At 61.7% G+C, this 228,822-nt stretch carries 203 protein-coding genes, 2 tRNA genes, 1 other RNA gene, 6 pseudogenes and 1 riboswitch (1 of these 213 cut by a window edge); of the genes and pseudogenes, 89 read left to right on the top strand and 123 right to left on the bottom strand.

Annotated elements, in window-relative coordinates:
* The 8 genes from CO657_RS17220 to CO657_RS17185 all read right to left on the bottom strand — a co-directional run.
* A protein-coding gene (locus CO657_RS17220; RefSeq protein ID WP_054184211.1) for a glycogen/starch/alpha-glucan phosphorylase crosses the window boundary here: on the bottom strand, positions 1–1,993 show its 5' portion. The gene continues 470 nt to the left of window position 1, outside the view; only the first 1,993 of its 2,463 coding nucleotides appear in the window; its start codon is at positions 1,991–1,993; its stop codon lies off the left edge, out of view.
* 274 nt (positions 1,994–2,267) lie between these two features.
* The gene (locus CO657_RS17215; protein WP_082366309.1) at positions 2,268–3,470 is read right to left on the bottom strand and encodes a vWA domain-containing protein; all 1,203 of its coding nucleotides are present in this window, start codon (positions 3,468–3,470) and stop codon (positions 2,268–2,270) included.
* A gap of 110 nt (positions 3,471–3,580) precedes the next feature.
* The gene (locus CO657_RS17210) at positions 3,581–4,459 is read right to left on the bottom strand and encodes a transglutaminase family protein (RefSeq protein ID WP_054184225.1); all 879 of its coding nucleotides are present in this window, start codon (positions 4,457–4,459) and stop codon (positions 3,581–3,583) included.
* A 5-nt stretch (positions 4,460–4,464) separates the two neighbouring features.
* Positions 4,465–6,882 (bottom strand): circularly permuted type 2 ATP-grasp protein, encoded by a 2,418-nt coding sequence (locus CO657_RS17205; RefSeq protein WP_054184213.1) that lies wholly within the window; start codon positions 6,880–6,882, stop codon positions 4,465–4,467.
* Positions 6,883–6,912: 30 nt separating this feature from the next.
* Positions 6,913–10,239, bottom strand: coding sequence for a transglutaminase family protein (locus tag CO657_RS17200; RefSeq protein ID WP_054184214.1), 3,327 nt, complete (start codon positions 10,237–10,239; stop codon positions 6,913–6,915).
* A gap of 98 nt (positions 10,240–10,337) precedes the next feature.
* Entirely contained in the window at positions 10,338–11,720 is a 1,383-nt protein-coding gene (locus CO657_RS17195) for a sensor histidine kinase (protein ID WP_054184215.1), read from the bottom strand.
* The gene (locus tag CO657_RS17190; protein ID WP_054184216.1) at positions 11,717–12,394 is read right to left on the bottom strand and encodes a response regulator; all 678 of its coding nucleotides are present in this window, start codon (positions 12,392–12,394) and stop codon (positions 11,717–11,719) included. Before CO657_RS17190 ends, CO657_RS17195 begins: the two co-directional genes overlap by 4 nt.
* An 89-nt stretch (positions 12,395–12,483) precedes the next feature.
* On the bottom strand, positions 12,484–14,352 hold the full coding sequence (locus tag CO657_RS17185; protein WP_054184217.1) for an adenylate/guanylate cyclase domain-containing protein: 1,869 nt from the start codon (positions 14,350–14,352) through the stop codon (positions 12,484–12,486).
* Positions 14,353–14,779: 427 nt separating this feature from the next.
* On the opposite strand from CO657_RS17185, the gene CO657_RS17180 reads away from it, so the two are divergent.
* From CO657_RS17180 to CO657_RS17170, 3 genes are all read left to right on the top strand, one after another.
* On the top strand, positions 14,780–15,649 hold the full coding sequence (locus CO657_RS17180; protein WP_054184218.1) for an ornithine carbamoyltransferase: 870 nt from the start codon (positions 14,780–14,782) through the stop codon (positions 15,647–15,649).
* A gap of 87 nt (positions 15,650–15,736) precedes the next feature.
* Positions 15,737–16,685 (top strand): IS630 family transposase gene (locus CO657_RS17175; protein WP_128715551.1). Its coding sequence is split into 2 segments (ribosomal slippage): positions 15,737–16,072 and positions 16,074–16,685, totalling 948 coding nucleotides; the frame shifts between segments, so codons are not numbered across the junction.
* Between the two features lie 92 nt (positions 16,686–16,777).
* Entirely contained in the window at positions 16,778–17,824 is a 1,047-nt protein-coding gene (locus CO657_RS17170) for an ABC transporter substrate-binding protein (protein ID WP_054185122.1), read from the top strand.
* Between the two features lie 6 nt (positions 17,825–17,830).
* Here the strand turns inward: CO657_RS17170 and CO657_RS17165 are convergent, their stop codons facing one another.
* Positions 17,831–19,444, bottom strand: coding sequence for a right-handed parallel beta-helix repeat-containing protein (locus tag CO657_RS17165; RefSeq protein ID WP_054185121.1), 1,614 nt, complete (start codon positions 19,442–19,444; stop codon positions 17,831–17,833).
* A 439-nt stretch (positions 19,445–19,883) separates the two neighbouring features.
* On the opposite strand from CO657_RS17165, the gene CO657_RS17160 reads away from it, so the two are divergent.
* The 4 genes from CO657_RS17160 (at position 19,884) to CO657_RS36785 (ending at position 23,244) form a co-directional block, all read left to right on the top strand.
* Entirely contained in the window at positions 19,884–20,828 is a 945-nt protein-coding gene (locus CO657_RS17160; protein ID WP_054185120.1) for a Bug family tripartite tricarboxylate transporter substrate binding protein, read from the top strand.
* Positions 20,825–21,316: a tripartite tricarboxylate transporter TctB family protein gene (locus CO657_RS17155; protein WP_012558939.1), complete on the top strand. Its 492-nt coding sequence runs from the start codon at positions 20,825–20,827 to the stop codon at positions 21,314–21,316. Before CO657_RS17160 ends, CO657_RS17155 begins: the two co-directional genes overlap by 4 nt.
* A gap of 89 nt (positions 21,317–21,405) precedes the next feature.
* Positions 21,406–22,923, top strand: a complete 1,518-nt coding sequence (locus CO657_RS17150) for a tripartite tricarboxylate transporter permease (protein ID WP_003585833.1) — start codon at positions 21,406–21,408, stop codon at positions 22,921–22,923.
* A gap of 150 nt (positions 22,924–23,073) precedes the next feature.
* Positions 23,074–23,244, top strand: coding sequence for a hypothetical protein (locus CO657_RS36785; protein ID WP_097609968.1), 171 nt, complete (start codon positions 23,074–23,076; stop codon positions 23,242–23,244).
* A gap of 123 nt (positions 23,245–23,367) precedes the next feature.
* Here CO657_RS36785 and CO657_RS17145 read toward each other — a convergent pair whose 3' ends face one another.
* The gene (locus CO657_RS17145) at positions 23,368–24,459 is read right to left on the bottom strand and encodes a DUF475 domain-containing protein (RefSeq protein ID WP_054185119.1); all 1,092 of its coding nucleotides are present in this window, start codon (positions 24,457–24,459) and stop codon (positions 23,368–23,370) included.
* 338 nt (positions 24,460–24,797) lie between these two features.
* On the opposite strand from CO657_RS17145, the gene CO657_RS17140 reads away from it, so the two are divergent.
* Both CO657_RS17140 and CO657_RS17135 read left to right on the top strand, forming a co-directional pair.
* Positions 24,798–25,028, top strand: coding sequence for a hypothetical protein (locus CO657_RS17140; RefSeq protein ID WP_033179672.1), 231 nt, complete (start codon positions 24,798–24,800; stop codon positions 25,026–25,028).
* Positions 25,029–25,048: 20 nt separating this feature from the next.
* A complete protein-coding gene (locus CO657_RS17135) occupies positions 25,049–25,261 on the top strand; it encodes a hypothetical protein (protein WP_128715566.1) in 213 nt (70 codons plus the stop codon).
* 55 nt (positions 25,262–25,316) lie between these two features.
* On the opposite strand, the gene CO657_RS17130 is transcribed toward CO657_RS17135, so the two are convergent.
* Complete coding sequence (locus CO657_RS17130; protein WP_054185118.1) at positions 25,317–25,829, bottom strand: MgtC/SapB family protein; 513 nt, start codon at positions 25,827–25,829, stop codon at positions 25,317–25,319.
* Positions 25,830–26,048: 219 nt separating this feature from the next.
* Here CO657_RS17130 and CO657_RS17125 point away from each other — a divergent pair, with 219 nt between their 5' ends.
* Entirely contained in the window at positions 26,049–26,774 is a 726-nt protein-coding gene (locus CO657_RS17125) for a hypothetical protein (RefSeq protein ID WP_012558934.1), read from the top strand.
* Positions 26,775–26,837: 63 nt separating this feature from the next.
* Here CO657_RS17125 and CO657_RS17120 read toward each other — a convergent pair whose 3' ends face one another.
* The 4 genes from CO657_RS17120 to cpdR1 form a co-directional block, all read right to left on the bottom strand.
* A complete protein-coding gene (locus CO657_RS17120; RefSeq protein ID WP_054185117.1) occupies positions 26,838–27,332 on the bottom strand; it encodes a hypothetical protein in 495 nt (164 codons plus the stop codon).
* 367 nt (positions 27,333–27,699) lie between these two features.
* On the bottom strand, positions 27,700–28,743 hold the full coding sequence (locus CO657_RS17115) for a porin (RefSeq protein WP_003585820.1): 1,044 nt from the start codon (positions 28,741–28,743) through the stop codon (positions 27,700–27,702).
* A 543-nt stretch (positions 28,744–29,286) separates the two neighbouring features.
* Positions 29,287–29,361: transfer RNA gene (locus tag CO657_RS17110), tRNA-Val, on the bottom strand.
* Between the two features lie 84 nt (positions 29,362–29,445).
* Positions 29,446–29,808, bottom strand: a complete 363-nt coding sequence (cpdR1, locus tag CO657_RS17105; protein WP_003542883.1) for a response regulator CpdR1 — start codon at positions 29,806–29,808, stop codon at positions 29,446–29,448.
* 186 nt (positions 29,809–29,994) lie between these two features.
* Between cpdR1 and CO657_RS17100 the strand changes: the two genes are divergently transcribed.
* The gene (locus CO657_RS17100) at positions 29,995–30,876 is read left to right on the top strand and encodes an N-formylglutamate amidohydrolase (protein WP_054185116.1); all 882 of its coding nucleotides are present in this window, start codon (positions 29,995–29,997) and stop codon (positions 30,874–30,876) included.
* A 268-nt stretch (positions 30,877–31,144) separates the two neighbouring features.
* Entirely contained in the window at positions 31,145–31,918 is a 774-nt protein-coding gene (gene hisN, locus CO657_RS17095) for a histidinol-phosphatase (protein WP_054185115.1), read from the top strand.
* A 47-nt stretch (positions 31,919–31,965) separates the two neighbouring features.
* Here the strand turns inward: hisN and CO657_RS17090 are convergent, their stop codons facing one another.
* Entirely contained in the window at positions 31,966–32,940 is a 975-nt protein-coding gene (locus CO657_RS17090; protein ID WP_054185114.1) for an alpha/beta fold hydrolase, read from the bottom strand.
* 424 nt (positions 32,941–33,364) lie between these two features.
* Between CO657_RS17090 and CO657_RS17085 the strand changes: the two genes are divergently transcribed.
* Complete coding sequence (locus tag CO657_RS17085) at positions 33,365–33,835, top strand: Hsp20 family protein (RefSeq protein ID WP_054185129.1); 471 nt, start codon at positions 33,365–33,367, stop codon at positions 33,833–33,835.
* A 58-nt stretch (positions 33,836–33,893) separates the two neighbouring features.
* Here CO657_RS17085 and CO657_RS17080 read toward each other — a convergent pair whose 3' ends face one another.
* Positions 33,894–34,943, bottom strand: coding sequence for a bile acid:sodium symporter family protein (locus CO657_RS17080; protein ID WP_054185113.1), 1,050 nt, complete (start codon positions 34,941–34,943; stop codon positions 33,894–33,896).
* Between the two features lie 45 nt (positions 34,944–34,988).
* On the opposite strand from CO657_RS17080, the gene CO657_RS17075 reads away from it, so the two are divergent.
* Complete coding sequence (locus CO657_RS17075; protein WP_012558927.1) at positions 34,989–35,843, top strand: LysR substrate-binding domain-containing protein; 855 nt, start codon at positions 34,989–34,991, stop codon at positions 35,841–35,843.
* Between the two features lie 49 nt (positions 35,844–35,892).
* Here CO657_RS17075 and CO657_RS17070 read toward each other — a convergent pair whose 3' ends face one another.
* Positions 35,893–36,945, bottom strand: coding sequence for a threonine aldolase family protein (locus tag CO657_RS17070; RefSeq protein ID WP_054185112.1), 1,053 nt, complete (start codon positions 36,943–36,945; stop codon positions 35,893–35,895).
* Between the two features lie 535 nt (positions 36,946–37,480).
* Between CO657_RS17070 and gltB the strand changes: the two genes are divergently transcribed.
* Together gltB and CO657_RS17060 are read left to right on the top strand one after the other, a co-directional pair.
* A complete protein-coding gene (gltB, locus tag CO657_RS17065; RefSeq protein ID WP_197283920.1) occupies positions 37,481–42,205 on the top strand; it encodes a glutamate synthase large subunit in 4,725 nt (1,574 codons plus the stop codon).
* Positions 42,206–42,432: 227 nt separating this feature from the next.
* Positions 42,433–43,887 carry a glutamate synthase subunit beta gene (locus CO657_RS17060; RefSeq protein WP_037072987.1) on the top strand — a complete coding sequence of 485 codons (1,455 nt, stop codon included), beginning with the start codon at positions 42,433–42,435 and terminating at the stop codon, positions 43,885–43,887.
* 185 nt (positions 43,888–44,072) lie between these two features.
* Here CO657_RS17060 and CO657_RS17055 read toward each other — a convergent pair whose 3' ends face one another.
* Both CO657_RS17055 and CO657_RS17050 read right to left on the bottom strand, forming a co-directional pair.
* The gene (locus CO657_RS17055) at positions 44,073–45,308 is read right to left on the bottom strand and encodes a DUF459 domain-containing protein (RefSeq protein WP_197283919.1); all 1,236 of its coding nucleotides are present in this window, start codon (positions 45,306–45,308) and stop codon (positions 44,073–44,075) included.
* A 62-nt stretch (positions 45,309–45,370) separates the two neighbouring features.
* Positions 45,371–46,594 carry a lytic murein transglycosylase gene (locus tag CO657_RS17050; protein WP_003585804.1) on the bottom strand — a complete coding sequence of 408 codons (1,224 nt, stop codon included), beginning with the start codon at positions 46,592–46,594 and terminating at the stop codon, positions 45,371–45,373.
* A 204-nt stretch (positions 46,595–46,798) separates the two neighbouring features.
* Between CO657_RS17050 and galU the strand changes: the two genes are divergently transcribed.
* Complete coding sequence (gene galU, locus CO657_RS17045) at positions 46,799–47,686, top strand: UTP--glucose-1-phosphate uridylyltransferase GalU (RefSeq protein ID WP_003585803.1); 888 nt, start codon at positions 46,799–46,801, stop codon at positions 47,684–47,686.
* 118 nt (positions 47,687–47,804) lie between these two features.
* Here galU and CO657_RS17040 read toward each other — a convergent pair whose 3' ends face one another.
* From CO657_RS17040 to CO657_RS17030, 3 genes are read right to left on the bottom strand one after another with little or no spacing between them, the layout of a single operon-like run.
* A complete protein-coding gene (locus tag CO657_RS17040) occupies positions 47,805–49,031 on the bottom strand; it encodes an aromatic ring-hydroxylating oxygenase subunit alpha (RefSeq protein ID WP_054185111.1) in 1,227 nt (408 codons plus the stop codon).
* Between the two features lie 8 nt (positions 49,032–49,039).
* Complete coding sequence (locus CO657_RS17035) at positions 49,040–51,493, bottom strand: GcvT family protein (protein ID WP_054185110.1); 2,454 nt, start codon at positions 51,491–51,493, stop codon at positions 49,040–49,042.
* On the bottom strand, positions 51,490–53,940 hold the full coding sequence (locus CO657_RS17030) for a GcvT family protein (protein WP_054185109.1): 2,451 nt from the start codon (positions 53,938–53,940) through the stop codon (positions 51,490–51,492). Before CO657_RS17030 ends, CO657_RS17035 begins: the two co-directional genes overlap by 4 nt.
* A gap of 131 nt (positions 53,941–54,071) precedes the next feature.
* On the opposite strand from CO657_RS17030, the gene CO657_RS17025 reads away from it, so the two are divergent.
* A complete protein-coding gene (locus tag CO657_RS17025) occupies positions 54,072–54,923 on the top strand; it encodes a LysR family transcriptional regulator (protein ID WP_054185108.1) in 852 nt (283 codons plus the stop codon).
* A 23-nt stretch (positions 54,924–54,946) separates the two neighbouring features.
* On the opposite strand, the gene CO657_RS17020 is transcribed toward CO657_RS17025, so the two are convergent.
* A complete protein-coding gene (locus tag CO657_RS17020) occupies positions 54,947–56,485 on the bottom strand; it encodes an outer membrane beta-barrel protein (protein WP_054185107.1) in 1,539 nt (512 codons plus the stop codon).
* 143 nt (positions 56,486–56,628) lie between these two features.
* On the opposite strand from CO657_RS17020, the gene CO657_RS17015 reads away from it, so the two are divergent.
* Positions 56,629–57,624, top strand: coding sequence for a KpsF/GutQ family sugar-phosphate isomerase (locus CO657_RS17015; RefSeq protein WP_054185106.1), 996 nt, complete (start codon positions 56,629–56,631; stop codon positions 57,622–57,624).
* A gap of 13 nt (positions 57,625–57,637) precedes the next feature.
* On the opposite strand, the gene CO657_RS17010 is transcribed toward CO657_RS17015, so the two are convergent.
* The 11 genes from CO657_RS17010 to CO657_RS16955 form a co-directional block, all read right to left on the bottom strand.
* Entirely contained in the window at positions 57,638–58,099 is a 462-nt protein-coding gene (locus tag CO657_RS17010; RefSeq protein ID WP_054185105.1) for an NfeD family protein, read from the bottom strand.
* A 3-nt stretch (positions 58,100–58,102) separates the two neighbouring features.
* Positions 58,103–59,140, bottom strand: coding sequence for an SPFH domain-containing protein (locus CO657_RS17005; RefSeq protein WP_054185104.1), 1,038 nt, complete (start codon positions 59,138–59,140; stop codon positions 58,103–58,105).
* 146 nt (positions 59,141–59,286) lie between these two features.
* Positions 59,287–60,321 (bottom strand): ferrochelatase, encoded by a 1,035-nt coding sequence (gene hemH, locus CO657_RS17000; protein WP_054185103.1) that lies wholly within the window; start codon positions 60,319–60,321, stop codon positions 59,287–59,289.
* A 124-nt stretch (positions 60,322–60,445) separates the two neighbouring features.
* Entirely contained in the window at positions 60,446–62,422 is a 1,977-nt protein-coding gene (locus CO657_RS16995; RefSeq protein WP_054185102.1) for a bifunctional metallophosphatase/5'-nucleotidase, read from the bottom strand.
* Positions 62,423–62,678: 256 nt separating this feature from the next.
* The gene (locus tag CO657_RS16990; RefSeq protein WP_054185101.1) at positions 62,679–62,996 is read right to left on the bottom strand and encodes a hypothetical protein; all 318 of its coding nucleotides are present in this window, start codon (positions 62,994–62,996) and stop codon (positions 62,679–62,681) included.
* Between the two features lie 26 nt (positions 62,997–63,022).
* Positions 63,023–63,391 (bottom strand): outer membrane lipoprotein Omp10, encoded by a 369-nt coding sequence (omp10, locus tag CO657_RS16985; protein WP_012558911.1) that lies wholly within the window; start codon positions 63,389–63,391, stop codon positions 63,023–63,025.
* 170 nt (positions 63,392–63,561) lie between these two features.
* Positions 63,562–65,013 carry a homospermidine synthase gene (locus CO657_RS16980; protein ID WP_003585787.1) on the bottom strand — a complete coding sequence of 484 codons (1,452 nt, stop codon included), beginning with the start codon at positions 65,011–65,013 and terminating at the stop codon, positions 63,562–63,564.
* A 186-nt stretch (positions 65,014–65,199) separates the two neighbouring features.
* Entirely contained in the window at positions 65,200–65,484 is a 285-nt protein-coding gene (locus tag CO657_RS16975; protein ID WP_054185100.1) for a YciI family protein, read from the bottom strand.
* A 2-nt stretch (positions 65,485–65,486) separates the two neighbouring features.
* Positions 65,487–66,116, bottom strand: a complete 630-nt coding sequence (locus tag CO657_RS16970; RefSeq protein ID WP_054185099.1) for an aminotransferase class IV family protein — start codon at positions 66,114–66,116, stop codon at positions 65,487–65,489.
* The gene (locus CO657_RS16965; RefSeq protein ID WP_054185126.1) at positions 66,113–67,267 is read right to left on the bottom strand and encodes an aminodeoxychorismate synthase component I; all 1,155 of its coding nucleotides are present in this window, start codon (positions 67,265–67,267) and stop codon (positions 66,113–66,115) included. Before CO657_RS16965 ends, CO657_RS16970 begins: the two co-directional genes overlap by 4 nt.
* A 348-nt stretch (positions 67,268–67,615) precedes the next feature.
* Positions 67,616–69,469 (bottom strand): M3 family oligoendopeptidase, encoded by a 1,854-nt coding sequence (locus CO657_RS16955; RefSeq protein WP_054185098.1) that lies wholly within the window; start codon positions 69,467–69,469, stop codon positions 67,616–67,618.
* A gap of 207 nt (positions 69,470–69,676) precedes the next feature.
* On the opposite strand from CO657_RS16955, the gene CO657_RS16950 reads away from it, so the two are divergent.
* Entirely contained in the window at positions 69,677–71,221 is a 1,545-nt protein-coding gene (locus CO657_RS16950) for a sigma-54-dependent transcriptional regulator (RefSeq protein ID WP_003585777.1), read from the top strand.
* 178 nt (positions 71,222–71,399) lie between these two features.
* Positions 71,400–73,238, top strand: coding sequence for a peptidoglycan L,D-endopeptidase MepK (locus CO657_RS16945; RefSeq protein ID WP_054185097.1), 1,839 nt, complete (start codon positions 71,400–71,402; stop codon positions 73,236–73,238).
* 266 nt (positions 73,239–73,504) lie between these two features.
* Here the strand turns inward: CO657_RS16945 and CO657_RS16940 are convergent, their stop codons facing one another.
* The 3 genes from CO657_RS16940 to CO657_RS16930 all read right to left on the bottom strand — a co-directional run bounded on the left by CO657_RS16940 (position 73,505) and on the right by CO657_RS16930 (position 74,982).
* The gene (locus CO657_RS16940; protein WP_003585771.1) at positions 73,505–73,768 is read right to left on the bottom strand and encodes a DUF2312 domain-containing protein; all 264 of its coding nucleotides are present in this window, start codon (positions 73,766–73,768) and stop codon (positions 73,505–73,507) included.
* An 89-nt stretch (positions 73,769–73,857) separates the two neighbouring features.
* Entirely contained in the window at positions 73,858–74,163 is a 306-nt protein-coding gene (locus CO657_RS16935; protein WP_054185096.1) for a DUF1244 domain-containing protein, read from the bottom strand.
* Between the two features lie 30 nt (positions 74,164–74,193).
* Complete coding sequence (locus CO657_RS16930) at positions 74,194–74,982, bottom strand: N-formylglutamate amidohydrolase (protein ID WP_054185095.1); 789 nt, start codon at positions 74,980–74,982, stop codon at positions 74,194–74,196.
* 211 nt (positions 74,983–75,193) lie between these two features.
* On the opposite strand from CO657_RS16930, the gene CO657_RS16925 reads away from it, so the two are divergent.
* From CO657_RS16925 to CO657_RS16915, 3 genes are all read left to right on the top strand, one after another.
* Positions 75,194–75,667, top strand: coding sequence for a DUF1036 domain-containing protein (locus CO657_RS16925; RefSeq protein ID WP_054185094.1), 474 nt, complete (start codon positions 75,194–75,196; stop codon positions 75,665–75,667).
* Entirely contained in the window at positions 75,667–77,106 is a 1,440-nt protein-coding gene (gene pyk, locus CO657_RS16920) for a pyruvate kinase (RefSeq protein ID WP_003585763.1), read from the top strand. The genes CO657_RS16925 and pyk overlap by 1 nt, the downstream gene beginning before the upstream one ends.
* A 133-nt stretch (positions 77,107–77,239) precedes the next feature.
* Entirely contained in the window at positions 77,240–77,875 is a 636-nt protein-coding gene (locus tag CO657_RS16915; protein WP_054185093.1) for a LysE family translocator, read from the top strand.
* Positions 77,876–77,883: 8 nt separating this feature from the next.
* On the opposite strand, the gene CO657_RS16910 is transcribed toward CO657_RS16915, so the two are convergent.
* From CO657_RS16910 to CO657_RS16900, 3 genes are read right to left on the bottom strand one after another with little or no spacing between them, the layout of a single operon-like run.
* Positions 77,884–78,435, bottom strand: coding sequence for a DUF4865 family protein (locus CO657_RS16910; protein ID WP_054185125.1), 552 nt, complete (start codon positions 78,433–78,435; stop codon positions 77,884–77,886).
* Entirely contained in the window at positions 78,432–78,836 is a 405-nt protein-coding gene (locus tag CO657_RS16905) for a cupin domain-containing protein (RefSeq protein ID WP_054185092.1), read from the bottom strand. The genes CO657_RS16910 and CO657_RS16905 overlap by 4 nt, the downstream gene beginning before the upstream one ends.
* Positions 78,833–79,252 (bottom strand): tautomerase family protein, encoded by a 420-nt coding sequence (locus CO657_RS16900; protein ID WP_054185091.1) that lies wholly within the window; start codon positions 79,250–79,252, stop codon positions 78,833–78,835. Before CO657_RS16900 ends, CO657_RS16905 begins: the two co-directional genes overlap by 4 nt.
* Positions 79,253–79,368: 116 nt before the next feature.
* Here CO657_RS16900 and CO657_RS16895 point away from each other — a divergent pair, with 116 nt between their 5' ends.
* Both CO657_RS16895 and CO657_RS16890 read left to right on the top strand, forming a co-directional pair.
* Positions 79,369–80,265: a LysR substrate-binding domain-containing protein gene (locus CO657_RS16895; protein ID WP_054185090.1), complete on the top strand. Its 897-nt coding sequence runs from the start codon at positions 79,369–79,371 to the stop codon at positions 80,263–80,265.
* A 229-nt stretch (positions 80,266–80,494) separates the two neighbouring features.
* Positions 80,495–81,301, top strand: coding sequence for a phytanoyl-CoA dioxygenase family protein (locus CO657_RS16890; RefSeq protein ID WP_054185089.1), 807 nt, complete (start codon positions 80,495–80,497; stop codon positions 81,299–81,301).
* Between the two features lie 94 nt (positions 81,302–81,395).
* Here the strand turns inward: CO657_RS16890 and CO657_RS16885 are convergent, their stop codons facing one another.
* The 3 genes from CO657_RS16885 to CO657_RS16875 all read right to left on the bottom strand — a co-directional run bounded on the left by CO657_RS16885 (position 81,396) and on the right by CO657_RS16875 (position 85,158).
* Positions 81,396–82,370, bottom strand: coding sequence for a threonine ammonia-lyase (locus tag CO657_RS16885; RefSeq protein WP_054185088.1), 975 nt, complete (start codon positions 82,368–82,370; stop codon positions 81,396–81,398).
* Between the two features lie 122 nt (positions 82,371–82,492).
* On the bottom strand, positions 82,493–84,229 hold the full coding sequence (ggt, locus tag CO657_RS16880) for a gamma-glutamyltransferase (RefSeq protein WP_054185087.1): 1,737 nt from the start codon (positions 84,227–84,229) through the stop codon (positions 82,493–82,495).
* Positions 84,230–84,303: 74 nt separating this feature from the next.
* Positions 84,304–85,158, bottom strand: coding sequence for a helix-turn-helix transcriptional regulator (locus CO657_RS16875; protein ID WP_179612246.1), 855 nt, complete (start codon positions 85,156–85,158; stop codon positions 84,304–84,306).
* Between the two features lie 120 nt (positions 85,159–85,278).
* Here CO657_RS16875 and CO657_RS16870 point away from each other — a divergent pair, with 120 nt between their 5' ends.
* Positions 85,279–85,995, top strand: coding sequence for an SDR family oxidoreductase (locus tag CO657_RS16870; protein ID WP_054185086.1), 717 nt, complete (start codon positions 85,279–85,281; stop codon positions 85,993–85,995).
* Positions 85,996–86,015: 20 nt separating this feature from the next.
* Here the strand turns inward: CO657_RS16870 and CO657_RS16865 are convergent, their stop codons facing one another.
* The 6 genes from CO657_RS16865 to CO657_RS16840 form a co-directional block, all read right to left on the bottom strand.
* Positions 86,016–87,071, bottom strand: coding sequence for an alpha/beta fold hydrolase (locus CO657_RS16865; protein WP_012558893.1), 1,056 nt, complete (start codon positions 87,069–87,071; stop codon positions 86,016–86,018).
* A 116-nt stretch (positions 87,072–87,187) separates the two neighbouring features.
* The gene (locus CO657_RS16860; RefSeq protein WP_012558892.1) at positions 87,188–87,802 is read right to left on the bottom strand and encodes a tetratricopeptide repeat protein; all 615 of its coding nucleotides are present in this window, start codon (positions 87,800–87,802) and stop codon (positions 87,188–87,190) included.
* Positions 87,803–87,913: 111 nt separating this feature from the next.
* A complete protein-coding gene (gene ykgO, locus CO657_RS16855; RefSeq protein ID WP_003566454.1) occupies positions 87,914–88,039 on the bottom strand; it encodes a type B 50S ribosomal protein L36 in 126 nt (41 codons plus the stop codon).
* Between the two features lie 164 nt (positions 88,040–88,203).
* Positions 88,204–89,280 (bottom strand): 5-(carboxyamino)imidazole ribonucleotide synthase, encoded by a 1,077-nt coding sequence (locus tag CO657_RS16850; RefSeq protein ID WP_003585740.1) that lies wholly within the window; start codon positions 89,278–89,280, stop codon positions 88,204–88,206.
* Positions 89,277–89,771, bottom strand: coding sequence for a 5-(carboxyamino)imidazole ribonucleotide mutase (gene purE, locus CO657_RS16845; protein WP_037073830.1), 495 nt, complete (start codon positions 89,769–89,771; stop codon positions 89,277–89,279). Before purE ends, CO657_RS16850 begins: the two co-directional genes overlap by 4 nt.
* Before the next feature lie 18 nt (positions 89,772–89,789).
* Positions 89,790–89,993: a YdcH family protein gene (locus CO657_RS16840; protein WP_003566445.1), complete on the bottom strand. Its 204-nt coding sequence runs from the start codon at positions 89,991–89,993 to the stop codon at positions 89,790–89,792.
* Positions 89,994–90,221: 228 nt separating this feature from the next.
* On the opposite strand from CO657_RS16840, the gene CO657_RS16835 reads away from it, so the two are divergent.
* On the top strand, positions 90,222–90,395 hold the full coding sequence (locus CO657_RS16835) for a YdcH family protein (protein ID WP_003566443.1): 174 nt from the start codon (positions 90,222–90,224) through the stop codon (positions 90,393–90,395).
* A gap of 200 nt (positions 90,396–90,595) precedes the next feature.
* On the opposite strand, the gene CO657_RS16830 is transcribed toward CO657_RS16835, so the two are convergent.
* Both CO657_RS16830 and CO657_RS16825 read right to left on the bottom strand, forming a co-directional pair.
* The gene (locus CO657_RS16830) at positions 90,596–90,856 is read right to left on the bottom strand and encodes an ArsR/SmtB family transcription factor (protein WP_003542830.1); all 261 of its coding nucleotides are present in this window, start codon (positions 90,854–90,856) and stop codon (positions 90,596–90,598) included.
* Positions 90,857–91,014: 158 nt separating this feature from the next.
* On the bottom strand, positions 91,015–91,779 hold the full coding sequence (locus CO657_RS16825; protein ID WP_003585735.1) for a sulfite exporter TauE/SafE family protein: 765 nt from the start codon (positions 91,777–91,779) through the stop codon (positions 91,015–91,017).
* A 108-nt stretch (positions 91,780–91,887) separates the two neighbouring features.
* On the opposite strand from CO657_RS16825, the gene CO657_RS16820 reads away from it, so the two are divergent.
* On the top strand, positions 91,888–92,541 hold the full coding sequence (locus CO657_RS16820) for a thiamine phosphate synthase (protein ID WP_003585734.1): 654 nt from the start codon (positions 91,888–91,890) through the stop codon (positions 92,539–92,541).
* A gap of 10 nt (positions 92,542–92,551) precedes the next feature.
* The gene (locus CO657_RS16815) at positions 92,552–93,634 is read left to right on the top strand and encodes a tetratricopeptide repeat protein (protein WP_003585732.1); all 1,083 of its coding nucleotides are present in this window, start codon (positions 92,552–92,554) and stop codon (positions 93,632–93,634) included.
* Positions 93,635–93,672: 38 nt separating this feature from the next.
* Here CO657_RS16815 and CO657_RS16810 read toward each other — a convergent pair whose 3' ends face one another.
* Positions 93,673–95,415: a chemotaxis protein gene (locus CO657_RS16810; protein WP_184694950.1), complete on the bottom strand. Its 1,743-nt coding sequence runs from the start codon at positions 95,413–95,415 to the stop codon at positions 93,673–93,675.
* A 341-nt stretch (positions 95,416–95,756) separates the two neighbouring features.
* Here CO657_RS16810 and CO657_RS16805 point away from each other — a divergent pair, with 341 nt between their 5' ends.
* The 13 genes from CO657_RS16805 (at position 95,757) to CO657_RS16740 (ending at position 110,644) form a co-directional block, all read left to right on the top strand.
* Positions 95,757–96,086 carry an STAS domain-containing protein gene (locus CO657_RS16805; RefSeq protein ID WP_003585728.1) on the top strand — a complete coding sequence of 110 codons (330 nt, stop codon included), beginning with the start codon at positions 95,757–95,759 and terminating at the stop codon, positions 96,084–96,086.
* A complete protein-coding gene (locus CO657_RS16800; RefSeq protein WP_003585726.1) occupies positions 96,083–96,451 on the top strand; it encodes a response regulator in 369 nt (122 codons plus the stop codon). Before CO657_RS16805 ends, CO657_RS16800 begins: the two co-directional genes overlap by 4 nt.
* Entirely contained in the window at positions 96,448–98,487 is a 2,040-nt protein-coding gene (locus tag CO657_RS16795; protein ID WP_054185084.1) for a chemotaxis protein CheA, read from the top strand. The genes CO657_RS16800 and CO657_RS16795 overlap by 4 nt, the downstream gene beginning before the upstream one ends.
* Positions 98,484–98,996 (top strand): chemotaxis protein CheW, encoded by a 513-nt coding sequence (locus CO657_RS16790; RefSeq protein WP_003585722.1) that lies wholly within the window; start codon positions 98,484–98,486, stop codon positions 98,994–98,996. Before CO657_RS16795 ends, CO657_RS16790 begins: the two co-directional genes overlap by 4 nt.
* 32 nt (positions 98,997–99,028) lie before the next feature.
* Complete coding sequence (locus CO657_RS16785; RefSeq protein ID WP_054185123.1) at positions 99,029–100,738, top strand: methyl-accepting chemotaxis protein; 1,710 nt, start codon at positions 99,029–99,031, stop codon at positions 100,736–100,738.
* 240 nt (positions 100,739–100,978) lie between these two features.
* A complete protein-coding gene (locus tag CO657_RS16780) occupies positions 100,979–102,901 on the top strand; it encodes a HAMP domain-containing methyl-accepting chemotaxis protein (RefSeq protein WP_054185083.1) in 1,923 nt (640 codons plus the stop codon).
* Positions 102,902–103,115: 214 nt separating this feature from the next.
* On the top strand, positions 103,116–104,924 hold the full coding sequence (locus CO657_RS16775; RefSeq protein WP_054185082.1) for a methyl-accepting chemotaxis protein: 1,809 nt from the start codon (positions 103,116–103,118) through the stop codon (positions 104,922–104,924).
* 2 nt (positions 104,925–104,926) lie between these two features.
* Complete coding sequence (locus CO657_RS16770) at positions 104,927–105,403, top strand: chemotaxis protein CheW (protein ID WP_003590275.1); 477 nt, start codon at positions 104,927–104,929, stop codon at positions 105,401–105,403.
* Between the two features lie 29 nt (positions 105,404–105,432).
* Positions 105,433–106,290: a CheR family methyltransferase gene (locus tag CO657_RS16765; protein ID WP_054185081.1), complete on the top strand. Its 858-nt coding sequence runs from the start codon at positions 105,433–105,435 to the stop codon at positions 106,288–106,290.
* A gap of 7 nt (positions 106,291–106,297) precedes the next feature.
* Positions 106,298–107,395: a protein-glutamate methylesterase/protein-glutamine glutaminase gene (locus CO657_RS16760; protein ID WP_003590277.1), complete on the top strand. Its 1,098-nt coding sequence runs from the start codon at positions 106,298–106,300 to the stop codon at positions 107,393–107,395.
* A 197-nt stretch (positions 107,396–107,592) separates the two neighbouring features.
* Positions 107,593–108,393 (top strand): inositol monophosphatase family protein, encoded by an 801-nt coding sequence (locus CO657_RS16750; RefSeq protein WP_003566429.1) that lies wholly within the window; start codon positions 107,593–107,595, stop codon positions 108,391–108,393.
* A 112-nt stretch (positions 108,394–108,505) separates the two neighbouring features.
* Positions 108,506–109,609, top strand: coding sequence for a MotA/TolQ/ExbB proton channel family protein (locus tag CO657_RS16745; protein ID WP_054185080.1), 1,104 nt, complete (start codon positions 108,506–108,508; stop codon positions 109,607–109,609).
* Positions 109,610–109,612: 3 nt separating this feature from the next.
* On the top strand, positions 109,613–110,644 hold the full coding sequence (locus CO657_RS16740) for a peptidoglycan -binding protein (protein ID WP_054185079.1): 1,032 nt from the start codon (positions 109,613–109,615) through the stop codon (positions 110,642–110,644).
* Here CO657_RS16740 and CO657_RS16735 read toward each other — a convergent pair whose 3' ends face one another.
* The 6 genes from CO657_RS16735 to CO657_RS16710 all read right to left on the bottom strand — a co-directional run bounded on the left by CO657_RS16735 (position 110,645) and on the right by CO657_RS16710 (position 116,946).
* On the bottom strand, positions 110,645–111,895 hold the full coding sequence (locus CO657_RS16735) for an RNA polymerase sigma factor (protein ID WP_054185078.1): 1,251 nt from the start codon (positions 111,893–111,895) through the stop codon (positions 110,645–110,647).
* 7 nt (positions 111,896–111,902) lie between these two features.
* Positions 111,903–112,241 carry a YciI family protein gene (locus tag CO657_RS16730; RefSeq protein WP_003590281.1) on the bottom strand — a complete coding sequence of 113 codons (339 nt, stop codon included), beginning with the start codon at positions 112,239–112,241 and terminating at the stop codon, positions 111,903–111,905.
* A gap of 266 nt (positions 112,242–112,507) precedes the next feature.
* Positions 112,508–112,696, bottom strand: a complete 189-nt coding sequence (locus CO657_RS16725; RefSeq protein WP_003590282.1) for a YegP family protein — start codon at positions 112,694–112,696, stop codon at positions 112,508–112,510.
* 208 nt (positions 112,697–112,904) lie between these two features.
* Positions 112,905–113,897, bottom strand: a complete 993-nt coding sequence (locus tag CO657_RS16720) for an IS481 family transposase (protein WP_128715564.1) — start codon at positions 113,895–113,897, stop codon at positions 112,905–112,907.
* Positions 113,898–114,013: 116 nt separating this feature from the next.
* Entirely contained in the window at positions 114,014–115,006 is a 993-nt protein-coding gene (locus CO657_RS16715; RefSeq protein WP_054184920.1) for a Bug family tripartite tricarboxylate transporter substrate binding protein, read from the bottom strand.
* 137 nt (positions 115,007–115,143) lie between these two features.
* Positions 115,144–116,946 (bottom strand): ABC transporter transmembrane domain-containing protein, encoded by a 1,803-nt coding sequence (locus CO657_RS16710; protein ID WP_054184919.1) that lies wholly within the window; start codon positions 116,944–116,946, stop codon positions 115,144–115,146.
* 193 nt (positions 116,947–117,139) lie between these two features.
* On the opposite strand from CO657_RS16710, the gene rpmE reads away from it, so the two are divergent.
* A complete protein-coding gene (rpmE, locus tag CO657_RS16705; protein WP_003566413.1) occupies positions 117,140–117,361 on the top strand; it encodes a 50S ribosomal protein L31 in 222 nt (73 codons plus the stop codon).
* Between the two features lie 141 nt (positions 117,362–117,502).
* On the opposite strand, the gene rcdA is transcribed toward rpmE, so the two are convergent.
* The 3 genes from rcdA to CO657_RS16690 all read right to left on the bottom strand — a co-directional run bounded on the left by rcdA (position 117,503) and on the right by CO657_RS16690 (position 120,045).
* Complete coding sequence (gene rcdA, locus CO657_RS16700) at positions 117,503–118,018, bottom strand: protease adaptor protein RcdA (protein ID WP_003542804.1); 516 nt, start codon at positions 118,016–118,018, stop codon at positions 117,503–117,505.
* A 389-nt stretch (positions 118,019–118,407) separates the two neighbouring features.
* Complete coding sequence (locus tag CO657_RS16695; protein ID WP_003590285.1) at positions 118,408–118,599, bottom strand: DUF1192 domain-containing protein; 192 nt, start codon at positions 118,597–118,599, stop codon at positions 118,408–118,410.
* A 147-nt stretch (positions 118,600–118,746) separates the two neighbouring features.
* Positions 118,747–120,045, bottom strand: a complete 1,299-nt coding sequence (locus CO657_RS16690) for an MFS transporter (RefSeq protein WP_054184918.1) — start codon at positions 120,043–120,045, stop codon at positions 118,747–118,749.
* Between the two features lie 173 nt (positions 120,046–120,218).
* Here CO657_RS16690 and CO657_RS36780 point away from each other — a divergent pair, with 173 nt between their 5' ends.
* Entirely contained in the window at positions 120,219–120,383 is a 165-nt protein-coding gene (locus CO657_RS36780) for a hypothetical protein (RefSeq protein WP_003590287.1), read from the top strand.
* Between the two features lie 22 nt (positions 120,384–120,405).
* Here the strand turns inward: CO657_RS36780 and CO657_RS16685 are convergent, their stop codons facing one another.
* The 8 genes from CO657_RS16685 to tkt all read right to left on the bottom strand — a co-directional run bounded on the left by CO657_RS16685 (position 120,406) and on the right by tkt (position 130,435).
* The gene (locus CO657_RS16685) at positions 120,406–121,329 is read right to left on the bottom strand and encodes a PhzF family phenazine biosynthesis protein (RefSeq protein WP_054184917.1); all 924 of its coding nucleotides are present in this window, start codon (positions 121,327–121,329) and stop codon (positions 120,406–120,408) included.
* 363 nt (positions 121,330–121,692) lie between these two features.
* Positions 121,693–122,718 (bottom strand): class I fructose-bisphosphate aldolase, encoded by a 1,026-nt coding sequence (locus CO657_RS16680; protein WP_003590289.1) that lies wholly within the window; start codon positions 122,716–122,718, stop codon positions 121,693–121,695.
* Between the two features lie 311 nt (positions 122,719–123,029).
* Entirely contained in the window at positions 123,030–124,232 is a 1,203-nt protein-coding gene (locus CO657_RS16675) for a phosphoglycerate kinase (RefSeq protein ID WP_054184916.1), read from the bottom strand.
* A 69-nt stretch (positions 124,233–124,301) separates the two neighbouring features.
* Entirely contained in the window at positions 124,302–126,176 is a 1,875-nt protein-coding gene (locus tag CO657_RS16670; protein WP_054184915.1) for a potassium/proton antiporter, read from the bottom strand.
* 297 nt (positions 126,177–126,473) lie between these two features.
* Positions 126,474–126,650, bottom strand: coding sequence for a hypothetical protein (locus tag CO657_RS36775; RefSeq protein ID WP_164918677.1), 177 nt, complete (start codon positions 126,648–126,650; stop codon positions 126,474–126,476).
* A gap of 161 nt (positions 126,651–126,811) precedes the next feature.
* Complete coding sequence (locus CO657_RS16665; protein ID WP_003590293.1) at positions 126,812–127,126, bottom strand: hypothetical protein; 315 nt, start codon at positions 127,124–127,126, stop codon at positions 126,812–126,814.
* 243 nt (positions 127,127–127,369) lie between these two features.
* The gene (gap, locus tag CO657_RS16660; protein WP_003590295.1) at positions 127,370–128,380 is read right to left on the bottom strand and encodes a type I glyceraldehyde-3-phosphate dehydrogenase; all 1,011 of its coding nucleotides are present in this window, start codon (positions 128,378–128,380) and stop codon (positions 127,370–127,372) included.
* An 81-nt stretch (positions 128,381–128,461) separates the two neighbouring features.
* Positions 128,462–130,435 (bottom strand): transketolase, encoded by a 1,974-nt coding sequence (tkt, locus tag CO657_RS16655; RefSeq protein WP_054184914.1) that lies wholly within the window; start codon positions 130,433–130,435, stop codon positions 128,462–128,464.
* Between the two features lie 335 nt (positions 130,436–130,770).
* Between tkt and CO657_RS16650 the strand changes: the two genes are divergently transcribed.
* From CO657_RS16650 to ssrS, 3 genes are all read left to right on the top strand, one after another.
* Positions 130,771–131,046, top strand: coding sequence for a DUF4164 domain-containing protein (locus CO657_RS16650; RefSeq protein ID WP_037094330.1), 276 nt, complete (start codon positions 130,771–130,773; stop codon positions 131,044–131,046).
* 128 nt (positions 131,047–131,174) lie between these two features.
* Entirely contained in the window at positions 131,175–131,552 is a 378-nt protein-coding gene (locus tag CO657_RS16645) for a cell division protein ZapA (protein WP_003590299.1), read from the top strand.
* 70 nt (positions 131,553–131,622) lie between these two features.
* Positions 131,623–131,781, top strand: a non-coding RNA gene (ssrS, locus tag CO657_RS16640) — 6S RNA.
* 129 nt (positions 131,782–131,910) lie between these two features.
* Here the strand turns inward: ssrS and CO657_RS16635 are convergent.
* The 3 genes from CO657_RS16635 to CO657_RS16625 form a co-directional block, all read right to left on the bottom strand.
* Positions 131,911–133,404, bottom strand: coding sequence for an esterase-like activity of phytase family protein (locus CO657_RS16635; RefSeq protein WP_054184913.1), 1,494 nt, complete (start codon positions 133,402–133,404; stop codon positions 131,911–131,913).
* Positions 133,405–133,637: 233 nt separating this feature from the next.
* On the bottom strand, positions 133,638–134,633 hold the full coding sequence (locus CO657_RS16630) for an NAD-dependent epimerase/dehydratase family protein (protein ID WP_054184912.1): 996 nt from the start codon (positions 134,631–134,633) through the stop codon (positions 133,638–133,640).
* 105 nt (positions 134,634–134,738) lie between these two features.
* Positions 134,739–135,071, bottom strand: coding sequence for an ArsR/SmtB family transcription factor (locus CO657_RS16625; protein ID WP_054184911.1), 333 nt, complete (start codon positions 135,069–135,071; stop codon positions 134,739–134,741).
* Positions 135,072–135,141: 70 nt separating this feature from the next.
* Here CO657_RS16625 and CO657_RS16620 point away from each other — a divergent pair, with 70 nt between their 5' ends.
* The 3 genes from CO657_RS16620 to CO657_RS16610 all read left to right on the top strand — a co-directional run bounded on the left by CO657_RS16620 (position 135,142) and on the right by CO657_RS16610 (position 139,076).
* Positions 135,142–135,624 carry an SRPBCC domain-containing protein gene (locus CO657_RS16620; RefSeq protein ID WP_003590306.1) on the top strand — a complete coding sequence of 161 codons (483 nt, stop codon included), beginning with the start codon at positions 135,142–135,144 and terminating at the stop codon, positions 135,622–135,624.
* 137 nt (positions 135,625–135,761) lie between these two features.
* The gene (gnd, locus tag CO657_RS16615) at positions 135,762–136,793 is read left to right on the top strand and encodes a phosphogluconate dehydrogenase (NAD(+)-dependent, decarboxylating) (RefSeq protein WP_054184910.1); all 1,032 of its coding nucleotides are present in this window, start codon (positions 135,762–135,764) and stop codon (positions 136,791–136,793) included.
* A gap of 168 nt (positions 136,794–136,961) precedes the next feature.
* Entirely contained in the window at positions 136,962–139,076 is a 2,115-nt protein-coding gene (locus CO657_RS16610; RefSeq protein WP_054184909.1) for a mechanosensitive ion channel family protein, read from the top strand.
* Between the two features lie 6 nt (positions 139,077–139,082).
* On the opposite strand, the gene CO657_RS16605 is transcribed toward CO657_RS16610, so the two are convergent.
* Positions 139,083–139,460, bottom strand: a complete 378-nt coding sequence (locus tag CO657_RS16605; protein ID WP_054184908.1) for a DoxX family protein — start codon at positions 139,458–139,460, stop codon at positions 139,083–139,085.
* A 236-nt stretch (positions 139,461–139,696) separates the two neighbouring features.
* Between CO657_RS16605 and mprF the strand changes: the two genes are divergently transcribed.
* Both mprF and CO657_RS16595 read left to right on the top strand, forming a co-directional pair.
* The gene (gene mprF / locus CO657_RS16600; protein ID WP_054184907.1) at positions 139,697–142,300 is read left to right on the top strand and encodes a bifunctional lysylphosphatidylglycerol flippase/synthetase MprF; all 2,604 of its coding nucleotides are present in this window, start codon (positions 139,697–139,699) and stop codon (positions 142,298–142,300) included.
* Complete coding sequence (locus tag CO657_RS16595) at positions 142,297–143,679, top strand: virulence factor family protein (protein WP_054184906.1); 1,383 nt, start codon at positions 142,297–142,299, stop codon at positions 143,677–143,679. Before mprF ends, CO657_RS16595 begins: the two co-directional genes overlap by 4 nt.
* Here CO657_RS16595 and CO657_RS16590 read toward each other — a convergent pair.
* From CO657_RS16590 to ruvC, 8 genes are all read right to left on the bottom strand, one after another.
* Complete coding sequence (locus tag CO657_RS16590) at positions 143,676–144,239, bottom strand: DinB family protein (protein ID WP_054184905.1); 564 nt, start codon at positions 144,237–144,239, stop codon at positions 143,676–143,678. The two genes, CO657_RS16595 and CO657_RS16590, sit on opposite strands and share 4 nt — an antisense overlap.
* Positions 144,240–144,278: 39 nt before the next feature.
* A complete protein-coding gene (locus CO657_RS16585; RefSeq protein ID WP_054184904.1) occupies positions 144,279–144,791 on the bottom strand; it encodes an NUDIX hydrolase in 513 nt (170 codons plus the stop codon).
* A gap of 6 nt (positions 144,792–144,797) precedes the next feature.
* Positions 144,798–145,700, bottom strand: coding sequence for a metallophosphoesterase (locus CO657_RS16580; protein ID WP_054184903.1), 903 nt, complete (start codon positions 145,698–145,700; stop codon positions 144,798–144,800).
* Positions 145,701–146,741: a Holliday junction branch migration DNA helicase RuvB gene (gene ruvB / locus CO657_RS16575; RefSeq protein ID WP_003590318.1), complete on the bottom strand. Its 1,041-nt coding sequence runs from the start codon at positions 146,739–146,741 to the stop codon at positions 145,701–145,703. It lies immediately after the preceding gene.
* 82 nt (positions 146,742–146,823) lie between these two features.
* Positions 146,824–147,438 (bottom strand): Holliday junction branch migration protein RuvA, encoded by a 615-nt coding sequence (gene ruvA, locus CO657_RS16570; protein ID WP_003590319.1) that lies wholly within the window; start codon positions 147,436–147,438, stop codon positions 146,824–146,826.
* Positions 147,439–147,450: 12 nt separating this feature from the next.
* Positions 147,451–147,864, bottom strand: coding sequence for a type II toxin-antitoxin system VapC family toxin (locus tag CO657_RS16565; RefSeq protein ID WP_054184902.1), 414 nt, complete (start codon positions 147,862–147,864; stop codon positions 147,451–147,453).
* Positions 147,864–148,115, bottom strand: coding sequence for an AbrB/MazE/SpoVT family DNA-binding domain-containing protein (locus CO657_RS16560; RefSeq protein WP_003566365.1), 252 nt, complete (start codon positions 148,113–148,115; stop codon positions 147,864–147,866). Before CO657_RS16560 ends, CO657_RS16565 begins: the two co-directional genes overlap by 1 nt.
* A 57-nt stretch (positions 148,116–148,172) precedes the next feature.
* Entirely contained in the window at positions 148,173–148,682 is a 510-nt protein-coding gene (ruvC, locus tag CO657_RS16555) for a crossover junction endodeoxyribonuclease RuvC (RefSeq protein WP_003590322.1), read from the bottom strand.
* Between the two features lie 245 nt (positions 148,683–148,927).
* Here ruvC and CO657_RS16550 point away from each other — a divergent pair, with 245 nt between their 5' ends.
* Both CO657_RS16550 and CO657_RS16545 read left to right on the top strand, forming a co-directional pair.
* Entirely contained in the window at positions 148,928–151,243 is a 2,316-nt protein-coding gene (locus CO657_RS16550; RefSeq protein WP_054184901.1) for a methyl-accepting chemotaxis protein, read from the top strand.
* Positions 151,244–151,371: 128 nt separating this feature from the next.
* On the top strand, positions 151,372–152,373 hold the full coding sequence (locus CO657_RS16545) for an LLM class flavin-dependent oxidoreductase (protein ID WP_054184900.1): 1,002 nt from the start codon (positions 151,372–151,374) through the stop codon (positions 152,371–152,373).
* Between the two features lie 75 nt (positions 152,374–152,448).
* Here CO657_RS16545 and CO657_RS16540 read toward each other — a convergent pair whose 3' ends face one another.
* Positions 152,449–153,195: a YebC/PmpR family DNA-binding transcriptional regulator gene (locus CO657_RS16540; RefSeq protein ID WP_054184899.1), complete on the bottom strand. Its 747-nt coding sequence runs from the start codon at positions 153,193–153,195 to the stop codon at positions 152,449–152,451.
* 139 nt (positions 153,196–153,334) lie between these two features.
* On the opposite strand from CO657_RS16540, the gene CO657_RS16535 reads away from it, so the two are divergent.
* Complete coding sequence (locus tag CO657_RS16535) at positions 153,335–153,838, top strand: pyridoxamine 5'-phosphate oxidase family protein (RefSeq protein ID WP_012558848.1); 504 nt, start codon at positions 153,335–153,337, stop codon at positions 153,836–153,838.
* A 35-nt stretch (positions 153,839–153,873) separates the two neighbouring features.
* On the opposite strand, the pseudogene CO657_RS16530 reads toward CO657_RS16535, so the two are convergent.
* The 8 genes and pseudogenes from CO657_RS16530 to CO657_RS16495 form a co-directional block, all read right to left on the bottom strand.
* A pseudogene (locus tag CO657_RS16530) lies at positions 153,874–154,718 on the bottom strand (MBL fold metallo-hydrolase).
* A 108-nt stretch (positions 154,719–154,826) separates the two neighbouring features.
* Positions 154,827–155,711, bottom strand: a complete 885-nt coding sequence (locus tag CO657_RS16525; RefSeq protein ID WP_128715562.1) for an LAPAL motif-containing putative phage structural protein — start codon at positions 155,709–155,711, stop codon at positions 154,827–154,829.
* A 187-nt stretch (positions 155,712–155,898) separates the two neighbouring features.
* Positions 155,899–156,723 carry a TIGR00282 family metallophosphoesterase gene (locus tag CO657_RS16520; RefSeq protein WP_054184896.1) on the bottom strand — a complete coding sequence of 275 codons (825 nt, stop codon included), beginning with the start codon at positions 156,721–156,723 and terminating at the stop codon, positions 155,899–155,901.
* Between the two features lie 3 nt (positions 156,724–156,726).
* Positions 156,727–157,314 (bottom strand): 5-formyltetrahydrofolate cyclo-ligase, encoded by a 588-nt coding sequence (locus CO657_RS16515; RefSeq protein ID WP_012558846.1) that lies wholly within the window; start codon positions 157,312–157,314, stop codon positions 156,727–156,729.
* Between the two features lie 119 nt (positions 157,315–157,433).
* A complete protein-coding gene (locus CO657_RS16510; RefSeq protein WP_054184895.1) occupies positions 157,434–158,141 on the bottom strand; it encodes a hypothetical protein in 708 nt (235 codons plus the stop codon).
* A gap of 54 nt (positions 158,142–158,195) precedes the next feature.
* A complete protein-coding gene (locus tag CO657_RS16505) occupies positions 158,196–159,113 on the bottom strand; it encodes an NAD-dependent epimerase/dehydratase family protein (RefSeq protein ID WP_054184894.1) in 918 nt (305 codons plus the stop codon).
* Positions 159,110–159,934, bottom strand: coding sequence for a glycosyltransferase (locus tag CO657_RS16500; RefSeq protein WP_054184893.1), 825 nt, complete (start codon positions 159,932–159,934; stop codon positions 159,110–159,112). Before CO657_RS16500 ends, CO657_RS16505 begins: the two co-directional genes overlap by 4 nt.
* A gap of 225 nt (positions 159,935–160,159) precedes the next feature.
* Positions 160,160–161,380 (bottom strand): NAD-dependent epimerase/dehydratase family protein, encoded by a 1,221-nt coding sequence (locus CO657_RS16495; protein WP_054184892.1) that lies wholly within the window; start codon positions 161,378–161,380, stop codon positions 160,160–160,162.
* Positions 161,381–161,543: 163 nt separating this feature from the next.
* Here CO657_RS16495 and ybgC point away from each other — a divergent pair, with 163 nt between their 5' ends.
* The 14 genes and pseudogenes from ybgC to serA all read left to right on the top strand — a co-directional run bounded on the left by ybgC (position 161,544) and on the right by serA (position 177,621).
* A complete protein-coding gene (ybgC, locus tag CO657_RS16490) occupies positions 161,544–161,999 on the top strand; it encodes a tol-pal system-associated acyl-CoA thioesterase (protein WP_012558842.1) in 456 nt (151 codons plus the stop codon).
* A gap of 375 nt (positions 162,000–162,374) precedes the next feature.
* Positions 162,375–163,094 (top strand): protein TolQ, encoded by a 720-nt coding sequence (gene tolQ, locus CO657_RS16485; protein WP_003582115.1) that lies wholly within the window; start codon positions 162,375–162,377, stop codon positions 163,092–163,094.
* Between the two features lie 18 nt (positions 163,095–163,112).
* Positions 163,113–163,568: a protein TolR gene (gene tolR, locus CO657_RS16480; protein WP_003590341.1), complete on the top strand. Its 456-nt coding sequence runs from the start codon at positions 163,113–163,115 to the stop codon at positions 163,566–163,568.
* Between the two features lie 8 nt (positions 163,569–163,576).
* On the top strand, positions 163,577–164,719 hold the full coding sequence (locus tag CO657_RS16475; RefSeq protein WP_054184891.1) for a hypothetical protein: 1,143 nt from the start codon (positions 163,577–163,579) through the stop codon (positions 164,717–164,719).
* The gene (locus CO657_RS16470; RefSeq protein ID WP_054184890.1) at positions 164,720–165,154 is read left to right on the top strand and encodes a cell envelope integrity TolA family protein; all 435 of its coding nucleotides are present in this window, start codon (positions 164,720–164,722) and stop codon (positions 165,152–165,154) included.
* A gap of 21 nt (positions 165,155–165,175) precedes the next feature.
* Positions 165,176–166,483: a Tol-Pal system beta propeller repeat protein TolB gene (gene tolB, locus CO657_RS16465; protein WP_054184889.1), complete on the top strand. Its 1,308-nt coding sequence runs from the start codon at positions 165,176–165,178 to the stop codon at positions 166,481–166,483.
* Positions 166,484–166,635: 152 nt separating this feature from the next.
* Positions 166,636–167,172, top strand: a complete 537-nt coding sequence (pal, locus tag CO657_RS16460) for a peptidoglycan-associated lipoprotein Pal (RefSeq protein ID WP_003590347.1) — start codon at positions 166,636–166,638, stop codon at positions 167,170–167,172.
* A 159-nt stretch (positions 167,173–167,331) separates the two neighbouring features.
* The gene (ybgF, locus tag CO657_RS16455; RefSeq protein WP_003590350.1) at positions 167,332–168,321 is read left to right on the top strand and encodes a tol-pal system protein YbgF; all 990 of its coding nucleotides are present in this window, start codon (positions 167,332–167,334) and stop codon (positions 168,319–168,321) included.
* Between the two features lie 11 nt (positions 168,322–168,332).
* Positions 168,333–169,792 (top strand): annotated as a pseudogene (tilS, locus tag CO657_RS16450) (tRNA lysidine(34) synthetase TilS).
* 97 nt (positions 169,793–169,889) lie between these two features.
* Positions 169,890–171,821 (top strand): ATP-dependent zinc metalloprotease FtsH, encoded by a 1,932-nt coding sequence (gene ftsH / locus CO657_RS16445; protein WP_003590353.1) that lies wholly within the window; start codon positions 169,890–169,892, stop codon positions 171,819–171,821.
* Between the two features lie 243 nt (positions 171,822–172,064).
* The gene (glmM, locus tag CO657_RS16440; RefSeq protein ID WP_003590355.1) at positions 172,065–173,417 is read left to right on the top strand and encodes a phosphoglucosamine mutase; all 1,353 of its coding nucleotides are present in this window, start codon (positions 172,065–172,067) and stop codon (positions 173,415–173,417) included.
* A gap of 264 nt (positions 173,418–173,681) precedes the next feature.
* Positions 173,682–174,518 (top strand): outer membrane protein, encoded by an 837-nt coding sequence (locus CO657_RS16435; RefSeq protein ID WP_054184887.1) that lies wholly within the window; start codon positions 173,682–173,684, stop codon positions 174,516–174,518.
* A 183-nt stretch (positions 174,519–174,701) separates the two neighbouring features.
* Positions 174,702–175,880 carry a phosphoserine transaminase gene (locus CO657_RS16425; RefSeq protein WP_054184885.1) on the top strand — a complete coding sequence of 393 codons (1,179 nt, stop codon included), beginning with the start codon at positions 174,702–174,704 and terminating at the stop codon, positions 175,878–175,880.
* A gap of 145 nt (positions 175,881–176,025) precedes the next feature.
* Entirely contained in the window at positions 176,026–177,621 is a 1,596-nt protein-coding gene (serA, locus tag CO657_RS16420) for a phosphoglycerate dehydrogenase (protein WP_054184884.1), read from the top strand.
* An 81-nt stretch (positions 177,622–177,702) separates the two neighbouring features.
* On the opposite strand, the gene CO657_RS16415 is transcribed toward serA, so the two are convergent.
* Positions 177,703–177,966: a hypothetical protein gene (locus CO657_RS16415; RefSeq protein WP_003590361.1), complete on the bottom strand. Its 264-nt coding sequence runs from the start codon at positions 177,964–177,966 to the stop codon at positions 177,703–177,705.
* 508 nt (positions 177,967–178,474) lie between these two features.
* Between CO657_RS16415 and mnmA the strand changes: the two genes are divergently transcribed.
* Both mnmA and CO657_RS16405 read left to right on the top strand, forming a co-directional pair.
* Positions 178,475–179,674 carry a tRNA 2-thiouridine(34) synthase MnmA gene (gene mnmA / locus CO657_RS16410; RefSeq protein ID WP_054184883.1) on the top strand — a complete coding sequence of 400 codons (1,200 nt, stop codon included), beginning with the start codon at positions 178,475–178,477 and terminating at the stop codon, positions 179,672–179,674.
* Between the two features lie 136 nt (positions 179,675–179,810).
* A tRNA-Met gene (locus CO657_RS16405) sits at positions 179,811–179,887 on the top strand.
* A 207-nt stretch (positions 179,888–180,094) separates the two neighbouring features.
* Here the strand turns inward: CO657_RS16405 and CO657_RS16400 are convergent.
* Positions 180,095–180,358 (bottom strand): hypothetical protein, encoded by a 264-nt coding sequence (locus CO657_RS16400; RefSeq protein ID WP_054184882.1) that lies wholly within the window; start codon positions 180,356–180,358, stop codon positions 180,095–180,097.
* A 134-nt stretch (positions 180,359–180,492) separates the two neighbouring features.
* On the opposite strand from CO657_RS16400, the gene CO657_RS16395 reads away from it, so the two are divergent.
* Positions 180,493–181,365, top strand: a complete 873-nt coding sequence (locus CO657_RS16395; RefSeq protein ID WP_054184881.1) for a hypothetical protein — start codon at positions 180,493–180,495, stop codon at positions 181,363–181,365.
* 147 nt (positions 181,366–181,512) lie between these two features.
* On the top strand, positions 181,513–181,686 hold the full coding sequence (locus CO657_RS36770) for a hypothetical protein (RefSeq protein ID WP_156339795.1): 174 nt from the start codon (positions 181,513–181,515) through the stop codon (positions 181,684–181,686).
* A 103-nt stretch (positions 181,687–181,789) separates the two neighbouring features.
* Here the strand turns inward: CO657_RS36770 and CO657_RS16385 are convergent, their stop codons facing one another.
* Positions 181,790–182,446, bottom strand: a complete 657-nt coding sequence (locus CO657_RS16385) for a DUF2971 domain-containing protein (protein WP_054184879.1) — start codon at positions 182,444–182,446, stop codon at positions 181,790–181,792.
* A 209-nt stretch (positions 182,447–182,655) separates the two neighbouring features.
* Between CO657_RS16385 and CO657_RS16380 the strand changes: the two genes are divergently transcribed.
* Positions 182,656–184,104, top strand: a complete 1,449-nt coding sequence (locus CO657_RS16380) for a KAP family P-loop NTPase fold protein (RefSeq protein ID WP_164918676.1) — start codon at positions 182,656–182,658, stop codon at positions 184,102–184,104.
* A gap of 15 nt (positions 184,105–184,119) precedes the next feature.
* Here CO657_RS16380 and CO657_RS16375 read toward each other — a convergent pair whose 3' ends face one another.
* Positions 184,120–184,338, bottom strand: a complete 219-nt coding sequence (locus CO657_RS16375; protein WP_054184877.1) for a hypothetical protein — start codon at positions 184,336–184,338, stop codon at positions 184,120–184,122.
* A 49-nt stretch (positions 184,339–184,387) separates the two neighbouring features.
* Here CO657_RS16375 and CO657_RS37315 point away from each other — a divergent pair.
* The 3 genes and pseudogenes from CO657_RS37315 to CO657_RS36765 all read left to right on the top strand — a co-directional run.
* Positions 184,388–184,546: pseudogene (locus tag CO657_RS37315) on the top strand (site-specific integrase); the annotation flags it as partial.
* Entirely contained in the window at positions 184,539–185,027 is a 489-nt protein-coding gene (locus CO657_RS16365) for a hypothetical protein (protein WP_082366336.1), read from the top strand. The pseudogene CO657_RS37315 and the gene CO657_RS16365, both read left to right, overlap by 8 nt.
* A gap of 44 nt (positions 185,028–185,071) precedes the next feature.
* Positions 185,072–185,365: a hypothetical protein gene (locus CO657_RS36765; RefSeq protein WP_164918662.1), complete on the top strand. Its 294-nt coding sequence runs from the start codon at positions 185,072–185,074 to the stop codon at positions 185,363–185,365.
* Between the two features lie 306 nt (positions 185,366–185,671).
* Here the strand turns inward: CO657_RS36765 and CO657_RS16360 are convergent, their stop codons facing one another.
* The 7 genes from CO657_RS16360 to pobA form a co-directional block, all read right to left on the bottom strand.
* Complete coding sequence (locus tag CO657_RS16360; protein ID WP_054184875.1) at positions 185,672–186,505, bottom strand: VCBS domain-containing protein; 834 nt, start codon at positions 186,503–186,505, stop codon at positions 185,672–185,674.
* A 333-nt stretch (positions 186,506–186,838) separates the two neighbouring features.
* Positions 186,839–187,555 carry an ABC transporter ATP-binding protein gene (locus tag CO657_RS16355; protein WP_054184874.1) on the bottom strand — a complete coding sequence of 239 codons (717 nt, stop codon included), beginning with the start codon at positions 187,553–187,555 and terminating at the stop codon, positions 186,839–186,841.
* A complete protein-coding gene (locus tag CO657_RS16350) occupies positions 187,536–188,300 on the bottom strand; it encodes an ABC transporter ATP-binding protein (protein WP_054184873.1) in 765 nt (254 codons plus the stop codon). Before CO657_RS16350 ends, CO657_RS16355 begins: the two co-directional genes overlap by 20 nt.
* A complete protein-coding gene (locus tag CO657_RS16345) occupies positions 188,297–189,301 on the bottom strand; it encodes a branched-chain amino acid ABC transporter permease (RefSeq protein WP_054184872.1) in 1,005 nt (334 codons plus the stop codon). The genes CO657_RS16350 and CO657_RS16345 overlap by 4 nt, the downstream gene beginning before the upstream one ends.
* Position 189,302: 1 nt before the next feature.
* Positions 189,303–190,166, bottom strand: coding sequence for a branched-chain amino acid ABC transporter permease (locus tag CO657_RS16340; protein ID WP_054184871.1), 864 nt, complete (start codon positions 190,164–190,166; stop codon positions 189,303–189,305).
* A gap of 69 nt (positions 190,167–190,235) precedes the next feature.
* Entirely contained in the window at positions 190,236–191,408 is a 1,173-nt protein-coding gene (locus CO657_RS16335) for an ABC transporter substrate-binding protein (RefSeq protein ID WP_054184870.1), read from the bottom strand.
* Between the two features lie 65 nt (positions 191,409–191,473).
* Positions 191,474–192,646, bottom strand: coding sequence for a 4-hydroxybenzoate 3-monooxygenase (gene pobA / locus CO657_RS16330; protein ID WP_054184869.1), 1,173 nt, complete (start codon positions 192,644–192,646; stop codon positions 191,474–191,476).
* A 118-nt stretch (positions 192,647–192,764) separates the two neighbouring features.
* Between pobA and CO657_RS16325 the strand changes: the two genes are divergently transcribed.
* Entirely contained in the window at positions 192,765–193,655 is an 891-nt protein-coding gene (locus CO657_RS16325; RefSeq protein WP_054184868.1) for a helix-turn-helix domain-containing protein, read from the top strand.
* Positions 193,656–193,708: 53 nt separating this feature from the next.
* On the opposite strand, the pseudogene CO657_RS16320 reads toward CO657_RS16325, so the two are convergent.
* Positions 193,709–193,798 (bottom strand): annotated as a pseudogene (locus tag CO657_RS16320) (hypothetical protein); the annotation flags it as partial.
* Between the two features lie 194 nt (positions 193,799–193,992).
* On the opposite strand from CO657_RS16320, the gene CO657_RS16315 reads away from it, so the two are divergent.
* Positions 193,993–195,594 (top strand): inorganic phosphate transporter, encoded by a 1,602-nt coding sequence (locus tag CO657_RS16315; RefSeq protein ID WP_054184867.1) that lies wholly within the window; start codon positions 193,993–193,995, stop codon positions 195,592–195,594.
* A 9-nt stretch (positions 195,595–195,603) separates the two neighbouring features.
* Here CO657_RS16315 and CO657_RS16310 read toward each other — a convergent pair whose 3' ends face one another.
* Both CO657_RS16310 and CO657_RS16305 read right to left on the bottom strand, forming a co-directional pair.
* Positions 195,604–197,175 carry a putative bifunctional diguanylate cyclase/phosphodiesterase gene (locus CO657_RS16310; protein WP_054184866.1) on the bottom strand — a complete coding sequence of 524 codons (1,572 nt, stop codon included), beginning with the start codon at positions 197,173–197,175 and terminating at the stop codon, positions 195,604–195,606.
* Positions 197,176–197,585: 410 nt separating this feature from the next.
* The gene (locus CO657_RS16305) at positions 197,586–198,140 is read right to left on the bottom strand and encodes a histidine phosphatase family protein (RefSeq protein ID WP_054184865.1); all 555 of its coding nucleotides are present in this window, start codon (positions 198,138–198,140) and stop codon (positions 197,586–197,588) included.
* A gap of 55 nt (positions 198,141–198,195) precedes the next feature.
* Positions 198,196–198,338, top strand: a riboswitch (adenosylcobalamin (AdoCbl) riboswitch).
* Positions 198,339–198,350: 12 nt separating this feature from the next.
* On the opposite strand from CO657_RS16305, the gene CO657_RS16300 reads away from it, so the two are divergent.
* From CO657_RS16300 to CO657_RS16290, 3 genes are read left to right on the top strand one after another with little or no spacing between them, the layout of a single operon-like run.
* Entirely contained in the window at positions 198,351–198,560 is a 210-nt protein-coding gene (locus CO657_RS16300) for a CbtB domain-containing protein (protein WP_003590379.1), read from the top strand.
* A 13-nt stretch (positions 198,561–198,573) separates the two neighbouring features.
* Positions 198,574–199,320 carry a CbtA family protein gene (locus CO657_RS16295; RefSeq protein WP_054184864.1) on the top strand — a complete coding sequence of 249 codons (747 nt, stop codon included), beginning with the start codon at positions 198,574–198,576 and terminating at the stop codon, positions 199,318–199,320.
* Between the two features lie 50 nt (positions 199,321–199,370).
* Complete coding sequence (locus CO657_RS16290; RefSeq protein WP_041671522.1) at positions 199,371–200,000, top strand: hypothetical protein; 630 nt, start codon at positions 199,371–199,373, stop codon at positions 199,998–200,000.
* On the opposite strand, the gene CO657_RS16285 is transcribed toward CO657_RS16290, so the two are convergent.
* Positions 199,985–200,647, bottom strand: a complete 663-nt coding sequence (locus CO657_RS16285) for a sulfite oxidase-like oxidoreductase (RefSeq protein ID WP_012558815.1) — start codon at positions 200,645–200,647, stop codon at positions 199,985–199,987. The two genes, CO657_RS16290 and CO657_RS16285, sit on opposite strands and share 16 nt — an antisense overlap.
* A gap of 111 nt (positions 200,648–200,758) precedes the next feature.
* Between CO657_RS16285 and CO657_RS16280 the strand changes: the two are divergent.
* The 6 genes and pseudogenes from CO657_RS16280 (at position 200,759) to CO657_RS16255 (ending at position 208,643) form a co-directional block, all read left to right on the top strand.
* Positions 200,759–202,634: pseudogene (locus CO657_RS16280) on the top strand (sensor histidine kinase).
* Positions 202,631–203,965 (top strand): sigma-54-dependent transcriptional regulator, encoded by a 1,335-nt coding sequence (locus CO657_RS16275; RefSeq protein ID WP_054184862.1) that lies wholly within the window; start codon positions 202,631–202,633, stop codon positions 203,963–203,965. The pseudogene CO657_RS16280 and the gene CO657_RS16275 overlap by 4 nt, the downstream one beginning before the upstream one ends.
* Before the next feature lie 214 nt (positions 203,966–204,179).
* The gene (locus CO657_RS16270) at positions 204,180–205,163 is read left to right on the top strand and encodes a tripartite tricarboxylate transporter substrate-binding protein (RefSeq protein ID WP_054184861.1); all 984 of its coding nucleotides are present in this window, start codon (positions 204,180–204,182) and stop codon (positions 205,161–205,163) included.
* Positions 205,164–205,405: 242 nt separating this feature from the next.
* Entirely contained in the window at positions 205,406–205,867 is a 462-nt protein-coding gene (locus CO657_RS16265) for a tripartite tricarboxylate transporter TctB family protein (protein WP_003590393.1), read from the top strand.
* 9 nt (positions 205,868–205,876) lie between these two features.
* Positions 205,877–207,382 carry a tripartite tricarboxylate transporter permease gene (locus tag CO657_RS16260; protein WP_054184860.1) on the top strand — a complete coding sequence of 502 codons (1,506 nt, stop codon included), beginning with the start codon at positions 205,877–205,879 and terminating at the stop codon, positions 207,380–207,382.
* Positions 207,383–207,473: 91 nt separating this feature from the next.
* Positions 207,474–208,643, top strand: a complete 1,170-nt coding sequence (locus CO657_RS16255; protein WP_054184859.1) for a M20 aminoacylase family protein — start codon at positions 207,474–207,476, stop codon at positions 208,641–208,643.
* 171 nt (positions 208,644–208,814) lie between these two features.
* Here CO657_RS16255 and CO657_RS16250 read toward each other — a convergent pair whose 3' ends face one another.
* The 17 genes and pseudogenes from CO657_RS16250 to CO657_RS16170 all read right to left on the bottom strand — a co-directional run bounded on the left by CO657_RS16250 (position 208,815) and on the right by CO657_RS16170 (position 228,498).
* Positions 208,815–210,602, bottom strand: a complete 1,788-nt coding sequence (locus CO657_RS16250; protein ID WP_054184858.1) for an adenine deaminase — start codon at positions 210,600–210,602, stop codon at positions 208,815–208,817.
* Positions 210,599–211,519, bottom strand: a complete 921-nt coding sequence (locus CO657_RS16245; RefSeq protein WP_054184857.1) for a nucleoside hydrolase — start codon at positions 211,517–211,519, stop codon at positions 210,599–210,601. The genes CO657_RS16250 and CO657_RS16245 overlap by 4 nt, the downstream gene beginning before the upstream one ends.
* Before the next feature lie 4 nt (positions 211,520–211,523).
* Entirely contained in the window at positions 211,524–212,549 is a 1,026-nt protein-coding gene (locus CO657_RS16240; protein WP_054184856.1) for an ABC transporter ATP-binding protein, read from the bottom strand.
* On the bottom strand, positions 212,542–213,321 hold the full coding sequence (locus CO657_RS16235; RefSeq protein WP_054184855.1) for an ABC transporter permease: 780 nt from the start codon (positions 213,319–213,321) through the stop codon (positions 212,542–212,544). The genes CO657_RS16240 and CO657_RS16235 overlap by 8 nt, the downstream gene beginning before the upstream one ends.
* Positions 213,318–214,145 carry an ABC transporter permease gene (locus tag CO657_RS16230; RefSeq protein WP_054184854.1) on the bottom strand — a complete coding sequence of 276 codons (828 nt, stop codon included), beginning with the start codon at positions 214,143–214,145 and terminating at the stop codon, positions 213,318–213,320. Before CO657_RS16230 ends, CO657_RS16235 begins: the two co-directional genes overlap by 4 nt.
* A 67-nt stretch (positions 214,146–214,212) precedes the next feature.
* Positions 214,213–215,235 carry an ABC transporter substrate-binding protein gene (locus CO657_RS16225; protein WP_054184853.1) on the bottom strand — a complete coding sequence of 341 codons (1,023 nt, stop codon included), beginning with the start codon at positions 215,233–215,235 and terminating at the stop codon, positions 214,213–214,215.
* Between the two features lies 1 nt (position 215,236).
* A pseudogene (locus tag CO657_RS16220) lies at positions 215,237–216,281 on the bottom strand (LacI family DNA-binding transcriptional regulator).
* Positions 216,282–216,455: 174 nt separating this feature from the next.
* The gene (locus tag CO657_RS16215; RefSeq protein ID WP_012558801.1) at positions 216,456–217,898 is read right to left on the bottom strand and encodes an efflux transporter outer membrane subunit; all 1,443 of its coding nucleotides are present in this window, start codon (positions 217,896–217,898) and stop codon (positions 216,456–216,458) included.
* A 149-nt stretch (positions 217,899–218,047) separates the two neighbouring features.
* Positions 218,048–221,158: an efflux RND transporter permease subunit gene (locus CO657_RS16210; protein WP_012558800.1), complete on the bottom strand. Its 3,111-nt coding sequence runs from the start codon at positions 221,156–221,158 to the stop codon at positions 218,048–218,050.
* Between the two features lie 47 nt (positions 221,159–221,205).
* Positions 221,206–222,417 (bottom strand): efflux RND transporter periplasmic adaptor subunit, encoded by a 1,212-nt coding sequence (locus tag CO657_RS16205; RefSeq protein ID WP_012558799.1) that lies wholly within the window; start codon positions 222,415–222,417, stop codon positions 221,206–221,208.
* 156 nt (positions 222,418–222,573) lie between these two features.
* The gene (locus CO657_RS16200) at positions 222,574–223,176 is read right to left on the bottom strand and encodes a TetR/AcrR family transcriptional regulator (protein ID WP_012558798.1); all 603 of its coding nucleotides are present in this window, start codon (positions 223,174–223,176) and stop codon (positions 222,574–222,576) included.
* A gap of 104 nt (positions 223,177–223,280) precedes the next feature.
* Complete coding sequence (locus CO657_RS16195) at positions 223,281–224,225, bottom strand: phosphoribosylaminoimidazolesuccinocarboxamide synthase (RefSeq protein WP_054184851.1); 945 nt, start codon at positions 224,223–224,225, stop codon at positions 223,281–223,283.
* Between the two features lie 86 nt (positions 224,226–224,311).
* Positions 224,312–226,054: an SLC13 family permease gene (locus CO657_RS16190; RefSeq protein ID WP_054184850.1), complete on the bottom strand. Its 1,743-nt coding sequence runs from the start codon at positions 226,052–226,054 to the stop codon at positions 224,312–224,314.
* 89 nt (positions 226,055–226,143) lie between these two features.
* Entirely contained in the window at positions 226,144–226,839 is a 696-nt protein-coding gene (locus tag CO657_RS16185) for a phosphoribosyltransferase (protein WP_054184849.1), read from the bottom strand.
* Between the two features lie 14 nt (positions 226,840–226,853).
* Positions 226,854–227,660, bottom strand: coding sequence for a pseudouridine synthase (locus tag CO657_RS16180; protein WP_054184848.1), 807 nt, complete (start codon positions 227,658–227,660; stop codon positions 226,854–226,856).
* A gap of 151 nt (positions 227,661–227,811) precedes the next feature.
* The gene (locus CO657_RS16175) at positions 227,812–228,018 is read right to left on the bottom strand and encodes a hypothetical protein (RefSeq protein WP_003590425.1); all 207 of its coding nucleotides are present in this window, start codon (positions 228,016–228,018) and stop codon (positions 227,812–227,814) included.
* Positions 228,019–228,159: 141 nt separating this feature from the next.
* Complete coding sequence (locus CO657_RS16170; RefSeq protein WP_054184847.1) at positions 228,160–228,498, bottom strand: hypothetical protein; 339 nt, start codon at positions 228,496–228,498, stop codon at positions 228,160–228,162.
* Positions 228,499–228,822: the final 324 nt, after the last annotated feature.

Raw genomic sequence — 228,822 nt, 5'->3', positions numbered from 1 at the left:
CTTCCATGCCGGCGGTCGAGATCTGTTCGGAGAGGTCGGCGGCGGGCACCATGACTTCGGCGAGCGAGACATTGTAATTCGGCACGAAGACGACCTTCAGCAGGCCGCGCACCGATGGATCATTGTTGATCGTGCGGGCGACGTCGTTGATCAGTTTGATGATCAGTTTGGCGTTGTAGTAACTCGGCGCCGCCTTGCCGGCGAACAGTTTGACGCGCGGCACCCAGTCGAGCTCGGGATGCGAGCGGATCTGGTCGTAGAGTGCGACGGCCTCGATGATGTTCAAAAGCTGGCGCTTGTATTCGTGAATGCGCTTGATCTGGATGTCGAACATCGCCGACGGATCGAGCTTCACGCCCATGCGGCTGGCGACCAGGTTGGAGAGCGCCACCTTGTTGGCGCGTTTCACCGCTGCGAACTTCTGCTGGAAGCTCGGATCGGAAGCATACGCCTCGAGCGGGCGCAGTTTCTCGGCGTCGTCGAGGAATTCGTCGCCGATCGCCTCGCGGATCAGGCCGGTGAGACCGGGATTGCACTGCTGCAGCCAGCGGCGCGGCGTGATGCCGTTGGTCTTGTTGTTGATGCGGTCGGGATAGAGCTTGTGCAGGTCGGCAAAGACCGTGACCTTCATCAGGTCGGTGTGCAGGGCGGAAACACCGTTGATCGAATGCGAGCCAACGAAAGCAAGGTTGCCCATGCGCACGCGGCGGTCGCCGCTTTCATCGATCAGCGAAATCGAGCGGATTTCCCCATCGGAGAAATTCTTGCCCTTGCGCGCGTCGATCAGAATCTTGGCGTTGATCGCATAGATGATCTGCATGTGGCGCGGCAGCAGACGCTCGAACAGCGGTACCGCCCAGCTTTCCAGTGCTTCCGGCAGAAGCGTGTGGTTGGTGTAGGAGAAAGTATGGCGGGTGATTTCCCAGGCCTGGTCGAAATCCATCCCGTGGACGTCGCAGAGCAGACGCACCAGTTCGGCCACCGAGACGGCTGGATGGGTGTCGTTCAGCTGGATCGCCACCTTGTCCGGCAGCGAGGTGAAATCGTCATATTGCTGCAGATGGCGGCGCAGGATGTCCTGCAGCGAGGCCGACGAGAAGAAGAACTCCTGGCGCAGGCGCAGTTCCTGGCCGGCCGGGGTCGCGTCGGCGGGATAGAGAACCCGGGTCAGGCTTTCGGCCTTGTTGCTTTCGCGCAACGCTCCGATGTGGTCGCCGGCGTTGAAAGCATCGAGCAGGATCGGATCGATCGGCTGCGCCGACCAGAGGCGCAGGGTGTTGACGCGCTTGCCGCGCCAGCCGACGGCCGGCGTGTCGAAGGCGGCGGCGATGACGCGCTCGGCCGGTTTCCAAACGTAGCGCGGTTGGTCGTCATGGGTTGTGATGAATTCGACGGCGCCGCCGAAGCCGATTTCATAGGCGCTCTCGCGGCGCTCGAACTCCCAGGGATTGCCGTGGGCGAGCCAGTTTTCCGGCAGCTCCACCTGCCAGCCGTCGGCCAGCTGCTGGCGGAAGAGGCCGTGCACATAGCGGATGCCGTAGCCATAGGCGGGCACGTCGACCGTCGCCATGCTTTCCATGAAACAGGCCGCCAGGCGGCCAAGGCCGCCATTGCCGAGGGCGGCATCCGGCTCCAGGCCGGCGATGACGTTGACGTCGACGCCGAGCGAGGTGAGTGCATCGCGCACCTCCTCCATCAGGCCGAGATTCGAGACGGCATCGCGCATCAGGCGGCCGATCAGGAATTCGAGGGAAAGATAATAGACGCGCTTGGCGCCGGTCGCATAAACCTCGCGGGTAGAGGCCATCCATCTGTCGATGATGCGGTCGCGCACCACCAGGATCGTCGCCGTCAGCCAGTCATGCGGCTTTGCCACCTTGGCATCCTTGCCGATGCGGTAGGTCAGGCGTTCGATAATTTCTTCGGCGAGAATTTCCGGCTTTGAGCTGCGCGGGGCGGGGGAGGGAATAACTGGCTTGGAAACGGTATTCATGGTCAGATCTCGCCAATTTTAATTTGGTTTCAGGCTATTAAGCCTGATCTAATCGATTTGTCGCTTGTCTCAGCGACAGTTTATGCATCGTTAGGAAGCACTTGCAACAAGGGATTTGGACAAACGAAAAATTTGCGAAACCTTCATATTCACCGGGCTCAAGGGGGTTGATTTCAATCGCTTTTCCCGATCAGATGGGTGGGATAGCGATAACGAAAAGCCGCGCCGGTTTGTTCCGGCGCGGCTTTTCGTTTGCACACCTTGTTGTGGGACTTCAGTTGGTCAGCAGCGTCGCGGCCTTGGTTGCCGTTTGGGCGATGCTTTCGAAGTCGGCCACCAATTTCTCCATGGTTTCAGCTTCATAGTAGTTGCCGCCCGGCGAGGCGCAGTATTGGAGAAGACTCTTGCCTTTGTCCGGCGCCATGAAAGCCACGGTGAAAAGGGTAATTCCGTCTGTCTTGGCGGCATCGCATTTGTCGCGGACGCTTTGATCCTTGTCCTTGTTCCAAGTGCTGCTGTTGCTGGTCATTTCGCCATCGGTCATGAGTATAATGAACCTGTCGACCTTGGAATTGCCCTTTTTTTGATGTGCGACGCTTTCAGCGTCGGTGCTGTTCGCGTTCTTTTTGATCGTGTCGTCAGCCAGTTGCATCGGTTCAGTGGCGTCTGTGCCGCCGTCTGGCGAGAGCGTTGTTACGTAGTCGCGGGATTTGGTTGTTCCCCAGTCCATAGCGCTAACGCTGGTGACCTTGTTGGTCCAATCACGCAATAGTCCGTTACTGTACGAGATGACGCCTGTGCGTACGAGGGTATGTTGCGGATCGGCCTTATCGAGCGCATCGAAGAGTGACGCAGATGCCTGTTTCAGCGCGTCGATCTTGACGACGTAGGTTTTGCAGGTGGTGCCATTCTTTTTGTATTGGGCGCATGTATTGGTGTCGTAGCCCATGGACCCCGACTGGTCGAGGACAAGTTCCATCGATAGCGCGCTCCGTGTCTGGCTGGTGCCGCTCGTGGTCGAACTGGTTGTGGAGATGTCAATCGTAGAGTGGCCTAAAAGATTCATGAATGGTGTCAGGCCAAGGCGATATGAGGTCGCGACTGTGACGCTGTAGCTCTTGCTGGTCGAGGAGGTGGACGTGGTGATGTCCACATTCGTGGCGTTCCTGATTGCGCTGGCTGATGCCGTGCCGGCATAATTTGCCATTTGTCCGACGACAAAATCCTTCGCCAAGGTCTTTGCGGCCGCCTCGTCGGCGACCTTGCCGCTCGCAAGTGCGGTCGCCGCCGCGAGTGCTGCAGAATCCGTTGATTCCTGGAGTTGGCGCTGTGACAGCGCCATATTCGAATAATCGATCGCCAAGCCGGCGGCGCCGAGAAGGACGGGCGCCATAATCGCCGTCACTATGCCGAAATTACCGCCTCGATCGCTCAACATGCGACGCAGGCAGGGATGCAAAAAGGAGGTGCTCATCATGTTCACCCGAAATAGACCCTGTGGGTGACATTACGCACGCTGCTTCTTTACGCCTGCCTTACAGCGTCAATAGAATTTTAACGAACCGGCGGATTTTTCCAGTTTTGGGATTATTTCAGCGGGATCACATCGACCGCCTGGACGGCGCGCTGGCCGCCATAGCTCTTCAATACGCCGATGACGGGAACGACGTCGGAATAGTCGCGGCCGTAGGCAACGACGATGTGGTCGGTGCCGGCGGGTATGTTGTTGGTCGGGTCGAGTTCGATCCAGCCGGTCGTCTCGCCGCACCAGATCCGCACCCAGGCATGCATGGCATCCGCCCCTTCGAGGCGTTCCTTGCCGGGCGGCGGGATGGTGCGCAGGAAACCCGAGACATAGCCGGCCGGAATGCCGAGGCTTCGGAGCGCCAGGATCATGATGTGGGTGAAATCCTGGCAGACGCCGCACTTAAGCTTGAATGCCTCAAGCGGCGTCGTGTCCACCGTCGTCGCGTCGGCGTCGTAGGTGAAATCCTTGTAGATGCGGGCACAGATCGCGTAGGCGATCTGCATCGCCGTCAGATCAGGCATGGCGCAGCTTCGGGCAAAGTCGCTGATCCCGCGCGCCTGGGTCAGGCGCGGGCTGTCGCCGAGAAAGTGGTGCGGCGAATCCGGCGCCAGCGACCAGACGCCTGACAACTCCTCCGGCAGGTCGGCGAGCAGCGGCGAAAAATCGGCGGCGATCGGCTGGCTTTCCACCTGCACGCGGGCCTGCATGCGAATGTCGAGCGTCTCGTGCGGCGCGCGCAGCATGAAGGCGGTGGCGGGATGATCGAAGAAATCGACGAAATGCGACTGCTCGTCCGGCGTCGGCGAAATGGTGATCGAGCCGGCGACCAGGCGCTGCCGGTTGGTCAGCGACAGCGGCATCAGGCGCATGATGTGGCGGGCGCCGGAGGCCGGCACGTCGTAGCTGTAACCCATGCGCAGCGAAAGATCGTAAAGCATCGCCGTCACCCGAGATAGGTCTGGGCGAGCAGATCGGAAAGCTGCTCCAATTCGCGTTCGAGGCGCTGATAGACCTCGGCCCCCATGCCCTCCGGCGTCATCACCGCCAGGCCCGAGTGGAGCCGCATCGCCTCGCGGTAGAAGGGCGACATCTGTCCGTTGATCAGGGCGTTCGGCAGTTGCTCGACCTCGTGATGGATCTCGTTAACCTGGAAGAGGACCGAGCGGGGGTTGAGGGGATCGAGCGCCAGCAGGTCGGTGACGGTCAGCCGCGCCGTATTGACGTTGTAGCGGCGGCGGTGGGTCATGACGCTGTCGCCGATTTCGAGCAGCATGTCGAGCGCGCCGTCGGGCGCTTCCGGGCCGGACATATGGCCGAGCAGCCGCGTCATGTGCAGGCCGCGCTCGATATAGCGGCCGAGTGAGAGGAAGCGCCAGCCCATAAAGCGGTACATGTTCTCGTGCACGAGGCCGGCAAAGCCGGCAAGCTTGCGCAGCAGGATCGTCATCGCGTGGCTGGCGTCGTCGCCGGCGGCGACGGTGACATGGAAGCGGCGGGCGGTCTTGGCGAGATCGTTGAGCGCCAGCCAGCCATCCGGCGAAAAACGGTCGCGAATATTGCTCGCCGAATAAACGGCGCTGTCGATGTTGCGCAGCAGCGTTTCCGGCACGGGTTCGGCGGTGTCGATATCGACGGCTGAGAGATAGGCGGAGACGTCGGCGAGCAGCGGCTGGCTCGGATCGGCGGCTTCGGCGTAACGCGCATGCCAGGCGCGCAGGATGCGCAGCGCCCCTTCGGCGCGCTCGATGTAGCGGCCGAGCCAGAACAGATTGTCGGCCGCCCGGCTCGGCAGGCTGCCCGGCATGTTGCGGGTAAAGCTGCCTTCGGCCGGCAGCAGAGTGTGGCGCTCGACCGGCTTGTCGCTGACGATCCAGACATCGGCGGCCGCTCCGCCCGACTGCATGGCGATCGCGGCGACATCGGCGCCGGAGCCGATGCGGGCAAAACCGCCGGGCATGATCTGCCAGCCGTTCGCCGTGCGGGCGGCGAAGACGCGCAGCGACATCGGCCGCGGCACCAGCTTGCCGTCGACCCAGGCGGGCGTCGTCGACAGCGTGACGACCTCCTGTCCCACCAGTTTCGGGCCGTCCGAACTCAGCCAGTCGGTGATGGAATCCTTGGCGGTCGCCCGCAGCGACGAGCCGAGCACGGATTCGCCGTCGTCGTCGAAGAAGGGGGCGCGGGAATAGGCCGGGCCGATCACCATCTTCTCGATATTCTTGGCGACGTGCTCGCGTTCGTCTTCCTGGCCGCACCACCAGGTGGCGATCGAGGGCAGTTGCAGATCCTGCCCCAGCAGGCGGCGGCAGATGGTCGGCATGAAAGCCAGCAGCGCCCGGGTCTCGAGAACGCCGGTTCCGAGCGCATTGACGATGGTGACGCTTTCGGCGCGCAGCGCTTCGACGAGGCCGGGGGTGCCGATATGCGAATTCTGGTTCAGCTCGAGCGGGTCGGCAAAGGCCGAATCGAGACGGCGCCAGAGAACGCCGATCGGCTTCAGGCCGGCGACGGTGCGCACCATGACGCGGCCCTTGACGACGGTGAGATCCTCACCCTCGAGCAGCATGAAGCCGAGATAGCGGGCGATGTAGGCGTGTTCGTAATAGGTCTCGTTGGCCGGGCCCGGCGTCAGCACGGCGATGCGGTCGTCGCCGGAATGTTTCATCCCCTGCAGCGCGTCGCGGAAGCCGCCGAAGAACGAGGCGAGGCGGTGGACCGGGGTTTCGGCATAGATATCCGAGAACGCCCGGGTGGTCGCGACGCGGCTTTCCAGCGCGAAACCGGCGCCCGACGGCGCCTGCGTCCTGTCGGCTAGCACCCACCAATTGCCATCCGGTCCGCGGCCGATCTCGAAGGCGCAGAAATGCAGATAATGGCCGGAGGCCGGCCGGATGCCGGCAAGCGGGCGTTGGAATTCGGGATTGGCGGCCATCAGCGCCGGCGGCAGGACGCCTTCCTCCACCAGCCGGTTGTCGCCGTAGATGTCGGCGACGATCGCTTCCAGCAGGTCAGCGCGCTGGACGAGGCCGGCCGACAGCGTCTGCCATTCGCGCTCGTCGATCAGCACCGGGATATGCGAGATCGGCCAGGCGCGTTCGCCGGTGCCCTTGCTGCCATAGGCACGGTAGAAGACGCCGGCGTCTCTGAGGTAGCGGTCGGCGCGGGCAAAACGCTCGGCAAGATCCTTTTCCGGCATTGCGCTCAGATGCGAGAGGAAATGCTGCCAGACCGGGCGGACCCTGCCTTTGTTGTCCACCATCTCGTCGGCGGTGCCGGGAAGCGGCGCATAGTCGAAGGCCGCACGTTTGCCGGTGCGGTTCTCTGTCTCTTCCCTGCGCTCTGTTGCCGGCCTCTTACCCATCAAAACCCAAGCTATCCCCCAACGCCGGCATCAAATTCCAGCGGGCCGCCGCAGATCCAGCGTCAGCGGGAATTCCAGCGAGCCCGTCTCGGCACGCGGGATGTATCCGCCCGCCGTATGTCCCCACGGCTCGAAGCGGGCGAGCCGCCTTGCTTCCGCCTCGTTGCCGTTGACCGGGAAGGTGTCATAGGTCCGGCCGCCCGGATGGGCAACATGATAGATGCAGCCGCCGATCGAACGCTTCGACCATGTATCATAAATGTCAAAAGTCAAAGGCGTGTTGATCGGCAGCACAGGATGCAGGCCGGAGGCCGGCTGCCAGGCCTTGTAACGGACGCCGGCGACCGACACGCCGGCCGTGCCGGTCGGCGTCAGCGGCAGGGTGCGGCCATTGCAGGTGACGGTATAACGCGCCGTATTGCTGGTTTCGAGCCGCACCTGAAGGCGCTCGACGGACGAGTCGACATAGCGGACGGTGCCGCCCGGCGCGCCCTCTTCGCCCATGACGTGCCAAGGCTCCAGCGCCTGGCGCAGTTCGAGCTTCGAGCCCTCGTATTCGACTTCGCCGCAGAAGGGGAAGCGGAATTCGAGCTGGGCCTTGAACCATTCCGGGCTGACGTCGAAGCCGTTTTCGCGAAGGTCGGCCAGCACGTCGAGGAAGTCGGCCCAGACGAAATGCGGCAGCATGAAGCGGTCGTGCAGGGTCGTGCCCCAGCGGACGAACTTGCCGTCGACCGGGTTGACCCAGAAGCGGGCGATCAGCGCGCGCACCAGCAATTGCTGGGCAAGCGACATGCGCGCGTTCGGCGGCATCTCGAAGCCGCGGAACTCGATGAGGCCGAGCCTTCCGGTCGGGCCGTCGGGCGAAAACAACTTGTCGATGCAGATCTCGGCGCGGTGGGTGTTGCCGGTGACATCGGTCAAAAGGTTGCGAAACAGGCGGTCGACGAGCCAGGGCAGCGGCGGCTGACCGCGGCCGGGGGCAGCGATCTGCGCCATGGCGATCTCCAGCTCATAGAGGCTGTCATGGCGGGCCTCGTCGATGCGCGGCGCCTGGCTGGTGGGGCCGATGAACATGCCGGAGAAGAGGTAGGAGAGCGAGGGGTGGCGCTGCCAGTGGAGGACAACGCTCTTCAAGAGATCGGGACGGCGCAGGAAGGGACTGTTGTTCGGATTGGCGCTGCCGACGACGACATGGTTGCCGCCGCCGGTGCCGGTATGACGGCCGTCGATCATGAACTTGTCGGCGCCGAGCCGGGTGGCCCGCGCCTCCTCATAGACCGCCGTGGTGATGTCGACGCATTCCTTCCAGTTCGAGGCCGGATGAATGTTGACCTCGATGACGCCGGGATCCGGGGCGACGCGGATGACGTTGATACGCTCGTCCTGCGGTGGCGGGTAGCCCTCGATATGGACGGGAAGTTTAAGCTCGGCAGCGGCGTTTTCGGCCGCGGCGATCAGCTCGAGATAATCCTCGATGCGCTCGACCGGCGGCATGAAGACGCAGAGCCTACCGTCGCGCGGCTCGACCGACATGGCGCTGCGCACGGCGCCGCCGATCTCACCGAGCGTCTGTTCGATCCGGCTGCGATTGCTCTCGCCAGCCTGGAAAGAGGCTTCCGGCATGGCGCGACCGGCCGGCACGAAGACATCGGGCAGCGGTTCGCGCGGGATCGTCGGATCGGCAGGGTGGATATAGGGATAACGCGCCGGGGGAATATAGGGCAGGGTGCCGAGCGGCAGGCGGTAGCCGATCGGGCTGTCGCCCGGGACGAGGAAGATTCGGCCGCGGCGGCTCTGCCATTTCTCGCTGATCCAGACACGGCTTTCGGCCGCCTTGGCGTTCCATGCCTGAACCGGGAGGACGTAACCCGTGGCGACGGTGAGGCCGCGGGCGAAGACCCGGGCGATGCGGTTGCGTTCTTCCGGATCCTTCAGCTTCGAATTCGCCGGATCGACGTTTTCGGGAAGATTGCCTTCCTTGATGATCCAGTCGGCCGGATCCTCATAGGCCGGCTGCACCATGTCGGGCTTGATCGCCAGTTCTCTTGCGATCGCCGTCAGCAGCTTCTCGGCATCCTCTGAAGTGACGCCGGTATCCTTGCCTTCGGCGGCGACCAGATCGAGGTTCTGCCAGACCGGTTTGCCGTCGCGGCGCCAGTAGAGCGAGAAGGTCCAGCGCGGCAGGCTTTCGCCCGGGTACCATTTGCCCTGGCCGTAATGCAGGAAGCCGCCGGGGGCGAAGCGTTCCTGCAGCCGGCGGATCAGGCTGTCGGCCTTTTCGCGCTTGGTCGGGCCGACGGCGGCGGTGTTCCATTCCTCGGACTGGAAATCATCGATCGAAACAAAGGTCGGCTCGCCGCCCATTGTCAGGTGCACGTCCTCGGCCTCGAGGACACGGTCGACCTTTTCGCCGAGTTCGTTGAGCTCGTCCCAGCTTTCATCGGAGAAGGGCTTGGTGATGCGGGGATGTTCGGCGACACGCGACACCTTCATGTCGAAGGCGAATTCGGTTTCGGCCTCGCCGAAATAACCGCCGGAGATCGGGGCGGCGTTGCGGTAATGCGGGGTGGCGGCCAGCGGGATGTGGCTTTCGCCGGTCAACAGGCCGGAGGTCGGGTCGAGGCCGACCCAGCCGGCGCCGGGCAGATAGACCTCGGCCCAGGCATGCAGGTCGGTGAAATCGACTTCGGTGCCGGAGGGGCCGTCGAGCGCCTTCAGATCCGGCGTCAGCTGGATGAGGTAGCCGGAGACGAAGCGGGCGGCAAGGCCGAGATGGCGAAGGATCTGGACGAGCAGCCAGCTGGTGTCGCGGCAGGAGCCCTTGGCGCTTTCGAGGGTCTCCTCCGGCGTCTGCACGCCGGTTTCCATGCGGATGACATAGCCGATCTGCCGCTGCAGACGGGCATTCAACCCGACGACCATATCCACCGTCGGCTGGCCAGGCGACCAGTCGAGCGTCGGCAGCAGCGCCTTCAACCGCGGGCCGGCCGGTTCCGGCGTCATATAGATCGACAGGTCTTCCTGGATCGTTTCAGGATAGCCGAACGGCCATTTGGTCGCCTCCTCCTCGACGAAGAAGTCGAAGGGATTATAGACCGTCATGTCGGCGACGAGATCGACCTCGATCTTGAACTCCGTCACCGGGTCCGGGAAAACGTAGCGGGCGAGGTAGTTGCCGTAGGGATCCTGCTGCAGGTTGACGAAGTGGTTTGAAGGCGTGACCTTCAGCGAGTGGCTGAGCACCCTTGTCTTCGAATGCGAGGCAGGTTTCAGCCGGATGATCTGGGGGCCGAGGCGGACCGGCTTGTCATAAGTGTAATGCGTCAGATGATAGATACTGGCTTTGATCGACATATTTCTCTTTTTATCCGGCTCGCATCGTCGTGCGGCTTGCTGTTCCCGAAATCAGTGTGTGCAATGCAGCGAAATAAAGCAAGGAGGGCCGAAGGCTTTTAAGCCGCCTTGGCAAAGGTGACGACCGCCTTCAGACCCTTGCCGTCCGGGCCCGGCTCCAGCGTCAGGTCGGCGTTGAAAAGATTGGCGATTTCCTCGACGATCGGCAGGCCGAGGCCGGTGCCTTGCGCACCTGTTTGATTGCCGCGCGAAAAACGCCCGCGCACTGCCTCCAGTTTATTGCGCGGAATGCCGGGGCCATTGTCTTCGACTTCGAGGCGGATCGTCTCCGTGGCTGCGATGATGCGGACGGTGACCTCCGCCCCCTTGCCGGCATAGGCGATGGCATTTCCGGCAAGATTGCGCAGCATTTCGCCGATCAGCAGCGGCTCGGCGCGGATCATCGCCGGGCTCTCGCCTTCGAAGCCGAGATCGATGCCGGCGACGGCTGCCGTCGGGATCTGCTCGCCGGTGATTTCCTGGGCGATGGCGGCAAGATCGATGGCGGAGGCGGTCAGCGCCTCCTTGGCGGTGGCGGCGTCGATCTTTGCCATCAGCAGAAGCTGGGCAAGGATGCGCTCGGCATGCGCCACGGCCTGGTCCCCCTTTAGCGCTGCCGCCTGGGCCTCGGCAAGCGAGCCGGCACGGGCGGAAAGCGCAAGCTGGGTGCGGATGATCGCCAGCGGCGTGCGCAGCTGATGGCTGGCATTGCCGGTGAAATGGCGCAGCGCATCGAGCGCCGATTGCAGGCGGACCATGAAGCTATTCACCGTATCGACCAGCGGTTCGACTTCGCTCGGCACGGTCTGCTCGATCGGGTGCAGGTCATCGGGGCTGCGCTCGCCGATGGCGTCGCCGAGTTTGTAGAGCGGGCGCAGCGCCACGGTGACCGAGATCCAGACGATGACGGCGGCACCAGCGATCATGAAGGCGAGGCGCAGGGCCGAGCGAACGAGGATCGCTTGCGCCAACTGCCGGCGGGCGATGGTGGTTTCGGCGACCGTGACCACGAAGGGCACGGAGCGGATGCCTGTGGAGGCAGAGCGTTCGAGCGTGGCGACGCGGATCGGTTCACCGCGGAAGGTGTCGTCGGCGAAGGCGGCAGCATTGGCCGGCGTTTTATTGAGGACCGGCAGCGACTGGTAGCCGGTGATGAATTTGCCCGGCGGACCGTCGACGCGGTAGAAGACGCGGTCCTGCGCTGCCGAGGTCAGCATTTCAAGCGCGACATAGGGGATGTCGACCTGCAGCGAGCCGTCCTCGGCGACAACGACGCGCTCGGCGATCGCCAGCGCCGAGCCGGCGAGCACGCGATCGGAGACGATGTTCGAGGTCTGGACAGCCTCGCGATAGGTATCGGCGAGCGCCAGCGTACCGATGACGGCGGTGGAGACGAGCAGCCAGAAGAGCAGCCGGCGCCTGAGGGAATAGGCGGCTTTCATGAGGCCTCGGGGAGCTTGTCGAGATAATAGCCGATGCCGCGGGCGGTCTTGACCGTCAGGCCATGCGGCGAGAGGCGTTTCCTCAGGCGGCTGACATATTGCTCGATGGCGTTCGAAGAAATGTCGTCGTCGAAGGCCGTCAGCGACTGGATGATCGCTTCCTTGGCGACGACCTTGCCGGCCCGCATGAAGAGAATTTCGAGCAGCCCAAGCTCGCGGGCGGGAATATCGAGCGGCGTGGCCCCGGCCGAAAAGGCGCGGGAATTGAGATCGAAGGAGATGCCGCCAAAACTGACCGTCGCCGAGCGCAGGCCGGCCTGACGGCGTAAAAGCACACGCACGCGGGCCTCGAATTCAGCGATGTCGAAGGGTTTGATCAGATAATCGTCGGCGCCGAGATCGAGGCCCTTCACCCGTTCCTCCGGCGTGCCGCGCGCGGTCAGGATAAGGACGGCCGCCTGGTTTTGCCGGGCGCGCATGGCGCGCAGCACGTCGAGCCCGTCCATCTCGGGGAGGTTGAGGTCGAGGATCACCAGATCGAAATTTTCCGCGGCGATCACCGCATTGGCGGATGCGCCGTCATGGACGACATCGACGGCATGGCCCGTGCCGCGCAAGATCGCCGACAGGCCGTCGGCCAGCGCGATATTGTCTTCGGTGAGCAGGATGCGCACGGATGTCCCCTGTTTTCCAAAGGAGATTACAGAGGTGGGGGAGCGATGTCACAGCGATTTTAAAGATTGGGTGAAGGAAAAGCCCGGTGTCAACTCCCGGTCCTTTCGATCCGTTCGCGCTGCATCATTGCGGCGGCCAGCAGCCTGCGGAAGCGGGGATCGTCGCGGATGTTGTCGAGATCGGAATCATTGTTGAACCATTTGATATGATAGACGGAGCTGTGCGGCAGCAGCCTCTCAAGAAGGTCGATCGCCTGGTCGATATCACCAAGGACGGAATAGACGCAGGCGAGATTGTACTGCGCGACGATGTCGTCGGGATCGATAGCGATGGCGCGGGCGGCCCAGTCGCGTGCCCTCTTGGTATCGCCCATATGCGCAAGCGCCAGCGCGCCGCGATGGGCCGGGCCGGAATTTTCCGGATTGAGGTTCAGCGCGCGTTCGGCGCGCAGCAGACCGAGACGCGCCCAGTTTTCCGTATCCAACACACGCCCGAGCGAGCGGTAGGCGGACATCAGATGGATCGGCGAGACGTAGTCGTCAGGGCGGATTGCGGCGGCGCGGGTAAAATATTGAACCGATTCAGCGAAGTTGCCGTGCATGAAGAAGAAGCGGGCATAATGGAAATTCGCCTCGAACAGGTTCGGGTCGAGCGACAGGGCCCGTTCGAAGGCCGCCGCTGCGCTGTCATCAAAGCCGCTCTGATGCAGGGCAAGACCGTGGGAGGCGTGGGCTTCGGGAAGGTCTGGATCAAGCGCAAGCGCGCGGGCGCTCATCTCGAGGATGCGCCTTAGCGGAACGTCGTCAGGTGCCCAATCGCGGATCGCCGCGTCGCAATCGGCAATGCCGGCGTAGGCGCGGGCATAGTCGGGGTCGAGCTCGACCGCCTTGCAGAACATGCGCCTTGCGAGCTGGAGATAGGATTTGGTCCAGGTGTGAGAGAGCTGACGACCCCGGAGATAATAGGTATAGGCCTCGACATTGGCGGTCGGCTCAGTGGCGATCGCCTTCTTCTCTTCCGGCAGCAGCCGCACCTTCAACTGGCCGACGATCGCATGGGTGATCTCGTCCTGGATGGCGAAGATGTCGGTCAGGTCGCGGTCATAACGTTCGGCCCAGAGATGATCGCCATTGGCGGTGTCGATCAGCTGGCCGGAAATGCGCACACGATTGCCGAAGATGCGCACACTGCCCTCGAGCACGTAGCGCACGCCAAGTTCCTGAGCGAGCCGCTTCACCTTCACCGATATGCCCTTATAGGTGAAAATCGTATTGCGCGGCACGACGTGCAGGCTGGAGATCTTGGAGAGATCGGTGATGATGTCTTCGGTGATGCCGTCGGAGAAATAGTCCTGGTCGGCATCGCCGCTCATATTGGTAAAGGGCAGCACGGCAATGAAGCAGGTATTGCGGTTCTGCGCGACCAATTTCGCCGAGGAGGGCGGCGCCAGGGTGACGGTGTAGACCTGAACCGGCTGCCGGATGTTCTTCAGCATATGCTCGCCGATGAATTCGAAACCGAGATTGAGGCGCGCGCCGACCTGATCGCGCACCGAGGCCGATACGGCGATGCCGCCGGGCGCTGCGATACGCTCAAGCCTGGCGGCAAGATTGACGCCGTCTCCGAAGATATCGCCGTTCTCGACCACGACATCGCCGAGATTGATGCCGATACGGAATTCGACGCGCTCGTCCTTGGGCACGTTCTCGTTGCGGGCGGCCATACTGCGCTGGATTTCGGCGGCGCAGGCAACCGCGTTCACCACGCTCTGGAATTCGGCAAGGATGCCGTCGCCGGTGAGTTTGACGATCCGGCCCTTATAGTCCGAAATCCTGATATCGACCAGTTCGCAGCGGTGGCGGTTCAGCGCCTGCAGCGTGCCGGCCTCATCAATGCCCATCAGTCGGCTATAGCCAACGACATCCGCAGCGAGAATAGCGCTCAGTCGTCGTTCCATGACCCCTCCCATGGATCTTCCCAGTTTAGTCCAGCTTTTTATAGAGTTTTTGTCGCGTAGAGTCGCCCCCAGAATAGAAATTCGGGCGGATTCGACGTTTTGACACGGCAGCGCGACCATATAGCGTCGCCGTTCTTCATCAATACTCTGAATGGGTGAAGGATAGCGTTCGGCGCTAATCCTTTGTGATAAAAAGTGGATTCTAATTGCAGCAGACGGAGTGATTTGCTTCAGGCAAAGCTTCGGACAGGCACCATAAAAAGTGGCCGTCGATCGGTTCGTGACTTGAAAGCGGACCCATGGTGCGGGCCGGAGGACGGTTGCGAGGGGTATCCAATATCGAGTGTGATTCGCGGCTGCTTGGGCGGTTGCTGTCAGGCTGGTGCCGGTTATTGTGGTGACGGTTCATGCGCAAGGAAGATTTTGGATGACAGCTTCGGCCCGGAATTTTCTGGAGCTTCACGATATTCCTGAGGCCGGGCTTCGGTCGATTATCGCTCGCGCGGGGGTGCTCGCCAGGGCCTGGAATGAGCGCACCATGCCGCAGAGCCTGGCGGGCAGGCGCGTCGCGCTGATTGCCGACGATAGCGGCTGGCGCAATACGACTGCCTTCGATCTCGGCGTCCAGGCGATGGGTGGTATCTGCGTGCATGTGCCGATCGGCTTCAACGGTCGAGAGGAATCCGGCGATCTTGCGGGTTATCTCGGCAACTGGTTCGACATGCTGGTGATCCGCACAAGGGAATTGGAGACGCTGAAGGCGGTGGCCGCCGCCGCGCCGGTGCCCATCATCAACGCGCGCACACGCTCCAACCACCCTTGCGAGACGCTCGGCGACCTTGCCTATATCAACAGCCGGCGCGGTTCGATCGACGGGTTGAAGGTCGTTGGGGTGGCGGCAGACGCAAATATCCTCCGCTCCTGGGTCGAGGCGTCGATCGCATTGCCGATCGAGGTGGTGCAGGTCTACCCCGAACGCTGGCATATAAGTGATACCGCACTGCTCAACGAGCGGTTTCGCGCAAGCACCGATATGGGCGAGCTATCGGATGCCAACATCATCATCACCGATTCATGGCCGGGTGACGCTCTTGATGACGCGCTTGCCAGCTACCGGATCGGGACCGATATTCTCGATCGTTTGCCGGAGGATGCGATCTTCCTGCCGTGCCCGCCGGTGACGCGCGGCCAGGAGGTGACGGCCGAGGCGATGGAGCATTCGCTTTGCCAAAGTCGCGCAGCCAAGGCCTTCCTACTGCACGCACAAAATGCGCTGATGGAATGGGTCGGCGCCTAGAGCGGTTCATTTCTTTTCGGAATCGGCGGATTCCCAAATCAGCAGATTTGTGATTCATGATGGATGCTGGGTTGGAGGCCAGCATCCATGACGCGACCTTATTCGGATGATCTTCATGAGCGCGTTGTTTCCGCGGTTGGTGCTGGTCAGAGTTGCCGGGTTGTGGCCGAGCGGTTCGATATCGCTGTTTCCTCTGTGGTGAAGTGGTCGCAGCGTTTTCGCGCAACCGGCAGTGTTTCGCCCGGCCAGATGGGCGGCCATCGCCGGCGTATTTTGGAGCCGTACCGAGCCTTTATCATCGAGCGGATTGAGGAGACGTCGCATCTGACGCTGCATCGGCTACAGGACGAGTTGGCCGCACGCGGCGTGAGGGTGTCGCACAATGCCATCTGGCAATTCATGCGCCGCGAAGGCCTGAGCTTTAAAAAAAACGCTGTTCGCCCTTGAGCAGGGTCGCGCCGACATTGTCCGGCGCAGAGCACGCTGGAAGGCCTGGCAAGGCCGCTTCGATCCGCATCGCCTGGTCTTCATAGATGAAACCTGGATCAGAACTAACATGGCGCCCCTGCGTGGCTGGGGGCTGAAAGGTAAGAGGCTGCGCGGCTTTGCACCGCACGGCCGCTGGCGCACCTTGACCTTCCTTGGCGCTTTGCGCTGCGATCGGCTCACCGCGCCCTGCGTCTTCGATGGTCCCATCAACGGCGAGTGCTTCAGCGCATATGTCAGCCAGCAATTGATCCCAACCCTCAAGCCCGGCGACATCGTCATTCTCGACAATCTCGGCTCTCACAAAGCCAAGGCCATTCGCGATGCCATCAAAGCGGCCGGCGCCAGGTTATGGTTCTTGCCGAAATACTCGCCCGACCTCAATCCGATTGAGCAGACATTCGCCAAGATCAAGCATTGGATGCGGTTGGCCCAGAAGAGAACCACTGAGGACACCTGGCGCCATCTAGGATATCTCGTCGGCACCATTAAACCAGACGAATGCGCAAACTACTTCGAAAACGCAGGCTACGCTTCTGTCAAAACATGAAACGCTCTAATTCCACCGCCCTTGCTCCTGCCGGCGGCCTTGCTCCCCCCGGCGCGCTCAGGCATTGTTAGGGCATGAGGAGAGTTTTTATCTTGCTGCTGGCGTTCTGGCCGGGCTTTGCGCTCGCCGATCAGGCCTTCTATGCGGCGAAATCGGGCAATTCAGATGCGCCGGTGCTGACGGTTTATTCTTCGCTCGACGAACCGTTGGCGCAGCCGATGATCCGGGGTTTCCAGGATGCCAATCCCGACGTCGCGGTCAAATACGAAGACATGCTGACCGGCGATATCTACGACCGGATCGTCAGGGAGACGGATGCCGGCAAGAAGACGGCGGATTTCGCCTTTTCCTCGGCGATGGACTTGCAGGTGAAGCTCTCCAACGACGGATATGCGCAGGTCAGCAACCTGCCGATGAGTGCGGCATGGCCGAAATGGGCGAACTGGCGCAACACCGCCTATGCGCTGACCTTCGAGCCGGCGGTGTTTGTCTATCACAAGCCGAGCTTTGCGCATGAGCCGGTGCCGAGCTCGCGGGCGGAATTCGTCGATTACCTGACCCGCAAGGGCAACGAGGCCTATGGGCGGATCGGAACCTACGATATCGAGCGCTCCGGCGTCGGTTTTCTGTTCATGGCGCGCGACCAGGAACAGTTCGGCGATATCTGGTCGGTGATCGGAGCGATGGGGGCTGCCGGCGTCAAGCTCTATTCGACGAGTTCGGCGATCCTGGAGCGTGTTGCCGACGGGCGCTTCGTGCTCGGCTACAATATTCTCGGCTCCTATGCAGCCGACTGGGCCTCGCGCTATCCGGATGTCGGCATCGTGCTGCCGAAGGACTATACCGTGGTGATGTCACGGATCGGGCTGGTGCCGCAGGCGGCCGCCGAGCCGGAGCTCGGCCGGCGTTATCTGACCTTCTTCATGTCGAGGGAAGGGCAGACGATCATGGCGCGCGAGCTGCAGATCCCCGCCGTCAGCCCCGAGGTGGCCGGCGAAAATACTGCCAATACGCTGCAAGAACTGCTCGGCGCCCAGCTGCGGCCGGTGCCGGTCAGCCCCGGGCTGATGGTCTATCTCGACCAGGTGAAACGGGCGCGGCTGATCGCACACTGGAACGAGGTTCTGCGGGCGCAGTGACGAGCCTCAGCTTTCGGCCGCTTCGCCCTTTCCGCAAGGAGCGGCGTAAAGCCAATATTCGTAGAACATCGGTCTATCGACCGTGAAGGGATCTTCACCCTGCCAGGCGCCGACGGTGTAGTCAGCGCAGCCGACGGCCTGGGTTCGCCCGTCGGGAAGCTGCATCAGGAAGGCGATTGCTGGAACCTTTGTGGTCAGCTTCAGCCCCTCAGGCTGGCCGAGGACGGGCGAGTGGAAAGGAACCGGTCCGGGATGGGCGTCGACGCCGATCGCATATCCCGCCTCGCGCAGCAGATTGGGGAAATATTTGTGATCGATCAGATCGCCGTCGAAGCGTATGTCGAGTTCCTGCCAAAGCCTGGTGAAATGCTTGCCTTCGAGCGAAGCTTCATCCTGTCCCTCTTTCGGCACGCTCTGCCAGCCCGCGCCAAACGGTACGGAATCCTCCGGCGTCGAAAGGCCTGTCGCGCCATAATAGCCTATCGCATTGTTCAGGTGGTGGAGCTGGCGGAAGCGGTAGCGCTTGCTGATCGGCCCTCTCAGCATCCATGAATTGTTGAAGACATAATGCGGGCCGACCGCTTCGTGTTTTTTGGGAAATTTGAAAAGCTGGCCGAAATTGCGATCGTCGTCATCGGGGCCAGGCCGGTGTTGGTTCCAGCCGAGATTGCCGTAGATATAGAAATATCCGGATCGCCGCATCTCCAGCGAAAAAGGCATGTAGCAGTCAACGAAGCGGTTGCCGCTCACGGTCCAATTCCAGGCATAGTCCTCCGCCTCGACGGCGTTGTCGCGAATGCGGACGAACCAATTGTTTTCAATGACGATGTTGCGGCAGAAATCCTCCACCGTCGAATCGGACGCATCGTTGAAAAAATGGATGCCGTTGAAGGCATCGAGAATGGCGTTGTCGCGCAGCACGACATAACCGGCGATGGTCCATGCGCGGAAGAAGTCGCCGTCAAAACCGCGCTCGTCCTTTTCGACGTTCACGCGGCTCGCGGTGTCCTCGATATTGCCGTGAACCTGGCCCCAGTAGGTTTTTCGCCAGAGCCTGCAATCCTCGGGATCGAGCGCGGCATCGACCATGCCGGATTTCCGGATCGCGGCAAGGTCCGCCTCGCCGTGCGACTGCAGATCCTGAATCCAGTCGCACCCTTCAATCAGCAGATGGCGCGTATAGGCTCCGGCCGCGCCGATGGCGATCGTGCTGCCGCGAATATGCAGGCGGCGGAGCGTGATATGCTGGCAGTTGTCGAGATAGATCGCGGTCGGCCAGCAGCCCTCGAAGGTCAGATCTTCAATGACGACCCATTGGCAATTGCGCAGCACAAGTGCTGCATCATCGGCAAGGTAGTAGATGCCGGGAAAGCGGCCATTGGCTTCCTGCACGGCGGAGAGACGGTTGGCGGTGCCGCGATGATCGTCATAGCTTCTGCCGCCGTCGATGACGGCATCGGCGCCGCGGATCACCACCGGCTGCTGCTGGGAGCCGCTGACAGAGGAGAGGACAAGCGGCGTTGCATATCGCCCGCCTTCCAGCGTCAGTGTCGCGCCGGGGCGCAGCGATCGCAGGTCCTCATAAATCCGGTCGGGATTCGTGTGCAGGCAGCGCGACATATCGTTTCCTATGGGGATCGGTAAAATAAAGATCTGCAGAAATTGAGATAGCCGGAGCAAAACCTTGAATTGTACAAGGTGTAATTGACTTGAGGTCGCGCGTGCAAGGGTTAAACTTCAGAGACTTGCGCGCAATACACGGATTGGGAGCCAAGGGGCATGACCTGCCTGCATGATGCGGGCAGCTAAGCGGGATTGAGACCCACCCCAACCCAATTACGGCAAAAAAGTGGCCCCTTCTCCTGGATATCTCGCCGGTGTCAGCTAAATGACAGCTTGTTGTGGTGGCTTTGGCTACTTCTTCTCCGTGGAGGCGGAGAGCTGAAGCCTTGGGAGGTATTCTGCTCGTCATCAGGACAATCGTGTCCGCTGTCGGCCGTTCCTCCCGATTCCCAGAGAATAACAGGCGGTTTGCTCAGCCGCCCACGGAGGACACATCGTGAAGCATACGTTCATCGCAACCCTTCTTGCCGCGACCATCGCGGTGCCGGCCTATGCGGCCGACTACACCATCATCGCGCCGGCCGCTCCCGGCGGCGGCTGGGACCAGACGGCCCGTTCGCTGCAGACGGTTTTGCAGCAGGAGAAGATCTCCGGCAACGTGCAGGTCCAGAACGTGCCCGGCGCCGGCGGCACCATCGGCCTGGCACAGTTCAGCAGCCAGGCTGCCGGCAATCCGAACTCGCTGATCGTCGGCGGCTATGTCATGGTCGGCGCGATCCTCACCAACAAGTCGCCGGTCACGCTCAAGGACGTCACGCCGATCGCCCGTCTGACCGGTGAATATGAAGCCGTCGTCGTTCCGGCCTCTTCCGAGATCAAGACCATGGCCGATCTGGTTGCGGCGCTGAAGAAGGATCCGGGCGCGGTTTCCTGGGGCGGCGGTTCGGCCGGCGGTACCGACCACATCACGGTCGGCCTGATCGCCAAGGCCTCCGGCGTCGATCCGACCAAGATCAACTATGTCGCCTTCTCCGGCGGCGGTGAAGCGCTCGCCGCCATTCTCGGCGGCCAGGTCACGGCCGGCGTCTCGAGCTACAGCGAGTTCGAATCACAGGTGAAATCCGGCACGCTCCGTCTTCTCGCCGTCTCCAGCGACAAGCGCATCGACGGCATCGATGCCCCGACGCTGAAGGAAGCCGGCACCGACGTCACCATCCAGAACTGGCGCATGGTTGCCGCGGCTCCCGGCCTGTCGGCGGAGCAGGTGGCAAGCGTCACCTCCGATTTCGAGAAGCTGCATAGCTCGGCCACCTGGCAGGAAACTCTGAAGACCAAGGGCTGGGCCGACACCTATCTGTCCGGCGATGCCTTCAAGGCGCAGCTCGAGAAGGATGTCTCCGCCACCGAAGGCATTCTTAAAGATATCGGACTTGTTCAATGAGCGAGGATAACACCTCCTCGGCAACGACACGCCGCCCTGATTGGGCGGCGTTCATCATTGCCGTTTTCCTCTTCGTCGTCGCCGGCGTGATGGCCTGGGATGCCTCGCATCTGAAGACGATCGCGCAATACGACCGCATCGGCCCGGCGACGGTGCCTCAAGTGGTGGCGTTCGGCCTCTTCTGTCTCGGGGTCTGGACCGTCGCCGAAGCCTGGCGCGGCGAATTTCCGGAACGCGATCGGCAGGAAGTGGCGCCCGTCATCTGGATCGTCGCCGGTCTTGCCGGCCAAATGCTGCTGCTGCGCGTCGCCGGTTTCTCGATCGCCACCGGCATCCTCTTTGCGCTGACGGCACGCGGTTTCGGCAAACGCAAGCTCTGGTTCTCGCTGCCGCTTGGCATCGTCCTCAGCTTCGTCGTCTGGGCGATCTTCTCGCAGCTGCTGCAGTTGACGCTGCCGGCCGGCCCACTCGAACATCTGTTCTTCTGATCGCGCGGGACGCGCTGTCAGCCCTTTTGATTTTACGCGGCGCCTGACCTCGAAATCGTAAGGTCGGGAACGCCGCCTGGGACACCAAGATGAGCACATTCGAATTCCTATGGCAGGGTATCCTGGTTGCGATGCAGCCGATGAACCTGGTTTATGCGCTGGTCGGCGTGACGCTCGGCACCGCCGTCGGCGTGCTGCCCGGCATCGGCCCGGCACTTACCGTGGCGCTGCTGTTGCCCGTCACCTACAAGCTCGATCCCGGCGGCTCGCTGATAATGTTCGCCGGCATCTATTATGGCGGCATGTATGGCGGCTCGACCACCTCGATCCTGCTCAACACGCCGGGTGAAAGCGCTTCGATCGTCACGGCGCTCGAGGGCAACAAGATGGCGCGCGCCGGGCGCGGCGGACCGGCGCTGGCGACAGCGGCGATCGGCTCCTTCGTCGCCGGCCTGATCGCGACGCTGGGGCTCGCCTTCATCGCGCCCTATATCGTCAAGTTGGCGCTGGTCTTCGGGCCGCGCGAATATTTCGCGCTGATGGTGCTTGCCTTCGTCACCGTCTCCTCGGCCTTCGGCGATTCAGCCCTTAGGGGTCTGACGGCGCTGTTTATCGGCTTCGCGCTCGCCATGGTCGGCATCGACCAGCAGACGGGGCAGGCGCGGCTGTCCTTCGGCATTCCCGACCTGCTCGACGGTGTCGAGGTGACGACGCTTGCGGTGGCGATGTTTGCGATCGGCGAGACGCTTTATATCGCCGCGCAGGGCAACCGCATTGCCGAGAAGGTCGAGGCGGTCAAAGGTTCGCTGTGGATGACGGCCGAGGACTGGGCGCGGTCCTGGAAGCCCTGGCTGCGCGGCACCTTGATCGGCTTTCCGATCGGCGCGATGCCGGCGGGCGGCGCCGAAATCGGCACTTTCCTTTCCTATGCCACCGAAAAGCGGCTGGCGAAGAACCCGGAGGAGTTCGGCCATGGCGCGATCGAAGGCGTGGCAGGTCCCGAGGCGGCCAACAACGCGTCGGCCGCCGGCACGCTGGTGCCGCTTCTGACCCTCGGCCTGCCGACGACGGCAACCGCGGCGATCATGCTTGCCGGCTTCCAGCAATACGGCTTGCAGCCGGGGCCGCTGCTGTTTGCCACCAATCCGCAGCTTGTCTGGGGCCTGATTGCGAGCCTGCTCATCGCCAATGCGATGCTGCTGGTCTTGAACCTGCCGATGATCGGCCTCTGGGTAAAGCTGCTGACGATCCCGAAGCCGTGGCTTTATGCGGGCATCCTGCTGTTTGCGACGCTGGGGACGATCGGCGCCAACCCGTCGGTATTCGAACTCGGCATGCTGCTCGCCTTCGGCCTGCTCGGCTATCTCATGCGGCTCTTCGGCTATCCGATCGCGCCTGCCGTCGTCGGCCTGATCCTCGGGCCGCTGGCCGAGCAGCAGCTGCGCCGTGCGCTGGCGATCAGCCAGGGTGACGTCACGACGCTGGTGATGTCGCCGATCGCCGCGGGCCTGCTGATCGTTGCGGCCGCCGCCTTTCTCATCCCGCTGATCCTGCGGATTCGCGGCCGCGGCCAGGTGCTGTCGCAGCTGGCTGCAAACGAAGACTAAAAAGACGACATTACCCCTCCCTCAAGGCTGGCCATGGAAACATGCGCCGGCCTTCTGTTTTTGCATGGCTGCGGTGATTTTCTGAGCATTGTGGAGGTATCTGCGCGATACCATCTATAAGCGGTCAATCAAAACAAGAGGAAATGGACAATGTCCGCCATCCGCAATTCGGTCCGCACAGGTTTCTTTGGTCGCGCATTTGCTGTGCTCGGCGCCGCAAATGGTGTCAGCGCCGCCGTTGAAGCCGGCCGCCGGCCGCGTGCCCGCGACCTGAGGGAACTCGGCATCGACCCGACCGCCTTCGGTCAGGCCTCCCGCTAACCTGCGTTAAGCCATGCATGAATGAAATAGCCCGCAACCATATGGTCGCGGGCTTTATTTTTGTCCAAAGGGAAGGCCGCAACGCAAAGCGCTGCGGCTCTGTTTCTAAATGCATTGCAATCGTCAGGCGTGAAGTTCTTCCTGCCGGTTGGCGTGATCTTCCAGCCGCTCGCGCCTGTTGTGGCGGATGGAAGACCAGAGCGACAGACCGATCAGCGTCGCGCCACCGAGCCCGGTGATCACCTCGGGGATGTGCACCAGGGTTTGCGCATACATGATCACCGAGAGGATCAGGATGGCGTAGAAGGCGCCGTGCTCGAGATAGCGGTATTCGGCAAGCGTCCCCTTCTCCACCAGCATGATCGTCATCGAGCGCACATACATGGCGCCGATACCGAGGCCGATCGCGATGACGAAGAGGTTCTGCGTCAGCGCAAAGGCGCCGATGACGCCGTCGAAGGAGAAGCTGGCATCCAGCACCTCGAGATAGATGAAGGCGCCGAGGCCGCCCTTGGCGGCAGCGCTCATCGTTTGTTGCGAGGCATCGAGCAGTTCACCCACCACCTCGACCGCGAGGAAGGTGAGCAGCCCGTAGATGGCGCAATGGACGAAGACGCTCGCCTGCTCGCCGCCGATCAGCCAGGAGAAAACCAGTATCAGCGCCAGAACGAAAGCGATCTCGATGCCCCTGATGGTGGCTGAGCGCGCCATCACCTTTTCCAAGCCTCGGAACCAATGGATTTTCTTTTCATGGTCGAAGAAGTAGCTGAGGCCGACCATCATCAGGAAGGTGCCGCCGAAGGCTGCGATCGGCAGATGCGCGTCATTCATGATGCGGGCATATTCTTCCGGCTCACGGGCGGCAAGCACAAGTGCATCCCAGGGGCCGATCCGTGCGGCGATCGCAACGATCGCCAGCGGAAAAACAATGCGCATGCCGAAGACGGCGATGATGATGCCCCAGGTGAGGAAGCGCTTCTGCCAGACCGGCGTCATCTCCTTCAACTTGTTGGCGTTGACGATGGCATTGTCGAAGGAGAGCGAGATCTCCAGCACCGCAAGCACGGTGCAGATGAAGAAGACGGTCGCCATGCCGCCGATCGTGCCTGTCGTCTGCCAGCCGAGCACGGCGCCGAGAACGAGGCCGAGGGCCGTGACGATAAAGGCCCAGCGGAAATAGCTGAGCGAGGAGTGGTGGGTCGCGGGCTGGTTCATGGCCGCACCTCGCGGCCGCAAATCATGGTGGAGAGGGAGGAACGCGGCATGCCACGACGGGCATGCGGATAAGGCATGGTGAGCTTGTTCATCGATGAAAAATCCGCCGGCTAAGCTGCAGGCGGTACCGACATCACGAGAGCGCCGTAAAAACTCTCGCCAGAGGGGCCCGGCACCAAAATTACCCGCAGCCGATGTCTGGAAGGCGGCGGGACAGGCTTTAGGTAATCAACTTCGCGGGCCAGTCAAGGCCGGCGGCCGCACAGAGGCGAAGTGTTTTTTTGGAACCATCCCGGTGCCTGCTCGTTAGACACTGGTTGAGCTTAAAAAGGAGGCCGATGATGCACACTTCGACCCATGTTCCCGACAAACGCACGGAGGCATCCGACCGCATGAAGCGGGCGAAGCCGAACCGCATGCAGAAGGCGCAGGTGTTGCCGCCGCATCATGTCGACCTGACGCTGACACCGGGCGTCTACCACGACATTCACGTACCGGCCCACGTTACCGGTGCGGATCTTTCCAAGGGCGGTCCCGACATCAAGGGTAATGCAGAGACAAAGAAATAACCGGCATTGCACAAGCCTGCTTGCTGACCGCAGAATTGAAACAGGGTGAGAAAAATATGACGATCAACTTTGTGCCCCGCGAGATCTTTATCCGGCACGAAAATGAATGGCAGGCCGTGCGCGAGGCGGCGGACGAGCGCATCAATATCGGCAAACGCCAGAAGCCGCTGACCGCCTCCGGCGGCCCGGCACCGGTTGGAAAAAGCGATGCTCCGGCCGCGCGCTCCGAATGACGAAACAGACGGTCGCAATGATATACGCCCGGCATAATGCCGGGCGTTTCGCTTTTTACTGGTCTTCATCCCGATTGGCGCGCCCTGCGGAATTGTAGCCGAACCGGTGTTCGAGCTTGCCGAAGGCGAAGAGCACGCAGATGGCGGCCAACGTCGTGAAGAAGGCGATCGGCCAATAACCGAAACCCATGGCAAGGCCGATCGCGCCGGAAAGCCACATGCCGGCCCCCGTCGTCAGCCCGTGCACCCGGCCCCTGGCAAAGACGATCATGCCGGCGGCAAGGAAGGCGACGCCGGCCGTCACTGCTTCGATGACGCGCAGCGGGTCGATCCGCACCTGCTCGTCATCGGCAAAACCCGGCATGTGCACCGCCTCGATCGAAATGATGGCGAAGAGGGCCGCAGCAAGACTGATCAGAATATGGGTGCGGAAGCCTGCCGGGCGGTCGCGTGCCTCACGCTCGAAGCCGATCAGCCCGCCAAAGACGATGGCGCCGAGCAGGCGGGCGAAGATGACGGGATAGTGGATGCGCGACGCCGGTATCATGTCGGCGATGATCAGATCCATGGATTTTTCCTACAGTGGATGAATTTTTCGCTGGCTAACGTCTGAACGCTAGATTTGTTCGGCTTTTTTCACTCATGCGCGTGGATTCCACGAGGCGCTTCTCCCAAGCCGGCTGGTGCTCGCACGAAAGATCGGCGAACCCGGCATCGTCGTGTCGCCGCGCCAACCTTTCAGAAAGGATTGGGCGGCGATAATCCCTGCCTCATGGGAATCGGACAGATGGCCAAGACAGCGACACGCGGCCGCCGCAAGGCGCCGGCCAGAGGAAAGAGCAAAGCGCGCAGCAGCGGTGGCGGATTGCTGCCCTGGGCGGTAATCGGCATTGCCGCGATCGGCGGCATCGTCGCCCACGACCATTGGAAGAGCATTCAGCCGATGCTTGCCCGGCAATCGGCGCCGGTGGCGCGCGAAACGGCCGAGCCCAGACCTGCCGCCAGGAAGGACGTGCCGCCGAAGCAGGTGGCGCTTGCCACACCCACGCCGAAAGCCGTCCCGCCGGCGCCGCAATCGCAGCTGCTGCCGCCGGCGACTATCCCGACGCCGGCCGTCCAGCCGGTCAAGGCGGTGCCGTCCCCGCTCACCCCCGCCAATCCGGAAACCGGGACAATCGCCTTTGGTTATTGCGGGCAGGGCGCCCATATCAACTGCGTCGGCGATGGCGGCGTCTTCTGGTACAAGGGCGAGAAGATCGTGATCGCCGATATGGCAAGCCCTGTCGTCGACCAGGCGCGCTGTGACGGCGAACGCAGGGTGGCCTTTGCCGCCAAGTCGCGGCTTCTGGCGCTTCTGAACGCCGGTCCCTTCACCATGAATGCCGCGGGCAAGGCCGAGTCATCAGGAGCGCCGCGTGTCGTCTCGCGCGACGGGCGCTCGTTCGGCGCGCAGCTGATCAATGAAGGGCTGGCGCGCAAGCCGGGCGCTGCCGGCGGCGCTTGGTGCGCCTGACGGCTAGAACATTTTCACACAATCCCGGACGCTAAACCGCTGCGCGCTTTTGCCGGGATTGCTCTACTTTCCCTTTTTAACCAGCTTGCCGCCGGTGCGGAAGCTGCCGGTAAACGAGGAATCCTTGCTTTCGGCCGTGCATTCGATCGCGATCGGCTTGCCGGCATAGGGATTGCCGAAGGTGCAGAAGCCGGCGACCTTGACCTCCCCGGTCATCTTGTTGCCGACGCCCGTGGTGACGAGGCTAAGCGGCAGGCGGGCATTGCCATTGGAGGCGGGCTTGATGCCGCTGCCATCGCCCTGGAAGCCGAGCGCCTTGCCGTCCGACGTGAAGATGAAGGTCACCAGGCCATTGACCAGCGTGACGCTGGCGAGCTCGTTCTTACAGCCCTTGGTGGCGTCGAACTTGGCGACGACAAGCTTGGCGCATTTGCCGGAAAGCGTGATGACGCCGGGCGCGCCGGGAAACGTCTCGGGAGGAGACGCCGGCGCTGCAGCGGCCGGCAAGGCGAGGGCGGCGGAACAAAATGCGGCGGCAACAGGCGCGGATAATTTCATTTCGATGTCAAACCCCTTGTGCTGGCGAGGCGAATCACCACCTCATCCTCGGTTCGGCCATGGCATGGTTCTGTGTCCGAAATTTGGTTCTGTTATTCCCCGCGGGGGAAAGTTTCATCGGCGGCCGGGCTGGCCCGGTGGGCGGTCACAAGGGCTGGCGATGGCATGGGATGTGGGGGCACCGACAACGACATGACGGTGGCAAGGCGCTGATAGAGCGCCTGCCGTCTTGGACGCATTTCTGGTCAGGGAGAATGGGCCCAGGCAGGGAAGTCCAGGCCCATTCTTTCCCGATCGGAGGTCAGTCGGATCAGGAATTTGTGGCTGCCGGCTTACAGCGCCGTAGCAAGTAGCCAGCAGCCTTTTATTAGAACGCGCGCTGCAGGCGGAAGTAGCCCGAGGTTACGTCAGCAGCGTTGTCCGGATCGAGGTACTGAACCGAGACCTTGGCTGCGAGGTTGTCGACGATCTGGTAGTCGATCGTTACGCCGGCCTTCCAGGCGCTGACGTCGTCATTGAACTCGCCTGCAGTGACGCCGTAGTTGTCGTAGTACTGAACAGCCGGGGTGATCTTCAGCTTGTCAGTCGCCTTGATGGCGTATTCGGCAGCGATCGCCCATTCAGCCTTGTTGTAGTAGGCGTTCGGGTTCGTTGCGTAGACAACTGCGAGGCCGAGCGTGCCCGGACCGACAGCAACCGTACCCATGGCGCGGACGGCGCCTTCTTCGTTGTCGGTGTCGTAGCCAGCAGTGATCTGGTAGCTGAAGGCACCGGCCTTGCCGCCGAGACCGACGGCAACGCCGACGTTGTTGGCAGTTTCGCCGTCATAGAACGGGCTGTCTTCCAGCTCGTCGACGCTGATGCCGGCGTAGAAGGCGTCGGTTTCGTACTGATAACGGATGGAGTTATGCAGCGTGACCGGTGAACCGATGTCGTCGGTTTCGCCCGAGAGGCCGTCGTCCCACCAGCTGTAGAACAGACCAGCGCGGAAGCCGGCGATGTCGATGTAAGCGGAGTCGAGCTGAGCCTTCTGAGCCGAAGCGTTGTCAGCATTGAACTGCATGACGATGACGCCGGTCAGCGGACCGTATTCGGTGTCGCTCTTGGCGGTGAACTGAACCTGGCCACGCGTACGGGCATCCCAATCCGAGTCGTTGGCAACAGAACCGCCGCCGCTGGCGCCGATCGAGCTGGCGTTCGGAGCAACGTCAACCTGGAAACGGATGTAACCGTTGATCTTGAGGCAGGTTTCGGTGCCCGGGATGTAGAAGTAGCCGGTGCCGTAAGCGTCGCAGACGCGGACGTATTCAACTGGTTCCGGCTCGGCAGCAACGATAGCGTCAGCAGCCTGAGCGCCGGATACTGCTGCAAGTGCAGCAGCGGAGCCGAGAAGAAGGCTCTTGATGTTCATGGAATAACCTCCAGTTCAGATGCAAGAGGATGAAGACCGTTGCCATCGGCAGTCCCTACGGATCTTCATCCCGTGTGAGCGAAGCGGCGTCTGTTTTGGTTCGGCGCCTGCCTCGCCGCGGAAGTTACATAAGGGATGCTGCGCTGCAACGTCAGAGTCGATCATGACAATAGGCTGTATCGGCTATGTTGCTGAAATAACACGCGTTTTGTCACAAACTTGTCATCTGCCCATCACAAACAACGAGGGGCTGAGGGCTCAAGCGCGGTATGCAATTGAGGCTCGAATGAGCGCGATCTCATATGCGAGCGCAGATAGCTGCAATCTGCGTGAATCGGCTCAACCTGACGCCAGTACGGTTTGTGCGGAGGTGCCGATGTCGGGCACAAAGTCTCACCGGCAGTGGATCAGCGATCGACGATATGTCGCCTCCACGAGAAGCGACGAAGATCCGGCATCGTTAGTGCTAAATGAGAAAAGAACCGGGAGAAATTCACCAATCAGCGGTTTGGCGAAAACCCCTTGTGGGGCATAAGGATCGGATGGTGGGCGTGACAGGGATTGAACCTGTGACCCCTACGATGTCAACGTAGTGCTCTCCCGCTGAGCTACACGCCCATCCGATGGCGGCGCATAGATCACAAAACCTTCGGAGCCGTCAATAGGCTTTTTTCAGTTTTGTGACACGCCACCCGGCAAGCCTTATGCGGCAAGCATCTTGTTGACCTCGTCGACGAGATCGCGCAGGTGGAAAGGCTTGGAAAGGACCTTGGCATCCTTCGGCGCCTTCGAATCAGGGTTCAGCGCCACGGCCGCAAAACCGGTGATGAACATCACCTTCAGGTCGGGGTCGAGTTCGGTGGCGCGGCGCGCCAGCTCGATGCCGTCCATCTCCGGCATGACGATATCGGTCAACAGCAGGGAAAACGGTTCCTCGCGCAGCCGGTCATAGGCGCTGGCGCCATTGTCATAGGAAAGGACCTTGTAACCGGCCTTTTCGAGCGCTTTCACCAGGAAGCGGCGCATGTCGTTGTCGTCTTCTGCGAGAAGTATCTTCTGAGTCATCAATCCAGACCGCTGATCAATAAGTTTTGGTGGGCTGCCAAGCGTTTACACTAGTCTTGACCCGGTAAACAACCGGTGAATTGCCTGTGCGCGGCCGCATCCCTCCTACATAGTATGGACTTGGGGCCGGGCAACTGGCAACATGGGCAAAGCAGCCAGTTCATGACATGGTAAAGAGGGCCGAGAGTGCCGGAGATACGCGAATACGAGCTTTTTGAGGTTCATGAGCCCGTGTCGCAGACCATTCCCTTCGTCTACAACTCCCCGCATAGCGGTCGTATTTATCCACCGGAATTTATCGCCCAGTCCAGGCTGGAGGGCATCGCCATCCGCCGTTCCGAGGATCATTATGTCGACGAACTCTTCGGCTCGGCCGTCGCCCTCGGCGCGCCGCTGCTGGCCGCCAACTTTCCGCGCGCCTATCTCGACGTCAATCGCGAGCCCTATGAGCTCGATCCGAGGATGTTCGACGGGCTGCTGCCGCCCTATGCCAATGTCAATTCGCTGAGGGTCGCCGGCGGGCTCGGCACCATTCCGCGTATCGTTGCCGAGAATATGGAGATCTATGCGCGGCGGCTGCCGGTGCAGGAGGGGCTCGACCGGGTCGAAGCGGTCTACAAGCCCTATCATGCGACGCTTCGGCGGCTGATCGCACGGACGCATGTGCAGTTCGGCTTCGGCGTGCTGATCGACTGCCACTCGATGCCCGGCAATGTGCGCGTCGCCGGCTATACCGCACGGCCCGATTTCATCATCGGCGATCGTTACGGCACCAGCGCATCGGCCGAACTTTCGCGCGCCGCCATCGCCATCCTCGAGGAAATGGGTTTTGCGGCAATCCGCAACAAGCCCTATGCCGGCGGCTTCATCACCGAACATTATGGTCGGCCCTCGCGCGGGCTGCATGCGCTGCAGATCGAAGTGAACCGGGCGATCTATGTCAACGAGGTGACGCTGGAAAAACGCGCTGACTTTACCGCGGTCGCTGAGGCGGTCACGGGTTTCATGCAGCAGATGGCGGATTATGTCGAGAAATTCGCCGGCGATCAGGCCCTAGCCGCCGAATAGGCTGCGTGATTTCACCGATATTATCCGGCCGGTCTTCACCGGCAAAAAAAACCGCGCTTGTAAGCGCGGCTAAGTCTAGGGAGGAAACACCCAAGGAGGGTATTTACAGTCAGAAGACTGTACGAAGGACGCTACTATTGCGTTGCACAAATGTCAAGCAATATATTGCGCTGCGATATCTTTAGGCAGCCGAGCTGAACAGCCCGCGTTTGCATTCCTGCTGCTTTTCGCTATGAAAACACCACTCCCGCCAGCACACGGACCGACCATGCTTCCTGACCGCTCGTTCTTCAATCGTCTGGCGGAGGCCGCCAAGGCCGAGACGCTTCCGCGCTTCCGCTCCGGTCTCGATATCACCAACAAGCTTTCCTCCGGTTTCGATCCGGTGACCGAAGGCGACCGGGCGGCCGAACTCGCCATCCGGGCGCTGATCGAGGAGAATTTTCCGAACCATGGCATTCTCGGCGAGGAGCACGGCAATGTCGGGCTCGACCGCGACTATGTCTGGGTGATCGATCCGATCGACGGCACGCGCGCTTTCATCTCCGGCCTGCCGGTGTGGGGAACGCTGATCGGCCTGCAGAAAGAAGGGCGGGCGATCATGGGCATGATCGAACAGCCCTTTACCGGCGAGCGTTATTTTGCCGACCAGAACGGCTCGATCTATAGCGGCCCGGAGGGCGAGCGGCGGCTGGCGACGCGCCAATGCGACGCTCTTTCGAACGCCATCCTGTTTACCACCTCACCGCATCTCTTCGCCGGCGAGGAGATGGAGAAATACCGCGAGATCGAGAGCCAGGTCCGGCTCTTCCGCTACGGCTGCGACTGCTACGCCTATGCGCTGCTTGCCGCCGGCCATATCGATCTCGTCATCGAAAACAGCCTGAAGCCCTATGATGTCGGCGGCATCATTCCGGTCATCGAAGGGGCGGGCGGCATCATCACCACCTGGGACGGCGGACGGCCTGAAAACGGCGGCTCGATCATCGCCGCCGGCAGCCGGGCGGTCTACGAACAGGCGATTGCCATCCTGCAGCGCTAGTCCGGGGTTGGCTTGCCAATCCCCCGGGTCAGCTCTGCTGATCCGGCTCACGTGCCGAGGGCGGCGACGTGCTGGTTTTCTTCGGCATCGCTGCCGGGAATGAAGGCGTGGAAGGCGGCAAGGGCGGCAGCGCGATAGGTATCGCGTTCCTGGAAAATCTCGTGGCGGGCGCCGTTGATCGGCACCAGCTGGCCGGCGCGGAAATAACGCGAGAGCCGCTCCTGGGCCGTATAGGGCACGACGCCGTCACGCGTCGGAGCGATGACGATGGTCGGGATGGTGATCGAGAAGAGATGATAGGGCGAGGTGACCCGGTCCATCGTGCGGAATGCCTCGGTGAGCCAGCGGGCCGTGGGCGGGCCGAGCGTCAGCTCCGGATGGGCTTTCATCATCGCGACATTGCGCTCGAAGCGGGTTTCGTCCGAGGTCAGCGGATTGTCGCGGAAATCCGGCTCCTTCAGCTTCGAAGTCAGCGGCAGGAAGCCGAGGCCGAGAGCCGTCAGCGTGCCGGCAAGGGTGCGGATGACGCGGGGCGAGGCCGCCTGGCCGGTCAGGCCGATGAAGGGCGCCGACAGCACCATGCGATCGATACGGGTGGTAAGATAAGGCGCGGCCGAGAGCGCGATCAGCCCGCCTGTGGAGTGGGCGAGCAGGTAGAAGGGCAGGCGGGTATCCGGCAGCACCACCTTTTCGAGGAAGGTGTCGAGATCACGTTCGTAATCGGCGAAGCGGCGGATGTGGCCGTGGTTGCGGCGCTTCAGAAGCCGCCCCGAACCGCCCTGCCCGCGCATATCGAAGGTGGCGACCCAGAGACCCCTAGCCGTCAGGTCGCGGATCGTCTCGAAATATTTCTCGATATATTCGTTGCGGCCGTGCAGGATGACGACGGTGCCCTTGGCGACCTGGGCACTGGCGCGGAAAACGGCGTAACGCAGCCGGTGGCCGTCATGGGTTTCGAAGAACCCTTCCGTGCGGTTTTCCGGGGCGGGATTGTCGGGCGTCGAATAGAGAACCTGATCCATGACTTTGCCAATGCGCCGCTGCTGACTGCTTCGCATCAGGGATAGCGCATGGCATCCGGCTTGGAAAGCGGCGACCCTGCACGGCTGCAAAGTGTGAAAAGGGCCGGCAGGAGCATGAGGGTGCTCGCAGCCGGCCGAGTTTGAGGCTGAAGAAGAAGGGACGATGCACTTCAGCCATCGGGACCAGATTCACCCGACGCTGCGATTTCTAGGCGGATGCGTGTGAATGCGCTCCGAACCGGCCGTTCATGCGGGGTTCACGGGGCCGGTCGGGCGATTTCGGGAGGGTCTTGAACTCGTCAAATCCCATCACCATCTCCTTCCTGCGGGTGCCGAAGAGGGCCTGCGCAACCGTCCCGAGGCCGCCAAAGATGGGGTTTCAGGGGCATTTTATCGCAACACGTCGCTTCCACAGGAGGACATCATGCGTCACGTAGACTTCTCTCCCCTTTATCGTTCGACCGTCGGTTTCGACCGTCTCTTCACCATGCTCGACAGCCTTGCCCAGCCGGAGCAGGCCCAGACTTATCCGCCCTATAATATCGAGCGCACCGGCGAAAACACCTATCGGATCACCATGGCGGTCGCCGGTTTCGACGAGACCGAACTTTCGATCGAAGCCCATGCCCATGTCCTGTCCGTCAAGGGTGAAAAGGCCGAGGAACCTGCCGAAGGCGGCGAATTTCTCTACCGCGGCATTGCCAAGCGCGCCTTCGAACGCCGCTTCCAGCTTGCCGACCATGTCGAGGTCACCGCCGCTTCGCTTAAGAACGGCCTGCTGCACATCGATCTTCTGCGCAACATTCCCGAGGCCATGAAGCCCCGCAAGATTGCGATTGCGGCAGAACCGGTCGAGGCTCCGAAGGCCATCGAGGCGCAGATCATCAACGGCTGATTGATCCCCTATGGGGTAAACGAACGGCGCTCCATCGGGGCGCCGTTTTTGTTGCGAGTCAGGCCGGGCTGGCGGCTTCCTCTATCTCTTTTTCCATTGCGCGGCGGGCCGCGGCGGCGGCGTATTTCTGGGCGATGACGGCGCAGACCATCAGCTGGATCTGGTGGAAGAGCATCAGCGGCAGAACGATCGCACCGATCGACTGGCCTGAAAAAATGACGTTTGCCATCGGAACACCGCTTGCCAGGCTCTTCTTCGAGCCGCAGAAGGTGATGGTGATTTCGTCGGCCTTGTCGAAGCCCAGCCAGCGGCTGCCGACCATCGTCAGCACCAGCACTATCCCCAGAAGGACCATATCGGCGACGACGACGGCGGCGATATCGGCGATCGAGAAGGTATGCCACAGGCCCTCGACGACAGCCGTCGAGAAGGCGAGATAGACGACCATCAGGATCGAGCCGCGGTCGACGGGCATCAGGATCTTCTTCTTGGCGCGAATCCAGTCGCCGATCCAGGGCTGCAGGATCTGGCCGATGATGAAGGGGGCCAGCAGCTGCAGCAGGATCTGCTCCAGCGCGTCGAAGGAGAAGCCGCCATGGCCGCCGACGGAAAACAGCAGGCCGACGAGCAGCGGCGTCAGGAACATGCCGAAAATGTTGGAGGCCGAGGCCGAGCAGATGGCGGCAGGCACGTTGCCGCCCGCCATCGAGGTAAAGGCGATCGACGACTGGACCGTCGAGGGCAGCACACAGAGGAAGAGGATGCCGAGATAAAGCGGCTGCGGCAGGATGGTGTCGGGAATGAAGCCGAGCCCGAGGCCGAGCAGCGGAAAAATGCCGAAGGTGGTCAACAGGATGACGAGATGCAGGCGCCAGTGCAGCAGGCCCGCAATCACGACATCGCGCGAGAGGCGGGCGCCATGCAGGAAGAATAACAGCGCGATGGCAAGATCGGTGGCGATGCCGAAATAACCCGCGAAGGCGCCCCTTGCCGGCAGCAGCGAGGCGAGGATGACCGTGCAGACAAGCAGGATGGTGAAGGTATCGGGCAGAAAGCGACGCATAGTGGTCTCGCGGCGTGATAAAACAGTCCTTGTTTTGTCGTCCATTGCGATCCAGGATGCAAGGAATAACAGTTATCGAGAAACTGGATCATGCTGGACCTTTCGCAACTGCGCAGTTTCGTCGCCGTCGAACAGATGGGCAGTTTTACGCTGGCGGCGGAAAGGCTCGGCCTTGGCCAGTCGACCGTCAGCCAGCACATCCAGCGGCTGGAGGCGGCACTCGGCCGCAAGCTCCTGGCACGTGACACGCATAAGGTCATTTTAACAGGCGATGGCGAGGCGCTACTGTCGCATGCGCGCAGCATGCTTTCGATCGAAGGGCAGGTGCAGTCGCTGTTTCGGGGCAACAGCCTGCGCGGCAGCCTGCGGCTCGGCGTGTCGGAGGATTTCGTCACCAGCCAGTTGCCGGCGGTGCTGGAGGATTTCGTTCGTTCGCACCCCTCCGTCGATCTGGAGCTGACGGTGGCGCTATCTGGCGTGCTTTATGAGATGCAGGACAATGGCGAGATCGATCTAGTGCTTGCCAAGCGCCGGCTCGGCGATGCCCGCGGAAAACTCGTTTATCGCGAGCCGCTCGTCTGGCTGGCGCGCGATCCCGAACGTGTGCTCGCCGCCGGCCCTTTGCCGCTGATCGCCTTTCCGCCGCCGAGCGTCACCCGGGCGATCGCACTGGAAGCGCTGGCGCGAAACGGCGTGGCGTGGCGGATCGTCTGCACCTGTGGGAGCCTCAGCGGGTTGACGGCGGCGGCGCGGGCCGGGATGGGCGTGCTGGTGCAGCCGCGCAGCATGGCGCCTTCGGGGCTAAAAGAGATCGCTGCGGCAAAACTTCCGCTGCTGGAGGATGTGGAATTCGTGCTGGTGCCGCGGAAAGGGGCGGATCAGGCGCTGGTCGCCGCCCTTTCGGACGATATTCTGCAGAAAGTGAGACGGCTGAGGTCGGCGTGAGCCACGGCCGTCGCCGAAAGGCCCGCCGGAGGCAGGCCTCGGAAGGCGGTCAGGCGGCCAGGCACTTCAGGAAACCATCCACATCCGCTTCTGTCGTCGCGAAGCTGGTGACGAGGCGGATCAGGGTTTCGTTCTCGGAAACCAATTCGGGCGTTGCCGCCGGGACCGGCCATTCGTAGAATTTCGCGCCCTTTTCCTCAGCGGTTTTTGCCGCATGTTTGCTGACCACGGCGAAGACTTCGTTGGACGCGGTCGGCCAGGCAAGGCGGGTGGCGTTGCTGGCGCCGATACCGGCGCGCAGGCGGCTCGCCATGCCGTTCGAATGACGGGCGAGATCGAGCCAGAGGCCGTTTTCGAAATAGGCATCGAACTGGGCGGCGATGAAACGCGACTTGGAGAAAAGCTGGGCGGCGCGCTTGCGGATGAAGGGCATTTCCCGGGCGCGGTCCGGATCGAAGAAGACGATCGCTTCCGCGCACCAGCAGCCATTCTTGGTGCCGCCGAAGGACAGCATGTCGACGCCGCGCTTCCAGGTCATTTCGGCCGGGGTGGCGCCCAGCGCGATCAGCGCGTTGGCAAAACGGGCGCCGTCCATGTGGAGCGGCAGGTTGCGTTTCCTTGCTATGGCGGCGATCTCGCCGATCTCGGGAAGGGAATAGACGGTGCCGATCTCGGTTGCCTGGGTGATGGTCACGGCGCTGGCGCGTCCTTGACGCAGGGCGTCTTCCGGAAAGTGTGCGATTTTTGCGGAAAGCTTGGCCGGATCGATCTTGCCGGCTTCGCCGTCGACGGCGGCGAGGCGGGCGGAGCCGGAGAAAAATTCGGGCGCGCCGCATTCGTCCTCGATCACATGCGCCTCCGAATGGCAGAAGGTGATGCCGCCGGGGCGCTGGACGCTTGCCAGCGACAGGGAGTTGGCGGCGGTGCCGGTGGCGACGAAGAACACCGAAACCTCGCGCTCGAAGACCTCGGAGAAACGAGCCTCGACCTTCTTGTCGAGATCGCCGGTGCCATAGGCGGCGGCATAACCGGCCGATTCCGCCAGCAGGCGTTCGGCAATGGATCTATGGGCGCCGGCCCAGTTATCGGAAGCAAAGAACATGAGGGGAACCGTTGTAAAGGAAGGGTTTGGCAGGGCCGAGGCGGAGATTACGCCAAAGCTTCACAGGATCAAGGCTGTTGCCCATGACACATCACAGAAATTGAACTACGCAATCAATAAACAAAATGACTGCCTCTGGCGTAATTTTATTTCGCATCGGCGACCGATCCGGTAATCTTCCGTCGCAAATTGACGTTTTTTGAGGACGCGCTCTTGCGGACCCGAATGCTTTCTGGCATAGAACAGATGAATTAGGACAGTGTTGCTGTCCTATTTTGGCCGGAACGGCCGAAGAGGCGCCGAAAGCCCTGGAACGAACGGGCTTTCACGCTATAGTTCTTCCGAGCGCCAAGCCCCATGGCGGCGCGCGGAGGCGAATGGCAGGCGCGGAACGCGACGGTTTGCTTTCCTTGATAAGCAGATGTCTGCGGCCGATCTTCACCATGCAACAGCGCTGTCATGCGCCGGACCTATTTTGGTTGCGGCACAGGACGAAAAGCCGCCCGCGGCTCCGCGGGCTTCGACAGGAGGAAAGATGATGACGAAGACGCCATCCATGGAATTTGACCGGTTCGCTGCTGCCAATGTGCGCGCCACGGCCAATATGTCCAAATCCGCCTCCGGCCTGCCGAAGAAACAAGGCCTTTACGACCCGCGCAACGAACATGATGCCTGCGGCGTCGGTTTTGTCGCCCATATGAAGGGCCAGAAGTCGCACCAGATCGTCAAGGACGGCTTGTTCATCCTCGAAAACCTGACGCATCGCGGCGCCGTCGGCGCCGATCCGCTGATGGGCGACGGTGCCGGCATCCTGGTGCAGATCCCCGACCGCTTCTTCCGCGAGGAAATGGCCGCGCAGGGCATCACGCTGCCGCCGGCCGGCGAATATGGCGTCGGCCATATCTTCATGCCGCGCGATGAAAAGCAGATCGAGCACTTCAAGAAGGTGATCAAGGATGTCGTCACCGAGGAAGGCCAGGTCCTCATCGGCTTTCGCGACGTGCCGGTCGACAATTCCTCGCTCTCCAAGGCGCCGGCCATTGCCGCGACCGAGCCGCATCACGTGCAGGTCTTCATCGGCGCCGGCGAGGATGCCGAAAACAACGACGAATTCGAGCGTCGGCTGTTCACGCTGCGCAAGGTGATCTCCAACCGCATCTATGACGAGTTCGACGGCGAAGAGAGCAATTTCTATCCGGTGTCGCTGTCGTCGGCGACGGTGGTCTATAAGGGCATGTTCTTGGCCTATCAGGTCGGCGCCTATTACAAGGACCTGACGGATCCGCGTTTCGAAAGCGCGGTCGCCCTGGTGCATCAGCGCTTCTCGACCAACACCTTCCCGTCGTGGAAGCTCGCGCATCCCTACCGTATGGTCGCCCATAACGGCGAAATCAACACGCTGCGCGGCAACGTCAACTGGATGGCGGCGCGCCAGGCCTCGGTCTCCTCGCCGCTGTTCGGCGAGGATATCTCCAAGCTCTGGCCGATCTCCTATGAAGGACAGTCCGACACGGCCTGTTTCGACAATGCGCTCGAATTCCTCGTGCGCGGCGGTTATTCGATGGCGCATGCCGTGATGATGCTGATCCCGGAAGCCTGGGCCGGCAACCAGTCGATGGCTCCAGAACGCAAGGCTTTCTACGAATATCACGCTGCGCTGATGGAGCCCTGGGACGGGCCGGCTGCCGTTGCCTTCACCGACGGCAAGCAGATCGGCGCGACGCTCGACCGCAACGGCCTGCGGCCGGCGCGCTACCTCGTCACCGATGACGATCGCGTCATCATGGCGTCCGAAGCCGGGGTTTTGCCGGTTCCGGAAGAGAGGATCATCCAGAAGTGGCGCCTGCAGCCGGGCAAGATGCTGCTGATCGATATGGAAGAAGGCCGCATCATCTCCGACGACGAGGTGAAGTCGAAGCTTGCGACGGCGCATCCCTATCGCAGCTGGCTCGGCCGCACTCAGCTGATCCTCGAAGAACTGAAGCCGGTGGAGCCGCGGGCGCTGCGCCGCGACGTGTCGCTGCTCGACCGTCAGCAGGCCTTCGGCTACACGCTCGAAGATACCCGCATCCTGATGTCGCCGATGGCGACGACGGGCCAGGAGGCGATCGGCTCGATGGGCACGGACACGCCAATCTCGGCCATGTCGGAAAAGCCGAAGCTGCTCTACACTTATTTCAAGCAGAACTTCGCGCAGGTGACGAACCCGCCAATCGACCCGATCCGCGAGGAACTGGTGATGAGCCTCGTCTCCTTCATCGGCCCGCGGCCGAATATTCTCGACCACGAAGGCATGGCGAACGCCAAGCGGCTCGAAGTGCGTCAGCCGATCCTCACCAATGGCGATCTCGAAAAGATCCGCTCGATCGGCCATACGGAAGACCGCTTCGACACCAAGACGCTCGATTTCACCTATGATATCGAGCGGGGTGCTGCCGGCATGCCTGAGATGCTCGACCGGCTCTGCGAGCGCGCGGAAGCCGCCGTCAAGGGCGGCTACAACATCATCGTGCTCTCCGACCGCCAGATCGGGCCGGATCGGATAGCCATTCCGGCCCTGCTTGCCACAGCGGCTGTGCATCATCACCTGATCCGCAAGGGGCTTCGCACCTCGGTCGGTCTCGTCGTCGAGACCGGCGAACCGCGCGAAGTTCATCATTTCTGCCTGCTCGCCGGCTACGGCGCCGAGGCGATCAACCCCTATCTTGCCTTCGATACGCTGCTCGACATGCATGCCAAGGGTGAATTCCCGAAGGAAGTGGATGCTTCCGAAGTCGTCTACCGTTACATCAAGGCGGTCGGTAAAGGCATCCTCAAGGTCATGTCGAAGATGGGTATCTCGACCTATCAGTCCTATTGCGGCGCGCAGATCTTCGACGCGATCGGCCTGTCGTCGGAACTGGTTGACAAGTATTTCTTCGGCACCGCGACGATGATCGAAGGCATCGGCCTCGAGGCGATCGCCGCCGAGACCGTCGACCGGCACAACGCTGCCTTCGGCACGGATCCGCTGCTGGCCACGACGCTCGAGATCGGCGGCGAATATGCCTACCGCATGCGCGGCGAAAGCCATGCCTGGACGCCCGATGCGGTCGCCGCTCTTCAGCATGCCGTACGCGGCAATGCCGAGGACCGCTACCGCGAATTCGCCGAGATGGTGAACGCTTCGGCGCTGCGCATGAACACGATCCGCGGGCTCTTCAATATCAAGAGCGCCGAGGCGCTCGGCCGCAAGCCGGTTTCGATCGACGAAGTCGAGCCGGCGGCCGATATCGTCAGGCGTTTCTCGACGGGTGCGATGTCCTTCGGCTCGATCTCCCGCGAAGCGCACACGACGCTGGCGATCGCCATGAACCGGATCGGCGGCAAGTCGAACACCGGCGAGGGCGGCGAGGAGTCCGACCGCTATATGCCGCTCTCCGACGGTTCCATGAATCCCGAACGTTCGGCGATCAAGCAGATCGCGTCGGGCCGCTTCGGCGTCACCACCGAATATCTCGTCAACGCCGATGTGCTGCAGATCAAGGTGGCGCAAGGCGCCAAGCCCGGCGAGGGCGGCCAGCTGCCGGGTCACAAGGTTGACGCGACGGTTGCCAAGACCCGCCACTCGACACCGGGCGTCGGCCTGATTTCGCCGCCGCCGCACCACGACATCTATTCGATCGAGGATCTGGCGCAGCTGATCTACGATCTGAAGAACGTCAACCCGACCTCCGACGTTTCGGTCAAGCTGGTCTCCGAAGTCGGTGTCGGCACGGTCGCTGCCGGTGTCGCCAAGGCGCGCGCCGATCATATCACCGTCTCCGGCTTCGATGGCGGCACGGGTGCGTCTCCGCTGACGTCGCTAAAACATGCCGGCAGTCCCTGGGAGATCGGCCTTGCCGAGACCCAGCAGACGCTGGTGCTGAACGGCTTGCGCTCGCGCGTTGCGCTGCAGGTGGATGGCGGCCTGAAGACCGGCCGCGACGTCATCATCGGGGCGCTGCTCGGCGCCGACGAGTTCGGCTTCGCCACCGCGCCGCTGATTGCGGCCGGCTGCATCATGATGCGCAAGTGCCATCTCAACACCTGTCCTGTGGGCGTAGCGACCCAGGATCCGGTGCTGCGCAAGCGCTTCAAGGGTACGCCTGAGCACGTCATCAACTACTTCTTCTTCGTTGCCAACGAAGTGCGCGAAATCCTCGCCTCGCTCGGGTTCACCCGGCTCGACGAGATCATCGGCGCCTCGGAGCTCCTGGAGAAGGACGAGATGCTGGCGCACTGGAAGGCCAATGGCCTCGACTTCAGCCGCATCTTCCACAAGGTCGACGCCGCCAAGGAAGAGACCTTCTGGACGAGCCGGCAGCAGCACCCGATCGACGATATTCTCGACCGCGCGCTGATTAAGCAGGCTGAGCCGGCGCTGACCGACAAGACGCCCGTCGCCTTCGAGGTCGGCATCAAGAACGTCGACCGTTCGGCCGGTGCGATGCTGTCCGGCGAGGTCGCCAAGCGTTACCGCCATCGCGGGCTGAAGGAAGATACGATCAATGTGACGCTGCGCGGCACGGCGGGTCAGAGCTTCGGCGCCTTCCTGGCGCGCGGCATCACCTTCAACCTGATCGGCGACGGCAACGACTATGTCGGCAAGGGGCTTTCGGGCGGCAAGATCATCATCCGGCCGCCGGAGAATTCGCGCATCGTCGCCGAAAACTCGATCATCGTCGGCAACACCGTGCTTTACGGTGCGACCGAAGGCGAATGCTACTTCCGCGGCGTGGCGGGCGAACGGTTCGCGGTGCGCAATTCGGGTGCGATCGCCATCGTCGAAGGTGTCGGCGATCATGGCTGCGAATATATGACCGGCGGCGTCGTCGTCGTGCTCGGCGCAACCGGCCGCAACTTCGCGGCCGGCATGTCCGGCGGTGTCGCCTATGTGCTCGACGAAACCGGCGATTTCGCCAGCCGCTGCAACATGGCGATGGTCGAACTCGAGCCGGTGCCCGAGGAGGACGACATGCTGGAGAAGCTGCATCATCACGGCGGCGATCTCATGCACAAGGGACGCGTCGACGTCTCGGGCGACATGACCCGCCATGACGAGGAGCGCCTCTACCAGCTGATCTCCAACCATCTGCACTATACGGGCTCCACCCGCGCCAAGCAGATCCTCGACAGCTGGGCTGACTACCGCCCGAAGTTCCGCAAGGTCATGCCTGTGGAATACCGACGTGCGCTCGAGGAAATGGAGCGCAGCCGGATGGGCATTGCCGCGGAATGATATGCACCGGGACAGCCGTCATCCGCCGACCTGATGCGGCGGATGACGGAAATATCCCGATGACCCCGTGACGATCATGCCGACGGCGGAAAGCCGTCCAGATCGCGCGGATGTTTCAGAGGACATGTTCCAATGACGGTCACGAGAAGCAACTTGCCCCGGTTACCGGGACTGACGATAGACAGATTGGCTGCGGTGAGGCGGTCATGAGGGTAAGGGACGAAGATATGGGTAAGGTAACGGGGTTTCTGGAAATCGACCGGCAAGTGGCGAAGTACCAGCCGGCGTCGGATCGTATCCGTCATTTCCGTGAGTTCACGATCCCGATGTCGGACCCGGAAGTGCAGAAACAGGCTGCGCGCTGCATGGACTGTGGCATCCCCTATTGTCACGGCCCCACGGGCTGCCCTGTGCACAACCAGATCCCCGACTGGAACGACCTCGTCTACAACAACAACTGGGAAGCGGCGATCCAGAACCTGCATTCGACCAACAACTTCCCGGAGTTCACCGGCCGCGTCTGCCCGGCGCCCTGCGAGGAAGCCTGTACTTTGAATCTCGAAGATGCACCTGTTGCCATCAAGACGGTCGAACAGGCGATCGCCGACAAGGCCTATGAGCTCGGCTTCATCCGGCCGCAGCCGGCCACGGTTCATACCGGCAAGAAGGTCGCGGTGATCGGCTCCGGCCCCGCCGGCATGGCGGCTGCCCAGCAGCTCGGCCGCGCCGGCCACGAGGTGCATGTCTATGAGCGCGAGACCAAGCCGGGCGGCCTGCTGCGCTATGGCATTCCCGACTTCAAGATGGAGAAGAATTTCATCGACCGCCGTGTCGAGCAGATGAAGGGCGAGGGCGTCACCTTCCATTGCGGCGCCAATGTCGGCGTCGACGTCAAGGTCGAGCAGCTGCTCGCCGATCACGACGCCGTCCTCTATTGCGGCGGCTCCGAGACGCCGCGCGAAGCGGGCATTCCGGGCACGGACCTTGCCGGCGTGCATGATGCCATGCCCTATCTGGTGCAGCAGAACCGCCGCGTCGGGCGCGAGAACATCGACAGCGTCGGCTGGCCGTCGGATCCGATCCTTGCCGGCGCCAAACATATCGTCGTCGTCGGCGGCGGTGACACGGCTTCGGACTGCGTCGGCACGGCGTTCCGGCAGGGCGCCGTCAAGGTCACCCAGCTCGACATCCGGCCGCAGCCGCCGGAGAAGGAAGACAAACTCGCCGTCTGGCCCTTCTGGGCAACGAAGATGCGCACCTCCTCCTCGCAGGCCGAGGGCGCCGTGCGCGAATTCCAGGTGGCGACACTCGAATTCGTTGGCGAAGACGGCGTGTTGACCGGAGTCAAGTGCTGCGAGGTCGACGAGCGCCGGCGGCCGGTTCCAGGTACGGAATTCGTCATCCGCGCCGATCTCGCCTTCATCGCCATCGGTTTCCGCGGCCCGTTCACGACAAGCGTGCTGAAGGAACTCGAGGGAAAGCTGACGCTCAACACTGACAAGCGCGGCTCGACCAATGTCGTCGCCAACGACCGCGACTACAAGACCTCGGTCGATAAGTTCTGGACGGCAGGCGACGTGCGCCGCGGCCAGTCGCTGGTGGTCTGGGCAATCCGCGAAGGCCGCCAGGCGGCGCGCGCCATCGACGAGGCATTGATGGGCTCGACCGTTCTGCCGAACTGACCGCAAGCCGCGTAGAGATCCCGAGACAAAACTCCGCCCTTCCGGCGGAGTTTTTTGTTTGGGAAACGTTCTCGGTGCGACCGCTTGACGCGCCGGTATCCGCCGCAAACCTCAAGCAATGCCGGGAAGCGGGCCGCAAGCGGCGACGTAAACGGAACGAAGCGGAAGGCTGCCGCGCCGACTTTTCATTTCACCGAGACTTCGGCCGGCGTCTTCGCCGTAGGCAAGCGGTAATCGTCGACGCGGCCGGGCGGCGCGGGCGTCATTTCGCCCTGCTCGACCAGGAGGTCGCGGGGCGACCTCGTCAAAGTCATTGGCGGGGGCCTGGCGCCAAGAAGCTCGGCGCCGCCGTCGAGATTGGGATCGGAGAGGCTGATCGGCACGGTGTGTTCGACCGGATTGGTGGGAAGGCCGAGGCCCGGCAGATTGCTTTCGTCCAGGCGGACCAAATCCGGGCTTGCCTGGGTGCCGAGAATGCGGCGGGCGGGCTTTTCAACATAGAAGGCGAGCTTGCGCCGGCCGGCCTGCGTGAGGTTGATGCCATCGGAGGTGCGCAGGCGCACCTGCTGGCCGTTCACATCCGAGCCGGTGACGATGAAGTTGCTGTTTTCATCGACGAAGCCATCCCAGATATCGACGAATTCGCCGCCGATGCTTTCGACCTGGTTGCGGTAAAGCTGGTTCATCTGGACGGCATCGGCCGTCATCTGATCGGATTCGAAGGCAGGAAGACCGACCCAGAGCAGCGGGATCTTGCGGTCGGTAACTTCTTTGCCGAAGGAAAGGACGCGGCGGCGGTATTCGCTAAACCAGCCGTCGGTGCGGAACTTCTCCTTGGCGGTATCTGTCACCATCTGCTGGCGGTCGTTGGCGCCGATCATGACGACGACCATGGCCGGCTTCAGCTCGTCGATCATCTTCGGCAGCTGTTCCGGCCAGTCGTAATAGTCGTCGCGGACAAGACCGGATGAGACGTTGCCGCGGGCTTCGACGACGACCCCCGGCGAAGTCTCGAAGGCGGCAGTCAGGCCGTCGCCGAGGCCGCTGGCCAGGAAATCGCCGACGATCAGGATCTTCTTGGCGTCGCCGAGCTTTTGCACGACCGGCTCCTCCTGCACGGGCGCGCGGATCGGTGGCGCGGTGCGGGTGTTGACGATGGCTTTCTGCGGCGGCGGGCGCTTGCGCTGCTGGCGCCGCGGCTGCGGGACGTCAGGCGCCTGCGGCCCGTCGTCGAGGTAGCGCCGGCCGAGGAAGAAATCGAGGATCGAACGGCGCTGGTAGCGCTGCTCCTGGGCTTCCGCCATATGCACCGGCGCAAGCGCGCCAAGGCATAGCGACACCGCCGCCAAGGCGAGCACGAGCCAACGGATTGGGGTCCGGTCAGTTTTCTTCGTCATGGGCAGTTCCGCATCTGCCGGCATCTTGCACGCAAGCCAGGCCAGCGTCCACACCCGCTCTTATCTAGGTCACGATTCCGCCGCTTCTAGCGACGAAGGGCGTTCAGAAGCGGCAATGAGGGCTCGCCGTCCGGCTGCATGCCGATGCGAGACTGCACCGCCGATATCGCCGCTTTCGAACCCGAGCCGAAATTGCCGTCGACCTCGCCATTGTAGTAACCGAGCGTCTTCAGACGGGTCTGCAGCTCGAACTTCTCGGTGATATCGAGGGCGCCGTCCGGGCGCGGCCAGCGCTGCTGCATGCCGCCGTAGCCGGCAATCTGATCGGCGAGCAGGCCGACGGCAAGTGCATAGCTGTCCGACGCATTGTAGTTCTTGATGGTGAAGAAGTTGGCGGTCATCAGGAAGCCCGGGCCACTCGGCCCGGCCGGCATTTTCAGCACCGCCTTGGCACCGCTCTCGCGGAAGGCCTTGCCGTTCGGGCGGGTCAGGCCGAGGGCTGCCCATTGGGCGAGCGTATGGGTCTTGCCGATCTGTTTGGCGGCTGCGGCGGGAACGACAACCTCATAGCCCCAGGTCTTGCCGGTGTCCCAGCCGTTCTTCATCAGCAGATTGGCCGAGGTCGCCAGCGCATCGGGCACCGAGTTCCAGATGTCGCGATGGCCGTTACCGTCGGCATCGACGGCATAAAGCAGGTAGCTTGTCGGAATGAACTGGGTGTGGCCCATGGCGCCGGCCCAGGAGCCGGTCATCTCGCGTGCCGGCACGTCGCCGTTCTGCAGGATTTTCAGCGCGGCGATCAGCTGTTTCTTGGCAAATTTGGCGCGGCTCGGATCGGCATAACCAAGCGTTGCGAGCGCCCGCGGCACGTAATGCAGCCGGTCGTCCTTGTCGAGAATGGCGCCGTAATTCGATTCCATCGACCAGATGGCGAGCAGAATGGTCTTGTCGACGCCGAATCGCTGTTCGATCGCGGCCAGCGTCCTGGCGTGCTTGACGGCCATCTCGCGGCCGATCTTGACCGTATAGGGATTGACGCGGGAATCGACATAGTCCCAGATTTTCGAAGTGAATTCCGGCTGGTAGGCCGCCTTTTCGAGCACGGTCGGATCGGGCTCGCTCACCCCGGAAAAGGCCTTTTGATAGGTTGCCTTACTGATGCCACTCTGAGCGGCTGTTTGGTAAAAATCCGCGATCCATTTCTGGAACCGGGAATCGGCTTTCGCGTTGTCGGGGACCAGCCCCACTTGGGCGGCGACAATGAAGGCGAGAGCAAGACCACGAAGGGAGTATTTGTGATTCTGGGTCATCGACAGTCGTATCCGTCATCTTCAGTTTCTGGCGCAACGGGGCTTCATGTCCGCCCAGACCCGAGACTACAGGAACGGAGTCAACAAATTCTTTACCATGGCGATCCGCTGCGGTCACCATTTGCAAAACAGTAGCAATTCTATACTAGTTAAAGCTAAAAAGCTCCATTTCCAAAGCGATATGATCGAAGCAGGAGGCCGGGTGTGGCTCAACACAACAAAGTTCGTAAAGCAGTATTTCCGGTTGCCGGATTGGGAACGCGATTCCTGCCAGCAACCAAGGCTGTTCCGAAGGAAATGTTGACCGTCGTCGACAAGCCAATCATTCAATATGTCGTCGATGAGGCGATCGAAGCCGGGATCGAACATCTGGTCTTCGTCACCGGGCGCAACAAGCACGTCATCGAAGACTATTTCGACATCCATTTCGAGCTGGAACAGACGCTGCGCGAGCGTGCCAAGAAGGCCGAGATCACCCTTCTCGCCCAGCAATTGCCGAAGGCCGGTACGGTGAGCTTCACCCGCCAGCAGGAGCCGCTCGGCCTCGGCCACGCGGTCTGGTGCGCCCGCGAGATCGTCGGCGACGAGCCCTTCGCGCTGCTGCTGCCCGATATGATCATGAAGGGCGACAAGGGCTGCATGAAGGGCATGATCGACCTTTACGGCCAGAGCGGTGGCAATATCATCGCCGTCGAAGAATGTGCGCCCGACCAGGCCCATAAATACGGCATCGTCGGTGTCGGCGAAGCGATCGGCGAGGGCTTCCGAATCACCGGTATGGTGGAAAAGCCCGCCAAGGGAACGGCGCCGTCCAACTTCTTCATCAACGGCCGCTACATCCTGCAGCCGGAGATTTTCCGGATCCTCGAAACCCAGGAACGCGGCGCCGGCAACGAGATCCAGCTCACCGACGGCATGCTGAAGCTCTTGAAGGAACAGGATTTCGCCGGGTATCACTTCCGCGGCACGACCTATGACTGCGGCGCCAAGGACGGATTCATTCTTGCCAATGTCGCCTACGCCCTCGAACGCGCCGATATCCGCCCGACCGTCGAAGGCGGCTTCAAGGAATTGCTTGCCGGTCTGAGGTAAGTTCTCCGCATAGCGTATAAATGTTACAGCGCCGCGTATCCTCCCAGATGCGCGGCGCTTTGCATGTTGTTATCCCGGAACCGCTGATCACTTGCGGGCAAGATGCATCAGAACTCGGTCAGCTCGGCCGACTGATCTCGTCGAGATACCAGTCGATATAGCGCAGCTCGTTCTGCTCCATCGGCGCGATCGGTCCAGGCAAAAAATAGTGCGAGAGAACGCCGCGCGACGTGTGCTCGATAATGGCCTTGTCCTCGTCAGTCGTCACCGTCCAGAGCCACACGAGCTTGGCGAGATCATAGTCTCTGCCTTCCTCGGCTTCACTGTTGACGAGCCAGATGAGTTCCATCTCGCAAGCTCTCGGGCCCTTCGGAATGAAGCGATAGATCATACCGTAGTCGGGGTAGCAGACGAGAAATGAGGTGCCGCCGAGATGGACGGAGGTGACGCCGCCATCAAATTCCGTAAATCGGCCCATCAGCATGCTGAGCGGCGAGCCGTCTTGGCTGCCGGTCTTCACCCCGTCATAAAGCGCATAGCGGAACGCGTGGATGGCTTCTCTGTTTTTCGCAGATGTCTGCCAGCGATCGCCGGAACCGACCTCGATGCCGAGGGCGCGTGTGCGTTCCTCCATCGAGGCGTTCAGCGCCTCAATCATGTGCGCCGGCTGCTCCAGCGCGTGAGTCTGCGAATATTCGGGGTGCGCCGGGCCGCAATGGTAGCATTCCACATAGTTTTCCACCGCCAGCTTCCAGTTGGCGTCGACCGGGTAGGTCTGCCGATGCGCCACCTTAGCCTGCCCCCAGCCATATTGGCCGCAGGTCGCATGAAGCAGATTCTCGACCTCGGAGAAATCGAGCGGCTCGTCTGCGAAGGAAATGAAGATCAAGCCTTCGACCACACGGATATGCAGCGCCTTCAGCCCATAATCCTCCCGCTTAAAATCCTTTGGCATCAGTCTGGCTGCCTTCAGGCTTCCGTCATTGCCATAGGTCCAGGCATGGTAGGGACAGACGAAGACACGGGCATTGCCCTTATCCCGGGTACAGACCTCGGCGCCGCGATGGCGGCAGACATTGAGCAGCGCATGAATTGTTCCATCGGCATGGCGCGTGAGGATCACCTGTTCCGAGGCCATCCGAAACACTTCGAAGTCATTCGGCTTTGGAACAACGCTCTCATGCGCGAGGCAATGCCAATGGCGGCGGAACACGCGCTCCAGATCACGCTCATAAATGTCCGGATCCGTGTAGAATGGCCGGGCAAGACCGTGGCCCGGCTTATGAGCGGCAATGAGTTGATCGATGCCGTCGGCCGACGGCGCAGCAGTTGCAAATACCGACATGTCCGTTGTCACATCCGAACCCTCGCGGCATTCGGGTCATACATCGGCGCAAGTGACGTCTCGGCTCTCACCCTCGTTCCCGCAATCTCGATTTCGTAAAATGAGCCAAGCACTTCCGCCGCGCTCTCACCCTCACAGGGCACGTAACCCAGCCCGATCGCACCGCCGAGGAAGTGGCCGTAGTTGCCGGAGGTTATGGTGCCGACGATCTCTCCGTCGCGGACGATCACCTCGTTGTGAAAGAGCAACGGTTCAGGATCTGTGAGCTTGAATTGCACCAGCCGGCGATCAACGCCCGTTTCCTGCTTGTGCAAGACGGCATCGCGGCCGATGAACTCCCCTTTGCCGGTTTTGACGGCGAAGCCGAGGCCTGCTTCCAGCACATGATCCTCATCGGTAATGTCATGACCGAAATGGCGGAACCCCTTTTCGATGCGGCAGCTATCGAGCGTGTGGATGCCGCAAAGCTTCAGACCGATGTCTCGGCCAGCCAGTTCCAGCGCCTCAAAGACGTGGGCGGCCTGGTCGGTCGAGACATACAGCTCCCAGCCGAGCTCGCCGACATAGGTGACGCGGTGAGCGCGAGCCACTCCCATGCCGATCTCGATTTCCCGCGCAGTGCCGAAGGGATGGGCGTCGTTGGAGAAATCGTCAGGGCTGACCCTCTGCATCAGCTGACGCGACTCCGGACCCATCACGCAGAGCACGCTTTCGGCGGCCGTCATATCGGTAACCACGACATTTTCATCGGCCACGTGCCTGCGCAACCAGGCAAGATCACGCTGCAGCGTCGCACCTGGAACAATGAGCAGGAAGGCGGTTTCGGTCAGCCGGGTTGCGGTGAGGTCACTTTCGATGCCGCCACGATGGTTCAGCATCTGCGTATAGACGATACGGCCGGCGGGCACGTCTATCTGGTTGGCGCAGAGCCGTTGCAGGAAGCGACAGGCGTCTCGCCCTTCGACCCGGATTTTCCCAAAGGAGGTCATGTCGAAGAGACCGACGCCGGTCCTGATTGCCAGATGTTCCTCGCGTTGGTTTTCAAACCAGTTCTGTCGCCGCCAGCTATACTGGTATTCCCGCTCTTGCCCTTCCCTGGCAAACCAGTTGGCGCGCTCCCAGCCAGCCACTTCGCCGAACACGGCGCCACGCGCCGCAAGGTGCTCATGGATCGGCGAGCGGCGTATACCGCGCGCGGTCGCCATCTGCCGATAGGGGAAATGGTCCGCGTAAAGCAGGCCGAGCGTCTCCGTGACCCTGTCCTTCAGGTAGAGCCGGTTTCTCTGAAAGGGCTGGGCGCGGCGGATGTCTACATCCCAGAGATCGAAGGGCGGTTCGCCGTCGTTCATCCATTGGGCAAGCGCCATGCCGGCACCGCCAGAAGATACGATGCCGATCGAATTGTATCCGGCCGCCACCCAATACCCGTTCAGTTCCGGCGCCTCGCCCAGATAATAGCGATCGTCGGGCGTAAAGCTCTCCGGTCCATTGAAGAAGGTGTGAATGCCGGCGGTTTCCAGCATCGGCATCCGGTTGATCGCCATTTCGAGGATGGGCTGGAAGTGGTCGAAATCTTCGGGCAACTGGTCAAAGCAGAAGTCCTCGCGGATCGCCTCGCCCGCCGGCGGCCAGGGCTTGGCAACCGGCTCGAAGGCACCAATGAGCATCTTGCCGGCATCTTCCTTGTAATAGGCACACTCGTCCGGCACACGCAGCACAGGCAGAGATTTCAGCCCCCCAACAGGCTCGGTGACAATGTAGAAATGCTCGCAGGCATGCAGCGGCAAGGTGACGCCGGATTGCCGAGCGAGATCTCTGCCCCACATGCCGGCGGCGTTGACGACATTTTCCGTCTCGATCGTGAAACGCTCGCCGGCCTGTTCGCAGACGACGCCGACGACTCGACCATCCCTGGCAAGCACGTCGATTACCTTTACGCCTTCGATGATGGTCGCACCGTGCTGCCGAGCTCCCTTGGCGAGCGCCATGGCGATGTTTGCCGGGTCGCATTGTCCGTCGAGCGGCAGGTGAACCGCTGCCTTGATGTCGCCGATGTTGAGATGCGGGTAAAGCGCCTTCGCCTCTTGCGGCGAAATCTCGCGAACGTCGATTTTGAACGCCCGGGCCAACGAGGCCTGACGGTAGATCTCTTCCTTACGCTCTTCGGTCAGGGCAACGGTGATCGAGCCATTTTGGCGCATGCCGGTGCCGATGCCGGTTTCGGCCTCCAGCCTGACGTAGAGATCGGCGGAATATTTGGCGAGGCGCGTCATGTTTTGCGAGGCGCGGAGCTGACCGATGAGGCCAGCCGCGTGCCATGTGGTGCCTGAGGTGAGCTGTTTGCGTTCGAGCAGTACGACATCGGTCCAGCCAAGCTTCGCCAGATGGTAGGCGATGGAACAGCCTGAGACCCCGCCGCCGATGATCACCGCGCGTGCCTTTTGGGGGATGGGTTTCGTCATGCTCGCAATCTCTCGTTCTCGGGATCCCACAACGGCCGGTCGGGCTGGACGACGGCCTTGAACCGGTCGCCGAAGATTTCAACCTCCAGCTCCGTGCCCGGCACCGCCAGATCCGACCGCAGCATGCCGAGCGTCACGGACTTGCCGACGCGGTAGCCCCAGTTGCCCGACGTTGTCTCTCCGACCAATTGACCGTCGCGCCAGAGCGTCGACATATAGGGGGCGTCACATTCGCCGGCATCGACAGCCAATGTGACGAAGCGCTTCGTCACACCTTGCTGCTTCTCGCGCTCGAGCGCCGTCTTGCCCTTGAAATCGGGTTTTGCCCAGTCGACGAAACGCTCCAGCCCGCCCTGCAGTATGGTGTAATCGGTGGAAAGGTCGCCCTTCCAGGCGCGGTAGCCCTTCTCGATACGCAGGCTGTCGAGTGCTTCCATGCCGAATGGCTTCAGGCCATGCTTCCCGCCTGCAGCCCAGACCGCGTCGAAGACCGCGGCCGTGTCGTCCACCTTCGTGTGAAGCTCCCAGCCAAGCTCGCCGACGAAGGAAACGCGCACCAGCTGCAGTGGGCGGCCTGCTATCTGGCAGGACTGGTGCGTCAGCCACGGCTTGGAAAGATCGGCATCGGTGACTTCTGCGAGGATGGCACGCGATTGCGGCCCTGACAGTATCTGGCAGGCCAAATCGTCCGTCACATCGTCGAGCGTGAAACTCGCGTCTTTCGGCAGATGCTTCTGCAACCATGCGAAATCGTGCCACTGCGCTGTCGCTGCGGTGGTCAAGAAGAAAAGATTCTCTTCCAGCGCCATCACCGACATTTCGGTGACGATACGGCCTTTGTCGTCGGCAAAATAGGCAAGTCCGATGCGGCCGGGTTTCGGCACCTTGCCGGTGATCAGGCCGAGCAGCCAGTCGCGCGCGCCTTCACCCTGCAGGCGGTAGCGGGAAAAGCCCGGCAGATCGAGAATGCCCGCAGCATCACGCACCGCCAGGCATTCCTCCTCGATCCGTTTCTGCCACGGTCCCGCCCGATTCCAGGTCTGCGTTGATTGTTCCGACGTGTCATCGCCTGATTTGGCGTACCAGTTGGCGCGCTCCCAGCCATTATAGGGCTTGAATTGCGCACCAAGTGCTGCGATCCGATCATGGATCGGCGAGAGTTTCCTGTTGCGACCAGCAGGCCAGGCATGTTTCGGGAAATGCATCGCATATTCATGGCCGTAAACTTCCATGCCCTTGGCGATGCAGTAATCCTGGTCGGAAGCAAAGCGCGTATAGCGACGTGGGTCGCAGGACCACATGTCCCATTCGGTCTGCCCTTCGGTCAGCCATTCGGCCAGCACCTTGCCGGCACCGCCCGCCTGGCAGATACCGAAAGTGAAGACGCAGGCCTCAAACGCATTCGGCACGCCCGGCATCGGCCCGATCAGCGGATTGCCGTCCGGTGTATAGGGGATAGGTCCGTTGATCATGCGCGACAGACCGGCAGTGCCGAGGATCGGCACGCGCTCGACAGCGTCATTGAGATACCATTCCAGCCGCTCGAGATCGTCGGGGAAAAGCTGGAAGGAGAAATCCTCCGGCATCGGATCCTCGGGCGTCAGCCAATGCGCCTTGCAATTGCGCTCATAGGGACCGAGGTTCATCCCGGTCTTTTCCTGCCGCAGATAGTAGGAACTATCGACGTCTCGCAGCAGCGGCAGCTTGTGGCCTGCCTCTTTCGACCATGCGGCAAGCTCAGGAATTTCTTCGAACAGCATGTACTGATGGCTCATCACCATCATCGGCACCTCGCGGCCGAACCATTTGCCGACTTCGCGGGCGTAATAGCCGGCGGCATTGACGACATATTCGCAGCGGATATCACCCTCGGGGGTGGAAACGATCCATTCGTTGTTTTCCCTGCGCGCACCGGTTGCGGGACAGAAGCGGAAGATCCGCGCCCCCAGGTCGCGAGCGCCCTTTGCCAAGGCCTGGGTCAGCTGCGCCGGATCGATGTCGCCGTCATGCGGATCGTGGAGCGCGCCGATGAGGTCATGGGTCTCGACAAAGGGATATTTCGATTTGATCTGCTCGGGCGACAGGATGTCGAGGTCCATGCCCTGGTAGCGTCCCATGCCGACCACACGCTTGAATTCCTGCAGCCGCTCGTTCGAGTGGCCGAGCCGGATCGAGCCGGTCACGTGGTAGTTCATCGGATAGTCGACCTGAGCGCCCAGCTCGCGATAGAGCGAGGCGGAATAGCGCTGCATGTTCATGATCGACCAGGAAGAAGAAAACGTCGGCACATTGCCGGCCGCATGCCACGTCGATCCGGCAGTCAGTTCGTTTTTTTCCAGAAGCACCGCGTCGGTCCAGCCCGCTATGGCCAGATGATAGAGGGCGGATACGCCGACAGCTCCTCCGCCGATAATCACAACGCGCGCCTGAGATGGCAAATTCGACATGGCTGCTCCTCGTTCGAAGGGAAGTGTGGCAACGAACGGGAGCGGCATCAAGCGGAGGGAACTTGCTTTATTGATCGAAGAATTCGATTAGATAATGCCAGATCCCCTCGACCAGTGAGCCTGGAAAGAACATGCAGATTGATCTTATCGAGACTTTTCTCGACCTGATGGAAACCCGCAGCTTCAACCGCACGGCGGAGCGGTTGAACGTCACGCAATCAACCGTTTCCCATCGCGTTAAGGCGCTGGAGGCGCAGTTCAACCGAAAGCTCTTCACCCGCAACAAGGGTGGCACCGCACCGACGGCGTCGGGCCTGCGTTTCCTGGATCATGCGAAAGCCCTTCAATATCAGTGGAATGAGGCAACGCGGGCGGTCGAGAATGCGGGCGCCTATGAGCGATCCATGCGGCTCGGCATCCAACACGACCTTGCCGAAATCTTTGCCGGGCGCTGGCTTTCTGCGGTCCGCGCCGAGCTGCCTGGGACATCGATCTACGTGGAAGCAGACTACTCGAACCAGATGAACCGCGACCTCGCTGCTGGAGATCTCGATCTGGCCGTTCTCTATACTCCGCACTACCTGCCCGACCTTTACTATGAAAGAATCGGGGAAATGACATATAATCTGGTCAGCAACGTCGCCTGCACCGTCGGCGCACTTCGACCCGAAACCTATATCCAGGCCATCTATTCTCCGGCCTTCGACCGTGCCCACCGACTGGCTTTGCCGCATCTGTCGGCAGCACCGCTGGCGTCGGGGCAAAACATCGCCATCAGGGAATTGCTGATGACGCTGGGGGGCGCTGCCTACCTCATGAAAAGCAGTGCTGCGCGACTTATCAAGGAAGGTGCCGCTTTCCCGGTAGAGGACGCTCCACCCATTCAACAGACGGTCTATGCCGCAACCAGCATCCGCACACGTCACGCCCCTCAGCACCGCCGCATCATCGGCATCCTGCAGGATCTGATAGCATCAGCCTGAGCGGATGGCAGGGCGACATGCTTTTAGCGTTTGAGCTTGAGGCCGACGCCGGCGCGCCATTGCTGCGAATCGGTGCCTTCCTTGCGCGCGGTCAGCTCGTAGCCGAGCGTGCTGGTGAGATCGAGATAGCGGTTGATGTTCCAGGTCAGGCCGGTCGCCGCGGTATAGACGAGCTCGTCGTTGATGGTGCTGTCGGTCGGATAATCGCGCCACGTCACCCCGCCGATCATCGTGCCAACCAGATTGTCGCGCAACTGGTGGGTGACCGTCGTCGTCAACGCGTGCGAGACATAGCCGCTTTCGCCCGCCGTGGTCGAGGGCTGGATGCTCGTCTGCAGGTCGAGATTGACATCGGTACCGCGGATCGGCGACCAGAGCAGGCTCGCATCGAGGGTCGCGGTATCGATCGACGACAGCCGGCTGTCTTCGAAATTCGCCATCTCGTAGCCGACGCCGACTTCACCCTTCAGCTTTTCGCCGAGATCGACCTCGACGCCTGCCTTGGCGCCGTAGCTATGGCCGGAACGTTCGTAACCGGCCGAATCACGCGTCTCGTCATAGAGCGTCCGGCCGACCGTGGCCTCGATGAAGGGAATGAGTGCGGGAGACAGTTCGTAACCGACGCGGCCGCGCAACGTGCCGGTCGTCTGGTCGCGGTCGCTGAGAGCGACGGTCGTGCCATTGGTCAGCGTGGCGTCGGAATAGATCGAGCGGGTCAGCGCCAGCGCCGTCGTGCCGCGGAGGATGCCGAAATCGCGTTGGACGGAGGCGCCAGCCGAAAATTCCTGTACGTCCGACTGTTGTGTCGCATTGGCGATCGCATCGGGATCGTCCGTATCCTCGCGGTAGAAATTGTAACCGGCAGTGAGATGCGCGACCGTATCGTCGGGAAGATCCAGCCGGAGGTCGCCGTTGACCTTGAAGGACGGCTGCTCCTCACCCTCGCCGCTGATATTCCGCTGCCAGGCGCCTTCCGAGGTGACGGTCAGCTGATGCCGGCCCCAGTCGGAGGTGAGTGTCGCGGCTGCATCGGTTTCGAGGAAGGCGCGCCTTTGCGTGGTGCTGCCGTCCTTGGTGGTCTCGGTGTTGATGCTCTGGGTGACGCTCGGGCGGAGCACGAAGGTGCCGATCGGAATGCCCGGCGTTTCGGCCGTCGAGGCACTTTCGGCAGCCCGGCGGCGCGGCAGCGTTTCGTCGATCGGTGCTTCGCGGGTGTTCAGCCGGCGGATATCCTCATCGAGGATGGAGCCGGTAATGTCGTCGCCGGCTTGCGCATCCGGTATGGCCGGCCTCTGCGCGGCATCATCCGGGTTTGCGGTCGTGCCGTTCGCCGCAGGCGTGGCGGTATCGTCGGTGCCGTCATCGAAAGCGGCGGCGGCGTTCGTGGTGTTGTCCTGAGAGACGGTGGAGCGGCTATTTGCCGTCGTTGCCAGCTGTTGCGAGGCGGACTGCGCCAGGGCTGCCGTCTGGCTGAGAAGCAGGCCACCGAACGCAGCAAAAGTGACGGCACGGCTCATGGCGCGGAGCGGCGTCACACTGCTCGTCTGTTTTGGCTGGCCCATGCAATTCGCGCCTGACATGCTTTCGGTTCTTACCCAAAGGTAAAGCCTCGTGGTTAATCATTCGTTGCCGACGGCGGGTGCCGTTCACATTTCGGAAAGAGTGCGGGGTGGACTTGGAAAGTGAAAAGGTCTAACGCAGCTTCATGAACAGAAGAGCGATAAACCTCGTTGAAAACAGCGTGCTCGAATCGGCAAAACGCACGATAGAGATCGAAAGACGCGGTCTTGAAGCGCTCGAACAGGCCTTCGGCAATGGATTGGCCGGTCCTTTCACACGCGCTGTCGAAGTTATCGGCGATATCACCGGACGTGTTATCGTCACCGGCGTCGGTAAGAGCGGGCACATCGGCGCCAAGCTTGCGGCGACGTTCGCTTCAACCGGGACTCCTGCCTTTTTCGTGCATGCGGCCGAGGCCAATCACGGCGATCTCGGCATGATCGCGACCGACGACGTCGTGTTGGCAATTTCCAAGGGCGGCGAGAGCGCCGAGCTCAAGAGCATCATTTCCTTCACGCGGCGCTTCTCCATTCCGCTGATCGCGATTACCTGCAGCGGCAGTTCCTCACTTGCGACAGCCGCCGATATCGTCCTTCTCGTGCCGAACGAGCAGGAAGCCTGCCCGAATGGGCTGGCGCCGACGACCTCGACACTGATGCAGCTTGCGATCGGCGACGCGCTGGCCGTGGCGCTGTTGGAGGCGCGCGGCTTTACCGCCACGGATTTCCACGTCTTCCATCCCGGCGGCAAGCTGGGCGCGAGCCTGATGCATGTCGCCGATATTATGCACACCGGCGAACGGCTGCCGCTCGTGGCCAGGGGCACGGCAATGCCGGAGGCGATCACGGTGCTGTCGCGCAAGCATTTCGGCTGCGTCGGCGTGCTTGACGAGGATGGGCGGCTCTGCGGCATCGTCACCGAAGGCGACATGGCCCGAAACCTGACCCGCAATCTTTCAGAGCTTGCGGTCGACGACATCATGACGCGGACGCCGAAGACGGTGAAGCCAACGATGCTGGCGACCGCCGCGCTGGCGCTGCTCAACCAGCACCACATCGGCGCGCTGATCGTCATCGACGACGACCACCGGCCGGTCGGGCTGGTGCATTTCCACGATCTGCTGCGGATCGGCGTCGCCTGATCAGAGCTGTGAATCAGACAGAGACAGGCTCGACCGTCAGGTCGCGGCCGTTGCTCGACACCACCTTCACCTGCGTTCCCGCCGGCAGGTCCGGTCCCATCACCTGCCATAGCGTATCGTCGAGGCGGATGCGGCCGCGGCCCTCGCGGATCGGTTCGTGCAGCGTCGCCGTGCGGCCGACGAGGCTGGCGCCGCGCTGATTGAGAAAGGGCTCGTCGGTCGTCGAATTGCGCAGCGTCAGCCGACGACCGGCGAAGGTCGTGGCGACGGCTAGCAGCGCAAAAACGATCGCCTGCAGCTCCCAGACCCAGAAAGCGCTGTCCCAGAAGAGGAGCGACAGCGCGCCGACGATCAAGGCGGCAAGGCCGATCCAGACCAGGAAGAACCCGGGCACGATCATTTCCGCGGCGAGCAGCACCAGTCCCGCGACCCACCAGCTCCACGGACCAAGTTCGGCGACGATCTTCGCCAGCATGGCTTAGCGCTCCTGATCGGGATTGAAAGGATTGGGGGTCGACGGGTTGATCGGTGGCGTCGAGCGTGCCGGCGCCGGGCGGGGACGCGGCAGGGGTGGCGGCGAAGCCGGGTTGTTGCCGCCATCGCCGAACACTTCGCGGGCAATGGCGCCGATGCCGCCGAGCGAGCTCAGGATGGAAGAGGCTTCCATCGGCATCATCACGATCTTGGAATTGGATGCCGAGCCGATCGCGGTGAGTGCCTCGGTGTATTTTTGCGCGACAAAATAGTTGATCGCCTGAATGTCGCCGGCGGCAATGGCTTCGGAAACCATCTTCGTCGCCTTGGCTTCGGCCTCGGCCAGGCGCTCCCGGGCTTCGGCATTGCGGAAGGCGGCCTCGCGCTGGCCTTCAGCCTGGAGAATGGCGGATTGCTTGGCGCCTTCGGCCCTCAGAATCTGGGCGTTGCGTGAGCCCTCGGCTTCCAGCACCTGGGCGCGTTTCTCGCGCTCGGCCTTCATCTGCCGGGCCATCGCATCGACGAGATCGCGCGGCGGCTGGATGTCCTTGATTTCGACGCGGGTGACCTTGATGCCCCAGGGCTGCACGGCCTCGTCGACGACGCGCAGCAGCCGGTCGTTGATCGCATCGCGGTTGGAAAGCAGTTCGTCGAGATCCATCGAGCCCATGACCGAGCGGATATTGGTCATGGTCAGATTGAGGATGGCGTTTTCGAGGTTGGCAACCTGATAGGCGGACTGGGCAGCGTTCAGCACTTGATAGAAGGCGACGGCATCGGCCGAAACCGAGGCATTGTCCTTGGTGATCACCTCCTGGGTCGGCACGTTCAGCACCTGCTCCATCACGTTCAACCGGGCGCCGACGCGCTCGATGAAGGGGGTGATGAGGTTGAGGCCCGGCTCCAGCGTACGGGTGTAGCGGCCGAAGCGCTCGATCGTATAGCGATAGCCCTGCGGCACGGTCTTGATCCCGGCAAAAAGCACCAGGATGACGAAGATAACCAGTACGATCACGACGATATCGAAGCCGCCGAACAGCATGAATTCCTCCTATCGGCGCATGCAGCGCGCCTCACAACTGATGTGGTGAGGTAGCATGTTCTTTGCGAGGAAGAAATGACCCACGGATGCCCCGCCTCCTAGGAAAAGAAGGATGAGTCAGGGCAGATTTTTCAGCGTGGGATCTCTCAGATCCAGCCCTGCAATTCGCGGCGGACGACCTTTTCCAGCACCTTCATGCCGTCCTCGCCGTCGTTGAGGCAGGGGATATGTGCAAACTTCTCGCCGCCATTCTCATGGAAGGAATGGGCGGCCTGTTCGGCGATCTCCTCAAGCGTTTCCAGACAGTCGGAGACGAAGCCCGGATTGATGACGGCGATGCGCTTGACGCCGTCTTGGGCGAGCTTCTCCACCGTCTTGTCGGTATAGGGTTGCAGCCATTCCTCCGGCCCGAAGCGGGACTGGAAGGTGACCATGAAGTTTTCCTTGGTCAGCCCCAGCCGCTCGCGCAGCAGCCGGCCGGTCTTCTGGCATTGACAGTAATAGGGGTCGCCCTGCTTGAAATAGGACATCGGAATGCCGTGGAAGGAGGCGAGCAGCATCTCCGGCTTCCAGTCGAGCGTCGCAAGATGTTTTTCGACGGACGTTGCGAGTGCTTCGATATAGGTCTCGTCGTCGTGATAGTCGGGCACGGTGCGTAATGCCGGCTGCCAGCGCATCGAAAGCAGCTTCTGGAACGCCTTGTCGTTGACGGTAGCGGTCGTTGCCGCCGCATATTGCGGATAAAGCGGGAAGAGCACGATACGGTCGCAGCCCTCTTGCTTCAGCGCCTCGATGCGCGAGGCGATCGACGGCGTGCCGTAGCGCATCGCCCAATCCACTTTGACCGTCGCCAGATCCTTCAGGCGCTCGGCCATCAGCTCGGACTGGTTGCGCGTATAGGTGCGGAGATAACTTTCGTTCTTCTCCTTGTTCCAGATCAGCTCATAGGCCTTGCCGACTTTCCGCGGGCGGGTGTTGAGCACGACACCGAACAGGATCGGATACCACTTCCACGGCGACCATTCGATGACGCGGCGATCGGTCAGGAACTCCCGGAGATAGCGGCGCATCGACGTGTAATCGGTGCCATCTGGCGTGCCGAGATTGACCAGCAGGACACCGACCTTGCCTGACTTGACGGCCGGATGGTCTGCCGGGCGGAGTGAAGTATCTGCTGTCATTCTGGTCCCAACGCTCTTTTGTCTCGTCGGCTCATACGCAGCCCCGAGATCGTGGTTCACCCTATAGAAAGAAAAGCCGGCCCGGGAAAGCCCGGGCCGGCCAGCGATGTCGGGACAAATCGTCTTACTTGGCGGGAACCTCGATCTCCTTGCCGACCGTCAGGTGACGCGGGTTCGGACTGCCGTTGGCCTCCGAAAGCTTCCGCCACAACGTGCCGTCGCCATAGAAGGTCACGGCGAGATCCCAGAAGGTGTCGCCGGCAGCAATGACGTGGGTGGATGGCGTCGTTGCGGCAGGTGCGGAGGCTGTCGGCGCCGGTGTCGGTTCCGCAGCGGGTGCAGGCGTTGCTGGCGTTGCCGGGGCGGGTGCTGCGGAGGCAGGCGCGGGCGTTGCCGGTGCAGCAGGGGCCGGGGCAGGTTCGGCGGTTGGTGCAGGGGCTGCGGGCGTTGCTGGTGCGGGAGCGGCCGGTTCGGCAGCCGGTGCCTGCGCGACTGCCGCGCCGTTTTCGGTGACGCGGCCGTCGGTATAGGGCTTATAGGGCGAGTGGGCGGCCAGATATTCGGCGGTCACGTCGGCCAGATCCGGACCGAAATCATAGGCGTTCTTGCCTTCCTTGAAGATCGAATAACCGTCGCCGCCTGAGCGCATGAAGTTGTTGGTGGCGACCTTGTAAGTCTTGGCTTGGTCGATCGGAGCGAAGGTGTCGCCCTCCTTCACCTGGACATCGCTGACTCGGCTGCCGACAGGCTTGGACTGGTCGAAGGAGAATTTCAGGCCGGCGACCTGCGGGAAGCGGCCGGCGCCCTGATCGATCTGGCTGACGCCGTTTTCGAGCGCCTTGACGACATCTGCGCCGGTGGCCTCGAAGGTGGCGAGCGTGTTCTGGAAGGGCAGGACGGTGATGACTTCGCCCTGGGTGACCTCACCGCCGTCGATCGAAGCGCGCAGGCCGCCGCCGTTCTGGAAAGCGATGGCAACACCCTGGTTCTTCGTGCGGTCGAGCATGGCATCGGCCACCAGATTGCCCATCGAGCATTCCTTGACGCGGCAGACCTTGCGGTCGCCGTCGATCGGGGCGTCGGAGGAGCCGATGACCTTCTTGCGCAGTTCCTCGATCGGTTTGGCCAGTTCCGCGATGCGGGCAACGACAGCCGGATCGGGCGTAAAGCTGGAATCGATCAGGATCGGATCGCCCTTGGCATCCTTGACGACGCCGCTATCGTCGAAATTGACGACGAGATCGCCGAGATACTTGCTGTAGGAGGCGGCCTGGACGACCGGCACCTTGTAGCCGCCCGGATTGTCGACCATCGTCGGATAGGGGCCTTCAGCCTTGGGGTCGGTATTGGAGAGCAGGCTGTGGGAGTGGCCGCCGACGACGACGTCGACGTCCGGGATCTTGGCGATCAAAGCGAGATCGCGGGGATAACCGACATGGGTCAGCGCGATGATCTTGTTGACGCCCTGGCCCTTCAGATCCTGAACGGCTGACGTAATGGCCTGGACGTCATCTGATATCGTGACGTTCGGGCCGGGGGAGGAAAGTTCGGCCGTGTCATTGGTGACGGCGCCGACGATGCCGATCTTCTGGCCGCCGACATCGAGCACCAGCGAGGGCTTGATGCGATCGCCGAGCTTTGAGGCGGCTGCCGCCTTGACGTTTGCGGTAACGACGGGGAATTGCACCTTGTCGAGGAAGGTCGCAAGCCCGTCCTCGCTGTCGTCGAATTCATGGTTGCCGACGGTCATGGCGTCGAACTTCATCAGGTTGAGGAATTCGGCTTCGGCCGCGCCCTTGTAGGTGGTGTAGAACAGCGAGCCCTGGAAATTGTCGCCGGCATTCAGCAGGAGGACATTCTTGCCGGAAAGCGCCTGACGACGCTGGTCGATCGCGGTCTTCAGGCGGGCAGCACCGCCGAAGCATTCCTTCTTGCCTTCTTCCTCGGCTGAGCAGGTGGAGTCGAACTTGTTGATCGATTCGATGCGCGAATGGAAATCGTTGATATGAAGAATATTGAGTTCGTAATCCGCAAAAGCGGCGCCCGTGCTCAGCGCCAGCATGGACGCGGTCAAAAGACCGAAGCTGAAAGACTTCGTCATCCCTGTTCTCCTGATTGAGGCGAGAGATCCCCCTGATCCTCGCCGATCCCTTCCTTAAAGCGCGTCGCGCTTTAGCTCTTTGTTTTTATGCATGTCGTTATCCCGGAACCGCTGCACACTTCCGGGCGACATGCATTAGTCCGCCGAGGCGGTTCCCGGCCTGCGGATGTTCCATCAGACGATGGGCGACCGCAAGAGAAAGCTGGGCCAGTCAGGCCGCTTTCCAAGGGGGCGGGGCAAAAAAGCCGGGTGGCTGTTACAGGCATTCGCCGTCGGCGGCGTTTCGGTAGAGTTCGTGCACGGCCTCCGCGATATTCAGAACGGTGGCGAGGGCGATGATCAGACACAGAAGAAAAACGAGGCGGTGAAAGCGCCGGCCGGCCCGATAGGCAAAGAGCGCGCCGGCGCCGTAGATCAATATTGTCGGCACGGCCAACATCGTCAGCTGGCCCGGTCCGTCGCAATCGGGAGCGGCGATGCCCTGGGCACGATAGACGTTGGCCGGAAAAAGGACGGCAAGTGCTGCAAGCGGCAGCGCGAGCAGGAGGACGAGGTAAACGGCGAGGGCGCGCATGCTGTGCTTAGCCTATCGCCTTATCTTCAGCCTCGGCGGGAAAGTGTGAATTGTGCGCCGGAATCGGAGGTGCAGTTGAGCTGGCTCGGGTTGACGAGGGCGCAATTGACCTTGGACTGGGTCTTGCGCACCAGAGAGGTCATGTTGATCTCGACCAGGGTCGGCGAGGTATTGATATAGGTGCCCGAGGCAAGAAGCTGGTTGCTGTCGGTCGTGCGGGTGGTGAAGCTGCCGCCCTGGAAGGTGGAGACGATGCCGTTCGGATCGCTCCAGTTGCCTTCGACGCCGGTGGCGGCCGGTGCGTTTGCAACCGGCAGGCGGCGCGGCTCTGGCGAAACGCAGGCGGCAAGAGCGGCCGCTGCACCGACAAGAACGAGACCAGTTCTGATTTTCATAAGGCTTCTCCCGGGAATCGGTGCGGCGGACAGCCGCCAAGTTCGGGCAAAACATGGCGCGCGCCCGCCGCGAAGGCAAGCCTTGGCGGGGAGGCCGACGGCATTTAGACAGCAGGCGTTACAAAAATGCCCGCCTTGCGGCGGGCATCTTCAAAGTCGCGCGAGCGATCTCAGCGAACGAGAATGTTCCTGAACTGCCACGGATCCTTGGTGTCGATATCCTCGGGGAACAGGCCCGGGCGGCCATCGAGCGGGGTCCAGTCGGTGTAATGTCCTTCGACCGGGCCGAGATAAGGCATCTGCACTTCGAGGCAGCGCTTGTAGTCGATCTCGTCGGCTTCGACGATGCCGGCCTTCGGGTTTTCCAGAGCCCAGACCATGCCGGCGAGGACGGCTGAAGTGACCTGCAGGCCGGTGGCGTTCTGATAGGGCGCGATGCGGCGCGTTTCTTCCAGCGACAGACGCGAGCCAAACCAGTAGGCGTTCTTCTCGTGGCCGTAGAGCAGGACGCCGAGTTCGTCGATGCCGTCCTCCAGCTCGTCTTCATCGAGAACGTGATGGACCGGCTGCGGCGTGCCGCCATTGCCGAACATCTCGTGAAGCGAGAGCACGGCGTCGTTGGCCGGATGGTAGGCGTAGTGGCAGGTTGGGCGGAAGGTCACTTCGCCGTCCTTGTCGCGAACGGTGAAGTAGTCGGCGATCGAGATCGACTCATTGTGGGTGACGAGGAAGCCATATTGCGGGCCGGGCGTCGGGCACCAGGTGCGTACGCGGGTGTTGGCGCCCGGCTGCTCCAGGTAGATCGCCGCCTTGTTGCCCTTCTTGTGCTTCTTGGCGTTCTTCGGCATCCATTCTTCATGGGTGCCCCAGCCGAGTTCGGCCGGCTGCAGGCCTTCTGAGATGAAGCCTTCGACGGACCAGGTGTTCCAGAAGACGTTGAGCGGCTTCGGGTGCTTGGTGCGCTGGGTGTCGCGCTCGGCGATGTGGACGCCCTTGACGCCGAGCTTCTTCATGAGCTTGGCCCAGCCTTCGCGATCGTGCTGGTCCGGTTCGTCGAACTTCAGGCCGGTGTCGTTGGCGAGGTTGACGAGCGCCTGCTTGACGAACCAGGAAACCATGCCGGGATTGGCGCCGCAAGTGGAAACGGCGGTGGCGCCGCCCGGGTTCTTCGCCTTTTCCTTGCGCACGGTTTCGCGCAGCGCATAGTTGGTGCGGTCGGCATTGCTCATGCCCTTGTCGAAATAGAAGCCGAGCCAGGGTTCGACGACGGTGTCGACGTAGAGCACGTCATGCTTGCGGCAGAGCTTGATAAGGTCGAGCGAGGAGGTGTCGACCGAGAGGTTGACGCAGAAACCCTGGCCTTCGCCTTCGGTCAGCAGCGGCTTCAGCAGCTCCTTGTAATTGTCCTTGGTGACATATTCCTTGATATGGCGAACGCCGTGCTTCTTGAGGATCTCCATGTCGGAGGGCTCTTCGCGCGGGTCGATGACGACCATCCGGCTCTTGTCGAATTTGAAGTGGCGCTCGATCAGGGGCAGGGTGCCGCGGCCGATGGAGCCAAAGCCGATCATCACGATCGGACCGGTAATTTCGGCATATACCGGATAGTTCTGTTCCGTCATTCTTTTCTCCTGTGGAAGAGGACGAAGGCGTTCAGCCTGAAGAATTCTTTTGAAATTGCCGCAGAAATTGCGAGGTGACCGGCTCTAACCACAAATCGGCGTCACAATAAAGAGTGTTGAGGGGGAAAGCTCAAATATCGGGCGGGCGAGAGGTCGGCGAGGTCATCTGACCGGCCTCCTGCAAAATCAGCGTTTGAGGATTTCCAGTCCTTCAATCGTCGTCGTCACGGCAAGTTCGGTGATGTCGTATTCGGCGACGCCGTGGAGGGTGAAGGGATCGGCGGCGACATAGGCCTGGATTGCGGCGCGGTCGCCGATCGCCAGGATCGCGCCGCCGGTGCGCGGCACCTTGCGGCCGGAGGCGAGGAACCAGCCCTTGGAATAACCTTCCTTCACCCAGGCCATATGCGGCTCCATGTGCCTGTCGGCTTCGTCGTTGGATTTGAGATAGGTGAGGGAGAGAATGAACATGGTCAGTTCCTGATGAGGTTGGCACGGATCAGGCCGCGCAGCGAATTGCCGATATAAAGCGTGCCGGCATCGAGATCGGCAAGGGTGAAGCGGCCGACACGGGCTTTGCGCGCGCAGATGAGCTCGGTGCGCAGCACGCCGGCGAGCAGGCCGCAGGAGATCGGCGGGGTACGCAGCATGCCGTCCCCCTCGTCCAGGAAGACGGAGGTGATGGTGCCCTCGCAGACTTCGCCGCGTTCGTTCAAGAGGATGACGTCATCGGCCTCGGCAGGGGTATATTCGGCGCGTGCGGCCTCGTAGATGGCGCGTCGCGTCGTCTTGAAACGCAGCAACCTGTCGGTGGAATCGAGACGGGTCTCGGCGATGCGGATGGTCCACGTGGTGTCGGGCGCCAGCGGGACGAAGGCGGCGCTCGTCACCTCGATCCGACCTTGGGCGTCGAAAGTCAGGCGGACGCGTAGCGGACCGGCGGCATCTGCAACGGCTGCGCCAAGCCTGGCCACCGCATCGATCGGCTGCGGGAAGCCAAGGCGACGGGCGGAGCGGGAAAGTCGGGCAAGATGCAGACGCAGGCGGATGAAGCCGTCGCCGGGCTGCCAGCGCAGCGTTTCGATCAGCGAAAAATCGATCATCGCGCAATCCACTGGTCGCCGATGGCGAAGCGGGCCTTGAGCAGGCATTCCTCATATTCGGCCTCGGCGGTGGAATCGAAGACGATGCCGCCGCCGACATTGAAGACGGCCCTGCCGCCGTCAAAAAGCGTGATGGTGCGGATGGCGACGGAAAACCGCATGGCGCCGCTCGGCGAAATCATGCCGATCGCTCCGCAATAGGCGTCGCGGGGAGCATCCTCGAGTGTATGGAGGATTTCCATTGCCCGCATCTTCGGTGCGCCGGTGATCGAACCGCAGGGAAAGAGGGCGGCAAAGATGTCGCGGATCGAAAGGCCGGGACGCAGTCTGGCCTGCACATGGCTGACCATCTGGTGGACGGTCGGATAGGTCTCGATGTCGAAGAGCTTCGGGACATCGAGCGTGCCGACTTCGGTGACACGGGAGATATCGTTGCGCAAGAGATCGACGATCATGCGGTTTTCCGCCTGCGTCTTGATATCGCGGCGCATGGCCTCGACGATTTCGGCATCCTCGGCGGCGGTGGTGCCGCGTTTCGCCGTGCCCTTCATCGGATGGGTCTCGATCCAGCCCGCTTCATCGGTGCGGAAGAACAGTTCCGGCGACCGCGACAGGATGAGCGGGCCGCCGAGATCGACGAGCGCGCCGTATTTGACCGGCTGGCGTTCGATCAGCGACCAGAAGGCGGCACGGGGATCGCCGTTCCAGCGGGCCTCGACCGGCATGGTGAGGTTCGCCTGATAGGCGTCGCCGAGCCGCAGGTGCTCATGCAGACGGTCGAAGCGCTCTTTATATATAGGGAAATCCCAGGCGGCTTTCGGGGCGGTGAGGAACTCTTCGTTTTCGAGGCGCTGTTTCGGTTGGGCAAGCGGGTGTGTGTCCGGCTGCGGAGCATCGAAGACGCCGAAGGAGAGGAGCGGGGTTTCGCGATCTTCCCGAGCGAAGGAGGCGAGTTTCTCCTCGAACAGATATCCGGCCTCGTAGGCGATATAGCCGGCGAGCCATTTGCCCTCGGCCTTGGCCTTTTCCATCCTGACAAGGCCGGCAAAGAATTCGGCGCGCGTTCGCGCAACGATGATCTCAGCCGGTTCGGCGAAAAGCATCACCTGGCCTGATGTATCGTCGCGAAAGAGAATGTAGGGGTCAGACATGGTCATGCCGCATCTTGCTTGGCTATCCGATGCTTGCGACGGTTTTGTTTTCTTCGATGCCGGGCGATGCGAAACTTGTGGTTTTGCTGTGGTGGGCCGAGACCGCAGCGACACCCACCTCCCTCATTCCTGTGCTTGTCACAGGAATCCAGCCACGGCGCGTCTGCGCCGTGAATGATTCACTTCCGGCATATAAAGAGGCCCCCACGCCCAAGGACTTGGGCGAGCTGGATTCCTGTGACAAGCACAGGAATGAGGGAGAGGGGGCTGCTGTCATGGTTCCTCGTGGACGTTGCAGAATGCGGTTGAGCCCACCACGGCACCGTTCGTTCTGGTCTTGGTCGAGCTTCACGCCCTATCCAAAGCTTCCAACTCGTCGATCAGCCCTTCGATCATCGACAGGCCCTGGCTCCAGAACGACGGATCGGTGGCGTCGAGGCCGAAAGGTTTCAAAAGTTCCGAGTGATGCTTGGTGCCGCCGGCCTTCAGCAGTTCGAAATACTTCGCCTGGAAGCCGGTCTCGGCCTTCTGGTAGACGGCATAGAGCGAATTCACCAGGCAATCGCCGAAGGCATAGGCATAGACATAGAAGGGCGAGTGGATGAAGTGGGGGATATAGGCCCAATAGGTCTCGTATCCTTCCGAAATGCTGATTGCCGGCCCGAGGCTTTCCGACTGGACGGAGAGCCAGAGTTCGCCGATGTCGTCGGCTGTGAGTTCCCCTGCCTTGCGGGCGGTGTGCAGCTTGCGCTCGAATTCATAGAAGGCGATCTGGCGGACGACCGTGTTGATCATGTCCTCGACCTTCTGGGCGAGCATCGCCTTGCGCTCACGCTTGTCGCTGGTCTTTTCCAGAAGCGCGCGGAAGGTCAGCATCTCGCCGAAGACGGAGGCGGTTTCGGCAAGCGTCAGCGGCGTCTGGCACATCAGCGCCCCTTGCGCGCCGGCGAGAACCTGGTGCACGCCATGGCCGAGCTCATGGGCAAGCGTCATCACGTCGCGCGGCTTGCCCATATAATTGACGAGGACATAGGGATGGGCCGAGGGAACCGTCGGATGGGCGAAGGCGCCGGGCGCCTTGCCGGGGCGAACTGGGGCGTCGATCCATTGTTCGTCGAAGAAGCGCCTGGCGATATCAGCCATTTCGGGGGCGAAATTGCCATAGGCCGAAAGCACCGTGTCCTTCGCCTCGGGCCAGGAAATGACGGCGCTGGAGGTTTCCGGCAGCGGCGCGTTGCGATCCCAGAAATTCATCTGCTCCATGCCGAGCCATTTCGCCTTCATCCTGTAATAGCGGTGCGAAAGGCGGGGATAGGCTTCGCGGACGGCCGCGGCCAGCGCATCGACGACCTCGCGCTCGACGCGGTTTGCGAGATGCCGGGAGTCGGCGATATCCTCGAACCCGCGCCAGCGGTCGGCAATATCCTTGTCCTTGGCGAGCGTATTGGTGATCAGCGTGAAGATGCGGATATTGGCCTTGAAGGTTGCCGCAAGCGCTATGGCCGCCTTGCGGCGCACGTCGGGATCCTTCTCCTGCAGCATATTCAGCGCCACTTCGAGCGGCACTTTTTCGCCATCGATCTCATAGCGCAGTTCCGCCATGGTTTCGTCGAAGAGGCGATTGAAGGCGGCGGCCGATGTCATCGACTTCTCGAGGAAGAGCTGTTCCAGCCGGTCGTCGAGCTGGTAGGGCTTGTCTTTCCGGAGGTCGACCAGCCAGGGGCGATAGTGGCCGGCATCGGGGTCTTTGGCCATGCTGGCATCGATCACCGCGTCGTCGATGCGGTTGAGTTCGAGTGCGAAAAACAGCAGGTGCCCGGAAAATTCGGTGATCTTGGTCTGCACGTCGCCGTAGAGCTTGCCGTTTGCTGGATCGGTAGTGTCGGAGAAATAGGTGAGGCCGGCGAAGGATCCGAGGCGGCCCATGATATCATCCAGCGCCTCATATTCCTTCAGCGCCGCGCCGATGCCCTCAGTGCCGGTCTTCGCTGCGGCGTCGGCGAGTTTGCCCTTCCACTTCTCCTCAAAGGCGATAGCAGCCTTGCCGGCCTTTTCCATGTCGGCGACGAAGGCGGTCGAGGTGGCGGAGGGATAAAGATCCTGCAGCTTCCAGACCGGCAGATCGCCGAGCGCCGGATTGGCCGCCCCGGCCGGCGCTGCTGCCGACAAAAGAAGGCGTGCGTGCGGGAGCTCAATTTTCATGGGGCAATTCCTCTCCACTTTCATAACAGGTCTGTTTGAATAAGCGCGAGAAGGCCCGGCATCAAGGGCCTTTCGGCGCAAGAAAGGCCTCGCTTCGGCACGAAAACGACCCGTTCCAATCGTTAAAATGCAATTATTTCTCAAAACTGGATGTTCAAGCCTTGCTGTCAGAGTGCGCTTCATGGTTTCGCATGAAGTGAGGCGACAATGACCGGTTACAATGAGCTCAAGGGAGCAGGGCAAATTCTCGTGGTCGAGGACGACCCCGTGCAGCGCCGCCTGCTCAAGAACGCAATCGAGCGTCACGGCCATGTCGTGCACCAGGCGGAAAACGGCCGCATCGGCTTGGAAATGGTCAAACGCGACAGCGGCCTTTTCAACGTCATCGTGCTCGACCTGATGATGCCGGAGATGACCGGCCTCGAATTCCTCGACGCGCTTCATGAATTCGGCACGCAGATCCCCGTCATCGTGCAGACGGGCCAGGGCGGCATCGAGACCGTGGTGCAGGCAATGCGCGCCGGCGCCTTCGATTTCGTCGTCAAGCCGGTTTCGCCCGAACGCATCGCCACGTCGATCTCGAATGCGATGAAGCTCGACCAGCGCGAGGTGAAGGCGCGGGCCGGACGCCGGTCGCGCTCCGGCTCGGTCGGCTTCGACGACATCGTCTCGGCAAGCCCGGCGATGCTCCGCGTCATCGATCTCGCCCAGCGGGCGGCTCAGTCCAACATTCCGGTCGTGCTCGAAGGCGAATCCGGCGTCGGCAAGGAACTGGTGGCGCGCGCCATCCAATCCGGCGGCGACCGCTCGAACAAGCCCTTCGTCACGGTCAATTGCGGGGCGATCCCGCACAATCTCGTCGAGAGCATTCTCTTCGGCCACGAGAAGGGCGCCTTTACCGGCGCGACCGAGCGCCATATCGGCAAATTCATGGAAGCCGACGGCGGCACCATCTTCCTCGACGAGATCGGCGACCTGCCGCTCGAGGTGCAGGTGAAGCTGTTGCGCGCCGTGCAGCAGGGCGAGATCGAGACCGTCGGTGCGCGGACCGCACATAAGGTCAATGTCCGACTGATCTCGGCGACCAACAAGGATCTGATCGAGGAGGTCAAGAACGGCCATTTCCGCGAGGATCTCTACTATCGCCTCAACGTTTTCCCGATCACCATCCCGGCGCTGCGCAAGCGCAAGGAAGATATTCCGCATCTGGTGCGCGTCTTTGCCGAACGCTTCTCCAGCGAGCAGAAGAACGGCCGCCGCATGACGGTCAACGCAGGCGCGCTGGCGCTGCTGACCGCCTATGACTGGCCGGGCAACATCCGCCAGCTCGAAAACGCGATTTTCCGCGCGGTCGTTCTGGCAGAAGGGCCGGAGCTGACGGAAGGGGACTTCCCGCAGATCGCCGCCCAGCTTCCGGAATACGAGGTCGTCGATCACCTGGCGCTGGTTGCCGACAATACCGGCCTCGATCCCGATGACAGCTATGGCGAGGAGTTCAGGGCGTCGATCTCGGGAGAGGTGCACCACCGTCTGTCCGAAGTCTCCGAAAACGCGATCGCCAGCGTCAATCCGGCCGGCGACGTGCGCAGGCTTGCCGATGTCGAGGAGGAGCTCATCCGATTCGCGCTCAAATTCTACCGCGGGCAGATGAGTCAAGTGGCGCGCAAACTTGGCATCGGCCGGTCCACACTTTATCGCAAGCTCAAAGATTACGGCATAGACCCCGATAATCCCCAGAAAGATGCGGCTTAAGCGCTTTTTATTAAGACTAAGGCAACCACGATTTGTTACTGATCATAAACCACTTGTTAGTGGCTCGTTCACTATGTAAAGAAAAGGTTGATCATGTGTGGCATTTTTGCCATCGTGTGACCGCATTTGACAGTCATCTGAGACAGTACGGGACATTGTCTGTCTGACGGGGATCGAGTTGCCGAATCTGAATGGGAATTCCAAGCCTTCGCGCTTGAGCTGGCGTATGTTGTGCGCCGACATCTGCGGAAAGGCAGTAAGGACGGCAGCGGCCGCCCTTCTTGCGCTCGCGGTTTCCTCACCGGTATTCGTTAGTACACCTTCCGAGGCAGCGGGCGACACCCGCAGCCTCAAGCTCTATTTCATCCATACCGGCGAAAAGGCCGTCATCACCTACAAGCGCAACGGCAAGTTCGACCCCAAGGGCCTGGAGCAGCTGAACCGCTTCCTGCGCGACTGGCGCAAGAACCAGCCGACGAAGATGGACCCGCGCCTGTTCGACCTGATCTGGGAAGTTTATCGCCAGAGCGGTTCGCGGGATTATATCAACGTCGTCTGCGGTTTCCGTTCGCCGGGTACCAACGAGATGCTGCGCGGCCGCTCGCGCAACTCGGGCGTCGCCGAAAAGAGCCAGCATATGCTCGGCAAGGCGATGGACTTTTTCATTCCCGACGTCAAGCTTGCGACATTGCGCGGGATCGGCATGAAGATGCAGGTCGGCGGCGTCGGCTTCTATCCGAAATCCGGCTCGCCCTTCGTGCATATGGATGTCGGCGGCGTCCGTGCCTGGCCGCGCATGAGCCGCGACGAGCTGGTCCGGCTTTTCCCGAACGGCAACACCATTCATATCCCGGCTGACGGCAAGCCGCTGCCTGGCTATCAGCAGGCGATGGCCGACTATAAGCGCCGTGTCAGCGGTACGCAGATCGAAATCGCCAGCGCTTCCGAATCGGCGCCGAAGCATAAGACGCTGTTTGCTGCGCTGTTTGGCGGCGGAGCGGACGAGCAGGAAGACGATTCGACGCCTGTTGCCGTCGCCAAGGCGACGCCGCCGAAGGCCGCGCCGGCACTGGCGCCTGCCGAGCCGGAGCAGACCGAAGTCGCCGATCTGAACGCGCCGGTGCCGCAGGTTCGCCCGGCATTCAGCAATCAGCCGGCCGGCAGCGACGTGGCGAGTGCGCTCGTCGCACCGCCTTCGGGTAATGCCGCGCAACAGGCCCTTGTCGCAGCGCTTCCGGCCGATCAGGCCCAGCCGCAGCAATTCGCCGATCTCAGCGCCTACAGCATCCCGGTTCCCTCGCTTCTCGGCCAGCGCCGCGCGCCGGGCGATGCTGAGCTCGCATCGACCGATCCTGCCATGCTGAGCGGAATGCCGGTTCCGACGCCGGTCGAACGCCCTGCCGTTGCCGAGAACCTTCTGGCTGCCGCCAATGCCGATCCGGAAGCAGAGGCCGACGAGGCGGATCAGGACGGCGGACTGTCTCCTGCCGTCGCCGATGCGCTCGACCAGCAGAACAAGGGTGGGGAAAACCAGGTCGCCGCAAATGCGCCTGAGATGACGGTGGAGCAGGCAATCAACGCCGCGATGACGCAAAAGGCGCCTGCCGCAAAACCGCCACTCGAACTCGCAGCCTTGGCGCCGATGACCAAATCGGCAAGCTTCGGCGACGGCTTTGATGAACCGGCCGCCGAAAATGCCGTGGCGCAGGGCCTGCCCACCAAGGGCGGCCGCCCGACGCACAAGGAAGCCGCGGCGGCGGACGCCAGCCGCGCGACTGTTCGCACCGAGCCGAAGCTGACGCAGAAGATGATTTCGCAGTGGGCGCTGACCAATGCCCGTCTGGAAATGGCCTCCAAGCAGGTGAAGGCGCCACGTTTCGTCAGCCAGACGATGCGCGCGCAGCCGACCACCGTTTATACCGAAGGTTTCAACGTCAAGACCGCTTCGGTCGACCCGGCCCGCTTCAGCGGCACGGCTGTGAACTTCATGGAAGTGCGCAAGTTCAACACGAACTGAGTCGGTCGATAGCCCGAACATCAAAACCGTCGGAGCGATCCGGCGGTTTTTCTTTTGGCTGCTTCGACCAGCGGCGGACAGTCTATGGCTAGTCCAGCCTAAAGCGCGTCGCAGCAAATTTGAATCATGCGACGCGCTTCGGCTCTTTGTTTTGATGCATGTCGTTATCCCAGAATCGCTTCACACTTCCGGCGACATGCATTGGGCAAAAGAAAAGCCGCCGGGCGGTCCGGCGGCTTGTCGACATGTCAGCAAGGAGGGGCGGATCAGCCTTCCGGTGGCGACTCGATCATGCCGAGTGCGTGCAGGTAGGTGTCGAGGATCGCTTCCTCTTCCATGCGCTCCTGCTCGTCCTTCTTGCGCAGTGCCACGACCTTTTTCAGGATCTTGGTATCGAAGCCCATTCCCTTGGCTTCGCCATAGACGTCCTTGATGTCGTCGGCGATGGTCTTCTTTTCTTCTTCCAGCCGTTCAATGCGCTCGATGAAAGCGCGAAGCTGGTCGCGGGCGACGCCATGAGCATCAGACATCGTGTTCTCCTGATTGGGGATGATCAATTCGAAGGCACGTGACTGCCGCGAAGCGGCGTCACGGTCAAGCCTGTTCCGGGTCGGCCAGGCTATTTGTGTGGGTTGTTCAGTTCAAAAGCAGCCTTTTGCACAGGCGAGGCCTCGTTCTGGTGGAGTTTTTTCCAGTCCTCGTAGGGCATGCCATAGACCATCTCGCGCGATTCGTCGCTGGTGATCGGCACGCCGTCGGCCTCGGCTGCCTCGCGATACCAGTTCGACAGGCAGTTGCGGCAGAAGCCGGCGAGGTTCATCATGTCGATGTTCTGCACGTCGCTGCGCTCGCGAAGATGCGCGACAAGGCGGCGGAAAGCGGCGGCCTCGAATTCGGTCTGCTGTTTTCTGCTGAGCGCGGTCATCTCGCTCTCCTTTCAATAGGGGCCTATCCTTCAATAAGGACCTGTGCGCGAGACGTGGACGTCGTATTCGTGCAAGGCGGGATCGGCGTTCATTGCCGCAAAGATCGGCGCGAGGCGCTCGGCCCATGCCGTGATCCCGGCCTCGTCTGCAATCAGGTCCTGACGGACTTCGAGCAGCGCATGCGGAATGCCGGTGATCATGCAATGGCGGTACATGGTATCGCCCTTCAGCGCGCCGTCATAGGGTTCGTTGTCGCCGACGATAAGATCGGGATCGGCGCGCAGCATGTCGAGCAGCGGGCCGACGGCGCGATGATCGCTGTCCCAAAGCACGGCAGCGTGCCAGGGGCGGGGAATAGCTTTCCAGGCGGGTGTGAAGGAGTGCAGCGACAGCACCAGCGGCGCCTTGCCGGTGGCGTTCGCCACCCTGTCGATCGTTGCGGCGACGGCGTGGTGATAGGGGCGATGGAAGGTTTCGATGCGGTTCTCCCACTCCTGCGGCGTGATTGGATGATTGCCTGAGATGACGGCGCCGTCGGAGATCTTCATGATCAGGGTCGGATCGTCTTCGCCGCGGTTCGGGTCGATCAGCAGGCGCGAGAAGCCGCCGAGCACCGCGGGTACGCCGAGACTTTCCGAAAGCCGCCGCGTCAGCCCCTCGATGCCGATGTCATAGGCGATGTGGCGGGTGAAGGCCGCGTCCGGCAGGCCGAGCCGGCCATAGCGTGCGGGAAGGCGGTTCATCGCATGATCTGCGAGGATCACCATGCCTTTGTCATGTTTGCCGGATAGGATTTCGAAGGATTGGAAGTCGTCCATCAGGAATTGCCGTTCGTCATTGCGCAGTCGGGCAGTGATCGCATGCGTCCGCGCCAGGTTCAAGCGCCGCAGGCGGACAGAGGTTGAGCAGGACCCCCGACGGGCGGTTTGTGAAAGGAAATATAATCGATTAGCATTGCGTTGACTTTCGCTTGACGGCGGCGCAAGAAGACAAGCATACGAATAACCGTGGAGCTATTTGGGAGCCGTGTTGATCCAAGCCGCGCCAAGTTTCCTCACGCGGTCCGGACCGCTGGTCCGTCTCGCTCTGTTTGCTCTTGCAGCCTTTACGCCGTTCTTCATCGCAGATGCCGCGCGCGCCGATTTTCGCGTCTGCAACGGAACGCAAAATCTCGTCGGCGTGGCGATCGGCTATCGGGCCAAGGACGGCTGGATGACGGAAGGCTGGTGGCAGGTGCCGGCAACGACCTGCGCCGTGTTGATCGAGGGAGAATTGCAATCGCGTTATTATTACCTCTACGCAGAGGACGCCGCCCGGGGAGGACGATGGACGGGGGACGTGCAGATGTGCGTGGCGGAAAACGAGTTCAAGATCTCGGGTGTGCAGGATTGTTATGCCCGCGGTTACCAGAAGATGGGTTTCAAGGAATATGACACGGGCCGCCAGGGCAGCTGGATGGTCCAACTCTCCGACACCCCAGGGACGCAAGAAAGCCAGAATTGATGAAGCGTAATCGCAAAATTAAAATCCTCGCCACCCTCGGGCCCGCCTCCGCTGAGGAATCGATGATCGAGAAGCTGCATCAGGCCGGTGCCGATGTCTTCCGCATCAATATGAGCCATGCGAGCCACGACGTGATGCGTACGCTCATCCAGCGCATCCGCTCGGTCGAGGCGCGCTCCGGCCGGCCGATCGGCATTCTTGCCGACCTGCAGGGACCGAAACTGCGAGTCGGCAAGTTCGTCGACAGCAAGGTCGATCTGAAACCCGGCCAGACCTTCACGCTCGACAACAACGAAGCGCTCGGCGATCAGAACCGCGTCTATCTGCCGCACCCCGAGATCCTGGAATCGGTGCAGCCCGGCCACCGCCTGCTGATCGACGACGGCAAGCTCGCGCTGCGCGCCGAAAAATGCGACGGCAAGAGCATCGTCACCACCGTTATTTCGGGCACCCGCATTTCCGACCGCAAGGGCGTCAGCCTTCCCGACACGCTGCTCGGCGTCGGCGCGCTGACGGACAAGGACCGCGCCGATCTCGACGCCGTGCTTGCCACCGACGATGTCGACTGGGTGGCGCTGTCCTTCGTCCAGCGTCCTGACGACCTTGCCGAAGTGCGCAAGATCGCCCGCGGCCGTGTCGGCCTGATGTCGAAGATCGAAAAGCCGCAGGCTCTCGAGCGTATCGAGGAGATCATCGAGCTTTCCGATGCATTGATGGTCGCCCGCGGCGATCTCGGCGTCGAAATGCCGCTCGAATCTGTTCCCGGCATCCAGAAGCAGCTGATCCGCGCCTGCCGCCGTTCGGGCAAGCCGGTGGTCGTCGCCACGCAGATGCTGGAATCGATGATCTCGGCGCCGGTGCCGACGCGCGCGGAAGTTTCCGACGTCGCAACCGCCGTCTTCGAAGGCGCCGATGCCGTCATGCTCTCGGCCGAGTCGGCCTCGGGCGACTATCCGGTCGAAGCCGTTTCGACCATGGCGTCGATTGCCACCGCCATCGAGCGCGAGCCGCATTATCCGGGCATCATCTATGCCCAGCGCGCCCAGCCGGAAGCGACCGGTGCGGATGCGATCTCGCTCGCTGCGCGCCAGATCGCCGAGACGCTGAAGCTGTCGGCGATCGTCTGTTACACCTCGTCCGGCACGACAGGCCTTCGCGCCTCGCGTGAGCGTCCGCAGGTGCCGATCCTGGCGCTGTCGCCGATCATCAAGACGGCACGCCGCCTTGCCGTCGTCTGGGGCCTGCATTGCGTCGTCACACATGACGCGACCGATCTCGACGACATGGTCAACCGCGCCTGCCGCATCGTCGCGGACGAAGGCTTCGGCAAGCCCGGCGACCGCATCATCATCTCGGCCGGCGTGCCGCTCGGCACACCAGGCGCCACCAATATGATCCGCATCGCCTATATCGGCTCCGACGGCCAGAGCGGCATCTGATCCGATCGCATCCCTTCGAAAGCCCGCCGCCTCAAAACAGGCGGCGGGCTTTTTCGTTGATAACCCGCCATTGCCAAGGGCGGCGGTGCATGCAAGTTTCCTTCCCTATAGCGCTGGGTTCGGAGGGATCATCGTGGATATCGTTACGCTTATGGCTTTTGCAGCCGTTTCCTTTGTCGGCATCGCCACGCCGGGGCCGACAGTGCTGCTGGCGCTGACCAACGGTTCGCGGCATGGCCTGCGCCGGGCAATGGCCGGCATGATCGGTGCGGTCCTCTCCGATTTCGTATTGATCGGCGCCGTGGCGGTCGGGCTCGGCGCACTGCTGGCGGCGTCGGAATTCTGGTTCTCGATGCTGAAATGGGCCGGTGCTGCCTATCTCGCCTTTCTCGGCATCATGCTGCTGCGCTCGAAGGGCGGGATCGATGCGGCGTTGAAAGCAGGTGCGCCGGCGGGGGCGACGTCGACCTTCTCGATCGGACTGAAGAGCTTCATGGTCGCGGCGACCAATCCGAAGGGTTACTTGTTCTTCTCGGCCTTCCTGCCGCAATTCATCGATCCGGCGCTGCCGCAGGCAACGCAATATGCACTGCTCGCGCTCACCTTTGCCGTGCTCGATTTCCTTATCATGTTCGGCTACGCCTTCTTCGGCTCGCAGGCGGTGCGTTTCCTGAAAACCTCGGGCGCCCTATGGCTGGAGCGGGCCTGCGGCGGCGCGCTGCTGGCGCTTGCCGGCTCGCTCGCCTTCTATCGCCGGGCCACCGTTTAAGGTCAGGCTTAAGGCAGGGATAGGTGACCGACGCGATAGGCCTGCATGTGCTCAGCGCTTTCGGGGATCTCTCGCCATAGCCTGAAGCGCACCCGCGTCCATGTCGTCGGCTCGAAACTGCGGATGGAGGCGAGGGCGCCGCCGGCCCGAACCTCAGCTTCAGCCTCAGCGCTTTCGGCGTGGCGGATATCGGCAAGCGGCGCATACGGCTCCATTTGCAGGATCTCGCGGGTGGCAAACCTGGCTGCGGCAATATCGGGCGAGATTTTTGCCTGCCAGACGATCCAGGTTTTTACCTGCGGCCAGCCGAAGGCGCCGGCGAGCGTTTGGAAAGCGGGGCCGCAGAGGAAGTCGCTTGCCCCTTCCGGCTTTTGCCAGAGGTAGAAGGGCGCATAGAGATTGTCGCGGCTGGCGAATTCGCCTTGGCGGGCGCTGAGATAGGCCTTGAAACCGAGATTCGGGAAACCGTCGAGCAGCGGTCCCTTGTCGCGGATGCGCCGGTCGATGACCGACATGTCGTAATCGGCGGGCAGGGTGAAGCTGTATTGCATGGCGATCATGACCGGGCCTCCACCGGCTGCAGCCATTCGACGATGCTGCCGTTTTCCGTTGCCTGAATGCTGAGATAGCCGAAGGGACTGTCATCGGCCGCGCCATGCCAGTGGCACTCGCCGGCCGCAAACCAGACGGCGTCGCCGGCACGCAGTTCCGCGACGGGACCACCCTCGCTCTGCGCCAGCCCATGACCCGAAAGCACATAGAGCAACTGGCCCCTGGGGTGCGTATGCCAGCGGGTGATGGTGCCGGGATCGAGCGTGGCGCGCATGGCCGTGGTTTCGCCATCGGCGCTGCCTTCGAGCAACATCTCGACCCAGAAAGGCGCCGTGGTGACACCCTCCGGCGAGCGCACCGCCCGGCCGGGGCGGCTGACCGTCATGGCCTTCGGGTTCGAAGCGCTCATCGTTGGCCTCCTGCCACCCGCAGCCGCCAGTCGGGGTCGGTCATCTGGGCGATGCCGTCGCCGAAGGACCAGTCTTCCGGTGCGCTGGTGCTGACGACGATCATCACATCCTCTGGCCGGAGGCTCGGTGACTGCGCCAGCAGATCGGCGAGCCGGCGATAGAGCGTCGCCTTCATCTCGGCCGTGCGGGGCCGGCCGATGGTGATCGAGATATAGACGAAATCGTTGGAGCGCGGCCCGGCAAGATAACTGCTGTCGAAGATGAGCTCGTTCTCATCGTGCTGGTGAATGGCCTGAAAACGGTCGTTTTCCGGCACGTCGAAGGTTTCGACCAGGGCGCGCTGGATGGTGTCGGCGAGCGCCGCAAGATACTCCGGCGACTTGCCTTTGCGAAGGGAAATGCGAACGAAGGGCATCGGGATCTCCATGGTTCGGGCCGTCGTCGGCCTTGACAACAGCACCATCGCACGACACGATGATGCCGAAAATCAGAATTTTATGAACCGGTGGTCCTAAAAAATGGGATTATGTGATGCGACGGACGATCTTCGATCTCGATGTGCTTCGAAGCTTTTCGACCGGCATGGAGCTCGGCAATTTTGCCAAGGCGGCCGAAAAACTCGGACGTTCCACCTCGGCAGTGAGCGCGCAGCTGAAGAAGCTGGAGGAGCAGGCGGGCACGCCGATCTTCCGCAAGGCCGGGCGCGGACTGGCGCTGACCGATGCCGGTGAGACGATGCTCGGTTATGCCAGGCGGTTGCTGGAGTTGAACGACGAGGCGGCGGCGGCCGTGCACAGCATCGAGCTTGAAGGCTGGGTGCGGCTTGGCCTGCAGGAGGATTTTGGCGAGACCCTGCTGCCGGAGGTGCTCGGCCGCTTTGCACGCGCGCATCCGAAGGTCCGCGTCGAGGCGCGGGTGGTGCGCAACGTTGAACTGCTTGAGCGCGTCACCTCAGGCAAGCTTGATCTGGCGCTCGCCTGGAGCGACGGCACGGCGACGGCGCATTGTGAGCGCATCGGCGAGGTGCCGATGCGCTGGATCGGGCCTGCCGAGAGATCGCCCGACTGGCATGCGGCAAGTGGCGAGCCGATACCGCTCGCCTCGCTGGAGGCGCCATGCCTGATGCGCAGTGCGGCGACCCGGGCACTTGACGAAGCCGGCATTTCCTGGCGTCTCGCCTTCGTCAGCTCCAGCCTCGGCGGCCTCTGGGCCGCGGCGGCCGCAGGCCTCGGCATCTCTATCCGCACACCAATCGGATTGCCGGCAAAGGTCCGGCCGCTGGCGCCGGAGACGATCGGCTTACCTGATTTGCCGAAGCTCGGGCTGGTCCTGCATCGGGCCGAAGCCGAACCGCAGCCGGCGGCGGCCCGGCTTGCCGAGCTCGTGCTGCAGTCGGTGCATGGCGCGCTTCGCGGGACGGCGGCCTGACATTGCCGCATTGACCCTTGGATCGCGTGGCTATAGCTTCGGACTGCTATGAAGACGATCACTCTCAATATCGCTACGGCCTTCTTCTTGAGCCTTTAAAGCTCTGCCTTCGGGCATCGGAAGATGCGGCCGCTTGCCAGCCTTCGCGGCTGGCGCGTTGCCGTTGGTGCAACCACCCTGCATCTGGCCAAGGAAAGAGCCGGCAGGATTGGCGATAGAGAGATATTTCATGACATCAAATGTTTACCCGCCGGCGCTGAGCGCCGCGCAGATCGAGCAATTCATCGAGGACGGCTTTATCCGGATCGACGAGGCTTTTCCCCGCGATCTGGCCGAGGAAGGTCGTGCCATCATGTGGCGCGATATTCCCTTCGATGCGGATAATCCAAGGACATGGAGCCAGCCGGTGGTGCGGCTTGCCGGTTATGGCGGCGGCCCGTTCGAGAAAGCCGTCAATACACCGGTATTGCATTCGGCGTTCGACCAGCTTGTCGGCAAAGGGCGCTGGGAGCCACGCACCGGGCTTGGAAGTTTCCCGGTGCGCTTTCCCCATCCGGACGATCCCGGCGATGCCGGCTGGCATGTCGATCTGAGCTTTCCCGGTGGGGATTCCGATCCGAACGAGCAGCGGGACTTTTCCGCCTGGCGGGTGAATATCACCTCGCGCGGACGGGCGCTGCTGATGCTTTTCCTGTTCTCGGATGTCGGGGAAGAGGATGCGCCGACCCGCATCCGTATCGGCTCGCACAAGGATGTCGCGCGCCTTCTGGCACCGGCGGGCGAAGCGGGTATGGCGCATCTCAGGCTGGAGCATGTCGGTGAAGACCGGCCGCTGGCCTTGGCGATGGGACAGGCCGGCACGGTCTATCTGTGCCATCCGTTCCTTATCCATGCAGCGCAAAAACATCGCGGCAAAGAGCCGCGCTTCATGGGGCAGCCCGGCCTTGCACCCTCCGAACCGCTACGGCTCGAGCGGGAGGACGGCGTCTATTCGCCGGTCGAGATGGCAATCCGCCAGGCGCTTCAATCCATCTGACGGCAAATCCGGCATTCGGCTCGAGAGAGCCGGATGCCGCACGACTTGCATTTGTTATCGGGGCTGTCGCGCGGCTGGCTGCCGCACGATGCCCTCAGCCGAAGCGTTCGAGCGCCATGGCGAAGATATCGGCATCGACATTGCCGCCGGAAGTGACGGCGACCACCGTGTCGCTTTCCAGCGCTTCGCCATGGAAGAGGGCGGCGGCGAGCGCCACTGCGCCGCCGGGCTCGACGACGATCTTCAGCCTGACGAAGGCGAGCGCCATGGCGCGCAGCGCCTCCTCGTCGGTGACGACGATGCCGGCGCCGGCGAGGCGCTTGAGGATCGGGAAGGTGATATTTCCGGGCTGCGGCGTGACGATCGCATCGCAGATCGAGCCTGATACCGCCACGTTGCGCTCGATCCTGCCTGAAGCAAGCGAGCGGGCGGTATCGTCGAAATCCTTGGGCTCGCAGGGGCGGACGCGAAAGCCGGGAGCGCTGGCTTCAAGCGCGAGTGCGATGCCGGAGGTCAATCCGCCGCCGCCGCAGGGCACGAGGACTTCGGCTGATGTCACGCCTTCCTCTTCCGCCTGCTCGGAAATTTCGAGGCCGGTCGTGCCTTGGCCGGCGATCACCAGCGGTTCGTCGAAGGGTTTGATCAGCGTCAGGCCGCGCTCGGCCGACAGTCTCGCGCCGATCTCGTCGCGGTCCTCGTTGACGCGGTCGTAGAGCACCACTTCGGCGCCGAAGGCGCGGGTATTGGCAATCTTCAGCTTCGGCGCGTCGCTCGGCATGATGATGACGGAGGGCACGTTGTGCAGCTTGGCGGCAAGGGCGACACCCTGGGCATGGTTGCCGGAGGAGAAGGCGATAACGCCCTTCGAGCGTATCACCGGATCGAGGCCGGAGACGGCCGACCAGCCGCCGCGAAACTTGAACGAGCCGGAATGCTGCAGGCATTCCGCCTTCACGAACAGGCGCCGGCCGGCGATTTCGTTCAGGAAGGGAGAGGAGAGAAGCGGCGTGCGCCTCGCATGACCGCGCAGACGGGCGCGGGCGGCGACAATCATTTCAATGCTGGCCATTCGGGAATCGTCCTGCTTGCGGGTTCGCTCATGCTTAGGGCGCGGCCAGCCATTTGTGAACGGCGACTTTGTCACCGTGACATGAATGGCCCGTCGCATTTGTCGCCCGCTGCTGGCGATCGTCAGTAGCCGCTCGCCGAACCTTCAGTCGCGCGGCTGTCCATGGCGCCGTTATAGCGCGCACCGCCGCCCTTTTCGATGGCGGCGAGGCTTTTGCCGCCGACGAGGATGCCGGCGGCCTGGCCCCAGAGCGGCGCGTCATTGCCGCCATCGAAGCTGTAGCCCATGGCGGCGAGGGTCTTTTCCGTATCGGGCGAAATTGCATAAGGTTCGAGATAGACCTTATCGGGCTGCCATTGATGGTGGATACGCGGCGCATTCACCGCCTGGCTGATATCCATGCCGAAATCGACCACGTTGAGGATCGCCTCCAGCGTGATGGTGATGATGCGCGAGCCGCCGGGGCTGCCGATCACCATGAAAGGCTTGCCGTCCTTGGTGACGATCGTCGGGCTCATCGAGGAGAGCGGTGTCTTCTTCGGTGCGATGGCGTTCGCCTCGCCCTGGACGAGGCCATAAAGGTTCGGCACGCCGGGCTTGGAGGTGAAATCGTCCATCTCGTTGTTGAGCAGGACGCCGGTGCCGGGCGCTACGACGGCAGCGCCGAAGGAGCCGTTCAGCGTATAGGTGACGGCGACCGCATTGCCCTCGTCGTCGATGATCGAATAATGCGTCGTCTCGGTGCTTTCCTTGCCGCCGAGCGGTTTAAGGTTGGCCGACGTGCCGGCCTTGTAGGGATCGATCTTGGCGGCGATCTCCTTGGCATAGGTCTTGTCGATGAGTTTTGCGACCGGGTTCTCGACGAAATCGGGATCGCCGAGCGCAGCGTTGCGGTCGACATAGGCATAACGCATAGCCTCGACCATCACATGCACGGTTTCGGCCGAGCCGTAGCCCAGGTAGGAAATCGGATAACCTTCGAGAACGTTGAGGATCTCGCAGATGATGACGCCGCCGGAGGAAGGCGGCGGCGAGGAGATGATGTCGTAACCGCGATAATTGCATTCGACCGGCTTCAACTCGCGCACGGCATATTGCTCGAAATCTTGCCTGGCGAGGATGCCGCCCTTAGCCTGGCTTGCCTTGACGATCGCTTCGGCGGGCGCGGCCTTGTAGAAGGCGTCAGGACCTTTTTCCGATATGGCCGCCAGGACCGCGGCAAGGTCGGGCTGCTGGAGCTTTTCGCCCAATGCATAGGCTTTGCCATCGGGTTTCAGGAAAATCTTCGCCGCCGCCTCGTCCTTGGCGAGGCGCTTGGCGCTGCCGGCGAAACTTGCGGCATCGCCCTGTTCCAGCGTGTAGCCTTCCCTGGCGAAGCGAAGTGCCGGTGCGATTAGATCCTGGCGCGGCTTTGTGCCGTATTTCTCGCGTGCGGTTTCGAAGCCCATCACGGAGCCGGGAACGCCGACGGCAAGATAGCCGTCGAGGCTGGCGCGCGGCACGATATCGCCCTTGGCATCGAGATACATTGTCTTCGTGGCGGCAAGGGGCGCGCGTTCGCGGAAATCGAGGAAGGTCTTGGTGCCGTCCTTCAGGCGAATGGTCATGAAGCCGCCACCGCCGAGATTACCGGCCGAGGGATAGACGACCGCCAGCGCATAACCAACGGCAACGGCTGCATCGACGGCATTGCCGCCGCCCTTCAGCACCTCGACGCCGACATCGGTCGCCAGATGCTGGGCGGTGACGACCATGCCGTGCTCGGCCTCGACAGGCGCGGGCGAGGCGGCGAAAACAGAGGTCAGGCTCAGCGACAGTGCCGATATGACCGAGATCGTCCCGATATGCAGGCGGCCCATGATTTCCCCTCCTATGGACAATGATGGAAAACATATGGGGCCGCGACGGCCCGAGGCAATGCAAGGGTTTGGCTTTAGGCAAGAAGCTCGGCGAGTTTCCGGTTGGTGTCCTCGTCATCCAGCGGCGTATAGACGACGAGCTTCATCTCCGGCCGGTTCGTCAGTGTCAGCCCCGTATGCTCGAAGCACATGCGGCCTTTAACCGGATGATCGATGCGTTTGATACCCGACAGCGGGCTGACGACCTCGTGGCGCTGCCACCAGTCACGAAATTCAGAGCTTGCCTGTTGCAGCAGCGCGATCAGTCGCTCGAAATCCGGATCACCGGCATAACGTGCGCTGTCGGCGCGAAACATCGCCAGCGAGACGCGGGCAACCGCCTCCCAATCGACGAGCAGCCGGCGATGCGCCGGGTCGGCGAAGAGGCGATGCATGGTGTTGCGCTGGTCACGGTCGAGCGTGTCATAACCGCCGAAGAGTACTTCGGCGGCGCGGTTCCAGGCGAGCACATCCCACCGGCGGCCAAGCACATAGGCCGGTTGGTGGGTGAGGTTGGCGAGCATGCGCTGCAGCGGTTCGTCGACGCATTCGGGCGCGCTGGATACTGTCTGCGCGATCTGGCGGTCGTTGAGGGTGAAGAGATGTTGGCGCTCAGCCTCGTCAAGACGCAGCGCATCGGCAAGGGCATTGAGCACCTGTGCCGAGGCGCGGACATCGCGGCCCTGTTCCAGCCATGTGTACCAGGTGGTGCCGACGCCGGCGAGCATGGCGAGTTCCTCCCGCCGCAGACCTGGCGTGCGCCGGCGAAAACCTTCCGGCAAGCCGACTTCGGACGGCGCCAGCCGCTCGCGACGAGAACGCAGGAAGGCTGCAAACTCACGGCGGCGGGCTTCGAATGTGTCGGCTCTCTGGTCCATGCCGGGGATCATATCAGTATCGATACCAGGATAAAAATGGAACTGTTTGACGTTTCCAGGCGGCGCATGATGCAGGCGCCGCGTGTGATTGAAGCGCCTGCGGCTAGACTAATCTAATCAAGGAACAGCATCATGTCTTTACAGCATGCCGTCGTCATCGGCGGGTCTTCCGGTATCGGCTTTGCCACGGCGAAATTACTTTTAAAACAGGGATATACGGTCACCATTGCGGGCCGCGACGGCGAGAAGCTTGCCGCGGCGAAAGCATCACTCGACGGCGATCTGCGGAGCCTCGTGCTTGATGCGGCGAAGGTATCGGCACTCGGCGAGGCTTTTGCCGGGATCGGCGCGTTCGGTCATCTGGTGCTGGCCATGGGCAGCGGTCACGGTGCCGGACCTTTTGCTACACTCGATATGGCGGATCTGCTCGCCGGGTTCCAGACCAAGCTCATTCCGCATGCCGCGGCAGCCCAGGCAGCATTGCCGCTACTGCAGCCGGGCGGCAGCATCACTTTCGTTTCGGCGGTCAGTGCGCAGGCCGCGATGCCCGGTACGGCTGGGCTTGCTGCCGTCAATGCCGGCATCGAGGCGATGGTGCCGGTGCTGGCCGCCGAATTGAAGCCGCTGCGGGTCAACGGCGTTTCACCGGGGGTCGTCGATACGCCGTGGTGGAGTTTTCTGCCGTCGGAGCAGCGTGGCAGCGTCTTTGCGGACTTCGCCAGCCGCACGCCAGTCGGTCGCGTCGGCAGGCCGGAGGATATCGCGGAGGCGATCGCCTTCCTGATCGGAAACGGCTTCATGAGTGGCCATGTGATCACCTGCGACGGCGGTGTGCGTCTCAGCGCCTGATGAAACTCGAGCCACAGAGGTCATGCGCCGCGAAGGGCGCCTGGCCGCAGCGACGGCGCGGCTCCAAGCGTCCTATCGCGTGATGCGGCGGCGAGCCTCTCTTCGGCCCGGCGGGCGATCGCCTGAAGGTCGCGCGGCATGCCGGCGATCTTCTCGATGGCGGCGACGGCGACATCGGTTGCGAGATAATCCGGCTTGTGGCCGACACCGCGAACGGTGATGAGTTCGGAGCCTGCTATATCGCGGGCCAGGCCGCGTGAGTGCAGGTGCTCCCAAACGATCTCGTCGCTGTCGCCTGTGATGATGACGGTCGGCGCGGTGATCTTCGCATAGAGCGGCGACTGCTCCTTCACATAGGCAAGCAGTCTCTTGAAATCGGCGGCATTGTTGTAGAAAGCGTCGGGTCGCAGCACCAGCGACGGACCGGTCCTTTCGATGTAGTCGGCCGGGCGCGGATTGGGGTGGAAGACGTTGCGCGTGCCGCGCTCCAGCCGGCTGAGACCGAGCGGCACGACGATCGCGTGGTTAAAGAGCCAGCCGAGGACCGGTGCGGTTGCGACGTGATAATACCAGTCGATGCCACCCGGCCAGGGGTGGGTGGCGGGGGCGAGGAAGAGCAGGCCCAAGGTCTTATCGGGATGGCGCAGGCCGAAAGCGGCGGTGATCGCCCCGCCGAAGGAATGGCCGACGATGACAGCTTTTTCGATGCCGCGCTTTTCCATCAGCCTGGCGATCGCGTCGGCCTGACCGGAAGGGACAGCGTTATCAGGGCCGCCGCGTTCGGAATAACCGTGGCCGGGACGATCGACGAACAGCATCTCGGCCCGGCCTTCGAGTGCGGCGCGGAAGGCCACGACCTGGTCGAGCAGATTGCCGCTGGCGCCGTGAATGAAGACGAGGGTCGGCAGGTCGGCGCCTTCGGGGCGCTCGATATGGACGGCGTTCATGCGGTAGCCGCCGACATCCGTCAGTTCGCCGATATTCGGATAGGTTTGTTCGAATTGCCGCGCCTTGTAGGAGGAGTAGCCGATGGCGGCGGCGAGCGGGGCGAGAAGAGCGGAAACTTCTGCAAGCATGATCTTAACGGGCGATAGTTGCGGCGGTTTTGCCGAGAGCGGGCGCGCTGCGTCGTTTCCCGTTTAAAGTTCTAAGTTGCGCGGCTTGGCCGGAGGTCAAGATCAACGCCCGAGGATCAGGTGCGGTTGCCGGCAAGTTTTTCCGCAAGCGTGTTGACCTGTTCTTGCGCGGTGCGTTCGGCGGGGTAGATGTCAAGAAAACGCTCCCAGGCCTTCAAGGTCAGCTGGTCATTGCCGGAATTGCTGAGGATCGCCGCCATGCCGGAGAGCGCGCCGAAATGGCGCGGCTCGAGATCGAGCACCCGTTCGATATCGGACATCGACTTGCGATAATTGCCCATGACGAAGTTCAGCGTCGCGCGGCGGTTCCAGCTTTCCGCATAATCGGGTTTCAGCGCGATCGCCTCGTCAAGGAAATCGAGGGCGGCGGGATTGCGCTTTTCCTCGATCGCCTTGTCGGCCCACTGCATCAGCAGATTGATGGTGGCGCTGCCGGAATCGTTCCATTCCATGCGAATCTCATTTGCGATGCCGCTGGCTTTGTCGGGGTCACGCTCGCGTTTCAGCTGGCTGAAGAGCTGGTCGAGGTGTTGTTTCGGCGAATTGGTGACATCCGCCTGCTCGACAATAACGTCCTTTTCCGCGGCAGTGGCCGGAAAGGTGGCGGTGAAGAAGATGAGGGCGAGCGGCAGCGCCGCTGACGTCAAAGCAAAAAAGCGCATGGCGGACATATTAGCCCGCCAACGCCGAAGATCAAGCAAATTTGACGTGATCACCGCAGCGACCCACCGGATATCTGCCGGCGCATACTCACGCGGGCGAAGCGATCCGGGCGCGCGAAATCAGCCCTGACGGGCCTTGAAGCGCGGGTTCAGCTTGTTGATGATGTAGATGCGACCCTTGCGGCGAACCAGACGGTTGTCACGGTGGCGAGCCTTGAGCGACTTGAGCGAATTCTTGATCTTCATTTTTCTGATCCGCGATCTCTATGGGGGAATTCACATTCGCCCGTATCTTTAACAATCAAAAGCGCGCCATCGGGCGCGCTGTTTAGGTGGGGGAGCAGATACCCCGTCACCTTTTCCGTGTCAACCGCATGACGGTGTTTTTCCCAAGGCGAAGCTGTGTTTTCTCAGGCCAAAACCGGCGATTTCGGCGTCAAGGTGGTGACATGGCCCATCTTGCGGCCGGGACGCCATTCCGTCTTGCCGTAGAGATGAACCAGGGTATCGGGGCGTTGCAGCCAGTCGGGAACGGCCAGGATATCGTCGCCGATCAGGTTCTGCATGACGCAGTCGGAATGCCGCTCGGCATTGCCGATCGGCAGGCCTGTGACGGCGCGGATATGCTGCTCGAACTGGCTGACGACGCAGGCGGCCTCCGTCCAGTGGCCGGAATTGTGGACACGCGGCGCCATCTCGTTGGCAATCAGGCCGCCATCGGCAAGCACGAAGAATTCGATGCCGATGACGCCGACATAGTTCAATGCTGCAAGGATCTTTTCGGCCGATCGGCGCGCGGCGTCCGCCGTCGCCGGCGAGATCGCCGCCGGAACCGTTGAGGTGTGAAGGATGCCGTTGCGATGGACATTCTCGGCGGGATCGAAGCAGACGACCGTGCCGTCCGTGGCGCGGGCGGCGATGATCGAGACCTCGCGTTCGAAGGCGACGAAACTTTCGAGGATCAGCGGCACGGCGCCGAGCGCGGCATAGGCGCCATCAGCGCTGTCGGCGGCTGAACGGAAAACCCTCTGGCCCTTGCCGTCATAACCGAGACGGCGCGTCTTCAGCACGCCCTGGCCGCCGAAATCCCGGAGTGCCGCCTCAAGATCGGCCTGGCTGTCGATCGCATGGAAGCGGGCGGTTGATATGCCGCAATCATTCAGGAAGCGCTTTTCGACCAGGCGGTCCTGGGCGGCCTCCAGCGCCTTCGGCGGCGGATAGACGGGAATGCTTGCCGAAAGCGCCTCGGCGGCTGAGACGGGCACGTTCTCGAATTCGTAAGTGACGACATCGCAGACATCGGCGAGTTCGGCCAGGGCCGCCGGATCGTCATAGGCGGCGGTGATCTGCCGGTTGGCGAGCTGGGCGGCCGGGCAGTCGGCCTGCGGCTCGAGAATGACCGTGCGAAAATTCAGCCTGGCAGCGGCAATGGCCAGCATGCGGCCGAGCTGGCCGCCGCCGATGATACCGATCGTTCTTGCCGTCATAGGTCGTCCATCGGGTATTCGGCGACGGCAGCACTCTGGCGCTCGCGCCACTCGTCGAGCCGGTCGGCGACTTCTTCGTCGGAAAGGGCAAGCACGGCGGCGGCGAGAAGGGCGGCGTTGACCGCGCCGGCCTTGCCGATGGCGAGCGTGCCGACAGGAATGCCGGCTGGCATCTGCACGATGGAAAGAAGGCTGTCCTGGCCGGACATGGTTTTGGACTGGACCGGCACGCCGAAAACCGGCAGCGGCGTCATCGATGCGGCCATTCCAGGCAGGTGGGCGGCGCCGCCGGCGCCGGCGATGATGACCTTGAAGCCCTCGGCCCGTGCACCCTTGGCAAAATTGACCAGCCGGTCGGGTGTGCGGTGCGCCGAAATGATGCGCGCATCATAAGGAATCTCAAGCGCCTCCAGCGTGTCGGCGGCGTTCTTCATGGTCTCCCAGTCGGACTGGCTGCCCATGATGATGGCGACGGACGGTCGGTCTGTCATCATTTGTCGCTATCCCCCTCAGGCGATGATGTCAGGGATGATCTGATCTTCCAGCTTCGAAAGCCTGTCCTTGATGACGAGCTTCTTCTTCTTCATGCGCTGGATCCGCAGAGCATCGCACCCGATCTGGATCATGGCGTTGATCGCGGCGTCGAAATCCTCGTGCTCCTGGCGCAGCCGCGCCACGGTGAGCCTGATTTCCGCCTGTTCCTGATCGGCCATATGCATTCCCCGTTATCGTCCCCGGACCTTGTCCGATCTGCCGATGATTTCCGCAAGCTCCTATCACCAAATACGGGTAACGGCTAGTTAGTCTTGATCATGAAATTGCCATCCAGTCTTCATCTTTTGGCCTTCGACAAGCCTTCAAAAATATGTCACAGTCCGCCGCGTTGACACCTTGATCCCCGACGATGTTGGCCGGGGAGGGTAAGAGGAAGGAAGGGTCAAATGACAGTTCAAGCTCATCTTGAATCACTCCAGAAAAAGCATGTCGCTCTTGAAGAGGAGCTGCACGCGCTCAGAACAGCTCCCTCTATCTCCGATACGGAAATTGCCGAATGCAAGCGCCGCAAGCTGCGCATCAAGGACGAGATCATGCGTCTCAAGTCATCCGTCCACTGATCTTCCCAAGGGTCGCCGGTCGATCATCTTGCGAAAGAAAAGGTAAATCCATCCATTCCGCCTGAAATCAGCAAGACCCGGTGATTTTACACCAGAATTGCGCCAGCCCGATGCCAGCGGCATCGCGGCTGGCGCTTTTGCGAGTGTCGCGCTTCAAGTCACATCCATATGAGGGGCGGGGCTGTAATTGTGAGCCTGCTTCAAGCCCAGAACTGATCCAGCCATAGATTGAGCTTGTCGAAACCGCGGTTGTTGACCGTGTAGATGCGTTTCGTGCCTTCCGAGGTCACCGAGACGAGGTTGCTGTCGAGCAGCGCCTTCAGGTGCTGCGACACGGCGGGGCGGCTGATCGGCAGGCCCTCGGCGAGTTCGTTGACGGTCCGCGGCGCACGACGCAATTCCTCCAGCAGAAAACGCCGGTTCGGATCGGCAATCGCAGAGAAGGGGTCCGTGTTCGACATAGCGGGAAAGCTACGTCAAACCGGCCGTTCCAGCAAGGAAATTGTGCATTGCAGCGTACTACGGCGTCGCAGTCTTTCAGACGCGCTAGGGATGGTTACACTTAGCATTGCTGCATTAGCTCGGTTCCGATTGAAGGAATTACTCAGCACGGCCGCCCTTACCAGCCAAGACCCTCGCGCACGATGAGGAAGGCGGCGATCAGGGCCATCGCATACATGAAGGGATAGAAGATCGCCGGCTTCATGCGGCGCACACACCAGGCGCCGGCAAGGGTGGCGAGCGGGGCGAAGGGCAGGAGCGTTGCGGAGGTCGCCAGATTCTGGGTGTCGAGCTGGCCGAGTGCGAAATAGGGAATGAGCTTGATGGCGTTGAGGATCGCGAAGAAGCGCACGCTGGTACCGGTATATTCGCGTGGCTGCAGCTTGAGCGGCAGGGCATAGATCTGAAAAGGTGCGCCTCCCGCATGGGCGACGAAGCTGCCGTAGCCGGAAAATGTACCCCAAAGGCCGGCGGCAACCGGCCGCTGGCCGCGCGGCGGGACGATCTTGCCGGCGCCCGGGCCATAATTGTTCCAGAAATAGCGCAGGCAGAAGAGGATGGTCACAGCGCCGATGACGATGCGCAGCATGTTGCCCGGAACGAGCGCCGAGGTCGCCCAGCCCAGGGCGATGCCGAAGACTGCGCCCGGCAGCATGATCTTCAGCGTCGCCCAGTCGCCGTGCTGGCGCCAGATGACGAGCGAGATCATGTCCATAAAGACCAGGATCGGCAGCAGGATGGCCGCCGCCTCGACCGGCGAGACGACGAGGGCGAGGAAGGGCAGGCCGATCAGCGACAAAGCGTCGCCCATACCGCCCTTCGCGAGGCCCACCAGCAGAACCGCGGGCACAGCGGCATAGTAGAATGATAAATCCTGCGGCATGCTTTCGACGTCCTCCTCTTGCAAGCCTCGTCTAACGGAACTACTCACACAAAACGAGTGCGGATCCCTCCTCTCAACGGGGAATTCGCGAGGAAACGGAAAGACCTGATGACCGAACCGGAAAACCGCTGCCGCCTTGTGCTCATCGTCCCCGATATTGCCGATGCCGATGAACAGGCAAGGATCGTTGCCGACGCGCTGAAGGGCGGCGATGTCGCTTCGGTGATCGTGCCGCAATACGGGCTCGACGACGGTACCTTCCAGAAACATGCGGAGAAGCTGGTGCCGCTGATCCAGGATGCCGGGGCGGCCGCCCTGATTGCAGGCGACAGCCGCGTGGCAGGACGGGCAAAGGCCGACGGCCTGCACCTTTCCGGCAATGCCGAGGCACTTTCGGAAGCGATCGAAAAACATGCGCCGAAGCTGATCGTCGGCGGCGGCAACGCAGCCGACCGGCACAATGCGCTGGAGATCGGCGAGGCCAGGCCGGATTATATTTTCTTCGGCAAGCTCGACGGCGATATCAAGCCGGAGGCCCATCCGAAGAACCTTGCGCTCGGCGAATGGTGGGCCTCGATGATCGAGATTCCCTGCATCGTCATGGGCGGCACCGATCCGGCCTCTGCGCTTGCCGTCGCCGAGACCGGAGCGGAATTCGTGGCGCTGCGGCTGGCTGTCTTCGGCGAGCCCAACCGGGCGCCGTCTATCGTCGCCGAAGTCAACGCTTTGCTTGACGAAAAAGCGCCACGGTTTGAGGATTGAAATCGCGCTCATGCCGATCCCCACCGCCCGCCCGTTGAAATTTATCCTTGCCAGCATGGCCGCCTTCGTTGCGGCCGGACCGGCTGTCGTCTTGGCGCAGGCCACCGACAGCGTCATCAGCCAGCCGGGCTCGGCCCCGGCCTCGACCTTCCGCACCGACCGGCCTTCCGCTCCGGGTGTGCGGCCCTCCGATGGTGTCGGCGTGTTCGACCGCATGGGTGCGAAGCTGCCGGACCTGCCGCCGGAGAAGGATTACAAGGGACCTGTCGACGAGGCTTACGGCGCCTTCCAGCGCGGTTATTACCTGACGGCAATGGACAAGGCGCTGCCGCGCGCTCAACTCGGCGATGCAGCGGCGCAGACGCTGATCGGCGAAATCCTCTCGCAGGGGCTTGGTGTCAAGAAGGACGTCAAGAACGCCGCCTTCTGGTACGGCAAGGCGGCCGAAGGCGGCGATGCGGCGGCAATGTTCAAATATGCGCTGATCCTGATGGAAGGCCAGGGTGTGCCGCGCGACAAGGTCAAGGCCGACGACTACATGCGCAAGGCGGCCGAGGCCGGCAATCCTTCGGCGGAATTCAACTGGGCGCAGCTTGTCATCGCCGATCATCCCGGCGATACGGGACTGAAGCTCGCGCTGCCATTCTACGAGAAATCGGCCGAGCAGGGCATTGCCGATTCGCAATATGCCGTGGCGCAGATCTATGCGACGCTGAAGGACTTGCCTGAGGAAAAGAAGCAGCTCGCCCGCGAGTGGATGGCACGTGCGGCGCGCGCCGGTTTCGACACGGCCCAGCTCGATCTCGGCATCTGGCTCGTCAACGGCGTCGGCGGGCCGAAGGATTACGTCAAGGGCTTCGAATGGCTGAAGCTTGCCGCCAATGGCGGCAATGTCGTCGCTCAGAACAAGCTCGCCCACCTTTATATCAATGCCATCGGCACGGCGCCCAACCCGGTCGAGGCGGCGAAGTGGTACGTCCTGTCGCGCCGGGCGGGGCTCGCCGATCCGTCGCTCGAGGATTTCTATCTCGGCATCGAGGACGATCAGCAGAAAGCGGCGATCGAGGCCGCCAACAAGTTCCGGCGGCGATAGATTACAGCATCCTTTGCGCGTCCTAACCGGGAACGATCTTAAAACAGCGCGTCGGCGAAAAGATCCTCATCGTTTTCGGCTCTGACGGTCTCGGCGGGCGCCGGGGTGCTGTCTTCGCAGGCCGGGATGATGTCGCGGTGGATGCTGCGCTCCTGGACCATCGTATAGTGTTTGAAGATCTTGCGGTCGAGCGGAGCGATCGCATCAGTAAGATCGGAGATATCGGCGACTTCGGTGCCGGCGACGCTTTCGAGCAGATCGGCGCAGCGAGCAAAGACTTCGCCGAGGTCGCGCTGGAAATCGAGCTTGCCGATCAGCAGGCTGATCTTGGTGGCGACCTCGCGGCCGTTCTCGGCGAGCACCTTCAGCTCATTTTCCATCATATCGGCTGCGGAGCGGATGTTGCCGACGGCCGATGTCAGGCTTTCTCCGAGACCGCCGGTCCCGACATCGGCGGCGGGGGCGACGCGCCCGGCCGCGGCTTCGAGTGCCGGCAGCCCGGTGACGATGGCATCGGCAGATTCGTCGAGCTTGCCGGCGAAGATGCGCAGCTCGGCGGTGACGACGTTGATCGACCTGCCTTCCTCGCCGAGGCGGCTGCAGCGCAGGTTGGTGTTCAAAGCCATATAGTGAATGTCGGTCTTGACGGCGCGGATGTTGGCGATCGCTTCGGAGAGCTTGGCAGCCGTGCCGATCGTCGACTGACTCACCTGGTCGGCCTGCCGGCTTGCCGTGTCGACCTGCTTGACGATTTCGTGGGCGGCCGAAACGCTGGATTCCAGCGCGCGCATGAAATTGCCGCCGGCTTCGCCGCTCGCACCGCTCATCTGGTCGCGCAGCTTGAGGATCTCCCGCATGTCGTGGTCGAAACTGGCGATCGTCTTGACGACATTCTCCGAATCCCGCTGGAAATTGGCGCACATGTCGCTCATCTGCGCTGCGGTGAGATGGTGGATAACATTCTGCAGGCGCTTGCGCGCACCGGCATCGAGCTTCGCGCCCTCCTCGCCGGCAAAGAATTCCTCAAGCAGCGAAAGGGTGGCTTGCACATGCTCGATGCGCTGGCGGGTAATGTCGCCGATCTGCAGGGCAGAGAGCGTCGAGGCGACCTTGCTCTGGACGCCGCGGGCGATCGCGCCGACCTCGCGGGCGACGACGCCGAGATGCTTGCGGTGTTCGGCGATCTTGGCGGCATCGTCGCGCAGGGCGGCGGCGACGGCCGGAACGGTATCGGCATAACCCTTGGAGACGCTGGCGCCGAAGGAGGCGGCGAGTTTGACCTCCTTGTCGAGGCTGTCGAGATGGGTGGCGAAACGGTTGACTTCATCGGTGCCGGAATAGATTCGCTCCAGGATCTCCTGCGCGAAGCCGGCGAATTCGGCAAGGCCGGCGCCGGTGATCTTCACGGTTACGGCAAAGGTTCTGAGATAACGCATCGTCTCCTGCATGTCGGAGACATGCTTGCGCAGTTCCCTGCCGGTCTGCGCCAGCGAGACGAGCGCCTGCTGGCGGTTTTCCTCGGTGACCGGCAGCGCCGTCAGGCTCTCCACCGTGGCACGGAGATCGGCGCCGGTATCGCTCGACTCCCCATTGTCGAGCGCTGCGGTGACACTCTCAAGAGAATTCAACAGACGGTTGAGAACATCCATCACCGAAAGCAGGACCGTGCCGCCTTCGAGAAAACGCTCCTCGACCCGGCCGCGGGCGGATTCCAGGGTCCGGCCGATGTCCCGTCCGGATGTGTAGGCTGCAGCGGTCGGCGATACCAGAGCGTGTGCCAACATTTATCCCTTTTCTTAAACACAGGCATATTCGACTCTCGTTTTACGGGCAGGATGGAAACGTCCGGTAAACGCGCCGGACTCGTCAGCGTTGTGATTAACGAAAGATGTGGATGGCGCGCCACCCCAGCCTCGTGGCCGGGTAATATTGCTTAACCCGCTGCTTTTATTTTATTTGTTTCTAAATTTGGAGAAAAAAATACAACTTATTCCGGATGAGAATTCGGAGTCTCAAGACTCGTTATACGGCAGTTTCCTACAACCGCTGTTTACCCCGCATTAACGCTGCCGTGAGAGTCCTTTTAGGGCCGTCAAGTATTTCTCTGGCCGGGGAGGCTGCGTTGGACACTCCTAAACAATATTACGAATCTATAAATTTGCCTGACGTGCTGAGTATTCGCTCCGCGTCCGAACTATATTCAAAATTTATCGATGAATTTGATAGCAACGATACAATCGTAGTTAGCATTTCCGAAAGTGCGGAAGCCGATCTGAGTTTCATTCAGCTCATAGAGTCAGCGCGCCGCCAAGCAAAAGCTGACGGGAAGACGTTCAAACTTTCTATGCCTGCTCGCGGCTCGGTGCTCAAGGTACTTGAACGCGCAGGTTTCATTGAATCCTTCGATCAAGAAGACGAAAATTTCTGGTTGCATAAAGAGGTAAAGTTATGAGTGCAAATATCCTGACTGTCGACGATTCCGCCAGCATCCGCCTGACCACCAAGGTCACGCTGAGCAATGCCGGTTACAGCGTCACCGAAGCCGCCGACGGGGCCGAAGGCCTGGCGACGGCCAAGGGTGGCCGCTTCGATCTGATCGTGACCGATCTCAATATGCCGGTCATGGACGGCCTGACGATGATCGAGGAGCTGCGGAAACTGCCCGGGCAGGCCGGCGTCCCGATCATCTTCCTGACGACGGAATCGGATGCGGATCTCAAGGCTCGCGCCAAGGCCGCCGGCGCGACGGGTTGGCTCACCAAGCCGTTCGACCCCGAACATCTCGTGAAGATCGTGAAGAAGGTTCTCGGACGATGAGCACGCTCGATCCCGTTGCCGTGTTCCGCATGGAGGCTGCCGAATGCCTTGAAGCGATCGAGGCCGGTCTTCTCGACCTCACTCACCAGCTCGACAACAAGGATCTCGTCGACGCCGTGTTCCGCGGGCTTCACACGCTCAAGGGCTCCGGCGCGATGTTCGGTTTCGAGGCGCTCGCCGCCTTCACCCATCATTGTGAAACCGCCTTCGACCGCGTCCGGAAGGGCGAGGTCGCGGCGACCAGCGAACTCGTCGCCGCCGTGCTTGCCGCCCAGGACCATATGCGCGCCCTCGTCGACCAGCCGGACGCCGATCACGGCGATACCGGCAGCAAGCTTCTGGCGCAGTTGCAGACGGCCGTCGGCGGCAAGCCGGCGGCGCCGGCTGCCGCACCGGCCGCTGTTGCCGTACCCGCGGTCGTGCGTGAAGTGTCGGTGAAGAAGAAAAACAGCTGGCGCATCCGTTTCAGCCTGCCGGCCAACTCGATGGCCAACGGCACCAACCCGCTCGGCCTGCTGGACGAGCTGCGCGATCTCGGCGAATGCACCGTGCGCGCCAACACTTCGGCCATTCCGCCTCTTGGCGAGCTCATGCCGACGGAACTCCATATTTCCTGGGACGTGATGTTGACCACCGAGCAGGGCCGCTCAGCGATCGACGACGTCTTTATCTTCGTGCTCGACGATATGGAACTCAGCGTCGAGGAGATCGACGGGCCTGCTACGGCAAATGTCGCCCTGGTCGAGCCAAAGCCAGCACCTGCGCCTGTCGCCGCGGTCTCCGCGGCTGTTCCGGAGTTTCGTCCCGTTGAAGCGGTGCCGGCCAGGCGCGAGCCGCCCGCCGCCGTAAGTCAGGCGAAGGCGGCCGAGAATGTCCGCGTTCCGGCCGAGCGTCTCGACGAGTTGATGGACCGCGTCGGCGAGCTCGTCATCGCCCAGTCGCGCCTCAGCCAGCTTGCCAGCGCCAGCGCCGATATCGCGCTACGCTCCGTCTCGGAAGAAATCGAACGCCTGTCCGGTGAATTGCGCGACACGATGATGGTGCTGCGCATGGTGCCGGTCGCAACCCTCTTCTCCCGTTTTCGCCGCCTCGTCCACGATCTCGCTCGCGAAACCGGCAAGGTGATCGAGTTGGTGACGGAGGGCGAGAGCACCGAAGTCGACAAGACGGTCATCGAGCGACTGGCCGATCCGCTAGTACATCTGGTGCGCAACTCGATTGATCATGGCCTCGAAATGCCTGCCGATCGGCTTGCCGCCGGCAAGACCGAAGCCGGCACGGTGACGCTTTCGGCCCGCCAGGCCGGCGGCGAGGTGATCATCTCGATCAAGGACGACGGCCGGGGCATCAATCGCGAACGGGTTCGCGCCAAGGCCGAATCCTCCGGGCTTATCCAACCCGGACAGCCTCTCTCCGATCCAGAGCTGCTGCAGCTGATCTTCGCTCCCGGCTTCTCGACGGCCGCGGCGATCACCAACCTGTCCGGCCGCGGCGTCGGTATGGACGTGGTCAAGAAGACGGTCGAAGCGCTTCGCGGCGCGATCGACATCGTCAGCGTGCCGGGACAGGGCTCGGAAGTGTCGCTGCGCATTCCGCTGACGCTTGCCATCATCGACGGCCTGCTGGTGCGTGTCGGTTCCGGCCGCTACGTCATCCCGCTCTCGGCGGTCGAGGAATGCCTAGAACTTTCGCTCGAGGAAGATCTCCGCTCGCGCGGCCGCAGCTTCATCTCGCTGCGCGACAGCCTGGTGCCGTTCCTGCGCCTGCGCGATCTCTTCCGCACCGGCACGAAACCCGATGTCCATCAGAAGGTCGTGGTGATTTCAACCGGCACGGAGCGCGTGGGCCTCGTCGTCGACCAGATCATCGGCGACCACCAGACGGTCATCAAGTCGATGTCGAAACTGCATAACGACGTCGCGACATTTTCGGGCGCGACCATTCTCGGCGACGGCAGCGTCGCCCTCATTCTCGACGTCGGGCACCTGGTTGCCGCGGGTCAGCAACAGGAGGCGCAATTGCGGGTAGCAGGATGAGCGCAACAGCAGCAACAGCCGAACGATTCGACAATCATTGGAGCTATGCCGAGGAAGTCGAGGTGCTGACCTTCGATCTCAACGGCGAGACCTTCGCGCTGGAAGCGGTCATCGTCCAGGAAATCCTCGACCTGCTTCCGGAGACCGCGGTGCCGGGAAGCCAGCCCTTCGTCGCCAGCGTCATCAACTTCCGCGGCAAGGTCATTCCACTGGCCGATCTGCGTCTCGCCTTCGGGATGGAAGCGGCAGAGGCGACGATCGACAGCCGCATCATCGTCATCGAGATCGATCTGCAGGGCGAGCAGACGCTCGTCGGCCTCAGGACCGACAAGGTGAACGAGGTGACGACACTTGCAAAATCCGCGAGCGAGGCGCCGCCGAGCATCGGCATGCGCTGGCGCGCCGACTACATCAACTGCCTGGTGAAGAGGGGCGGAGAGTTTATCATTCTCCCGAATCTCCAGGCCATTTTTTCATCGAGGCATAAGGCGGCGGGAGCCGCCAGTTGACGCCGGATGAATTCAAACGTGGGGGTTTGACGATGCGAATGACAATAAAGACGAAACTGGTGACGGCGTTCACCTTCATCATTCTGATGCTGGTGGGCACCGCCGCCTACGGTGTCCTCAGCCTTGGATCGCTGAACGACACCATCGATAGACTTCTCTCCGGCCCGGCAGCCCGTCTCGATCTCGCGCAGCAGATCAACATTGCCCAGCTCGAGGCCATCCGCCAGCAGAAGAACCTGCTCACCGCCCGGACCGCGGATGAGACGGCCGGTTCGATCGCCAAGGGCGATCAGGCCCGCAAAGAGTTCGCCGACGCTTTCGGCCAGGTGCTGGCGCTGGCAACGGAAGAGGGCAAGGCGCGCTGGGCGCGCATCGCCGAGCTTTCCAAGACCTTCAATGCAGCCGATGATCAGATTCGCGACTATGTGAAAGCCGGCAATGCCGAAAGCGCAAATACGATTTCCGTCACCACGGCGCGGGCCGCTGCCAACGACATCGACGCCACGCTCAGCGAAATCCTGACCCTTGAAAAGCAGCGCATGAAGGCTGCCAACGACGGTGCTGAAGCGCAATATATGACGACACGCACGACGATGGTTGCGGTGGCCGCCGTAGCTCTGCTGATTGCCGCCGTCACCGCCTTCTGGATCGCCAACTCGATCAGCAAAGGCCTCAACCGCGCCAACAATGTGGTGCGCGAAGTGTCGGAAGGCGATCTGACGAAGATGGCCGATATCACCAGCCACGATGAAATCGGCGAGCTTCTGGGCAACGTCAACACGATGATCGAACGCCTGCGCGGTGTCGTCGCTGACGCTTTGTCGGCTGCCGACAACGTCTCTTCCGGCAGCCAGCAGCTTTCGGCAAGTTCGGAACAGGTGTCGCAGGGCGCCACCGAACAGGCCGCTTCGGCCGAAGAGGCTTCCGCTTCGATGGAGCAAATGGCCGCCAACATCAAGCAGAATGCCGACAATGCCGCCCAGACGGAAAAGATCGCCCGCCAGTCCGCCAAGGATGCCGAGATGAGCGGTGAGGCGGTGACGCGCGCTGTCGACGCTATGCGCACGATCGCCCAGAAGATCAGCATCGTCCAGGAAATCGCCCGCCAGACCGATCTGCTGGCTTTGAATGCCGCGGTCGAAGCGGCGCGTGCCGGCGAACACGGCAAGGGCTTTGCGGTCGTCGCCTCGGAAGTGCGCAAGCTTGCCGAACGCAGCCAGTCGGCGGCGGCCGAAATCAGCTCGATGTCGAGCGATACGGTCAAGGCCGCTGCCGATGCCGGCGACATGCTCGGCCGGCTGGTGCCCGATATCCGCAAGACGGCCGAGCTGGTCTCCGAGATCAGTGCCGCCTGCCGTGAACAGGATATCGGCGCCTCGCAAATCAACGAAGCGATCCAGCAGCTCGACAAGGTGACGCAACAGAATGCCGGTGCCTCCGAGCAGATGTCGGCGACCTCGGAAGAGCTCGCGAGCCAGGCGGAGGAACTGCAGACCTCGATCGCCTTCTTCAAGGTCGATACGGCAGGCAGCGCGCGGCCCGACGCCCGCAAGGCGCAGCCAAAAGCGTCGCCCAAGGGTCTCCATTCCTCGCCCTCTGTCCGCAGGCCCGCTCCGCAAGCCTACGGACAGGGCCGCGGCCAGACGGTTTCGGCTCAGCAGCAGCGTCTCAAGGGTTTTGCTCTCGACATGTCGATGGGCGGTCCAGACGCCGGCGATGACGACTTCAGGGAGAGCGCATAGGCGCTCCCCCGGGGAGAGCGCGTAAGCGCTTTCGCCAATGTGATCCTCGGGTTGCTCCAGCGGCCCGAGGCGGGAATACCCCCAACGCGTGTAGGCGTTGGTGCTGCGATCGATAGATGTCGGCCACCGGGAAGCGAATGAGTCGCTTGTCCCCTTTCCGACACATCCTTCCAAGCTCGACGTCCCGCCAGGGGGACATGTCTCTCTCCATTCGTTTTGACCGCAAATCGGGGGTATCACATGCGTTTCACCATCAAACTCAAACTGGGCCTTGCGTTCGGCATCATGACGCTGCTGCTGATCGGCATCGCCGTCTACGGAAGCATGAGTCTCGGGACTTTGAATGATGCAAGCGGCCAGATGATCAACGGCTCAGTCCGTCGTCTGGAGCTGGCACTGACCGCCAATGTTGCCGAAGTCAACGCCATTCGTTCCCAGAAGAACGCACTTCTCTCCACCGATTCCGAAACTGCTGCCGGTTTCTATAGGGACGCCGACCAATACCTGCAGGAGATGTTCGGCGCCGTCGACAGCGGTCTTGCCATCGCCTTGCCGGAGGGGAAGCCATATTGGGAGAAGTTGCAGACGATCGGCGCGAAGTTCCGCGAAAGATCCGCCGAACTGCAGCAACTTGACGCAAAAGGCGACCAAGCCGGCGCGCTGGCCCTTTCACTGGGTGACCTGAGAACAATGACCGACGATATGGGCACTGCAATCGCGGCTCTCGTCGAAATCCAGCGCAAAGGAATGAAGGCGACCGCTGCTTCAAACACTGAGCTCTATGGCTCGACCAAGCTGATCCTCGGCAGTGCTTCCGGCATTGCAGTGCTCATCGCGCTCGGCGCCGCCTTGTGGATTACCCTTGGTATCAACAATGGTCTGCGAAAGATCACGATGGTCGCAAACGCCGTCGCAATCGGTGACCTCAACCAGAAAGTCGATGTCAAGACCAACGACGAGATCAAGGATCTTATCGATACGGTGAACGCCATGACCACCAATCTGCGCGCCACGGCGGCCCTTGCCGACCAGATCGCAATGGGTGACCTCAGCACCGATGCAAAGCCGCTTTCGGACAAAGATGCGCTCGGCATCGCCATGCAGAGCATGATCTCCAACCTTAGAACCACCGCCGGCATCGCCGATCAGATCGCAAACGGCGACCTGACGGTGTCCCCGAAGCCACTCTCCGACAAGGATGCGCTTGGCCTCGCCCTGGAGCAGATGGTCGAGCGCCTGCGCGGCGTCGTTGCCGATGCGATCTCAGCGGCGGAAAATGTCTCTTCCGGCAGCCAGGAGCTTTCAGCAAGCTCCGAGCAGGTATCGCAGGGCGCTACCGAACAGGCGGCTTCCGCCGAAGAAGCTTCTGCCTCGATGGAAGAGATGGCGTCGAACATCAAGCAGAATGCCGATAATGCGGCCCAGACGGAAAAGATTGCTCGCCAGTCGGCAAAGGATGCGGAAGCCAGCGGCGAGGCCGTTTCCCGCGCCGTCGATGCCATGCGCACGATCGCCCAGAAGATCGGCATCGTCCAGGAGATCGCCCGCCAGACCGATCTGCTGGCTCTCAATGCCGCCGTGGAAGCGGCGCGTGCCGGTGAACACGGCAAGGGCTTTGCGGTCGTGGCCTCCGAGGTGCGCAAGCTTGCCGAACGCAGCCAGTCGGCGGCAGCCGAAATCAGCTCGATGTCGAGCGATACGGTAACGGCCGCTCAGGAAGCGGGCGAAATGCTCGGCCGCCTGGTGCCGGACATCCGCAAGACGGCCGAGCTGGTTTCCGAGATCAGTGCGGCCTGCCGTGAACAGGATATCGGCGCGGCGCAGATTAACGAGGCGATCCAGCAGCTCGACAAGGTAACCCAGCAGAACGCCGGCGCCTCCGAGCAAATGTCTGCAACCTCGGAAGAGCTTGCGAGCCAAGCCGAAGAGTTACAGACGTCGATCGCTTTCTTCAAGGTCGATATGGCGGGCGGACGCCGTGAGCGCGCGCCGGTGGCAAAGGCTGTCGCCCGCAGCCGGCCTCAGGCCGCCCCGCGCAAGCCGGCCACCAAGTCGCCGGTCAATACGGTCGTCGGCCAGCAGGCCCGCGTGAAGGGGTTTGCGCTCGACATGTCGATGGGCGGTCCCGACACCGTGGATGACGAGTTTAGGGAGAGCGCGTAGCGCCGCCTCTGGGGAAAGCTTGGGCACTCCCCCTCACAGCTGTCGCGGGCCGGCTAGTATGGCCCGCGACCTAGGTTTCCGGCGCTTGCGGGCGCCGGGAATGAAAGTCCGCCGATTTTTGGCGGCCTGTCTTGCCTGCCGGAATTTCTTTTGCTGCATGATGCCGCGCCCCCGGCCCACATTTATTGCTTCGCTCTCTGAGAGGAATATTGAGATGCGTATTACGATCAAACTTAAGCTCGCAGCCGCGTTCGGCTTTGTCATTTTATTGCTGGTGGGCAGCGCGGTTTATGGGATCATCAGCCTCAGCTCGCTGAACGACGCTGTCAGCGACCTTGTTTCTGGTCCTGCAAAAAGGCTGGAACTGGCTCTGGAAGCAAAGACTGCCGAGCTTAATGCCGTTCGCTGGCAGAAAAATGCCCTTCTGGAAATGAATCCCGAAGTGGCGATGAAGGACTATCAGAACTCGGCGAAAAGCAGGGATGAAATGCTCGCCTTCGCGACAAGCGGTCAGCAACTCGCAACTGCCGAGGGCAGGCCTTCCTGGGACAGGCTGATCGATCTAGCCAAACGCTTCGACGAGAGCTCCAACAAAGTCGCCTCCCTCCAGGAAAGCGGCGACAGGGCCGCGGCCGCGGCGCTATCGTCGGGAGAAGTTCGCGCTGTCGTCACGGAACTCGAAGATGTTTTTGAGACGCTCGTCACGCTTCAGCAGAAGTCGATGACGCAAGCCGATAATGACACCGACGTTCTCTATAGTTCGACGAAGAACACGCTGATCGGCATCGCGCTCGGCGCTTCCCTAATCGCTTTCGCCGCTGCGCTTTGGATTGCGCTCGGCGTCAACAGCGGTCTGCGCAAGATCATGAATGTTGCCGCCGCCGCCGCCATCGGTGACCTGAATCAGAAGATCGAGATCAAGAGCAACGACGAGATCAAAGATTTGGTCAACACGATCAATGTCATGATGGATAATCTCCGCAACACCGCTGAGATCGCCAACCAGATTTCGAACGGCGACCTGACGGTATCCCCCAAACCACTTTCCGACAAGGATATGCTTGGCTTGGCGCTTGAGCAGATGGTCGAGCGCCTGCGTGGCGTGGTTGCCGATGCTGCCGCGGCCGCGGAAAATGTTTCGGCCGGCAGCCAAGAACTGTCTTCGAGCTCGGAACAGGTATCGCAGGGGGCCAGCGAACAGGCCGCTTCGGCTGAAGAGGCTTCCGCCTCGATGGAACAAATGGCTGCCAACATCAAGCAGAATGCCGATAACGCTGCCCAGACGGAAAAGATCGCCCGCCAGTCGGCCAAGGATGCGGAGATGAGCGGCGAAGCGGTGTCGCGCGCCGTGCAGGCGATGCGGACCATCGCCGAGAAGATCGGCATCGTCCAGGAAATCGCCCGCCAGACGGACTTGCTGGCGCTCAACGCCGCCGTCGAAGCGGCGCGTGCCGGCGAGCACGGCAAGGGTTTTGCGGTCGTCGCTTCGGAAGTGCGCAAGCTTGCCGAACGCAGCCAATCGGCCGCCGCCGAAATCAGCTCGATGTCGAGCGATACGGTCAAGGCCGCCCAGGACGCCGGCGACATGCTCGGCCGGCTGGTGCCCGATATCCGTAAAACGGCCGAGCTGGTTTCGGAAATCAGCGCCGCCTGCCGCGAACAGGATATCGGTGCCGGCCAGATCAACGAAGCGATCCAGCAGCTCGATCGGGTGACGCAGCAGAATGCCGGCGCCTCCGAGCAAATGTCTGCGACCTCGGAAGAGCTCGCAAGCCAGGCCGAAGAGCTGCAGACGTCGATCGCCTTCTTCAAGGTCGATACGGCCGGCGATCGCCAATCCCGCATGCCGGCCGCCAGGGTAACGGTCCGCAGCTCGGCGCCCGTCGCCGGCCGCAGCCTCGGCGGCAGGAAGCTCGCCGCCAACAGCGTCGCCGGTCAGCAGGCGCGGGCAAAGGGCTTCGCTCTCGATCTCTCCATGGGCGGTCCCGATGATGGGGACGTCGAATTTAAGGAAAGCGCCTGATCATGGCTCCAACATCTCTGGAAGCGCAATTCGTGACCTTCAGCCTCGGCGAGGAGATTTTCGCCGTGCCGGTCGAGGTCGTCCGGGAAATCCTCGACTATGCGGAAGCTTTCAAGATTCCGAATGGTCCCGACTATCTGCTCGGCCTGCGCGATGTGCGCGGGCAGGGCGTGCCGACGATCGATCTTCGATTGAAGCTCGGCATGACGAAGACCGAGCCGACACCGCATACGCGGGTGCTCGTCCTCGACGTGCCGATGGAAAGCCGGCTTCTCACTCTCGGCCTCGTTGCCGACCGCGTCTTCGAGGTCACGCCGTTTCGGCGTGACCAGATCGAGGCGGCGCCCGATATCGGTGTGCGCTGGCGTTCGGACTATATCGCCGGCGTCGTTCGCCGTGAAAACGGCTTTGTCGTCATCATCGATCTCGCGCGGCTGCTGTCGCGCGAGGACGCCTCTGCACTGCAATCGGCGGCCTGACCGCCGCGTCACTCGGAGTATTGCGTTTCATGAGTATGGCAGCAGCGGTGGAAACCCAATTGCCGGGCGACCGGATCAGCAAGCGCAATTTCGACAAGCTTGCCCGGTTCATCTACGACTATAGCGGCATCAAGATGCCCCCGGCCAAGCTGACGATGCTCGAGGGGCGGCTGAGGCGCCGCCTTCGGGCAACCAATCATGCGACCTTCGACGATTATTGCGACTTCCTGTTCAATCAGGATGGCCTTGCCCAGGAAACCGTCTACCTGATCGACGTGGTGACGACCAACAAGACCGACTTCTTCCGCGAAGCCAAACATTTCGACTATATGCAGAGCGTGGCCTTGCCGGCGATCGCCGGCAGCGGCGTCCGCACCATTCGTACCTGGAGTTCGGCCTGCTCGACCGGCGCCGAACCCTATACGATGGCGATGGTGCTGGCGGAATTCACCGAAGGCCGTAACGACGTCTCCTACAGCGTGCTGGCGACCGATCTTTCCACCGACGTGCTGCAGACGGCCCGCCGGGGCATCTACCCGGAAGATCTCATCGCGCCGGTGCCGCGCGACCTGCAGCGCAAATACGTGCTGACGGCCAAGCAGCCGGATCGGCGGGAGGTGCGCATCACGCCGAAACTGCGCAGCAGGATCGGCTTTGCCCGCATGAACCTGATGGACGAGAAATACCCGATCGGCGAGCCGATGCACGTCATCTTCTGCCGCAATGTGCTGATCTACTTTGACAAGCAGACTCAGGCCGGCGTGCTCAACCGCCTCTGCGATTGCCTGGCGAAGGGAGGGTACATGTTCATCGGCCATTCCGAATCGATCACCGGTTTCGATCTGCCGTTGAAGCAGGTCTCGAACACGGTGTTTCAGCGCATTTAGAGGCTTCATGGCTAAGAAAATCCGCGTTCTCATCATCGACGATTCCGCGAGCATCCGTCAGACACTGACGCATGTGCTGGAGCAGGATCCCGATATCGAGATCATGGCGGTGGCGTCCGACCCCTTCGTGGCGGCGCGCAAGCTGCTGGAAGAAATCCCCGACGTCATCACGCTCGATGTCGAGATGCCGCGCATGGATGGCATCACTTTCCTGCGCAAACTGATGGCGCAGCGGCCGATCCCTGTCGTGATGTGCTCGTCGCTGACGGAAGCCGGTTCGGAAACGCTGATCCAGGCGCTGGAGGCCGGCGCTGTCGACGTCATTTTGAAGTCGAAGATCGGGGCCGCCGACAGTCTTTCGGATGATGCGATACGCATTCGCGAAATCGTCAAGAGCGCCTCGCATGCTCGGCTTACCACCGTCCGCCGCGCTGCCGGAACCATCCGCTCGGCTTCGGCCGACGGGCCGACCAAAAAGCTGACGGCGGATGCGATGCTGCCGCCGCCGACGGGGCGGGCTATGGCGAAGACGACGGAAATGGTCGTCTGCGTCGGCGCCTCCACCGGCGGCACCGAAGCGCTGCGCGAGTTTCTGGAGGAGCTGCCGGCAAATGCGCCCGGCATGGTGATTGTCCAGCATATGCCGGAAAAATTCACCGCCGCCTTCGCCAAACGGCTGAACGGTCTCTGCGAGGTCGAGGTCAAGGAAGCCGTCGACGGCGATCCCGTGCTGCGCGGCCACGTGCTGATCGCGCCAGGCGACAAGCATATGCTGCTCGAACGCCAGGGTGCGCGCTATTATGTGAGCGTAAAGACCGGGCCGCTGGTATCGCGGCACCGGCCTTCCGTCGACGTGCTCTTTCGTTCGGCGGCGCGCTCGGCCGGCTCGAACGCCATGGGGATCATCATGACCGGCATGGGTGATGATGGTGCGCGCGGCATGCTGGAAATGCATGAGGTGGGCGCCTATACGGTGGCGCAGGACGAGGCGAGTTCGGTCGTTTTCGGCATGCCGAAAGAGGCGATCGCCAAGGGCGGGGTCGACCGTATCCTGCCGCTCGATCAGATCGCCCGCGAAGTGCTGATGGCGCAGCAGAAATTCTGAGACTGTTTGTCAGACAGTCCAGTATCGATCCCGGTTTCCGGCACAGGATGGCAGCCATGCGTGTGTCCCCTTGAAATTTCCCTGATTTTGTGGTCTTGAGGCCGCCAATCTTTGCAGCGCTGCCTGTCATGCAAGTTCAGGGACACTTCCCGCCCCTGGCAGCGCGCACCTCGTATCAGTCCCAAGGAAATGCGCCGATGGCCCGTTCAGCTCTTCTCAATGTCATGGTTCAGGCTGCCCTCAAGGCAGGAAAATCGCTGGGGCGTGATTTCGGTGAAGTGCAGAACCTGCAGGTTTCGGTGAAGGGACCGGGTGACTTTGTTTCCACCGCCGACCGCAAGGCCGAGAAGATCGTCAGGGAAGAACTGCTCAAGGCGCGTCCGACCTATGGCTTCCTCGGCGAGGAAAGCGAGGAGATCAAGGGCACGGACGGCGCGCATCGCTGGATCGTCGATCCGCTCGACGGCACGACGAACTTCCTGCACGGCATCCCGGCCTTCGCCGTCTCGATCGCGCTCGAACGCAATGGCGAAATTGTCGCCGCGGTCATCTTCAATCCGGCGACCGATGAACTCTATACCGCCGAGCGCGGGGGCGGCGCCTTCCTCAACGACCGGCGCCTGCGCGTCGCCGCACGTCGCGCGCTGTCGGATTGCGTCATCGGCTGCGGCGTGCCGGCGCTCGGCAAGCGCAATCACGGCAAGTTCCTGGTCGAGCTTCGCCACGTGATGGGCGAAGTGGCGGGCATCCGCCGCTTGGGATCGCCGACGCTCGATCTCGCCTATGTCGCCGCCGGGCGTTTCGATGGTTTCTGGGAGGCCGAGCTTGCGCCGTGGGACATGGCGGCCGGCATCCTGCTCATCCGCGAAGCCGGCGGATTCGCCACCGATTGGGACGGCGGCACGGCCATTCTGGAGAGCGGCGCGATCGTCGCCGGCAACGAAGCCATCCACAAGGCGCTGATCGAAGTCGTCAAGCGGCCAATTCCCGCCAAGTGAGCGGACGAAAATCCGGCTGTTGTAAAGTCACGGTTTTCGCCTCGGCATACTTCAATTCGGCACAATGTTGCTCTAGTCTCCGCCAGCAATGACTCCGGAGGCAGCGGACCCTATGGAAAATGTGAATGTGGCGGAGATCGGCTCCACCGAAAAGACGGCCAGCGGTTATGCCTACAGGCTTTCGAGCCCCATGCCCTTCCTCTGGACGATGCTGCTTTTCCTCGTCATCGTCGGTTTTATCGCCGCTATCCTCTTCCGGCAGACGCAGACCGCTTTCATGCACAATCCGGGCCTCAACGGCCTGATCGTCGGTGTTCTCGCAGTCGGAATCATTCTTGTTTTCAACCATGTGCTGGCGCTTCGCCCCGAAGTGCGCTGGTTCAATTCGTTCCGCGCCGCCGGCAGCGCCGACAAGGTCAACCGCAATCCGCGGCTGCTCGCGCCGATGCGGGCGCTGATCGGCAGCCGCAAGTCCTCGGTGGCGCTATCGACGACGGCGCTGCGCTCGATTCTCGATTCCATCGCCACCCGCCTCGACGAATCGCGCGATGTCTCGCGCTACCTGATCGGCCTTCTCGTTTTCCTCGGCCTGCTCGGCACCTTCTGGGGCCTGATCGGCACGATCGGTTCGATCAGCATGGTCATCCAGTCGCTCGATGCCGGCTCGAACGGAACGGGGGATGTGCTCGCGGCGCTGAAGGAAGGGCTTTCCACGCCGCTTTCGGGCATGGGCCAGGCCTTTTCCTCCTCGCTGCTCGGTCTTTCCGGCTCACTCATTCTCGGCTTCCTCGACCTTCAGGCCGGCCGCGCGCAAAACCGCTTTTACATGGAGCTGGAAAACTGGCTCTCCTCGGTCACCGATGTCGGCTCCGACCTGGCGCCGGCCCTCGACGCCGTTGCCGGCGCTTCCTCGGACGATATGCGTGCGCTCTCCGATTATCTGCGCAAGGTCTCCGAAGAGGGGGGCGCCGGCAGCCAGCGCTCGGTCGCCGCCATGGCGAGCCTTGCCGAAGGCATTCAGGGTCTGGTCAAGAACATGCGCAACGAGCAGCAGATGCTGCGCGACTGGATCGAGGCGCAACAGGACGAGGCCAAGGCGATGCGCCGCACGCTCGACCGGCTGGCCGAACGCATCGGCGTTCAGGAGCGCGCCGGCGACCGGAGCGAGCGCGTGCGCGACCGCGCCAGCCAGGCAGAAAAGAGCGAGGGCAAGTAAGCCATGGCTCTTGCCCGCAACCGGCGCCGTGAACGCACGGTGGATTATTGGCCGGGCTTCGTTGACGCGCTGTCGACGCTGCTCATCTCGATCATGTTCTTGCTGACGGTCTTCGTCGTCGGGCAGTTCATCCTCAGCCGTGAGATTACCGGACGCGATGAGGTGCTCGGTCGCCTCAACAGCCAGATCAACGAGCTGACGCAGCTTCTTGCGTTGGAAAAGGGCAGCAATCAGGACCTCCAGGATTCGGTCGCCAATCTGCAGGCCTCGCTTGCCAGTGCCGAGGGCGATCGGTCGCGGCTGCAGGCGCTGCTGAACGCCGGGTCCGGCGGTCAGGACGCCGCGCAGAAGCGGATCGGCGCGATGACGCAGGAGCTTGACGAGCAGAAGCAGGTCAGCGAACGGGCACTGAGCCAGGTCGAACTGCTGAACCAGCAGATTGCAGCACTACGCAGCCAGATCGCCGCCGTCGAAGCAGCCCTTCAGGCTTCGGAGGAGAAAGACCGGGTCTCGCAGACCAAGATCGCCGATCTCGGCAGCCGCCTCAACGTTGCGCTCGCCGCGCGCGTGCAGGAGTTGAACCGCTACCGTTCCGACTTTTTCGGCCGCCTGCGCGAGATCCTTTCCGACCGCGAGAATATCCGCATCGTCGGCGACCGGTTCGTCTTCCAATCGGAAGTGCTGTTTCCCTCGGGCGGCGCCGATCTCAATCCGGAGGGACAAACTGAGATGGGCAAACTCGCCGCGGCTCTTCTCGATCTCGCCAAGGAAATTCCGCCGGAGATCAACTGGGTGCTGCGTGTCGACGGCCACACAGACAATGTGCCGCTGGCCGGGACGGGCCGCTACCGCGACAATTGGGAGCTCTCCTCGGCGCGCGCGATTTCGGTTGTCAAGTTCCTGATTGCACAGGGCGTGCCGGCCGACCGGCTGGTTGCCGCCGGCTTCGGCGAATTCCAGCCGATCGCGCCCGGGGAAACACCGGATGCGCGTGCCACCAACCGCCGCATCGAGCTGAAGCTGACCGAGAAATAATCAGCCTGGCGTGGCTTGCCGCGCCTCCTTCAGCCGGTCAGCGAGAAAATCACGCACGGCGGGACTGTCGCTGAGGCCGATCGCCGTCATGTAGGCGTCGACTGCCGCGGCATCGTCGCCGGCGCGTGCCAGAAGAAAGGCACGCACCGCCCAATACGGCTGATAGGCAGCGGTATCGCGCGGATCGAGCCTGTCGAGCCGCTCCAGGCCGGCGGCGGCGCTCAAGGCCCTGCCGATCGCCGCTGCTTCGGCGACGCGTGCGCCGAGCGCGGGTTTCATCGTGATCAGCGCCGCGTAGAGCGTTGTCAGCGCCTGCCAGTCGGTCGTTCCCGAAAGCCGGCGCGCCGCATGCACGGACTGGATCGCAGCCTGGCACTGAAAGGAACCGAAACGGTTAAAACCTCCGGCCTTGCGCAGCAGCGCATCCGCCTCGGCGATCATGATCGCGTTCCAGGCCGCCGTATCCTGCTCGTCCAGCGGCACATATCGGCCATTGCAATCGCGCCGGGCGCTGCGGCGGGCCTCGCAGTGAAGCATCAGCGATAGCAGGCCGATCGCTTCCGGTTCGTCCGGCAGCACCGCCAGAAGCGCGCGGCCGAGCCAGATCGCTTCGCCGGCAAGCGAATGGCGCTCTTCCTCGCCGTCGAGACCGTCCCATCCGAGGCCGTAGGCGGCGTAGATCGCCGAAAGTACGGCAGCGAGCCGCTCCGGCAGGGCGGGACGAGGGGGAACGGCGAAGGGAATGCCGGCATCGCGAATCTTCACCTTGGCCCGCACCAGCCGCTGGCTCATCGCCTCCGGCGAAATGACGAAGGCCCGTGCGATGGTTTTCGCCTCGATGCCGAGAACGGTCTGCAGCATCAGCGCGGTATGCACGGAGCTGTCGATGGCGGGATGGGTGCAGGCGAAGAGCAGCTTCAGCCGCTCATCGGGAAAGATGGCTTTGCCGGCCTCGTTCATGCGTTCCTCCGCCTCCTCGAAGGCGACGGTTATCGTCGTCTGCGCATTGGCCGCGACGGTGCGGTGGCGGGCGGCCTGCATCAGGTTGCGGCGTGCGGCCACCAGCAGCCAGGCTTCCGGCTTGTCGGGAACGCCGCGCTCCGGCCAGACGCGAAGGGCCGAAGCCAGCGCTTCCGACAAAGCGTCTTCCGCCGCCGGCACGTCACGCGAGCGGGCGGCGAGAAAGGCGATCAGTTTGCCGTAGGACTGACGTGCCACCCGTTCGGCGGCGCGTCCGGCATCGGGCGGCATCGCCGCCTCACATCTGCAGGCGCGGACGCACCTCGACCGAACCCCTGTCGGAGATCGGAACGCGTGTTGCCCATTCGAGCGCGGTGTCCATGTCGGGGACTTCGATCAGATAGAAACCGCCGAGCTGTTCCTTGCCTTCCGGATAGGGGCCGTCCTGAACGTCGTGATCCTCGCCTTTGCGGCGCACGATCGTACCGGTTTCCGGCGCCGTCAGCCCGGCGCCACCGGTCATGATCCCCGCCTGGGCAAGCGCCTTGCTGTAGGCGACCCAGCCGTCGCGATAGGCGGGATCGCTGCGGTTGGCGAAATCCTCGGCGGCTTCGCGAATGATGAGAGCATATTGCATGGGAAACTCCTGATCTCGTTGTGGCGTTGATCCGGGCATCGCCATATCGGGAATATCCCGAAAGCCGTGACGCCCGGTGGAGCGGTTCAGCCGTTCCGAGACAATGAGGCGCGACCAGCGGTCATTTCGACATGGTTTTCAAGAAATCTGCAAAAAAGAAAAATGGCGCGGAGATCACAAGCAACCAAGCCGGGCGCGCGGTGCGGCATCGCTCATCGGCGCGCGGAGAGGCAGGGCGGCGTTTTACGCCGCCGCCGCCATTCTGCTCAGGCTTCGGCCTTCGTCTGGTCGACGACGTCGGCGCTTGGCGTGTTCTTCTTGATCGATTCGATGGCACTCATGGCGGACGCCTTCGCCTTGTAGCCTTCGGAAAGGAACATGGTTTCCCCGTTCGATGCCTTGAAGCGGAAGCGGAACTCGCCTGATTTATCCTTATAAACTTCGAATTTATACATGGATGTCTCCCGAAACGCTGAATTGCAACCATCAGCGTCAGGGAGGCTAGATCAAAATGGCGAGCTTTTCCACTGCCTTAATTAGAATTTGCTGCTTCGAGCATGATGCCGAAAAGTGTGTGCGGTTTTCTCAAGACATCATGCTCTAACTTTTTAATTTAGAACAGGATTCAGATTTTAGGCCAACCGGGCCTAAAATCATCCTGTTCTAGCTGTTTAGTCCCGGCATTTGCTGGAGCGGATCGAGGGTAAAACGTTCTGGCTGTGAAGCCCATGCTTTGCAGATGAACTCGTAGGGTGTGAGGCCCTTGAGGGTCTTGAGCCTGCGGCCGAAATTGTAAGCGGCGACGAAGTCGGCAAGATGCTGGCGCAGTTGATCGTGGCTTTCATAGTAGAAGCGTCTGACGGTGGCATCCTTGATGGTTCGGTTCATTCTCTCCACCTGACCGTTGGTCCATGGATGCTTCACCTTGGTGGTGCGGTGCTCGATATCATTGGTGGCGCAGGTGTATTCGAAGGCATGGGCCCAGAAACGCTCGCCATTGGCGATCGCCTCCTTGATCAGCGGTACAGCGGAGCCTCCAGCGCCGGGCGTGGTGAACTGGATCCCGTTGTCGGTGAGCACGGTGTGGATCTTGTAGGGGACGGCTGCAATCAAGTGCAGGAGGAACTCGCGCGAGACGGCGGTGGTGGCCTTCTCGTGCAGTTCGACGAAGGCAAACTTCGAGGTGCGATCGATGGCTACGAACATGTGTAACTTACCCTGTTCGGTGCGCACCTCGGCAATGTCGATGTGGAAGTAGCCGATCGGGTAGCTCTTGAACTTCTTCTTCGCCGGTCTGTCGCCGTCGACATCCGGCAGGCGGCCGATGCCGTGGCGCTGCAGGCAGCGGTGCAGCGACGACCGTGTCAGATGCGGGATTGTCGGCTGCAACGCATAGAGGCAGTCATCGAGCGGCAGCAGCGTATACCGGCGAAAGGCAACGATAACGGCCTCCTCCTCGACGGAGAGCACCGTCGATCTCGGCTCTTTCGGGCCGGTCGGAAGGTCCGCAACAGAGGACCGCTTCCGCCACTTGGCAACGGTCTTCTGATTGATCCCGTAACGCTTCGAAAGCGTCCTTAGGCTCTCTTGACTATGTTGTATCGCTCGACGGACTGCCTCTGTCGTCGTGGCGCTCCCATGAAGAACTTGGCCCATAACGCATCCTTTGATTCGGAAGACAAGGATGCCCCATCAAAGCCTGGGATCAAACATCTAGCGTCCAATTACCGCCGTTTTCAGCGGACGCAACCGGAGGGTCTGCGCCGCCGACGTCATTCCATCTGGATGTTCGCACCCTTGACCACCGTTCCCCATTTGGCGAGCTCGGCCTTGACATGGGCGGCCAGTTCATCCGGCGTCGAGCCGACAATGGTGGCGCTGAATTCTTTCATCCGTTCGGCAACGGCTGGGTCTTTAAGCGCTTTGTTGGCCGAGGCGTTGAGACGCATCACCACTTCGTTCGGCGTCTTGGCCGGGGCGAAAAGCGCATTCCAGGTATAGGTCTCGTAACCCGGTATGCCTGACTCGGCAACCGTCGGCACATCGGGGAAGGAGGGCGCGCGCGCCGCCGTGGTCACCGCCAGCGCCCGTAAAGTGCCGGCCTTGATATGGCTCGACGACGAGGGCAGGTTGTCGAACATGATCGGCACCTGATTGCCGATGACGTCGTTCAAGGCCGGGCCGGCGCCCTTATAGGGAATATGCTGCATGCTGACGCCAGCCATGGACTTGAACAGTTCGCCGGACAGATGCAGCGGCGTGCCGTTGCCCGAGGAGGCATAGCTGTATTTGTCGGGTTCGGCCTTCAGCAGCGCGATCAGCTCCTGCACGGTCTTTGCCGGCAATTCCGGATTAACGACCAGCACGTTCGGCACGACGACAAGCAAAGAGACCGGCGCGAAATCCTTCTCGGGATCATAGGGGGTCGATTTGAGGATCAGCGGATTGAGCGCGTGGGTCGCCACCGTGCCCATCAGAATGGTGTAGCCGTCGGGTTCGGCGCGGGCGACATTATCGGCGCCGAGATTGCCGCCGGCACCGGCGACGTTCTGGACGATCACCTGCTGGCCGAGATCCTCCGACATCTTCTGGGCGACGATGCGCGCAACGACATCGGTCGAGCCACCGGCCGCGAAGGGCACGACCATGGTGACCGCGCGATCGGGAAAATCGGCGGCAGCGGCTGATGCGCCTGATGCAAAGGCCGCAAACACACCGAAGCCGAGCGCAAGGCCAGCACGTCGCGTCATATCGAAAGGCGCCATTCCTATTTCCTCCCAAGAATTTCAACAGCGATATCCCCACCCCGGGGCATGAAGAGGGTAGGGCAGGAGACGCGAATGACAACCATGGGCTGGCGCGTGAGAGGTCAGACTTTAGTCGCGAAGAAGCAGATGGCCGCCTATTTCGCTGCGGCGAGCACATCCTCGTTGGCGGCGTCGAATTGCAGCCGCGCCAATCGTGCATAGATGCCGCCGTGGCGGATCAGGCTCTGATGGGTGCCTTCTTCGACGACGCGGCCCTGATCCATCACCAGGATGCGGTCGGCCTTCAACACGGTTGCCAGGCGATGGGCGATGACGAGCGTGGTGCGGCCGTCGACAAGGCCGTCGAGCGCCTTTTGCACCAGCGTCTCGCTTTCGGCGTCGAGCGCCGACGTCGCCTCGTCGAGCAGCAGCACGGGCGCGTTCTTCAGGATGGCACGAGCGATGGCGATGCGTTGGCGCTGGCCGCCGGAGAGCGTAATGCCGCGTTCGCCGACCTCGGTCTCATAACCCTGATCCAGCCGGGTGATGAATTCGTCGGCCTGGGCGGCAAGGGCTGCGACGCGGATTTCGTCACGCGAGGCTCCGGGACGGCCGAAGGCGATGTTGTCATGGATCGAGGCGGCAAAGATGGTGACATCCTGCGGCACGATGGCAATGCGCCAGCGAAGTTCGTCGGGGGTTGTCAGCTGCGCGTCGACACCATCGATCGTCACGCTGCCCTGCTGCGGATCGTAGAAGCGCAGCAGCAGCGAAAAGACGGTGCTCTTGCCGGCGCCGGAAGGGCCGACGATGGCAACGGTCTCGCCAGGCGCAATGGTGAAGCTCAAGCCATGCAGCGCCGATTTGCCGGGGCGCGACGGATAGGCGAAATGCACGTCGGAAAATTCGACGCGGCCAAGGCTGGGCGAAGGAAGAGCCTGCGGATGGGCGGGGGCTGCGATCGGCGAGACTTCATCGAGAAGCTCGGTCAGCCGGTCGGCGGCACCGGCGGCCTGCGAGAGTTCGCCCCAGACCTCCGACAGCGCGCCCAGCGAACCGGCGGAGATCACCGCATAGAGCAGGAACTGGCCGAGCGTGCCGGCCGAAAGCGTGCCGGCAAGCACGCTGTGGGCGCCGACCCAGAGCACGGCGACGACGCTTCCGAAGATCAGCGTGATGGCGATACCGGTCAGCAGCGCGCGCGAACGGATGGCGGCGCGGGCCGCTTCATAGGCGGATTCGACGGCGCTGCCGTAACGTGTCGCTGCGGCGTCCTCGCCGTTGAAGGCCTGGACGGTGCGGGTTGCGGCGATCGTCTCGTTGGCGAAGGCGGAGGCATTGGCGAGCGTATCCTGGGCGGCGCGGGAGCGCTTGCGCACCGAGCGGCCGAAGGCGACGAGCGGGAAGACGATCAGCGGAATCGCCCCGATGACGAGGCTCGAAAGCTTCGGCGAGGTGACGATCATCATACCCATCGCGCCGATACAGAGGATAAGGTTTCTGAGCGCCACCGAGGCCGTGGCGCCGACGGCGGATTTGATCTGCGTCGTATCGGCGGTCAAGCGCGAGACGATCTCGCCGGACTGGTTGACGTCGAAGAAGGAGGGCGACAGCCGCGTCACATGAGCAAAGACATCGCGGCGAAGATCGGCGACAATGCGCTCGCCGATGGTGATGACGAAATAATAGCGCATTGCGCTTGCAACCGCGAGCACGACGGCCATGATCATCAGCATGGCGAAGTAGCTGTTGATGAAGCGGCCATCGGACTGGGTGAAGCCGTGGTCGATCATGCGACGCACGGCGAGCGGCAGCGTCAGCGAGGTGATGGCGGCAAGCGCCAGCGAGGTCAGCGCACCGGCCACCAGGCCGCGATAACGCATGACGTAGGGCGTCAGCCTGCCGAGCGGCCGTAGCGACCGCCTTTTGTTTTCCTCAGCCCGTGCCTGCTCTGCCAAATCGTCTCCGATCACCCTCAGGACCCGCGCAATGCGGCCTGTTGGCTCTTGTTATCTAAGCGCCCTTCATGTATAGGCACGCCATCCTAATGGGAAGCCGTAGCCATCACGACTGCGGCTTCATTTATTCAATCGGTTCGGTGGCCGCAACTGCATGCGGCAAATTGAACTCCGGTATCGCAGGAAGATTGTTATGAAGGCAGGCATCCATCCCGACTATCACATGATCAAGGTGGTCATGACCGATGGCACCGAATACGAAACCCGCTCGACCTGGGGTTCGGAAGGCGCTGTCATGAACCTCGAAATCGATTCCAAGTCGCACCCGGCCTGGACCGGCGGCAACCAGCAGCTCATGGACCGCGGCGGCCGCGTTTCCAAGTTCAACAAGCGTTTCGGTGGCCTCGGTCTCTAATCGCTTCTGCTCGATAGAATTTGAGAAGAGCCCGGTTATTACCGGGCTTTTTTGCGTTGACAGATGCCGAGGCTCATAGGCAACAAAAAACCGGCCGCGCGAGGCGCAGCCGGTTTCATATGGAGTTCTCTCAAGAACCGATCAGTTGTTGCCGAAGGCGGTCTGCAGCAAGGAAAGCTGGGCCTGGACGCTGTTCTGATTATCGTGAACGATCACGGCTTCGGACGGGCGGTAGATCTCGCGGTCGAGCAAGGCAATGCGGTTCTGCAGACGCAGCGAGCGTTCGACGAGATCGCGGAAGGATTCCGGCAGGTCGCCCCAGCCGGGCGCGGCGCGGTCGACGTTGAAGCCGTCGAGGCGAACCTTGTTCTTCTCGGCCAGCACCTGGTCACGGGACATTTCGCCATTGTTGACGGCGCGCTGCAGCAGCAGCCAGGAGGCCATCTGCATGAGACGGGTGGTCAGACGCATCGATTCCGCGGCGTAGAGAACCGAGGCCATCCGCGGCAGAACCTTGGAAGCGGCGCGGCCCTGGCCGTCGAGATAGGCGGCGGTCTCTTCGACCAGCGACATGCCTTCCGCATAAAGTGCCTTGAACTGCGAGGATGCAGCGGCGCGACCTGCAAAACTGATCGTGTTCAATCCAACTTCCGACATCGCAATAGTCCCTGTTGCACGCAGCTACATATGTTCAGGTAACGCGGGCACCGACGGAAAAGTTTCCAAGCCCGGTCTTTATGACTTTAAGATGGTATCATTAGCCCAAATGCGCAAGCCGTTTCTTAAGAAAGGGTTAATCTCCACAGTTTCGTGGAGAAGCGCCGGGCACAAGGAAAAAGAAGAGCCGCAAAAGCGGCTCTCAAGGTAAAACAGGGAGAAAAATCAGACCAATTCACCGCTTGGAAAACTGTCTGAGATCCAGAGAAAATCCGGATGAGTACAGTAATATCTTATAAAGCTTAATATTTTATTAACATTGTGCCGAACTAAGACTTGAGGCGGGCTCATTTATCCGCCTATAGCCTTGTTTTTTGCGAATTATCGGATCACGAGCGGAAGAAACTTTCCGCCGCCTGCCGGCCGGAGGCCTTGCGGGTGGCCTCGGCTTCGAGGCGGGCGATCTCCGCCTTCAGCAAATCCACCCGCGCCTTCAACTCGTCCACCGAAAGCATGGAGAGATCGGCGCCGATCTCGTGGGCGGTCTTCTTCTGCGGCCGGTCGTCATCGATGAAGCTCATGGGTTCTCCTCCATTGCTGCCTGGAGCATCATGCCGAAAGTTACGGAATCGGAATTTAGGCCGATCCGGGCTAAATTCATCCTTTCGTCCTTTGCTTTTATGCAGGTCGTTATCCCGGAACCGCTGCGCAGTTCCGGGCGACATGCATTAGCCGAACTTTACAGCAGGATCGCCGCTTTCGGGAGACTTGCCGGATTCCGCCGGTTTGCCGGCGCCGCGATCGGCAAGCGACATGCTCTGCGGCGTCAACATCGGCGAGGTGCCGGTCGGGATCGTCGTATAGGCGTCGCGGTCGCTGGCCGGGACGGCGGCGCGGATGCGGCTCCGGATGATGGCGTAAACGGTGATCAGCACGTGGGCGATGGCGGTGACGAGGAAAAGCGCATGCGGGGTGATCACCGACATGACGGGGCCGCCGATCGTCGGGCCGATCACCGTGCCGATGCCGTAGAGCAGCAGCAGGCCACCGGAGACCTTGACGAAATCCTCCGATGCCGCGAAGTCGTTCGCGTGGGCGACCGCGATCGGATAGAGCGTATTGGCCACCGCGCCGTAAAGGACAACGAGCCCGATCAGCAAGGCTGGTGACGTCGGGTGGAGTATGAAGATCAGCAAGCCGGCAAGGGCGGCGACGCTGGACATGGCGGCGAGCACATAGCGCCGGTCGATACGATCGGAAAGCCGGCCGGCGGGCAGCTGCATCATGGCGCCGGCGAAGATGGTGGCGCTCATCATGATGGCGATGCTGGTGTCGGAGAGGCCGGCGCCGGCGCCGAAGACGGCGCCGAGCGTGCCATAGGCGCCGTTGGCGATGCCGACGAGCAGGATGCCGAGGCAGGAGACCGGCGAATTGCGATAGAGCGCCGGCAGGTCGAGGCGGACAGCCTTCAGCGGCTGCGGCGAAGCGGCGGTCGAAAGCGTCGTCGGCAGCATGGCGATGCAGTAGAAAATGCCGCAGATCATGAACAGCACCGGCGTGCGCACGTCCTCGAGCGGGATCATCATCTGTCCGCCGACGACGCCGAGCAGCGTGATGCCGATATAGAGCGAGAAGATCGCGCCGCGGCTCTCGTTGCTGGCGCGCTCGTTCAGCCAGCTTTCGATGATCATCGAGGTGCCGGCCGTGGAGAAGCCGGTAACGGCGCGCAGAACCACCCACCAGACCGGATGGATGATGATGCCGCTCACCAGGGCGATGATGGCGATGATCGAGATGAAGCCGGAGAAGGCTCTGACATGGCCGACGCGGCGCACCAGTTTCGGCGCCACCAGGCAGCCGATAACGAAGCCCCCGGCCCATGAGGTGCCGAGCAGGCCGAGCGTCGTCGTGGCGTAGCCTTCGAGATTGCCGCGAACGGGAAGCAGGATGCCCTGCAGGCCGTTGCCCATGAAAAGGAAGAGCGTGCCAAACAGCAGCGCGGCGACGGACAGAAGGTTTCTCTTCATTTCCCCAGACTCGGTCTCAGTGATTTTGGAATGGACATAAGGCATGACCTGCGTCAGCCCAGCCTCAAGATGATTGATTGTGCCCCGGAATGTCTTTACGGCGTGCGAAGCACCTGTGTTGGCGCGGAAAAATGTCCGTCCTGTGACATTCCGAAAAATGGAAAAAATAAAGCATGACAAAGCTGATAGCCTTGCTGCTCATCCTTGCCATGGCGATACAGCTGATCAAGCCGCTCGGGCTCCCCGGCCTCAGGCGGCGGACGGATTTCTGGAAGATCGCGCTGATCGCTTTCGCCATCTGGGCATTGGACCTGCTCTTGCGCGATTTCCTGATGTAGGCCTGTCGTCGGCCTGCGATCGTCAGTCCTGCAGGATGATTTCCCCGCGCATGACGTCAACACAGCTGCCCGAGATGACGACATCGGTGACGGTGCCCCCGGATTTCACGACATCGAGGGCGATGAAACTGCGGCGGCCCATTTCGACGCCCTGTTCAACGGTGGTGCGGACGTTCATATCCGCATCAGGCGCAAGCGAGACCAGATAGGCGCCAAGTGCTGCCGAAGCGCTGCCGGTTGCCGGATCCTCGGGCACGTTGTCGAGCGGCGCGAACATGCGGGCGCGAATATGCCACGGATTTTCGGATGTTCTGGCATAGACGAAGAGCGAGAAGTCATGGCCGCTCGTCGTCTGGCGGCCGGCAGCCGCCTGGAAGCCGGCAAGGTTCGGGCGGGCAGCGGCCAGCGCTTCAAGCCCGCTCACTTCGGCCACGGCGAAATTCAGGCCGACCGAGGTAAAGATCGGGGCGTGGGTGGTTGTGACGACGGCGCCAGGTTCGAGCGAGATGCAGCGGGCGATGGTTTCGTCGGCGATGGTATCGCCGACCGTCAGCGGCTGCGGTGCGCGGATGGCAGCTGCCGCGACCCTTCCGCCGGTGCGTTTCAGGCTGACTTCGACGATCCCGGCCTTTTCCTCGAAGCGCAATTTCTCACCGGCCGGCTTGCCGAAGATCTCTGCCTGCTGGCCGAGCACATAGGCGGTGCCGACATTTGGATGGCCGGCGAAGGGCACTTCCATCGTCGGGGTGAAGATGCGGACGCGGGCGGAATTTTCAGGATTTTCCGGCGGCAGGACGAAGGTGACTTCGGAATAGTTGAACTCGGTGGCGATCCTCTGCATCGCCGCATCGCTCAGGCCCCGCGCATCGGCGATGACGGCAAGCGGATTGCCCTCGAAGCGGGTGGAGGTGAAGACATCGACGGTGACGTAGGAGAGGGTGTCCATGGCGGCTCCTGTTGCGGCTGCGGCTATGGATAATCACGATCTTCCGGCGAGGCGAGCCGGTTTCTTGTCGCCGTGACAATGGGAGTAGTAGGGGTTTTAAGCACGCGGCTTATTTCTACCGATTCGTTGGGAGGGGAACATTTCTCCGGACTCCCTCATTCCTGTGCCTGTCACAGGAATCCAGCCACGGCGCGTCCGCGCCGTGAATTAATCAATACACCAGGAGACAGAGTCTCTGGCGCCCAAGGACTTAGGCGCACTGGATTCCTGTGACGAGCACAGGAATGAGGGAGGAGAGAGGGTTGGGCAGGAGCCGCAACGCTGTGGTTGCCGCTCCCCGCCCAATTGCAAGCGCCTGAAAAATCAGGCGGCTTTTTCCAGGTCCTTCTTCCAGTTGCCCTTGGCGGCGAGGCTGTTCATCTCGGCGCGGTGGGTGAATTCGCGCTGGCCTGCGGCGACGTTCTCAGGCTTGCCGTTCCAGGCCTTGAGCGCGCTGTCCTGCAGGGCGCGGCCATAGGAGAAGGTGACGAACCAGGGCAGGTCGGCCGTGGCATTGATGGCGGAAAGATGTGCGCTCGCCTCTTCGGTCGACTGACCGCCGGAGAGGAAGGCGATGCCGGGAACGGCTGACGGAACGGTCGCCTTCAGCACCTTGACGGTGCGTTCGGCGACTTCCGCGACCGAGGCCTTGCGGGCATTCTTGCCGTCGATGACCATGTTCGGCTTCAGGATCATGCCTTCGAGGCTGACGCGGGCATCGGCCAGTTCTTCAAAAACGATGCGCAGCGTGGCTTCGGTGACTTCGGCGCAGCGGTCGATGTTGTGGTCGCCCGGCTTGCCGTCCATCAGGCATTCCGGCTCGACGATCGGCACGATCTTGGCCTCCTGGCAGAGGGCGGCATAGCGGGCAAGCGCCTGAGCGTTGGCGCGGACCGAGCCGCGGGTCGGCAGCGACGAGGAGATGGCGATGACGCCGCGCCATTTGGCGAAACGGGCGCCGGCGTCATAATATTTGGCAAGGCGTTCGCCGAGACCATCGAGGCCCTCGGTGATGGTTTCGCCTGGATATTTGGCCATCGGCTTCGCGCCGGTGTCGACCTTGATGCCGGGAATGGAACCGGCAGCGCGGATGATATCGACGAAAGGCGTGCCGTCGGCGGCCTTCTGGAACAGCGTCTCTTCGAACAGGATGACGCCGGAGATATATTTCTTCATCGCCTCGTCGGAGCGGAAGAGCATCTCGCGGTAATCGCGGCGGCTGCTTTCGGTCGATTCCAGGTTGATCGTGTCGAAACGCTTCTTGATGGTGGAGGTCGATTCATCTGCCGCAAGCAGTCCCCGGCCGCCTGCAACCATCTGCACTGCAATGTCTTCCAGTCGTTCGCTCATTCTCGTTCTCTCCACAGCATGAAACATCGGCGGTTTAGAATATAGGACGGCGATAACAGAAGTTTATAGAGAGGAAAATGGAAGGCTAAGTCACTGAAACGATTGAAATCAATTCAATCGTTTGAAAAAATGGGATTTTTTCCAGCGCGTGAGCAAAAGACCGCGAAAAGCTCTTCGCCGCCGCGGTCTATCCACATGTAAAACCTGTCAAATCGGGCTTGCAGCGCCGCGCGCCTTTTGCATGCGCAACGGACGCTGCAACATTTTAAACGTATGCATCGGCCCGATTGTCAGGCCGATGCATGAGGCAGTTACCGAGCGGCGTTGAGGACGGCGACGCCGGGAAGCTCCTTGCCTTCCATCCATTCGAGGAAAGCGCCGCCGGCCGTGGAGACATAGGTGAAATCGTCGGCAACACCGGCATGGTTAAGCGCAGAAACCGTGTCGCCGCCGCCGGCAACGGAGGTGAGCTTGCCGGCTATGGTGCGCTCGGCTGCGTATTTCGCGGCGCCGACGGTTGCGGCATCGAAGGGCTCGATCTCGAAGGCGCCGAGCGGGCCGTTCCAGACGAGGGTCGAAGCGCGCTCGATCCAGGCGCTGATGGCCTGGACGGATTTCGGGCCGACATCGAGCACCATGGCATCGGCGGGAATGGCGTCGATATCGACCGTCTCGTTGGCGGCACCCGCCTTGAACTCGCGAGCAATCACGCCGTCTTCCGGCAGGATGATGGCGCAGCCTGATGTCGCGGCCTCGATCATGATCTGCCTGGCGGTTTCGGCGAGATCATGCTCGCAGAGCGATTTTCCTACATTGGTGCCGCGGGCGGCGATGAAGGTGTTGGCCATGCCGCCGCCGATGACCAGCGCATCGACCTTTTTCACCAGGTTCATCAGCAGGTCGATCTTGGTCGAGACCTTGGCGCCGCCGACAATTGCGACGACCGGGCGGGCGGGATCTCCCAGACCCTTTTCCAGTGCTTCCAGCTCGGCCTGCATGGTGCGGCCGGCATAGGCCGGCAGATGGTGGGCAAGCCCCTCGGTCGAGGCATGGGCGCGGTGGGCGGCGGAGAAGGCGTCGTTGACATAGATGTCGCCGTTGGCCGCAAGCGCCTTGGTGAAGTCGGGGTCGTTCTTTTCCTCGCCCTTGTGGAAGCGGGTGTTTTCCAGAAGCAGGATATCGCCGTCATTCATCGCGGCGACGGCGGAGGCGGCGGCCTCGCCGATGCAGTCGGAAGCCGTCGACACGGCATGATCCAGCACTTCCTCGACGGAAGGGGCAATCAGCGACAGCGACAGTTCAGGCGAAGGGCCGTCCTTCGGACGACCGAAATGGGCCAGCAGGATGACCTTGGCGCCCTTTTCGGACAGTTCGAGGATCGTCGGCGCCACACGCTCGATGCGCGTCGTATCGGTGACCTTGCCGTCCTTGACCGGGACGTTGAGATCGACGCGGACGAGAACGCGCTTGCCGCGGATGTCGGTGAGATCGTCGAGGGTTTTGAAGGAAGGCATGGGGAGATCCAGTCTTGGTTGGCGGAAATTGCGCCGACCATAGCAAGGATCATTTGAGACGCAAGGCGTTCAGCGACCGTTTTCGTGTGTGCCTTCGTCGCGTCCGGCCGCTGTTTTCGGAGCGGCTTCGGAGGCTGCTGCTTCTCGTCTCCGGCGCCCCTTCAGCCGGTCGCGGATCCGCTCGATAATGTCCTTGAGATTGATGAAGATCGGCAGCGTGATCGCCGGTTCGACGGCTTCGAGCGACATGCCGACAGAGGTGACGTGGTCGTGCTCATCGAGATCGCGGACGATGAGGATGATCGAGCCGAGGCGGACGCGGTCGGCATAATCGGCCTTGCCGCCGAGGCGCTGCCGCATCAATTCGGCAATGGTCAGGCCTTTTTCGGATTCGTTGAGCAGGCCGGGACCGTAGGCGGCATCGAGATCGGCGGCGGGGCGGGCAGGCGAGAGCGCGAAGGCGCCGAAGAATTCGGCATCGTCTTCATCGACAGGCGCACGGCTGGCGAAGAGCCGGTCGAGCAGGCGGGAGTAGCTCGGCACGATGAAGAGATAGACGAGATCGTTCTCGCGCAGCCGCCCGGCATATTGATAGCGCATCGATTTGCCGTCGCGGATGACGAGCGAAGGTGTGGCCCAGCGCGGAATGCGCTCGCCGCGCAGCACCGGGCTATCCTTGATGACGCGGTAGGAGAGCAGTTCGTGGTTGGCAGCACCCGGCAGATCGACCTCGACCTTGTCGACCGCGCCGATGCGGGGCGGAATGATCAGGCCGAGCTTCTTGGCAACGGGTTTGATCGTCCAGCCTTGGACGAGCAGGGAGACCAGCACGATGATGAAGGCCGTGTTGAAATAGATCTGGCCGTTTTCCAGGCCGCCGAGGATCGGCATGATGGCGAGCAGAATGGAGACGGCGCCGCGCAGGCCGACCCAGGCAACGAAGCCGATTTCCTGCTGCGTGTAATCGAAAGGGAGCAGCGACAGCCAGATCGCTAAGGGTCGGGCGACGAAGATCAGGAAGAGGGCAAGCAGAATGGCCGGCACGATGATCGCCGGGAATTGCGACGGCGTGGCGAGGAGGCCGAGGACCAGGAACATGATGATCTGCGCCAGCCAGGTCATGCCGTCCTGGAAGCGCTTGATGGTGCCGATCGCCTGCATCTTGCGGTTTCCGGCATAGATGCCAGCGACATAGACGGCGAGGAAGCCGCTGCCGCCGACCGCGCCGGTGAACGAGAAGACGAGGAGAGCGAGCGCCAGCACGAAGATCGGCGTCAGGCCGCGATCGGTGTCGAGCTTGCTGACGATCAGCACGATCATCATGCCGCCGAGCAGGCCGAGAATGACGCCGAGGCCCATCTGCTGGACGAACATGGCGAGCATGCCGATATTGATGCCGGCGTAGCGCTCGCCGCTCGCCAGCACCTCGACGAGGGCGATGGTCAGGAAGATCGCCATCGGGTCGTTGGTGCCGGATTCGACCTCCAGCGTCGAGCGCACCTTGTCGCGGATGTTGATGCCGCCGATGCGCAGCAGGAAGAAGACGGCGGCGGCGTCCGTCGAGGCGACGATCGAGCCGAGCAGCAGACCTTCCAGCCAGGTGAAGTTCAACAGCCACATGGCGGCGAAGGCAAAGAGCGAGGCGGTAATCAGCACGCCGATCGAGGCGAGCGCCAGCGAGGGCACGGCCGCGAGCCGGAAGGCATGCATCGGCGTGCCGAAGCCGGAATCAAACAGGATGACGGCGAGCGCAATGGAGCCGAGAATATAGGCGAGGTAATTGTTGCTGAACTCGATGCCGAGGCCGTCGACGCCGGCGGCAAGGCCGATCATCAGGAAAAGCAGCAGGAGGGGCGCGCCGAACCGGAAGGCGAGCAGGCTTGAAAAAGCGGCAAGAAGCACGAGCGCCGTCGAGACCAGCACCACGATATAGAACGCTTCCATGCCCACCCCTTTCCATCGACTGCTTCACGAATACGGCCCCCGGCCGATCCGCCTTCATCCAACCCCTCCTCACGCGCGGCGGTCCATCAGTAAACGGCAAAACGTCAGAGAAGGGTAGGCCTTGCGGCTTAACCTCGTCGCGATGCTGCATCATGCTGCTGAACGGCTGCCGGACGGCCAACCGCCACGGAATGCTACGGGAGAAATTCTCTACAAAGAATGTATAAGAAAATCAGGCGAGAGCAGGGCAAAAAGGACGGGCACGGATTTTTCCTGCCGGTCGCCGCTGCTCTGCTGTCACAACACTGCCTGAAGTATGATGATGGCGAGAAACGTCAGGCCGATGAACGCGGCAACCCAAAGGACCAGACGGTTAGCCTTTGCCAGCACGGCAGGTCTGACGTCCCGCTTGGGGTGAAACCGCTGCCGCCGCTTGACGGTGGTGGGGGACGAGCGTTTTTGTGCCTCTGCCATTTATCGCCTCCACTTGGATCATCTCAGCCATTGTGCAGCGCTGTGCATATTCTCAATCTATCACGCTTAGTCGGCGGATTGCCAATCCGTCATCCAGCGATGGCTGCGGGCGGCAACGCCACACCGAAGCCATCGCTTCGGCGTGGCGGTCGAAGCCGGTATCAGTCGTCGGTGTCCTCGCCCTCGTCGGTCAGATCCGCGACCGGCACGAGGAAAACGACGAACTCGTCCTCGATGGTTCTTTCGGGGTCGTCGTCGAATTCATAGGCATGCTCGACTTCGCTTGCCTCTTCGGCGGTCGCCTTGCGCAGGCTGAGCGCGGCCTTGCGGTCCCACAGGGGCTTGCCCTCGGACTCCAGGATGGTCAGGTCGTCGCGAAAGTCTTCCGCCTCGAAGAAATGCGTCGCATCTTCGCTATTTTCGGAGCGAAAGCTGGCAACGGCGCGGCCGGCGATTTCTACGGTAAAATAATCCATCCATCTCTCTCATATTGGCGACAGCGCTGCCGCACGGTATTGGCGTTCCGCGCCTGGCCGGTGACCGGTGCGGCGCGAGGTACTGGGCATTGCGGAATGTCCAGGTGAACTATCCTAACAGATCTCATCCCGGCCATGGACGAAAAGATATCAGTGCAGGGAAGACCGGTTCTGTTTGCGGCATGGCAACAAAAAAACGGCCCGGTTTCCCGGGCCGCTTGTCTGTCGATGCTTTGACAGCGCTCAGATGAGCTTGGCGAAAGCGACGGCCGTGTCGGACATGCGGCTGGAGAAGCCCCACTCGTTGTCGTACCAGGACAGGACGCGCACGAAGTTGCCTTCCATGACCTTGGTCTGATCGCTTGCGAAGATCGAGGAGTGGCTGTCGTGGTTGAAGTCACGCGAGACGAGCGGTTCGTCGGTGTAGCCGAGGATGCCCTTCAGCTTGCCGTTTGCAGCAGCCTGGATGGCTTCGTTGATTTCGCCGACGCTGGTCGCCTTCTTGGCGACGAACTTGAAGTCGACGACCGAAACGTTCGGGGTCGGAACGCGGATCGACGTGCCGTCGAGCTTGCCCTTCAGATGCGGCAGAACGAGGCCGACGGCCTTGGCTGCACCCGTCGAAGTCGGGATCATCGAGAGGGCGGCGGCGCGGGCGCGATACAGGTCCTTGTGCATCGTGTCGAGCGTCGGCTGGTCGCCGGTGTAGGAGTGAATGGTCGTCATGAAGCCGTGGTCGATGCCGACGGCGTCATCGAGCACCTTCACGACCGGCACCAGGCAGTTGGTGGTGCAGGAGGCATTGGAGATGACCATGTGCTCCTTGGTGAGCTGGTCATGATTGACGCCGAAAACGACGGTCAGGTCGGCACCGTCTGCAGGCGCCGAAACGATGACGCGCTTGGCGCCGGCCGTCAGGTGAGCGGCGGCCTTGTCGCGCGCCGTGAAGATGCCGGTGCATTCCATCGCGATGTCGACGCCGAGTTCGCGGTGCGGAAGCGTTGCCGGATCCTTGATCGCGGTGACCTTGATCGGCTTGCCGTTGCCGACGATGATCGTGTCACCCTCGACCTTCACGGTTGCAGGGAAACGGCCGTGGATCGAGTCGTAGCGCAGCAGATGGGCGTTGGTCTCGACCGGACCGAGATCGTTGATGGCGACAACCTCGATGTCGGTGCGGCCGGATTCAACGATAGCGCGGAGAACGTTGCGGCCGATGCGGCCGAAGCCGTTAATGGCAACCTTGACTGTCATGTTCATTCACTCCCGATAGAATAGAGCCCGATAGAAAGGGCCTGGAATTGAGGAGATGGAGAGCGCCTCAAGGCGCCCTCATTAAAGCTTTGCTTCCGCGGCCGCAACGACGGCGTCGGCAGTGATGCCGAAATGCTTGTAAACGTCCTTCACCGGACCGGAAGCGCCGAAGCCCTTCATGCCGATGAAAGTGCCTTCCGGTCCGATGAAAGCATCCCAGCCTTCGCGGACGGCGGCTTCGACGGCGATCTTGACCGGCGAGTTGCCAAGGATTTCCTTGCGGTAGGCGTCCGGCTGCTCGAAGAACAGTTCCGTGCAGGGAACCGATACGACGCGCACCGTGACACCCTTGGCTTCAAGGGCTGCGCGGGCGGCAACGGCGATTTCGACTTCCGAGCCGGAGGCGAAGATCGTCACCTTGGCGTCGGCATTGCCGGCCAGCGTATAGGCGCCCTGTTCGCAGAGGTTCTTTTCACTGTATTCGATGCGGGACGCGGTGAGGTTCTGGCGTGTCAGCGCAAGGCCGGAAGGACGGTTGTGCGTCTTGACGGCGATCTGCCAGCATTCCGCCGTTTCCGTTGCGTCGGCCGGACGGAAGACCATCAGGTTCGGGATGGCGCGCAGACCGGCGAGCTGTTCGACCGGCTGGTGCGTCGGACCGTCTTCGCCGACGCCGATCGAGTCATGCGTCAAGACGTGAATGACGCGGATGCCCATGAGCGCAGCGAGGCGGATCGGCGGGCGGCAATAATCCGAGAAGATCAGGAAGCCGCCGCTATAGGGAATGAGGCCGCCATGCAGCGCGATGCCGTTCATGGCAGAAGCCATGCCGTGCTCGCGGATGCCCCAATGCATGTACCGGCCGGCGAAATCCGTCGGCGTGATCGAATGCATCTGGCTGGTCTTGGTGTTGTTCGACGGCGTCAGGTCGGCCGAGCCGCCGAGCGTTTCCGGCAGGAAGCCGTTGATGACCTCGAGCGCGTCTTCCGAAGCCTTGCGGGTGGCAACCGTCGGCTTGGTCTCGGCGAGCTTCTTCTTGTAAGCGCTGATCGCGGCATCGAAGCCTTCCGGCAGCTCGCCTGCCATACGGCGGGTGAACTCGGCCTTGGCCGGAGCCTTGGCCAGACCCTGTTCCCAGGCGTTGACGAGATTGACGGAGCGGGCGCCGGCTGCACGCCAGCTGTCCAGGACGTCCGACGGGATGACGAAGGGTTCGGATTCCCAGTTCAACGCCTTGCGGGTGGCGGCGATTTCTTCGGCGCCGAGCGGGTTGCCGTGAACCTTATGGGTGCCCTGCTTGTTGGGGGCGCCGAAGCCGATGATCGTCTTGCAGGCAATGAAGGTCGGCCGGTCGGACTTGTGGGCAGCCTCGATCGCGGCGGCGATGGCAGCCTGGTCGTGACCGTCGATCTCGATCGTGTTCCAGTGAACGGCCTTGAACCGGGCGATCTGATCGGTGGAATCCGACAGAGATACGGCGCCGTCGATGGTGATCGAGTTGTTATCCCAGAACAGAACCAGCTTGTTGAGCTTCAGGTGGCCGGCGAGCGCGATGGCTTCGTGGCTGATACCCTCCATCAGGCAGCCGTCGCCGCAGATCGCATAGGTATAGTGATCCTGAAGATCGGCGCCGAACTCCTCGCGCAGCTTGCGTTCGGCAATCGCCATGCCGACGGAATTGGCAATGCCCTGGCCGAGCGGGCCGGTAGTCGTTTCGATGCCGGTGGCGTGACCATATTCCGGATGGCCGGCGGTCTTCGAGCCGAGCTGGCGGAACTGCTTCAGATCTTCGACCGTCATGTCGGGATAGCCGGTCAGATACAGCAGCGAATAAAGCAGCATCGAGCCGTGACCGGCCGAGAGCACGAAGCGATCGCGGTTCGGCCAATGCGGCTTCTTCGGATCGAACTTCAGATATTTGGTGAACAGGACCGTTGCCACATCGGCCATGCCCATCGGCATGCCCGGGTGGCCGGAGTTCGCCTTTTCGACGGCGTCCATGGCGAGGAAACGGATCGCATTCGCCATCCGGTCATGTTGTTCGGGAGAGGTCATGGCTTTTCCGCAAGTTCCGGGTGTCGGGGGGATGGCCTCGAGCCTCCAAGACCATCGAGTGAAAGCGGCAGACACATAGCAGTTGGCGCTGGCAAGTCAATAAATGGGACGCCAAATCCCGGCGGGTCGCCGCGATTTTTGACATTTGATCGCGCGATTGTACAAAAGACAAATCTTGTGTGGCGAGGATCTCCAAAACGCTCATCCACAAGATAGGCCGGTGGGCAAGTGACAGGATTTATTGACGGGCCGTCGGCGAGCTGCATATCCTTTTTGAAATCGCAGGATCGGCGCGGCGTGCCGATTCGCGGATCCTGCGCGGGAATCGGGAAAGCATGATGCCCACAGGCAAAACCATGGAAGCAGCGCTCAACGAATTGAGACAGGCGATTTCGAGCCTCGAAAACGCCGTCGACATGCGCGTCGAGCGGGAGCGCGAGCAGGGCGAGATCGAGGGCGAGGTGCGGCGCGTGCACGCTGATCGCTCCCGGTTGGCGCAGGAGCTCGATCAGGCGGAATTCCGCGCCAACCGGCTCGAGGAAGTCAACCGCGAGGTATCGCGGCGGCTGGTGACGGCCATGGAAACGATCCGCGCGGTTCTGGATCGCTAGAACAGGATGATTGCAGGCCAAGCTGGCCCAAAATCTGAATCCTGTTCTCATTGAAAGAGTTAGAGCATGATGTCGTCCGAAAGCCGTTCACACTTTTCGGCATCATGCTCTTATAGAAAGAGTTCGGCATGGCGCAGGTGACGGTAACGATCGACGGCAAAGCCTATCGGATGGCCTGCGAGGAAGGGCAGGAGGATCACCTGACCGATCTCGCCACCCGTTTCGACCGCTATGTCGGCCATCTCAAGGGGCAGTTCGGGGAAATCGGCGATCTCAGGATTACGGTCATGGCCGGTATCATGATCATGGACGAGATTGCCGAGCTGACGCGCCGCGTCACCGGGCTGGAATCCGAACTCGAATCCTTGCGCGGCAACCGCGACACGGTGCTTGCCGCTACCGCCCGCACCGAGGAGAATCTCGCGGCGGCGCTCAGCGAGGTTTCATCCCGCATTCGCGGCATCACCGACAAGCTGAACGGCCGGCCAGCCCCCGAACTCAATTGATCTTCAATTAAATAAGGACGACTTGCCGCCGCCACTGGCGCGTCGGCGCAAACGACCTTATATATCGCGATGCGGTCTGCGCCTCTCGACAGGAACCACAATCCCTGGGGCCATACTCGATCCAAAGGGAGCTGTCCCTGGCCAGGCCCGTGGGCCTGGACACACGGCGCCCACCTACGTTTGTAGGCACCCAGGATCGTAAACATCCATCGGTTGCCGTGGATCGCACCTTCCCTTCCATCTTCAGCGAAGACGCCGGACCGAGCGGGCGAAGGCGGCTACAGCGCCGCGCGTCTTTTTAGACGCGCAAAGGACGCTGTAGCACTTTGGATGGCTGTCCGCCCTTCGTCGAGTGCGGCTACTTCCTCAAGCCGGGGAGGGTGACCTGGAAGACCTGGAACATGGTGTCGACGTCGGCGCCGCCCTCCGCTTTGTAGGCTGCGCCCACCTGGAAACCATCCTGCGTCAGGAAGTCGTTGTCATTGGCGACGAACAGGAAATAGTCGTCCGGCAGGTTCGGATCGAGAACGCTCGCAAGACCCATGGCTTCCCATTTTTCCGACAGGTTGTTTTTGTCGTTCGGTGCGCCGTTGTGCAGGCCGAAGCGGGCAAGCTCGGCTTTGTCGTTGATGTCGATGAAAGGCGTCAGCGTCGCCGGCGTCAGCGAAGGATCGACGACGCCCTTCGGCGCGGTCGGCTTGCCGGCATCGAAATCGCTGCCGGCGATATCGGTCGCATTGGAGAGATCGACGATGTTGATCTTGCGGTAGAGCGAGGTGTCGCCCTTCAGGCCCTGGCCGTTGCCGCTGTCGCGGGCAAGCATCAGGAAAGTCTTGTCGGAAAGAGCGACGATTTCACTCTCAGCCGCGATCACCGTCTTGTCCTTGGCATCCTTGAAGACCGGCAGCGGCACGACATATTCGTGCACCAGCTTCAGGTGATCGGGATCGGGATCGGCAGCGTCATAGATCATGGCGCGAGTATTTTGACGGGTCGAGCCGGAATCACCGCCGTCCTGGCGGGCCGCCGACTGCAGCACCGCTATGATGAATTTGCCGTCCGGGGTCATCGCTATGCCTTCAAGGCCCTGGTTGTTCTGGCGGCCGGTCTCCGGGTCCTTCGGGTCCGGAGCGGATGCGCCGGGGCCGGGATTGTTGGAGGCGAAGCTCAGCGCGCCCTTGCGCATCGGCAACAGCGCCTTCGGCGGCTGGGTGGCCGAGAGCAGGTGACTGTCGGCTGCGAAGCGATAGATATAGGGGCCGTACTCGTCGCTGACGAACATGCTGCCGTCGGCCATGCGGATGATGGCTTCATTGTCGAGGGCGATCTTGCCGTTTACCGCCTGCGGCAGCGGCGGAAAGTCGCCGGCAGCGGCGCGGACGCCGGATTCCGGGTCGAGGCCGGTCATGTCGCCGCCCTTGTCATCGACAAATAGGATGGAATCGACAAGTTTCGCATCGACCCCGGATTGCTCCTTGCCGGCCTCGGGCGCCGCACTCGGAGCGGTCGGCGTCAGGCCGATCGCAATGGTGTTCAAGCGCGGCCGATAGTCGACGGTGCCGACGGCGTTGTAACCACGGTCGGGCAACAGGTAGAGCGTGCCCTTGTAGCCGGCACCATCGCGGCTCCAGGCGGCGGAATCGATCGTCATGCCGGAGCCGGAGCCGAAGGTTTCGCCGAATTTGTCGCGCTGGTTGGCCGGGATGCGGCCGATGCCGACCAGGCCCTTGTTGACGAAGGTAAGGCTACCGACGGCGGCGGAATTCTCCGCGCTTGCTGCGGCCGGAATGGCGGCGGATGCCGCGAGAACCGCAGCAAACAGCCGCGATGCGTATGATCTGACGTTGTTCATGAAATACCCTCTCGGTCAAAGCGTTCCTGCAGCGGTTTCCGCCCGCAGGCTGGACACCGCTTCAAATGACACCCTCGGCCTTGGGATCGATCCGCAGACAGAACACATCCTGGATCTCGTCCCCCGTATCCCCGGCTAACGGTCTAGGATGGGATCGTGATATCTGGATGACGAAGCTAAAGCGCCGCGCGTCTGAGTTCCGATTTAAGGAATTATGCAAGAGAGCCTGCAATTCAGGCAGTTGCCTGATCGACCGGACTAAGTCCTTCGGTGAAGACCTCGTCGTGGTAGCCCTTGGAGCCGACATCGAGCGCCAGCGGGCTGCGCCATTCCCTGTTGTCGCTGAGGCAATCGAGCACGAAACGGAAATCATAGCGCGGTTGCCAGCCGAGTTCCCGCCTTGCGCGGGCGTTGACATAGACGCGGTCGAGGGTCGGGAACATCTTCCAGCCGCGCTCGGCATAGAGGGCACCCGCACCTGGAAACAACCGCTCGACGGCGGCAGGCGCGTCGCGCCTGATCTCGGCGAGATCGTTCGACGAAAATGGTGTCGTGGCCGAGATGATGTAGCGGCCGAAGCCGATTGCCGGCGCCTTATCCAGTGCCAGCAGATGGGCGCCGACCACATCGGCGATGTCAACGCGGCGGTGAAGAAGTTCGTTGGCTTGTGCATTCGCTGCCGAATAGCCGCCGCGAATATCAGGATCGGCGTCGCGTTCAGGGAAGAAACGCGAGGTCCTGAGGGTAATGACCGGCAGAAGGGATTTGCGGGCGAAGAGTTCGCACAGGCCTTCGGCGGCGAGTTTCGTCACGCCGTAGATGTTTTTGGCAACCGGCAATACCTCCTCGGTGATCCACGCGGCCGGTTGGCCGGCGGCCGGCGTCAATGCCGCACCGAAGGTGCTGGTGGTGCTGGTGAAGACAAAGCTTGCAACGCCCGCGGCAATCGCCTCTTCGAGCAGGTTCAGCGTGCCGCCGACGTTGGTGTCAAGGAAATCGCGATTGCCATGGGTCGCCACATGCGGCTTGTGCAGGGTCGCGGCATGGACGACGTGGCGGATGTCCGACATCGCCTGTCTGACGAAGGCGCGATCGCCGATCGAGCCGACCATGTCGGTGAAAGCCGACGGTTTGACATCGATGCCGCGCGCCGGCCGGCCTTGCCCTCTCAGGCTACGCATCAGCGCCTCGCCGAGACGGCCGGCGCTTCCCGTTACCAGTATCGTCATCGCACCGCCTCCCGAGTGTTTCGGCGCCGGAGGCTATAAAGGGCGGGATTACCAGGCAACGCATAAATTATGCATGGGGGTGCAGGAAAGCTGCAGGCCGGGTCACTATTCCGGCTGGCCTTCAAGATCGCTTTTCAACCGGTCGAGGATCGATAGAGCATGCCCTGCATAGGCGCTGATCCAGCGGTCATGGATGTGCTTGATCGGCAGGCTGTTCAGGTGGTTCCAGCGTTCGCGGCCCTCCTTCCTGGCGATGACCAGGTCGGCTTCCTCCAGCACCTTCAGATGCTGCATCACCGTGCAGCGGTCCATCTGCGGAAACATCTCGCAAAGCGCCCCTGTGGTGCGCGGGCCATCTTTGAGCAGGTCGAGGATTTCGCGGCGGCGACGATGCGCCAGCGCCTTGAAAACGGGGTCGTCGGTCGATTCGCTTGACATGTTATGTTTTTATAACATAATGGCGCCGAGTACAATGGAAACAGACACAATGGAGAAGAGGAGAAGGACCATGTCTCTCGGAATCCGCGTTTCCGGCCGTATCGGCCGTCCGGTCGCAGAGGTATTCGACGCCGTCGTCAACCCGAAGAAGCTCAGCAGCTATTTCACCACGATCGGCGGGGCGAGCGCGCCGCTGGTCAAGGGCACCACGGTGACCTGGTGGAAGGACGCCCAGGTGGAGGTGGTCGAACTCGTGCCGGAAAGTCGCCTCGTGCTCAGCTGGGATGGCGGCACCGGCGACGACAAGAAGACCTATAAAACGTCGGTGGAGATGAACTTCAAGCCGCTGGAGGATGGCGGCACGCTGGTGACCATCGCCGAGACCGGCTGGCGTGAGGACGATGCCGGTCGGCGCGGTACCTATCTCAACTGTGAAGGCTGGACGCAGATGCTGTGCTGCATGAAGGCTTTCGTCGAATACGGCATCAATCTGCGCGAGGGCATGTTCCTCAGCGAAATGAAGGGAGAGCCGGCCAGCGCGCCGGATGCCTGACCGGTAAGGCGGCCTCAGCGAGATCGGCGGCGCAATCGTCGCATTCGCCAAGAACGTCGAGACTTCGCTTGCCTGTCACACTGCGGGTGCTAGTTTCCGGATTCGACACTTCATCTCGATTTCCAGGAGATTTCATTATGCAGCTTGGCATGGTTGGTTTGGGCCGCATGGGCAATTACATGGTCCAGCGCCTGATGCGGGGCGGTCACGAATGCGTCGTCTACGACGCCAGACCGGAAAGCGTTGCCGAACTCGCAGGCCTCGGTGCGACCGGCAGTGCTTCGCTGGAAGAGTTCGTCTCGAAGCTCTCGCATCCGCGGGCGATCTGGCTGATGTTGCCGGCGGCGATCGTCGACAAGGTGCTGGCGAACCTGGTGCCGCTGCTTGAGAATGGCGACATCGTCATCGACGGCGGTAATTCCTATTACCACGACGATATCCGCCGCGGCGCCGACCTCATCACCAAGGGCATCCACTATGTCGATGTCGGCACAAGCGGCGGCGTGTTCGGCCTGGAGCGCGGTTATTGCCTGATGATCGGCGGCGAGAAGGGCACCGTTCAACACCTTTCGCCGATTTTCGCCACACTGGCGCCCGGCGCCGGCGCAACGGAAGCCTCGCCGAACCGCACCGCCGAAGCGGCTGCGGCGAGCACCGCCGAACAGGGCTACCTGCATTGCGGCCCGCATGGCGCCGGCCATTTCGTCAAGATGGTGCATAACGGCATCGAATACGGTCTGATGGCCGCCTATGCCGAGGGCATCAACATCCTGAAACACGCCAATATCGGCGCTGCCTCGCATGAGGCCGACGCGGAAACCGCGCCGCTTGCCCATCCTGAACATTTTCAATACGACTTCAATCTGCAGGACGTCGCCGAAGTCTGGCGCCGCGGCAGCGTCATCACTTCCTGGCTGCTCGATCTGACGGCCGATGCGCTGCATGCCGATCCGGCGCTGGCGAAATATGCCGGCCGCGTCTCCGACAGCGGCGAAGGCCGCTGGACGATCATGGCGGCAATCGACGAAAGCGTGCCGACGCCGGTGTTGAGTGCTGCGCTCTACGGCCGTTTCTCTTCGCGCGACAACGACGAATTCGCCAACAAGGTTCTGTCGGCGATGCGCGCGGGCTTCGGCGGCCACGTGGAAAAACCGGCTCCGAAATCCTGAAGGCCAAGGCGTTCGGCGCCTTCTGGACAAGGAGGCGCCTCAACCTCCCTAGCCATCGGTATGGGGTTCCTACCGCTTGCTGGCGGCAGCGGTCGCGAGTATCCATTGCCCAGAGGGAAATGTCGGGGTGCTTCGTCCAAGCGGCCGACACTCCATTGGAGGGCGGTGATGGAGCGTGACGCGGCAGGGGTCTTGAAGGCCGCCATATCGGGAATATTGGCACTCATCGTGCTTCTTGGGGGGATCTCGCCAAGCTTTGCCCAGACATCGCCGGCGCAAGCGCCGGCCGCGGCGGCTCCGCCGGCGCAGGTGCGTGAGATGATGCAGCTCATGCAGACGCCCGAAGTTAAGCAGTGGATGTCGACCCAGATGGCGACGGCACCTGCGGGCGGTTCCGCGGCTGCGGATCAGATGTCGGTGCTGTCTGGCCTGCTGCAGCATGCCCGCCGGCACGTCGCGATGGTCTCGGATGCGGCGATGACGCTGCCCTTTCAGATCGGCAATGCGTCCTCGCTGTTCCTAGGTGAAATCGCCGCGAACGGCTGGCCGCGCATGGTGGCGCAGTTCCTGGCCATCTTCCTGCTCGGCGCGATGGTCGAGAGTCTTGCCCGTTATGCCTTCCGCCGCCGCCGTCGTCGACTGGCCGCGATGGCCGGCATGCATCTGGCGCCGCGGGTCATACCGGCGCTGATCTTCGCGGCGGCAACGGTGCTTGCGCTTCTGAGCCTCGGCTGGCCGCCGCTCAGCCAGAGTATCGCGATCGTCTGCGTTGTCGCGCTCATCGTTCAACGCTTCACCATCTGCCTCGGCGGCGTGCTGGTCGATCTCATCGGGCTGGCGCGGGCCGAGGAAGAACGGCAGGGCATTACCGCTCCCACCATGCCGGGCCGTGTCGTTGCGCTCTTCTGGTACCGCCGCTGCGCGACCTTCGTCATCTATTTCATGCTTGGCTGGGCGGCGATCCAGTCGATGGAGCCGCTTGGCTATTCCCCGAGTGCGCGGCTCCTCGTCGGCTACATCCTCGGTATCGGCCTGCTGCTGATTGCGATCGAATCGGTCTGGTCGCGGCCGCACAAGGACGAGAAGCGCGGTCACGGGATCTCCTGGGCGCTCACCGTTTATTTCCTGTTGCTCTGGAGCCTTTGGGTCGCAGGCTTCAATTGGCTGCTCTGGCTCGGCATCTACGTGCTGTTGCTGCCGCGCGTGCTTGCCGTCTCGACGATTGCGGTGAAATCGCTGCAGCAGACCGAAGCGAGCTTCCTGGCGACGCGCCGCATTGCGACGGTGCTTCTCGACCGGGGTGTGCGGGCGCTGATCATTGCCGTTGCCGCCATCTGGCTCGGGCAGATGCTCGGCGTCGGCGCCGATACGATGGCCGCCGGCGAGACGATGGTGGACAAGATCGCCCGCGGCGTCATCGGCGGCATCGTCATCCTGCTGGCCGCCGATCTGCTCTGGCATGTCATCAAAGCCTATATCGACGGCAAGCTGCTTGATTCTTCCGTGGATGGAGGAGCAACGGATGAGGAGAAGGCCAGACGCGCACGGATACAGACGCTGTTGCCGATCTTCCGCAATATCCTGGCCGTCGTCATCGCCGTTATCGCCGCATTGATGGTGCTCTCCGGCCTCGGCATCGAGATCAGGCCGCTGATCGCCGGCGCCGGCGTCGTCGGCGTCGCGGTCGGTTTCGGCGCGCAGACGATTGTCAAGGACGTCATCAGCGGCATGTTCTATCTCTGGGACGATGCTTTCCGTATCGGCGAATATATCGAAAGCGGCAGCCACAAGGGCGTGGTCGAGGCTTTCAGCCTGCGCTCGGTGAAGCTCAGGCATCATCGCGGACCGCTGACGACGGTGCCGTTCGGCGAACTCGGCGCGGTGAAGAACCTCAACCGCGACTGGACGATCGACAAGATCAGCCTCAACGTCAAATACGACACCGATCTCGTCAAGGCGAAGAAGGTGATCAAGCAGATCGGCCAGACGCTGCTCGAAAATCCGGAATTCGGCCCTCATATCATTGAGACGCTGAAGATGAAGGGTGTCGAGCAATTCGGCGAATTCGCGATCGAAATCCGGCTGTCGATGATGACGAAGCCCGGCGAGCAATTCGTCATCCGCCGCAATGCGCTGGCGATGATCCGCAACGCCTTCAAGGAAAACGGCATCGAATTCGCCGTGCCGACTGTGCAGGTGGCGGGTGATCGCGATGCGGAGGTGGATGCTGCCGTGGCGCGCTACGCCGCTCATGCGCGGGCGAATGGCGAACCGGCGGCATAAGCCGCTTCACATCGGACTGGCGGCGGCGATCAGCAGCCCGCCGATGATCGCCATGTTGGTTTTCCAGGTATTGATCGCGCTTTCGCGGGCCGTTCCCTGCATATCCCAGAAATTCAGCAGCATGACGGTGGCGGCAAGAGTGAAGAGGATGAGACCGAATGCCGCTGCCGTTACGAAGAGCCCCAATATCAGCAGCGTTCCGGCCAGGATCTGGAACATGCTGCCGGAGAGCAGCACCCATTTTGCAAAAGGCACGCCGCGGGCTTCGATCGCATCGGTCAGCGGTACGATGACGAAAAAATGATGAATGCCGCCAGCGACATAGAGGCCGCCCAGCAAGAGACGGCCGAGGACGATCATCATCAGGGCCGGAGCATCCTGCATATCGAACCGTTCTCCTCAGTCTCAAATCGCCGTCGCGGGTAAAGCTCGTCCGAAGCTTACGAAAATGCAATGCGCCGTTACGCTCGCCTGCGCAAATTCGCCCCAATTGAGAGTGATGGAGGCCAAAGCGGCGGGCTGGGGTTGCGGCGGCATGTCTTCATAGAGCTTGTATGCCTCTCATGTTACGTCTTTCAAAAATGATTCCCGCCGAGCTGGCAATTGCAGCAGGATAAGAGATGTCGGGTCACGACAATTTGAAAGAGATCGAAGACGCGGAGGGATTTTCTTTTCGTGGTTTATTCAGACGCTACAGAACACCGCTGACGGCAGCGGCGACGCTGGTGGTCTTCTGCCTTGTCGGCTATGCGATCATGCAGCTCACCAACGAGGTGCGCTATGACGATGTCGTCGATGCTCTGGCGGCGACCAGGCCGAGCGCCATCCTGCTTGCCCTGTTCTTCACCGCACTCAGTTTCCTCTCGCTGGTTTTCTACGATCTCAATGCCATCGAATATATCGGCAAGAAGCTGCCCTTTCCGCATGTGGCGCTGACCGCGTTCAGCGCCTATGCGGTCGGCAATACCGCCGGTTTCGGCGCGCTTTCGGGTGGCGCGATCCGCTACCGCGCCTATACGCGCCTCGGGCTTTCGCCCGAAGATATCGGCCGCATCATCGCCTTCGTCACGCTTTCCTTTGGTCTCGGGCTTGCGGGAGTGGGAGCGATCGCCCTGATCATCATCGCAGACGAGATCGGCCCGCTGATCGGCGTCAGCCCTTTCCTGCTCCGGTTGATCGCCGGCTCGATCGTCGCCATTCTGGGCGCCGTGATGATCATCGGCCGGGATGGGCGCGTGCTCGATCTCGGTCCCGTGGCAATCCGCCTGCCGGATTCGCGCACCTGGTCGCGGCAGTTCCTCGTCACCGCCTTCGATATCGCCGCCTCGGCGTCCGTGCTTTACGTGCTGTTGCCGCAGACGGCCATCGGCTGGCCGGTCTTCCTGGCCGTCTATGCGATCGCCGTCGGTCTTGGCGTGCTCAGCCACGTTCCGGCCGGGCTCGGCGTGTTCGAGACCGTGATCATCGCCTCGCTCGGCAGCGCGGTGAACATCGATGCGGTGCTCGGATCGCTGGTGCTCTACCGGCTGATCTATCATGTGCTGCCGCTGTTGATCGCCGTGCTTGCGGTCTCGGCGACGGAGCTGCGCCGTTTCGTCGACCATCCGGCCGCCTCCAGCGTCCGGCGAATCGGCGGACGACTGATGCCGCAGCTGCTATCGGCTCTTGCGCTGCTGCTCGGCGTCATGCTGATCTTTTCGAGCGTCACGCCGACACCGGACCAGAACCTCGAATTCCTCTCCAACTATCTGCCGCTGCCGATGGTGGAAGGGGCGCATTTCCTTTCCAGCCTGCTCGGGCTCGCGCTCGTCGTCGCTGCGCGCGGCCTCGGCCAGCGGCTCGACGGCGCCTGGTGGGTGGCGGTATTTTCGGCCCTTGCCGCACTGACTTTGTCGCTCTTGAAAGCGATCGCGCTCGTCGAAGCCGCCTTTCTTGCCTTCCTGATCTTCGGGCTCTTCGTCAGCCGGCGGCTCTTTACCCGCCATGCCTCGCTGCTCAATCAGGCGCTGACGGCGTCCTGGCTGATGGCGATCGCGGTTATCGTCGTCGGCGCCGTCGTCATCCTGCTCTTCGTCTATCGCGATGTCGAATACAGCAACCAGCTCTGGTGGCAGTTCGAGTTTACCGCCGAAGCGCCGCGTGGCTTGCGCGCCGTGCTTGGCATCACCATCATCTCGTCGGCGATCGCCATCTTCAGCCTGCTCCGGCCGGCCACCTTCCGGCCGGAACCGGCGACGGAGGAGGCACTGGCGCGTGCCGTCGAGATCGTCGGCAAGCAGGGCAATGCCGATGCCAATCTGGTGCGCATGGGCGACAAGAGCATCATGTTCTCGGAAAAGGGTGACGCCTTCATCATGTACGGCCGACAGGGCCGCTCGTGGATCGCGCTGTTCGACCCGGTCGGCGAACATCGCGCCGGGCAGGAGCTCGTCTGGCGTTTCGTCGAAGCAGCGCGCGCCGCCGGCTGTCGGGCGGTGTTCTATCAGATCTCGCCGTCGCTGCTTTCCCATTGCGCCGATGCCGGTCTTCGCGCCTTCAAGCTCGGCGAACTGGCAGTGACCGATCTTAGAACTTTCGAGATGAAGGGCGGCAAATGGGCGAACCTTCGCCAGACCGCGAGCCGCGCCCAGCGCGACGGGCTGGAATTTGCCGTTGTCGAACCTGAGGAGGTGCCCTCGGTCATCGATGATCTCGCCGCCGTTTCCACGGCCTGGCTCGAGCATCACAATGCCAAGGAAAAGGGCTTTTCACTCGGCGCCTTCGATCCCGATTACGTCTCTTCCCAGCCGGTCGGTATCCTGAAAAAGGACGGCAGGATCGTTGCCTTCGCCAATATCCTCGTCACCGAATCCAGGCAGGAGGGCACGATCGATCTCATGCGCTTCTCGCCGGACGCACCGAAGGGCTCGATGGACTTTCTCTTCGTGCAGATCATGGAATATCTGCGCGGCCAGGGTTTCACCCACTTCAATCTCGGCATGGCGCCTCTCTCCGGCATGTCGAAACGCGAGGCGGCGCCCGTCTGGGACCGCATCGGCAGCACCGTTTTCGAACACGGCGAGCGCTTCTACAACTTCAAAGGCCTTCGGGCATTCAAATCAAAATTTCATCCGCACTGGCAACCGCGCTATCTTGCGGTCTCCGGAGGGGGCAATCCGATGATCGCGTTGATGGACGCGACATTTCTGATCGGGGGCGGATTGAAAGGGGTAGTGAGAAAATGATCAGGACAATCCTTCTTGCCACGGCATGCGCCTGCATGCTCGCGGCCGCACCGGTCGATGCCGCCGAGGAAACCACGCAGAGCTTCGAAACCGGGCTCATCCCGTCACCGCACATCTTCCTGCCGGAAGGAGAGGTGAAGGGCACGGTGATGCTGATCTCGGATGCAGCCGGCTGGGGCGACTATGAGAAAGGGGAGGCCGACAGGCTGGTCGCCGAAGGCGCCGTCGTCATCGGCGTCGATTTTCCTTCCTATATCCAGGCGCTCGACCGCTACGACGTCAGCCTCAATGACGGCTGTCTCTACATGGTTTCGGATATCGAATCGCTGAGCCAGCAGGTGCAGCGTGCGACCGGCAACAACGCCTATCACCTGCCGATCGTCGCCGGCATCGGCGAGGGTGGAGCCTTGGCGCTGGCGATCGCCGCGCAGACACCGGATGCGACGATCGGCCAGACGCTTGCCGTCGATCCGAAGGCCGGAATTCCCCTTGCCAAGGAGCTTTGCACACCGGCTTCCAAGAAAGTGGTCGGGCAACGCACGGTGTATGGCCTCAGCGAGGGGGCTCTGCCGGATCCTGTTGTCTCCGTCTTCACGCCCAAGGCCGACAAGGACGGCCGGGCGCATGTCGAGGCACTGAAGAAGACCCATGCCGCGATCGAAATTCGCGATTCCACCGACGACGCGCAGACGGTGTTTGCCGATACGCTCGACGATCTCGTCACCGCCTCCGGCGCCTTCGGCAATCCGCTCGGACTGCCGCTGGCGATCCTGGAGGCGACGCCCGCCCTCGATACGATGGCGGTGATCTATTCCGGCGACGGCGGCTGGCGGGACATCGACAAGGAGGTCGGCGGCACGCTGCAGAAGGAAGGCATTCCAGTCGTCGGCGTCGATTCGCTTCACTATTTCTGGTCGGAGCGCAAGCCGGAGGAGACGGCCGCAGACCTTTCGAAGATCATCGATTTCTACCGGAAGCAGTGGAAGGTGAAGCATGTGCTGCTCGTCGGTTATTCCTTCGGCGCCGACGTCGTGCCCGCCACCTATCAGCTCCTCAAACCGGCAGAAAAGTCGGCGGTGGCGCAATTGTCGTTGCTGTCGCTCTCGCACCAGGTCGACTACGTCATCTCCGTTCTCGGCTGGCTCGGCCAGAAGACGGAAGGGGCTGGAGGCGATCCCGTCGCCGATCTGAAGAATATCGATCCGAAGCTCGTGCAATGCATCTACGGCAAGGACGACGATGACGATGTCGCCTGCCCGGCGCTGAAGGATAGCGGCGCCGAGGTGATCGAACTGCCCGGCGACCATCACTTCGACGAGAATTACGATCTTCTCACCAGGACGATCATCGACGGGCTGAAAAAGCGGCTGCAGGATTAACGCATCAGCATTTCTTCGCTCCAGCCCAGCCCGGTGAGTTCCTCGCCGCGAAAGCGTGCATCGTCGGCGACGATGAATTCGTCGAGTTGCGGCGGGGCGACGCTGGTGCCGGAGAGCATCGCGTGCACCTGGCCGCGATGATGGGTCTGGTGCTGGAAGAGGTGGGCGAGCACGTCGTCCATCCGCTCTTCCTGGATGCGGTCGCCGCGGTGCAGGCGGACGGTCGAGACCAGCTTTTCCGGCGTCAGAGCCTCGCAAAGTGCGGCCAGGCGCTGATCGACCTTTGCCTGTGCTTGCGCCAGCGATGAAATATCATCGAACGGTTCGTCGATCTCGAAGGCCTGGTAGCCGAGCGTGCCGCCTTCCAGGCCGTCGACATAAAACCAGTCGACGGTGATGATGTGGTTCAAGGTTTCCTTGATCGAGGGGAAGAAGCTGGTGCGCGGCGCTTCGAATTCGCCCGGATTCAATGCCGCGCAGGCCTGAAGCAGACGGTGGTTGGCAAGAGCGTTGTTATAGGCGAGCTTGCGGAATGACCTGATGGGATCGAAGGTCGGCATCGGCGCATCTCCTCTTCGCACACTGCTGGAATGTTTGCGTCAGTCCTCGTCATCGAGATTGCCGTCGCGCCAGACGAGATGACGGGGCGCTGCGGGCAGGTTCTCGATTTCATCAGCGATGAAATAGGGCGGGATGTCGAGGTCGGTCAGGGCCCGGCGCGTCGCAAGCACCCATTTGAATTCGAGATGGTTGTCGCCATCTTCGACGCGGTGGATGATCTCACCCGGCTGAAAGGGGAATTCCGGGGGGATGTCCATCAGGTAATAGAGGCCGAGTTCATGCCAGTCGCGCTGTTCATAGCGGAAAAAGTTCTCGACGATCCACAGCAGGCGGGAGACGCCAACGTCGACGCCCAGTTCCTCCACCATCTCCCGTTTCAGCGTTTCTTCCGACGTCTCGCCGATTTCCGCCCTGCCGCCCGGAAAGGTCCAGAAGGGTTCATGCACGGCGCGATGAACGAGCACATGGCCATCGCGAAAGCCGAGGCCCGCGATGCGATAATTGAAACGCTCAGCGCCTGCGGTCAGGCGGATGAGAGTGCGCTTGCTCATGTCATTCTATCCGAGATCGATCACGACAATTTCCGGCGGTACGCCGAAGCGCACCGGTGCGATGGAGCAGCCGAGGCCGCCTGAGACGATGATATTGCGCCCCTCCTCGACAATATGGCCATAGGCGTAACGATTGCCGTAACGCGAGGGGACGATCGGCGAACGGCCGAGGAAGCGGATCTGTCCGCCATGGGTGTGACCGGATAGCGTCAGCGACACCCGTTCGGGCACGCGCGGAAAGATGTCGGGCTCATGGGCAAGCAGGATGACGGGCGCATCGTCGGTCACTTGAGCCAGCGTTCCCTCGAGATCGTCGAGGCCGAGCATGCGGGTGCGGCCCCATTTCCTTCCGGGCAGCAACGCCAGCTGATCTTCGAGGCCTGCGAGCCAGAAACCGCGGCCATCCTTTTCGAGCCGGACGGCGCGGTTGCCGTAGACAGGGATACCGACATCGGCAAGCGCGCGGTGCCCGAATGTTTCCATTCCGCCGTTCTTCTGGGCGGTCCTGTCCTCCCACCAATCGTGGTTGCCCATGATCGCATGGACGCCGAGAGGGGCCTTGAGGGTGGCGAGCGCCTTCGACCATTGGCTCGAATGCACATATTGCGTCACCATGTTCATGCCGGCGGCGTAATCGCCGAGCAGGACGGTGACATCGCCTTCGAGCTCGTTGGCCCTGTGGCAGATTGCGGCAATGCGGCTTGCCGACATCCAGGGTTCGCAGGCGTGGATATCGGCGAGCGCGACGACGCGGAGCTTCAGCCCTGGTGTCCATCCCGGCGGCGTCAGCCGGTAGCGGGCGATGCCGAGCCGCGCCAGCGGTTCATAAGCGAAGGCGTAACCACCAAGCGACATGACGCCTGCAATGCCGCCGCCAAGAACCTTGAAGAATCCGCGGCGGGTGATCACTCAGTTGTCCTCCTGGAACAGCCGGAACTGCGCAGCCTCCATTTCCTTGGGCGGTTGCATTCCGAGATGTTTCCACGCGATTGCGGTCAGAACACGGCCGCGCGGCGTGCGCTGAATGAAACCCTGTTGGATCATATAGGGCTCGATGATGTCCTCGATCGCGTCACGCGGCTCGGAAAGGCCGGCGGCGATGGTTTCGATGCCGACCGGGCCGCCGCCGAAATTGACGGCGATCATGTTGAGGTAACGTTTGTCGAGCTGGTCGAAGCCGACATTGTCGACCAGCAAGCGGGTCAGCGCCTCGTCTGCGATCTCACGCGTCACCGCCTCTGCCCTTGCCACCTCGGCGAAGTCGCGCACGCGCCGTAGCAGCCGGCCGGCGATGCGCGGCGTGCCGCGGGCGCGTCTTGCTATTTCGCGGGCGCCCTCTTCGGTTATCGGCAGGTTCATCAGCCGCGCGCCGCGGCGCACGATCAATTCCAGCTCCTCGACGGTATAGAAGCTCAGGCGCACCGGGATGCCGAAACGGTCGCGCAGCGGCGTCGTCAGCAGGCCGAGGCGGGTGGTCGCCGCCACCAGGGTGAATTTCGACAGATCGATTTTCACCGAGCGGGCGGCGGGGCCTTCTCCGATGATCAGGTCGAGCTGGAAATCTTCCATGGCCGGATAGAGAATTTCCTCGACAGCCGGGTTGAGGCGATGGATCTCGTCGATGAAGAGCACGTCGCGCTCTTCGAGATTGGTCAGCAGCGCGGCGAGATCGCCGGCCTTGGCAATCACGGGACCTGACGTCGAGCGGAAATTGACGCCGAGTTCCTTCGCCATGATCTGCGCCAACGTCGTCTTGCCGAGGCCGGGCGGGCCGACGAATAGCACATGGTCCAGCGCCTCGCCGCGGTTCTTCGCTGCCTCGATGAAGACCTTGAGATTGGCGCGCGCTTCGGCCTGGCCGGTGAATTCGTCCAGCGATTGCGGGCGCAGGGTGATGTCGAGATCTTCGCCCCGCTTTTCCGGCGATATCAGGCGGGCGGGTTCGCTCATGCTCTCATTCCGTTTTGAAACCTGTCACAGCAATACACCAAAAATCGGCCGCCTCGACATCCAATCATCGATTTTCCTGGCTTCACCGCGCCAGTTCTTTCAAGCCCAGCCTGATCAGCTTGGCGCTATCGGCGTCGTCGCCGGCCGTCTTCATCGCCGCGGCAACGGCATTTGCGGCCTGGTCTCTGCTGTAGCCGAGGTTGGTCAGTGCGGAAACCGCGTCGGCCACGGGTGCGGCCGCGACACCTTCGCCGAGCTCTTGCTTGAGGGCGATATTGATCGCTTCCCCGGCAAAGGCCGGCGCCCGGTTCTTGAGTTCGGTGACGAGACGCATGGCCACTTTCGGGCCGACGCCCGGCGCGCGGGAGACGGCGGCGCGGTCCTGCAGGGCGATCGCATTGGCGAGTTCGCCCGGCGTCAGGGTCGAGAGCACGGCGAGCGCCACCTTGGCGCCGACGCCCTGGACGCTTTGCAGCAGATTGAACCATTCCCGCTCCAAGGCGGTCATGAAGCCGAACAGCTTCAACTGGTCCTCGCGCACATAGGTCTCGATGAACAGCACGCAGGCCTCACCGGCCGAGCCGAGCTTGGACAGGGTGCGGGCCGAGCAATGGGCGACGTAGCAGACGCCGTGCACATCGACGAGCACGTAATCTTCGCCGATCTCGTCTATGGTGCCTTTCAGCTTGCCGATCATGGGCGCGGTCTCTCAAGGGTGGGTTTCGGGCGTGATAAGTTCAACGGAGGGGAAATAAGATCGGTATCCGCTCGGGTCGCGGGTCAAAATCTTGTAGCCCCTTATCGCCGCATGGGCGCCGATAAAGAAGTTAGGTAATATCTGTTCGCGTCCGCCGCCGGCGCGACGGTAAAGCCGGAAGGCTTGAGCCGCGGCGAAGGCAGCCGGCCAAGGCAGGTTCTCGCGGCGGAATTCATCCTGCGGAAGCAGTTGGTCGACTTCATCCATATCGTCGTAGCGAACGGAAAATTCGGAATAGATGATCGGATTTATGAGGACTGGCCCATCTTTGAAGACGTCGAGCATTTTCCGACGCGACCAACCGTGCCAGTCCGAACCGGCCACAGCCAGATCGACGAGTATATTTGTATCGACAAGCGTCGCCATCAGCGATCACGGGTCATCGACATGAGGTCTTCGGCATCGATCGCCTGATCGCCGGTTCCTTCGAGCCGACGGATCGTCTGCAGGAAACGGTCCAGCCGGCCCCGATCCTCGATCTCCTGCTTGCCGTTCTTCGGCGAGAGAACGAGCTTGCCGTTCTCGATCGAGAAGATGACTTCGCTGTTGGCCTCGATGCCCGCAAGCTCTCTGAGATCGCGAGGAATGGTGACCTGGCCTTTGGACGTGACGCGCATCTTGCCGCTCCTTCGAAGTAAGAATTATCCTTACTGTTGGAACAAGTCAAGAACGGATTAGCCGGCCAGCGCTTCCCGCATTCGGTTGCTGCCGCGGTTGTGGGCATGGCAAATGGCGATCGCCAAAGCGTCGGCGGCATCGTCGCCCTTGAATTCGACCTTCGGCATCAGGATCTTCAACATCATGTGGATCTGGTGCTTTTCGCCGTGGCCGACGCCGATGACGGCCTTCTTCACGGCGTTCGGAGCATATTCGGAGACCCGTAGTCCGGCGCGCGCCGGCACCAGCATGGCGATGCCGCGAGCCTGGCCAAGCTTCAGGGTCGCCACCGCATCCTTGTTGACGAAGGTCTGTTCGACGGCGGCTTCATCCGGCTTGTAAGTGTGGACGACCTCCGCCAAGCCGTCATGCAGCTGGCAGAGGCGGGAGGCAAGGTCCATGTCCCCATCGGAGGTCACGGTGCCGGAGGCGACAAAGCGCAGGGAATTGCCAAGTGTGTCGATGATTCCCCAGCCGGTGCGGCGAAGGCCGGGATCGATGCCGACGATGCGAATCGTATTTTGCATGGTTCAACCTATAGCGACTGCGAAATAACTGCCATCGATATGTGAACAAAACAAAAACATTCTCGGTTTTAAGTCGCTCCATTTACCGCGAATTAAAACAGATGCTTGAATTCTAGTGTCAAATACGAAGGGGGGCTCGTGTCGCAAGGAGATAAGCCCCCCGATGTTCTGTTTAAAAGATCGGTCGATCAGGCATGCGTTGCGTGCCCACGCCGGCAGGCGTGTTCAGAAGGGGTTCGTCGTACATGGCACAGAGATTTCAATCCCTGTCCTTCAAGGTCATTGCCACATTCATTCTGCTGACGGTGCTGTCGATCGCAGTGATCGACGTGCTTGCCTATTTCGCCAGCAGCCGGATCTCCGACGAGCAGGCGCTGAAAGCCAAGGAGAGCGTGCTGATCTTTCGCGGCGACATGCTGCAGGACCAACTGACGCAGCTTGAGAACCAGGCGACGTCGATTGCGCGCATCGAAGCGCTGCAGATGTCGATCACCAGCCTGAAAAGCGGTTGGAAGACGATCGAGAAGACCTCCGGCGATGCCCGGGCCGAGTTGAAGAAGGTTTTCATCTCCGGCAATCCCAACCCGGCGGATCAGCGCGAGAAACTGATGAAGCCGGAAGGGCCGAGCGGCTTTTATTATTCCAACCACGAAAAGACGCAGGGCGAAGTCGCCCGCGACCTCGCAGATACCGCCTTCAGCGATCTGCTGATCGCCGATCTCGACGGCACCGTCCTCTATTCCTACAAGAAGCAGGACGACTTCGCCGAGAATCTGAAGACGGATGCCTGGAAGGCAACCGGCGCCGGTATCGCTTTCGCCAAGGCAATCGAGAATACCGCCAAGGCGACGGATGATGCCGCACCGACAGGTTTTTCCGGCCTTCGCGTCGATGCCGCCAGCGGCAACTCGGGGATCTTCTATGCCGTGCCGATCGTCAAACTCGGCGCTGCCAAGGGTATCATCCTGTTCAAGGTGCGCGACGACATCGTCACCGGCATCCTTGCCAAAGGCATCGTCCAGGGCAGCACCGCGCGGGCGGCGATAGTTTCCAGCGATGGGTCGGCCATCGGGCTCGACGCGAATGGCAGGCTTGCAACCCTTGATGCGACACCCTTCACTTTCATCAAGGACGCGCTTGCCAGTTCGGCGATGACGGTTGCCGATTTCAGCCGAGCAGATGGGGTGGCCCGCGCCTATGTCCGCGGTATCGACTATCGCGGCGACCGGTTCCTCGTGGTCGAGAGCGTGCTCTTGAGCGAGCTCAATGCCGGTTCGATCGAGATCGCCACTTTGCTGACGATGTTCGGCATCGGCGTGCTTGTCGTCATGGCGATCGCCACCGGGCTTGTCACCAATTTCCTGTTCTCGCCGCTTGCGCGGCTTGCCGGTGTGACCCGCGACGTCGCCGACGGCAAGCTCGACAGCGAGATCGGCAGCCTGAACCGCAAGGATGAGATCGGCACGATGGCCAATGCGCTCGCCCGCTTCCGGCAGTCGCTGATCGAAAGCCGCGAACTCGAAGCCGCCAGCGAAGAGACGCGCCTGCAGGCCGAGCAGGATCGCCAGCAGAATTTGGCCGAGCGCGAGGCCGAGGCAAAGACCTTGCAGCAGGTGGTCGAGGCGATCGACGAAGGCCTGCATCATCTGGCCAGCGGCGATCTTGCCTATCAGATCGATACGCGCTTCCCGAACGAACTCGAAAGCCTGCGCATCAATTTCAACGAGGCGCTCGCGACGCTCAGCGAAACCATGACGGCCATCGGTGGAAACTCGATGGCGGTGCGCGCCGGCTCCGAGGAAATGCGTACCGGCGCCGACGAGCTTGCCGGGCGCACCGAGCGCCAGGCCGGCTCGATCACCGAGACGGCCAATGCGATCAGCGCCATCACCCAGTCCGTCCGGCGGCAGATCGAGCGGGCCGAACAGGCCGAGCGCATCGCCCGCGACGCCAAGAAGGAGACGACCGGCTCCGGCCAGATCATGCGCGAGACGATCGCGGCGATGGAGGCGATCCAGACCTCCTCGCGCCAGATCAACACGATCATCTCGGTCATCGACGACATCGCCTTCCAGACCAACTTGCTGGCGCTCAATGCCGGCGTCGAGGCAGCACGCGCCGGTGAATCGGGCAAGGGCTTCGCCGTCGTCGCCATGGAAGTGCGCGAACTCGCTCAGCGCTCGTCGAGCGCGGCCAAGGAGATCTCCAGCCTGCTGCAAAAATCGACGCATGAGGTCGAAAGCGGCGTGGCGCTTGTGGAAAGGGCTGGCGTAGCGCTGACCGGCATCGGCGCCCATGTCGAGGCAATCAACGGGCAGATCCACGACATCATGGGTGCGACCCGCGAAGAGGCCGATACGCTGCGGGAGATCAACAGCGCTGTGGCCGAACTCGACGCGATGACGCAGCAGAATGCCTCGATGGTCGAGGAAACGACGGAAGCGATCCACCGGCTGGCGACGGAAGCCTTGGAAATGGATCGCCAACTCGGCAATTTCACGCTGCCCCCTGGCCACCACCAGCCCAGCGCCGAGGTGCATGTGCTGCGCCGTCACCGGTAGCCGCCATCTTGCAGAATTGCAAAAAGGGTCGCGTTGGCGCGGCCCTTTTTCTTTGCACGCTCGGTTTGGAATGGTGCGGGCGCGAACCTACATAGGCTGCATCCTTCAACTGGCCGACAGGTTTCCCAATGGTTCCCTTCTCCATACTCGACCTTTCTCCCGTTGCCGAAGGCAGCAGCGTGCGACAGTCGCTCGAGAGTTCGGCGCGGATGGCCCGCAAGGCCGAGGAATTCGGTTACAAGCGCTTCTGGCTCGCCGAACATCACGGCATGCCGGGGATCGCCAGTGCGGCCACATCAGTCGTCATCGGTCATGTCGGCGCCGCCACCAAGCGCATCCGCATCGGTTCCGGCGGCATCATGCTGCCCAATCATTCGCCGCTCGTCATCGCCGAGCAGTTCGGCACGCTCGAGGCGCTCTTCCCCGGCCGGGTGGATCTCGGCCTCGGGCGCGCGCCGGGAACGGATATGCGCACGGCACAGGCGCTGCGGCGCAACCTTGAGGCCGGCGCCAACAGCTTTCCGAACGATGTGGTGGAGTTGCAGCAACTGCTCGGCACGCCGGTCGAGAACCAGGCGATCCTCGCGGTTCCCGGCAATTCATCCCATATCCCCATCTGGCTGCTTGGCTCCAGCCTCTACAGCGCCCAGCTTGCCGCGATGCTTGGGCTCCCCTATGCCTTCGCCTCGCATTTCGCGCCCGACATGCTGCTCGACGCGATCGCGATCTACCGCGACCGCTTCCAGCCTTCGGCGACGCTCGACAAGCCCTATGTGATGGTCGGCGTCATGGGCTCGGTGGCGGCGACGGATGAGGAGGCGCGCTATCATTTCACCTCCGCCGAGCAGCAATTCGTCAACTTGCGCCGCAATGTCCGCGGCCCGTTCCCGCGTCCGCTGGCCGATATGGAGGGGTTCTGGTCGCCGATGGAGAAGATGAATGTCGAACACACCCTGCGTTACGCCGTGGTCGGGTCGCCGACGACGGCGGAGGCGAAACTGACGGCGTTTCTCAAGGACACACAGGCCGACGAGGTAATCATCTCCATGCCGATCCATGATATCGAGACGCGGCTGAGATCGGTGGAACTGTTCGCGGGCCTCGGAAACTTCATGCGGGTGGCGGCATAGGTTGGCAATGCGCTGCTAGGCACAAAAAACCCGGCGTCACGGCCGGGTTTTCCATGGAAGATCGTTTTAAGAGAATTAGGCCGAGAGCTTGGCCAGGACTTCTTCCGAAACCTCGAAGTTGGAATAGACGTTCTGCACGTCGTCATCGTCTTCCAGGCTGTCGATGAGCTTCATCAGCGACTGGGCTTTTTCTTCGTCCACCGGCACATTGTTCTGGGCGCGCCAGACGGCCTTGACGGTTTCGGCTTCGCCGAGGTCGAATTCCAGCGCTTTCGAGACTTCACCGAGGGCTTCGAAGGCGCAGGTGATGTAGTGGCCCTCTTCATCTGTCTCGACGTCGTCGGCGCCGGCTTCGATCGCGGCTTCCATCACCTTGTCGGCGTCGCCGACGGAAAGCTTGTAGGTGATTTCGCCGACATGGTCGAAGGAGAAGGAAACGGAACCGGTTTCACCGAGAGCGCCGCCGGCCTTGGTGAAGATCGAGCGGACGTTGGAGGCGGTGCGGTTGCGATTGTCGGTCAGGGCTTCGACGATGATCGCCGTGCCACCGGGACCGTACCCCTCATAGCGGACTTCGTCATAGTTTTCGCCGTCGGCGCCGGCTGCCTTCTTGATGGCGCGGTCGATGTTGTCCTTCGGCATGGACTGGGCCTTGGCATTCTGGATCGCCAGGCGAAGACGGGCGTTCATCATCGGGTCGGGCAGGCCGGCCTTGGCGGCTACGGTAATTTCGCGCGCAAGCTTGGAGAACATTTTCGACCGCACGGCATCCTGACGGCCCTTGCGGTGCATGATGTTTTTAAACTGTGAATGGCCAGCCATGGCACCCCTGTTCACGTCTCATTATTCGGAATGGGCCGCCTTATAAGAGCGAAACCGCACCCTTTCAAGGAAAAAGCAGTTTGGAACAAAGGTGAGGGGATGGCGTTTCAAGAACTCCATCCAACGGAAAGGAACGGTCATGGCAAGTCTCAGCGATGCGCAGGAACAGCCAGCACGTCAGCTCTGGGATCAGGTCAACGATGTTCATGCCGGCATGCTCGGAATTTCCGGGCTCGATATGCACATGCAGCCGATGGCGCCGCATGCCGATCCCACCACCAATACGATCTGGTTCTACACCAAGACCGATGCCGACATCGTGCGCGCCATCAAGCCCGGCAGCCGCGCGCATTTCTGCGTCATCGGCAAGGATCACGACTATCACGCCTGCCTTGCCGGGGTGATCGACGTGCGTCCCGACCCTGCCAAGATCGAGGAATATTGGAGTTCTATCGTCGCTGCCTGGTATGACGGCGGCAAGAAGGACCCCAAACTCACCATGCTCGCTTTGCATGTCGACGATGCCGAAATCTGGGTCTCGACGGGCAATAAGCTGAAATTCGGCTGGGAGATCGCCAAGGCCAATCTCGATGACGACAAGGTGCCTGATGTCGGCATCAAACGTCACCTGCAATTTGCCTGACCCGCCAAAGCCCGGAGGCAAAACCGCCGGGCTTTTTACTGTACGCCCTTCAGCACATAGATCAGCGGCTTTTTCGGCAGAGTGCGCATGGAGACGGTGATGCTGTCATCGGGCGCATTGGCGACGTCGAAATCCTTGCCAAACATCGAGACGAAGGCTTCCACCGGCGGGCCGCGCCTGTGCATCGGCAGGATCAGCGACGAGCGTAGCCGCTTGATGACGCGGCTCATGCTGTCGGCGCCCATGGTCAGGCCGCCATCGACGGGAACCATGACGACGTCGAGGCGGCCGATCTCGCTATAGTGGGCATCCGTCAGTTCGTAGTGCAGGTGGCCGAGATGGCCGATGCAGAGACCGGCAATCTCGAAAATGAAGATCGAATTGCCGTTTTCTTGTGAGCCGCCAAGGCCGTAGCTGAAGCGGATATCCGTCGGAACGTTGCGGATATAAGCATCGCCGACGACGAGATCGACATCGGCTTTTTCACCTGGAACGTCGCTCCATCCATGCAGCACATGCTTGATCGCAGGATCGGGCGTCAACGTATAATGGGTCGGGTGCGCCTTATTCATGGTCACGACATCGGGCATCGTCGCCGGCCTGTACCAGCCATTATAGTCTGTGGCGATGACGATGCCGCCAGGGCTCTCGATCTCGAAGGTGGAATGGCCGAGGAAGGTGAATTTGACGTCTTCGCCCTCAGACACGGCAGGCGTCAGCGGTGCGTCGTTGGAAAAGCTGGCGAAGGTGACGTTCGGGACATTCTCAGCGATCGCCTGGCACTGGCTGGTGGGCTTGCGCTGTTCCTGCCCCCGGCAGGGCTTGAGGCGGCGAAGGTCGCAAGGCATGCGATCGCGAGGACAAGTTGTTGCGGCTTCATGCCACCCCTCCGGCGCTTTCACGTGAAGGCCGGAGAATGCGGCAAGAGGTCGCAGCGGTCCAGACTGGGGATGCTCACAATTGCGTGTGGGAGATGTATATAATTCTATTATTTAAATAGGTCGGAAGGCGGCTCATCCGGCTTAATTACAGCCATAACTTTGATGATCTCTTCGGTTGCATCAAGGAGCTTGCCGCGTTCGTCATATTTTGCGGTGTGCTTCATTCGCACTCGGAGCGCATCGCCTGGGCTGAGCGGATGTTGGCCTCTATGAAATTCCTCAAGCCACGCTTTATCGATGATCGGCGCACTGAAGGAGCGCTTTCCGTGTTTGAATTGCCATTGGCTTTTCCCGAGAAGATCGGGCTTTCTAATCACGAGCACCATATCTACTGTGTTCGAAAGCTCCTGATCGCTTTCGAGATCTTGTAAGTGCTCTGACGGCAGCCAGATTCTGCCGAGGTTCACGCTGTAATCAGTTTTGTCGAGAGTGATTGTCAAAGCTTCCCCCTCTCGAAATTTTTCTTTTGTCCTTTGAATCTCATCGAGGCTTTGCGCTAAGCGTGCTGGGTTTATAGCGGGATAGTCCGGCAAATGTCGAACGTCTGTTTCCTCTGCTAGACGTCGAATGGTTTCTGTTAGATCTTCAATGCCCGCAGGCTGATCATCCTGCACATCGCGATCCAGCCATTTTAGGGAAATATATTTTGCCTTTACCAAGTATTGGCCAATCAACGGCTTCCAATCAAGTGTCTTAAGCGCGTCATCATTGAGTTGCTTGAGGACGTTTCGAAGGAATATCCGTAGGCTCGATTTTTGAACATCCTCAAGAATAAGGCTAGTTGACATTGAGGAGTCAACTGACGTTATAAGAACACTGTCCAAATCTTCAAAGGCTCTGATAAGGTCTGCTGCTATTTCGAACACACGGGCGGAAGATCCATCGCCCTCTTTGAAATCTATCTTGATTTCAATGTCGCTATCAGGTTCCACGAAGTCGTCCCCTAAACTGACTATTATTCCATTGGACAAGGGGCATCCTAAGCGTGAAGTGCAAAGATTGCGCTAACGCACAATGTGTGGTTGTTTTTGCTTGTGGTTCTTTGTTCTCTATATGTTCTCATATTGACTCTATAAGTCAAGCTCCGATGTATTTGTCTCTTGATTTGCTCCTGGCGCGCTACCGCCAGAACTCCGGAACCGTCTCGGCCAGCCGCGGTCCGAGCCGGAGCGGTGCTATCTTTTCAGCCAGTCCCGTCGCATCGGAAATCTCCACGCCGACGCCGCAGATCGTCGCCGGTCCGCTGGCTGCTTCCATGCGGCCCTTCGGCATCTTGGAGATGAAGCGGTTGAGCGGTTCTTCCTTGTCCATGCCGAGGGAGGAATCGTAGTCGCCGCACATGCCGGCATCCGACATATAGGCGGTGCCGCCGTTCAGAATCTGTGCGTCGGCCGTCGGCACATGCGTGTGGGTGCCGACGACGAAACTGGCGCGGCCGTCGACGAAATGGCCGAAGCACTGCTTCTCGCTGGTCGCTTCCGCATGGAAATCGAAGATGATCGCATCGGCCTGTTCCTTCAGCGGGCAGGCGTCGAGGATCACTTCCGCCGATTTGAACGGGTCGTCGAGTTCCGGATGCATGAAGACCCGGCCCATGACATTGGCGACGAGCACGCGTGCGCCGTTCCTGGCATAGAAAAGGCCGGAGCCGCGGCCGGGCGTGCCTTGCGGATAGTTGGCCGGCCGCAGGAATTGATCGTGGCGCCCGGCAAAAGCCACGGCCTCCTTCTGGTCCCAGACGTGATTGCCCGTCGTCACCACGTCGGCGCCGGCATTGATCGTTTCCAGAAAGATGTCCTCGGTGATGCCGAAGCCGCCGGCGGCATTCTCGCCGTTGACGATGACGAAATCGAGCTTGAGGTCGGAGATCAGGCCGGGAAGGCGGTCCCAGACCGCCGTGCGTCCCGTCTTGCCGACCATGTCACCCAGAAAAAGCAGCCGCATTCCCTATCCAATCCAAGAGGCAAAAAAGCGAAGGCCGCTTTCTGTCAGGATGGCATCCAGGCTTATGTCATGCGGCTCGTCGGGCACATGTGCCACTTCCTGGCAGTCGAATGCAATGCCGATCAGCTTCGGATGCAGGCCTTTTTGCCTCAGCCGGCTGATGGCGCGGTCGTAATGGCCGGCGCCGTAGCCGATGCGGTGGCCGCGGGCATCGAAAGCTGAAAGCGGTACCAGCATGATTTCGGGATCGAGAATGGCGGCATCCGCCGCAGGGCCGACCGTGCCGAAACCGGTATCGACAAGCGGCGCACCCTCCGCCAACTCACGAAAGACGATGGTCTGCCGGTCGAGGATCGCCGGCACGCAGAGCCGCGCACCGCGAACGGCAAAGCGCGCCATCAGCGGCCTGAGATCCGCTTCCGAACGGATCGGCAGGAAGCCGGAGACAATTGTGCCCAGCGCAAAGCCAACCGCCTCGCCGGCATGATCGGCCATCGCAAGGCTTTTGGAGGCGCGGTTCTCGGGAGACATGGCGTCGCGTGCCGACAGTCGTTCGTTGCGCAGCTGCGCTTTCAGGTCTTTCACGGTCATTCGATCCGCCGGATAAGGAAAAGGTCGAGCGAGCATAGACGGCTGGGTGTCCGATGCAAATATCGGATGCGACGACGCTGCGGCCGTTTCACGCCCTGTCGCGGGGATGCGGCCGAAGGTCAGACGACGATGCTTGTGGGTATTGTCGTGGTGGCGATGGAGAAGGCTGCCATATCAGGAACGGCGTTCGCCCCGGCCTGCCTGTTCTGCTGCCGCAGATCGTGCATCGCCTTTTCGAGCAATTGCTTGAGTTCGCGCACGACCGCCTTGAATTCTTCCATGGTTTCTCGATCATCGGCCGAGATGCCCGAGAATTGTGGGGCGTCCTCGGCCACACTCTGATAGGCCTTGCGGGCGTTGGCGGCGTCGTCCGGCTCTTGCGAGCTGGTCTCTTCGTCCGCGGTTTTTCCTGAGGCATCCGCCGGCGCAGCCTCAGTCCCGCTCGTTGCGGCGGCCGCTGCATCCGTGGTTGCGTCCACCGAAGCTCCTGCTGCCGTGCTGCCGGTCGCGACTGATGATGCGAATTCGGAGGCGGCGGTGCCGAGCTTGCGGGCCAGTTCAGCGGCCAGACGGGCGACCACCTCGGGCGGCATGTTGGAGCTGCGCAGCATCTCCAATTGTTGCTTTGCCTCTTCGAGCTTGCGTTCTGCCTTCGTCTTGGCTTCGTCCCCGGAATTCGCCAGAGTCTGCCGCATCTGTTGCAGCGTCTGGGTGCTGCGCTGCAGCTTCAGCACACCCTGATCGGTCTCAATTCCGGCAGCAGAGATGACCGTTGCTGAAGACGTGCCGCGCAAGATGTTGGAGGCAGAGGTGGTTGCGACCTGCATGGACAATTCCCGACAGTCCGGGTCCCCGATTGCAATTCGGCGCATTCTGCAACGTCAGACTTGCGTGGACCTGTGTTCGGGGGCCGCCGGCAGCGTCGCGGCGAGCCGTTGCATCGTTTTCTCGAACAGCGGGGCTCCGCCCGGCATCCAGCCGAGCGCGCGGATTTTCGCTGTGCTCATGGGATTGACCGCCGCCCTGTCGGCGGGCGGGGGCAGCACGTGCCGACAGCCGGTCCCGCGCCGGATGGGCGAAAGGATATCGCGCGTATCGACTGATATGTCTGAGACGTTGAAGACCTCGCCGGAGATGCGGGTGCTTTCCGTCTCCAGCATCAGCCGTACCGCACGCCCGAGGTCGTGGCCGTGAACTTCCGTCCCCACACGCGAAACAACCGGCCGGCCGGCGAGGTAATCGGCGATGAGGCCGTCCCATTTGTTCGGCGAGAGGTCGCCATAGATGCCGGTCGCCCTCAGGCTTACGCCGGCAAAACCCGGGGTGGAGAGGTGGACAAGCGCGCGTTCGGCATCCAGCTTCGCCTGGCCGTAGAGCGTTTCCGGCTTGGCCAGCATCGTTTCCGCGAGCTCGGTTCCCTCGGGATGTTCGCCATAGGCAGCGCGGCTGGAGAGGAAGATGCAGCGGCGCGTGCCGGCGCGTTTGGCGGCTTCGAAAAGCCGGACGGTGCCGTCGAGGTTCAACCTGTGGAAGGTCTTCGGATCATCGCCTTCGCCGCCGCGATATTTGCCCGGAATATGGTTGAAGGCGGCGTGGACGAAGAAATAGGCGTCGTCGAAAATGTCGATCTGATCCTTATCGGGATCGAGCGAAAGTGCTGCGAATTCGACCGGGCGGGAGAAAAGGCGGGGTGGCGGCGCACGGCGCCCGCCGACGATCACCTGATAACCGGCGCTCAGAAGTTCCTCGACGACATAGCGGCCGACGAGACCCGTTCCGCCGGATACCAATACCTTCATGCTGCTCCTTCCGGATTGGCCAGCGCCGCAATCTCGGGCACATCGCCGCCATCGTGGAAACGGTGCCACAAATCGATCAAAGGTTGTAGCCGTGCCGCCTTCGGATGATCCTTTTCCCACGGTTTTTCATACTGGTAGTGCAGGATCGAAACGCTCTTCCAGTCCCAAAGCTCCGGCATGGTGAACCATACATATTGCAGCATGTTGAAATAAACCGGCAGGCCGTGCCAATCCGGGAAGAACGTCTCAAGAAAGGTCTGGTCGGTGCGCCGCCAGAAGGTCTCCGGCCTGTTGAGCCTTTCGAGCATGTGCCGGAACGTGTCTTGCGAGGGTGTAGCGACGAAGACGCCGGAATTCATGCGGCGGAAGTCGGCAAGGCTTTCATAGACATTGGGGGCAGCGGAAAACTCCGGATAGAGGAAAAGCCGGTCGACGTTTTTCAGCACGAGGGCATCGGCGTCGATGAAGACGCAGCGCTCGTATTCGACGAGCTGCCAGAGCCTGAGCTTGCAGAAATTGTCGAGCGGCGAGTGAAAATCCGGCTTGCGACCCTTGGTGAAGGGGGCGGCCGAATGGAGTTGGCCGCGGGCGTGGCGCTCGTTGAAGGCGGCAGACAGTGGCAGGTGCTCGACCTCGATCAGGCGGCAGCCGAGGGTCGTCAGCGGCGTTAGGGCGGCTGCATCGACGCCGCCGGTGTGGAGGATGACGATGTCGGCGCTAGTGCCCGTCCGCCTCAGGGAGTGGACGAGGGCGGTGGCACCCATGGCGTAGTCGGCATTGGTGACGAGGGTGACGTAGGCGAATACGGACGAGCGGTTCATCGTGTTCGACTGCCTCGATATGTCTCTTCTCCCCAGCGGGGAGAAGGTGCCGGCAGGCGGATGAGGGGGCGAGCGCCGACAGGAGCGAGTGCGCTGAGCGCGAGCGAAGGGCAATGAAGGGCGTGCCGTGTGGCCCCCTCATCCGACCCTCCGGGCCACCTTCTCCCCGCTGGGGAGAAGAGGGAGCAAGCCGCGGCCTTTCTAGCCTTCGTCATCGCTCAGCACTCATGATACCGACTTCAGCCGCTTGCCTTCCGGATCGTGGTTGATCGTCGCGGCGATGTCCTTGGTCCAGGCGGAGACGGCCGGCACGCGCGAGCGGTCGACGCGATAGGCGAATTTCTTCGCCACCTCGACGATCTCGCCGAGAAGGCCTGCTTCCAGCGTGATCGGCTCGAGGCCGAGAATGCGGAATTTCTCGTTCTGAACGATCAGCTCGTTCTCGGCGGCTTCCTTGCGCGGGTTGGGCAGCCAGGCGATGTCGGCGCCGCTTATCCCCGCGATCATCTGGGCAAGGTCGCGCACCCGGTGGGTTTGCGTCATCTGGTTGAAGATTTCGACGCGGGCGCCGCGGGCGGGCGGATTCTTGAGCGCCAGTTCGATGCAGCGCACCGAATCCTGGATATGGATGAAGGCGCGGGTCTGGCCGCCGGTGCCGTGTACCGTCAAGGGATAGCCGATCGCCGCCTGGATGAGGAAGCGGTTCAGCACCGTGCCGTAATCGCCGTCGTAATCGAAACGGTTGATCAGCTGCGCATGGCGGCGCGTCTGCTCGGTATGCGTGCCCCAGACGATGCCCTGGTGCAGGTCGGTGATCCTCAACCCGTCGTTCTTGGCGTAGAACTGGAAGAGAAGCTGATCCAGGCACTTGGTCATGTGGTAGATCGAGCCGGGATTGGAGGGATAGAGGATCTCCTGACTGACCGTCTCGCCGGCCGCGGTTTCGATGCCGACCGGCAGGTAGCCTTCGGGGATCGCCGCACCCACAGTCGAATAGCCGTAGACGCCCATGGTGCCGAGGTGGATGAGATGGGCGTCGAGATTGAGCTCGGTCAGCGCATTCAGGAGGTTGTGCGTGGCGCTGACATTGTTGTTAACCGTGTAATTCTTGTGGCGGTCGCTTTTCATCGAATAGGGTGCGGCGCGCTGCTCGGCGAAATGGATGACGGCATCCGGGCGGTGTTCGGAAAGCCATTTCTTCAGCAGTTCGTAATCCTTGGCGAGATCGATCAGATTGAAGTGGATGCGGCGTCCGGTTTCGGCATGCCAGATGCGGGTGCGCTCCTGGATCGAATCCATCGGTGTCAGCGATTGAACGCCAAGTTCCGTGTCGATCCACCGGCGTGAGAGATTGTCGAGGATATGAACGTCATGCCCGGCATCGGAGAGGTGCAGCGACGTTGGCCAGCCAATGAAACCGTCTCCGCCCATAACCGCAATCTTCATCACATCGTCTCCTGATCTGTCGCTCGATATCGGGAATAGTTAGGAATTATGACAATCATTCAATGCCTACCGGCTGGGCATTCAATGCCTGCCTGCCGGTCATTCAATGCTTGCCTGTGGGCAAGCGTTGCGCCAAAGAGGGCACCGCAGTTTGGAGAAAATTATGACGGAGCGCCCTTTTTCCATTTCGGGAGAGCTGACCGAGGCCGGTCACCGCCTCGTGCAGCGGGTCTATTATGAAGATACCGACTTCTCCGGTCTGGTCTACCACGCCCGCTATCTGCATTTCCTCGAGCGCGGCCGCACCGATTATCTGCGTTGCCTCGGCGTCGAGCAGCGCGAGCTCGTCAGCGCCGACGAGGAGGGCCTCGTCTTCGTCGTCCACCGCATGGAGATCGACTTCAAGAGCCCGGCGCGCATGGACGACGTGTTGACGATCCTGACCCACACGGAAAAAGCCGGCGGCGCCAAGATGGTGCTCAATCAGCAGATCCGCTCGGACGAGACACTGCTGATATCAGCCAAGGTGATTATCGCCGTCATCAACGCCAGGGGGCGGCCGCGGCGGCTGCCGGAAACGCTGGCGGCGAAATTCCTGGAAGGCAGCACGCCGCTATAGGCGCGAATCGCCCGGAATTCAGGCTTGTCAAAACTTGAGCTTTATGGGAAGGAATTCCCGCGCCGCAGGATGAGCGCTCTTTCGGCAGCCGGATCTTGCTCCGGTCAAGTAAACCATGGAACGAAATCTTCCAAACGCAGGCTTACTGTCACAGTCCGGCACTAACGATCTATTAACCATAATAGTGTCTTACTGGGAAAGTCGGAGTTTGTGCGGTGCACGCCTTCCTTTGACCAAATTTGACGGCAAGAAGGCGGAAGATGAGCTTGGAAGTTTGACCAGGGCTTTGGGCGGCGGCCGCCGGACACTTCTTGCGAGATCACTTTGTGCCGCCCGGTCCAGCACCGGGCGTTTGGATTCGGGGATTTTGGATCAATGGAACAAGTAGGATTGGCAGCAGCAACGACGGACGTCAGCCTCTGGTCGCTTTTCATGCAGGCCGGTATCGTCGTCAAGCTCGTCATGCTCGGGCTTATCGCAGCCTCGGTGTGGACCTGGGCGATCGTCATCGACAAATACCTGGCCTATGGCCGCGCACGGCGCCAGTTCGACAAGTTCGAGCAGGTGTTCTGGTCGGGCCAATCGCTGGAAGAACTCTACCGCTCGCTGTCGGAACGCAATAATACCGGGCTGGCGGCGATCTTCGTGGCCGCCATGCGCGAATGGAAGAAATCCTTCGAACGCGGCGCCCGGTCGCCGATCGGGCTGCAGATGCGTATCGACCGGGCGATGGATGTGACGCTGTCACGCGAATCGGAATTTCTCGGTGCCCGCCTCGGATCGCTGGCAACGATCGGTTCGGCCGGTCCGTTCATCGGCCTCTTCGGCACGGTCGTCGGCATCATGACCTCGTTCCAGGCGATTGCCGGTTCGAAGTCGACCAATCTTGCGGTCGTGGCGCCCGGCATCGCCGAAGCGCTGCTTGCCACCGCAATCGGCCTCGTTGCCGCTATTCCGGCGGTTATCGCCTACAACAAGTTCTCTGCTGATGCCGGCAAGCTCTCGGGCCGCATGGAAGGTTTCGCGGATGAATTCTCCGCCATACTTTCGCGCCAGATCGACGAGAAGCTGCAGCCGCGCGCTGCAGCTCAGTAACCAGCGGAGTATACTGACATGGGTATGGCTGTTGGAGGCAATGGCGGCGGGGGCGGCGGACGCCGCCGTCGCGGCGGTCGGAACAGGGCCGTGATTTCTGAAATTAACGTGACGCCGCTCGTCGACGTCATGCTCGTGCTTTTGATCATCTTCATGGTCGCGGCACCGATGATGACCGTCGGCGTGCCTATCGACCTGCCGGAAACGCAGGCCAAGGCGCTGAATTCCGAGACGCAGCCGATCACCATCTCCGTCAAGAACAACGGCGAAGTGTTCCTGCAGGAAACGCCGATCCCGGCCGCCGAGATCGCCGCCAAGCTCGAGGCGATCGCCACCACAGGCTATAACGAACGGATCTTCGTGCGCGGCGACGCGACAGCGCCTTACGGCGTCATCGCCGACGTCATGGCCCGTATTCAGGGCGCAGGCTTCAAGAATATCGGCCTCGTGACGCAGCAGAAGAAGGACCAATAGCGTTCAAGATGAAGACCAGCGTCGTCACATCTGCTGTTCTGCACTGCCTGGTGCTCACCTGGGCGATGGTGTCACTCAGCGCGCCTGAATCCTTCAAGGTGGAGGATTTCGAGGCGATGCCGGTCGATCTCGTGCCTGTGGAATCCATCACCCAGATGCAGCAGGGCGACAAGAAGGCTCCGAAGAAGGAGACGTCTGCACCCGTGCCGACGACGCGTCCGCCGATCGCGCAGCCGGCCGAGAACGCCGGCGACAACAATGTCGACCTGAAGACACCGCCGGTTCCGAACGCCAAGCCCAGCAATACTGAGGCTGTTGCGGCGAATTCGAGCGACAAGCCGATGCCGAAGGTTGATCCGAAGCCAAATGACGTCAAGGAGATCGTCAAGGAGGAAACGGAAGTCGAGCAGCCGAAGGAGGTCGCTTCCATTCCGCCGCCGAAGCCCGTCGAGGTGACGCCACCGAAGCCCGAGGAGAAACCGCCGGAAGAACAGGCCAAGCCGGAGGAGCCGCCGAAGCCGGACGCCGAGGCGCTGCCGGACAATGTGCCGACGCCTGTCGCCAAGCCGCAGGTGAAGCCGCCGGAACCACAGAAGCCGGCAGAAAAGCCACCGGAAAAGACTGCAGACCAGCCGAAGACCGCCGACACACCGACCGACAAGAAAAAGGCGGACAAGAAGCAGGAAACGGCGAAGTCCGCCTCACCGATGAAGAGCGACTTCAACGCCGACGAGGTTGCTGCGTTGCTGAATAAGACCGATCCTTCCGCTGGGGGTGCGAAGCGCTCGACGCAGGAAGCATCGCTTGGTGCGAAGAAGAGCAATGGTGGTGCTGCACTTAGCCAGAGCGAGATTGATGCCGTACGCGGCCAGATCTCTGGCAACTGGACGGTTGTTTCCGGATTGGCGGGCGCCAACGAGGTTCATCTTAAGGTTCGTGTTCAACTTGATCAGGCCGGTAATGTCGTTGGCGAACCCGAGGTCATTGCGTCAGGCGGGCCGGATTCAACACGCCAAGCGCTCAAGAGCAGTGTCTACCGCGCTGTTATGAAATCATCTCCTCTCAAAAATTTGCCTGCAGACAAATATGAAGGAGAAAACGGCTGGAACGAGATGGACCTCAACTTCGATGCCAGTGATCTGGGGATTTAAGTGTCGAAGAACCTGTTCCATTTCACGAAGCCTTTCGGGATATACGCGGTGCTGACAGGGTTCATCCTTGGCCTCGCATTTCCACTCAGTGCAAATGCAGAGACGGCTGTTCGCCGAAATGGCGACGTCCTCAGCGCGGCTGAAGTTACGGCGCTGAGAAACGCGATCGAACGTCAATTCATCGTCGACAGCCGCCTGAAAGATATCGGCAGCGTGCATATGACGATTCACATAAAGCTCGCTGGAGACGGACAGATCGTAGGCAACCCTGATGTGCAGGTCATCGGTGGCAGTGAGCGTACGCGGAAAAGTATTGCCGATTCGGGCCTTCGCGCAATTCGTCGCGCAGCTCCTTTTACGATGCTTCCAAAAGAGAAATACGATGTCTGGGATGAAGTCACGTTTAACTTCGACATCAGCGCTCTTACCCATTAGATGCTGAAAGGCTTGTTTCATATGGTCAAATGTTCCCTTATCCGCGCGCTGGTGGTCGCCGTCGGCATGACTGCTGCCGCCGTTGTCTCCTCTCCGGCAAATGCACGTGTCGAAATCAACATCAACAAGGGCAATATCCAACCGCTTCCGATCGCGGTGACCGACTTCCAGGGCGACATGGGTGCGCAGGTCTCGCAAGTCATCGCCGCCGACCTGCAGCGCTCGGGGCTTTTCGCGCCGATCAACAAAACCGCCTTCATCGAGAAGATTTCTAATCCCGACGCTTCGCCGCGTTTCGAGGACTGGAAGGTCATCAATGCACAGGCACTGGTCACCGGCCGGGTTACCAAGGAAGCGGATGGGCGTCTTCGCGCCGAATTCCGCCTGTGGGATACTTTTGCCGGACAGCAGATGGCTGGTCAGCAGTTCTATACGCAGCCGGAAAACTGGCGGCGTGTGGCGCACATCATCGCCGATGCGATCTACAAGCAGATCACTGGTGAGGAAGGCTATTTCGACACCCGCGTCGTCTTCGTCTCCGAATCCGGCACCAAGCAGCAGCGCAAGCGCCAGCTGGCGATCATGGACCAGGACGGCTTCAACGTGCGTATGCTGACGGATGGCAGCGATCTCGTGCTGACGCCGCGCTTCTCGCCGAGCCGGCAGGAAGTCACCTACATGTCCTTTGCCAACCAGCAGCCGCGGGTCTATCTGCTGCAGTTGGAAACCGGGCAGCGCGAAGTCGTAGGCAATTTTCCCGGCATGACCTTCTCGCCGCGCTTTTCGCCGGATGGTCAGAAGGTGATCATGAGCCTGCAGCAGGACGCCAATTCCAACATCTATACGATGGACCTGCGCTCGCGCACGACGACGCGTCTGACCTCGACGGCTGCGATCGACACTTCGCCTTCCTATTCCCCCGACGGCGCGCGCGTCAGCTTCGAAAGCGACCGCGGCGGAAAACCGCAGATCTATGTGATGAATGCCGATGGTTCCGGCCAGACCCGTATTTCCTTCGGTGACGGCTCCTATTCGACGCCGGTCTGGTCGCCGCGCGGCGATCTCATCGCCTTCACCAAGCAGGCCGGCGGCAAGTTCTCGATCGGCGTGATGAAACCGGATGGTTCCGGCGAGCGCATTCTGACGACCGGCTTCCACAATGAGGGCCCGACCTGGGCGCCGAACGGCCGCGTGCTGATGTTCTTCCGCCAGGCGGCAGGCTCAGGCGGGCCGCAGCTTTATTCGATCGATCTGACCGGCTACAACGAGCAGCTTGTGAAGACGCCGAGCTACGGCTCCGACCCGGCCTGGTCGCCGCTTATGGAGTAGGCGATGCGCTGCTGCCTTCATCTCGTCCCAAAGTCATGGAATCGAGCGACCAAGGGACAAATCAGTAATTCGTTAACCATAATTTTTGAGGGGCGGTTAACCGAGTGCGGTTACTGTCCGGAAACCCTGATGAACCCGCAAGGAGACCGGCCATGAGCCGAATTCATACCCCGGCAATGAGCCGCATGCAGAATTTTGCCCGCAACCCCGTCATGATCGCGCTGGTGGCCGGTCTGGCGCTCGCAAGCTGCGCAAAGAAGCCGCCGAACAGCGCCGGTGATCTCGGCCTCGGCGCCGGCGGCGCTGGTGGCTCCGCAACGCCGGGCTCGGCCCAAGACTTCACGGTCAATGTCGGCGACCGTATCTTCTTCGACACCGACTCCTCGTCGATCCGTGCCGATGCCTCGCAGACGCTCGACCGTCAGGCTCAGTGGCTCGGCCGCTACCCGAACTACCAGATCACCGTCGAAGGCCATGCCGACGAACGCGGTACGCGCGAATATAACCTCGCGCTAGGTGCCCGCCGCGCGGCTGCAGCCAAAGATTATCTCGCTTCGCGCGGCGTCCCGGCGCAGCGCCTGAAGACGATTTCCTACGGTAAGGAACGTCCGGTTGCCGTCTGTGACGATATTTCCTGCTGGTCGCAGAACCGCCGCGCAGTCACGGTTCTCGGCGGCGCCGGCATGTAATCTGCCGATTTAGTTCGCTTTCGCAAGGCGGTCCTCTCGGGGGCCGCCTTTCTTTTTGACCACACTTTGGCCAGACTCCGTTGCTTTTTGACAGCAATTGGAAAAATCTCCTGTTCGTGCCATCGAGGTGCGAAGAATCACTGGGACAGGACGATACATATGAAGAAACTTGTCGTGGCAGGCATGCTGTGCCTCGCGGCTGTGACCGGGAGCGAACGGGCGGCCTATTCCGCCTCGTTCTTTGGGCTGCATCTCGGCGGCCGGTCCACGGAAAACCAAGCGGCGCCGCCTGTTGTCAAGGTGCAGAGCGGCGATGCCGAGGTTCGCGTGCAACAGCTCGAAGAGCAGCTTCGGCAGCTGAATGGCCGGATCGAGGAGATGAGCTTCCAGCTGCTGCAGATGCAGGAGACGATCCGCAAGCAGCAGGAAGACAATGAATTCCGCTTCCAACAGTTGGAAAAGACCGGTGCCAGCGGCGGCGGTGCCAAAGCTCCTGTCAAGAAGAGCGAGACCGATACCGCTCCGGCAGCGTCCGGCGGCGATGACGTTGCCAGGGTGATCCAAGCACCGCAGGGAGCCGAAACGGCTCCCTCTACCAACGTGCCCAGCAATACTGGCCTCGGGCAGCCGCCGAAGGAGCTCGGCTCGATCGATTTCGATCAGAACGGCAATCCGGTCGGCGGAACCGTCGATGCAAATGCGGGAGTGGGCTCCGGCCCTATCCCCAATGCCAATCCCGGCGCGCCGCAGCAGACTGCCTCGCTTGGCGGTGAGGCGGACCAGTACAAGTCGGCCTATGGTCACGTCTTGTCCGGCGATTACAGCACGGCCGAACAAGAGTTCACCCAGTACATCACCCGCTACCCGAGCAGCGCGCGGGCGGCGGACGCCAATTTCTGGCTTGGCGAAGCGCTCTATTCGCAGGGCAAGTACAATGAGGCGGCCAAGACCTTCCTCAATGCGCACCAGAAATACGGCACATCGGAAAAGGCGCCCGAGATGCTGTTGAAGCTCGGCATGTCGCTGGCTGCCCTCGACAATACCGAGACGGCCTGTGCGACGCTGCGCGAAGTCTCGAAGCGGTATCCGAAGGCTTCGCGTGCCGTCATAAGCAAGGTTGCGAGCGAACAGAAGCGCCTCGCCTGCTAAGGTCTTCCGGCATGTCTCCGGAAGCCCGATCGCCGCGAGAGGCGATCCTCCAGTTTCTCACCTCGCTTCAAAGCCCCGCACACATTCTCGTCGCCATATCAGGCGGCAGCGATTCCACCGGCCTGCTTCTCCTTCTCGATGAAGCCGTGAAGGCTGCGCCCCATCTCAAAATTTCCCTATGCGCTGCGACCGTCGACCATGCGTTGCGCGCCAGTTCCGCAGACGAGGCGCGAGAAGTCGCAGCCCTCTGCGCGTCGCTCGGTATTGCCCATGCCATAACGACCTGGCAGGGCGACAAGCCGAAAACCGGCATCATGGCTGCGGCCCGCGAGGCGCGTTACGGCTTGCTCGCCGAAGCGGCGGAAGCTCTTGGCGCCGATCTCATCGTCACCGCCCATACGCTCGACGATCAGCGTGAAACGCTTGCCATGCGCGGAATGCGAACGGAGGAGGTTTCGACCGGTATTGCCGATGCGGTGCTCTTCGACCGGCGTTTCTGGATCTTGCGGCCGCTTCTCTTTTCCAGCCGGGCCGATATCCGCGCTTTCCTGAGCGAGCGGGGCGCGGGTGGATCGACGATCCGAGCAACGAAGATGTGAAATACGAGCGCGTGCGAATCCGACGGGAGCTTTCGGCCGATGCGGGTGCCGAGAGGAATATCCGCGCCGTCTGGGAAGAGCGACTGGCTGTTTCAACCAAGGGAGCGGACTGGCTGGATCACCATTTCAAGCTTCACGGCGGCCTGCTCGGCCAGGTGATGCCTGACGGATTGCGGCAGGATCGCGCCGTTCTCGACTATGTGCTTGGTCGTCTCACGGCCGTCTTCGGTGGGCAACCATTTGCGCCGGGGAGGGCGCAAATGGAGCGCCTTCTCTCATTTGCCGCCGGCGGGGAGCCGGGGCGGATGACGGTCGGCCGGGTGGTCTTCGATCTCAGACGGAACGGGCTTTACCTCACGCGTGAAAGCCGGGGGATCTTGCCGCTGGTCTTGCAGCCCGGGGAGGCGGGCGTGTGGGATGGGAGGTTTGAGGCGCGCAATGGGTCGGCGATTGATGTGAGGATAGAAGCGCAATCCGGCCGTTCCTCCCTCATTCCTGTGCTCGTCACAGGAATCCAGCCACCGCGCGTCGGCGCGGTGATTAACTCTACAACACACGACGAGTCTTCCGCGCCCAAGGACTTGGGCGCACTAGATTCCTGTGACGAGCACAGGAATGAGGGAGGAGGGGGCAGAGGCCTTCCCAAGTCAGCATGGAGACGCGCCATGGCCTCGGCACCGGTTTTATCGGCCGGAGGAGCGCCCTTATCTCAGGAATACATCCGCATCATCCACCTCACGCCCTATTTCGCACCCTTCGACCGCTTTTTGACACGATTTGATTTCATCTTTGCCAACAGGCTTTCGGCGGTTTTCGCGACGGCGCCCTATGCGAGGCCGCCTTTAAGAAGTATTGACGGAAAAACCATCTGACCTGGGGTGTCGCCTTGGCAATCGCACGGCGCAACCCTATGTTAGAAACGAATAAGACGGTCGCCATGAGGCGGCTGTTCCAGTGCTGGGGAGTTCAATGAACCCTAACTTACGTAATTTCGCCTTGTGGGCGATCATAGCGCTTCTGCTGATCGCCCTTTTCAGTATGTTTCAGACGGCGCCGGCGCAGACGGGCTCCCGCGAAATCCCTTATTCGCAGTTCCTGCGTGAGGTCGATGCGGGCCGCGTGAAGGATGTCGTGGTCACCGGCAACCGGCTGAGCGGAACATATCTGGAGAATAACAATAATTTCCAGACCTATTCGCCCGTTATCGACGACAGCTTGCTCGATCGCCTGCAGGCCAAAAACGTTGCTGTCACTGCGCGTCCGGAGACCGACGGTTCCTCCGGCTTTCTGAGCTACCTCGGAACGTTGCTGCCGATGCTGCTCATCCTCGGCGTCTGGCTGTTCTTCATGCGGCAGATGCAGGGCGGCTCGCGTGGCGCGATGGGCTTCGGCAAGTCGAAGGCCAAGCTGCTGACCGAAGCGCATGGCCGTGTCACCTTCGAAGACGTCGCCGGTGTCGACGAGGCCAAGCAGGATCTCGAAGAAATCGTCGAATTCCTGCGCGATCCGCAGAAGTTCCAGCGTCTCGGCGGCAAGATTCCGCGCGGCGTGCTGCTCGTCGGTCCTCCGGGCACCGGCAAGACGCTGCTCGCCCGCTCGGTTGCCGGCGAAGCCAACGTGCCCTTCTTCACTATTTCGGGTTCCGACTTCGTCGAAATGTTCGTCGGCGTCGGCGCTAGCCGCGTGCGCGATATGTTCGAGCAGGCGAAGAAGAATGCGCCCTGCATCATCTTCATCGACGAAATCGATGCCGTCGGCCGTCACCGCGGCGCCGGTCTCGGCGGCGGCAATGACGAACGCGAGCAGACGCTGAACCAGCTGCTGGTCGAGATGGATGGCTTCGAGGCGAATGAAGGCGTGATCCTGATTGCCGCCACCAACCGCCCCGACGTGCTCGACCCGGCGCTGCTGCGTCCCGGCCGTTTCGACCGTCAGGTCGTGGTTCCGAACCCGGATATCGTCGGCCGCGAGCGCATCCTCAAGGTACATGCCCGCAACGTTCCGCTGGCGCCGAATGTCGATCTCAAGGTTCTCGCCCGCGGCACGCCCGGTTTCTCCGGCGCCGACCTGATGAACCTCGTCAACGAAGCCGCCCTGATGGCCGCCCGCCGCAACAAGCGCGTCGTCACCATGCAGGAATTCGAAGACGCCAAGGACAAGATCATGATGGGCGCCGAGCGCCGATCCTCGGCCATGACCGAGGCGGAAAAGAAGCTCACCGCTTACCATGAGGCCGGCCACGCCATCACCGCGCTCAATGTCGCCGTCGCCGATCCGCTGCACAAGGCGACGATCATTCCGCGCGGCCGTGCACTCGGCATGGTCATGCAGCTTCCCGAGGGCGACCGCTACTCGATGAGCTACAAGTGGATGGTGTCGCGCCTCTGCATCATGATGGGCGGCCGTGTCGCCGAAGAACTCACCTTCGGCAAGGAGAACATCACCTCGGGTGCCTCCTCCGACATCGAGCAGGCCACCAAGCTTGCCCGTGCCATGGTCACGCAATGGGGCTTCTCCGACCAGCTCGGTCAGGTCGCCTATGGCGAGAATCAGCAGGAGGTCTTCCTCGGCCACTCGGTTTCGCAGTCGAAGAATGTTTCGGAAGCAACCGCGCAGAAGATCGACAATGAAGTGCGCCGCCTGATCGACGAAGCCTATACGCAGGCCCGCACGATCCTGACGGATAAGCACGACGAATTCGTCGCTCTTGCCGAAGGTCTGCTCGAATATGAGACGCTGACCGGTGAAGAGATCAAGGCGCTGATCCGCGGCGAGAAGCCGTCGCGCGATCTTGGCGATGATTCACCGCCAAGCCGCGGCTCGGCGGTTCCGAAAGCCGGCGCACGGCCTGCCGCCAAGGGTGATGAGCCCGAAGCCGGCCTTGAACCGCAGCCGCATTGAGCGGCTGCCACGATTGTGAACAAGGCCGGATTTCCCCAGCGGGGAGATCCGGCCTTTTCTATTGGTAACGGGATATAATCATTTTTCTTGCTAATTTACGTGCCGATCGCCGCATTTTGTGGCATTCCGCTGAATTGAGGCAAGAGTGAATCACGCTCCTGGATTGACGACATTCCATGGAAGCCGGATTCGCTTGGAACGGTGCGCTGCCTTGAATGGCGCGCGAAAAGCGCAGGAGTGCAGATGAAGAGACGCTATTTCGGTACGGACGGCATTCGTGGCCAATCCAACGTCTTCCCGATGACACCGGATCTCGCGATGCGGGTCGGCATTGCCGCCGGCACGATCTTCCGCCGCGGCAATCATCGCCACCGCGTCGTCATCGGCAAGGATACGCGTCTTTCCGGTTATATGCTTGAGAACGCCATGGTCGCAGGTTTCACCGCTGCCGGCCTGGATGCCTTTATTCTCGGCCCGATTCCGACGCCTGCCGTCGCGATGCTGACCCGCTCGCTGCGCTGCGATATCGGCGTGATGATCTCGGCGTCGCACAATCCTTACGAGGATAACGGCATCAAGCTCTTCGGCCCTGATGGTTACAAGCTTTCCGACGACCTCGAAGCCGAGATCGAGGATCTGCTCGAAAAGGACCTGAACGCCCAGCTTGCCAAATCCGACGATATCGGCCGCGCCAAGCGCGTTGACGGCGTGCATGACCGCTACATCGAACATGCCAAGCGCACGCTGCCGCGCGACGTGACGCTGCAGGGTCTGAGGATCGCGATCGACTGCGCCAATGGTGCCGCCTACAAAGTGGCGCCTGCCGTGCTCTGGGAGCTCGGCGCCGAAGTCGTCACCATCGGCAACGAGCCGAACGGCACCAACATCAATTTGAATTGCGGCTCCACCAGCCCGGTCGCGCTGCAGAAGAAGGTCGACGAAGTGCGTGCCGATATCGGCATTGCGCTCGACGGCGATGCCGACCGCGTCATCATCGTCGACGAAAACGGCTCGATCGTCGACGGCGACCAGCTCATGGCCGTCATCGCCGAGAGCTGGGCCGAGAGCCAGCAGCTGCGCGGCAACGGCATCGTCGCCACCGTGATGTCCAATCTCGGCCTCGAGCGCTTCCTCGACGATCGCGGCATGGCGCTTGCCCGCACGCGCGTCGGCGACCGCTACGTCGTCGAGCATATGCGCCAGCACAATTACAATGTCGGCGGCGAGCAGTCAGGCCACATCGTGCTCTCGGACTACGGCACGACTGGCGACGGTCTGGTCGCAGCGCTGCAGATCCTGGCTGCGGTCAAGCGGACCGGCCGCACCGTCAGCGAGGTCTGCCGCCGCTTCGAGCCGGTGCCGCAGCTGCTGCGCAATGTCCGCATCAGCGGCGGCAAGCCGCTGGAGGATATCCAGGTACAGAAGGCGATCGCCGATGCCGAAGCCGAACTGGCCAAGAACGGCCGCCTCGTCATCCGCCCCTCGGGCACCGAGCCGCTGATCCGTGTCATGGCCGAGGGCGACGACCGCGCCCAGATCGAGCGCATCGTCAACGAGCTGATCGGCACGATCTCGAACGTGCGGACTGCCGCCTGATCCTGTGACAATAGATTACTGAAGGAGCCGGTGCGCAAGCGCCGGCTTTTTCGTTATGCGCAATGGTTCAGCCAGATTCTATGCTTGCTGCAGGCCGAATTCTTATCGCTGCGACCCGTGTTTTTCTTTCAGGGGTATCTGCAGAATACGGTAAATAATCGTGGTTAAGCAGCTTTTAACGTTTCCCGTTCATTATCCATCCGAAGCGTATCAGTTTGGCAGCGACTTGAGCCTGCCGCCTCAACGAATTTTGGAGTGGGATCCATGAAAAGAAGCTTGTCCGGCATCTTCGCCGCATTGTTGATCGCGACAAACGCCTATTCCGCGGACCTCGCCCCTGCCGAGCCGATCCCAGAGCAGCCGCCTGAAGTCACGGTCAGCGAAGCGACCGGCTGGTACCTGCGCGGTGATGTCGGTTATGCCTTCACCGATCTGCGCGGCGCCCGCTATTTCCAGGGCAGCAACTCCAACGAGGTCGATTTCGACAGGGCCGATCTGGACGACGCGTGGACGGTCGGCGGCGGTGTCGGTTATCAGATCAACAGCTATCTGCGCACCGACCTGACCTTCGACTATCTGACGCAGGCTGATTTCAAGGGCTCGACGGTCGGACAGTGCGGCTTCCCCCTGGTGGATTGCACGTCGAGCGATCGCTCCTCGCTGACCGCCTACACGCTGCTTGCCAACGCTTACGTCGATCTCGGCACCTATGGTTATGTCACGCCTTACGTCGGCGCCGGTATCGGTGGTTCCTACGTCAAGTGGAAGAACCTGCGCAACGTCGCCTGCGCCGATGACGGCAGCTTCTGCGATGATCAGGTCACCCATGGCGGCAAAGGCAACTGGCGCTTTACTTACGCCCTCATGGCCGGCGCCTCGATCGACGTCACCTGCAACGTCAAGGCCGATGTCGGCTACCGCTACCTGCATATCGATGGCGGCAACATGTTTGGCTATGCCGAAAACGGCGGCCCCGGCCGAGACAAGGGTCTCAGCGTCCACGAAGCCCGCGTCGGCGCCCGCTATCTGTTCGGCGGTTGCGCTCAGGCAAGCTACGAACCGCCGCCGGAAATCCCGCTGCAGCCGGCGGTCTACAAATAAGCTTCATTCTCTTCCGTCAGAAAGCCGCCCGCCTGGGCGGCTTTTTGCTGCGTCAAGCGCGCCTGCGTCAAAATATCCTCTCTCTGCGACACTTCGATCTTGACTAAGACGCCTGCTATCCATACACACGGCGGCGGGACACCCTTCCCCAACGAAGGGCTTTCTATCTGAGAGGATAGCATCATGGCGAAGACCGCAAAGCCGGACATCCGTCCGAATAATACTCATTTTTCTTCTGGCCCCTGCTCGAAGCGCCCCGGTTGGTCGCTCGACGCTCTTTCCGACGCGGCGCTTGGCCGTTCGCACCGCGCGAAGGTCGGCAAGACCAAGCTGAAGCAGGCCATCGACCTTACCCGTGAAATTCTCGACGTGCCGGCGGATTACCGCATCGGCATCGTTCCGGCGTCCGATACCGGCGCCGTCGAAATGGCGCTCTGGTCGCTGCTCGGCGAACGCGGCGTCGACATGCTCGCCTGGGAAAGCTTCGGCGCCGGCTGGGTCACCGATGTCGTCAAGCAGCTGAAGCTCAAAGACGTGCGCAAGCTCGAAGCCGGTTACGGCGAGCTTCCCGATCTCTCCACCGTCGATTTCGATCGTGACGTCGTCTTCACCTGGAACGGCACCACATCAGGCGTGCGCGTGCCGAACGCCGATTTCATCCCTGCCGACCGTAAGGGCCTGACGATCTGCGATGCCACCTCGGCCGCTTTCGCGCAGGAACTCGATTTCGCCAAGCTCGATGTCGTCACCTTCTCCTGGCAGAAGGTTCTGGGCGGCGAGGGTGCACACGGCGTCATCATTCTGTCGCCGCGCGCCGTCGAGCGTCTGGTCAGCTATACGCCCGCCTGGCCGCTGCCGAAGATTTTCCGCATGACCTCGGGCGGCAAACTGACGGAAGGCATCTTCCAGGGTGAGACGATCAACACGCCGTCGATGCTCTGCGTCGAGGACTATATCGATGCGCTGGTCTGGGCCAAGGGCCTCGGCGGCCTCAAGGCGCTGATTGCGCGCGCCGATGCCAATGCCAAGGTCATCCACGATTTCGTCACGGCCAACGACTGGATCGCCAATCTCGCCGTCAAGGCGGAAACGGCCTCCAACACCTCCGTCTGCCTGAAGATCGTCGACAAGGACATCGCGGCGCTTGACGATGACGGCCAGGCGGCTTTCGCCAAGGGCCTGGTTGGACTCCTGGAAAAGGAAGGCGTTGCTTATGACGTCGGCCATTACCGCGACGCGCCGTCCGGCCTGCGCATCTGGGCCGGCGCCACGATCGAGGCATCCGACATGCAGAAGCTGATGCCCTGGCTTTCCTGGGCCTTCGAAACGCAGAAGGCGCAGCTCGCTCAGGCGGCCGCCTGACGTGATCGCATCCGGCTCCGCCACAGGGCGGAGTGGATCAAAGAATAAGAGCATGGTGTCGTCCGAAAACCGCATACACTTTTCGGCATCATGCTCTGGCATCCCTGATTTCATCCATCGCTGAACACTTTTGAAGGAGGCCACAATGGCACCTCGCGTTCTCGTATCCGACGAATTGTCGGAAACCGCCGTCCAGATTTTTCGCGACCGCGGCGTCGAAGTCGATTTCGAACCGCAGCTCGGCAAGGACAAGGACCGTCTGCTCGACGTCATCGGCAAGTATGACGGTCTCGCCATCCGCTCCGCCACCAAGGTGACGGAAAAGATCATCCAGGGGGCGACGAACCTCAAGGTCGTCGGCCGCGCCGGCATCGGTGTCGACAACGTCGATATTCCGGCCGCCTCGCGCCGCGGCATCATCGTCATGAACACGCCTTTCGGCAATTCGATCACCACGGCCGAACACGCGATCGCGCTGATGTTCGCCGTCGCCCGTCAGCTTCCGGCAGCCGATACCTCGACGCAGGCCGGCAAATGGGAGAAGTCGAAATTCATGGGCGTCGAGATCACCGGCAAGACGCTCGGCGTCATCGGCGCCGGCAATATCGGCTCGATCGTCTGTGCCCGCGCCATCGGCTTGAAGATGCATGTCGTCGCCTACGATCCGTTCCTCTCCAAGGAGCGTGCCGAGGAGATGGGCGTCACCAAGGTCGAGCTGGACGAGCTTTTCGCCCGTGCCGACTTCATCACGCTGCATGTGCCGATGACCGACAAGACGCGCGGCATCCTCAACAAGGAAGCACTGGCAAAGACCAAGCCGGGCGTTCGCATCATCAACTGCGCCCGTGGCGGCCTGGTCGATGAGGCAGCCCTTGCGGAAGCCATCAAGTCCGGCCATGTCGCGGGTGCCGCCTTCGACGTCTTCGAGGTCGAGCCTGCCAAGGAAAGCCCGCTCTTCGGCCTGCCGAACGTCGTCTGCACGCCGCATCTCGGCGCCTCGACGACCGAGGCGCAGGAAAACGTCGCCCTGCAGGTGGCTGAACAGATGGCGGATTACCTCGTCAAGGGGGCGGTCTCCAACGCCATCAACATGCCGTCGATCACGGCTGAGGAAGCGCCGATCCTGAAGCCCTTCATCCGGCTTGCCGATGTTCTCGGCGCCTTCGTCGGCCAGGTCACCGAGGAGCCGATCAAGGAAATCGAGATCCTCTATGACGGCATCACTGCCAACATGAACACCCGGGCGCTGACGAGCGCGGTGCTTGCCGGCCTCATCCGCCCGCAGGTCGCCGACGTCAACATGGTTTCGGCGCCGATCATGGTCAAGGAAAAGGGCGTCGTGCTTTCCGAAGTCAAGCGCGACAAGACAGGTGTCTTCGACGGCTATATCAAGCTGACGGTGACGACCGAGAGCATGACGCGTTCGGTCGCCGGCACGGTGTTTTCGGATGGCAAGCCGCGCTTCATCCAGATCAAGGGCATCAACCTCGATGCCGATGTCGGCTCGCACATGATCTACATCACCAATACCGACGTTCCCGGCATGATCGGCTTCATCGGCACGACGCTTGGTACTGCCGGCGTCAACATCGCCAACTTCCAGCTCGGCCGCGACAAGCAGGGCGGTGACGCCATCGCGCTGCTCTATGTCGACGGCGACGTGGACGACGCTGTGCTCGGGCAGCTGACGGCCCACCAGGCGATCCGCCAGGCAAAGCTGCTCACCTTCAATATCGACTGAGTTTTTTCCTCCCAAGGAAAACAACAAAAACCCGGCGCTGGAAACGGCGCCGGGTTTTTGCTGCATCAGCAATGGAAGAATTCAGTGGTGCTTGCGTCGGCGGACGATCCGGCCGAGGCGGGCGGCATCGTCCTGCGCCTTTGTGCGATGTAGAAAAGCGAGCCGGCTGCCGTCAAAACCCTGGAAGAATTCGTCCCAGGAAATTTCTTCCATCGGCGCCGAGGAGAAATCGACGCCGACGGTTTCGCTATCCCGGGCGTCCTTGATACGGGCGGGATGGCCGCCGCGTTCCTCGATCCAGTGTCTGATCCTGCTGTAATCCGCTGTCGTTCCGAACCTGGCCATCAAACCCTCCACAGACATTCGATTGCGACCTTCATCTCCCGCAACGCATGATAGAGCGAAATGTTCCGGGCTGCCTAAATTATTTTGTCGAATGATTTTCGGTTCAACTGCCCTGCTCAAGCATTCGTTATTTTGAGAATTGTGGGTCAACCGGCATAATTCCCACGGGCTGGAAAGGAGGATGTCTATGAAACGCTATTCATTCTCGATAATCGGACTGGCGCTCTTGACCGCCATCATCGCCAATCCGGGCATCGCATTCGCCTGCAACAAGCTGATCGGTACCTGAGCCGCACCCCCGCTTCCAAGGCGTGGCTCAGGCTGCGCCTTGCTTTGCCCGGGAATTCCAAAAATCCGCTATCCGAGGCCGCCCCTTGCGTCTCGATACAATCCTTTCTATATCGGTTGCTCATCGAAAAATGGCGGCCGATCCCGCCTGATATCGGCAAATCCGCCGCAATTGCAGCGCAAGGGCGGATCGTGACCCACGCAGAATTTGGCACCACCGTTGAACACACTGGATTTTGACAAGCAGCCGGAAGAGACCCGTGTCGTCGTCGCCATGTCGGGCGGCGTCGATTCATCCGTCGTCGCCGGCCTTCTCAAACAGCAGGGTTACGATGTGCTCGGCATCACGCTGCAGCTTTACGACCACGGCGCCGCGGTTCACCGCGCTGGTTCCTGCTGCGCCGGCCAGGATATCGACGATGCGCGCCGCGTCTGCGAAACGCTCGGCATTCCACATTACGTGCTCGATTACGAAAAGCGCTTTCGCGAGACGGTGATCAATCCCTTCGCTGAAAGTTATGTCGCGGGCGAAACGCCGATCCCTTGCGTTTCCTGCAACCAGACCGTCAAATTCGCCGATCTTCTGGCGACCGCCAAGGAGCTCGGCGCCGATGCGCTGGCGACTGGCCATTACATCCGCTCGCGGCCGAACCCGTCGCCGGAGCATCCCGGCCGCCGCGCGCTTTACCGCCCGGCCGATGCCGACCGCGACCAGAGCTATTTCCTGTTCGCCACGACGCAGGAACAGATCGACTACCTCCGCTTTCCCTTGGGCGGCCTGCCGAAAGCCGAGACCCGCAGGCTCGCCGAAGAAATGGGCCTCGTCGTTGCCAAGAAGGCCGACAGCCAGGACATCTGCTTCGTGCCGCAGGGCAAATATTCCGACATCATCACCAAGCTGAAGCCGAATGCGGCGCTCGCCGGTGAGATCGTTCATCTCGACGGCCGGGTGCTTGGAACCCATGAGGGCATCCTGCACTTCACCATCGGCCAGCGCCGCGGCATCGGCATCGCCACCGGCGAGCCGCTCTATGTCGTCTTTCTCGACGCCCGCTCGCGCCGCGTCATCGTCGGACCGAAGGAGGCGCTGGAAACCCATCGCGTCTATCTGCGCGACGTCAATTGGCTGGGCGACGAGACGCTTGCGCAGGCTGCCTCCGGCGACGGTTTTGCCTGCTACGCCAAGGTTCGCTCGACCAGGGCGCCGACGCCTGCCGTGCTGCATATCGATGCCACAGGCACCTATGTCGACCTGACGGTCGGTGAGGCGGGCATCGCCCCCGGCCAGGCCTGTGCGCTTTATTCCGCGCCCGGCGACAATACCCGCGTCTTCGGCGGCGGCTTCATCGAGCGCTCCGAGCGCGAACCTTCGGCCGAGGCCTCGCTCAAGGCCCTCTTGGCCAGTCCCGTCGCCGCCTGAAACCGATAGGAGAGGGCGGGCGGCAAAGCCCACCGTTTTTCTCGATCATGCGCTTGACACAAAGCCGAAGCGCACCTTATAAGCCGCTCATCCCACGAGCCCGCAGCGCTTCGCGAGCAGGTATCGTTTGACCAGTGGCGGAGTAGCTCAGTAGGTCAGAGCAGAGGAATCATAATCCTTGTGTCGGGGGTTCAAATCCCTCCTCCGCTACCATTCATTTTCTATTGAAATCAAATTGATAGCGGAATTAACGCCCTTCTGGCTGCATTTCCCATGTTGCATGTATTGCGGCCGGCTTCCCTTGATTCCCGGCATTTCCCTGCGACGACGGCAAATCCATGCGACATGACACGCAACATGCAGCTGCCCGAATTCGGTGGGGGGCGTCATTTTTTTTAAAGCTTGCTAAGGCCGATTTCATCATCCCGGCCAGCGCGCATATCCGACAACGCGCTTCATCCGTTCTAGATTGAGTTGGCGCCCTTGGCTGAACTGTTGGAAGTTTTCTTCAACCCAGGTGTAGCCGCCCTGGCCATCTGGTACCCGTGACCTGATTTTGCCCCGAGATTTACGGGCAGGACGTATGTCAATTTCTGTCGAGACCTTTTCACCGCGCATCATCCTTTCGTGATCCATGTCCGCAAGGACGGGGTCGAGCTGAGTTTCAGGTAGGGGTTTCTTCATCCGCTTTGGCTCCCTTCGTGTCTGTCGATCGCCGGCCGTTCTTGAGGGCACGATCTTGTGGAAAGGCGGGGTATTCTCAATGCTGATTTGGGATTACATCAGCAAATCACCAAAGCCGGCCGGAATGGATCTCGATGGAAAAGAACGAAGAGCGTGTTTGCGAAGCGATCATTCGCATTCTCGAACAGAAGACAGCGCAAAGGCGCTCTGCGATTACACGCCCCGAGAAAGATTATTCCGTTCATCCCGATCGCCGGGTTGAAGTGCGTTTCAACCTTGGCGATTGCCGCTACGCCATCGAACATACATTGATCGAGCCGTTCACAGACTTCCTTAAGATTGGCGATCGGTTCACCAAGTTCGCCGGCGAGATCCTAGATACGCTCAAGGGTACGATGCCCGGACCGGGGATCTATCAATTGTCCTTCCCGATCAATCCCACAGCGGAACACAAGGGGGCAGCTTTGGCAGCCCTGCGGCAGCCCATCATTGACTGGGTTCGTCGAGCTGCAGAAGAGTTGTTTCAGGAGTGCCCGGAAGTCCAAAGTCGCGACAGGCGACCGCATGGATACAACGGAAAGCGCCAAACTGAGATCGGCGGCCTGCATCTGATATTGGTCCGTAGCTTGCATTGGTCGAGGAGTAGCAAGTACGACGGGTTTTTTGACATCGCGCGTCGGATCGACGACAACTTGGAAGCCGAGCGCGAAGCAAGGATAAAAACTGCGTTTACAAAAAAGCTGCCAAAGCTTTTGGCTTGGGGCGACGAGGGTGACGTTACGGTGCTCGTCCTGGAGTATTCCGACATTGCTTTGACCCACCATGTTTTGGTAGCGGAAGCAATTGAACGCTTGATCGATCAAGGGGTCGCTATGCCTGATCAGGTGTTCATCGCCGACACTACGCTACCTAGGCCGTGGGATTTCCATCAACCAATAATCGACGGCGCCTTTACAATCGAAATGGAGCGGATGGAGGCCGAGCCTCCACAAGACATCGGATATTAGCCCCTGTAGGCCAGCATGCATCGCGTCAGCAACTCGGCGAGTGCTTTGATCGCATCGCCGTGGTTTCGCGAGGCAGTTCGAAGGGAGCCTCGCTCCATGATGGGCTCGTTATCGTACCGGGTGAGGAGTGGCGGCATGGGCCAAGACATGAACGACATCAAGGACGCCGCCGCCGCGAAGGCAAAGATCGCGGCCAGCGAAGAAACCTGGCCGGAAGACGTCGTCTCCGCGCTCGTCGCCGGGGGAAACCCGGTTCAGGTCTTCCGAGGTCGAGCTTGCGAACAAGGTCGGGCTGTCGAAGCCGTACATTTCCGGGATTGAAAACGGCAAAAAAATCGGATCGATGGACCTATGAAGGCGATCGCGGTCGCGCTCGACGTCGACCTGAACGACCTCGTCTGACTGGTCGCTTCGGTTCTCACGACTACTCCCAAAGCGCTGAATTTCTCTGCGTCACCACTCGGTATGAATTGAATGCGAGACGGCCCCTTCGAAGGCGGACGGAAGCCGCGTTCTCGCCGATCGCATCGACAAGATCTCTGCGAAGCAATTCCGATCGGTGGCCAACGATCACTTCTTTCAAGTCCATCTCCCTATCGAAAGCCTTAAAGAATAGTCCTTTGATCATCGTGTCCTGCTCGTCAATCCTTATAAATAGCCGCACTTCATTCTCGTATTTCCAATGGGCATATTTGGTCGACAGGACCTTCTTGTAGAACTCCCATTGCTTGTCGTCTGAACCGTTCATGGCGATCATGTCAGCCTTCAAAAGGCGGGATCGATAGACAACAGGCGTCAAAAATGGGTCTGGGATGTCGAAGCCAAGGCACATCCCGCGATGTCGATCGGCGTAGTGCGCCCATTGGACAGGGTTGCGCCAATCGCGACTGAAGCAGAGGAGACCCGCCCATTCGTTCAATTCGGCTTTCGTGCGCCTGAATACCGATCGAACGGCAGGATCAGGACTAGCGATCTCGAGTTCAAATGGATCATTGAGATCGGATATGCGGGCAACCTTGAGACGCTGGCGACGAATGTTGTCGAGGCCCCATTTCTCGTCAATGAAATGATAGACGCGCATTGCCCATCTCCCGAATCAAGGATCGCCATCAATCAGATCCCATCATTTGGTTTGCGACAGTGACCTGGCTGACCGGCGTCGATACCAGTCCTAAATCACAGCTATTCATCACAATTTCGCAGTGCATTGCCGCTAACAGGCATTGCACACAGAGGCTTTAGAATTCAATCGTAAATTGGCAGGCCGATTTGATAACACGGGGGATGATGGTGGAAGCAGACACGATTGATAAAATATGGGAAGCGGATCGGCTTGAACGTCGCCAGGACGCTGACTTCCTCTACAATTTTATCACCGGAGAGATCTCGAAGCGACGAAATCGGGGGAAACGCAGTTCCTATTCCCTTAACGTTGATGCGTCCTGGGGAGGAGGAAAATCCTTCTTTCTCGCGCGTTTTGGCAAACAAGCTGAAACGCGTGGACATGTGGTCGCCTATGTGAATGCGTGGCAGGACGACCATACGGGCGACCCTTATATTGCAATCATGGCCGCCATCGATCGCGCATTTGCCCCTTATGTGAAAAAGGACACAGCAGTCGAGAAGGCGATGAGGGTTCTTAAGTCAGACGGCGGTCGTATCGCCCTGAATGTTGCTAGCGGGGCGGTCAGGTCGCTGGCGAAGAAGCACCTAGACCTTAGTGCGGGCGATATCCTCCGGGAAGACGATAATTCGTCGTTTGCAGAAGAGGTTGCCGATGCGGTGATCGAAAAGTCTATCGAGACCGGTTCAGCTGAAATTGACAAGCTTTTCAATCGAGCGCTCGACGCGATGATCAAGCAATTTCAACAGGCCGACAAAGCAATACATTCTTTTCGCGAGAAATTGGCCGCGGCTGTGAAGACTTTGGACGGCACACAAGCGGGAAGAAAAGCTCCATTATTCATTTTGGTAGACGAACTGGATAGATGCAGGCCGTCATATGCCGTACATCTCCTTGAAAGGATAAAGCACCTATTCGAGGTAGATGGCGTTGCCTTCATCTTCGCGACAAATTCGCAGCAACTTCAACACAGCATAGCCGGCGCTTATGGCCAGGGCTTTGACGGTTTTACCTACCTCAAAAGGTTCTTCGACCGGACGTACGTGTTCAGTGAAATATCTTTGAAACGCCGTGTTGAAGAACTGTGCAGCGTAATCGATACAGAAAAGGCTAATGTTCCGTACGATGACATGGTGGAATTCATTTCCTCGGGACTTTCGGCCTACCATCTCAATTTGCGGGCAAGCGAACAAATTCTTGAAATGATCGAGGTAACCATTTCCGCTTGGCCGCACGAAAGTCCGATTGACATGATCCTGTTATTTCCTCTCTGCGCATCATTTTACCAATCCGGCATCGTGGATTGGCAGTCTGCGCGGGAGAACATGCCGAACAGCTGGCACCTCGGTGACGTCAAATGGACACTCAACGTGAAAGACGCCTTCAGCTTAGCAATTGCGCGGTTTATGTCGCTGGAAAAGATCCAGCAGTATCTCAACACTAATGAGCAGGGGCCCATCAAGGACTATCTTGGCCGGACTTTCGGTCATGAAATTTCTCCCAGGCAAAAACTTAGCGAGCCGAGCATTCAGATAGAGATAAGCCAGTTGGTAGCTAACGCGGGGAGATTGTTGCAGCCGGTCGAGACGGCCAAGAGCTATGAGCGTGACATCTAAGTTTGTTCAGAAATGTCACGCGATGTCACGCTGCGATCGGGCCTTCGATGCGATCGGCAGCATCGTGATTTTGCTCGGCTGCCGATATTTTCCTCGCTCAAACAATATATAGCCGAGCCGGCAAAGACCATCTAAGGCGGTCATCAGCGTCCCCAAGTGAACGCCAGCGCGCCCGGCGATCTCGACCGGCTTTTGGGCCAACGTGCCGCTTTCGTCGGTGTCTTCGGCAATCATGAAGGCGACGCTGAAGGCGAAATGGGAGACCGAGGGTGGCTGATCAACCGGCCGCCTAGGGCTTCCCCTCAAGCTTGTTCAAGAGCGAATGGGACATTCTTCGATCACCGTGACGGCCGATACCTATGGCCACCTATTCCCGAGAACGGATGATGCAAACGAACTGGCGGCTGCCGAGGCAGCACTACTTGGAGGAAGTTATGACTGAAGACGAACAAGACCAGGCGATGAATGAATTTCTCGCGATGGTGGGTCGTTATGTGATCGTGTTCCAATGGATTGAAAGCAAGATGGAGGAGTGCCTTCTACTTTGGTGGGGCCATGAAAATTGGGCTCAATCAAAGGATCGTTTGTTGAACATGACCAACAAGCAGAAGGTCGACACGCTCTGGAAAGAGTTTCGCGAAAACCCTGCCAACGAACGGGGCCGTAGCCGGCCAGATTGGGTAAAGCAATTTGAAAAATTGGTCGAACGCCTACACCTTGAGCGAAAGCGCCGAAATAAACTTCTGCATTCGCACTATCTTTTCGATTTCTTGCCTATCGGACAACCTGTCATGCAGATCGACCCGAAAGAAGGTAATCGCTATCTTGGCAAAGAAGCACAGGATGACATCCACGGCGCCGTTCGAGACCTCGCGATCGACCTGAGTTTCGCCCATACGCAAGTCATCCATGATTACCGATAAACGGTGCAGCCTAATCAATGGCTGCGACATGGATGCAACATGATATGTCAGAAGCCCTGAAAACAGGGCTTTTACAAGGTATCATAATCCTTGTGTCGGGGGTTCAAATCCCTACTCCGCTACCAACTCTCATTGCAGATTTTGGCGATTTTGCGGCTTGCTTCGAGCCGGTGCCGGCAGCCGTGGCAGTTCATCAGTCGCAGCGAAACAGGCGTGCGGCCGGCAAAGTCGGTCAGCTTCCGATCTGCGGGATTTCCGCTGGCGCCGAAGACCGGACTATTGCGTCAGAAGCAATATTGGCAGCTTCATCGTCCAAAGGTGAGATGCGGCAGCGATAATAATAGCCCATACGGCAAGCGAGAACGTCACCGCCGCTAACTTGATTCCGACTGGCTGCATCATTTCCTCCGTCCCAGCATCCGTGTCCTCCTCGGACATTCTCATGCTAGCAAACAGGCAGGTCTGTCCGCTATCGCAAGAAATTGGTACCAGGTAGGCGGCTACAGTGTGAGGATGCTTCCCGAGCGACAACGTTCGTAATGGTTCTTCACCATGATGAACCGTTTGGCCTTCCTGGCATCTGGAACATCACCTCGTTCCCGATGCTGCCGGAAGGCCGACTGCTTGTTCATCCGAGACGCCACTCAAACGATGAAATGAAAATTGTCGTATTGCGCGCCATAATAATCAGGACCGCTCGTTTCGGTGATGACCGGCTCGGTGTCGAGCACGAGATAGTCGATCTGGCCATAGGCGCTGAGATCAATCACTTGCGGATCATGAATGCTGTCGGCGGTCACGTTGACCGTGACCAGAAACACGGTATCGCCGTTCAACCTGCCTTCGATCGTCAGAACGTTGTCATAGTCTGATGTGCCATTTGCTACGCTGAATTGCTCGATCTGGAAGGTGCCGCCATCGGCCGCCTGGATGGGTGTCCAGAACACGCCGCCTGACAGGTAGTGGTTGCCGTCGGCTTCTTTATGGATCGTTGCGTCGTCGCCATCATGCCAAGCGCCCCAGTCAAAACCCTTGTAGCCCGTGGGGAAATCGTGTTTGCCGACATCCTCGAAATTGACGAAGATGTCGCCACGTTCCGGCAGGTCGACAGCGATATTGAGCAAGCCGAAATCGGTGGCGCCTTTGCCGTCCGAGATCTTGAAATTGAACTGGTCGACGAGTTGATCGCCCGGGCCGAGCGCTGCCACCACCGGGTTGGAGTGATCGAGTTCATAGGTGTAGTTGCCGTTGGAATAGACGGTCAGCGTGCCGTATTTTCCCTCGATTGTCGTCGTCGTGGCGGGGCCATCCGGATCGGCCGGCTGCGGAATTCGCTGTCCGTTCACGAAGTTGAGGCGCACAAGATCTCCGTCGGCATCTGTGGAACTGGTGCTATCCAATATGTTGCCGTCGATCGGGTTGTCGATGTTGAAAATAGGCTGGTATACGTCACCTGCGACCGGCTTATGATTTGCCATTTCTACCTCCCATCTGAAGACTCATTCGAATATGCAACCCTATCGGGTGTCTGGCAACGGAATTTGACGGGCATCAGATCAATCCAGCCTGTTAAAATCCAATAGGCGCAACTTATCTGCAGTTCAAACATCCAAGTAGAACGATCGACATTGACGTCTATTCCCTTGACGGTGAAGATTTATGTTCGTCTTACGCTGAGATCGCTTCGGATAACGTGGTCTTTTCTGCCTGTTCAAAAGTCCTATCGATGTTGGCCAGAAGAAAGCTTGCAGGCAGCTTGATAATGCCGGTTCATGATGACGTGAACGTGAAGATATACTGCAGTGATTGCTTCAGTGCAGACCGCCGACCCCGAGCAAGCTTTCGACAACCTCGTGGTCCTTGGTGAGGCCTTCCGGCGTTCCCGACCAGGCCAGTCTGCCTCGTTCGAGAATGACGACCTGATCGGCGAAATCGAGGGCGCTCTGGATGCGCTGTTCCACCAGCACGATGGTCATGTCGCCTGTCTTGGCGAGCGCGGCGAAGGCAGCCATCAGCTCCTCGCAGATAACCGGTGCAAGACCCTCCAGCGGTTCGTCGAGCAGCAGGACGGACGGGCGGCCGAGAATGGTGCGGGCGGTTGAGAGCATCTGCTGCTCGCCGCCGGAGAGCTGGCTGCCGAGGTTGCGGCGGCGCTCCTTCAGGCGCGGGAACATGGCATAGGCTTCCTCAAGCGCCGTTTTGGGCCGCGCCTTCAGGCCGACGAAGAGGTTTTCCTCGACCGTCAGCGTCGGGAAGACGCAGCGCGTCTGCGGCACATATCCGAGACCCTTATGCGCGCGCGTGGCGCTCGGCGCCGTGGTGACATCCGAGCCGCCGAGGCGGATGTGGCCGTCATATCGTCTGGTCTGCCCGGCGAGCGTGGCCAGAAGCGTGGTCTTGCCCATGCCGTTGCGGCCGAGAACGGCTAGCCGGGCGCCAGCCGGTATGGAGAAGGAAATGGCTTCGAGCACGCGCGTCGGCCCATATCCGGCCGAGAGATTTTCGACCTCAAGCGACAGGGCTGGCATTGGCATAACTCCCTAGATAGGCCTCGCGCACGCGGGCATCCTTGGTGACGTCTTCAGGCCGGCCATCGAAGATGATCGCGCCGGCGGCCAGCACGATGACACGTTTGGCAAAACGGAAGACAAGATCCATATCGTGTTCGATCATCAGGACGGCGAGATCGGCAGGCAGATCGGCCAGTGCCTGCTCGATGCGGCCGGTATCGCTTTGCGGCACGCCGGCTGCCGGCTCGTCGAGCAGCAGCACCTTCGGCTTCAGCGCCAACGCCACGGCGATCTCGAGAAGCCGCTGCTGGCCATAGGCGATTTCGCTGACCTTGCGATGCATCAGCGGCGTCAGCCCGAGCTTTCCCAGGAGATCGTCGACCTCCGCCGTGACCTCGGGCATATGCAGGAAATTGCCGAACATGCGTCCGCTGCGTCCGTCCCGCTGAAGAATAGCGAGCCCGACATGTTCGGCCGGTGTCATATCCTGGAAAAGCCGTGTCACCTGGAAGGATCGCACCAGACCGCGTTTGACCCTGCCGATCGCGCCGACTTTCGTGACCACCTCGCCGCCAAGCCGCACCTCGCCGGAATCGGGGGGAAGGTTGCCGGTCACCAGGTTGACGAAAGTAGTCTTGCCGGCCCCGTTCGGGCCGATCAGCGCCACGCGATCACCCGGCGACATCGCTAGCGAGACATTATTGGTAACGGCAAGGCCGCCGAAGGCTTTTTTGAGATTGGCAACTTCGAAGACCGGGCTCATGAGCGCTGCTCCCGGCGGCGGCCGATAAAGCTCGCGGCGGTCCCGTAGAGACCTTTCGGCGCGAAAAGCACGACGGCGATCAGCAGCGCACCGACCATGGTCAGCCAGTGGAAGGGATTGGCGGCCGAGACATAGTCCTCGAAGAGCATGAAGATGACCGTGCCGGAGAGCGCACCGAAGAGAGAGCCGGTACCGCCCAGCACGAGCATAACCAGCGCTTCGGCCGATTGGGTGAAAGACAGGCTGTCGAGACCGACGACCTGCGTCGAGATCGCATTCAAGGCGCCGCCGACCCCGGCCACGGCGCCCGAAATGACGTACATCCTGATCAGCGCCGCCTTCGGCGACGCACCCATAGCGCGGATGCGCAGCGGGTCCTGCTTGATGCCGCGGCAGAGCATGCCGAAGGGCGAGCGGACCAGGAATCTGAGCAGCACGAAGACAATAAGCAGCAACGCCATTCCGAAGAAAAAGGCGGTTTGACCGTAAAGATCGAATTCGAAAATGCCGAAAATCGGGTCCGGCGCGATGCCGGAAAGCCCATCGCTGCCTCCTGTCCATGACGACGCTTTGTTAGCGAATTCGTGGAAGAGGTTGATGAGCGCAATCGACAGCACAAGCTGCGGCAGTCCGTGCGCCCGCAGAATGATTGCGCCGCTGAGCAGCCCGGCAATGGCGCCGCCTGCAATGCCGGCTAGCATCATCAGCAGCGGATCATTGATGCCGTAATGCGCCGACAAGATCCCGGCGGCATAGGCGCCGGAGCCGAACAGCGCGGCATGGCCGAGCGTGGCGACGCCGCAATAGCCGGTCACGAGATCGAGTGACAGAACGAGCAGCGCGATCGTGATCATCCGGGTCAGAAGGGCGAGATTATCGGGGAAGGCGAAGTAGCCGATCGCGGCGATGGCTGTCATCACCGCTATTCCGATCAGATCGCGGGCGAGGGCCCCGCGCCGACGCTGAAGACGTCCGTTTTCGTTGTTCATTACGAGCGCCATCTCACTTCGCCCTCCCGGCAAGGCCGCGGGGGAAGACGCAGATGATCGCGATCACCGCAAGGTAGAAGAAGAATTCGCCGAATTCAGGCATCAGATAACGTCCCGTCGTATCGATCGCCCCGAGCAGCAGGCAAGCGATCAGCGCGCCCGGAATGGAGCCCGCGCCGCCGACGGAGACGACGACCAGGAAGGTGACCATGTAGCGCAGTGCGTAATAGGGCTCGACCGGCAGGAGTTCGGCGCCGACCACGCCGCCGAAGGCGGCAAGCCCGACGGCGACGGCGAAGCTCACGGCATAGATGATCTCGGTGCGCACGCCGAGTGCCGCGGCCATCGCCGCATCGTCGACGGAGGCGCGTAGCTTGACGCCGAAGCTCGTCCTTTCGATCGCGAACCAAAGTGCGAGAGCAACGGCGAGGCCGCAGAAAATGACGAAAAGCCGGTGAACGGGAATGGTGCGGAAGCCAAGATCGGCCGATCCCTGCAGCGTAGCCGGAAGCGGTATGGTTTTCAGCGTCGGCCCCATCGCGTAATTGGCGATGCCGATGACGCAGAAGGTGATGCCGATGGTCATCAGCACCTGGGTTAGCTCCGGCGCGCCGTAGATCCGGCGGTAGAGGAAACGCTCGAGCGGGATTGCGACGAGGATCGTGACGACGATGGCGGCGATGACCGCTATCGCATAAGCGAGGCCGAGATCGCGGGCGGCATAGGAGGCGATATAGCCTCCGATCATCGCGAAGGCGCCGTGCGCCAGGTTGACGACCCGCATCAGCCCCATGGTCACGGAAAGGCCGATCGATATGACGAAGAGCACCATGCCATAGGCAAAAGCGTCGACGGCTATGCTGAAGACTGTCTGCATGGAAATACCTTGCTTCGATGCGACGGGCGCGGGTGGGCCCGCGTCCGCCGCCCATCACGATGCCGGATGTTACTTGGCGGCGGCCAGGCCCGGATCGCCCTGCTTTTCGAAGGTCTGGACCTCCTTGTTGATGTAGGTTCCGTCATCGGCCTTGGCGACTTCGCGCAGATAAATGTTCTGCGTGATGTGACGGCTTTCCGGATCGATCGAAACCGGGCCGCGCGGGCTTACCCAGGCCAGGCCCTTCACCGCATCGACCGCCTTTGCGGCATCCTGCTTGCCGCCCGTCGCCTCGATCATCTTGTAAATGACATACATGCCGTCATAGGCGCTGACCGCGGGGAAGGAGAGTTCGGCCTTGTTGCCGATCGCCTTGGCGGCAGCCTCGACGAAAGCCTTGTTCTCGGGCGAGTCGTGCGAAACGGCATAATGGAAGCTCGTCTGGATGCCGAGTGCGGCGTCACCAAGCGCCGGCAGGTCGGATTCCTGCGTCAGATCTCCCGGCGCAAAGAACTTGATGCCGGCGGCCTTCAGGCCGTTTTCATTATAGGCCTTGACGAAGCCGAGCGTCGTCGGACCGGAGGGCAGGAAGGCGAAGACGCCTTCCGCGCCGGAATCCTTGATGCGCTGCATGATCGGGCTGAAGTCGTTGGTTGCGAGCGGCATGCGGATCGCCTCGACCACCTGGCCGCCGGCCTTTTCGAAGCCGGTCTTGAAGGCATTCTCGGCGTCGATGCCGGGGCCGTAATCGCTGACGACCGAGATCACTTTCTTGACGCCGGCGTCGAAGGCGACCTTGGCGATCGGCGTCGAGGTCTGCCAGGTGGTAAACGAGGTGCGCACGACCAGCGGGCTCTTGGTCACGATCGCCGAGGTGGCGGCGTTCATGATGACCATCGGCACATTGCCCTGCTTCAGGATCGGCGTCACCGCCATGGCATCGGGGGTGAAATAGAAGCCGGCGAGATACTGGACCTTTTCCTTGACGATCAGCTCCTGCGCCAGCGCCTTGGATTGGGCGGGATCGGCCTGCGGCACGTCGCGATAGACGATCTCGATCGTATCGTTGCCGACCTTGCTGCCATTGACCGCCATATAGGCGTCGATGCCGGCCTTGAAATTCTTGCCCTGAAGGGCGAACGGACCGGAGAACGGGCCGATGACGCCGACCTTGATTGTGTCGGCATGGGCAACGCTGCTGAGCACGATTGCCGCAAGCGCGGCGATAACGAGCTTCTTCATGGTTTTGGTTCCTCCCTTTTCAAAATGCGGACCGCGATGGTTCGCACCAGTCTCAAATCTTCATGTCAGAATGGCAATCCCACATAGTTTTCGGCGAGCGCCGTCGAGGCCGCACGGGAATGGGTGAGATAATCGAGCTCCGCCTCCTGGATCTTCTGGTCGAAATCGCCGGTATCGGGAAAACGGTGCATCATCGTCGTCATCCACCAGGAAAACCGCACGGCCTTCCACACGCGGGCAAGCGCGGTCTGCGAATAGGCGTCGATGCCGTGGTCCGAGCCTTCGCGGTAATGCTCGATCAGTCCGGAGAAAAGATAATGGACGTCGCTTGCCGCAAGGTTCAATCCCTTGGCGCCGGTCGGCGGCACGATATGGGCTGCGTCGCCGACGAGGAAGAGCCGGCCGAAACGCATGGGCTCGGCAACGAAGGAGCGCAATGGCGCGATCGATTTCTCGAAGGAGGGCGCCGTCAATAGCGCTTCGGCATGATGCGTCGGCAGACGCCTTCTGAGTTCGTCCCAGAAGCGATCGTCGCTCCAGTCCTCGATCTTCTCGTCGAGTGCGCATTGGATGTAATAGCGGCTGCGCGTGGCCGAGCGCATCGAACAGAGCGCAAAGCCCCTCGGATGGTTGGCGTAGATCAACTCATGGCTGACCGGCGCGACGTCGGCAAGCAGGCCCAACCAGCCGAAGGGATAGACCTTCTCGAAGCTTCGGATCGACCGTTCGGGAACGGCCTTGCGGCTCGCCCCGTGAAAGCCGTCGCAGCCGGCGATGAAGTCGCAATCGATGCGCTGTGTGACGCCGTCCTTGGTATAGGTGACGAAGGCTAAGCGGCCGTCGAAATCATGCGGAGTGACATCGGCGGCATCGTAGATCGACAGGGCGCCGCTTGCTTCGCGGCGCTCCATCAAATCGCGCGTCACCTCGGTTTGCCCGTAGACGGTGACGCGCCTGCCGCCGGTCAGGTCGTGTAGGTCGATGCGATGGTCGCGGCCGTCGAAAGCCAGGGAGAAGCCGTCATGCGGCAGGCCTTCGGCATGCAGCCGCGCTGCCGCCTTGGCCTGATCCAGCAGCCCGACCGTGCCTTCTTCCAGAACGCCGGCGCGCACCCGGCCAAGGATGTAATCCTTGTTGACGCGGTCGAGAATGACATTGTCGATGCCGGCCTCGGTCAGAAGCTGACCGAGCAGCAGGCCGGATGGTCCCGAACCGATGATGGCGACCTGGGTTCGCAAATGCGTCCTCCCTGACATTTTTGCGTTTTGTCAGATTCTGCCGCGCCGGCCGGATCATCACAATGGACATTCCAGCCTAAAAATTGCACTAATCGAACATTGGCGCGGGAGGAAGCCGATGAGCAGACACATACCGACCTACGAGCTCTACGGCGAAAACATCGGACGATCACCGGAGTTTTGGCTGCATTGCGAAACAATTCGCTCCCGCAGCAGTCTGCATCAATGGGAAATCCGCCTCCACCGCCACGAGAGCTTCTTTCAGATATTATACATCGAAGCTGGTTCAGGCGATGCAATTTTCGGCGAGAGGAGCCATACCATCCGCCCGCCGGCAATCATCACCGTGCCGCCCGGGCTCAACCACGGCTTTCGCTTTTCGCGCGACATCGACGGCCTCGTCATCACGCTGTTGAGATCGCATCTCAGCCACCCGCTCGGCGACCGAAGCCAGCTCGGCGAATGGCTGGCGACGCCGCATCTGACGCCGCTCGATCCCGATAATGCCGAGGCTGCCTATGTCATCCAGACGTTGCGCCGGCTGGGCAACGAGTTCGAAAATCGCCGCAGCGGCCGCAACGAAACGCTGGGGGCTTACGTTGCCCTGGCGCTGCGACTGACGGCGAGGATTTCGCATGAGGGAGATAGTTACGAGCTTGCGTCGAATGAGAATGAGCGGCGCATGGAGATGCTGAACGAGCTTCTTCAACAGCATTTCCGATCGCACAAGCCCGCTTCCTTCTACGCCGGCGAGCTTGGGGTTTCGCCGACGCATCTCACCCGTATCGTCCGGTCGATGACCGGCAATACGCCGCACGAACTGATCGCCGGCAAACTCATCGAGGAGGCGAAACGCCAGCTCGTTTTTACGCTCGGCAGCGTTCAGGAGATCTCCTTCCGGCTCGGCTTTGCCGACCCCGCCTATTTCTCACGCTTCTTTCTCAAATACACGGGAGAAACGCCGCGAGCCTGGCGCGTGAAGGAGAAGGTTCGGCTCGAGGGTGCATAGGTTTCGGGCGCTTACACACGACGCCTTCTCCTTCAGACACCACGCATGCGATCGAAGCCGTTACGGTCCTCGCGCCAGACATGCGAGGTCAGCAGGCAGTTCAACGACGAGATCGGCTTTCGCCATTCGAGCTCGCGCGTCACGTATTTTGTCGCTGTGCATCCCATCATCTTGTTCGGCTGCGATTGTGACGCGGCGTGTCTGCCGGGCGGGAAGCCGCGACGGGCAATATCGTCCGATGTCAGTGGTTTACCGGCCAGACAGGCGTCATGAGAGCTTCACGCTGCGGAATTATTAACAAAAGGCAAATTTGCAAAACGGAATAAGGAACTATGCCATGGCCGATATTGCCCCCAGCCAGGTTCATAGCGACACTTCCCACCCGCTCCACAGCTCGAATTCATCAGGCAAATGGTTCTTGCCGCTCTTCGCGCTCGTTCTGGTCTGCGGTCTTGGATATGTCGCCTATGCACTCGGACGCGACCTGACAACCGCAATTGCCGTTCCCTGGATTCTCCTGGGCCTTGCGCTGCTGATCGCGCTCGGCTTCGAATTCGTCAACGGTTTCCACGATACGGCCAATGCCGTCGCCACTGTCATATACACCCGTTCGATGCCGGCCGAATTCGCCGTCATCTGGTCGGGCTTCTTCAACTTCCTCGGGGTGCTGACTTCGAGCGGCGCCGTCGCTTTCGGCATTCTGGCGCTGCTGCCGGTGGAACTGATCCTGCAGGTCGGCTCCGGTTCCGGCCTTGCCATGGTCTTCGCGCTGCTGATCGCCGCGATCGTCTGGAACCTCGGCACCTGGTATCTTGGCCTGCCGTCGTCGAGCTCGCATACGCTTGTGGGTTCGATCATCGGCGTCGGCCTCGCCAACCAGTTCCTGGCGCCAGCAGGTACGGCAACGAGCGGCGTCGACTGGTCGCAGGCGACCAATATCGGCCTGTCGCTGCTGATCTCGCCGCTGATCGGCTTCGGTCTTTCCGCTGTTCTGCTGCTGGTGATGAAGCTTCTGGTGCGCAACAAGGCGCTCTATGCCGAACCGAAGGGCAACCAGCCGCCGCCGCTCTGGATCCGCGCGATCCTGATCTGCACCTGCACCGGCGTCAGCTTCGCCCACGGCTCCAACGACGGCCAGAAGGGCATGGGTCTGATCATGCTCATCCTGATCGGCCTGGTGCCGACGGCCTTCGCGCTGAACCACACGCCTGATGTGAACTATCTCGAAGCCTACAAGTCGGCATCGGTCCAGGTCGAAACCGCACTTGCCAAATATGTGAAGCCGGGTGTCACCGTCACCGACTACAAGGCCGAGGTCAGCGACGCCGTCAAGAACAAGACCTGGACGGATGCTACGACACCGGCCTTGCAGCAATATATCCATCAGACAAGCGCTGAAGTCGCCGCCTTCCCAACGCTCGAAGCGGTGCCGACCAATCTCGTCGGCAACGTCCGCAACGACATCTACCTGATCGGCGAGGCGCTGAAGCTGATCGACAAGCAGAAGCTGCTGCCGATGGATGCTGGCGATCTTTCGGCGGTCACGAACTACCACAAGGCCGTCGACAATGCGACAAAGTTCATCCCGCTCTGGGTGAAGGTGGCGGTCGCGATCGCGCTTGGCCTCGGCACGATGGTGGGCTGGAAGCGCATCGTCGTCACCGTCGGCGAAAAGATCGGCAAGACGCATCTGACTTACGGTCAGGGCGCGGCAGCCGAAGTCGTGGCGATGGTCACCATCGCTTCGGCCGATCACCTCGGCCTGCCGGTCTCGACCACGCATGTGCTGTCGTCAGGCGTCGCCGGCACCATGGCGGCGAACGGTTCCGGCCTGCAATGGTCTACCGTGCGCAACATGCTGATGGCCTGGGTGCTGACGCTGCCGGCCTCGATCGCGATTGCCTTCGTGCTCTTCGTGATCCTGCGCCAAGTCTTTTAAGGCATAGCGTCAGGCCGTGGAGGCCAGACTGGCATTGCGATCGCTGATGAAGATGCCCGCCTCGGCGGCGGGCATCGCCTTGCCGAAAAGATAGCCCTGGCCGATGTCGCAGCCGAGCTGCAGCAGGAAGGCGAGCTGGCCGTGCTCCTCGACACCCTCAGCGGTGGTCTTGATGTTGAGGCTCCGGCCGAGGCCAAGCATGGCGCGGACGATCTTTTCCTGACGTTCGTCGCCGCGATAGGTGGCGATGAAGCTTTTGTCGATCTTGATCTTGTCGAAACGATAGCGGGCGAGCTGCGCCAGGCTCGAATAACCCGTGCCGAAATCGTCGAGCGCGATCTGGATGCCGGCCGCGTGCAGTTCATCAAGGATGACGGCGGCGATGGCCGGATCCTGGATCAACGCGTTTTCGGTGATCTCCACTTCCAGGCGCTGCGGCGGCAGCCGGCTTGCCGAAAGCACCTTGAGAATGCGCGACGTCAGCAGCCTGTCTTCCATCTGTACCGGCGAGACGTTGAAGGACAGCATCACATGCTCCGGCCAGGTGAGTGCATCGCTGCAGGCCTGGGCGAGAAGATCCTCGAACAAGGCCGTAATCATCCCGGTTTCCTCGGCGATATCGATGAAGACCGGCGGCGGGATGTTGACGCCGTCCTCGCCGATCCAGCGCGCCAGCGCCTCGAAGCCGCAGAGCTGACCGGTCTTCAGGTCGATCAGCGGCTGAAAAAAGGGTTTGATCGCCTTGTTGGAGATTGCGGCACGCAGCCTGGTTTCCAGCGCCGCGCGTTCCGCAACTTTGTCCTGCATAGCCGGTTCGAAAACCAAATAATGGTTGGGGCCGCGTGATTTCGCCTCGTACATGGCGAGGTCGGCCCGATGAGCGGCATCCTCCAGCGGTTCGGTTCCCTCGGCCCAGCGGTCGTAGCCGACGCTGGCGCCGACTTCGACGGCAAAACCATCGATATGGATCGGCCGGGTGACCGCCTGGATCAACAATTTGGCAAAACGCTCCTCGCGCTGCGCTGTCAGGGCAAAGGCGACAATGATGAATTCGTCGCCGCCGAAGCGATAGACGCAATCGGCATTGCCGAGCGCGCAGATCCTTCTGGCAACCTCGATGAGCAGAATATCGCCGCCCTTGTGGCCGACGAGATCGTTGACTTTCTTGAAGCCGTCGAGATCGACGGAGAAAAGCGTGACGTTCTGGTCCCACTCCTCGATCTGGTCCTCGTCGTCCTTGATCGGCCGTGACAGGATCTTGCGTTCGAAGGCGTAGCGGTTCGGCAGCTTGGTCAGATGGTCGTGAGTTGCGGTCCAATCGGCCTTCGCCTGGGCGGCGGCGCGCAGTTCCGTTTCCTTGCGCAGGTCGGCAATGCGCAGCACCGAATAGATGAAGCTCATGGCGCCGGCGATGCCGAGAGCCAGAACGAGTTTGTCGGCACCATATTCGCCGAAACCGGTCATGAAGAAGACAAGGCTGTCGTCAAGCTGCAAAAGCGCGCCGAGGAGCCAGAGAGTTATCCCAAGCCCGACGATCGATACGCATTGCCTTCCGGCCCTGCTCTGGAAAAACACCGGCATATGGCCTTCTCCATCTCCACCCTATGCCGAACTATCATGAAAGTCTGAAATGTTCGTTGAAACCAGAAGGCGAATTTTTGGGGACAGCAGCCTCTTGCTGCACCGTCGAGAGACGGACGCACTTCTGGTGACGCGGGGAACGGAAAAAACGAAGGCGAGCGTGCTGGTGCATCGCTCGCCCTTTCTCGTGTTTCAGGCGGTGACCATCAACAGCGGAACGCTGACGATGAGACCGACCAGAACCGTGATTGTGGCGACACGCATTAAACGCAGGCGACGCGTGCGCTCCCCACTCCAGTCATATGTCATGTCTTCCATCTCCTTGGGACAAGGAAGTAGTCCCGGCGAAACCGGGTTCAATAGAGATGACGCGATTTGCTTGTGTAAGGCTGGATAAGCATCAGGGATCGCTAATGCTGGAAACGCAGAGACCAGCGCCGTCCGTTGCTGGTCATGCGAATGACGGCGAGCGGCTCGACATCGATGAGCCAGAAGGAGGAGGGCGGTGCCTGGAGCACATGGGCTACCGCCGCTCGGATGACCGTGGCGTGGCTGATGGCGATCACATGGCCGCCGAGGGCGGATTCGTTGTCCATCCAGCTGGCGACGCGTGTTCGAAGATCAACAAGGCTCTCGCCTCCGTGAGGGGCGGCTTCCGGACTTGTCATCCAGGCCATGAGGTTCTCCGGCTCCTCGGCCTCGATCGCCGCGATCGACTTGCCGGCCCAGCGGCCATGATCGCAATCGCCAAGTGCAGGGTCTATGCGAGCTTGAAGGCCGAGCGCGTCGACAGTCTGGCGGGCACGCAAAGCCGGGCTTACGGCGATACGATCGGCGCGGGGCAGGGCGGTCATCCTGCCGGCTTCCTCCGTTGCCTTGGTTTCCAGCGGTTCGTCGATCGGAAACATGGCTTTGCGGCTCGCCGCCGTTGCACCATGGCAGATCCAGGTAAGGCGCGTGTTCATACAGTAGAGCAGCCCTTGGCCGGCAGGTGAAGTATCGTTGACAGTCTCTTCGGCGTGCAGATATAACCGGGCTGTTGCGGGTTTGGAAGCCGGTGGAAATCCGGCGCGGTCGCGCCACTGTGACCAGCGTGTCGAAGGTTTTTCGCGCTGGAAGTCAGACCTTACCGCACAAGCACTCTTTCGACTGAACGCGTCATTCCGGAGGAATACATGTCTGACACCACTTTCGCGCCCGTCGCGGCACCGGCACCGATCCCCGTAGGAGAAATCCTGCCCTGGGCGATCTTCGGCGGCCTGCTGATGCTCATCGCCATCTATTTCGTCGGCACCGAGGAAGGCGCGACCGCGCTGTTCAACGGCATGTATGTGCACGAATTCGTGCATGACGCCCGCCACCTCCTCGGCTTTCCCTGCCACTAAGGGGGATACTGACATGGTCGGAAATCTTCTACTTCGCGGCATGCTCGCGGGGCTGATCGCTGGCATTCTGGTTTTTGCTTTCGCCCATATCTTCGGCGAGCCGCTGGTCGATGCGGCAATCGCCTTCGAGGAGGCGAGCGCCCAGGCGGCCGGCGAAGCTGCCGAACCTGAAATCGTCAGCCGGGCCACACAGGCCGGTCTTGGCCTTTTCACCGGCGTCATGGCCTACAGCATTGCCGTCGGCGGGCTTTTCGCGCTCGCCTTCGCTTTCGTGCATGGCCGCGTCAGCAATCTTTCGGCGCGCGGCACCTCGGCGGTCATTGCCCTTGCCGCCTTCGTGGCGATCGTTCTCGTTCCCGCTATCAAATATCCGGCCAACCCGCCGGCGGTCGGCAATGCCGATACGATCGGCGTCAGGACTGAGCTGTTCTTCCTGATGATCGTCGTTTCGCTTGCTGCCCTGATTGCCGCGGTGGCGCTGTCGCGCCGTCTTTCCGAGCGTTTCGGCCCCTGGAACAGCGCGATCATCGCTGGCGTCGCCTATCTCGTCTTCATCGGCCTCGTGCTCTATTTACTGCCGCCGATCAACGAGGTGCCGGAGAACTTCTCGGCCATGGTGCTCTGGCGTTTCCGGACGACAACGCTCGCCATGCATGCGGTCCTCTGGGCAACACTTGGCCTTGCCTTCGGGGCGCTGGCGGAAAAGCGGCTTGCCGTGAAGGACGGGCAGCGGAGCCGGCCGGCGAGGGCCTTCTACTGAACGCATCGAGGGGCGCCGTTTTGCCGGCGCCCTTAGGTTTTCGTGCCACTATGAAAAGCTGCAGAACCATAACACTCCTGTCGACGGCTTTTGCCGCCGCTTTCTTTTGCCTGCCTGCTGAAAACGCCCTTGCTCATAGCCGCAACGCCGGCGGCAGCCATGCCGGCCTCGATATACCTGAAATCTCGCATGGAGAGATGGCGGTGATTTCGGACTATCGCGGCCGAATTATCGACCTGGCGTCCCGTGCAGTCGATACGAACGAGCCCTTCCGGCGCGTTCTGAACTATGCCGAAATCCAATATTCCTATTGTCTCTGGGGCCGGATGCCGGGCAGCGTGAGCGACGAGGAGAGCCCATTCAACGAATGCGCCCATGCCTATCTAGCGGCGGCCAAGGCGGTCTTGCTCTCGATGCGCGAGATGCCGGGGGAGGCCGTTGCGGCTGATGAAATCATTTCCGCGGTCGATGCCGACATGGTGCGGCGCAGCCTAGCGCTCATCACCTGCCGGTTCAGCGGCGAGGCCTTCAACACCGCCGATGTCGTCAAACCACGCTGGAATAAGGTGCCGTTTCATCTAGCCAGCATGGCGTCGCTGACGGGGCTTGCCGCTCTGTTCGCGCTTGTGGTGTTTGCACTTCGCCACGGTCTGCGGCCGACGGCTCAATCGTCGGAATAGCGCTGCTCGCGCCACGGATCGCCATACATGTGGTAGCCGTTCTTTTCCCAAAAGCCGGCTTCGTCATCCGGTATCAGCTCGATGCGGCGCAGCCATTTGGCACTTTTCCAAAAATAAAGATGCGGCACGACGAGGCGCATCGGGCCGCCGTGGTCCGGCGTCAGTGGCAGGCCTTCCCAGGATGTCACAAGGATTGCGTCCTCGGCGGCGAAATCGGCAAGCGGCAGGTTGGTGGTATAGCCGTCATAACTCGTCAGCATGACGTAACCGGCTTGCGGCTTCGGCATAGCGAGATCGAGCAGATCGCGGGTCGAAACACCCTTCCATCTATTGTCGTAGCGCGACCAGGTGGTGACGCAGTGGATATCGCTGACCTTCGTGCTCTGCTCGATCGCCTGGAAGTCGGCCCAGCTGAGGCTGAGCGGCGTTTCGACGAGGCCGCCCACATCGAGCCGCCAGCTTTCCATGGAGATGGCGGGCTGCTGGCCGAGATCGAGCACCGGCCAGTTCTTGACGAGGTGCTGGCCGGGCGGGAGGCGCTCGGTTTCAGGGCGGGCGATGCGGCCGGTCAGGAACTTGCCCTCAGCCGCCCAGCGACGCTTGGAGCTGGTGAGCTTACTGTCGGCGGGGGTGTTGTCGTCGCTCATGAGCGGAGCCTCCTTGCGATGCCGCAATAGGACATTCGGCCTGCCGGGTGTCAAGTTTCGGCAGGCTCTTGGAAATCCCTTTCGGCGTCATTAAACTTGATACTGTCGGGTATGCCTCGCTGGGGAGTGGAGGCGGAAAGGGGAGGAGCCGGACCTGTCTTCGAGATATCACGCGATAGCGGCGTTGCTGGTGGTGCCGCTGATCATCTTCGCCTTCTTCACCTATGGAAGCGCAATCGCGACACGCGCCTATATGGGGGAGGCCTCGGCGCAGGCGGGAACGGCGCTGCGCCTTGCCGTCTCGGCGCTCAGCGGTCACCTCAACCGCTACGAGGCGCTGCCGGCGCTGATCGCCGACCACGACGACATCAAGGAACTGGTGAGCGCGCCCGACGACACAGCCTTGCGCGACGCGGCCAATCTCTATCTCAAGGAGATCAACGGGCTGCTGAAATCCTCCGATATTTATGTGGTCAAGCCGGATGGAGAGACGATCGCGGCCAGCAATTACGACGGACCGGGAAGCTTCGTCGGACAGAATTTCAGCTATCGGCCGTATTTCCAGGATGCGATCGAAGGCCGGCAGGCGCGGTTCTATGCGCTCGGCACGACCTCGCTGAAGCGCGGCTATTATTTCGCTGCGCCGATCAGGACCGGCGCGGATATTCGCGGCGTCATCGTCTTCAAGGTCGATATCGACATGATCGAATCCTCCTGGGGCGGTGGCGAATACAAGATCTTCGTCTCCGATCCTGAAGGCATCATCTTCATGTCCGGCAGCCCGGAATGGCTTTACGGCGCAATCCTGCCGCTGACGGCCGACCGTATCGCACGCACGGAAGCATCGCGCCGTTATGCCAATGCCAGGCTGACGGAGTTGCCGGTGACGCGCCAGCGCTTCGAGCCGCATGAACTGATGACCCTTGCCGGCGAGCGGGGCTCAAGCGAATATCTGGTGCTGTCGCACTACATGCCGGCCGAGGACTGGACGGTGAACGTGCTGATGGAGACGAGTTCCATCCGCACCCAGGCGCGCACGGCGCTGGCGGCGGTCTTTCTCATCCTCTGCATTGCCGGGCTCGCGGTCGCGGTTCTGCGCCAGCGACGGGGGCGGCTTACCGAGCGCATGCAGCTGCAAACGGAGGCCCGCAACGAGCTGGAGCGACGTGTCGAAGAGCGCACCGCCGATCTTGCCCGCGTCAACAGCCGGATCGAAGAGGAGATATCAGAACGGCGTCTGACCGAGCAGCAGCTCCGTCAGACACAGGCCGATCTCATCCAGGCGGGCAAGCTTGCCGGCCTCGGGCAGATGTCGGCTGCGCTTTCGCACGAGTTCAACCAGCCGCTTGCTGCCGCCAAGACCTATACGGACAGTGCCTCCGTTCTCATCGATCGCGGCCGGATGGAGGAAGCGCGGGACAATATCCGGCGGATCGGCGGACTGATCGACCGCATGGCCGCGATCAGTCGGCACCTGCGCAACTTCGCCCGCAAACCGAATGAGAAGCTCGGCTCTGTTTCTCTCGATGAAGCGATGCATGACACGCTCGAGATCATCGCCTGGCGGCTGAAGGCGGCCGATGCCGAGCTCCGGCTTGATCTGGGAACCCGGCCGCCGGTGGTGCGTGCGGGTTCGGTGCGTCTGCAGCAGGTGCTGGTGAATGTGATTTCCAATGCGGCCGACGCGGCGGAAGGGCTTGATGATAGGCGCATCGAGGTTTCGGCTTTCGAGGAGGCGGGCAAGGTGGTGCTGACAGTGCGGGACCATGGGCCGGGCGTGCCGGCGGCGATTGCCGAGCGTATCTTCGATCCCTTCTTCACGACCAAGGGTGTGGGCAAGGGGCTCGGTCTCGGGCTGTCGATCTCCTACAATATCATCAAGGATTTCGGCGGCAGCCTTTCCGCGGCCAATCATCCGGAAGGGGGCGCGGTGTTCCGTATCGAGCTGCAATCTGCGGCAGGGCTGATGCCGGAGGCGGCGGAATGAACGATGCGAAGATCCTGCTGGTCGACGACGAGGAGGAGTTGCGCCGCTCGACGGCGCAGGCGCTGGAGCTGTCCGGTTTCAGCGTCGAGACCTTTTCGAACGGCGATCATGTGCTGGAATTGATCGGCTACAGTTTTCCCGGCGTCGTCGTCAGCGACATCCGCATGCCCGGCATGGACGGCATGACGCTGATGCAGAAGATCCGCGAACTCGACCCGGAAGTGCCGGTCATTCTGGTTACCGGCCACGGCGACGTTCAGCTGGCGGTGAAGGCGATGCGTGAGGGCGCCTATGATTTCATCGAGAAGCCGTTCACGCCGGAGATGCTGGCCGGCGTCATCCGCCGGGCGATGGAGCGGCGCGGCCTCGTGCTTGAAAACCGTCTGCTGAAGGCAGTCGCCGGCAAGCGCGACGATCTCGAAGCGCGGCTGCCAGGGCGCACGCAGGTGATGGTGGATCTGCGCTACCGCATCCGGGCGATCGGGGCGAGCGATGCCGATACGCTCGTTGTCGGCGAGACCGGGGCCGGCAAGGAAGTGGTGGCGCGGGCGCTTCACGATATCAGCGCCCGGGCGAGCCGGCCGTTCATCGCAATCAATTGCGCCGCGCTGCCGGCAAACCTGATCGAAAGCGAGCTCTTCGGCCATGAGGTGGGCGCCTTTCCCGGCGCGGTGAGGCCGCGCTACGGAAAATTCGAACATGGGCGCGGCGGCACCATCCTCCTCGACGAAATCGGCTCCATGCCCTTCGACCTGCAGGCGAAGTTCCTGCGGGTGCTGCAGGAGCGGGTGATTTCGCGGTTGGGATCGAATGAGACGGTGGCGCTCGACGTGCGCTTTATCGCCACGAGCAAGGTGGATCTGGAGGCGGAGGTGGCGGCTGGGCGCTTCCGCGCCGATCTCTTCTATCGGCTGAACGTTGCGACGCTGCATGTGCCGTCGCTGTCGCAGCGCCGGCCGGATGTTCCGCTGCTCTTTCTGCAGCTGGTGCGGGAGGCGGCCGCCCGCTACGGCCGCGACGAGGTGGCCGCGCCGCCCGAGGTGATCTCCGACATCGCCCAGCGCGACTGGCCGGGCAACGTGCGCGAACTCAGGAATGCCGCCGACCGACTGGTTCTCGGTCTCGATGATGGCGGGCCGCAGTCCGAGGAGGCGACCGGGCTTGCGGAGCGCGTCGCCGAATTCGAACGGGGCGTCATTGCCAGCGCGCTGGTGGCGCATGGCGGCAGCCTCAAGCCGGTTTATGAGACACTCGGCATTTCCCGGAAGACACTCTACGAAAAGATGCAGAAATACGGGCTCGACAAGCGGATGCTGACCACCGAAGGCTAATTCCGGCCGCTGCCCGTGTTCGCGATGGGTGGAAATCCACCCATCGCATCAGCCGTTTGTTTCCAAATCGACCCATGCTGCATCGCACTGTCGCAAAATAATCTCTCGGAAGTGGCTGCAATGATTGCGGCTCGGTTTTTCCCGGCGGCAAATAGGCCATGCCCGGCACGGAGGATGTGTCGGCGGGCTTGCTTGTTTCATCAGGGAGGAAACGATGAAAATTCTGAAGGCCATGCTCGGCCTGACCGCGGCTGCCGCAGTCTCTCTTCTCGCCGGCGCCGCTTCGGCGCAGACCTATCCCGAACGCACCATCACCATGGTCGTGCCCTTTGCGGCCGGCGGCCCGACCGACACCGTCGCGCGCCTCGTCGCCGAATCCATGTCGAAGGATCTCGGCCAGCAGATCGTCGTCGAAAATGTCGGCGGCGCCGGCGGCACGCTCGGCGCCGGCCGCGTGGCGAGTGCTGATCCCGACGGCTACACGATCCTGCTGCACCATATCGGCATGGCGACCAGCGCCACGCTTTATCGCAAGCTCGCCTATGACACGCTCGGCGCCTTCGATTATGTCGGCCTCGTCACCGAGGTGCCGATGACGATCGTCGCCCGCAAGGATTTCGAGCCGACCGACCTCAAGGGCCTGATCGACTACGTCAAGGCCAACAAGGACAAGGTGACGGTCGCCAATGCCGGTATCGGTGCGGCCTCGCATCTCTGCGGCATGATGTTCATGAGCGCCATCCAGACACCGCTCACCACCGTTCCCTACAAGGGCACCGGCCCTGCCATGACCGACTTGCTCGGCGGCCAGGTCGACATCATGTGCGACCAGACGACCAACACGACCAAGCAGATCCAGGGTGGCACGATCAAGGCCTATGCCGTGACCTCGCCCAAGCGCCTCGACGTGATGAAGGACATTCCGACGGCAGTCGAAGCCGGCCTGCCAGGCTTCGAAGTCGGCATCTGGCACGGCCTCTACACGCCGAAGGGCACGCCGGCCGCCATCAACGAACGCCTGTCGAAGTCGCTGCAGGTCGCACTGAAGGACCCGAATGTCGGCGCCCGCTTCGCCGAGCTCGGCACGACGCCTTCCTCCGACGCCGATGCTACGCCGGCTGCGCTGAAGGCCAAGCTCGAAAGCGAGATCGCCCGCTGGAAGCCGGTGATCGAGGCTGCCGGCGAATATGCGGACTAGTGAGGGATGCGCCAGGAATAGCCCCTCACCCTAACCCGACCGGGGTCGAGCCACTGGTCTCGACCCGTCCTTCGGACCCCCGCATGCGGGGAGAGGGGAGCCCCGAATAGCGACGGCAAAGGCGAGAGGCCGCGGCGGATCTCCTTCTCCCCGCATGCGGGGAGAAGGTGTCGGCAGGCGGATGAGGGGGAATCGCCGCAGCAACCGCATCACGTGAACCATCTCCAACTCCAGGAGACACCATGAAATCCATCAGTTTCGATACCACCAATGCGATCTGCGGCGGGCTTTTCGTCGCGACCGGCGCTTTCTTCGCCATCCAGTCGCTGGGGCTCGACCTTGGCACGGCGGTGCGCATGGGGCCCGGGTATTTTCCGCTGGTGCTAGCCGGCGTGCTCGTGCTTCTCGGCGCGATCATCTTCATTCAGGCGCTGCGCGTCGAGGGCGAGCCGATCGGTCTCTTTGCCTGGCGCGGCATGTTCTTCATCCTGCCGGCGCCTGTCTTCTTCGGGCTGACGGTGCGCGGGCTCGGATTTGCGCCGGCGCTGTTCTTCACCGCATTCATCGCCTGCTTCGCGTCGCAAAAGATGAACGTGTTCTTCGCGATCATTCTTTCGCTGCTGCTGACGGTCTTTTCGGTGGGGGTCTTCAGCTATGGGCTGGGCCTGCCGTTCGAGCGCTTCGGCCCCTGGGTCCGGTTCTAGGAGACGATGATGGATCTTTTCAGCAATCTCGCGCTCGGCTTTGCGACAGCCGGCACTCTGGATAACCTGCTCTTCTGCCTGATCGGCGTGCTGCTCGGCACGCTGATCGGCGTGCTGCCCGGTATCGGCGCCACGGCGACGATCGCCATGCTTTTGCCGATCACCTTCCAGCTCGAACCGGTCTCCTCGCTGATCATGCTGGCCGGCATTTATTACGGCGCCCAGTACGGCGGTTCGACGACGGCGATCCTCATCAACATGCCGGGCGAATCCTCCTCCGCCGTCACCGCAATCGACGGTTACCAGATGGCGCGCAAGGGCAGGGCGGGAGCAGCGCTTGCGATCGCCGCACTCGGTTCGTTCTTTGCCGGCACGGTCTCGACCTTCCTCGTTGCGATTTTCGCGCCGCCGCTTACCGCCATCGCGCTGGAATTCGGCTCGGCGGAATATTTCTCGCTGATGATCGTCGGCCTTGTTTCGTCGATTGCGCTCGCGCACGGCTCCGTCGTCAAGGCGCTGGCGATGGTGGCGCTCGGGCTGCTGCTCGGTCTCGTCGGCACCGACATCTATACCGGCACGCCGCGCTTCACGCTCGGCATCCGCGAATATGCCGACGGACTGAATTTCGTGGCGCTCGCGGTCGGGGTCTTCGGCGTGGCGGAAATCCTGCGCAATCTTGAAGGCGAGTCGACCCGCTCGGTGCTGATGGCCAAGGTGTCCGGCCTGTTGCCGTCTCGTCAGGAATTCAAGGAGATGATCGCGCCGATCATTCGCGGCACGGCGATCGGTTCGGCGCTCGGCATCCTGCCGGGTGGCGGCGCGATCCTTGCCTCCTTTGCCTCCTATACGGTGGAGAAACGCCTGTCGAAGACGCCGGAGGAGTTTGGCAGGGGCGCCGTCGCCGGCGTGGCGGGTCCGGAATCGGCCAACAATGCCGGGGCGCAGACCTCGTTCATTCCGCTTTTGACGCTCGGCATTCCGGCCAATCCCGTCATGGCGCTGATGGTCGGCGCCATGATCATTCAGGGGATCGTGCCGGGACCGAATGTCGCCACCGAGCAGCCGGCGCTGTTTTGGGGCATCATCGCCTCGATGTGGATCGGCAATTTGATGCTGGTCATCCTCAACCTGCCGCTGATCGGGCTCTGGGTGAAACTGCTGACCGTGCCCTATTATGTGCTTTTCCCCATCATCATGGCCTTCTGCTCGATCGGGGTCTACAGCGTCAACGCCAATGTCTACGACCTCTATGCCGTCGCCTTCTTCGGGCTGATCGGCTACGTGCTGGCAAAGCTTCGCTGCGAGCCGGCGCCGCTCCTGCTCGGCTTCGTGCTCGGGCCGCTGCTCGAAGAGAACCTGCGGCGTGCGATGATCCTGTCGCGCGGCGATCCCACTACCTTCGTCACACGGCCGATCAGCGCCACGCTTCTGGCGATCGCGGTCGCCGTGCTCATCGTGGTCTTCCTGCCGAGCGTCAAGAAGAAGCGCGAAGAGGTGTTCGTCGAGGAGACTTGATGGTTGAACTTGCGGGCTGTTTGATCAACAAAGGATGATCTGACGCGGGCGCCGATGGGCGCCCGCTACGCTTGACAGGATATCCAGGCTCATGACCATCCCCGCCCGGATCAAGGACGATCTGCCGTTCCTGACCTCTTTGCGCCGCGATCTGCATGCCCATCCCGAACTCGGCTTCGAGGAGGAGCGCACTGCCGGCATCGTCGCGAGGCTTCTCGAGGAGGCTGATATCACGGTGCATCGCGGGCTGGCCGGCACCGGCGTGGTCGGCACGCTCAAAGTCGGCAACGGCACGCGCAGGATCGGGCTCAGGGCCGATATGGATGCGCTCGCCATGCCTGAAATGGCGGAGCGGGCTTATAAATCGACTGTATCGGGAAAGATGCATGCCTGCGGCCATGACGGCCATACGGCGACGCTTCTTGGCGCCGCACGATATCTTGCGGCGACGCGGGCTTTTTCCGGCACGGTGCATTTCATCTTCCAGCCGGCCGAAGAGGGCCGCGGCGGCGCGAAGCGCATGGTGGAGGAGGGGCTGTTTAAGCTTTTCCCCTGTGACGCCGTCTACGGGCTGCACAATATGCCGGGGCTATCGGTCGATGAGATCGCCGTGGTCGAGGGACCGCAGCTTGCTTCCTCCGACAGCTGGCGCATCACCTTTCGCGGCATCGGCACGCACGGCGCCAAGCCGCATCTCGGCCGCGATCCGATCACCGCCGCCGCCACCTTCCTGTCATCGCTGCAGACGATCGTCGGGCGGGTGGTCGATCCGCTGCAGCCGGCCGTCGTCAGCGCCTGTTTCCTGCAGGCGGGCGACCCGAAGGCTTTGAATGTCATTCCCGATATCGTGGAGATCGGCGGAACGGCACGGGCCTATTCGCCCGATGTGCGCGATCAGCTGGAGAGCCAGATCGGCCGGCTGGCCAGCGGAACGGCCGCCATGTACGGCATATCGGCCGATTATCGTTTCGAACGACGCATACCGCCCGTCGTCAATGATGGGGATGCGACCTCCCGAGCGCTTGCCGCCGCCGGCACGGTGTTCGGCGGGAAGGTACGGACGAGCTTTCCGCCGTCGACAGCAGGCGACGACTTTGCCTTCTTCGCGCAGAATGCGCCAGGCTGCTACGTCTGGCTCGGCAATGGGCCGGCAGTGGACGGGGCGCTGCATCACAACACCGCTTATGATTTCAATGACGAGGCGCTTGGGTATGGGGCGGCTTATTGGGTGGCGTTGGTGGAACGGGAGTTGAAGGGTTAGCACCACGTTTGCGGCCCCCTCATCCGCCCTGCGGGCACCTTCTCCCCGCTGGGGAGAAGGGACTTGTAGCAACGTCTCGATTCCCCTTCTACCCCTCGGGCAGAAGGTGCCCGTAGGGCGGATGAGGGGGCTGCACGGCAATCCCTCACTTGATGGTCTGTGCGTCCAGACTTACAAAACCTCCGACACGGGACTTTCCAGCACCTTGCCCGTCACCACATCGGCAATCCCCCGGTCGGTCTGGTGCGGGCCGGCATTGCAGGCAAGCGTGGCGCCGAAGCAGGCCTTGAAGACCCGATAGGGCGGTTTCCAATCGACGATTTTTTCCATGGCCTTGCGGATGCCGGCGAAGGCCGAAGCTGTGTCCTTCAGCGATGCGTCGGTCACCAGGCCGGAGAGCGGCAGCGGCAGGATTGCCTCGATCGCGCCGTCTCTGGCGACCGCCATGCCGCCGCCGGCTGATATGACGGCGTTGGCGGCGAGCGCCATGTCGCGGGCATTGCCGCCGAAGACGGTGAGGTTGTGGCTGTCATGCGAGACGGTGGTGCAGAAGGCGCCGCGCCATTCGCCCCAGCCGGTGAGGAAACCGATGCGCGGGATGCCGTCGGTCTTGCCGTGGCGATGGGCGACGGCGATCATGGCGCTGCCGGTCGGCGGCACGACGAACCCATTCCTGACCTCCGTCTCCGCCTCGCCCCATTGCGTGAAACGCGGGCGGTCGATGGTGGCGACGCGGACGCGTTCGCCTTTCGAGGGGATGCGGAAATCATCCGCGACGAATTGCGGGAGCTTCACCGAATTTTCAAGCGGCGCCGTATCGAGCTGCTTAATGCCACCCTGCATGCCGCCGTCGCGGGCGACGATGCGGCCGCTCGAGATGACCAGCCGCGCCCGGAATTCCTCAAGATCTTCGAAGAGCACGATGTCGGCGCGGCGGCCAGCGGCGACAAGGCCGAGATCGGAGCGCTTCAGGCGCTGAGCGGCGTTGAAGGTCGCGGCCCGGAGCGCCCATTCCGGCTTCATGCCGTAGCGCACCAGGCGGCGGACGACATCGTCGAGACCGCCGCTTTGACAGAGTTCATCGGGAAAGACGTCGTCGGTGCAAAGTGTCACGGTCGCGGGCAGGTGGCCGAGACCGTTCAGCACCTCGACGAATTCCTGAAGCAGATGGTCGTGGGAGCCGCGCAGCTCGATTGTCAGGCCGGCTGAAAGCTTGGCGGCGAGGTCGGCGCCGGAGGTGAGTTCGTGGTCGGAGGTGACGCCCGCTGCCATGAAGGCGTTGAGATCTGCACCCCCAAGGCCGCGGGCATGGCCGCAAACGAGCTTGCCGGAGGCGAGGCCGGCATTGACGATGGCGCTCATGCGCGGATCTCCGTCGATGACGCCGCGCATGTTCATGACCTCGGCGACGCCGCCTACGGCCGAGGCGCGCAACATCTCGGCGATGACGGCGGCATCGAAATCGGCGCCGGCAAGTTCCAGCCCCGGTGCCGATGGCACGCAGGAGGGAGCGAGCAGGATCATGCGCAGCGGCAGTGAGCGCGCCGCTTCGATCGCCCAACGCACGCCGTCGAGACCATGGACGTTGCCGAATTCATGCGGATCCCAGACGATGGTGGTGACGCCGCGCGGCAGCACGGCGCTCGCATATTCGGCCGGCGTCACCATCGAACTTTCGACATGCATATGGGTGTCGATCAGGCCGGGTGCTGCGATGCTGCCCGCCGCATCGATGATCTCGGCCGCATCAGTGCGGCTTGCCGGGACATGGACGCTTGCGATCAAGGCGCCGACGAGGCCGATATCGGCCTCCCGGATCAGGCCGGTCACCGCGTCGAGCAGCCGGCCGCCGGTAATCAGCACATCGAAGGGGGCGTCGCCGCGCGCGGCGGCAACGGCGCGGGCGCGCAGGGCGGGATCGTTGAGATCGGCGGGTTCCTGGCGAGGGGTGGCGTTCATTTGCGGGCCTCGTTGACCAGGGCGGCGAGAATGATCCCGCGCGCCCTCTCGGCATCGATTTCGGCGGCGAATTGCGCGTTGAAGGTCGCATGCGTGGCGCGGGTCTCGACGACGGTGCGGCCACGGGTCAGGCTGCCCTGAAGCTCGACGTCGATGCGCGCGGGGCGAAAGCCGACGATATCGGGAGCGACGAAGGCGACCGCGGCAGAAGGATCGTAGATCGCCATACCGGGACGGCCGCGGCTGGTGCCGATGCGGATGTAACCTGCAAACAGATCGGCGATCAGCTCGGCATTGGCGCCGCCGGCATTGCGCACCGGCTCGGCATCCTCCGGCCTTGCCAGCACCTTGCGGCAGAGGTCGAGATCGACCATGCGCAGCGGCAGGCCATGGGCGATGACGATGGACAGAGACTCGGGATCGGCGAGCGCATTGAACTCGGCAGAGGCCGTGTGATTGCCCGACGTGACGCCGCCGCCCATCCAGACGAGGTCGCTGATACGGGCGGCAAGATCGGGGCGGGCGAGTGCCACGGCGGCGATATTGGTGAGCGGGCCAAGCGCCAGGATGCGGCGCTGGCCCTGGCCGTCCAGCCAGCGGCACAGTGCTGCGAAGGCATCGCTCTCGGCAAGGGCTGATGCTTCCGGCAGGCTCTTGCCGATGGTTGGGATGCCGGTTGCGCCGAGGATCGCCTGGGCGGTTTCGAGCTTGCCGAGAACCGGCATGGCGCGACCGGTGTGGATGGGGAAATTCCAGCCGAAGGCGCTGGCGGCGCCGGCGGCATTGCTTCTCACCTGCGGCAACGGCGCATTGCCGAAGACCAGCGACACGCCGTCGATCGCGTAATCCGACTGTGCCACCACCAGAATGGCGGCGATGTCGTCGAAGCCCATGTCGGTGTCGATCCAGACGCCCATGATTTCACCCGAACCGTTTGAGATTGGCCGCGCCGACAACCGGCAGGTCGAAGGCGAGCGCGCTGCCGATCTCGTGCGGCGGCAGGCGTGCATCAATCTCGGCCTTGATGGGCCCAAGCGGCGTATCAAGAAGATATTCGCGGGTGTTGCCGGCGAAAGAGGTGCCGCGCACCGTACCCTGAAACGGACCGGACCCAAGGTTCACCATGCGCGGACGCCAGGCGAGGCCGGCCGTGGCTTCCGGGGCCGGAGCGGAAAGCGCGACAGGCCCGTTCGGCGTCGCAAGCTTATCGTCTTTCAGCGCGAAGACATTCTCGAAGCCGACGAAATCGGCGACGAAGGCGGAGGCGGGATTGTTATAGATCTCTTCAGGTGTGCCGATCTGCTCGATGCCGCCATTCAGCATCACGACGATGCGGTCGGCGAGCGCCAGAGCCTCCGTCTGATCGTGGGTGACGAAGATCATGGTGACGCCGGTCTCTTTCTGGACGCGCTGCAATTCGGCGCGCATTTCGAGACGAAGCCGGGCGTCGAGATTGGAGAGCGGCTCGTCGAGCAGCAGCACTTTCGGCTCCATCACCATCGAGCGGGCGAGGGCCACGCGCTGCTGCTGGCCGCCGGAGAGCTCGGCGGGTTTGCGGCCGGCGAAGGCTGAGAGGCCGACCGATTTCAGGCCGCCGCCGACGCGGGTGTCGAGATCGGCGCCCGACATGCCCTTGAGACGCAGGCCGAAGGCGACGTTTTCGTAGACCGTCAGATGCGGGAAAAGCGCATAGGATTGGAAGACGAGGCCGACCGCGCGTTTGTTGGCGGAAACGCGGGTGATATCGGCGCCGTCGAGACGGATGCGGCCGGAGGCGGGCGTCAGCAGGCCGGCGATGGCGCGCATCGTCGTCGTCTTGCCGCAGCCGGAGGGACCGAGAAGGGCGACGAGCTCACCTTTGCCGATCGTAAGGTCGAGATCTCCGACCGCAACCGTGTCGCCATAGGCAAGCGTCAGCTTGTCGAGTTGAAGATAGGCATCAGACATAACGCGAGAATCCCAGGAAGCGTTCGGCGAGGAAGACGATGCCGATCGAAAGAAAGGCGAGAAGGGCTGAGAGCGCCGCAATGGACGGATCGTAGGTGGTTTCCATGTAGCCCAGCATGTCGATCGGCAGCGTCCGGACGCCGGGGCCGGAGAGGAAGAGCGAGACTGGCACCTGATTGAAGCTGGTGACGAAGCCGAGGATGAAGGCGGCCAGAATGCCGCCGCGGATATTCGGCATCACCACGCGGAAGAAGGCACCGAGCCTGGAGGAGCCGAGCAGCACGGCGGCCTCCTCGATATCCGAACGCAGATTGTCGAGGCTCGCCGAGACGACGCGCACGGCATAGGGCAGCACCAGGGCGGTATGGGCAAAGAACAGCGCGAGCGTGATGTTGAAGCCGAAGGGCACGACGAGATAACGCAGCAGCGCCAGGCCGACGATGATGCCGGGGACGATGATCGGCAGCGACACGACGGTGCGGACGGTTTCGGCCGCCGGCAGCCGGTAGCGCGACAGGGCATAGGCGGCCGGGATGCCGAGGAGGAGGGCTGTCAGCGTTCCGAAGACGGCAAGGAACATCGACATGGCGAAGCTGTCGCGGAAACTCTCGACGGTGAACACCTTCATGACCCAGCGCAGCGACAGTCCCTGCGGCGGGAAGGCCAGCGTATCGCCTGCCGAGAGCGAAGCGGCGATGATGATCAGGAAGGGGCCGATCAGAAAGACCAGCAGCAGGAAAAGCACGACGGGCGAAAACAGGCGCAGTGTCATCGGCGGTTCCTCGCCGTCGCGAGGCGTTTCAGCAGGATGTTGGCGGCAAAGCTCATGACGATCAGGATGAAGGCGATGACGCTTGCCGAGACGAAATCATTGGCAACGGAGACCTGCTGATACAGCAGCGTTTCCAGCATCAGCACCTTCGAGCCGCCGAGCACGGCAGGAGTGATATAGGCGGTCAGCGATCCGGTGAAGACAAGCGTGCCGCCGACGACGAGGCCTTCCCTGGTCAGCGGCAGGATGACCTTCCAGAAGACCTGGAACCAGTTGGCGCCAAGCACGCGGGCAGCGGGAATGGCATCCTTCGGCATGTTTTCGAGCGCACTGATCAAGGAAAGTATCATCAGCGGCAGAAAGAGCTGCAGGAGACCGATGAAGACGGCGGTTTCGGTGAACAGCAGCCGCAGCGGCTCGGCGCTGAGACCGAGGCCCGTTATCGCCTGATTGACGATACCGGTGCGGCCGAGGATGACGATCCAGGCATAGGTGCGCGCCACCGGAGAGATCATCAGCGGCAGGGTGACGAGGCCAATCATGCGGCCCTTGCCATTCGGCGGCAGGTTGACGATGGCGAAGGCCGCGGCATAACCGATGACCGCCGAGACGGCGGTGACTTCGAGGCCGAGCCGGAAGCTGCGCAGGAACACGGTGCGGTTCAGCGTCTCGGAGAAGAAACCGGCATAGGCCGACAGTGTCCAGCCGCCGCCGGCACGGAAGCCTTCCGACAGCAGGATCGCGACGGGCAGCAGGAAGACCAGGGTCGCAAAGACGGCTGCCGGCAAGGCAAGCGCCAGGGCTTCTGCGCGGTTCTGGAACATGAGGCGCCTTTCGAGCGGACAGAGGATGGTCCCGGCAGCGGCGCCGGGACCGTTTCTCAGGCAGACCTTACTGGCCGACCTTTTCGTTCCAGCTCTTCAGCCAGCCGGCGCGGTTGTCGAGGGCGACGGCCGAAGGGATCAGCTTAAGGCTCTTGGCGGTTTGCTCGCCATAGGTGAGGTTGTTGGCGGCGGCTTCGGAAAGCTTGACCTCGCTGTTGGCCGGGCTGTCGACCAGCTTTTCGGCGAGTCTGGTCTGGATGTCGGTCGAGAGCCAGAAATCCATGAACTGCAGGGCGAGATCCTGGTTCTTCGAACCCTTGGTCAGCACCAGCACATTCATGCCGCCGGTCTGACCCTCTTTCGGTGTCGCCCAGGCGACCGGAACATCGAGCTTGGTAAAACCAGCCCAGGAGAAACGGCCGATCGGTGCGGCCCAGATTTCCTCCTGCTGCATCAGTTGCACGAGCTGCGAGGATTTTTCGTAGAAGGTGACGATGTCGTCCTTCTTCTCGCCCAGCGCCTCGATCGGCCCCTTCAGATCCGGCGTGTCCTTGCCGAGCGCCTGGCCCAGCATATAGAGCGCCGGCGGCCCCTGGTTGGTCGTCACGTTCGGAAAGGCGACGTGGCCGACATACTCCGGCTTCAGGAGATCGGCCCAGGAGTCGATCTTCATCTTGTCGGAGCGATAGGCGATCGAGGTGGCGTAGAAGGTGTAGCCGACGCTCATGCCGTCGCCGTTCGGATCCTTGGCGACGTCGTAGAGCTTGGTGAAATTGGCGAGCTTAGCGGTGTCGACTTTGTCGATCAGGCCGGCACGGGAGGCGGCCAGCGCATCGGCCATGGAAACGGCGGCGAGATCTATGACGGGATTGGCCTTGTTCGCTTCCATCTTGGCCAGGCGTTCGACGCTGTTGCCGGTCTCGACCACCAGATTGCAACCGCATTTGGCTTCGAAGGGATCGTAGACCAGCGTCTTGAAATCGTCCTGGGCAAAAGCATAGACCGAAATGGTCAATGTGCGGTCCGCTGCTGTTGCTCCGAGCGGAGACAGGGCGGCGAGTGCTGCCGAGGCAATGAGCGCTTTTTTCATCTTACATGTTCTCCATCTCTGAGGTTTTTGGTGCCGGGTCCGCAAGGCCCGGATGATTGGCGGACGATCAATTGCATGGGGACACGGTCGATCTCGGCGGTCACGAGCATGCCCTGCCGGATGCTGCTCGCTCTTATGGTATCCACCAGTGCCGACACGGCAATCCCGGCAATAGCGTCCATGTCCATACGAACAGTCGTCAGCGACGGTGTGACGACCGGCGACCAGATGAGATCGTCGAAGCCGGTGACGCTGACATCGGCGGGAATGTTGATGCCGGCCTGCTGCAACTCCGTCAGCGCCCGCAGCGCCTGCAGGTCGGAGAGGGCTGCGAAGGCGGTGAAACCCTGCCTGACTTTTTCGGCGAGACCGAGCGGGCAGCCGTTGCCGCTATCCCGCTCTAGCCTGTCGATCCACAGCGTTTCCGCATGCATGTCCGAACGCATGCCGGAGCGGATGCCATCGGCGCGGTCGTTCTGGACGCTGGATTCCTGATTGTTGCCGATGATGAGGATGCGGCGATGGCCAAGGCCGGCGAGATGGCCGGCGATCTCGCAGCCACCCTGCCAATGGTCGGCGGCAACGGTGTTGCCTGATGTCGATGGGGTATCGATGACGGCTATGGGACAGGCGGCCGAAGAGATGCGGGTGGCGCGGCGGGGAATGACGACCATGCCGTCGACGCCGCGCTCGACCAGCCGATTGATCGCCTCGGTCTGGGCGGCGACATCGCCGCGGGAATCGGCGATCAGCACACCGTAACCGGCGGCAGAGGCGGCGAATTCGATCGCCTGGGCGATCTTCGGGAACAGCGGATTGGCGATGTCGGGCAGGACCAGGCCGAGAACGCCGCTGCGGCCGGTCCTGAGTGCCCGCCCGGCCTGGCTCGGGACGTAACCGAGCTCGGCGGCATGCTCGCGAATCCTTTCGACCAGTTGTCCGGAGACGCGGCCCTTGCCTGATAGTGCATTGGAGACGGTGGCGACGGAGACGCCGAGCGACGTCGCTATCCTGCTGAGGTTCGGTCCCGAACGCGATGAAGCCATGATCGACGGCGCTCTGATTAATCGTTTAATCAGAGCTTTACCTCAGCTCTTTTCGCTTGTCGATTCCCAATTCATCTTATCGCGCATTATCCGCGATACAAACTCGGCCGACATGAAAAAGCCCCGCGAGACGATCGCGGGGCTCTGTATGTCCAGACGGCACAAGGCAGCCGATCAGGTCTTGGCCGGCTTCACCGCGACAGTGGTGTTGGCCACGGTCGTCTTGCCGCCGGGGGCATAACCGCCGCCGACCGCGATGTTGAGGGAGACATAGTCCTTGGCCATCTGCTGAACTGCCTGGGCAAGGCTTGCCTGGGCGAGCGAAACCTGGCGCTGGGCGTCGAGAACGTCGAGCAACGAAGAGGCGCCGTCCTTGTAAGATGCAGTCGACAGTTCGAGGGTTTCCTGCGTGGTCTTCACCTGCGCCTGGAGTGCAGAGACCGTGCGGGCGTCACGCCGAACGGCGGCGAGCGCGTTCTCAACCTGCTCGACGGAGGTCAGCACCGTCGATTTCCAGTTGAGGTAGGCGGTTGCGGCGTCGGACTGTGCAGACTTGACGTTGGCGCGCAGGCGGCCGCCATCGAAGATCGGCAGGTTGAGGGTCGGACCGAAGGACCAAGGCGTCAGGCCGCCGTGGATGCCGCGCTGGTTGATGTAGGACGGCGAGATCGAACCGCTGAGCGAGATGCTCGGATAAAGCTGCGCCTGGGCAACACCGATATTAGCCGTTGCGGCGGCGAGATCGCGCTCCGCGACGCGAACGTCGGGGCGGTTGCGGATCAGGTCTGCCGGGATGCCGGAGTTGATGCCGCCGCGGAATACGGGCTGTCCATGACCCTTCAGCAATTCGTCGACGAGGGCCGAGGCCGGCAGGCCGAGCAAGGTGGCAATGTGATGGGCCGATATGCGGATGTTGGTTTCGAGGCCGGGAATTTCGGCGAGCGTCGATTGTACAAGGCCTTCGGCCTGGACGACGTCAAGACGCGAGGCGGCGCCGGCTTCAAGCTGGAATTTGGTAAGCTCGTAGGTTTCCTGACGCGACTTCAGGTTGGCCCTCGAAAGCGCCAGGCGCTGCTGATAGTAGCGAACGTCGATATAGCTCGAGACCAGATCCTGCACCAGGGTCAGCTTGGCGACATCGGCGGAGGCGTAGGCGGAATCGAGCGAAGCAAGCGCGCTCTCGGTGCTGCGCTTATAGAGGCCGAAGAGATCGAGCAGCCAGCTCAGCTGGACTTCGCCGGCACTGGTGTTGCGCGTGTCGAACTGCGTGCGCAGCTCGCCTCTCTGGCCGCTGACCGTGTGTGAGCCGCCGACCGTCAGGTTCGGCAGGGCGCCGGCGCCGGCGGTGGTGACGTTGGCGGAGGCCGCATTGATGCGCTCGATCGCCTGCTGGACAGTCAGGTTCTGATCGAGGCCGGCTTTGACATAGCCATTCAGTTTGGGGTCGTTGAAGGCGGTCCACCAGGCGGCGGTAGCAACATCGCCTACACTCTTCGTTCCGCCCTCTCCGAATTTGGCGGGCAGCGGCATCTCAGGAGGAACATGATCCGGGCCAACAACGCAGCCCGACAATAATAACAGCAATGCCGGTGTGGCGGCAAAACGAAGAGATACCATTCATTTCATCCTGTACTCGAGCAAGTCAATTCTTGTCCGAAGCTTCATGCTTCACTATCGGCCGCCGCGCCTCGTTTACCCAAAACACCATTCCGAAGCAGTCGGGCGCAATGTAGCAATCGAAACAGCATTATCACAGTGCATTTATATCACACTCCTGCCGCATTTTTGCCGCGTGTGGCAAAGATGCGTCGAATGACGACGAAGAACGACGGTACGAAAAAGATTCCGAGCATCGTTGCCGCCAGCATGCCGCCGAGAACGCCGATGCCGATGGCGTTCTGTGCCGCCGAACCCGCGCCTGTCGCGATCGCCAGCGGCACGACGCCGAGAATGAAGGCCAGCGAGGTCATGATGATCGGCCGCAGGCGCAATCTCGCCGCCTCCAATGTCGCCTCATAAAGGCCCATGCCGCTTTCCATGCGGTCCTTGGCAAACTCGACGATCAGAATCGCGTTCTTTGCCGCCAGCCCGATGGTCGTGAGCAGGCCGACCTTGAAATAGACGTCGTTTGCCTGACCGAACAAGGTCGCTGCCGTCAGCGCCCCAAGAATGCCGACGGGCACCGCCATGATCACCGAGAAGGGGATCGACCAGCTTTCGTAAAGCGCCGCCAGGCAAAGGAAGACGACCAGAACGGAGATCGCATAAAGCATCGGAGCCTGCGAACCGGAAAGGCGCTCCTGATAGGAAATGCCCTGCCAGGCGACCGTATAACCGCCGCCGAGCTGTTCGGTCAGCGCTTCCATTTCGTTCATCGCATCGCCGGAGGAGACACCGGGTGCGGAAGCGCCATCGAGCGGAATGGCGCTGACGGCGTTGAAGCGGGCAAGCGATGGCGCGCCTTTCACCCACTCCGTCTTGGTAAAGGCGGAGAAGGGCACCATTTCACCGGCGGTGTTGCGGGCGTACCAATGGTTGAGATCATCCGGCTGCATGCGGAAGGGCGCATCGCCCTCGACGTAGACCGGCTTGATCTCGCCGTTCAGTGTGAAGTCGTTGACGTCGCGGCCGGTGAAGATGATCGATAGCATCGAATTGACCGAGGCGATGTCGACACCCATGGCGCCGATCTTTTCCTGATCGAGGACGATGCGCATCTGCGGCTCGACCTCCTTGCTGCTGCTGCGCAGCGCCACGATCTTGCCCGAGGTGTTGCCCATCTGGATCAGCCGCTTGGAGGCGGCCGTCAGGGCGTCATTGCCGTGGCCGCCAGTATCGACGAGATACATGGAGAAGCCGCTCGATACGCCGAGACCCTGGATCGCCGGGGGCAGGAGCGCGAAGACCTGCGCCTCGCGGATGGCAAAGAAGTTGCGCAACGCGCGGTTGACGACCGATTGGGCGCTCAGAGTCGGATCGGTGCGCTTGGAGAAATCCTTGAGCTTGGTGAAGACGATGGCGCTGTTCTGGCCGGATCCGTTGAAGCCGAAGCCGAGCGCGCCGAACACGGATTCGACCGCGTCCTTTTCGTTTTCACGATAGTATTTCTCGACCTTCTCGACCACTGCCTGGGTCTGCTGGGTGGTCGAGCCCGGCGGCGTGGTGACGATGGTCAGCAGCACGCCCTGGTCTTCCTGCGGCAGGAAGGAACTCGGCAGGCGGGTGAAGAGATAGGCGCAGCCGGCGCCGACGAGCAGGAAAACCAGCATGACGCGGATCGGCCGTTTCAGCAGATAGCCGATGGCGCCGATATAGCCATTGGTCGAGCGCGTGAAGTTGCGGTTGAACCAGTCGCCGACACGGTGCTTCCTGTGTTCGCCGACCGGTTTCAGCATCGTGGCGCAAAGGGCAGGCGTCAGCACGAGGGCGACGAGGGCCGACAGCAGCATGGCCGAGACAATGGTGATCGAAAACTGGCGGTAAATGATGCCTGTGGAGCCGCCGAAGAAGGCCATCGGAATGAAGACGGCGGTCAGCACGAGCGCGATGCCGACAATGGCGCCGGTGATCTCGCCCATCGATTTTTCCGTCGCCTCCAGCGGCGAAAGCTTCTCTTCCGACATGATGCGTTCGACGTTTTCGACGACGACGATGGCGTCGTCGACGAGAAGGCCGATCGCCAGCACCATGGCAAACATCGTCAAGGTGTTGATCGAGTAGCCGGTGACCGCCAGCACCCCGAAGGTGCCGAGCAGCACGACGGGAACGGCAATCGTCGGGATCAGCGTTGCTCGCAGGTTCTGCAGGAAGATAAGCAGCACGACGAAGACGAGCACAATTGCTTCGATCAGCGTGTGCACGACCTTCTCGATCGACAGTTCCACGAAGGGCGTCGTGTCGTAGGGATAGGTAATCTCCACGCCCGCCGGCAGGCCGCGGCCGATGACCTCGAGAGCCGAGCGGACGCGGGCGGCGGTATCGATTGCGTTGGCGCCAATCGCCAGGTTGACGGCAAAACCGGTCGACGGCTGGCCGTTATACCGCGAGCCGCCGCCGTAGCTTTCCTGGCCGATTTCGATGCGCGAGACGTCGCTCAGGCGTACCGTCGCGCCGTCCTTTTCGACCTTGAGGATGATGTGCTCGAAATCGGCGACGGTGGTCAGCTGGCTTTGGGCAGTGATGGTGACGTTGATCTGCTGGCCGGGGGTCGCCGGCTGGGCGCCGAGCGAACCAACGGAGACCTGGGTGTTCTGCGCCTGGATGGCCGACGTAACGTCGCTCGGCGTCAATTGGTATTTCAGCAGCTTGAACGGATCGAGCCAGACACGCATGGCGTAACCCGAACCGAAGACGTTGATGCTGCCCACACCTTCCAGGCGCTGGATCTGATCCTCGATCGAGGTCGACATGATGTTGCCGAGGTCGACCGAGTTGCGCTTGCCGTCGGTCGAAACGAGCGAGCCGACGAGAAGGATACTCGAGGTCGAGCGGGTAACGCTGATGCCGGCATCGATAACGTCGCTCGGAAGCTGCGACTGAACCAGCTGCAGCTTGTTCTGCACCTGCACCTGAGCGATATCGGGGTCGGCGCTCGTCCCGAAGGTCAGCTGGATGCTGGCCGAACCTGTCGATGAGGTCGAAGTCATGTAGGTCAGGTCGTCGAGGCCGGTCATGCCGTCCTCGATGATCGTCGTCACCGATTTCTCGACAGTCTCGGCACTCGCACCCCGATAGGTGGCGTTGATGCGGACAGTCGTCGGGGCGATGTCGGGATATTGCGAGATCGACAGCGTGAAGATCGCCAGCAGACCGGCGAGCATGATGGTGATCGCAATGACCCAGGCGAAAATCGGACGTCGGATGAAAAACTTGGCCATCGGTTGTTCCTGTGCGGCTGAGACGGTGGCGTCGGGGCTCGAAGCGATTACTTCGCTGCGGGCTTCTGTGCGTCACCGGCCGCGGGCTGCTCGGCAGCCACGACCACGCCGTTGTCGGTGATCTTCATCGGGACCGGCTTCACCGGCATGCCTGATGTGATCGATTGCAGGCCGCTGACGATCAGCTGATCGCCGTCCTTGATGCCTTCGGTCACGAGCCAGGAATTGTTGGAGGGCGAGCTGTTTTCGAAAGCACGGGTCTCGACCTTGCCTTCGGCCGAAACGAATTGCGCCGTCAGCCGGCCGTTGGCGTCACGGCTCGTCGCCAGCTGCGGCAGCGCATAACCGTTCTCGGCGCCGAGTTCGACAGTCGCCCGGACATACATGCCGGGCAGGACGACCCGGTCGGGATTGGGAAAGAGCACGCGGATGATGAAGGTGCCCGTGGTCTCACTGACCACCTGCTTCGACATGTCGAGCTTGCCCTGCTGGTTGTATTCCTTGCCGTCTTCGAGGATCAGGTGGAAGACGACATTGGCTGCACCCTTGATGTCGCCGGCGGCCATCGCATCGCGCAGCTTCAAGAGATTGGTGCTCGATTCCGTCAGCGAAATGTAGATCGGATCAAGCTGGCGGATCGTCGTCAGCGCCGTCGTCTGATTGGCGGAGACGACGTTGCCGACATTATAGGCGGTCTGGTCGATGATGCCGTCGAAGGGGGCGATGATCCTGGTGTGGTCGAGGTCGATCTGCGCAGCGGACAGCGCGGCCTTTGCGGACTCGACTTCGGCCTTGGCCTGGAGCAGCGTCGTCTTGGCGGTTTCGAATTCGATCTGGGTGGCGCCGCTGCCGACCAAGCGCTGGTAGCGGTCGAGATTGCTTTCAGCGCTCGGCACACTCGCCTCGGCCTTGGAGATTGCCGCTTTGGCCTGCTCGACGGCGGCGATATAGGGCGCATCCTCGATCTGGTAGAGAAGGTCGCCCTTCTTGATCTCGCCGCCTTCCTTGAAGGCGATCTCGCGGATCAGGCCGCTCACCTGCGGCCGGATATCGGCCGTCTGGAAGGTCTCGGCGCGGCCCGGCAGGATCGTGGTGACCGGAAAACTACCCTTATTCAGCGTGATCACGCCAACCGGCGAGGCCTGCTGGGCCGCGGCAGCGCCTGCGTTGCCGGCGGGCTTGCTGGCGTTGTCGCTGCAGGCTGCGAGCAGTGCACCGAACGCCAGCGCCGAGGAGATGAGAAGGGCACGCCGTATCATTCTGAATTCCCTGTGCGGTGGCAATGGCCGTTCGATCCACGGGCTCGGCCCAGCCGAGCGAAGGCTTATAGAAGCGTCAGGATTGATCTGGCTGCAAATGCCATTATCCGAATTTAACAAAAGCTTTACGAAGTGACGTAAGTCAGCAATCATCACTTAGCAAGCGTTATTTTGCAGTGCGGCATCGACAAAGCCGACGATGTCCTCGGCACGATGCACGAGGGTTTCCTTGTCGTCGCGGGCAATCAGGATCGGGTGCAACACGCAGGCCAGGAGGTCTGCGACGGTGCGTGCCGCGCGCTCGGGATCGCGGCACTGATAGCGTCCCTCCGCGATGCCCTCTCGGATGATTTCGTCCAGCTTCAACTCGATTCGGGCGCGATAACGGTTGCCGGCCTCGAGTTTGGCCTCGATCGTCGAAAGCACCATTTCGAAGATGTAGGGATTTTTCTGGATGTCCTGCAGATGGCCTTCCAGCAGGCGCAGGACGAAGCGGAGCAATTGCTCCTTCGGGGGCAGGTCCTGGTCAAAGGCTGCGAAACGCTCGGTGGCATTGTCGAGATGGCGTCCGGCGATCGCATCGACCAGCGCGACTTTGGTATGGAAATGCTTGAAGACATTGGCGGGCGACATGTGCAGCGCGCCGGCGATATCGGCGATCGACACCGCCAGGTAGCCACGCTGACGAAACAGCATCTCCGCCATGGAGAGAATGTCCTCCCGCGTTTCCTCGGCCTTGCGTCTCGGCCTTCTTACCATCCGTCCCCCGCCGGGCCGGGCCCGATCCTTTTGGCTGATGTTAGCGCGATTGCACGAAATGCCGCAAGCCGATGATTGGCCGGAGGCTTCCGCGCGCTGCCATCTCAGGAGAAGTGGGGGGCGAGGTTCTGCCGGATGCGGGCAAGCGGTGTCTCGCCGCTATCGTCGGGAACAAAGCGCTCGCCGGTGATCGCCTCATAGGCCCTGATATAGACGGCCGAGGTCTGTTCGATCAGTTCGGTGGGGATCTCGGGGATCTCATCCTTATATGGGTCGCAGCGTTCCGCCACCCAGGCGCGGACGAAATCCTTGTCGAAACTTTCCGGACGTTTTCCGGCGACAAAACTGGCCGGATAGCTTTCTGCAAGCCAGTAGCGGCTGCTGTCGGGCGTATGGATCTCGTCGGCGAGGATGATGTTGCCGTCGCCGTCGGTGCCGAATTCATATTTGGTGTCGACGAGGATCAACCCGCGTTTGGCAGCCATCTCCTGGCCGCGGGCAAAAAGGGCGAGCGCATATCGCGACAGGGTTTCCCACTGCTCCTTGGTCAGAAGGCCGCGGCTGACGATTTCGGCAGGCGTCAGCGGCTCGTCATGGCCGCCGTCGAATTCCTTGCTGGTCGGGGTGATGACCGGCTCCGGCAGGATCTGGTTGTCGCGCATGCCGTCCGGCAGGCGCATGCCGTACATCTCGCGTTCACCCTTCTTATAGAGCGTCAGGATCGATGTGCCGGTGGTGCCGGCGAGATAACCGCGCACGACGATTTCGACCGGCAGGATGTCGAGCCGCTTGCCGATCACGACATTCGCATCAGGATAGTCGAGGACATGGTTCGGGCAGATGTCCTTCGTCGCCTCGAACCAATAGCGCGCGGTCTGCGTCAGCACCTGGCCCTTATAAGGAATGCAGGTGAGGATGCGGTCGAAAGCGCTCAGCCGGTCGGTGCTGATGATGATGCGGCGTCCGTCCGGAAGATCGTAATTCTCGCGCACCTTGCCGCGATAATAGTTCGGCAGTTCCGGGAAATGGGCTTCGGAGAGAATTCGCACGGCGCTCGACTGTCCTTGTAATTGGGTGAAGGCTTCCTGCTCTAGTTTCATCGCGGGGGAAGTCAAGTCAGATGCCAAGTATCGCATCACAGCCAGAACAGAGCCAGGAGAAACAAAGCGAGGCCATAGCTGGTAACGGCAAGCGGCCAGCCGGCGCGCAGGAAGTCACTGAAGCGGTAGCCGCCGATGCCCATTGCCAGCGTGTTGTTGTGATGGCCGAAGGGCGTCAGGAAATCCAGTGAGGCGCCGGCGGCGACGGCAATCAAATAGGCGCCCGGCGCGTGGCTGCCGGCCTTTGCGAATTCCAGTGCGATCGGGGTCAGGACGATCGCCACCGTCGCGTTGTTGACGAAGGGCGTCAGCGCCATGGCGAGGAAGAGGATGAGGGCGATGCCGGAGAGCGGCTGGCTGACCGGCACGACGAGGCTCAGCCAGCCGGCGATGATTGCGGCCGCGCCGGTGCTTGCCACCGCCTGGCCGATCGGGATCATCGCTGCCAGCATGATAATGATCGGCCAGTTGAGATCGGCCATCGCCTGCCGGATGTTCAGGTGATTGAGCAAGGCGAGCACAAGTACGACACCGGCAAAGGCGATGTCGGGAGGCAAGCCGGCCGCAGAGGCGGCGACGCCGCAGGCAAAGAGCGCGAAGGGCCGCCAGGAGAGGACGGCCGGTTCGGCCGGGGCTGTCGGGGCGAGCGGCAGGCACTCGCTTTCTTCGAGCGCTTCGGCGATTGCCGTTCGCGGCCCTTCCAGCGTCAATATATCGCCGATCGACAGTTGCAGGTCGATGAAACGGCCCTCGATGCGCGGCGCGCGCATGGATAGAGCGGTGACCGCGACGCCACGGCTTTGGAAGACTTCAAGCGAGCGGACGCGCGAACCGACCAGCGTGCTTTCCGGCATGACGACGGCTTCGACACGGGAGAAATCCGGCTGGAGGCCATGCGGATTGAAATCGGCGATCAGCGCCTGGGTGGCGGCTAGCCCGGCAAAAACCGCATCGGCGCCTTCGGCAAGCAGCACGTCACCGGCTGAAATCACCGACTGATCAAGAGGGCCGAAGACGAAATTGTCGCCGCGGATCAGGGCGTGCGGTTTGATGCCGAAATCCGCCGGACAATCGGAAAGCCGGATGCCGATCAGCGGCGAAATGTCGGGAATGCGGCGCTCGACGACGATGCGGCGCGTGCCTGGGGAGATCGTTGCCGGCGTTTCGTCAGGTTCAGGAAAGAGGCGCTGGATGCGAAAGGCGATGAGCAGAATGCCGGCGATTGCGACCGGCAGGCCGACATAGGCGAAATCGAAAAAGTGAAAGCCTGCTCCGGTCGCCTTGGCGAGCGCGTCGCTGACGAGCAGGTTGGCCGGCGTGCCGATCAGCGAGACGAGGCCGCCGAGCAGCGCCGCAAACGAGAGGGGCATGACAAGTTGGCGGCGGGGGATCGTTAGCGCCATGCCGAGCCGCAGCGTCACCGGCAGGCTGATTGCAAAGGCGCCGATATTGTTCATGAAGATGGAAATGAAGCCGGCAAGCGAGGAAGCGCCGGCGATGACCTTGAAGCCGGAAGGCTTGGCGGCGGCGAAACGGGCGGCGAGATTGTCGAAGAGCCTGGCGCGCGCCAGCACCTGGACGATCAGCAGGATCTCGACGACGGTGATGACAACGGGACTGGCAAAGCCGGTGAAAATGTGGTCGGCGGGATAAAGCCCCAGCGCATAGCCGGCGAGCAGGCCGGCGATCGAAATCACCTCGATGCGGATGCGATCGAAAGAGAAGAGAACGAGCATCGCCAGCAGAAGGATCAGCAGGGATGCTTGCTCGAACGTCATGCGTGGATCCGGTGTTTCATCGATTGGGCAGACTGTAATCGTTCCTCTGCGCTGTACAGAGGTGGCCTCAGGCAAAGATTGACCAATCCTCATGTCTCGCCTAAGGCGGGTGCCTGCCACCGGCCCGCGGCGTTCCGCTCCAAGATGGGCGTTGTAAAGACGCCGACGGTGCGTGCGATCCATTGCAGGCCGGCGGCAGCAAGGCTTTCGCGCCAGCGCTCTGACTGCAGCATGGCCGCGCCGATGACGACTGGTTCGATGCCGCAGGCCTCAAGCAGATCAAGAGCCGCGACGATCGAGGCGCCGCTGGAAATGACGTCGTCGATCACGGCGACGCGCCGTCCTGCCAGCAGCGGCAGCATGCGCGGATCGATATAGAGGCGCTTCTGCTGTGCCGGTGTGGTGATCGAGGACAGGGGGACGGAGAGCTCGTCGCGATACCAGAATTTGCGCGAGGTGCCGAGCGGAACATAGCGGCTGTGGCCGAGCTTCTGCGCAACGGCGGCGGCGAGCGTCAGGCCGAGCGTCGGCAGGCCGGCGACGACATCGATGCGCATGGGCCTGATTTTTTCGGCGAGGCTTTCGGCGAGCGTGTCGAGCACGGCGAAGCTCGCCTGGTTGATGATCAGCGAGGCGAGGGCGTGATCGCCGTCCGCGAGTACGCGGATCGGCAGGCGCATCTGACGGCCGTCTTCCAGCACGGCGACGTAGAAGGAGGCGAATTCGCCGTCGACGGCAAAGGTGCCGGGCGGATGAACCTCCTGCCAGAAGTCGTGCGGCGCCATCACCCTTTCATCAGTCAATTGCGTCTCGCCTTCTCGATGCCGGTTTTCCGCCGCAGCGACTGCAATTCCGCTTCGGTCAGCGCGCGCACGGCGCCTTTCGGCAGTTCGCCGAGCTCGAGCCCGCCGATCGCAACGCGGACGAGGCGAAGGCATTCGGTCCCGAGCGCCTCCAGCATGCGGCGGATCTGGCGGTTGCGGCCCTCGTCGAGCTCGACCTCGATCCATGAATTCCGGTCGCCCTGGCGCAGGCGCCGCGCGGCGGTTGCCGTCAGCAATTCGCCGTCGTGGCGGATGCCCGATGTCATGGCGGCAATGCCCTCATCGTCCATGATCCGGTCGATCTGGACATGATAGGTCTTCGTCACATGGGTGACCGGATCGAGCAGGATCTGGGCGAATTCCGTGTCATTGGTGAACAGCAGCAGCCCCTCGCTCGCCTTGTCGAGCCGGCCGACCGGAGAGAGATGCGGGATGTCGAAATCCCTCAGGCAATCATAGACCGTCGGCCTGCCTTCGGGATCATCGCGGGTGGTGACGAGCCCTCGGGGCTTGTTGAGCATCAGGTAGATTTTCGCTTCGGCGGCAATGACGAGGCCGTCGACGCTGATCCTGGCCGTCGCGAGGTCGACCCAGGCGGAGATATCGCTGATGGTGCGGCCGTCGACGGCAACGCGACTTTCGGCGATCAGCCGTTCGGCCTGGGTTCGGGAGCAATAACCAAGTTTGGAAAGGGCGCGGGGGAGGGTGACCCGCTTGGTTGCGCCGCCGGCGGCGGGCTTTGTCCGCTCGCGGGTCTTATGCGATGGGCGCCGTTCCCTCATCTGCGGTCCTTATGCTGCCTCGATGCCTTCTCTTGGCATGAACGGAGCAAGGATGCCAGCAAGGCGAAGAAAAAGCGGGGAGAAGAGACGCGTTAGAAAACGCCAGCGCTTTGGTGGAAGCGCTGTTACGGCATGGCAGGGTTGCGCTGGCTCAGCGGCAGGCCATAAAGCCGGCAAGTTCCTTGCGGCTGACAACGATACCGGCGGCGGCCTTGACCGGGTCCGGATGCGTATATGACAGACTTGGCATTTCGGGCAGGTCGAGTGCCTGACGCATATTCATGATGCCGACCGCGTAACGGCCGTTGACGCCATCGACGCTGACTTCAATGATGCAATTGGCCCTCTTGTTTTCCATGTTGTCCTCCCTGTCGTTTTTTATGTTCCCATCAATCGCATTAAAAATTGGTTTTTCTAAGACATAAGCATTTACGCACCCTGCCGAAAAACGGATCGGCGGGTGCGTAAAAATATGATTTTTCAATGGATACGGCAGGTCCTAGCGCCACCAATGGCGAGGCTCCGGCTGTGAGCTGCCGGAAAGCAGATAGCCGGCGAGGAATCCAATGGCGCCTGCAAGCACCAGCGCAGTGGTTGCCGCGGTCGGGTGTTCGCGGGCGGCGCCGGCAGCAGCTGCCCCTTCGGCTCTGATCTGGGCGACGGCGTTCTTAGCGCGGGGCAGGGCCTCGTCGTAAGCCTTGCCGGCGCGGCCGCGCACTTCGTAATAGGCTTCGGCGCCTTGAGCGGAAATCATCTTCTGCAGGCGCGAGACTTCCTGCTGGAGTGCGGCAATGTCCTTGCTGACAGATGCTCTGATAACATCGGTGTTGGCAGCCATATCGGTCTCCTTCCTTCAATGGGAAAGACAACACTTAAGACGGCGATAGGTTCCGAAATGTTCGCCGTTGATTTGTGACGGAAATTTAAAGCTCGTGGCGGAAAGCAGTTAATCCTCCATTAACCATAAATCCGCTCAAGCCGCTGTTTTCTCGTTATCTTTCGGTGGTAGGGAGCGGCTTTTCGAGGGTTTTTTGACCAACTGATAAAGGAATTTTCAGGAATCCGTCCCGAAAGGTGCCCTGTGGATAATATCGACCGACAAAAACACTAGGCGAATCAACCTGTTACAAAATTGTCAAAAAACTTTGGTTTGGTGTGTTGA

It is taken from the genome of Rhizobium acidisoli (assembly GCF_002531755.2).
GTDB lineage: Bacteria > Pseudomonadota > Alphaproteobacteria > Rhizobiales > Rhizobiaceae > Rhizobium > Rhizobium acidisoli.
This window is presented reverse-complemented; position numbering and strand designations above follow the sequence as displayed.

Bases quoted from the DNA above. Each gene is read 5' to 3' on its own strand.
- CO657_RS17215 (WP_082366309.1), bottom strand. From the start codon at position 3,470: ATGATGAGCACCTCCTTTTTGCATCCCTGCCTGCGTCGCATGTTGAGC.
- CO657_RS17210 (WP_054184225.1), bottom strand. From the start codon at position 4,459: ATGCTTTACGATCTTTCGCTGCGCATGGGTTACAGCTACGACGTGCCG.
- CO657_RS17205 (WP_054184213.1), bottom strand. From the start codon at position 6,882: ATGGGTAAGAGGCCGGCAACAGAGCGCAGGGAAGAGACAGAGAACCGC.
- CO657_RS17200 (WP_054184214.1), bottom strand. From the start codon at position 10,239: ATGTCGATCAAAGCCAGTATCTATCATCTGACGCATTACACTTATGAC.
- CO657_RS17195 (WP_054184215.1), bottom strand. From the start codon at position 11,720: ATGAAAGCCGCCTATTCCCTCAGGCGCCGGCTGCTCTTCTGGCTGCTC.
- CO657_RS17185 (WP_054184217.1), bottom strand. From the start codon at position 14,352: ATGGAACGACGACTGAGCGCTATTCTCGCTGCGGATGTCGTTGGCTAT.
- CO657_RS17180 (WP_054184218.1), top strand. From the start codon at position 14,780: ATGACAGCTTCGGCCCGGAATTTTCTGGAGCTTCACGATATTCCTGAG.
- CO657_RS17165 (WP_054185121.1), bottom strand. From the start codon at position 19,444: ATGTCGCGCTGCCTGCACACGAATCCCGACCGGATTTATGAGGACCTG.
- CO657_RS17155 (WP_012558939.1), top strand. From the start codon at position 20,825: ATGAGCGAGGATAACACCTCCTCGGCAACGACACGCCGCCCTGATTGG.
- CO657_RS17150 (WP_003585833.1), top strand. From the start codon at position 21,406: ATGAGCACATTCGAATTCCTATGGCAGGGTATCCTGGTTGCGATGCAG.
- CO657_RS36785 (WP_097609968.1), top strand. From the start codon at position 23,074: ATGTCCGCCATCCGCAATTCGGTCCGCACAGGTTTCTTTGGTCGCGCA.
- CO657_RS17145 (WP_054185119.1), bottom strand. From the start codon at position 24,459: ATGAACCAGCCCGCGACCCACCACTCCTCGCTCAGCTATTTCCGCTGG.
- CO657_RS17140 (WP_033179672.1), top strand. From the start codon at position 24,798: ATGATGCACACTTCGACCCATGTTCCCGACAAACGCACGGAGGCATCC.
- CO657_RS17130 (WP_054185118.1), bottom strand. From the start codon at position 25,829: ATGGATCTGATCATCGCCGACATGATACCGGCGTCGCGCATCCACTAT.
- CO657_RS17125 (WP_012558934.1), top strand. From the start codon at position 26,049: ATGGCCAAGACAGCGACACGCGGCCGCCGCAAGGCGCCGGCCAGAGGA.
- CO657_RS17120 (WP_054185117.1), bottom strand. From the start codon at position 27,332: ATGAAATTATCCGCGCCTGTTGCCGCCGCATTTTGTTCCGCCGCCCTC.
- CO657_RS17115 (WP_003585820.1), bottom strand. From the start codon at position 28,743: ATGAACATCAAGAGCCTTCTTCTCGGCTCCGCTGCTGCACTTGCAGCA.
- cpdR1 (WP_003542883.1), bottom strand. From the start codon at position 29,808: ATGACTCAGAAGATACTTCTCGCAGAAGACGACAACGACATGCGCCGC.
- hisN (WP_054185115.1), top strand. From the start codon at position 31,145: ATGCTTCCTGACCGCTCGTTCTTCAATCGTCTGGCGGAGGCCGCCAAG.
- CO657_RS17090 (WP_054185114.1), bottom strand. From the start codon at position 32,940: ATGGATCAGGTTCTCTATTCGACGCCCGACAATCCCGCCCCGGAAAAC.
- CO657_RS17085 (WP_054185129.1), top strand. From the start codon at position 33,365: ATGCGTCACGTAGACTTCTCTCCCCTTTATCGTTCGACCGTCGGTTTC.
- CO657_RS17080 (WP_054185113.1), bottom strand. From the start codon at position 34,943: ATGGACGACAAAACAAGGACTGTTTTATCACGCCGCGAGACCACTATG.
- CO657_RS17075 (WP_012558927.1), top strand. From the start codon at position 34,989: ATGCTGGACCTTTCGCAACTGCGCAGTTTCGTCGCCGTCGAACAGATG.
- CO657_RS17070 (WP_054185112.1), bottom strand. From the start codon at position 36,945: ATGTTCTTTGCTTCCGATAACTGGGCCGGCGCCCATAGATCCATTGCC.
- gltB (WP_197283920.1), top strand. From the start codon at position 37,481: ATGATGACGAAGACGCCATCCATGGAATTTGACCGGTTCGCTGCTGCC.
- CO657_RS17060 (WP_037072987.1), top strand. From the start codon at position 42,433: ATGGGTAAGGTAACGGGGTTTCTGGAAATCGACCGGCAAGTGGCGAAG.
- CO657_RS17055 (WP_197283919.1), bottom strand. From the start codon at position 45,308: ATGCCGGCAGATGCGGAACTGCCCATGACGAAGAAAACTGACCGGACC.
- CO657_RS17050 (WP_003585804.1), bottom strand. From the start codon at position 46,594: ATGACCCAGAATCACAAATACTCCCTTCGTGGTCTTGCTCTCGCCTTC.
- CO657_RS17040 (WP_054185111.1), bottom strand. From the start codon at position 49,031: ATGTCGGTATTTGCAACTGCTGCGCCGTCGGCCGACGGCATCGATCAA.
- CO657_RS17035 (WP_054185110.1), bottom strand. From the start codon at position 51,493: ATGACGAAACCCATCCCCCAAAAGGCACGCGCGGTGATCATCGGCGGC.
- CO657_RS17030 (WP_054185109.1), bottom strand. From the start codon at position 53,940: ATGTCGAATTTGCCATCTCAGGCGCGCGTTGTGATTATCGGCGGAGGA.
- CO657_RS17025 (WP_054185108.1), top strand. From the start codon at position 54,072: ATGCAGATTGATCTTATCGAGACTTTTCTCGACCTGATGGAAACCCGC.
- CO657_RS17020 (WP_054185107.1), bottom strand. From the start codon at position 56,485: ATGGGCCAGCCAAAACAGACGAGCAGTGTGACGCCGCTCCGCGCCATG.
- CO657_RS17015 (WP_054185106.1), top strand. From the start codon at position 56,629: ATGAACAGAAGAGCGATAAACCTCGTTGAAAACAGCGTGCTCGAATCG.
- CO657_RS17010 (WP_054185105.1), bottom strand. From the start codon at position 58,099: ATGCTGGCGAAGATCGTCGCCGAACTTGGTCCGTGGAGCTGGTGGGTC.
- CO657_RS17005 (WP_054185104.1), bottom strand. From the start codon at position 59,140: ATGCTGTTCGGCGGCTTCGATATCGTCGTGATCGTACTGGTTATCTTC.
- hemH (WP_054185103.1), bottom strand. From the start codon at position 60,321: ATGACAGCAGATACTTCACTCCGCCCGGCAGACCATCCGGCCGTCAAG.
- CO657_RS16995 (WP_054185102.1), bottom strand. From the start codon at position 62,422: ATGACGAAGTCTTTCAGCTTCGGTCTTTTGACCGCGTCCATGCTGGCG.
- CO657_RS16990 (WP_054185101.1), bottom strand. From the start codon at position 62,996: ATGCGCGCCCTCGCCGTTTACCTCGTCCTCCTGCTCGCGCTGCCGCTT.
- omp10 (WP_012558911.1), bottom strand. From the start codon at position 63,391: ATGAAAATCAGAACTGGTCTCGTTCTTGTCGGTGCAGCGGCCGCTCTT.
- CO657_RS16980 (WP_003585787.1), bottom strand. From the start codon at position 65,013: ATGACGGAACAGAACTATCCGGTATATGCCGAAATTACCGGTCCGATC.
- CO657_RS16975 (WP_054185100.1), bottom strand. From the start codon at position 65,484: ATGTTCATTCTCTCCCTCACCTATCTCAAATCCAACGACGAAGCCGAC.
- CO657_RS16970 (WP_054185099.1), bottom strand. From the start codon at position 66,116: ATGATCGATTTTTCGCTGATCGAAACGCTGCGCTGGCAGCCCGGCGAC.
- CO657_RS16965 (WP_054185126.1), bottom strand. From the start codon at position 67,267: ATGTCTGACCCCTACATTCTCTTTCGCGACGATACATCAGGCCAGGTG.
- CO657_RS16955 (WP_054185098.1), bottom strand. From the start codon at position 69,469: ATGAAAATTGAGCTCCCGCACGCACGCCTTCTTTTGTCGGCAGCAGCG.
- CO657_RS16950 (WP_003585777.1), top strand. From the start codon at position 69,677: ATGACCGGTTACAATGAGCTCAAGGGAGCAGGGCAAATTCTCGTGGTC.
- CO657_RS16940 (WP_003585771.1), bottom strand. From the start codon at position 73,768: ATGTCTGATGCTCATGGCGTCGCCCGCGACCAGCTTCGCGCTTTCATC.
- CO657_RS16935 (WP_054185096.1), bottom strand. From the start codon at position 74,163: ATGACCGCGCTCAGCAGAAAACAGCAGACCGAATTCGAGGCCGCCGCT.
- CO657_RS16930 (WP_054185095.1), bottom strand. From the start codon at position 74,982: ATGGACGACTTCCAATCCTTCGAAATCCTATCCGGCAAACATGACAAA.
- pyk (WP_003585763.1), top strand. From the start codon at position 75,667: ATGAAGCGTAATCGCAAAATTAAAATCCTCGCCACCCTCGGGCCCGCC.
- CO657_RS16910 (WP_054185125.1), bottom strand. From the start codon at position 78,435: ATGATCGCCATGCAATACAGCTTCACCCTGCCCGCCGATTACGACATG.
- CO657_RS16905 (WP_054185092.1), bottom strand. From the start codon at position 78,836: ATGAGCGCTTCGAACCCGAAGGCCATGACGGTCAGCCGCCCCGGCCGG.
- CO657_RS16900 (WP_054185091.1), bottom strand. From the start codon at position 79,252: ATGCCCTTCGTTCGCATTTCCCTTCGCAAAGGCAAGTCGCCGGAGTAT.
- CO657_RS16895 (WP_054185090.1), top strand. From the start codon at position 79,369: ATGCGACGGACGATCTTCGATCTCGATGTGCTTCGAAGCTTTTCGACC.
- CO657_RS16890 (WP_054185089.1), top strand. From the start codon at position 80,495: ATGACATCAAATGTTTACCCGCCGGCGCTGAGCGCCGCGCAGATCGAG.
- CO657_RS16885 (WP_054185088.1), bottom strand. From the start codon at position 82,370: ATGGCCAGCATTGAAATGATTGTCGCCGCCCGCGCCCGTCTGCGCGGT.
- ggt (WP_054185087.1), bottom strand. From the start codon at position 84,229: ATGGGCCGCCTGCATATCGGGACGATCTCGGTCATATCGGCACTGTCG.
- CO657_RS16875 (WP_179612246.1), bottom strand. From the start codon at position 85,158: ATGATCCCCGGCATGGACCAGAGAGCCGACACATTCGAAGCCCGCCGC.
- CO657_RS16870 (WP_054185086.1), top strand. From the start codon at position 85,279: ATGTCTTTACAGCATGCCGTCGTCATCGGCGGGTCTTCCGGTATCGGC.
- CO657_RS16865 (WP_012558893.1), bottom strand. From the start codon at position 87,071: ATGCTTGCAGAAGTTTCCGCTCTTCTCGCCCCGCTCGCCGCCGCCATC.
- CO657_RS16860 (WP_012558892.1), bottom strand. From the start codon at position 87,802: ATGTCCGCCATGCGCTTTTTTGCTTTGACGTCAGCGGCGCTGCCGCTC.
- ykgO (WP_003566454.1), bottom strand. From the start codon at position 88,039: ATGAAGATCAAGAATTCGCTCAAGTCGCTCAAGGCTCGCCACCGTGAC.
- CO657_RS16850 (WP_003585740.1), bottom strand. From the start codon at position 89,280: ATGACGGCAAGAACGATCGGTATCATCGGCGGCGGCCAGCTCGGCCGC.
- purE (WP_037073830.1), bottom strand. From the start codon at position 89,771: ATGACAGACCGACCGTCCGTCGCCATCATCATGGGCAGCCAGTCCGAC.
- CO657_RS16840 (WP_003566445.1), bottom strand. From the start codon at position 89,993: ATGGCCGATCAGGAACAGGCGGAAATCAGGCTCACCGTGGCGCGGCTG.
- CO657_RS16835 (WP_003566443.1), top strand. From the start codon at position 90,222: ATGACAGTTCAAGCTCATCTTGAATCACTCCAGAAAAAGCATGTCGCT.
- CO657_RS16830 (WP_003542830.1), bottom strand. From the start codon at position 90,856: ATGTCGAACACGGACCCCTTCTCTGCGATTGCCGATCCGAACCGGCGT.
- CO657_RS16825 (WP_003585735.1), bottom strand. From the start codon at position 91,779: ATGCCGCAGGATTTATCATTCTACTATGCCGCTGTGCCCGCGGTTCTG.
- CO657_RS16820 (WP_003585734.1), top strand. From the start codon at position 91,888: ATGACCGAACCGGAAAACCGCTGCCGCCTTGTGCTCATCGTCCCCGAT.
- CO657_RS16815 (WP_003585732.1), top strand. From the start codon at position 92,552: ATGCCGATCCCCACCGCCCGCCCGTTGAAATTTATCCTTGCCAGCATG.
- CO657_RS16800 (WP_003585726.1), top strand. From the start codon at position 96,083: ATGAGTGCAAATATCCTGACTGTCGACGATTCCGCCAGCATCCGCCTG.
- CO657_RS16795 (WP_054185084.1), top strand. From the start codon at position 96,448: ATGAGCACGCTCGATCCCGTTGCCGTGTTCCGCATGGAGGCTGCCGAA.
- CO657_RS16790 (WP_003585722.1), top strand. From the start codon at position 98,484: ATGAGCGCAACAGCAGCAACAGCCGAACGATTCGACAATCATTGGAGC.
- CO657_RS16785 (WP_054185123.1), top strand. From the start codon at position 99,029: ATGCGAATGACAATAAAGACGAAACTGGTGACGGCGTTCACCTTCATC.
- CO657_RS16780 (WP_054185083.1), top strand. From the start codon at position 100,979: ATGCGTTTCACCATCAAACTCAAACTGGGCCTTGCGTTCGGCATCATG.
- CO657_RS16775 (WP_054185082.1), top strand. From the start codon at position 103,116: ATGCGTATTACGATCAAACTTAAGCTCGCAGCCGCGTTCGGCTTTGTC.
- CO657_RS16770 (WP_003590275.1), top strand. From the start codon at position 104,927: ATGGCTCCAACATCTCTGGAAGCGCAATTCGTGACCTTCAGCCTCGGC.
- CO657_RS16765 (WP_054185081.1), top strand. From the start codon at position 105,433: ATGAGTATGGCAGCAGCGGTGGAAACCCAATTGCCGGGCGACCGGATC.
- CO657_RS16760 (WP_003590277.1), top strand. From the start codon at position 106,298: ATGGCTAAGAAAATCCGCGTTCTCATCATCGACGATTCCGCGAGCATC.
- CO657_RS16750 (WP_003566429.1), top strand. From the start codon at position 107,593: ATGGCCCGTTCAGCTCTTCTCAATGTCATGGTTCAGGCTGCCCTCAAG.
- CO657_RS16745 (WP_054185080.1), top strand. From the start codon at position 108,506: ATGGAAAATGTGAATGTGGCGGAGATCGGCTCCACCGAAAAGACGGCC.
- CO657_RS16740 (WP_054185079.1), top strand. From the start codon at position 109,613: ATGGCTCTTGCCCGCAACCGGCGCCGTGAACGCACGGTGGATTATTGG.
- CO657_RS16735 (WP_054185078.1), bottom strand. From the start codon at position 111,895: ATGCCGCCCGATGCCGGACGCGCCGCCGAACGGGTGGCACGTCAGTCC.
- CO657_RS16730 (WP_003590281.1), bottom strand. From the start codon at position 112,241: ATGCAATATGCTCTCATCATTCGCGAAGCCGCCGAGGATTTCGCCAAC.
- CO657_RS16725 (WP_003590282.1), bottom strand. From the start codon at position 112,696: ATGTATAAATTCGAAGTTTATAAGGATAAATCAGGCGAGTTCCGCTTC.
- CO657_RS16720 (WP_128715564.1), bottom strand. From the start codon at position 113,897: ATGGGCCAAGTTCTTCATGGGAGCGCCACGACGACAGAGGCAGTCCGT.
- CO657_RS16715 (WP_054184920.1), bottom strand. From the start codon at position 115,006: ATGGCGCCTTTCGATATGACGCGACGTGCTGGCCTTGCGCTCGGCTTC.
- rpmE (WP_003566413.1), top strand. From the start codon at position 117,140: ATGAAGGCAGGCATCCATCCCGACTATCACATGATCAAGGTGGTCATG.
- rcdA (WP_003542804.1), bottom strand. From the start codon at position 118,018: ATGTCGGAAGTTGGATTGAACACGATCAGTTTTGCAGGTCGCGCCGCT.
- CO657_RS16695 (WP_003590285.1), bottom strand. From the start codon at position 118,599: ATGAGCTTCATCGATGACGACCGGCCGCAGAAGAAGACCGCCCACGAG.
- CO657_RS16690 (WP_054184918.1), bottom strand. From the start codon at position 120,045: ATGAAGAGAAACCTTCTGTCCGTCGCCGCGCTGCTGTTTGGCACGCTC.
- CO657_RS36780 (WP_003590287.1), top strand. From the start codon at position 120,219: ATGACAAAGCTGATAGCCTTGCTGCTCATCCTTGCCATGGCGATACAG.
- CO657_RS16685 (WP_054184917.1), bottom strand. From the start codon at position 121,329: ATGGACACCCTCTCCTACGTCACCGTCGATGTCTTCACCTCCACCCGC.
- CO657_RS16680 (WP_003590289.1), bottom strand. From the start codon at position 122,718: ATGAGCGAACGACTGGAAGACATTGCAGTGCAGATGGTTGCAGGCGGC.
- CO657_RS16675 (WP_054184916.1), bottom strand. From the start codon at position 124,232: ATGCCTTCCTTCAAAACCCTCGACGATCTCACCGACATCCGCGGCAAG.
- CO657_RS16670 (WP_054184915.1), bottom strand. From the start codon at position 126,176: ATGGAAGCGTTCTATATCGTGGTGCTGGTCTCGACGGCGCTCGTGCTT.
- CO657_RS36775 (WP_164918677.1), bottom strand. From the start codon at position 126,650: ATGGCAGAGGCACAAAAACGCTCGTCCCCCACCACCGTCAAGCGGCGG.
- CO657_RS16665 (WP_003590293.1), bottom strand. From the start codon at position 127,126: ATGGATTATTTTACCGTAGAAATCGCCGGCCGCGCCGTTGCCAGCTTT.
- gap (WP_003590295.1), bottom strand. From the start codon at position 128,380: ATGACAGTCAAGGTTGCCATTAACGGCTTCGGCCGCATCGGCCGCAAC.
- tkt (WP_054184914.1), bottom strand. From the start codon at position 130,435: ATGACCTCTCCCGAACAACATGACCGGATGGCGAATGCGATCCGTTTC.
- CO657_RS16650 (WP_037094330.1), top strand. From the start codon at position 130,771: ATGATGCCCACAGGCAAAACCATGGAAGCAGCGCTCAACGAATTGAGA.
- CO657_RS16645 (WP_003590299.1), top strand. From the start codon at position 131,175: ATGGCGCAGGTGACGGTAACGATCGACGGCAAAGCCTATCGGATGGCC.
- CO657_RS16635 (WP_054184913.1), bottom strand. From the start codon at position 133,404: ATGAACAACGTCAGATCATACGCATCGCGGCTGTTTGCTGCGGTTCTC.
- CO657_RS16630 (WP_054184912.1), bottom strand. From the start codon at position 134,633: ATGACGATACTGGTAACGGGAAGCGCCGGCCGTCTCGGCGAGGCGCTG.
- CO657_RS16625 (WP_054184911.1), bottom strand. From the start codon at position 135,071: ATGTCAAGCGAATCGACCGACGACCCCGTTTTCAAGGCGCTGGCGCAT.
- CO657_RS16620 (WP_003590306.1), top strand. From the start codon at position 135,142: ATGTCTCTCGGAATCCGCGTTTCCGGCCGTATCGGCCGTCCGGTCGCA.
- gnd (WP_054184910.1), top strand. From the start codon at position 135,762: ATGCAGCTTGGCATGGTTGGTTTGGGCCGCATGGGCAATTACATGGTC.
- CO657_RS16610 (WP_054184909.1), top strand. From the start codon at position 136,962: ATGGAGCGTGACGCGGCAGGGGTCTTGAAGGCCGCCATATCGGGAATA.
- CO657_RS16605 (WP_054184908.1), bottom strand. From the start codon at position 139,460: ATGCAGGATGCTCCGGCCCTGATGATGATCGTCCTCGGCCGTCTCTTG.
- mprF (WP_054184907.1), top strand. From the start codon at position 139,697: ATGTCGGGTCACGACAATTTGAAAGAGATCGAAGACGCGGAGGGATTT.
- CO657_RS16595 (WP_054184906.1), top strand. From the start codon at position 142,297: ATGATCAGGACAATCCTTCTTGCCACGGCATGCGCCTGCATGCTCGCG.
- CO657_RS16590 (WP_054184905.1), bottom strand. From the start codon at position 144,239: ATGCCGACCTTCGATCCCATCAGGTCATTCCGCAAGCTCGCCTATAAC.
- CO657_RS16585 (WP_054184904.1), bottom strand. From the start codon at position 144,791: ATGAGCAAGCGCACTCTCATCCGCCTGACCGCAGGCGCTGAGCGTTTC.
- ruvB (WP_003590318.1), bottom strand. From the start codon at position 146,741: ATGAGCGAACCCGCCCGCCTGATATCGCCGGAAAAGCGGGGCGAAGAT.
- ruvA (WP_003590319.1), bottom strand. From the start codon at position 147,438: ATGATCGGCAAGCTGAAAGGCACCATAGACGAGATCGGCGAAGATTAC.
- CO657_RS16565 (WP_054184902.1), bottom strand. From the start codon at position 147,864: ATGGCGACGCTTGTCGATACAAATATACTCGTCGATCTGGCTGTGGCC.
- CO657_RS16560 (WP_003566365.1), bottom strand. From the start codon at position 148,115: ATGCGCGTCACGTCCAAAGGCCAGGTCACCATTCCTCGCGATCTCAGA.
- ruvC (WP_003590322.1), bottom strand. From the start codon at position 148,682: ATGCAAAATACGATTCGCATCGTCGGCATCGATCCCGGCCTTCGCCGC.
- CO657_RS16550 (WP_054184901.1), top strand. From the start codon at position 148,928: ATGGCACAGAGATTTCAATCCCTGTCCTTCAAGGTCATTGCCACATTC.
- CO657_RS16545 (WP_054184900.1), top strand. From the start codon at position 151,372: ATGGTTCCCTTCTCCATACTCGACCTTTCTCCCGTTGCCGAAGGCAGC.
- CO657_RS16540 (WP_054184899.1), bottom strand. From the start codon at position 153,195: ATGGCTGGCCATTCACAGTTTAAAAACATCATGCACCGCAAGGGCCGT.
- CO657_RS16535 (WP_012558848.1), top strand. From the start codon at position 153,335: ATGGCAAGTCTCAGCGATGCGCAGGAACAGCCAGCACGTCAGCTCTGG.
- CO657_RS16520 (WP_054184896.1), bottom strand. From the start codon at position 156,723: ATGCGGCTGCTTTTTCTGGGTGACATGGTCGGCAAGACGGGACGCACG.
- CO657_RS16515 (WP_012558846.1), bottom strand. From the start codon at position 157,314: ATGACCGTGAAAGACCTGAAAGCGCAGCTGCGCAACGAACGACTGTCG.
- CO657_RS16510 (WP_054184895.1), bottom strand. From the start codon at position 158,141: ATGCAGGTCGCAACCACCTCTGCCTCCAACATCTTGCGCGGCACGTCT.
- CO657_RS16505 (WP_054184894.1), bottom strand. From the start codon at position 159,113: ATGAAGGTATTGGTATCCGGCGGAACGGGTCTCGTCGGCCGCTATGTC.
- CO657_RS16500 (WP_054184893.1), bottom strand. From the start codon at position 159,934: ATGAACCGCTCGTCCGTATTCGCCTACGTCACCCTCGTCACCAATGCC.
- CO657_RS16495 (WP_054184892.1), bottom strand. From the start codon at position 161,380: ATGAAGATTGCGGTTATGGGCGGAGACGGTTTCATTGGCTGGCCAACG.
- ybgC (WP_012558842.1), top strand. From the start codon at position 161,544: ATGACGGAGCGCCCTTTTTCCATTTCGGGAGAGCTGACCGAGGCCGGT.
- tolQ (WP_003582115.1), top strand. From the start codon at position 162,375: ATGGAACAAGTAGGATTGGCAGCAGCAACGACGGACGTCAGCCTCTGG.
- tolR (WP_003590341.1), top strand. From the start codon at position 163,113: ATGGGTATGGCTGTTGGAGGCAATGGCGGCGGGGGCGGCGGACGCCGC.
- CO657_RS16475 (WP_054184891.1), top strand. From the start codon at position 163,577: ATGAAGACCAGCGTCGTCACATCTGCTGTTCTGCACTGCCTGGTGCTC.
- tolB (WP_054184889.1), top strand. From the start codon at position 165,176: ATGGTCAAATGTTCCCTTATCCGCGCGCTGGTGGTCGCCGTCGGCATG.
- pal (WP_003590347.1), top strand. From the start codon at position 166,636: ATGAGCCGAATTCATACCCCGGCAATGAGCCGCATGCAGAATTTTGCC.
- ybgF (WP_003590350.1), top strand. From the start codon at position 167,332: ATGAAGAAACTTGTCGTGGCAGGCATGCTGTGCCTCGCGGCTGTGACC.
- ftsH (WP_003590353.1), top strand. From the start codon at position 169,890: ATGAACCCTAACTTACGTAATTTCGCCTTGTGGGCGATCATAGCGCTT.
- glmM (WP_003590355.1), top strand. From the start codon at position 172,065: ATGAAGAGACGCTATTTCGGTACGGACGGCATTCGTGGCCAATCCAAC.
- CO657_RS16435 (WP_054184887.1), top strand. From the start codon at position 173,682: ATGAAAAGAAGCTTGTCCGGCATCTTCGCCGCATTGTTGATCGCGACA.
- CO657_RS16425 (WP_054184885.1), top strand. From the start codon at position 174,702: ATGGCGAAGACCGCAAAGCCGGACATCCGTCCGAATAATACTCATTTT.
- serA (WP_054184884.1), top strand. From the start codon at position 176,026: ATGGCACCTCGCGTTCTCGTATCCGACGAATTGTCGGAAACCGCCGTC.
- CO657_RS16415 (WP_003590361.1), bottom strand. From the start codon at position 177,966: ATGGCCAGGTTCGGAACGACAGCGGATTACAGCAGGATCAGACACTGG.
- CO657_RS16400 (WP_054184882.1), bottom strand. From the start codon at position 180,358: ATGAAGAAACCCCTACCTGAAACTCAGCTCGACCCCGTCCTTGCGGAC.
- CO657_RS16395 (WP_054184881.1), top strand. From the start codon at position 180,493: ATGGAAAAGAACGAAGAGCGTGTTTGCGAAGCGATCATTCGCATTCTC.
- CO657_RS36770 (WP_156339795.1), top strand. From the start codon at position 181,513: ATGAACGACATCAAGGACGCCGCCGCCGCGAAGGCAAAGATCGCGGCC.
- CO657_RS16385 (WP_054184879.1), bottom strand. From the start codon at position 182,446: ATGCGCGTCTATCATTTCATTGACGAGAAATGGGGCCTCGACAACATT.
- CO657_RS16375 (WP_054184877.1), bottom strand. From the start codon at position 184,338: ATGATTGCCGAAGACACCGACGAAAGCGGCACGTTGGCCCAAAAGCCG.
- CO657_RS16365 (WP_082366336.1), top strand. From the start codon at position 184,539: ATGACTGAAGACGAACAAGACCAGGCGATGAATGAATTTCTCGCGATG.
- CO657_RS36765 (WP_164918662.1), top strand. From the start codon at position 185,072: ATGTCAGAAGCCCTGAAAACAGGGCTTTTACAAGGTATCATAATCCTT.
- CO657_RS16360 (WP_054184875.1), bottom strand. From the start codon at position 186,505: ATGGCAAATCATAAGCCGGTCGCAGGTGACGTATACCAGCCTATTTTC.
- CO657_RS16355 (WP_054184874.1), bottom strand. From the start codon at position 187,555: ATGCCAGCCCTGTCGCTTGAGGTCGAAAATCTCTCGGCCGGATATGGG.
- CO657_RS16350 (WP_054184873.1), bottom strand. From the start codon at position 188,300: ATGAGCCCGGTCTTCGAAGTTGCCAATCTCAAAAAAGCCTTCGGCGGC.
- CO657_RS16345 (WP_054184872.1), bottom strand. From the start codon at position 189,301: ATGGCGCTCGTAATGAACAACGAAAACGGACGTCTTCAGCGTCGGCGC.
- CO657_RS16340 (WP_054184871.1), bottom strand. From the start codon at position 190,166: ATGCAGACAGTCTTCAGCATAGCCGTCGACGCTTTTGCCTATGGCATG.
- CO657_RS16335 (WP_054184870.1), bottom strand. From the start codon at position 191,408: ATGAAGAAGCTCGTTATCGCCGCGCTTGCGGCAATCGTGCTCAGCAGC.
- CO657_RS16325 (WP_054184868.1), top strand. From the start codon at position 192,765: ATGAGCAGACACATACCGACCTACGAGCTCTACGGCGAAAACATCGGA.
- CO657_RS16315 (WP_054184867.1), top strand. From the start codon at position 193,993: ATGGCCGATATTGCCCCCAGCCAGGTTCATAGCGACACTTCCCACCCG.
- CO657_RS16310 (WP_054184866.1), bottom strand. From the start codon at position 197,175: ATGCCGGTGTTTTTCCAGAGCAGGGCCGGAAGGCAATGCGTATCGATC.
- CO657_RS16305 (WP_054184865.1), bottom strand. From the start codon at position 198,140: ATGAACACGCGCCTTACCTGGATCTGCCATGGTGCAACGGCGGCGAGC.
- CO657_RS16300 (WP_003590379.1), top strand. From the start codon at position 198,351: ATGTCTGACACCACTTTCGCGCCCGTCGCGGCACCGGCACCGATCCCC.
- CO657_RS16295 (WP_054184864.1), top strand. From the start codon at position 198,574: ATGGTCGGAAATCTTCTACTTCGCGGCATGCTCGCGGGGCTGATCGCT.
- CO657_RS16290 (WP_041671522.1), top strand. From the start codon at position 199,371: ATGAAAAGCTGCAGAACCATAACACTCCTGTCGACGGCTTTTGCCGCC.
- CO657_RS16285 (WP_012558815.1), bottom strand. From the start codon at position 200,647: ATGAGCGACGACAACACCCCCGCCGACAGTAAGCTCACCAGCTCCAAG.
- CO657_RS16275 (WP_054184862.1), top strand. From the start codon at position 202,631: ATGAACGATGCGAAGATCCTGCTGGTCGACGACGAGGAGGAGTTGCGC.
- CO657_RS16270 (WP_054184861.1), top strand. From the start codon at position 204,180: ATGAAAATTCTGAAGGCCATGCTCGGCCTGACCGCGGCTGCCGCAGTC.
- CO657_RS16265 (WP_003590393.1), top strand. From the start codon at position 205,406: ATGAAATCCATCAGTTTCGATACCACCAATGCGATCTGCGGCGGGCTT.
- CO657_RS16260 (WP_054184860.1), top strand. From the start codon at position 205,877: ATGGATCTTTTCAGCAATCTCGCGCTCGGCTTTGCGACAGCCGGCACT.
- CO657_RS16255 (WP_054184859.1), top strand. From the start codon at position 207,474: ATGACCATCCCCGCCCGGATCAAGGACGATCTGCCGTTCCTGACCTCT.
- CO657_RS16250 (WP_054184858.1), bottom strand. From the start codon at position 210,602: ATGAACGCCACCCCTCGCCAGGAACCCGCCGATCTCAACGATCCCGCC.
- CO657_RS16245 (WP_054184857.1), bottom strand. From the start codon at position 211,519: ATGGGCGTCTGGATCGACACCGACATGGGCTTCGACGACATCGCCGCC.
- CO657_RS16240 (WP_054184856.1), bottom strand. From the start codon at position 212,549: ATGTCTGATGCCTATCTTCAACTCGACAAGCTGACGCTTGCCTATGGC.
- CO657_RS16235 (WP_054184855.1), bottom strand. From the start codon at position 213,321: ATGACACTGCGCCTGTTTTCGCCCGTCGTGCTTTTCCTGCTGCTGGTC.
- CO657_RS16230 (WP_054184854.1), bottom strand. From the start codon at position 214,145: ATGTTCCAGAACCGCGCAGAAGCCCTGGCGCTTGCCTTGCCGGCAGCC.
- CO657_RS16225 (WP_054184853.1), bottom strand. From the start codon at position 215,235: ATGAAAAAAGCGCTCATTGCCTCGGCAGCACTCGCCGCCCTGTCTCCG.
- CO657_RS16215 (WP_012558801.1), bottom strand. From the start codon at position 217,898: ATGGTATCTCTTCGTTTTGCCGCCACACCGGCATTGCTGTTATTATTG.
- CO657_RS16210 (WP_012558800.1), bottom strand. From the start codon at position 221,158: ATGGCCAAGTTTTTCATCCGACGTCCGATTTTCGCCTGGGTCATTGCG.
- CO657_RS16205 (WP_012558799.1), bottom strand. From the start codon at position 222,417: ATGATACGGCGTGCCCTTCTCATCTCCTCGGCGCTGGCGTTCGGTGCA.
- CO657_RS16200 (WP_012558798.1), bottom strand. From the start codon at position 223,176: ATGGTAAGAAGGCCGAGACGCAAGGCCGAGGAAACGCGGGAGGACATT.
- CO657_RS16190 (WP_054184850.1), bottom strand. From the start codon at position 226,054: ATGACGTTCGAGCAAGCATCCCTGCTGATCCTTCTGCTGGCGATGCTC.
- CO657_RS16185 (WP_054184849.1), bottom strand. From the start codon at position 226,839: ATGGCGCCGCACGACTTCTGGCAGGAGGTTCATCCGCCCGGCACCTTT.
- CO657_RS16180 (WP_054184848.1), bottom strand. From the start codon at position 227,660: ATGAGGGAACGGCGCCCATCGCATAAGACCCGCGAGCGGACAAAGCCC.
- CO657_RS16175 (WP_003590425.1), bottom strand. From the start codon at position 228,018: ATGGAAAACAAGAGGGCCAATTGCATCATTGAAGTCAGCGTCGATGGC.
- CO657_RS16170 (WP_054184847.1), bottom strand. From the start codon at position 228,498: ATGGCTGCCAACACCGATGTTATCAGAGCATCTGTCAGCAAGGACATT.